Source organism: Bradyrhizobium macuxiense (assembly GCF_007993935.1).
In the GTDB taxonomy this organism is placed as follows: Bacteria; Pseudomonadota; Alphaproteobacteria; order Rhizobiales; family Xanthobacteraceae; genus Bradyrhizobium; species Bradyrhizobium macuxiense_A.
In genome coordinates, this window is sequence record NZ_VITY01000008.1 from 1 (window position 1) to 230,686 (window position 230,686).

Annotated in this window: 195 protein-coding genes, 2 tRNA genes and 1 riboswitch; of the genes, 70 read left to right on the forward strand and 127 right to left on the reverse strand. The window is 65.1% G+C overall.

Annotation, left to right across the window (positions count from 1 at the left end; genetic code table 11):
- Positions 1-130: 130 nt before the first annotated feature.
- Entirely contained in the window at positions 131-2,752 is a 2,622-nt protein-coding gene (locus tag FBZ93_RS21175) for a TIGR02302 family protein (RefSeq protein WP_146988166.1), read from the reverse strand.
- A gap of 171 nt (positions 2,753-2,923) precedes the next feature.
- Here FBZ93_RS21175 and FBZ93_RS21180 point away from each other — a divergent pair, with 171 nt between their 5' ends.
- Together FBZ93_RS21180 and FBZ93_RS21185 are read left to right on the forward strand one after the other, a co-directional pair.
- Positions 2,924-3,304: a carboxymuconolactone decarboxylase family protein gene (locus FBZ93_RS21180; protein WP_050629459.1), complete on the forward strand. Its 381-nt coding sequence runs from the start codon at positions 2,924-2,926 to the stop codon at positions 3,302-3,304.
- A gap of 194 nt (positions 3,305-3,498) precedes the next feature.
- The gene (locus FBZ93_RS21185; protein ID WP_146988168.1) at positions 3,499-4,410 is read left to right on the forward strand and encodes an NAD(P)-dependent oxidoreductase; all 912 of its coding nucleotides are present in this window, start codon (positions 3,499-3,501) and stop codon (positions 4,408-4,410) included.
- Between the two features lie 301 nt (positions 4,411-4,711).
- On the opposite strand, the gene lysA is transcribed toward FBZ93_RS21185, so the two are convergent.
- The 3 genes from lysA to argH all read right to left on the reverse strand — a co-directional run bounded on the left by lysA (position 4,712) and on the right by argH (position 7,836).
- Complete coding sequence (lysA, locus tag FBZ93_RS21190) at positions 4,712-5,977, reverse strand: diaminopimelate decarboxylase (protein ID WP_146988169.1); 1,266 nt, start codon at positions 5,975-5,977, stop codon at positions 4,712-4,714.
- A 99-nt stretch (positions 5,978-6,076) separates the two neighbouring features.
- The gene (gene lptM / locus FBZ93_RS21195) at positions 6,077-6,346 is read right to left on the reverse strand and encodes an LPS translocon maturation chaperone LptM (protein ID WP_146988171.1); all 270 of its coding nucleotides are present in this window, start codon (positions 6,344-6,346) and stop codon (positions 6,077-6,079) included.
- A 92-nt stretch (positions 6,347-6,438) separates the two neighbouring features.
- Positions 6,439-7,836 (reverse strand): argininosuccinate lyase, encoded by a 1,398-nt coding sequence (gene argH / locus FBZ93_RS21200; protein WP_146988173.1) that lies wholly within the window; start codon positions 7,834-7,836, stop codon positions 6,439-6,441.
- Between the two features lie 187 nt (positions 7,837-8,023).
- Between argH and tlpA the strand changes: the two genes are divergently transcribed.
- Complete coding sequence (tlpA, locus tag FBZ93_RS21205; protein WP_146988175.1) at positions 8,024-8,704, forward strand: thiol:disulfide interchange protein TlpA; 681 nt, start codon at positions 8,024-8,026, stop codon at positions 8,702-8,704.
- Here the strand turns inward: tlpA and FBZ93_RS21210 are convergent, their stop codons facing one another.
- Both FBZ93_RS21210 and FBZ93_RS21215 read right to left on the reverse strand, forming a co-directional pair.
- On the reverse strand, positions 8,705-8,893 hold the full coding sequence (locus FBZ93_RS21210) for a putative motility protein (protein ID WP_146988177.1): 189 nt from the start codon (positions 8,891-8,893) through the stop codon (positions 8,705-8,707). It lies immediately after the preceding gene.
- Between the two features lie 96 nt (positions 8,894-8,989).
- Entirely contained in the window at positions 8,990-9,847 is an 858-nt protein-coding gene (locus FBZ93_RS21215) for a LysR substrate-binding domain-containing protein (RefSeq protein ID WP_146988179.1), read from the reverse strand.
- A gap of 103 nt (positions 9,848-9,950) precedes the next feature.
- On the opposite strand from FBZ93_RS21215, the gene FBZ93_RS21220 reads away from it, so the two are divergent.
- From FBZ93_RS21220 to FBZ93_RS41765, 3 genes are read left to right on the forward strand one after another with little or no spacing between them, the layout of a single operon-like run.
- Positions 9,951-10,334 carry a tautomerase family protein gene (locus tag FBZ93_RS21220; RefSeq protein ID WP_146988181.1) on the forward strand — a complete coding sequence of 128 codons (384 nt, stop codon included), beginning with the start codon at positions 9,951-9,953 and terminating at the stop codon, positions 10,332-10,334.
- The gene (locus FBZ93_RS21225) at positions 10,331-11,542 is read left to right on the forward strand and encodes a pyridoxal phosphate-dependent aminotransferase (RefSeq protein ID WP_167529147.1); all 1,212 of its coding nucleotides are present in this window, start codon (positions 10,331-10,333) and stop codon (positions 11,540-11,542) included. The genes FBZ93_RS21220 and FBZ93_RS21225 overlap by 4 nt, the downstream gene beginning before the upstream one ends.
- On the forward strand, positions 11,539-11,664 hold the full coding sequence (locus tag FBZ93_RS41765) for a hypothetical protein (RefSeq protein WP_283810831.1): 126 nt from the start codon (positions 11,539-11,541) through the stop codon (positions 11,662-11,664). The genes FBZ93_RS21225 and FBZ93_RS41765 overlap by 4 nt, the downstream gene beginning before the upstream one ends.
- A gap of 11 nt (positions 11,665-11,675) precedes the next feature.
- Here the strand turns inward: FBZ93_RS41765 and FBZ93_RS21230 are convergent, their stop codons facing one another.
- The 5 genes from FBZ93_RS21230 to FBZ93_RS21250 all read right to left on the reverse strand — a co-directional run bounded on the left by FBZ93_RS21230 (position 11,676) and on the right by FBZ93_RS21250 (position 15,422).
- Positions 11,676-12,557: a 3-hydroxybutyryl-CoA dehydrogenase gene (locus tag FBZ93_RS21230; protein ID WP_146988183.1), complete on the reverse strand. Its 882-nt coding sequence runs from the start codon at positions 12,555-12,557 to the stop codon at positions 11,676-11,678.
- A 248-nt stretch (positions 12,558-12,805) separates the two neighbouring features.
- Positions 12,806-13,756 (reverse strand): electron transfer flavoprotein subunit alpha/FixB family protein, encoded by a 951-nt coding sequence (locus FBZ93_RS21235; RefSeq protein ID WP_146988185.1) that lies wholly within the window; start codon positions 13,754-13,756, stop codon positions 12,806-12,808.
- The gene (locus FBZ93_RS21240) at positions 13,756-14,505 is read right to left on the reverse strand and encodes an electron transfer flavoprotein subunit beta/FixA family protein (RefSeq protein WP_146988187.1); all 750 of its coding nucleotides are present in this window, start codon (positions 14,503-14,505) and stop codon (positions 13,756-13,758) included. Before FBZ93_RS21240 ends, FBZ93_RS21235 begins: the two co-directional genes overlap by 1 nt.
- A gap of 117 nt (positions 14,506-14,622) precedes the next feature.
- The gene (locus FBZ93_RS21245; RefSeq protein WP_146988189.1) at positions 14,623-15,195 is read right to left on the reverse strand and encodes a cob(I)yrinic acid a,c-diamide adenosyltransferase; all 573 of its coding nucleotides are present in this window, start codon (positions 15,193-15,195) and stop codon (positions 14,623-14,625) included.
- A gap of 32 nt (positions 15,196-15,227) precedes the next feature.
- Positions 15,228-15,422, reverse strand: coding sequence for a twin transmembrane helix small protein (locus tag FBZ93_RS21250; protein WP_028340366.1), 195 nt, complete (start codon positions 15,420-15,422; stop codon positions 15,228-15,230).
- 166 nt (positions 15,423-15,588) lie between these two features.
- Here FBZ93_RS21250 and FBZ93_RS21255 point away from each other — a divergent pair, with 166 nt between their 5' ends.
- On the forward strand, positions 15,589-16,449 hold the full coding sequence (locus FBZ93_RS21255; RefSeq protein WP_433995435.1) for a YihY/virulence factor BrkB family protein: 861 nt from the start codon (positions 15,589-15,591) through the stop codon (positions 16,447-16,449).
- Here FBZ93_RS21255 and FBZ93_RS21260 read toward each other — a convergent pair.
- Both FBZ93_RS21260 and gluQRS read right to left on the reverse strand, forming a co-directional pair.
- Positions 16,376-17,698: an ATP-binding protein gene (locus FBZ93_RS21260; protein WP_146988193.1), complete on the reverse strand. Its 1,323-nt coding sequence runs from the start codon at positions 17,696-17,698 to the stop codon at positions 16,376-16,378. The two genes, FBZ93_RS21255 and FBZ93_RS21260, sit on opposite strands and share 74 nt — an antisense overlap.
- Before the next feature lie 307 nt (positions 17,699-18,005).
- A complete protein-coding gene (gene gluQRS, locus FBZ93_RS21265; protein WP_146988195.1) occupies positions 18,006-18,875 on the reverse strand; it encodes a tRNA glutamyl-Q(34) synthetase GluQRS in 870 nt (289 codons plus the stop codon).
- A gap of 187 nt (positions 18,876-19,062) precedes the next feature.
- Here gluQRS and FBZ93_RS21270 point away from each other — a divergent pair, with 187 nt between their 5' ends.
- From FBZ93_RS21270 to FBZ93_RS21280, 3 genes are all read left to right on the forward strand, one after another.
- Positions 19,063-19,716: a DNA-3-methyladenine glycosylase family protein gene (locus FBZ93_RS21270; RefSeq protein ID WP_146988197.1), complete on the forward strand. Its 654-nt coding sequence runs from the start codon at positions 19,063-19,065 to the stop codon at positions 19,714-19,716.
- Positions 19,717-19,883: 167 nt separating this feature from the next.
- Positions 19,884-21,455 carry a glycosyl hydrolase family 17 protein gene (locus tag FBZ93_RS21275; RefSeq protein ID WP_146988199.1) on the forward strand — a complete coding sequence of 524 codons (1,572 nt, stop codon included), beginning with the start codon at positions 19,884-19,886 and terminating at the stop codon, positions 21,453-21,455.
- Positions 21,456-21,656: 201 nt separating this feature from the next.
- The gene (locus FBZ93_RS21280) at positions 21,657-23,438 is read left to right on the forward strand and encodes an adenylate/guanylate cyclase domain-containing protein (protein ID WP_246667577.1); all 1,782 of its coding nucleotides are present in this window, start codon (positions 21,657-21,659) and stop codon (positions 23,436-23,438) included.
- Positions 23,439-23,785: 347 nt separating this feature from the next.
- Here the strand turns inward: FBZ93_RS21280 and FBZ93_RS21285 are convergent, their stop codons facing one another.
- Positions 23,786-24,673, reverse strand: coding sequence for a LysR family transcriptional regulator (locus tag FBZ93_RS21285; protein ID WP_146988202.1), 888 nt, complete (start codon positions 24,671-24,673; stop codon positions 23,786-23,788).
- Positions 24,674-24,855: 182 nt separating this feature from the next.
- Between FBZ93_RS21285 and FBZ93_RS21290 the strand changes: the two genes are divergently transcribed.
- The 5 genes from FBZ93_RS21290 (at position 24,856) to FBZ93_RS21310 (ending at position 31,545) form a co-directional block, all read left to right on the forward strand.
- Positions 24,856-25,827, forward strand: coding sequence for an NAD(P)H-dependent flavin oxidoreductase (locus tag FBZ93_RS21290; protein WP_146988204.1), 972 nt, complete (start codon positions 24,856-24,858; stop codon positions 25,825-25,827).
- 29 nt (positions 25,828-25,856) lie between these two features.
- A complete protein-coding gene (locus FBZ93_RS21295) occupies positions 25,857-27,374 on the forward strand; it encodes an acyl-CoA synthetase (RefSeq protein ID WP_146988206.1) in 1,518 nt (505 codons plus the stop codon).
- A gap of 104 nt (positions 27,375-27,478) precedes the next feature.
- On the forward strand, positions 27,479-28,564 hold the full coding sequence (locus tag FBZ93_RS21300) for a DUF2855 family protein (protein WP_146988207.1): 1,086 nt from the start codon (positions 27,479-27,481) through the stop codon (positions 28,562-28,564).
- 111 nt (positions 28,565-28,675) lie between these two features.
- Positions 28,676-30,463, forward strand: coding sequence for a flavin-containing monooxygenase (locus FBZ93_RS21305; protein ID WP_146988209.1), 1,788 nt, complete (start codon positions 28,676-28,678; stop codon positions 30,461-30,463).
- Positions 30,464-30,567: 104 nt separating this feature from the next.
- Positions 30,568-31,545, forward strand: coding sequence for a peptidyl-alpha-hydroxyglycine alpha-amidating lyase family protein (locus FBZ93_RS21310; protein ID WP_146988211.1), 978 nt, complete (start codon positions 30,568-30,570; stop codon positions 31,543-31,545).
- A 221-nt stretch (positions 31,546-31,766) separates the two neighbouring features.
- On the opposite strand, the gene FBZ93_RS21315 is transcribed toward FBZ93_RS21310, so the two are convergent.
- A complete protein-coding gene (locus tag FBZ93_RS21315) occupies positions 31,767-33,527 on the reverse strand; it encodes a chloride channel protein (RefSeq protein ID WP_146988212.1) in 1,761 nt (586 codons plus the stop codon).
- Between the two features lie 190 nt (positions 33,528-33,717).
- On the opposite strand from FBZ93_RS21315, the gene FBZ93_RS21320 reads away from it, so the two are divergent.
- Positions 33,718-34,275 (forward strand): HNH endonuclease, encoded by a 558-nt coding sequence (locus FBZ93_RS21320; RefSeq protein WP_016845270.1) that lies wholly within the window; start codon positions 33,718-33,720, stop codon positions 34,273-34,275.
- A 22-nt stretch (positions 34,276-34,297) separates the two neighbouring features.
- Positions 34,298-34,834, forward strand: coding sequence for a MarR family winged helix-turn-helix transcriptional regulator (locus tag FBZ93_RS21325; RefSeq protein WP_146988214.1), 537 nt, complete (start codon positions 34,298-34,300; stop codon positions 34,832-34,834).
- A 146-nt stretch (positions 34,835-34,980) separates the two neighbouring features.
- On the opposite strand, the gene FBZ93_RS21330 is transcribed toward FBZ93_RS21325, so the two are convergent.
- The 4 genes from FBZ93_RS21330 to FBZ93_RS21340 all read right to left on the reverse strand — a co-directional run bounded on the left by FBZ93_RS21330 (position 34,981) and on the right by FBZ93_RS21340 (position 38,211).
- A complete protein-coding gene (locus FBZ93_RS21330; RefSeq protein WP_146988216.1) occupies positions 34,981-36,534 on the reverse strand; it encodes a porin in 1,554 nt (517 codons plus the stop codon).
- A 448-nt stretch (positions 36,535-36,982) separates the two neighbouring features.
- Positions 36,983-37,249 carry a helix-turn-helix domain-containing protein gene (locus FBZ93_RS21335; RefSeq protein ID WP_146988218.1) on the reverse strand — a complete coding sequence of 89 codons (267 nt, stop codon included), beginning with the start codon at positions 37,247-37,249 and terminating at the stop codon, positions 36,983-36,985.
- Positions 37,250-37,285: 36 nt separating this feature from the next.
- On the reverse strand, positions 37,286-37,414 hold the full coding sequence (locus FBZ93_RS41770; protein ID WP_283810832.1) for a hypothetical protein: 129 nt from the start codon (positions 37,412-37,414) through the stop codon (positions 37,286-37,288).
- 584 nt (positions 37,415-37,998) lie between these two features.
- Positions 37,999-38,211: a hypothetical protein gene (locus FBZ93_RS21340; RefSeq protein ID WP_146988220.1), complete on the reverse strand. Its 213-nt coding sequence runs from the start codon at positions 38,209-38,211 to the stop codon at positions 37,999-38,001.
- 166 nt (positions 38,212-38,377) lie between these two features.
- On the opposite strand from FBZ93_RS21340, the gene FBZ93_RS40705 reads away from it, so the two are divergent.
- The gene (locus FBZ93_RS40705; protein ID WP_167529148.1) at positions 38,378-38,542 is read left to right on the forward strand and encodes a hypothetical protein; all 165 of its coding nucleotides are present in this window, start codon (positions 38,378-38,380) and stop codon (positions 38,540-38,542) included.
- Here FBZ93_RS40705 and FBZ93_RS40710 read toward each other — a convergent pair.
- A complete protein-coding gene (locus tag FBZ93_RS40710; protein ID WP_167529145.1) occupies positions 38,524-38,772 on the reverse strand; it encodes a hypothetical protein in 249 nt (82 codons plus the stop codon). The genes FBZ93_RS40705 and FBZ93_RS40710 overlap by 19 nt on opposite strands.
- Here FBZ93_RS40710 and FBZ93_RS21345 point away from each other — a divergent pair.
- The 5 genes from FBZ93_RS21345 (at position 38,771) to FBZ93_RS21365 (ending at position 43,653) form a co-directional block, all read left to right on the forward strand.
- The gene (locus FBZ93_RS21345) at positions 38,771-39,910 is read left to right on the forward strand and encodes an MFS transporter (RefSeq protein ID WP_246667578.1); all 1,140 of its coding nucleotides are present in this window, start codon (positions 38,771-38,773) and stop codon (positions 39,908-39,910) included. The genes FBZ93_RS40710 and FBZ93_RS21345 overlap by 2 nt on opposite strands.
- Before the next feature lie 89 nt (positions 39,911-39,999).
- On the forward strand, positions 40,000-40,533 hold the full coding sequence (locus FBZ93_RS21350) for a MarR family winged helix-turn-helix transcriptional regulator (protein ID WP_246667579.1): 534 nt from the start codon (positions 40,000-40,002) through the stop codon (positions 40,531-40,533).
- Between the two features lie 2 nt (positions 40,534-40,535).
- Positions 40,536-42,587, forward strand: a complete 2,052-nt coding sequence (locus FBZ93_RS21355; RefSeq protein WP_146988223.1) for an FUSC family protein — start codon at positions 40,536-40,538, stop codon at positions 42,585-42,587.
- Positions 42,584-42,790 carry a DUF1656 domain-containing protein gene (locus tag FBZ93_RS21360; protein WP_146988225.1) on the forward strand — a complete coding sequence of 69 codons (207 nt, stop codon included), beginning with the start codon at positions 42,584-42,586 and terminating at the stop codon, positions 42,788-42,790. The genes FBZ93_RS21355 and FBZ93_RS21360 overlap by 4 nt, the downstream gene beginning before the upstream one ends.
- On the forward strand, positions 42,787-43,653 hold the full coding sequence (locus FBZ93_RS21365) for an efflux RND transporter periplasmic adaptor subunit (protein ID WP_146988227.1): 867 nt from the start codon (positions 42,787-42,789) through the stop codon (positions 43,651-43,653). The genes FBZ93_RS21360 and FBZ93_RS21365 overlap by 4 nt, the downstream gene beginning before the upstream one ends.
- 273 nt (positions 43,654-43,926) lie before the next feature.
- On the opposite strand, the gene FBZ93_RS21370 is transcribed toward FBZ93_RS21365, so the two are convergent.
- Both FBZ93_RS21370 and FBZ93_RS21375 read right to left on the reverse strand, forming a co-directional pair.
- Positions 43,927-44,793 (reverse strand): tetratricopeptide repeat protein, encoded by an 867-nt coding sequence (locus tag FBZ93_RS21370; protein WP_146988228.1) that lies wholly within the window; start codon positions 44,791-44,793, stop codon positions 43,927-43,929.
- A 75-nt stretch (positions 44,794-44,868) separates the two neighbouring features.
- Positions 44,869-45,519 carry a FecR family protein gene (locus FBZ93_RS21375; RefSeq protein WP_246667580.1) on the reverse strand — a complete coding sequence of 217 codons (651 nt, stop codon included), beginning with the start codon at positions 45,517-45,519 and terminating at the stop codon, positions 44,869-44,871.
- A 476-nt stretch (positions 45,520-45,995) separates the two neighbouring features.
- Between FBZ93_RS21375 and FBZ93_RS21380 the strand changes: the two genes are divergently transcribed.
- Positions 45,996-51,587 carry a DUF5801 repeats-in-toxin domain-containing protein gene (locus FBZ93_RS21380; RefSeq protein WP_146988232.1) on the forward strand — a complete coding sequence of 1,864 codons (5,592 nt, stop codon included), beginning with the start codon at positions 45,996-45,998 and terminating at the stop codon, positions 51,585-51,587.
- 69 nt (positions 51,588-51,656) lie between these two features.
- Here the strand turns inward: FBZ93_RS21380 and FBZ93_RS21385 are convergent, their stop codons facing one another.
- Positions 51,657-53,426, reverse strand: coding sequence for an alkaline phosphatase family protein (locus FBZ93_RS21385; RefSeq protein WP_146988234.1), 1,770 nt, complete (start codon positions 53,424-53,426; stop codon positions 51,657-51,659).
- Between the two features lie 307 nt (positions 53,427-53,733).
- Here FBZ93_RS21385 and FBZ93_RS21390 point away from each other — a divergent pair, with 307 nt between their 5' ends.
- Positions 53,734-55,167: a cytochrome c peroxidase gene (locus FBZ93_RS21390; RefSeq protein ID WP_146988236.1), complete on the forward strand. Its 1,434-nt coding sequence runs from the start codon at positions 53,734-53,736 to the stop codon at positions 55,165-55,167.
- 11 nt (positions 55,168-55,178) lie between these two features.
- Here FBZ93_RS21390 and FBZ93_RS21395 read toward each other — a convergent pair whose 3' ends face one another.
- The 4 genes from FBZ93_RS21395 to FBZ93_RS21410 all read right to left on the reverse strand — a co-directional run bounded on the left by FBZ93_RS21395 (position 55,179) and on the right by FBZ93_RS21410 (position 60,434).
- A complete protein-coding gene (locus FBZ93_RS21395; RefSeq protein ID WP_246667581.1) occupies positions 55,179-55,865 on the reverse strand; it encodes a hypothetical protein in 687 nt (228 codons plus the stop codon).
- A gap of 120 nt (positions 55,866-55,985) precedes the next feature.
- A complete protein-coding gene (locus tag FBZ93_RS21400) occupies positions 55,986-58,037 on the reverse strand; it encodes a phospholipase C (RefSeq protein WP_246667582.1) in 2,052 nt (683 codons plus the stop codon).
- 238 nt (positions 58,038-58,275) lie between these two features.
- Positions 58,276-59,652: a cytochrome c peroxidase gene (locus FBZ93_RS21405; RefSeq protein ID WP_146988238.1), complete on the reverse strand. Its 1,377-nt coding sequence runs from the start codon at positions 59,650-59,652 to the stop codon at positions 58,276-58,278.
- Positions 59,649-60,434 (reverse strand): EfeM/EfeO family lipoprotein, encoded by a 786-nt coding sequence (locus FBZ93_RS21410; RefSeq protein ID WP_146988240.1) that lies wholly within the window; start codon positions 60,432-60,434, stop codon positions 59,649-59,651. Before FBZ93_RS21410 ends, FBZ93_RS21405 begins: the two co-directional genes overlap by 4 nt.
- A 153-nt stretch (positions 60,435-60,587) precedes the next feature.
- Here FBZ93_RS21410 and FBZ93_RS21415 point away from each other — a divergent pair, with 153 nt between their 5' ends.
- Complete coding sequence (locus tag FBZ93_RS21415; protein WP_246667583.1) at positions 60,588-61,169, forward strand: prepilin peptidase; 582 nt, start codon at positions 60,588-60,590, stop codon at positions 61,167-61,169.
- 18 nt (positions 61,170-61,187) lie between these two features.
- Here FBZ93_RS21415 and FBZ93_RS21420 read toward each other — a convergent pair whose 3' ends face one another.
- Genes FBZ93_RS21420 through FBZ93_RS21465 form a run of 10 tightly spaced genes read right to left on the reverse strand, consistent with a single transcriptional unit; the run spans position 61,188 to position 69,403 of the window.
- Positions 61,188-61,832 (reverse strand): hypothetical protein, encoded by a 645-nt coding sequence (locus tag FBZ93_RS21420; protein ID WP_246667584.1) that lies wholly within the window; start codon positions 61,830-61,832, stop codon positions 61,188-61,190.
- Positions 61,832-62,395: a type II secretion system protein GspM gene (gspM, locus tag FBZ93_RS21425; RefSeq protein ID WP_146988244.1), complete on the reverse strand. Its 564-nt coding sequence runs from the start codon at positions 62,393-62,395 to the stop codon at positions 61,832-61,834. The genes FBZ93_RS21420 and gspM overlap by 1 nt, the downstream gene beginning before the upstream one ends.
- Complete coding sequence (locus FBZ93_RS21430; RefSeq protein ID WP_146988245.1) at positions 62,392-63,465, reverse strand: PilN domain-containing protein; 1,074 nt, start codon at positions 63,463-63,465, stop codon at positions 62,392-62,394. The genes gspM and FBZ93_RS21430 overlap by 4 nt, the downstream gene beginning before the upstream one ends.
- A complete protein-coding gene (locus FBZ93_RS21435; RefSeq protein ID WP_146988247.1) occupies positions 63,465-64,409 on the reverse strand; it encodes a general secretion pathway protein GspK in 945 nt (314 codons plus the stop codon). Before FBZ93_RS21435 ends, FBZ93_RS21430 begins: the two co-directional genes overlap by 1 nt.
- Positions 64,409-65,104: a PulJ/GspJ family protein gene (locus FBZ93_RS21440; protein WP_246667585.1), complete on the reverse strand. Its 696-nt coding sequence runs from the start codon at positions 65,102-65,104 to the stop codon at positions 64,409-64,411. The genes FBZ93_RS21435 and FBZ93_RS21440 overlap by 1 nt, the downstream gene beginning before the upstream one ends.
- Positions 65,101-65,532, reverse strand: a complete 432-nt coding sequence (locus tag FBZ93_RS21445) for a prepilin-type N-terminal cleavage/methylation domain-containing protein (RefSeq protein WP_244485375.1) — start codon at positions 65,530-65,532, stop codon at positions 65,101-65,103. Before FBZ93_RS21445 ends, FBZ93_RS21440 begins: the two co-directional genes overlap by 4 nt.
- Positions 65,498-65,962 carry a type II secretion system protein gene (locus FBZ93_RS21450; RefSeq protein WP_074130055.1) on the reverse strand — a complete coding sequence of 155 codons (465 nt, stop codon included), beginning with the start codon at positions 65,960-65,962 and terminating at the stop codon, positions 65,498-65,500. Before FBZ93_RS21450 ends, FBZ93_RS21445 begins: the two co-directional genes overlap by 35 nt.
- A 15-nt stretch (positions 65,963-65,977) precedes the next feature.
- Positions 65,978-66,457: a type II secretion system major pseudopilin GspG gene (gspG, locus tag FBZ93_RS21455; RefSeq protein WP_167529149.1), complete on the reverse strand. Its 480-nt coding sequence runs from the start codon at positions 66,455-66,457 to the stop codon at positions 65,978-65,980.
- Positions 66,458-66,510: 53 nt separating this feature from the next.
- The gene (locus tag FBZ93_RS21460; RefSeq protein WP_146988250.1) at positions 66,511-67,722 is read right to left on the reverse strand and encodes a type II secretion system F family protein; all 1,212 of its coding nucleotides are present in this window, start codon (positions 67,720-67,722) and stop codon (positions 66,511-66,513) included.
- A 4-nt stretch (positions 67,723-67,726) separates the two neighbouring features.
- The gene (locus FBZ93_RS21465; protein WP_146988252.1) at positions 67,727-69,403 is read right to left on the reverse strand and encodes a GspE/PulE family protein; all 1,677 of its coding nucleotides are present in this window, start codon (positions 69,401-69,403) and stop codon (positions 67,727-67,729) included.
- Between the two features lie 333 nt (positions 69,404-69,736).
- On the opposite strand from FBZ93_RS21465, the gene gspD reads away from it, so the two are divergent.
- Both gspD and FBZ93_RS21475 read left to right on the forward strand, forming a co-directional pair.
- Positions 69,737-72,112 (forward strand): type II secretion system secretin GspD, encoded by a 2,376-nt coding sequence (gspD, locus tag FBZ93_RS21470; protein WP_167529150.1) that lies wholly within the window; start codon positions 69,737-69,739, stop codon positions 72,110-72,112.
- A 76-nt stretch (positions 72,113-72,188) separates the two neighbouring features.
- Positions 72,189-72,662 (forward strand): tetratricopeptide repeat protein, encoded by a 474-nt coding sequence (locus FBZ93_RS21475; protein WP_146988728.1) that lies wholly within the window; start codon positions 72,189-72,191, stop codon positions 72,660-72,662.
- A 105-nt stretch (positions 72,663-72,767) separates the two neighbouring features.
- Here the strand turns inward: FBZ93_RS21475 and FBZ93_RS21480 are convergent, their stop codons facing one another.
- The 10 genes from FBZ93_RS21480 to FBZ93_RS21525 form a co-directional block, all read right to left on the reverse strand.
- Complete coding sequence (locus FBZ93_RS21480) at positions 72,768-84,923, reverse strand: filamentous haemagglutinin family protein (protein ID WP_167529151.1); 12,156 nt, start codon at positions 84,921-84,923, stop codon at positions 72,768-72,770.
- Positions 84,924-85,134: 211 nt separating this feature from the next.
- On the reverse strand, positions 85,135-86,115 hold the full coding sequence (locus tag FBZ93_RS21485; RefSeq protein WP_146988256.1) for a FecR family protein: 981 nt from the start codon (positions 86,113-86,115) through the stop codon (positions 85,135-85,137).
- Between the two features lie 62 nt (positions 86,116-86,177).
- Positions 86,178-86,720, reverse strand: a complete 543-nt coding sequence (locus tag FBZ93_RS21490; protein ID WP_146988258.1) for an RNA polymerase sigma factor — start codon at positions 86,718-86,720, stop codon at positions 86,178-86,180.
- The gene (locus FBZ93_RS21495; protein WP_146988260.1) at positions 86,717-87,403 is read right to left on the reverse strand and encodes an STN domain-containing protein; all 687 of its coding nucleotides are present in this window, start codon (positions 87,401-87,403) and stop codon (positions 86,717-86,719) included. Before FBZ93_RS21495 ends, FBZ93_RS21490 begins: the two co-directional genes overlap by 4 nt.
- Before the next feature lie 155 nt (positions 87,404-87,558).
- Positions 87,559-89,052 carry a PepSY-associated TM helix domain-containing protein gene (locus FBZ93_RS21500; protein WP_146988262.1) on the reverse strand — a complete coding sequence of 498 codons (1,494 nt, stop codon included), beginning with the start codon at positions 89,050-89,052 and terminating at the stop codon, positions 87,559-87,561.
- Positions 89,053-89,054: 2 nt separating this feature from the next.
- Positions 89,055-91,334 (reverse strand): TonB-dependent receptor, encoded by a 2,280-nt coding sequence (locus FBZ93_RS21505; RefSeq protein ID WP_146988264.1) that lies wholly within the window; start codon positions 91,332-91,334, stop codon positions 89,055-89,057.
- 106 nt (positions 91,335-91,440) lie between these two features.
- A riboswitch (cobalamin riboswitch) is annotated at positions 91,441-91,636 on the reverse strand.
- A gap of 235 nt (positions 91,637-91,871) precedes the next feature.
- Entirely contained in the window at positions 91,872-92,798 is a 927-nt protein-coding gene (locus FBZ93_RS21510; protein ID WP_146988266.1) for a CobW family GTP-binding protein, read from the reverse strand.
- A gap of 1 nt (position 92,799) precedes the next feature.
- Positions 92,800-94,290 (reverse strand): amidohydrolase family protein, encoded by a 1,491-nt coding sequence (locus tag FBZ93_RS21515; protein WP_146988267.1) that lies wholly within the window; start codon positions 94,288-94,290, stop codon positions 92,800-92,802.
- A gap of 151 nt (positions 94,291-94,441) precedes the next feature.
- The gene (locus tag FBZ93_RS21520; RefSeq protein ID WP_246667586.1) at positions 94,442-94,834 is read right to left on the reverse strand and encodes a hypothetical protein; all 393 of its coding nucleotides are present in this window, start codon (positions 94,832-94,834) and stop codon (positions 94,442-94,444) included.
- A 151-nt stretch (positions 94,835-94,985) separates the two neighbouring features.
- Positions 94,986-96,842, reverse strand: coding sequence for an ABC transporter ATP-binding protein/permease (locus tag FBZ93_RS21525; protein ID WP_167529152.1), 1,857 nt, complete (start codon positions 96,840-96,842; stop codon positions 94,986-94,988).
- Between the two features lie 194 nt (positions 96,843-97,036).
- On the opposite strand from FBZ93_RS21525, the gene rpmE reads away from it, so the two are divergent.
- Positions 97,037-97,264: a 50S ribosomal protein L31 gene (gene rpmE / locus FBZ93_RS21530; protein ID WP_016845230.1), complete on the forward strand. Its 228-nt coding sequence runs from the start codon at positions 97,037-97,039 to the stop codon at positions 97,262-97,264.
- Positions 97,265-98,627: 1,363 nt separating this feature from the next.
- Here the strand turns inward: rpmE and FBZ93_RS21540 are convergent.
- The gene (locus FBZ93_RS21540) at positions 98,628-99,245 is read right to left on the reverse strand and encodes a LysE family translocator (RefSeq protein ID WP_146988272.1); all 618 of its coding nucleotides are present in this window, start codon (positions 99,243-99,245) and stop codon (positions 98,628-98,630) included.
- A 162-nt stretch (positions 99,246-99,407) separates the two neighbouring features.
- Positions 99,408-100,034, reverse strand: coding sequence for an FMN-binding negative transcriptional regulator (locus FBZ93_RS21545; RefSeq protein WP_146988274.1), 627 nt, complete (start codon positions 100,032-100,034; stop codon positions 99,408-99,410).
- A 98-nt stretch (positions 100,035-100,132) separates the two neighbouring features.
- Between FBZ93_RS21545 and FBZ93_RS21550 the strand changes: the two genes are divergently transcribed.
- On the forward strand, positions 100,133-101,650 hold the full coding sequence (locus FBZ93_RS21550; protein ID WP_146988276.1) for a PLP-dependent aminotransferase family protein: 1,518 nt from the start codon (positions 100,133-100,135) through the stop codon (positions 101,648-101,650).
- Here FBZ93_RS21550 and FBZ93_RS21555 read toward each other — a convergent pair.
- From FBZ93_RS21555 to FBZ93_RS21570, 3 genes are all read right to left on the reverse strand, one after another.
- Entirely contained in the window at positions 101,622-101,918 is a 297-nt protein-coding gene (locus FBZ93_RS21555; RefSeq protein WP_146988277.1) for a hypothetical protein, read from the reverse strand. The two genes, FBZ93_RS21550 and FBZ93_RS21555, sit on opposite strands and share 29 nt — an antisense overlap.
- Before the next feature lie 48 nt (positions 101,919-101,966).
- The gene (locus FBZ93_RS21560) at positions 101,967-102,479 is read right to left on the reverse strand and encodes a DUF1465 family protein (RefSeq protein ID WP_146988279.1); all 513 of its coding nucleotides are present in this window, start codon (positions 102,477-102,479) and stop codon (positions 101,967-101,969) included.
- Between the two features lie 497 nt (positions 102,480-102,976).
- Complete coding sequence (locus FBZ93_RS21570; RefSeq protein ID WP_024584377.1) at positions 102,977-103,168, reverse strand: DUF1192 domain-containing protein; 192 nt, start codon at positions 103,166-103,168, stop codon at positions 102,977-102,979.
- 358 nt (positions 103,169-103,526) lie between these two features.
- Here FBZ93_RS21570 and metG point away from each other — a divergent pair, with 358 nt between their 5' ends.
- From metG to FBZ93_RS21585, 3 genes are all read left to right on the forward strand, one after another.
- Entirely contained in the window at positions 103,527-105,206 is a 1,680-nt protein-coding gene (metG, locus tag FBZ93_RS21575; protein ID WP_146988280.1) for a methionine--tRNA ligase, read from the forward strand.
- Between the two features lie 69 nt (positions 105,207-105,275).
- Entirely contained in the window at positions 105,276-106,274 is a 999-nt protein-coding gene (locus tag FBZ93_RS21580) for an NAD(P)H-quinone oxidoreductase (RefSeq protein WP_146988282.1), read from the forward strand.
- 120 nt (positions 106,275-106,394) lie between these two features.
- The gene (locus tag FBZ93_RS21585) at positions 106,395-109,271 is read left to right on the forward strand and encodes an EAL domain-containing protein (RefSeq protein ID WP_050422740.1); all 2,877 of its coding nucleotides are present in this window, start codon (positions 106,395-106,397) and stop codon (positions 109,269-109,271) included.
- A 95-nt stretch (positions 109,272-109,366) separates the two neighbouring features.
- Here the strand turns inward: FBZ93_RS21585 and FBZ93_RS21590 are convergent, their stop codons facing one another.
- Positions 109,367-109,645 (reverse strand): DUF7662 domain-containing protein, encoded by a 279-nt coding sequence (locus tag FBZ93_RS21590; protein WP_146988284.1) that lies wholly within the window; start codon positions 109,643-109,645, stop codon positions 109,367-109,369.
- Between the two features lie 116 nt (positions 109,646-109,761).
- On the opposite strand from FBZ93_RS21590, the gene FBZ93_RS21595 reads away from it, so the two are divergent.
- On the forward strand, positions 109,762-111,255 hold the full coding sequence (locus tag FBZ93_RS21595; protein WP_146988286.1) for a GGDEF domain-containing protein: 1,494 nt from the start codon (positions 109,762-109,764) through the stop codon (positions 111,253-111,255).
- A gap of 258 nt (positions 111,256-111,513) precedes the next feature.
- Here FBZ93_RS21595 and FBZ93_RS21600 read toward each other — a convergent pair whose 3' ends face one another.
- The 8 genes from FBZ93_RS21600 to FBZ93_RS21635 form a co-directional block, all read right to left on the reverse strand.
- Positions 111,514-113,580 (reverse strand): DEAD/DEAH box helicase, encoded by a 2,067-nt coding sequence (locus FBZ93_RS21600; RefSeq protein ID WP_146988287.1) that lies wholly within the window; start codon positions 113,578-113,580, stop codon positions 111,514-111,516.
- Positions 113,581-113,766: 186 nt separating this feature from the next.
- Positions 113,767-114,360, reverse strand: coding sequence for a GNAT family N-acetyltransferase (locus FBZ93_RS21605; protein ID WP_146988289.1), 594 nt, complete (start codon positions 114,358-114,360; stop codon positions 113,767-113,769).
- The gene (locus FBZ93_RS21610) at positions 114,360-115,187 is read right to left on the reverse strand and encodes an ABC transporter ATP-binding protein (RefSeq protein ID WP_146988290.1); all 828 of its coding nucleotides are present in this window, start codon (positions 115,185-115,187) and stop codon (positions 114,360-114,362) included. The genes FBZ93_RS21605 and FBZ93_RS21610 overlap by 1 nt, the downstream gene beginning before the upstream one ends.
- A 12-nt stretch (positions 115,188-115,199) precedes the next feature.
- Complete coding sequence (locus tag FBZ93_RS21615; RefSeq protein ID WP_146988292.1) at positions 115,200-115,997, reverse strand: ABC transporter permease; 798 nt, start codon at positions 115,995-115,997, stop codon at positions 115,200-115,202.
- 22 nt (positions 115,998-116,019) lie between these two features.
- Positions 116,020-117,483: a phenylacetate--CoA ligase family protein gene (locus FBZ93_RS21620; protein ID WP_146988294.1), complete on the reverse strand. Its 1,464-nt coding sequence runs from the start codon at positions 117,481-117,483 to the stop codon at positions 116,020-116,022.
- Between the two features lie 564 nt (positions 117,484-118,047).
- On the reverse strand, positions 118,048-118,407 hold the full coding sequence (locus tag FBZ93_RS21625; RefSeq protein WP_050423369.1) for a hypothetical protein: 360 nt from the start codon (positions 118,405-118,407) through the stop codon (positions 118,048-118,050).
- Positions 118,408-118,594: 187 nt separating this feature from the next.
- A complete protein-coding gene (locus tag FBZ93_RS21630; RefSeq protein WP_146988296.1) occupies positions 118,595-119,278 on the reverse strand; it encodes a haloacid dehalogenase type II in 684 nt (227 codons plus the stop codon).
- A gap of 79 nt (positions 119,279-119,357) precedes the next feature.
- The gene (locus tag FBZ93_RS21635; RefSeq protein ID WP_146988733.1) at positions 119,358-119,966 is read right to left on the reverse strand and encodes a CGNR zinc finger domain-containing protein; all 609 of its coding nucleotides are present in this window, start codon (positions 119,964-119,966) and stop codon (positions 119,358-119,360) included.
- A 156-nt stretch (positions 119,967-120,122) separates the two neighbouring features.
- Between FBZ93_RS21635 and FBZ93_RS21640 the strand changes: the two genes are divergently transcribed.
- Both FBZ93_RS21640 and FBZ93_RS21645 read left to right on the forward strand, forming a co-directional pair.
- The gene (locus FBZ93_RS21640; RefSeq protein WP_146988297.1) at positions 120,123-120,827 is read left to right on the forward strand and encodes an alpha/beta fold hydrolase; all 705 of its coding nucleotides are present in this window, start codon (positions 120,123-120,125) and stop codon (positions 120,825-120,827) included.
- 43 nt (positions 120,828-120,870) lie between these two features.
- Positions 120,871-121,725, forward strand: a complete 855-nt coding sequence (locus FBZ93_RS21645; protein ID WP_146988299.1) for an alpha/beta fold hydrolase — start codon at positions 120,871-120,873, stop codon at positions 121,723-121,725.
- Between the two features lie 16 nt (positions 121,726-121,741).
- On the opposite strand, the gene FBZ93_RS21650 is transcribed toward FBZ93_RS21645, so the two are convergent.
- Complete coding sequence (locus tag FBZ93_RS21650) at positions 121,742-123,043, reverse strand: PQQ-dependent sugar dehydrogenase (RefSeq protein WP_146988301.1); 1,302 nt, start codon at positions 123,041-123,043, stop codon at positions 121,742-121,744.
- A gap of 453 nt (positions 123,044-123,496) precedes the next feature.
- Between FBZ93_RS21650 and FBZ93_RS21655 the strand changes: the two genes are divergently transcribed.
- Positions 123,497-123,793 (forward strand): hypothetical protein, encoded by a 297-nt coding sequence (locus tag FBZ93_RS21655; protein WP_146988303.1) that lies wholly within the window; start codon positions 123,497-123,499, stop codon positions 123,791-123,793.
- An 88-nt stretch (positions 123,794-123,881) separates the two neighbouring features.
- Here the strand turns inward: FBZ93_RS21655 and FBZ93_RS21660 are convergent, their stop codons facing one another.
- A complete protein-coding gene (locus FBZ93_RS21660) occupies positions 123,882-125,153 on the reverse strand; it encodes a serine hydrolase domain-containing protein (protein WP_146988305.1) in 1,272 nt (423 codons plus the stop codon).
- Between the two features lie 66 nt (positions 125,154-125,219).
- Positions 125,220-126,425 carry a UDP-galactopyranose mutase gene (gene glf / locus FBZ93_RS21665; RefSeq protein ID WP_146988307.1) on the reverse strand — a complete coding sequence of 402 codons (1,206 nt, stop codon included), beginning with the start codon at positions 126,423-126,425 and terminating at the stop codon, positions 125,220-125,222.
- A gap of 210 nt (positions 126,426-126,635) precedes the next feature.
- On the opposite strand from glf, the gene FBZ93_RS21670 reads away from it, so the two are divergent.
- Together FBZ93_RS21670 and FBZ93_RS21675 are read left to right on the forward strand one after the other, a co-directional pair.
- Positions 126,636-127,868 (forward strand): hypothetical protein, encoded by a 1,233-nt coding sequence (locus tag FBZ93_RS21670; RefSeq protein ID WP_146988309.1) that lies wholly within the window; start codon positions 126,636-126,638, stop codon positions 127,866-127,868.
- A gap of 72 nt (positions 127,869-127,940) precedes the next feature.
- The gene (locus FBZ93_RS21675) at positions 127,941-129,098 is read left to right on the forward strand and encodes a caspase family protein (protein ID WP_146988311.1); all 1,158 of its coding nucleotides are present in this window, start codon (positions 127,941-127,943) and stop codon (positions 129,096-129,098) included.
- A gap of 41 nt (positions 129,099-129,139) precedes the next feature.
- Here FBZ93_RS21675 and FBZ93_RS21680 read toward each other — a convergent pair whose 3' ends face one another.
- Both FBZ93_RS21680 and FBZ93_RS21685 read right to left on the reverse strand, forming a co-directional pair.
- Positions 129,140-129,688: a DUF488 domain-containing protein gene (locus FBZ93_RS21680; protein ID WP_146988313.1), complete on the reverse strand. Its 549-nt coding sequence runs from the start codon at positions 129,686-129,688 to the stop codon at positions 129,140-129,142.
- Between the two features lie 12 nt (positions 129,689-129,700).
- Positions 129,701-129,910, reverse strand: coding sequence for a DUF2945 domain-containing protein (locus FBZ93_RS21685; RefSeq protein WP_074128806.1), 210 nt, complete (start codon positions 129,908-129,910; stop codon positions 129,701-129,703).
- 346 nt (positions 129,911-130,256) lie between these two features.
- On the opposite strand from FBZ93_RS21685, the gene FBZ93_RS21690 reads away from it, so the two are divergent.
- The 4 genes from FBZ93_RS21690 (at position 130,257) to FBZ93_RS21705 (ending at position 137,945) form a co-directional block, all read left to right on the forward strand.
- Positions 130,257-132,698, forward strand: coding sequence for a bifunctional diguanylate cyclase/phosphodiesterase (locus FBZ93_RS21690; RefSeq protein WP_146988314.1), 2,442 nt, complete (start codon positions 130,257-130,259; stop codon positions 132,696-132,698).
- Between the two features lie 548 nt (positions 132,699-133,246).
- Entirely contained in the window at positions 133,247-134,890 is a 1,644-nt protein-coding gene (locus FBZ93_RS21695; RefSeq protein ID WP_146988316.1) for a hypothetical protein, read from the forward strand.
- 69 nt (positions 134,891-134,959) lie between these two features.
- The gene (locus tag FBZ93_RS21700; protein WP_167529154.1) at positions 134,960-137,161 is read left to right on the forward strand and encodes an AAA family ATPase; all 2,202 of its coding nucleotides are present in this window, start codon (positions 134,960-134,962) and stop codon (positions 137,159-137,161) included.
- Entirely contained in the window at positions 137,142-137,945 is an 804-nt protein-coding gene (locus FBZ93_RS21705) for a hypothetical protein (RefSeq protein ID WP_146988319.1), read from the forward strand. Before FBZ93_RS21700 ends, FBZ93_RS21705 begins: the two co-directional genes overlap by 20 nt.
- Positions 137,946-138,207: 262 nt before the next feature.
- On the opposite strand, the gene FBZ93_RS21710 is transcribed toward FBZ93_RS21705, so the two are convergent.
- The 12 genes from FBZ93_RS21710 to FBZ93_RS41105 form a co-directional block, all read right to left on the reverse strand.
- Positions 138,208-138,283: transfer RNA gene (locus tag FBZ93_RS21710), tRNA-Phe, on the reverse strand.
- A 140-nt stretch (positions 138,284-138,423) separates the two neighbouring features.
- Positions 138,424-138,606 carry a DNA gyrase inhibitor YacG gene (gene yacG, locus FBZ93_RS21715; RefSeq protein ID WP_146988321.1) on the reverse strand — a complete coding sequence of 61 codons (183 nt, stop codon included), beginning with the start codon at positions 138,604-138,606 and terminating at the stop codon, positions 138,424-138,426.
- Positions 138,607-138,669: 63 nt separating this feature from the next.
- The gene (locus FBZ93_RS21720; protein WP_050423304.1) at positions 138,670-139,299 is read right to left on the reverse strand and encodes a Maf-like protein; all 630 of its coding nucleotides are present in this window, start codon (positions 139,297-139,299) and stop codon (positions 138,670-138,672) included.
- Positions 139,300-139,497: 198 nt separating this feature from the next.
- Positions 139,498-139,959 carry a low molecular weight phosphatase family protein gene (locus FBZ93_RS21725; protein ID WP_146988323.1) on the reverse strand — a complete coding sequence of 154 codons (462 nt, stop codon included), beginning with the start codon at positions 139,957-139,959 and terminating at the stop codon, positions 139,498-139,500.
- A 111-nt stretch (positions 139,960-140,070) separates the two neighbouring features.
- Positions 140,071-140,574, reverse strand: a complete 504-nt coding sequence (locus FBZ93_RS21730; RefSeq protein WP_074129634.1) for a UPF0262 family protein — start codon at positions 140,572-140,574, stop codon at positions 140,071-140,073.
- Positions 140,571-141,866 carry a histidinol dehydrogenase gene (hisD, locus tag FBZ93_RS21735; RefSeq protein ID WP_146988325.1) on the reverse strand — a complete coding sequence of 432 codons (1,296 nt, stop codon included), beginning with the start codon at positions 141,864-141,866 and terminating at the stop codon, positions 140,571-140,573. Before hisD ends, FBZ93_RS21730 begins: the two co-directional genes overlap by 4 nt.
- 155 nt (positions 141,867-142,021) lie before the next feature.
- Positions 142,022-142,450 carry a DUF2948 family protein gene (locus tag FBZ93_RS21740; RefSeq protein ID WP_146988327.1) on the reverse strand — a complete coding sequence of 143 codons (429 nt, stop codon included), beginning with the start codon at positions 142,448-142,450 and terminating at the stop codon, positions 142,022-142,024.
- A gap of 441 nt (positions 142,451-142,891) precedes the next feature.
- Entirely contained in the window at positions 142,892-143,716 is an 825-nt protein-coding gene (locus FBZ93_RS21745) for an alpha/beta fold hydrolase (protein WP_146988329.1), read from the reverse strand.
- A 123-nt stretch (positions 143,717-143,839) separates the two neighbouring features.
- Positions 143,840-144,340: a hypothetical protein gene (locus tag FBZ93_RS21750; RefSeq protein WP_146988331.1), complete on the reverse strand. Its 501-nt coding sequence runs from the start codon at positions 144,338-144,340 to the stop codon at positions 143,840-143,842.
- 176 nt (positions 144,341-144,516) lie between these two features.
- Positions 144,517-144,825, reverse strand: coding sequence for a UBP-type zinc finger domain-containing protein (locus FBZ93_RS21755; protein WP_146988333.1), 309 nt, complete (start codon positions 144,823-144,825; stop codon positions 144,517-144,519).
- Positions 144,826-145,018: 193 nt separating this feature from the next.
- Positions 145,019-146,719, reverse strand: coding sequence for an FAD-dependent oxidoreductase (locus tag FBZ93_RS21760; protein ID WP_146988335.1), 1,701 nt, complete (start codon positions 146,717-146,719; stop codon positions 145,019-145,021).
- 184 nt (positions 146,720-146,903) lie between these two features.
- Positions 146,904-147,077, reverse strand: coding sequence for a hypothetical protein (locus FBZ93_RS41105; protein ID WP_349643262.1), 174 nt, complete (start codon positions 147,075-147,077; stop codon positions 146,904-146,906).
- Positions 147,078-147,440: 363 nt separating this feature from the next.
- On the opposite strand from FBZ93_RS41105, the gene FBZ93_RS21770 reads away from it, so the two are divergent.
- Positions 147,441-147,515, forward strand: a tRNA-Thr gene (locus FBZ93_RS21770).
- Positions 147,516-147,571: 56 nt separating this feature from the next.
- On the opposite strand, the gene FBZ93_RS40715 is transcribed toward FBZ93_RS21770, so the two are convergent.
- Positions 147,572-147,721, reverse strand: a complete 150-nt coding sequence (locus FBZ93_RS40715; RefSeq protein ID WP_167529155.1) for a hypothetical protein — start codon at positions 147,719-147,721, stop codon at positions 147,572-147,574.
- 90 nt (positions 147,722-147,811) lie between these two features.
- Here FBZ93_RS40715 and FBZ93_RS21775 point away from each other — a divergent pair, with 90 nt between their 5' ends.
- The 6 genes from FBZ93_RS21775 (at position 147,812) to FBZ93_RS21800 (ending at position 157,782) form a co-directional block, all read left to right on the forward strand.
- Complete coding sequence (locus tag FBZ93_RS21775; RefSeq protein ID WP_146988337.1) at positions 147,812-148,132, forward strand: hypothetical protein; 321 nt, start codon at positions 147,812-147,814, stop codon at positions 148,130-148,132.
- Positions 148,133-148,367: 235 nt separating this feature from the next.
- Positions 148,368-149,114: an outer membrane protein gene (locus FBZ93_RS21780; RefSeq protein ID WP_146988339.1), complete on the forward strand. Its 747-nt coding sequence runs from the start codon at positions 148,368-148,370 to the stop codon at positions 149,112-149,114.
- Between the two features lie 233 nt (positions 149,115-149,347).
- On the forward strand, positions 149,348-151,492 hold the full coding sequence (locus FBZ93_RS21785) for a methyl-accepting chemotaxis protein (RefSeq protein WP_146988341.1): 2,145 nt from the start codon (positions 149,348-149,350) through the stop codon (positions 151,490-151,492).
- Between the two features lie 189 nt (positions 151,493-151,681).
- Entirely contained in the window at positions 151,682-152,746 is a 1,065-nt protein-coding gene (locus tag FBZ93_RS21790) for an MBL fold metallo-hydrolase (RefSeq protein WP_146988343.1), read from the forward strand.
- A 182-nt stretch (positions 152,747-152,928) separates the two neighbouring features.
- The gene (gene hemA, locus FBZ93_RS21795) at positions 152,929-154,158 is read left to right on the forward strand and encodes a 5-aminolevulinate synthase (protein WP_146988345.1); all 1,230 of its coding nucleotides are present in this window, start codon (positions 152,929-152,931) and stop codon (positions 154,156-154,158) included.
- 114 nt (positions 154,159-154,272) lie between these two features.
- Positions 154,273-157,782, forward strand: coding sequence for a PAS domain-containing hybrid sensor histidine kinase/response regulator (locus FBZ93_RS21800; RefSeq protein WP_146988346.1), 3,510 nt, complete (start codon positions 154,273-154,275; stop codon positions 157,780-157,782).
- Between the two features lie 196 nt (positions 157,783-157,978).
- Here the strand turns inward: FBZ93_RS21800 and FBZ93_RS21805 are convergent, their stop codons facing one another.
- On the reverse strand, positions 157,979-158,653 hold the full coding sequence (locus FBZ93_RS21805) for a response regulator (RefSeq protein ID WP_146988348.1): 675 nt from the start codon (positions 158,651-158,653) through the stop codon (positions 157,979-157,981).
- Between the two features lie 348 nt (positions 158,654-159,001).
- Between FBZ93_RS21805 and FBZ93_RS21810 the strand changes: the two genes are divergently transcribed.
- A complete protein-coding gene (locus tag FBZ93_RS21810) occupies positions 159,002-160,627 on the forward strand; it encodes an MFS transporter (protein WP_208764044.1) in 1,626 nt (541 codons plus the stop codon).
- 75 nt (positions 160,628-160,702) lie between these two features.
- On the opposite strand, the gene FBZ93_RS21815 is transcribed toward FBZ93_RS21810, so the two are convergent.
- The 3 genes from FBZ93_RS21815 to FBZ93_RS21825 form a co-directional block, all read right to left on the reverse strand.
- Complete coding sequence (locus tag FBZ93_RS21815) at positions 160,703-161,179, reverse strand: secondary thiamine-phosphate synthase enzyme YjbQ (protein ID WP_146988352.1); 477 nt, start codon at positions 161,177-161,179, stop codon at positions 160,703-160,705.
- 165 nt (positions 161,180-161,344) lie between these two features.
- On the reverse strand, positions 161,345-161,869 hold the full coding sequence (locus tag FBZ93_RS21820) for a hypothetical protein (protein WP_146988354.1): 525 nt from the start codon (positions 161,867-161,869) through the stop codon (positions 161,345-161,347).
- Positions 161,870-161,883: 14 nt separating this feature from the next.
- The gene (locus FBZ93_RS21825; RefSeq protein ID WP_146988356.1) at positions 161,884-162,525 is read right to left on the reverse strand and encodes a 2-hydroxychromene-2-carboxylate isomerase; all 642 of its coding nucleotides are present in this window, start codon (positions 162,523-162,525) and stop codon (positions 161,884-161,886) included.
- Between the two features lie 275 nt (positions 162,526-162,800).
- Here FBZ93_RS21825 and FBZ93_RS21830 point away from each other — a divergent pair, with 275 nt between their 5' ends.
- The 5 genes from FBZ93_RS21830 to FBZ93_RS21850 all read left to right on the forward strand — a co-directional run bounded on the left by FBZ93_RS21830 (position 162,801) and on the right by FBZ93_RS21850 (position 165,404).
- Positions 162,801-163,172 carry an AtpZ/AtpI family protein gene (locus tag FBZ93_RS21830; protein WP_146988358.1) on the forward strand — a complete coding sequence of 124 codons (372 nt, stop codon included), beginning with the start codon at positions 162,801-162,803 and terminating at the stop codon, positions 163,170-163,172.
- Between the two features lie 71 nt (positions 163,173-163,243).
- The gene (locus tag FBZ93_RS21835; RefSeq protein WP_074129613.1) at positions 163,244-163,993 is read left to right on the forward strand and encodes a F0F1 ATP synthase subunit A; all 750 of its coding nucleotides are present in this window, start codon (positions 163,244-163,246) and stop codon (positions 163,991-163,993) included.
- A gap of 55 nt (positions 163,994-164,048) precedes the next feature.
- On the forward strand, positions 164,049-164,279 hold the full coding sequence (locus FBZ93_RS21840) for a F0F1 ATP synthase subunit C (RefSeq protein WP_016847054.1): 231 nt from the start codon (positions 164,049-164,051) through the stop codon (positions 164,277-164,279).
- 69 nt (positions 164,280-164,348) lie between these two features.
- On the forward strand, positions 164,349-164,915 hold the full coding sequence (locus FBZ93_RS21845; protein WP_146988360.1) for a F0F1 ATP synthase subunit B: 567 nt from the start codon (positions 164,349-164,351) through the stop codon (positions 164,913-164,915).
- A 3-nt stretch (positions 164,916-164,918) separates the two neighbouring features.
- Complete coding sequence (locus FBZ93_RS21850; protein WP_074129611.1) at positions 164,919-165,404, forward strand: ATP F0F1 synthase subunit B; 486 nt, start codon at positions 164,919-164,921, stop codon at positions 165,402-165,404.
- A gap of 121 nt (positions 165,405-165,525) precedes the next feature.
- Here FBZ93_RS21850 and FBZ93_RS21855 read toward each other — a convergent pair whose 3' ends face one another.
- The 8 genes from FBZ93_RS21855 to FBZ93_RS21890 all read right to left on the reverse strand — a co-directional run bounded on the left by FBZ93_RS21855 (position 165,526) and on the right by FBZ93_RS21890 (position 172,691).
- Complete coding sequence (locus FBZ93_RS21855) at positions 165,526-166,176, reverse strand: hypothetical protein (RefSeq protein WP_146988361.1); 651 nt, start codon at positions 166,174-166,176, stop codon at positions 165,526-165,528.
- A gap of 148 nt (positions 166,177-166,324) precedes the next feature.
- Positions 166,325-166,912, reverse strand: a complete 588-nt coding sequence (locus FBZ93_RS21860; protein ID WP_021076543.1) for a GNAT family N-acetyltransferase — start codon at positions 166,910-166,912, stop codon at positions 166,325-166,327.
- A 186-nt stretch (positions 166,913-167,098) separates the two neighbouring features.
- A complete protein-coding gene (locus tag FBZ93_RS21865) occupies positions 167,099-168,388 on the reverse strand; it encodes a M16 family metallopeptidase (protein ID WP_146988363.1) in 1,290 nt (429 codons plus the stop codon).
- Positions 168,388-169,803, reverse strand: coding sequence for a threonine synthase (gene thrC, locus FBZ93_RS21870; protein ID WP_167529156.1), 1,416 nt, complete (start codon positions 169,801-169,803; stop codon positions 168,388-168,390). Before thrC ends, FBZ93_RS21865 begins: the two co-directional genes overlap by 1 nt.
- A gap of 417 nt (positions 169,804-170,220) precedes the next feature.
- Positions 170,221-170,847: a glutathione S-transferase family protein gene (locus tag FBZ93_RS21875; RefSeq protein ID WP_146988367.1), complete on the reverse strand. Its 627-nt coding sequence runs from the start codon at positions 170,845-170,847 to the stop codon at positions 170,221-170,223.
- Positions 170,848-171,004: 157 nt separating this feature from the next.
- Complete coding sequence (locus FBZ93_RS21880) at positions 171,005-171,295, reverse strand: hypothetical protein (protein WP_146988369.1); 291 nt, start codon at positions 171,293-171,295, stop codon at positions 171,005-171,007.
- A 13-nt stretch (positions 171,296-171,308) separates the two neighbouring features.
- Positions 171,309-171,902, reverse strand: a complete 594-nt coding sequence (locus FBZ93_RS21885; protein ID WP_146988735.1) for a GNAT family N-acetyltransferase — start codon at positions 171,900-171,902, stop codon at positions 171,309-171,311.
- Between the two features lie 429 nt (positions 171,903-172,331).
- Positions 172,332-172,691 carry a hypothetical protein gene (locus FBZ93_RS21890; protein WP_146988371.1) on the reverse strand — a complete coding sequence of 120 codons (360 nt, stop codon included), beginning with the start codon at positions 172,689-172,691 and terminating at the stop codon, positions 172,332-172,334.
- A 386-nt stretch (positions 172,692-173,077) separates the two neighbouring features.
- Between FBZ93_RS21890 and FBZ93_RS21895 the strand changes: the two genes are divergently transcribed.
- Positions 173,078-173,569 carry a hypothetical protein gene (locus FBZ93_RS21895; protein ID WP_146988373.1) on the forward strand — a complete coding sequence of 164 codons (492 nt, stop codon included), beginning with the start codon at positions 173,078-173,080 and terminating at the stop codon, positions 173,567-173,569.
- Between the two features lie 27 nt (positions 173,570-173,596).
- Here the strand turns inward: FBZ93_RS21895 and FBZ93_RS21900 are convergent, their stop codons facing one another.
- The 5 genes from FBZ93_RS21900 to FBZ93_RS21920 form a co-directional block, all read right to left on the reverse strand.
- Complete coding sequence (locus FBZ93_RS21900) at positions 173,597-176,041, reverse strand: penicillin acylase family protein (RefSeq protein ID WP_146988375.1); 2,445 nt, start codon at positions 176,039-176,041, stop codon at positions 173,597-173,599.
- 231 nt (positions 176,042-176,272) lie between these two features.
- On the reverse strand, positions 176,273-177,775 hold the full coding sequence (gene glpK, locus FBZ93_RS21905) for a glycerol kinase GlpK (protein ID WP_146988377.1): 1,503 nt from the start codon (positions 177,773-177,775) through the stop codon (positions 176,273-176,275).
- A 251-nt stretch (positions 177,776-178,026) separates the two neighbouring features.
- On the reverse strand, positions 178,027-179,046 hold the full coding sequence (locus FBZ93_RS21910; protein WP_146988379.1) for an SGNH/GDSL hydrolase family protein: 1,020 nt from the start codon (positions 179,044-179,046) through the stop codon (positions 178,027-178,029).
- Between the two features lie 16 nt (positions 179,047-179,062).
- Entirely contained in the window at positions 179,063-179,836 is a 774-nt protein-coding gene (locus FBZ93_RS21915; RefSeq protein ID WP_146988381.1) for an SGNH/GDSL hydrolase family protein, read from the reverse strand.
- Complete coding sequence (locus tag FBZ93_RS21920; RefSeq protein ID WP_146988383.1) at positions 179,833-181,080, reverse strand: OpgC domain-containing protein; 1,248 nt, start codon at positions 181,078-181,080, stop codon at positions 179,833-179,835. The genes FBZ93_RS21915 and FBZ93_RS21920 overlap by 4 nt, the downstream gene beginning before the upstream one ends.
- Before the next feature lie 273 nt (positions 181,081-181,353).
- On the opposite strand from FBZ93_RS21920, the gene apaG reads away from it, so the two are divergent.
- Entirely contained in the window at positions 181,354-181,752 is a 399-nt protein-coding gene (apaG, locus tag FBZ93_RS21925; RefSeq protein WP_146988385.1) for a Co2+/Mg2+ efflux protein ApaG, read from the forward strand.
- Between the two features lie 57 nt (positions 181,753-181,809).
- On the opposite strand, the gene FBZ93_RS21930 is transcribed toward apaG, so the two are convergent.
- Positions 181,810-185,349: a chemotaxis protein CheB gene (locus FBZ93_RS21930; protein ID WP_146988387.1), complete on the reverse strand. Its 3,540-nt coding sequence runs from the start codon at positions 185,347-185,349 to the stop codon at positions 181,810-181,812.
- Between the two features lie 142 nt (positions 185,350-185,491).
- Between FBZ93_RS21930 and FBZ93_RS21935 the strand changes: the two genes are divergently transcribed.
- The 3 genes from FBZ93_RS21935 (at position 185,492) to FBZ93_RS21945 (ending at position 187,756) form a co-directional block, all read left to right on the forward strand.
- Complete coding sequence (locus FBZ93_RS21935; protein ID WP_146988389.1) at positions 185,492-186,496, forward strand: chemotaxis protein CheB; 1,005 nt, start codon at positions 185,492-185,494, stop codon at positions 186,494-186,496.
- Between the two features lie 77 nt (positions 186,497-186,573).
- Positions 186,574-187,350 (forward strand): Crp/Fnr family transcriptional regulator, encoded by a 777-nt coding sequence (locus FBZ93_RS21940; protein WP_246667587.1) that lies wholly within the window; start codon positions 186,574-186,576, stop codon positions 187,348-187,350.
- Positions 187,343-187,756: a DUF6894 family protein gene (locus FBZ93_RS21945; protein ID WP_146988390.1), complete on the forward strand. Its 414-nt coding sequence runs from the start codon at positions 187,343-187,345 to the stop codon at positions 187,754-187,756. Before FBZ93_RS21940 ends, FBZ93_RS21945 begins: the two co-directional genes overlap by 8 nt.
- Positions 187,757-187,869: 113 nt before the next feature.
- On the opposite strand, the gene FBZ93_RS21950 is transcribed toward FBZ93_RS21945, so the two are convergent.
- The 3 genes from FBZ93_RS21950 to FBZ93_RS21960 all read right to left on the reverse strand — a co-directional run bounded on the left by FBZ93_RS21950 (position 187,870) and on the right by FBZ93_RS21960 (position 191,200).
- Positions 187,870-188,871, reverse strand: coding sequence for an Hsp33 family molecular chaperone (locus tag FBZ93_RS21950; protein ID WP_146988392.1), 1,002 nt, complete (start codon positions 188,869-188,871; stop codon positions 187,870-187,872).
- Between the two features lie 197 nt (positions 188,872-189,068).
- A complete protein-coding gene (gene argF, locus FBZ93_RS21955; RefSeq protein WP_074131130.1) occupies positions 189,069-189,995 on the reverse strand; it encodes an ornithine carbamoyltransferase in 927 nt (308 codons plus the stop codon).
- Entirely contained in the window at positions 189,995-191,200 is a 1,206-nt protein-coding gene (locus FBZ93_RS21960) for an aspartate aminotransferase family protein (RefSeq protein WP_167529159.1), read from the reverse strand. Before FBZ93_RS21960 ends, argF begins: the two co-directional genes overlap by 1 nt.
- A gap of 498 nt (positions 191,201-191,698) precedes the next feature.
- On the opposite strand from FBZ93_RS21960, the gene FBZ93_RS21965 reads away from it, so the two are divergent.
- A complete protein-coding gene (locus FBZ93_RS21965) occupies positions 191,699-192,211 on the forward strand; it encodes a GcrA family cell cycle regulator (RefSeq protein WP_018269585.1) in 513 nt (170 codons plus the stop codon).
- Between the two features lie 399 nt (positions 192,212-192,610).
- Here FBZ93_RS21965 and phoB read toward each other — a convergent pair whose 3' ends face one another.
- The 13 genes from phoB to FBZ93_RS22030 form a co-directional block, all read right to left on the reverse strand.
- On the reverse strand, positions 192,611-193,321 hold the full coding sequence (gene phoB, locus FBZ93_RS21970; protein ID WP_016844067.1) for a phosphate regulon transcriptional regulator PhoB: 711 nt from the start codon (positions 193,319-193,321) through the stop codon (positions 192,611-192,613).
- A 130-nt stretch (positions 193,322-193,451) separates the two neighbouring features.
- Positions 193,452-194,168, reverse strand: a complete 717-nt coding sequence (gene phoU / locus FBZ93_RS21975; RefSeq protein WP_074131129.1) for a phosphate signaling complex protein PhoU — start codon at positions 194,166-194,168, stop codon at positions 193,452-193,454.
- A gap of 11 nt (positions 194,169-194,179) precedes the next feature.
- The gene (gene pstB / locus FBZ93_RS21980; protein ID WP_016844065.1) at positions 194,180-194,998 is read right to left on the reverse strand and encodes a phosphate ABC transporter ATP-binding protein PstB; all 819 of its coding nucleotides are present in this window, start codon (positions 194,996-194,998) and stop codon (positions 194,180-194,182) included.
- Positions 194,995-195,840: a phosphate ABC transporter permease PstA gene (pstA, locus tag FBZ93_RS21985; protein ID WP_146988394.1), complete on the reverse strand. Its 846-nt coding sequence runs from the start codon at positions 195,838-195,840 to the stop codon at positions 194,995-194,997. Before pstA ends, pstB begins: the two co-directional genes overlap by 4 nt.
- 4 nt (positions 195,841-195,844) lie before the next feature.
- Positions 195,845-196,834: a phosphate ABC transporter permease subunit PstC gene (gene pstC, locus FBZ93_RS21990; RefSeq protein WP_167529160.1), complete on the reverse strand. Its 990-nt coding sequence runs from the start codon at positions 196,832-196,834 to the stop codon at positions 195,845-195,847.
- A 229-nt stretch (positions 196,835-197,063) separates the two neighbouring features.
- Complete coding sequence (gene pstS / locus FBZ93_RS21995; protein ID WP_146988398.1) at positions 197,064-198,074, reverse strand: phosphate ABC transporter substrate-binding protein PstS; 1,011 nt, start codon at positions 198,072-198,074, stop codon at positions 197,064-197,066.
- A gap of 136 nt (positions 198,075-198,210) precedes the next feature.
- On the reverse strand, positions 198,211-199,524 hold the full coding sequence (locus FBZ93_RS22000) for an ATP-binding protein (RefSeq protein WP_146988400.1): 1,314 nt from the start codon (positions 199,522-199,524) through the stop codon (positions 198,211-198,213).
- Between the two features lie 87 nt (positions 199,525-199,611).
- Positions 199,612-200,667, reverse strand: coding sequence for a lysylphosphatidylglycerol synthase domain-containing protein (locus tag FBZ93_RS22005; RefSeq protein ID WP_246667588.1), 1,056 nt, complete (start codon positions 200,665-200,667; stop codon positions 199,612-199,614).
- A gap of 352 nt (positions 200,668-201,019) precedes the next feature.
- A complete protein-coding gene (locus tag FBZ93_RS22010) occupies positions 201,020-201,247 on the reverse strand; it encodes a SelT/SelW/SelH family protein (protein WP_146988401.1) in 228 nt (75 codons plus the stop codon).
- A gap of 19 nt (positions 201,248-201,266) precedes the next feature.
- Complete coding sequence (locus FBZ93_RS22015) at positions 201,267-202,175, reverse strand: haloalkane dehalogenase (RefSeq protein ID WP_146988403.1); 909 nt, start codon at positions 202,173-202,175, stop codon at positions 201,267-201,269.
- Positions 202,172-202,762, reverse strand: a complete 591-nt coding sequence (locus tag FBZ93_RS22020) for a TetR/AcrR family transcriptional regulator (RefSeq protein WP_146988405.1) — start codon at positions 202,760-202,762, stop codon at positions 202,172-202,174. The genes FBZ93_RS22015 and FBZ93_RS22020 overlap by 4 nt, the downstream gene beginning before the upstream one ends.
- 109 nt (positions 202,763-202,871) lie before the next feature.
- Entirely contained in the window at positions 202,872-203,168 is a 297-nt protein-coding gene (locus FBZ93_RS22025; RefSeq protein ID WP_146988407.1) for a hypothetical protein, read from the reverse strand.
- Between the two features lie 2 nt (positions 203,169-203,170).
- Entirely contained in the window at positions 203,171-204,565 is a 1,395-nt protein-coding gene (locus FBZ93_RS22030; protein ID WP_146988408.1) for an OmpA family protein, read from the reverse strand.
- A 167-nt stretch (positions 204,566-204,732) separates the two neighbouring features.
- Here FBZ93_RS22030 and FBZ93_RS22035 point away from each other — a divergent pair, with 167 nt between their 5' ends.
- Together FBZ93_RS22035 and FBZ93_RS22040 are read left to right on the forward strand one after the other, a co-directional pair.
- On the forward strand, positions 204,733-205,791 hold the full coding sequence (locus tag FBZ93_RS22035) for a polysaccharide deacetylase family protein (protein ID WP_146988410.1): 1,059 nt from the start codon (positions 204,733-204,735) through the stop codon (positions 205,789-205,791).
- Positions 205,792-205,960: 169 nt separating this feature from the next.
- Positions 205,961-206,761, forward strand: a complete 801-nt coding sequence (locus FBZ93_RS22040) for an SDR family NAD(P)-dependent oxidoreductase (protein ID WP_146988412.1) — start codon at positions 205,961-205,963, stop codon at positions 206,759-206,761.
- A gap of 188 nt (positions 206,762-206,949) precedes the next feature.
- Here the strand turns inward: FBZ93_RS22040 and boxB are convergent, their stop codons facing one another.
- The 4 genes from boxB to FBZ93_RS22060 all read right to left on the reverse strand — a co-directional run bounded on the left by boxB (position 206,950) and on the right by FBZ93_RS22060 (position 213,037).
- Positions 206,950-208,401, reverse strand: a complete 1,452-nt coding sequence (gene boxB, locus FBZ93_RS22045; RefSeq protein WP_146988414.1) for a benzoyl-CoA 2,3-epoxidase subunit BoxB — start codon at positions 208,399-208,401, stop codon at positions 206,950-206,952.
- A 165-nt stretch (positions 208,402-208,566) separates the two neighbouring features.
- Entirely contained in the window at positions 208,567-210,255 is a 1,689-nt protein-coding gene (gene boxC, locus FBZ93_RS22050; RefSeq protein ID WP_146988415.1) for a 2,3-epoxybenzoyl-CoA dihydrolase, read from the reverse strand.
- A 289-nt stretch (positions 210,256-210,544) separates the two neighbouring features.
- Positions 210,545-211,354 (reverse strand): alpha/beta fold hydrolase, encoded by an 810-nt coding sequence (locus FBZ93_RS22055; RefSeq protein ID WP_146988417.1) that lies wholly within the window; start codon positions 211,352-211,354, stop codon positions 210,545-210,547.
- A gap of 156 nt (positions 211,355-211,510) precedes the next feature.
- Positions 211,511-213,037, reverse strand: a complete 1,527-nt coding sequence (locus tag FBZ93_RS22060; protein ID WP_146988419.1) for a benzoate-CoA ligase family protein — start codon at positions 213,035-213,037, stop codon at positions 211,511-211,513.
- 174 nt (positions 213,038-213,211) lie between these two features.
- Between FBZ93_RS22060 and FBZ93_RS22065 the strand changes: the two genes are divergently transcribed.
- Complete coding sequence (locus FBZ93_RS22065; protein ID WP_283810836.1) at positions 213,212-214,123, forward strand: helix-turn-helix transcriptional regulator; 912 nt, start codon at positions 213,212-213,214, stop codon at positions 214,121-214,123.
- Between the two features lie 126 nt (positions 214,124-214,249).
- On the opposite strand, the gene FBZ93_RS22070 is transcribed toward FBZ93_RS22065, so the two are convergent.
- Positions 214,250-215,035, reverse strand: coding sequence for an IclR family transcriptional regulator domain-containing protein (locus tag FBZ93_RS22070; RefSeq protein WP_146988423.1), 786 nt, complete (start codon positions 215,033-215,035; stop codon positions 214,250-214,252).
- 114 nt (positions 215,036-215,149) lie between these two features.
- On the opposite strand from FBZ93_RS22070, the gene FBZ93_RS22075 reads away from it, so the two are divergent.
- Positions 215,150-216,508, forward strand: coding sequence for an aromatic ring-hydroxylating dioxygenase subunit alpha (locus FBZ93_RS22075; RefSeq protein WP_146988424.1), 1,359 nt, complete (start codon positions 215,150-215,152; stop codon positions 216,506-216,508).
- A gap of 165 nt (positions 216,509-216,673) precedes the next feature.
- On the forward strand, positions 216,674-218,110 hold the full coding sequence (locus tag FBZ93_RS22080) for a glutamine synthetase family protein (RefSeq protein WP_146988426.1): 1,437 nt from the start codon (positions 216,674-216,676) through the stop codon (positions 218,108-218,110).
- An 18-nt stretch (positions 218,111-218,128) separates the two neighbouring features.
- Here FBZ93_RS22080 and FBZ93_RS22085 read toward each other — a convergent pair whose 3' ends face one another.
- The 7 genes from FBZ93_RS22085 to FBZ93_RS22115 form a co-directional block, all read right to left on the reverse strand.
- A complete protein-coding gene (locus FBZ93_RS22085) occupies positions 218,129-219,487 on the reverse strand; it encodes a lipase family protein (protein ID WP_146988428.1) in 1,359 nt (452 codons plus the stop codon).
- 99 nt (positions 219,488-219,586) lie between these two features.
- Positions 219,587-220,132, reverse strand: coding sequence for a hypothetical protein (locus FBZ93_RS22090; protein ID WP_146988430.1), 546 nt, complete (start codon positions 220,130-220,132; stop codon positions 219,587-219,589).
- Between the two features lie 203 nt (positions 220,133-220,335).
- Positions 220,336-221,064, reverse strand: a complete 729-nt coding sequence (locus tag FBZ93_RS22095; protein ID WP_146988431.1) for an ABC transporter ATP-binding protein — start codon at positions 221,062-221,064, stop codon at positions 220,336-220,338.
- Positions 221,057-221,824 carry an ABC transporter ATP-binding protein gene (locus tag FBZ93_RS22100; protein WP_146988433.1) on the reverse strand — a complete coding sequence of 256 codons (768 nt, stop codon included), beginning with the start codon at positions 221,822-221,824 and terminating at the stop codon, positions 221,057-221,059. Before FBZ93_RS22100 ends, FBZ93_RS22095 begins: the two co-directional genes overlap by 8 nt.
- Positions 221,817-222,764 (reverse strand): branched-chain amino acid ABC transporter permease, encoded by a 948-nt coding sequence (locus FBZ93_RS22105; protein ID WP_146988435.1) that lies wholly within the window; start codon positions 222,762-222,764, stop codon positions 221,817-221,819. The genes FBZ93_RS22100 and FBZ93_RS22105 overlap by 8 nt, the downstream gene beginning before the upstream one ends.
- A complete protein-coding gene (locus FBZ93_RS22110; RefSeq protein ID WP_146988437.1) occupies positions 222,761-223,678 on the reverse strand; it encodes a branched-chain amino acid ABC transporter permease in 918 nt (305 codons plus the stop codon). Before FBZ93_RS22110 ends, FBZ93_RS22105 begins: the two co-directional genes overlap by 4 nt.
- A gap of 227 nt (positions 223,679-223,905) precedes the next feature.
- Entirely contained in the window at positions 223,906-225,078 is a 1,173-nt protein-coding gene (locus FBZ93_RS22115) for an ABC transporter substrate-binding protein (protein WP_146988439.1), read from the reverse strand.
- Between the two features lie 391 nt (positions 225,079-225,469).
- Between FBZ93_RS22115 and FBZ93_RS22120 the strand changes: the two genes are divergently transcribed.
- Positions 225,470-226,018, forward strand: a complete 549-nt coding sequence (locus tag FBZ93_RS22120) for a DUF805 domain-containing protein (RefSeq protein ID WP_146988440.1) — start codon at positions 225,470-225,472, stop codon at positions 226,016-226,018.
- A 210-nt stretch (positions 226,019-226,228) separates the two neighbouring features.
- Here the strand turns inward: FBZ93_RS22120 and FBZ93_RS22125 are convergent, their stop codons facing one another.
- Together FBZ93_RS22125 and FBZ93_RS22130 are read right to left on the reverse strand one after the other, a co-directional pair.
- Positions 226,229-227,125 (reverse strand): RNA polymerase sigma factor, encoded by an 897-nt coding sequence (locus tag FBZ93_RS22125; RefSeq protein WP_146988442.1) that lies wholly within the window; start codon positions 227,123-227,125, stop codon positions 226,229-226,231.
- Between the two features lie 29 nt (positions 227,126-227,154).
- The gene (locus FBZ93_RS22130; RefSeq protein ID WP_146988444.1) at positions 227,155-227,463 is read right to left on the reverse strand and encodes a hypothetical protein; all 309 of its coding nucleotides are present in this window, start codon (positions 227,461-227,463) and stop codon (positions 227,155-227,157) included.
- A 182-nt stretch (positions 227,464-227,645) separates the two neighbouring features.
- Between FBZ93_RS22130 and FBZ93_RS22135 the strand changes: the two genes are divergently transcribed.
- Both FBZ93_RS22135 and FBZ93_RS22140 read left to right on the forward strand, forming a co-directional pair.
- Positions 227,646-229,040: a DHA2 family efflux MFS transporter permease subunit gene (locus FBZ93_RS22135; protein ID WP_146988445.1), complete on the forward strand. Its 1,395-nt coding sequence runs from the start codon at positions 227,646-227,648 to the stop codon at positions 229,038-229,040.
- 115 nt (positions 229,041-229,155) lie between these two features.
- Positions 229,156-230,430 carry an NAD(P)/FAD-dependent oxidoreductase gene (locus FBZ93_RS22140; protein WP_146988447.1) on the forward strand — a complete coding sequence of 425 codons (1,275 nt, stop codon included), beginning with the start codon at positions 229,156-229,158 and terminating at the stop codon, positions 230,428-230,430.
- Positions 230,431-230,686: the final 256 nt, after the last annotated feature.

Genomic DNA, 230,686 nt, shown 5'->3' on the forward strand with positions numbered 1-230,686 from the left:
CTCGAGCACGGTCTGCCCCCACACGCTTCTCCATCGCAACCTCCTTTGCTGGAGTGTTGCGACGAGCGGTTGAATCCGCCCTGGATCGCCCGGTCAAAGCCGGGCGATGACAGCGAAGATGATGGCGGGATCAATAATCCTTCAGCAGCCGCTCGATGTAATCGAGCTCGATCTGCGGGCGTGACGGATCGGCGAGGCGGCGGCGCAGTTCCTCGAGAATGCGGCGGACGCGCTGGACGTCGATCTCGCCGGGGATCTTCACCGTGTAATCGTCGCCGAATTCGCGGCCGTGCAACGGGCGGCCGAGCGGATCAGTCTGGTTGCCGCCGCTCTGCTGACGGCCGGCGCGGTTGCCGGGGCTGTCGCCGGGCTGGTCGCCGTCACCCTGCTGCATCGCGTCCGCAAGGCTCTGCGCGCCCTTGCGCAGCGCATCGAGCGCGCGGCCTTGCGAATCCACCGCGCCGTCGGCATTGCCCTCGCCGAGCCGCCCGGAGGCATCGCCCATCGCGGAATCGGCCTGGTCGAGCCCGTCGCCGTCATCGTCGCCCTGGTCGCCGCCTTGCTCGCCTTGCTGGGCCTGATCGCCTTTCTGACCCTTTTGGCCCTTCTGGCCGCGCTGATCCGGACCCATGCCGCGCTTGGCGAGCTCTTCCTGCAGCTTCTTGAGGCGGTCGCGCAGCGCCTGCTGATCCTGCTGCAGGTCGCCCATCGACTGATCGCCCTGCTTGCCGCGCATGCGGTCGCGGCGGGAATCCTGGCCCTGCTTGAAGGTCTTGTCGCGCAATTGCTGCTGCTTGCGGATCATGTCGCCGAGCTCGTTGAGCGACTGCTGCATGTCGTCGTCGCCCTGATTGGGCTGCGCCATCTGCAGGTTTTCCAGCATCTGCTGCATCTGTTCGAGCAGCTGCCGCGCCGCATCCTTGTCGCCGGAGCGCGACAGCCGCTCCATGCGATCGAGCATGTTCTTGAGATCCTGCTGGCTCAGCACCTTGGCATTGGGATCGAGCGGACGCGCGAGCTGCTGCGGATTGTTGCGGAACTGTTCGACCATCTGGCGCAGGAAATTGTCCAGCGCCGCGCGCAGATTGTCGGTGAGCTTCTTGATCTCCTCGTCGCTCGCGCCGCGCTCCAGCGCCTGCTTGAGCGCGTCCTGCGCCGCGCGTAGCGCCTTGTCGACATCGCTGATGTTGCCGTCCTCGATGGTGACGGCGAGCGCCCACAGGCTGGCGACCACCTCGCGCAGCTGATCGTCGGTGCGCGCCGCCTCGAGCTGGCGGGCCACGGTGTGGAGGCCGAGATAATGGCCGGTCTCCGGCATGAACATCTCGGGCGCGATCATCAGCGCGTCGAGCGCGGCGTAGACCTGGCCGTTCTGGTTGGCATCGAGCGCCAGGATACGGCGTTGCTCGATCAGCGCGCGCGCCAGCGGCTTGGTGAACAGCCGCTCCGGCAGACGCATGTTGAAGGGCTCGCTCTTGCCCTCATTGCCGGCCTCGTCCTTGGCGGTCAGCGTCAGCGTCACGTCGGCGCCGGCATAGGGATCTTCGCTGAGGTCCTTGACGGTCTGGCCGACGCCGTTGCGGGTGCGTGCATTCGGCAGCACCAGCGGGAATTGCGGCGGCTCGAACAGCGGCCGCGGCTGCGCGGCCTTGCCGTCGGCATCCTTGGTCGCTTCCTTGGTTGGATCCTTGGGCGCATCGGCGGGCCGCGCCGCGAATTGCGCACGCGCTTCGGTCACGCCGTAATCGTCCTCGAGCTTGTAGGACAGTTGCAAGGCGCCGCGCGCCTGCCGCTCCGGATCCTTGGCGAGCGCAATCGACGGCGGACGGTCCGGCGTCGCGGTGAATTTCCACTGCGGCTGGCCGGCCGGCGCGCGGACATGCGCGGTGCCGTCGCCGGTGATCTTGAAATGCCGCTCATTGGTGCCCTTGGGCGCCTGTCCCTCCGGCGCCACCTCGGTGACGCCGCCACCGACCACGACGTCGATGGTGCCGCCGCTGGAGCGCACCAAGAGCGTGCTGCTCGAGGGAACCGCGAGCGGGGTGGTGTCGGCCGCGTTGGCGTCCTTGTTGGCGTTGGAGAGAATGATCGGCGGCTTGCCGGTGTAGTTCGGCGGCGTCACCCAGGCATCGACCCGGACATTGGCCGGCGCCATGATGCCGTTCCAGTCGAACGCGGAAGCGACCCGCAGCCCGCGCTCGTCGCCGGCCGCGACATAAGTCGCGACCAGCATCACGATGACCAGCGCGCGCAGCGCCCAGGGGTCGTGCAGCGAAACGCGCGGCCGCGGCAGGCCGGCGCGGATGCGCTTGATCGACGCCAGCGTGCGCTCGCGCTGTGCCTGCCACAGCGCCAGCGCGAACGGGTCCTTGTTGGTGAGCGTATCGGAGAGCGTGGTCGCCGGGCGATGGCGGATTCCGGCGCCGCGATCGAGCCGGCTCAGGCCCTCCTCGCGGCTCGGCCAGCGGAAGCGCACCAGCGGCAACAGCGCCGCGAGCGCCGCAAGGCCGAACAGGGCGGCGCCGGCGAGCCGTGCGGCAAACGGCAGCACCAGCCACAGCCCGGCCCAGGACGCGACCAGGAACAGCCCTGCAACCGTCAGGAACCGCGCCAGATGCGGCCAGGCCCGTTCCCATGCAATTGCGAATTTTGCCCGCTGCAGAGCCTCGGTCAGTTTCAGCCGCGCGATCGCATCGCTGTCGCGGACGGCGCGTGACGGGCTGTCAGACGGGTCGATGTTGGCTCCGCTCAATAAAATCTCCGGGGTAGCCGGCAGGTCAGCCTAGCACGGCGGCGGCTTTGAGGCACCCGTTCCCCGGCGTAACCCACACCGGGAATTACGCATAACACGAAGGCGTGACTGCGGCGATTCGACCCCGTAACGTCCCGGCCGAACCAACGCCTTAACGCATGAGGAAACGATATGGACCAAAAAACGCACGACAAGGGGCTCGAAATCCGCAAGGCGGTGCTCGGCGAGGCCTATGTCAACAATGCGCTGAAGAATTCGGACAGCTTCAACAAGCCGTTCCAGGAACTGGTCACGGAATATTGCTGGGGTGCGGTCTGGGGCCGCGAGGAGCTGCCGCGCAAGACCCGCAGCATGCTCAACCTCGCGATGATCTCGATCCTGAACCGGCCGCACGAATTGAAGGCGCACATCAAGGGCGCGCTGACCAACGGCGTGTCGCGCGACGAGATCCGCGAGATCTTCATGCAGGTCTCGATCTATGCCGGCATCCCGGCCGGCGTCGACAGCTTCCGCATCGCGCGCGAGGTGTTCGCCGAGCTCGACAAGGCGTGAGGCCCGGCTGCCTCCGCATCGTCGTCCCGGCGAAAGCCGGGACCCATAACCACAGGCTTTCGTGGTGAGAACATGCGGGGGCTCCAGCGGAGCACAAAATCAGCCGCGATGGTAATGGGTCCCGGCCTTCGCCGGGACGACATTGAATGCGGGGCACGCGACTTCGCCGCATAACGACGTAGAGGAAACAACCCATGGAAATCGGATTCATCGGCCTCGGGAAGATGGGCTTCCCGATGGCGCGCCGGCTGATCGAGGCCGGCCACAAGCTCACCGTGTTCGACACCAGCAAGGACGCGCGCGACAGGTTGGTTGCACTCGGCGCTGCGGCAGCATCGTCGCCGAAGGACATCGCCGACCGCGTCGAGACCGTGATGGCGAGCCTGCCCTCGCTGCAGGCTTCGCTCGAGGTCGCGACCGGCCCAGGCGGCGTGATCGAAGGCACGCGCGTGAGGCGCTTCATCGATCTGTCCACCGTCGGCTCGCGGATGGCGGTGAAGATCAACGATCTGCTGGCCATAAAGAACATCGTGCAGATCGACAGCCCGGTCTCCGGCGGCGTCTCCGGCGCCGAGAAGGGCACGCTGGCGGTGATGGTGTCGGGCCCGCGCGCCGATTTCGAGCTGGTGAAATCCGCGCTCGACGTGATCGGCAAGGTGTTCTTCATCGGCACCAAGCCCGGCTCCGGCCAGACCATGAAGCTCGCCAACAACTTCCTGTCGGCGACCGCGATGGTCGCGACCTCAGAGGCTGTCGTGATGGGCGTGAAGTCCGGGCTCGATCCGGCCGTGATGATCGACGTCATCAACGCCGGCTCGGGGCTGAACACCGCGAGCCGCGACAAGTTTCCGCGCTCGGTGCTGCCGCGCAGCTTCGACTTCGGCTTCGCCACCGGGTTGATGGTCAAGGACGTGCGACTCGCAGTCGAGGAAATGCGCGCGCTCGGGCTCTCGATGGAAGTCGCCGAAGCGGTCGGCCGGCTTTGGGAGGTCGTCATCCGCGACGAGGGACCGGAGTCGGATTTCACCGCGGCGATCAAGCCGATCGAGAAGGCCGCGGGCGTGATCGTCGGCGGCGGCAAGGGTGGCAGTCACGCCGCGAAGTGACGGCGTAGGATGGGTGGAGCGAAGCGATACCCATCATCGCGCCGCGCGGATGCAGTTTGATGGGTATCGCTGCGCTCCACCCATCCTACAAGAGCGGCCAAATAAGCACCGTCGTCCCGGGCAAGCGACTTGTCCGCCGTAGCTCAACGAGCGAAGGCGGAAGCGCGACCGGGGACCCATAACCACAGGGCTTTGTGGTGAGAACACGCTGGGGCTCCAGCGGAGCACAACAACGCGTTCGGTGGTTATGGGTCCTGGCTTTCGCCAGGACGACACCGAAGATGAGGCGCGATCTCGGCGCTCACAGCCACGGTGCCGGCTTGTCCATCGCGATCAGCGCATCGACGTCGATGCGCGGGCGCACGACAGCGTACCGGTCGTCCTTGACCAGCACCTCCGGCACCAGCGCCCGGGTGTTGTAGGTGCCGGACTGCACCGCGCCATAGGCGCCCGCGGTCATGATCGCGAGGAGATCGCCGGCCTTCGGCTGCGGCAGTGCGCGGTCGAGCGCGAGATAATCGCCGGTCTCGCAGACCGGACCGACCACGTCGGCGACCATGGTCGGCGTGCCCGCGGCCGGCTCGCGCACCGGCAGGATGTCGTGATGCGCCTCGTACAGCGTCGGCCGGATCAGATCGTTCATCGCGGCATCGATGATGACGAAGTTCTTGGCCTCGCCCGGCTTCACATGAATTACGCGGCTGACCAGGATGCCGGCATTGCCGACGATCAGGCGGCCGGGCTCGAACATCAGCGTGCAGCCGAGATTATGCGTGACGCGCTTGACCATCGCGGCATAGGCATCCGGTGCCGGCGGCGCGGCGCGGTCCATGTAATAGGGAATGCCGAGGCCGCCGCCGAAATCGATGTGCGAGATGTCGTGGCCGTCGGCACGCAGCGTCTGCACGAACTCGGCGAGCAGCCGGAAGGCGACCTCCATCGGGCCGAGATCGGTGATCTGGCTGCCGATATGCACGTCGGTGCCGGTGACCTTGATGCCCGGCAGCTTCGCCGCGCGGGCATAGACCTCACGGGCGCGCGCGATCGGGATGCCGAACTTGTTCTCCGACTTGCCGGTCGAAATCTTGGCGTGGGTGCCGGCATCGACGTCGGGATTGACCCGCACCGAGATGCGCGCGGTCGTCTTCATCTCGACCGCAAGGCGCGACAGCATCTCGAGCTCAGGCTCGGACTCGATATTGATGCAGAGGATGTCGGCGGCGAGCGCGGCGCGCAGCTCGCTTTCGGTCTTGCCGACGCCGGAGAACAGGATCTTCGACGGCGGGATGCCGGCGGCCAGCGCCCGCTTCAATTCGCCGCCGGACACCACGTCGGCGCCGGCGCCGAGCTTGGCCAGCGTGCGCAGCACCGACTGGTTGGAGTTCGCCTTCATGGCGTAGCAGACCAGCGCCTTCTCGCCGGCGAAGGCCTCGGTGAAGACGCGGTAGTGCCGCTCCAGCGTCGCCGTCGAATAGCAGTAGAACGGCGTGCCGACGGCTTCCGCCAGCTCGATGAGATTGACCGCCTCGGCATGCAGCACGCCGTTGCGATAGTCGAAATGGTTCATGACACGCTAGGTAGTTTGAGCATGATCTCCGCGCAAACGCGTTCCGCGTTTGTCGCGAGGGAAAACCGCTTCGCACTTTTCCGGATCATGCTCGAGAAGCTAATTGCCGAGCAGCGGATCGAGCACGAAGGGCCGTTTATTGCCACGCGTCGCGGCCGGCGCGGCATCCGAGCCATAGGTCGGATTGAACACGCTGGGCTGCGCCGCCCGCTCGCTCTCGGTGTCGCTCGGTGCGGCGCCCGGCGCGGCGTTCGCGGTCGGCGGCAGGTCGAGCGGTCCCTTGCGGCCGCAGCCGCCGAGCGCCAGCGCTGACACGCTCAGCACAATGATGGCCCATCCCGAGGGGGTCAGGCGGTTCTTGCTAATCACGACGAATTCCCCAATTCGGGCGGCACCATACAAACATTGGCGTGCTCTGGCGAGAGGCGGAGCGCTGAGAAATCACGGCCAAATTTTCCCGTTCAGCCCAATTTTCGCTCTTTTTCCAGCCGCTTGGCCCAGGCCTTGGCCTGCGCCATCACATTCTTCGGCGCCGTGCCGCCAAACGAGGTCCGGCTCTTCACCGAGGATTCGACGCTGAGCACCTTCAACGCGTCGGCCGTGATCCTCGGCTCGACCTCCTGCATGGCCTTCAGGGGGAGTTCATGCAGCGCCACGCCCTGCTTGGAGGCCAGGCCGACGATCCGCCCGGTAACGTGGTGAGCATCGCGGAACGGCATTTTCAGGCTGCGCACCAGCCAATCGGCAAGGTCGGTCGCGGTGGCGTAGCCCTCGCCGGCCGCGGCCTTCATCTTCGCCTCATCCGGCACCAGATCCTCGACCATGCCGGTCATGGCGCGGATCGCAAGCGACAGCGCCTCGAAGGCCTCCATCGCGCCCTGCTTGTCCTCCTGCATGTCCTTTTGATAGGCGAGCGGCAGGCCCTTCATCACGATCAGGAGCGCAGTGAGCGCGCCGATCACGCGGCCGGTCTTGGCGCGCACCAACTCGGCCGCGTCCGGATTGCGCTTCTGCGGCATGATCGACGAACCGGTCGTGAACTTGTCGCTGAGCCTGACGAGGCCGACCAGCGGCGAGGTCCAGATCACGATCTCCTCGGCGAAGCGCGACATATGCACCGCGCAGATCGCGGCCGCGGAGAGCGTCTCCAGCACGAAATCGCGGTCGGACACTGCATCGAGCGAATTGGCCATCGGCCGGTCGAAGCCGAGCGCCTTCGCCGTCGCGGCGCGGTCGATCGGAAACGAGGTGCCGGCGAGCGCCGCGGCGCCGAGCGGCGATTCGTTCAGCCGCTTGCGCGCATCGGTGAAGCGGCCGCGGTCGCGGCCGGCCATCTCGACATAGGCCAGCAGATGATGGCCGAAGGTCACCGGCTGCGCGGTCTGCAGATGGGTGAAGCCCGGCATCACGGTTCCGGCATGCTCCAGCGCGCGGGTGACCAGCGCCTGCTGGAACGCAGCCAGCGCCGCGTTTGTCTCGTCGATGGTGTCGCGGACATAGAGCCGGAAATCGGTCGCCACCTGGTCGTTGCGCGAGCGCGCGGTATGCAGCCGGCCCGCCGCGGGCCCGATCAATTCGGACAGCCGCGACTCGACATTCATATGGATGTCCTCGAGCGCGCGCTTGAAGTCGAAATCGCCCTTGCCGATTTCTGACAAAATCGTGTCTAGACCTTTACCGATATTTTTCGCATCAGCTGACGTGATAATGCCTTGCGCGGCGAGCATCGCGGCGTGGGCCTTGGACGCGGCAATGTCCTGGGCATAAAGGTGCCGGTCGACGTCGATGGAGACGTTGATTTCCTCCATGATCGCGTCGGGACGTTCCGAGAACCGGCCGCCCCACATCTTGTTGCTCATGACATCTCGCTCACGAATTTGTATTGCAGGCCCTGCTGTTTCATCGGCCGTAGCGGCGAAACAGCATGGCGGTTCCGAACGTATTAGCTCGTTGTATGAGCATGATCTTTTCGGAAAACCGCTTCGCACTTTTCCGGATCATGCTCCAGCACTCCATAGCCACATCTGACCCAGGATGACAAACGATATGCCCGAGACGCCCCCATCCGAACCGACCGCCAAGCCGACTGCCAAGCGGCGTATCCCGCTGGTGGTTGGCGCCGTGCTGGTCGGGGCCGTGCTCGGCTATATCGGGGTCTCCAGCCTCAGGCATCCCGCCGGCGGCGACGTCGCCTGCAACAGCGCGGTGGATCTGGCCAAGAAGATCGCTCCGCTGGCCCATGGCGAGGTCGCGGCGCTGACCATGGCGACCACCCCCTTGAGGCTCCCTGACCTGGCCTTCGAGGACGCCAATGGCCAGCCGAAGAAGCTGTCGGACTGGCGCGGCAAGACCGTGCTGGTGAACCTGTGGGCGACCTGGTGCGTGCCCTGCCGCAAGGAGATGCCGGCGCTCGACAGCCTGCAGACCAAGCTCGGCGGCAAGGATTTCGAGGTGGTCGCGATCAACATCGACACCCGCGACCCGGACAAGCCGAAGAACTTCCTGAAAGAGGCCAATCTGACCAAGCTGGATTATTTCAGCGACCGGAAAGCCAAGGTCTTTCAGGACCTTAAGAACATAGGCAAGGCGCTGGGGATGCCGACCTCGGTGCTGGTCGACGGCAAGGGCTGCGAAATCGCCAATATCGCCGGCCCCGCCGAATGGGCGAGCGACGATGCGATCAAGCTGGTGAAGGCGGCGCTAGCGCCTGCCGCGGCCGGCTTCTGATCAGGCGACGGCGTTGAGGTTGCCGCCAATGCCGGCACCGAGATTGGCGGTCGACGGCGCGCCGAGCAGGGTCTGAACCGCGAACTTTTCCGCGTCGAGGTTCTGCTTGGTCACGCGGGTCGCGATCTCACCCTGCAGATTGCCCTGCTGCATCGAGAGGATGCTGGCGACCATGCTCATCGTGTCCATACGCGGTACTCCCAAGTTCGACCTTAGGTAGCGCGCGAAAGTTAATGCTTGGGTAACGGATGGCAGCGTCAGGCTGACGCATCGTTTGAATGACGCTCAGGCCGCGTTCGCCGCAAAAGCCGCGCCGAGGGTGCGCAGCGCCTGCCGGGTCCGCGCATCCGACAGCTTCGAGTGCAGCATGACGTCGCGCGACGGCAATGGCGGCAGGCCGAGCCGCGGCCCGAGGTCGACGGTATCCGCCGGCGCCACCCGGCGCGCCAGCGCGGCGACGGCGAGGCCTGCTGATATCGCGGCCCCGATCGTCGAGAGACCGCCACCGACGAACGCCTCGGTCCAGGCGATGCCGGCGGCGTCGAGAGCCTCGACCGCCATGGCCCGCACGCTGCAGGGCTCGGCTTGCGTCGCGAGACGCAGCGGCTCGCCCGGGCGATGGTGAAAATCGGGCGCGGCCATCCAGCCGAACGGCTCCTCGAACAGCACGTCGCCGTCGCGGCGCCTGGCGTCGTGGCGCAGCGCGATCGCTGCATCGAGCTTGCCGTCGTCGAATGCGCCGAGCACCGCGCGCGACGTGTCGACGTGCAGCTGGATCACCAGGCCGGGATCGGTGGCGTTCATCCGCTTCAACAGCGAGGCCAGCTCCGATCCGACGATGTGGTGGCTGATGCCGACGACCAATCGCCGATGCTCGACCGCAAATGAGCCGATCGCCGATTGATGCGCGGCAACCAGATTGCGCGCGGCGCCAAGGAAGGCCGCGCCTTCAGCGGACAGCCGGACCAGCCGCGGCGTTCGCTCAAGCAGCCGCCGTCCGAGCCCGTCTTCCAGACGCCTGATCTTCAGGCTGACCGCCGACTGCGTGGTCTCCATGACCTGCGCCGCGCGGGTGAAGCTGCTGAGGTCGGCCACCAGGACAAAGGCCTGCACCGCCTCGACGTCGAGTGCCTTCATGGCCATTCATTTCAATTAACAATCATTGAAATGCGATATCATACGGTTTTTCAATGATCAAGGAGCGCCTAAGGTCGGCCGAAAGCAACGACCGCCAGGAGCCACCATCATGCCGCTGACCCGCGTCTCATTGCGCCGGGGCAAGCCCGCCGCCTACCGCAAGGCGATTCTCGACAGCCTCTATCGCGCCATGCGCGAGACCTTCGATGTGCCGGAGGGCGATCGCTTCATGACGATCTCCGAGCATGACGGCGACGATTTCAGCTATGGCGCCGATTACCTCGGCATCAGGCGCAGCGACGATCTGGTGATCATCCAGATCACGGTCAGCAACACCCGCCCGGTGGCGCAGAAGCAGAAGCTCTATCGACGGATCGCCGAGCTGCTGACGGAAGGTCCCGGCCTGCGCCGTGAGGACATCTTCATCAACCTCGTCGAGGTGCTTCCCGAGAACTGGTCGTTCGGCAATGGCGAGGCGCAGTACGTCCGATGACCGCGACACCGATCCTCTCGCCGCGCATGAGCGGCATCAAGGCCTCGCCCGCATCGGTGCTGCGCCGCCGCGCCCGGGAGCTGCGCGCCGCCGGGCGCGACATCATCGAGCTTTCCTCGGGCAATCTGGATTTCCCGACGCCTGACCATGTGATCGCGGCGGCGCATGCAGCGGCATTGCGCAGCGAGACCCGTTACACCGATGTCGACGGCACGCCGGAGCTGAAGCGGGCGGTGCAGGCCGCCCTGCTGCGCGACCATCGTCTCGACTATCGGCTGGATGAGATCGTCATCACCAACGGCTCGACGCAGGCGCTGTTCAACGCGTTGCTGGCGACACTGGCGCCCGGCGACGAAGTGATCGTCCCTGCGCCCTATTGGGCGCCCTATCTCGATCAGGTGCGGCTGGCAGGCGGCACGCCCGTGGTCGTGCCGTGCGCGCAGAACAACGGCTTCAAGCTGCGCGCGGAGGATCTGCAGGCGGCGATATCGCCGCGGACGCGCTGGGTCGTGGTCAACAATCCGGTCAATCCCTCGGGCGCGCTGTATTCGCGTGAGGACCTGTCCGAGATCGTCACGGTGCTCTTGAGGCATCCGGACATCTGGGTGCTTGCCGACGGGGTCTACGAGCACATCGTGTTTGGCGGCGCGCCCGCGCCGACGCTTGCGGACATCGAGCCGCGCCTGAAGCCGCGGACGCTGACCGTCAGCGGTCTCGCCAAGTCCTACGCCATGATGGGATGGCGCATCGGCTATGCCGCCGGCCCTTCGGCGCTGATCAGCGCGATGATCGCGATCCAGTCGGAGACCACGTCCGGCGCATCGTCGATCAGCCAGGCCGCTGCGGTCGCCGCGCTCGATGGCGCACAGGATGTGCTGCTCGCGCGCGCCGCCATCCTTCGCGCGAGGCGCGATCGCTTTGTCGAACTCGTCAACGAATGCGCCGGCCTCTCCTGCACACCGCCGGAAGGCACGTTCTATCTGCTGGCCGGTTGCGCCGGCGTGATCGGCAAGCGCACTGCCGACGGCAAGGTGATTGCGAGCGATCGCGATTTTGCGACCTACCTGCTTGAAAAGGCCGATCTGGCGGTGTTCCCCGGCGAGGATCTCGGGCTGTCGCCCTATGTCCGCATCAGCTTCGCCAACCCGTCATCGATCATCGAGGAAGCCGGCATGCGGCTGAAGCGTGCCTGCGAGGCATTGCAATGACGCACCACGCGCCGAGCCAGCGTCTCGCGCTGACGGCGCATCTGTTCGGTCTTGGAACGGGTGTGACAATGATCGTCGGTCTCGTGCCCGCGACGCTTGCGCTGCTGCGGGCACTGAACTGACGAGCGGTGGATTACCGCGTCGGGACCGGCTTGTCGCCGCGATAGTCGTAGAAGCCGCGCTGGGACTTACGCCCGAGCCAACCGGCCTCGACATACTTCACCAGCAGCGGGCACGGCCGGTACTTGGAGTCGGCCAATCCCTCGTGCAGCACCTGCATGATCGACAGGCAGGTGTCGAGGCCGATGAAATCGGCGAGCTCGAGCGGGCCCATCGGATGGTGCGCGCCGAGCTTCATCGCGGCATCGATCGCCTCGACGTTGCCGACGCCTTCATACAGCGTGTAGATCGCCTCGTTGATCATCGGCAGCAGAATGCGGTTGACGATGAAGGCGGGAAAATCTTCCGACACCGCGACCTGCTTGCCGAGCTTGGCGACGAACGCCTTGGCGGTGTCGAAGGTCGTGTCGTCGGTGGCGATGCCGCGGATCAGCTCGACCAGCTCCATCGCCGGCACCGGATTCATGAAGTGAATGCCGATGAATTTCTCCGGGCGGTCGGTCGAGGCGGCGAGCCGCGTGATCGAGATCGACGACGAGTTGGTCGCGACGATCGCGTCCGGCTTCAGCACCGCGCAGACCTCGTGGAAGATCTTGCGCTTGGTCTCTTCCTTCTCGACCGCGGTCTCGATCACGAGATCGCAATCGGCGAGCGCATCGAGCGTCTCGGAGGAGGTGATGCGGTCGAGCGCCTGCTTGCGCTCGGTCTCGCTGATCCCCTTCTTGGCGACCTGGCGGGTCAGATTGCCGTTGATGGTCGCCAGCGCCGACTTCAGCCGGTCGCCGGACACGTCGTTGAGCACCACATCGAAGCCGGCCAGCGCCGCCACATGGGCAATGCCATTGCCCATCTGGCCCGAACCGATCACGCCGACCTTTTTGATTGCCACCGTCATCTTGTCATCCACCGGAACGGCGCGCATGTCGCGCCTGCCCAATCCCAACGATACCCGAAGCGAAGCCTTCCGGGTTGCCCAATCCGCCGGAAAACGCTTCCTGGGACCATGATGTGATGACAGGTCATCACACAAGGGTCCCATTTCCCCCTGTCGGGCACGATCCTTCCGGAAAAACGTTTCCGGATCATTGCCTCGAAAATCATAACACCGGCCGGAGCTTAGCCATCCGGCCGGCGTCTTGTTGCTTACTTTCCGAGCTTGCCGAGCGCTTCGGTGAGCTCCGGAACCGCCTGGTAGAGGTCGGCGACCAGGCCGTAATCGGCGACCTGGAAGATCGGCGCGTCCTCATCCTTGTTGATGGCGACGATCACCTTGGAGTCCTTCATGCCGGCCAGATGCTGGATCGCGCCGGAGATGCCGACCGCGACATAGAGTTCCGGGGCCACCACCTTGCCGGTCTGGCCGACCTGCCAGTCGTTCGGCGCATAGCCGGCATCGACCGCGGCGCGCGAGGCGCCGACGCCGGCGCCGAGCTTGTCGGCGAGCGGCTCGATGTATTTGGCGAAGTTCTCGCGGCTCTGCATGGCGCGGCCACCCGAGACGATGATCTTGGCCGAGGTCAGTTCCGGACGGTCGCTCTTGGCGACCTCCTCGCCGACGAACGTCGACAGGCCGGGATCGGCAGCCGAAGCGGCGTTCTCGATTGCCGCGCTGCCGCCTTCGCCGGCCGCGGCGAAGGTCGAGGTGCGGACCGTGATCACCTTCTTGGCGTCCTTCGACTTCACGGTCTGGATCGCGTTGCCGGCGTAGATCGGCCGCTCGAACGTGTCGGGCGCGACGACCTTGATGATCTCGGAGACCTGCATGACGTCGAGCAGCGCCGCGACGCGCGGCATCACGTTCTTGAAGCGCGAGGTCGCGGGCGCGACGAAGGCGTCATAGCCGGGCGCCAGCGCGACGATCAGCGCGGCCAGCGGCTCGGCAAGGTCGTGCTCATAGGCGGGGCCTTCGGCCACCAGCACCTTGCTGACGCCGGCGAGCTTGGCGGCTGCTTCCGCCGCCGCCTTGGTGCCCTGGCCGCCACCGGCAACCAGCACATGCACATCGCCGCCGAGCTGGCTCGCCGCGGTCAGCGCCTTGTTGGTCGAGTCCTTCAGGGTCTCGTGGTCGTGTTCAGCAATCAACAGCGTCGTCATCAGAGAACCCCGGCTTCGGTCTTGAGCTTGTTCACGAGTTCGGCGACGTCCTTGACCTTGACGCCCGCCTTGCGGCCTGCCGGTTCCGCGGTCTTCAGCACTTCCAGACGCGGCGTGACATCGACGCCGTAGTCGGCGACGCTCTTGTCGTCGATCGGCTTCTTCTTCGCCTTCATGATGTTGGGCAGCGACGCATAGCGCGGCTCGTTGAGGCGGAGGTCAGTGGTGACGATCGCCGGGCCCTTCAGCTTGATGGTCTGCAGACCGCCGTCGACTTCGCGCGTGACCTTGAAGTCAGCCCCTTCGACCTCGAGCTTGGAGGCGAAGGTCGCCTGCGACCAGCCGAGCAGCGCGGCCAGCATCTGGCCGGTCTGGTTCGAGTCGTCGTCGATCGCCTGCTTGCCGAGAATGACGAGGCCGGGCTGCTCCGCCTCGACCACCGCCTTCAGGATCTTGGCAACCGCGAGCGGTTCGACATTGCCTTCGGCCTTGACCAGGATGCCGCGGTCGGCGCCCATCGCAAGTCCGGTGCGAATGGTCTCGGAGGCCTGCGCGGGTCCGATCGACACCACCACCACTTCGGTCGCCTTGCCGGCTTCCTTCAGCCGCAGCGCTTCCTCGACGGCGATCTCGTCGAACGGGTTCATCGACATCTTGACGTTGGCGAGCTCCACGCCCGTCCCGTCACTCTTGACGCGGACCTTGACGTTGTAGTCGACGACCCGCTTTACCGGCACAAGAACCTTCATCGATCCTCTTTCGCTTTGATTTTATGGGTTTCGGTTGGCTGGCGCGGAACCTAAAGGTCCCGTTTCCCCCGGTCAACGCGCCAAAGCCAAAAAACCGTCACCTGGTTTTGAGCCAGTCTAACGGTTCTGGCCCGGCACCCACAACACGTCTCCCGCCCCCTTATTGTTCTGGAAGCGGCTGGCAACGAACAGGAAATCCGACAGGCGGTTCATATACTGAATGCCAGCCGCATTGACCGGCTCGTCGGGCCGGGCGGCGAGTTCCACCATCATCCGTTCCGCGCGGCGACATATCGTCCGGGCAAGATGCAGATATGCGGCGGCAGGCGTGCCGCCGGGCAGCACGAACGAGGTCAGCGGTGCGAGCTGGTCGTTGAGCTGGTCGATGTCGCGCTCGAGGCGCTCGACCTGGCTTGCCAGCATGCGCAGGCGTTCAGCCTTGCCCTCGCGCTCGGGCACTGCAAGGTCGGCGCCGAGATCGAACAGATCGTTCTGGATCCGGCCGAGCATCGCATCGACCTCGGGACTATCAGCCAGGTGCAGCCGCACCACGCCGATCGCGGCGTTGGTCTCGTCGACGGTGCCATAGGCGGCAACCCGCAGATCGTATTTCGGCCGCCGCTCGCCGGAGCCGAGCGCGGTGGTGCCGTCATCGCCGGTGCGCGTGTAGATCCGATTGAGAACGACCATGGCCGTGATCTCCTAAGGTTTGCGCATCGCCCTTATCGCCCCATCGCCCAGACCGCGAGCATCGCGATGACGATGGCGACGAACTGCAGCAGCACGCGCAGCCGCATCAGCTTCTGCGACGTGTTCGGCGAGCCGCCCTTCATCATGTTGATGAGGCCGAGCAGGAGCACCAGCGCGACGGCGCCGACGGCGATGGGAAGAATGATCGTGCTGAGAAGAGATGTCATCTGCGGTACATAACACCGCATGACGCGGACTTCCACACAGGCGGCCGATGCAACCAACTGGCTTTTCAGTGCGTAATATCAGATGCTGGGTCCGTTCTCGGACCGAGCCGTTTTCGACAATGCCGGGTGGAATGTGAAGCAGCTTCGTTACGTCACCCACGTCGTGATGGATGCCTTTTACACGTTCCTCGCCGATGACGGCTGGGCGATCGCGAGCCACATCGCGCTGTCGACCCTGATGGCGCTGTTTCCGTTCCTGATCGTGCTGACCTCGTTGGCCGGCTTCTTCGGCTCCAAGCAGCTTGCCGACCAGGCCGTCGGACTGTTGTTGCAGGTCTGGCCGGATCAGGTCGCCGGGGCGCTGTCCGGCCAGATCCACGACGTGCTGACCAACACCCGCGGCGACATCCTGACCATCGGCGCGGTGCTCGCGGTCTACTTCGCCTCCAACGGCGTCGAGGCGCTGCGGGTGGCGTTGAACCGCGCCTATGCCGTGATCGAGCCGCGGCGCTGGTACTGGCTGCGGCTGGAATCGATCGGCTACACGCTGGTCGCGGCGTTCACCTCGCTCGCGATGGCGTTCCTGATCGTGCTCGGGCCACTGATCATCGAGGCGGCGCGGCGCTATATCCCGTTCTTCGTCGAATCCAACGAGAGCCTGCTCAACATCGCCCGCTACGGCATCACGATACTGGCGCTGGTCGTCGCGCTGTTCATCCTGCATGCCTGGCTGCCGGCCGGCCGCCGCGGCTTCACCCAGATCCTGCCCGGCATCATCTTCACCATGGTGGCGTCGCTGCTCTCGGGCATCGGCTTCGGCATGTACCTGGCGCGCTTCGCCAACAATTACGTCACGATGTATGCGGGGCTCGCCTCGGTAATCATCGCGCTGGTGTTCATGTATTTCATCGCCGCGATCTTCGTGTTCGGCGGCGAATTGAACGCCGCGATCATCAAGTCGCGGTTGCCGCACGGCGTGTCGCTTCATGCAGCGCAGTCGCGAGCGCCCGCGGAGACACAGGCTTGACCAGGAAGGCGTCGGCGCCGGCGGCACGTGCCGCGGCTTCATCCTCGGCGCGGCCGGAAATCCCGACGATCACGATTCGGCCGTGCGGCGGCGGCAGTGCGCGGATGCGCTTGATGGCTTCGACGCCGCTGATGCCGGGCAGCACCATGTCCATCAGCACCGCATCGAAGGCGCCCTGTCCGAGCCTGTCGGCAGCGCCCTCGCCCTGACCGATGAATTCGGCGTGGTGACCGAGCTCGGTCAGGATCGTGTTGAGCACGACGCGGCCGAACGGATTGTCCTCGACGCTGAGCAGCCGCAGCCCCTGCGATGACGGCGCTGCCGCGCCTTCGCCCGCGGGCGCACCGGAGGGGCCTTCGGCTGCGACCAGCACCACGTTGAGCGTGAAGGTGGTGCCGCCGCCGGAGCGCTGGGCCGCGACGACATCGCCGCCCATGGCGCGCGCAAGCTGCTTGACCGAGGACAGGCCGAGCCCGGAGCCGCCGAACCGCGCGGCGATCGAGACATTGGCCTGCGAGAACGGCCGGAACAGGCGCTTGACCTCCGCTAGCGTCAGACCGATGCCGCTGTCGGAGATCGCAAAGGCAATGCCGATCCTGCCGTCCGCGCGCCGCTTCGCCGCGTTCTTGGCCGCAGGCACCGGCGCGACGTGCAGCTCGATGCTGCCCTGCTCGGTGAACTTGACGGCGTTGTCGATCAGGTTTTCCAGCGCGGCGCGCAGGCGGACCGGATCGCCGACCGCGAAGGCGGGCAGCTTGCCGGAGATCTCGACCGAGGCCCGCAATCCCTTGGCTGCGGCCCGGCCGGCCAGCGAATCGCCGGCATGGCGCGCCAGCGTGCGCAGGTCGAAGAAGTCCTGCCGGATCTCGAGCCCCGGCCCCTCGCTGCGGGCGGCATCGACGAACAGGGTCGCAAGGCTCGCCAGATGTTCGGCGCCGGCTCTGATGGTATCGACCCAGCGCCGCTCGCGCTCGCCGAGCTCCGACGTCGCGAGCAGGTTGCTGATCGCAAGGATCCCGGTCAGCGGCGTCCGTACCTCATGGGCAAAGGCGGCGAGCGCGGTCTCGACCATGCCGGGACCGGACTTGGCTCCGGACTTGGCTCCGGACTTGGCTGATGTCTTTGGCGCGGCCCGCGTGTGGCGCGGCTTGGCCGCCGCCTTGGTCTTGCGGGTCTTGGCGGCGCGGGTCGTCGACGGCGCGCCTTTTGCTCGCCGCTTGCTGCGCCGTCCGCGCGATGATGTCGCCATGATCTCCGTGACCCCGCCCCGCAGGCAACATGGCATGCCAGGAGTGGCAGAGTCACGGCGCCGTTTGGGAGGAGCCAAGGCAAATCAGGATGATGGTAATCGGTCCATCCACAAGAGCCGGGCTAGCGCAGGGGTACCTCCAGCCAGAATGTCGAAAACAACCCCATGCAAAGGAGACGGCGGCCGCCAGCGTCCGACGCCGCACTTGACATGTCGGGCAAATCGGCGGTATTTTTCTATTATTCCGAAATCACACGAGCCCGCTCGCCTCCGCAAGAGGAAGAGGAGCGCGCACCTTGGTGGCGAACTACACCAAACCGACCAGACGGCGCACGTCGGACGGGCTCGTCCCGTCTGCCCGCAGCTCGCGTAGCCCGGTCGCCCGGGTCGATTTCGACAGCTTTTGGCCCGCCGCATCCCGGATCAGCGCATGGTGCCGGTAGACCGGCGCGGGCAAGCCAAGCAGCGCCTGCAACAGCCGATGCACGCTGGTCGACCAGAACAGGTCAATGCCCCTGACCGCATCGGTGACGCCTTGCAGGGCGTCGTCGATCACGACCGAGAGATGGTAGCTGGTTGGGGTCTCCTTGCGGGCCAGGATCACGTCGCCCCAGGCCTCGGGCCGGGCCGCGACGTCTCCGCTCTCGCCGGCCGGTCCCTCGCCCGCTTCCTGCCAGGATAGGCCGCCGGCGCGGGCAACGGCTGAGGCCATGTCGAGCCGCAGCGCGAACGGCGCGCCCTGCCCGATCAACCGGTCGCGCTCCTCGGCCGACAGCGATTTCGCCGTTCCCGGATAAAGCGGCGCACCGTCCGGATCGCGCGGCCAGGCGCCGCCCGCCTCGCGTTCGGCGACCAGTCGCGCGATATCGGCGCGGCTCTCGAAACTCGGATAGACCAGCCCCTGCGCCGACAGGCGGTCGATCGCGGCGCCATAGGCGGCAAAATGCTCCGACTGCCGCCGCACCGGGGTCTCCCAGGCGATGCCGAGCCAGGCGAGGTCCTCGTAGATCGCCTCTTCGAATTCGACCCGACAGCGCGTCGCGTCGATGTCCTCGATCCGCAGCAGGAAGCGCCCGCCCGACTGCCGCGCAAGATCGTGGTTGAGCAGCGCCGAAAAAGCGTGGCCGAGATGCAAATAGCCGTTCGGACTCGGGGCAAAACGGAAAACGGGTGGCATGGCGTTTGACCGGGCCTCATTGCCGGGCTCGATCCGGCAATCCATCTGGAGAAGACTCTGTTACGATAGGAGATGGATGCGCGGGTCCCGGCTACGCCAAGGCTTCGCCGAGGCCCGCGCATCCAGGCTCGCCGGAGCTTTAGCAGAGGCGGCAAGCCCGCGCATGACGAGTCGAAACGATCCCGCAATGCTGATTCATCTCGAAACCCAGGCCGACCTCGACGAGGCCATCCAGAAGCTGGTCGACCAGGATCGCCGCCTGCGCCCGATCCTCGAATCGACCGGCATGCCGGCGATCCGGCAGCGCGAGCCCGGGTTTGCGGGACTTGCCGCGATCATCTGCGGCCAGCAGCTGTCGACCGCGAGTGCTGCCGCGATCTGGGGACGCGTCAGCCAGGCATTCGACCCGTTCCATCATGATGCCATCCGCAAGGCGCGCGCCGACCGGCTCGGCCGGCTCGGATTGTCCGCTGCCAAGATCAAGACGCTCAAACACATCGCCCGCGAGCTCGCCGAGGAGCGGCTGAACCTCGACGTGCTCGCCAACGAGGAGGCCGATGCGGCGCACAACACGCTGACCGCGCTGCCCGGGATCGGCCCATGGACCGCCGACGTGTACCTGCTGTTCTGCCTCGGCCACGGCGATGCGTGGCCCGCCGGCGACCTCGCCGTGCAGGAAGCGGTCAAGGTCGGGCTCGGGCTGAAGGAGCGGCCGACGCCGAAGCAGATGGCGCCGCTTGCCGAGCCGTGGCGGCCGCTGCGCGGCGCCGCCGCACATCTGTGGTGGGCGTATTATCGCGTGCTCAGGAATCGCGAAGGCGTGATCGCGAGCGCGAAGTAGGCCGTTGATAAAAACGCTGCGGCTGCGCGATCGCATGCTATAGCATCAGCAGAACAATACTTATTCAATTTGCCGACCTCGCCCATTTCGCCGCTAAGCACATCCTTCATGCAAGGAGGACGGACCTGGTATCGATCCGTACCCCGCTGACGCTTCTGCTGATATGCCTGGGCGCTATCGCCACAGCGTGGTGGTGGCTCGGCATCCCGGTCAACCTGCCGCGCGCGCCGATCGATCCGAACGACAAGGTCCAGTGCATCTCGTACGCACCGTTCCGAAACAATCAGACATCACTATCGCCGGCGACGCAGGTCTCGCCGGAACAGATCGCGGAAGACCTCGCCCAGCTTGCCAAGATATCCCACTGCATCCGCACCTATGCGACCGACCTTGGCCTCGACCAGATTCCCGGACTTGCGGCCAAGGCAGGGCTGAAAGTCATCCAGGGCATCTTCCTTGATCGGGACCGCAAGAAGAATGCGACGCAGGTCGAAACGGCGATCCGCCTCGCCAGGGAATATCCGGACACGATCATCGCACTGGTGGTCGGCAACGAGGTCTTGCTGCGCAAGGAAATGGCGGCGTCCGACCTCGCCGCCCTGATCCGCTCGATCAAGGCGCAGGTCAGCGTCCCCGTCACCTATGCCGAGGTCTGGGAGTTCTGGCTGAGCAATCGCGAACTTTCCGACGCCGTCGACTTCGTCACGATTCACATCCTGCCCTATTGGGAGAACATCCCAATCCGGGCGGATTTGGCCGCCGCGCACGCAGACGAGATTCGCAAGCAGGTCGCAGCGGCATTTCCGGGCAAGGAGATCTTTATCGGAGAAATCGGCTGGCCGAGCGAGGGGCGGATGCGCGAGTCAGCGCTGCCGTCGCGCACCAATCAGGCGCGCGTGGTCGCGGAGGTGCTCGACCTGGCGCGGCGCGAGCATTTCCGCGTCAACCTGTTCGAGGCCTATGACGAAGGGTGGAAGCGCGAGATCGAAGGCACGGTCGGCGGCTCCTGGGGCCTGTTCGATTCCGAAGAGCGAACGCTGAAATATCCGGCCGGCGTGCCGATCAGCAATTTCCCACTCTGGAAACTGCAGATGGGCAGCGGAATGGCGCTGGCGATCCTGGTGTTCGGCGTCGCCTGGCTGACCTTGCGCCGCAAGCCGAGGGAGCCAATGGAATCGACGCTCGTGCCATGGCTGGCAGTCGGGCTGTCGGCGACCACAGGCGGAATCCTGTTCGGGGTCGCGGCGCAACGACTGGTCTATGAAAGCTACGGCACCGGAGGCTGGCTGGTGTGGGGCTCGCTTCTCGCGGCGGCAACGGCGTCGCCGGTGTTCGGCGCCAACGCGCTGGTGTCGGGTCGCGCACCGCCCAGCTTTGCGGAACTGCTGGGTCCGAAGGGCTACCACACTGAATCGATGCTGGTGACGATGCACGGATTGGCCTTGATGGTCACCGCGGTGATCGGCACGGCGACCGCGCTCGGCCTCATCTTCGACCCGCGCTTCATCGATTTTCCGTTCGCGCCTCTCACGATGGCGGCGGTGCCCTTTGCAGCCATGACGCTGCTCAATCCGCCCGCGAAGGGAAGCCGCCCGCTGGCGGAATCGATGTTTGCCGGCATTTACCTTGCGGCCGCAATCTATACGGCGCTCAACGAAGGGCCGGAGAACTGGCAGGCGCTGTGGACTTGCGCCGCCTTCCTGTTGCTCGCGATGACGCTGTGGCGGGCGCGGGCCTGAGCATGCGCTCTAGCTTTAGGGCGCGTAGTCATAAATCCGGTACAGGCGTGCGGAAATGGTGGGGTCTGGATTGCCCTAACAAGCAAACATCAACGATGGCAGATTGAATGTCCGAGAGGGGCCAATAGCTGATGGGCAATCCTTGCAATTTGTTGTAGTAAAGCAACCGGTTGGATTGCGACTGTGATGCAGGAGCGGTCAATGCGGGTCGAGCGCAGGTTGACGGCGATATTGGCCGCTGACGTGGCGAGTTATTCGCGGCTCATGCACAATGACGAGGAGGCTACGCACGCCAAGCTCATGGGGCTCCTTGCTGACGGCGTCGAGCCCGCAATTGCAGAACACGGTGGCCGCATCGTGAAGAACACCGGCGACGGGTTCTTGGTGGAGTTTTCGAGCGCGGTCGAAGCGGTTCGGGCTGCGATGAAGTTCCAAGCCCGGGTCCACGAACTTACGGCCGGCGACCCGGAAGACAGACGCATCGCTTTTCGCGTGGGCATCAACATTGGTGATGTGCTCGTCGAGCCTCACGACATCTTTGGCGATGGCGTCAATATCGCGGCACGGCTTGAGGGCATTGCTGTGCCCGGCGGGATCTGCATCTCCTCTGCTGTTTACGAGCAAGTCCAAGGCAAGGTTGGAAGTAAGATCGCCGATCTGGGCGAGCAGAACCTTAAAAACATCGACCGTCCGGTTCGAGCCTATGCCGTGATGTGGGATGAACCCAGCCCAACGACACGGCGTCAGCGCACGGGATCGAGCGTACTTTCACCGCCTCGTCTTTCCATCGTTGTACTGCCTTTCGCCAACCTCAGCGGCGATCCCGAACAGGATTATTTCGTCGATGGTGTAACTGAGAACTTAACAACGGACTTGTCGCGCATCGGTGGCTTGTTCGTAATCGCCCGAAACAGTGCGTTCTCATACAAGGGCAAAGCAATCGACGTACAGCAAGTCGGCCGCGAGTTGAACGTCCAGTACGTGCTTGAAGGTTCCATGCAGCGCAGCGGCAAGCGGCTTCGAGTGAACGTGCAGCTCATCGATGCCAAAAGCCGCAAACATCTTTGGGCCGAGCGCTTCGAAAAGCCTGTCGCCGATCTTTTCGATATGCAGGACGAAATCGTATCGAGGCTCGCCAACTCGTTTGGTGCCCAGCTCGTTGTAGTCGAGGCACGACAAGCGGAGCGGTTGCGGCATCCCGACGCAATAGACCTGTTCTTTCAGGGTACTGCCTGTTTCTACAACGGGCCGACCCTTGAGCACGCGACCCGGGCGCGCGGCTTTTTTGAACGTGCTTTGGCGATCGATCCCCAAGGGGTCGGAGCGACTTGGGCGTTGATCGGCATGGCAAACGTCGATCTGACAGTGGGAGCCGACCTGCTAACGGACGAACGAGCCGCGCTTCTTTCGGCAGCCGAAGCGAACGCGATCAAAGCACGTTCACTAGCTCCCAACATTGCCGCGGCCCGCCTGACACTGGCACTCGTCTACATCAACACAAACCGCGCCGCGCAAGGGATTACCGAATGCGAGCAGGCATTAGCACTTGATCGCAATTTGGCTTATGCTCATGGCGTTATTGGTTTAGCCAAATTCTATATGGGGCGCCCTACCGAGACTGAAGGCCATGTACTCGAGGCTCTCCGTCTGTCCCCTCGCGATCTCGTTGCCAACCGCTTGATGCGTTTTGTGGGCATGGCAAAGCTACATCTCGGTGCGGATGCCGAAGCTGTCAGTTGGCTGCGACGAAGCATTGAGGCCAACCCCACTTATCCTCTCGCGCATTTTTCGCTCGCCGCTGCCTTGGGCTTGCTCGGCGCGCTGGATGAGGCGCGAACTGCTGCGAAAGCGGGATTGGCGCTCAACCCAGGCTTTACGATCCGCCGCTTGCGCGCCGCCAAAATAAGCGACAATCCTATTTATCTCTCTGGACAAGAGCGCCTCTGTGAGGGCATGCGCATAGCCGGGGTGCCGGAGGGGTGATGCCGGAGATGGGTCAAAAGCGCCGGTTTGGCCCTCAGCTGGAGACTTCCGATCTGCCCCCAACTTCGGACATGTCCCTGCGCCGCGCAAGCTGTCGCGAAGGGCCATTAGCGGACCTGCAGCTCAGAGCAGGTCTTTTTCGGTTGGCAATTCGCCATGCAAGCATCGAGCGAAACTTGAAAATCGGGCTGAGACGTCGCCCATGTTGCGCATGTTCCCACGCAAATTGGAGTCGAGTTGGCTAATTGAACTTCTTCGCACTGGGTCACAAGGCGGCATCCCTCTGGTCAGATCGCGTCGCCGCTTCATTCTCCAAAGCGGACATCTCGGATTTATGAGCATGCGTTCTATCCGCGCAACCTGACGCGGTCCTCGCGCGCGCAATCGGTGACGAAGCCGATCACGGCGCGCACCGACGGAAGCTCGACCAGATCGGGATGGGCGAGCAGCCAGAGGTCGGAGAGGCTCGAGAGTTTTTGCGGAGCGACCCGAACCAGATCGGGATAGTCGGCGCCGACCAGGCAGGACAGCGCGCAAATCCCGAGCCCGGCACGCGCGGCTGCCAGCATGTCGCCCTGCGAGGAACAGCGCATCACCAGCGTGCCCTGCCGGGTGATGACATCGCTCCAGCGCGCCAGACGCGCATTCGAGGCCTGGTCGGCAAACCCGATCACGCTGTGCCCCCGCCATTCGTCCGGCCGCTCCGGAAGCTTGCGTCCGACCGCGTAGAGCCGCGATGCATAGAAGCCGGCACCGAGCCGGCCGATCTTGCGCCCGATCAGGTTCTCGTCCCCGGCATCGACCGGGCGCAGCACGACATCGGCCTCGCGCCGCCGGACGCTTGCCGGAAACGGATGGGTGATGATCTCGAGCTGGATATTGGCGTGATCGCGCAGGAACGGCCCGAGCCGCGGCATCAGCCAATGCGCCGCCAGCGTCGCGCCGATCGACAGCTTGACGACGCCGCGCGCCTGCTCGCCGGTGGCGGACGCAGCCGCCTCCGCGCGCAGCGCTGCAGCGGCCATCGCTTCGGCATGTTCGCGGAACTTGCGGCCATGCGAGGTCAGCGACAAACCGTCATTGGAACGGGCGAACAGCCGGGTGCCGAGCTGCTTCTCGAGCGCCGCGACGTTGCGGCCGACGGTCGGATGGCTGATGCGGAGCCGCCGCGCTGCGCCGGCCAGGCTCCGCGTCTCCGCCACCGCGACGAATGTCTTGCAAAGCTCCCAGTCCATGGGCCCGCCCGCCTGCGCCTCGTTCATTTCTGGCCGATCGGCCGTTCAATATTGAACGCCATGACGCGGCCGTCCAGCCTTATATTGCGGCGCGCCAGGAGAGCCGCCGCTCCGGCCATCACAACACATCGCGATCCGCTCCGGCTGCCGCCCGGGCGGTCCACCCATGGAGGATCCGAACAATGTCGCTGCCTGCTTCGCTCGCCAACAAGCTTGAACTGCCGGTCGTCGGCTCCCCGCTGTTCATCGTCTCGGGGCCCGAGCTCGTGATCGCGCAGTGCAAGGCCGGCGTCGTCGGCTCGTTTCCGGCGCTGAACGCCCGCCCGGCCGAGAAGCTCGGCGAATGGCTGACCCAGATCGAGAACGAGCTCGGCGAGTACCAGGCGCTGCATCCGGAGAAGAAGGTCGCGCCCTACGCCGTCAACCAGATCTGCCACGCTTCCAACGACCGCCTGATGCGCGACATGGAAACCTGCGTGAAGCACAAGGTGCCTGTCATCATCACCTCGCTGCGCCCGCCGTCCGAGATCGTCGAGGCCGCGCATTCCTACGGCGGCGTGGTGTTCCACGACGTCATCAATGTCAAGCACGCGCGCAAGGCCGCCGAGCAGGGCGTCGACGGATTGATCCTGGTCTGCGCCGGCGCCGGCGGCCATGCCGGCACGCTGTCGCCCTTCGCGCTGGTGCGCGAGGTCAAGCAATGGTTCAAGGGCACGATCCTGCTGTCGGGCGCGATCTCGGACGGCTGGAGCATCGCATCGGCCCTCGCGCTCGGCGCCGACCTCGCCTATATCGGCACCCGCTTCATCGCGACCGAGGAAGCCAACGCCGACATCAGGTACAAGCAGGCGCTGACCGAGTTTGCCGCCCACGATATCGTCTACTCCAACCTGTTCACCGGCGTGCACGGCAACTACCTCGGGCCGTCGATCGCGGCGGCCGGGCTCGATCCCGCCAATCTGCCGGTCGCCGACAAGACCAAGATGAATTTCGGCTCCGGCGGCAACACCAAGGCCAAGGCCTGGCGCGACATCTGGGGCTCGGGCCAGGGCATCGGCCAGATCGTCGACGCCCCGCCGGTCGCCGAACTGGTGGCGCGGCTGAAGGCGGAGTACACCGAGGCCCGCAGCGAATTCCTTCGCGCCAGCGCCTGACGCTGGACGATCGCCTGGAGAGACCCGGTATGATCATCAGCGGCGACCGACAGATCAGCTACGGCGATATTCACGCCCGCATCGCGCGGGCGGCCACCGGCTTGCGCGCGCTCGGCGTGCAGGGCGGCAAGCCGGCCGGCATGATGTTGCGCAACGACTTCGCGCTGTTCGAGGTGGTCGCGGCCTCGGCGGCGCTCGGCAGTCCGGTGGTGCCGATCAACTGGCACCTGAAGGCCGACGAAGTCGCCTACATCCTCACCGACAGCGGCGCCGACACGCTGGTCTGCCACGCCGATCTGCTGCCGCAGATCCGCGACGGGTTACCGCCTGCGATCAAACTGCTGGTCGTGACCACGCCACCGGAGATCGCCGCCGCCTATGGCGTGACGCCGGCGCTCACGACAGTGCCCGACGGCATGACCGACTGGGACGTCTGGCGCGAGACGCATCAGCCGCTGACCGACGCACCGATCGGCGCAGCGCCGATGTTCTACACCTCGGGCACGACAGGACTGCCGAAGGGCGTCAAGCGCAAGCCGATGCGGCCCGAGCAGCAGGCGGCGGCCGCCCGGGTCGGCGCCCTCACCTACGGCGTCAAGCCGAACGAGGGCCAGGTGATCCTGATGAACGGCCCGATGTACCATTCGGCGCCGCACTCCTACGGCATGCTCGCGTTCCGCAACGGCTGCGCGATCGTGCTCGAGCCGCGCTTCGATCCCGAGGATCTGCTGCAACTGATCGAGCGCCACCGCGTCACCCACATGCACATGGTGCCGACCATGTTCGTGCGGCTGCTGCGGCTGCCGGAGGAGACCCGCCGCCGCTACGATTTGTCGTCGCTGCGCTTCATCGTCCACGGCGCGGCGCCCTGCCCGGTCGACGTCAAGCGCGCGATGATCGAGTGGTGGGGGCCTGTCATCAACGAGTATCTCGGCTCGACCGAGACCGGCATCCCGGTCTGGCATTCGTCCGCGGAGGCGCTGGCCAAGCCCGGCACCGTCGGCCGCGCCATCGAGGGCGGCATCGTCAAGATCTTCCGGCCCGACGGGACGCAATGCGACGTCGGCGAGCCCGGCGAGATCTTCATGCGCCAGACCGCGATCTCGGATTTCGATTACCACGGCAACGCCAAGGCGCGCGCCGAGGCCGACCGCGACGACCTGATCAGCGTCGGCGATGTCGGCTATCTCGACGCGGACGGATATCTATTCCTGTGCGACCGCAAGCGCGACATGGTGATCTCAGGCGGCGTCAACATCTATCCCGCGGAGATCGAGAACACGCTGATCGGCATGGAGGGTGTCCGCGACTGCGCGGTGTTCGGCGTTCCCGACGACGAATATGGCGAGCGGCTGTTCGCCTGCGTCGAGCCGGAAGCGGGCGGCACACTGTCGGTTGCGGCGATCCAGGAGTTCCTGCGCGGCAAGCTCGCCAATTTCAAGGTGCCGAAAGATATTCGCTTCATGGACGCGCTGCCGCGCGAGGCCACCGGCAAGATCTTCAAGCGCAAGCTACGCGACCTCTACCGCGAGGGACAGCTCGGCTGAGCCAAGTGACGGTGAAGCGAACGGCGTTTGAAACTTAGTTGCTGTTGCAAATGGCCGGCAATCGACGCAACGATGCCGGCACTTCTGAAGCCGGGATCATCGCCATGAACTCCACTGACTTCATCGTCATCCGCAACGATCTGCAGCAGTGCAAGGTGATCGAGACGCAGTTGCCCGATGCCGCGGCGCTGCCGGCCGACGCGTTGCTGGTGAAAGTGACCCGCTTCGCCTTCACCGCCAACAACATCACCTACGCCGTGATCGGCGAGCAGCTGAAATACTGGCAGCTGTTCCCGGCGCCCAAGGACTACGGCATCATTCCGGTCTGGGGTTTTGGCGAGGTGCTGGCCTCCAAGCATCCCATGATCGCAGCGGGCGAAACGCTGTTCGGCTACTTCCCGATGGCGACGCACCTCGTCATCGAGGCGGCCGATGTCAGCAAGCGCGGCCTGCGCGATGGCGCCGCGCACCGGCAGGAGGTCTCGCCGGTCTACAACGCCTATGCCCGCGTCTCCGGCGACCCGACCTATGCCGGCCAGCAGGGCGATTTCCGCGCGCTGCTGCTGCCCTTGTTCATGCTGTCGTTCATGGTCGACGACTTCCTGGCCGAAAACGAGTTCTACGGCGCACGCCGCGTCGTCCTGTCGTCGGCGTCGAGCAAGACCGCCTTCGGCCTCGCCCATCTCCTGCACAGACGGGGCATCCGGGTGATCGGACTGACGTCCAAGGGCAATGTCGATTTCGTCACATCGCTCGGTTGCTATGACGAGGTCGTCACCTACGATCAGGTGACCGCGATCCCGCCGGCCGAGCCTGTCGTCTATGTCGACATGGCCGGCAACAGCGCGCTGCGAGAGGCCCTGCACCGGCACTTCGGCGCGCAGATGGTCTATTCCAGCCGGGTCGGGCTGACGCATCGCGCGAGCGAGCCGGACGGGCCGACGCTGCCCGGCGCCAAGCCGGTGTGGTTCTTCGCGCCGGACCAGATCCGCAAGCGTGCCAAGGAATGGGGGCCCGGCGGCGTCGACCAGCGTTTTGGCGCCGCCTGGACCGAGCTCGCGCCGCATCTGCCGAATTGGCTCGAGGTCATCGAGCGGCGCGGCCCGGCCGCGGTGCGCGAGGCTTATCTCGATACCCTGCAGGGCCGCGTTCCGCCGGACCAGGGCCTGATCCTGTCGCTGGCCGAATAGGCGCTATCCCGTCGCGCCCTTTCTGCGGCCTCGCGAATGGGTATAGGCTTTGCGGCAATGGGAACGCCGCCAAGAAACTGACCAAGGGCGGCCGATGACGAGAAACGCCCGATGCTCGACAAGACGGACGATATTTCGGTCGCCGCCGACAACTGGCTTGTGCAGTTCGAGGACGCGCTGGCGAGCTCCGAAGATGTGCTGCTGAAGCCGCTGTTCCATCCCGACAGCTACTGGCGCGACGTGCTGGCGCTGAGCTGGAATATCCAGACCGTCAATCGCGCCTTTGCGATCATCGAGGAATTGCCCGCGCATGCGCGCCGCAGCACGCCGCGCGATTTCCGCATCGATGCCGAGCGCGCCGCGCCGCGCCGCGTGATGCGCGCCGGCACCAACGCGATCGAAGCGATCTTCAAGTTCGAGACCGCCACCGGCCGCGGCCACGGCATCGTGCGGCTGATCCCTGACGCCGCCGACGGCGACCGGCTGAAGGCCTGGACCTTGTTGACCGCGCTCGAGGAGCTCAGGGGTTTTGAGGAGCAGCAGGGCCATACGCGGCCGCGTGGACAGGCCTATTCCCGCGACTTCCGCGGCCCGAATTGGCTCGACCTGCGCAAAGCATCCGCCGAGTATGCCGGCCGCGATCCCGATGTGCTGGTGGTCGGCGGCGGACAGGCGGGGCTTGCGATCGCCGCCCGGCTGCAACAGCTCAAGCTCGACGCGCTGATCGTCGACCGCGAGGCGCGGGTCGGCGACAATTGGCGCAAGCGCTACCACGCGCTGACCCTGCACAACCAGGTGCAGGTCAATCACATGCCCTACATGCCGTTCCCGCCGAACTGGCCGACCTACATCCCGAAGGACAAGCTCGCCAACTGGTTCGAATCCTATGTCGATGCCATGGAGCTGAACTTCTGGACCGGCACGGAATTCGTCGGCGGCAGCTATGACGAGGCGCAGGGACGCTGGACTGTCGAGCTGCGCCGCGCCGACGGCACGACACGGACCATGCAGCCGCGCCATGTCGTGATGGCGACCGGCGTCAGCGGCATCCCCAATTTGCCCGAGATGTCAGGGCTGAAGAATTTTTCCGGCAAGGTCATGCACTCCAGCCGCTACGAGGACGGCGAGAGCTGGACCGGCAAGCGCGCGCTGGTGATCGGCACCGGCAACAGCGGCCACGACATCGCGCAGGACCTGCATTCCTCCGGCGCCGAGGTCACGCTGGTGCAGCGCTCCTCGACCCTGATCACCAATATCGAGCCGTCGGCGCAGCTGGCCTATGCCGCCTATAATGAAGGCTCGCTCGAGGACAACGACCTGATCGCGACCTCGATGCCGCTTACGCTCGCCAAGCGCAGCCACGTGCTGATGACCGAGCAGTCGAAAGAGCTCGACAAGCCGCTGCTCGACGGCCTCGCGCGCAAGGGCTTCAAGCTCGATTTCGGCGACGGCGGCACCGGCTGGCAGTTCAAATACCTGACCCGCGGCGGCGGCTATTACTTCAACGTGGGCTGCTCCGACCTCGTCGCGAGCGGCGCCGTCGGACTGAAGCAGTTTGCCGATATCGAGACCTTCGTGAGCGACGGCGCGCGGCTGAAGAACGGCGAGACGTTGCAGACCGATCTCATCGTGCTCGCGACCGGCTACCGGCCGCAGGAAGAGCTGGTGAAGAAATTGTTCGGCGCGGCGATGGCCGAACGCGTCGGCCCGATCTGGGGCTTCGGCGACGGCCAGGAGCTGCGCAACATGTACACCCGCACGCCGCAGCCCGGCCTCTGGTTCATCGCCGGCAGCCTCGCGCAATGCCGCATCAACTCGCGCTATCTCGCGCTGCAGATCAAGGCGATCGAGGAAGGCCTGCTGCCGCGCGACGTCGGGCCGCTGGCGAGGCTTTCATAACAACCACCACCGTCATTCCGGGGCGATGCGCAGCATCGAACCCGGAATCTCGAGGTTCCGGGTTCGCTCCGCGCCCCGGAACGACACCCGAGAGGAGAATCCCTATGCCAACCATCCTAGGCACCGGCGAGCACCGCTATCGCGTCGTCGAGAACTTCGCGAAATTGCCGGACGGCTGGAGCCTGGCGGATGTCGCGTCCGTCGCGGTCGACAGCAAGGACCGCATCTTTGTCTTCAACCGCGGCGAACACCCGATGGTGGTGCTCGACCGCGAGGGGAATTTCATCAAGAGCTTCGGCGAAGGCGTGTTCTCGCGCGCGCACGGCCTGCACATCGACGCCGACGACAATCTCTATTGCACCGATGACGGCGACCACACCGTGCGCAAATGCTCAACCGACGGCAAGGTGCTGCTGACGATCGGCATCCCGAACAAGCCGGCGCCGTTCATGAGCGGCGAGCCGTTCCATCGCTGCACCCATACGGCGCTGTCGCCAAACGGCGAGATCTACGTCTCCGACGGCTACGGCAATGCCTGCGTCCACAAATACACGCCGGACGGCCGGCTGATCAAAACCTGGGGCGAGCCCGGCACCGATCCCGGCCAGTTCAACATCGTGCACAACATCGCGACCGACGCCGACGGCTTCGTCTACGTCGCCGACCGCGAGAACCACCGCGTCCAGGTGTTCGACGGCAACGGCAAATACGAGACGCAGTGGAACAATCTGCACCGGCCCTGCGCGCTGTGCTGCTGCGGAGGCGGCAAGCAGCCGAACTTCGTGATCGGCGAGCTCGGTCCCGGCATGGCGGTCAACCGCAAGGTGCCCAATCTCGGCCCGCGGCTGTCGATCGTGGATGGCACCGGCAAGCGCATCGCCCGGCTCGGCGGCGAGCACGGCCCGGGTGTCGAGACCGGCAAATTCCTGGCGCCGCACGGCATCGCACTGGATTCGCGCGGCGACATCTATGTCGGCGAAGTCGGCGTCACCGACTGGAAGACCAGCTTTCCGGACACCGAGATGCCCGCCGCGGTGCGCGTGACGCGGTGCTTGCAGAAGCTGGAGAAGGTGACGGGGTAGCCGCACCGCATTGAAGCAGGCCCCCCACCTCATCCCCGTCACCCTGAGGAGCGCGCATCGCGCGCGTCTCGAAGGATCGACGGCCCGGCTGGTGGCCGTGCATCCTTCGAGACGCGCGTGCCGCGCTCCTCCAGCGACAAAGGCGAAGCCTTTGCGCGGGGATGACGGGACTGACGGCGCGCCGCGCAGCGACGGTCACTCTCCCGCCTTCACTCGCGCCATCAAATCTCCCCGATCACCTCGCGGCGGCGCTGCTCGGACTCTTCCGCATAGCGCCGCATCGCGTGCGCTTCGGTGAGCAGGCCGATCGGCCGCCGGTCGCCATCGCCTTCGACCACCGCGAGCGATTCGGCTTCGGCCGCGTCGAACACCGCGATCGCCTCCTGGACGTTCATGCCGGGGTGCAGCACCACGTCGGCGTAGCGCAAAATCCCGGCAAGCCCCTTGTCCTCCTCGAGATCAGGCGCATGCGCTTCCGCGACCAGCGCGAGCCCGGCATAGTGTCCCTCGCCGTCGACCGCGACCACCTGGGTCTTCGAGCCCGGCGGGAATTCCTCGCGGAACGCGTCGATCGGCATCGCCGCGTTCACCGTCGTCATGTCCTGCCGCATCATCTTGCCGACCGTGAGGTCGCGGATCCAGCCGATATCGGCGGCGCTGCGGATGGTCTCGCCGCGCAGATGCAGCCGCCAGGTCGCGAACGAATAGCCGAACAGCTCGCGGGTGATCGTGGTCGAGATGATGACCGCGACCAGCACCGCGGTGGTGAGCCAGAGGTTGCCGGTGGATTCCAGCGCGATGAACGACATCGTCAGCGGACCGCCGATCACCGAGGCCGACAGCGCGCTCATGCCGATCACCGCATAGGCGTTGGGATCGAGATCAAGCCCCGGCCACACGATGTCGACGCCGGCGGCGAACAGCCGGCCGCCGAGCGCGCCCATGAACAGCGTGGCGAAGAACAATCCGCCGCGGAAGCCGGAGCCGAGCGACACGATCGAGGCGAGCGCCTTCAGCGCGAACACGCCGGCGATGATGGTGAGCGGCATCGCCACGATGCCGGCGAAGCGCAGCGCGCCATGGCCCGACGACATCACCTGCGGCGTCAGCAGCGCCATGGCGCCGACCGCAAGCCCGCCGAGCGCCGGCCGCAGCGGCTGCCAGAGCCGGGTCTTGGTCAGCACCGCCTCGCACAGCGTCACCCCGCGCATGATCGCGATCCCGGTCAGCGCCGCGACCATGCCGAGCAGCGCGGCGATCGCAAGATCCCGCCCGAGCACGTCGCCGACGGTTCCGACGCCGACGCCGAGCGGCAGCGGCTCGAAGGCATGGGCGACGAAATAGCCGGTCACCGCCGCCACCCCGACCGGGGTCAGGCTCGCCGGCGTGTAACCGCCGATCACAAGTTCGAAAGCGTAGAATGCGCCGGCGAGCGGCGCGCTGAAGGCGCCGGCGATCGCCGCCGCCGCGCCGCAGCCGACCATGATCCGCTGGTCGTTGCGGCGGAGATGGAAACCGCGGCCGAGCGAGGCGGCAAGGCCGCTGGACAATTGGGTGTAACCGGCCTCGAGCCCGACCGAACCGCCGACGCCGCTCGACCAGATCGTCTGCAGCGCCACGATCACGCTGCCGCGGAACGACATCCGCCCGCCATAGAGCGCGTTGGCCTCGATCGGGTCGATCTCGCGGGCCGGCCGGACCCTGAGCAGCAGCAGGAACGCTATGCCCAGCAGCAGGCCGCCAGCCGTGGGAACCAGCAGTGCCCGCACCGGATCGATGCTGGGCTGGCTCGACAGCCGCTCGCCCAGCGGCAGATTGAACAGCACCGAATGCAGCACCGTGACGAGGCTGCTCATCACCGCCACCACGAGGCCGCCAATGGCGCCGATCAGCACCGCCAGCACCACGAGGCTCGTCTCGTGCGCACGCACGAATGCGCGCAACCGGCGCGGCGCCTCGAGATAGCTTGTGGTCGTGGTCATCGGCAGGGGTCCGTCACTGGCCGAGGGGCTTGCGGCTCCCTTTACGGGCCTCGCGGGCGGGAGGCAATCGGGGCAGGAACATGGCAGGGGACGGCGGATAAGCTGCTCATTGCTCTTCACAATCCCGTCACGCTGCCTGTAGTATGTGAGTGCATGCTGCTTCGCAGCTAATGGGAGTCAGGAGCGTTATTTGAACGCACATGTCTCGCAAGGCGGTTGGCCGGTGCTGGTCTTGAATGCGGACTTCCGGCCGCTCAGTTATTACCCGCTGTCGCTCTGGTCCTGGCAGGACGCGATCAAGGCGGTGTTCCTCGATCGCGTCAACATCGTCGAATATTACGACCGCGCGGTACGAAGTCCTTCCTTCGAAATCCAGCTGCCCAGCGTCGTATCCCTGAAATCCTTCGTCAAGCCGACCACCCACCCCGCCTTCACCCGGTTCAACGTCTTCCTTCGCGACCGATTCAGCTGCCAATATTGCCTGTCGGGCGACGACCTCACCTTCGATCACATCATTCCGCGCAGCAAGGGTGGCCAGACCACCTGGGAGAACGTCGTCGCCGCCTGCTCGCCCTGCAATCTGCGCAAGGGCAATCTGACGCCGCAGCAGGCCAAGATGTTTCCGAAGCAGACGCCCTACGCCCCGACCGTTCATCAGCTGCACCGCAACGGCCGGCTGTTCCCACCGAACTATCTGCACGAGAGCTGGCTCGATTATCTCTACTGGGATACTGAGCTCGATCCGTAGGCGGCGCGGAGCCAGCCCGGGGATGAACGAGGACGAAACCAAACTTTGGTTGCGGCTGCTCGGCTGCTCGTCGCAAATCGCAAGAGAGATCAATCGGCGGCTCAGGGACCGATTCGAATACAGCCTTGCCCGCCTGCATGTGCTGGAAGCGCTATCGGCCTCAAAGCGCGGCATGGCGTTGAATCACCTCGCCAACGCTTTGATGGTGCCGCAAAGCAATGTCACCGCTCTCGTCAACGAACTCGTCAAGATCGGTCACATCAAACGCGTAACCGCGGAGGCGGATCGCCGCGTTCAGGTCGTTCTGCTGACGAAAGCCGGCAGGGCCATCCTTCGCCGGCTGCGGGCGGAGCAGACGCGCGCGCTCTCGGCATTGTTCCTCGACGTGCCGCGCGACGACATCGCAAGCCTGCTGATGGATCTGACAGGATTTGAACAGGCGGTGTCCGCCAACGTTCAATTGAACGGCAAGCGGCGAACCGCGCCCAGGAGAAGGCGGCAACCTCCGCCCAAGTCGCCTCGCCGGCGGCCCGCGTCGCAATCGCGTTCGAAACAATAGTCGCCGGGACCAAGGCGTTTTCGATTCTGATCGAATCAGAACCGGCGATCAAAATGCGAAGGCCTCCGATGGGCATACCGGAGGCCTTCCTTGGAGGTAACAATCTCTATGAGTTCAGAGCAATCTCCCTTTCTGTTGATGAATCCTTACCAGTTGCGCTGGGCACGAAGGAGCAAGAGCACGGTGTTCTGGTCCTTCAGTTCGTACACGGTGCCCGGCTTGCCGATGCCGGCGCTGCCCGGATAGGCGATCGTGCCCGCGAACTTCTGATCGATGTGGGTGTAGGTCAGATCTGCCGAGAAGGTCAGGTTCTTGACCGGGGTCCACCGGGTGATCAGGCCGAGCTGTGCGATGTTGTAATCGGGGTTGCAGGAGGTCAGGCCGGCGGTGCCGAAGGCGGCGCCGAACGAACCACCCACACCGGAGCCGGTTGGGCCGCAGATATAGGACTTGGCCGTACCGTTATAGCGGACCCCGGCGTAGGCACCGTAGATTGCCGTGTTCCAGTAGGCATCCCAATTGTGGGTGTACGCGCCGCGCATGCCCCAGGTCGTGATCAGCTGCTGCTGGCCACCGGCGACGAACACCGAGTCAGGCGCCATGCCGAAGCCGACGCTCTGATACGCGCCCGGCAGATTGGTGCCGCCGAACACCGTGTTCGAACCAGCCGAACCGGCAAGGTCCTGGATGTTGTAGCGGGTTGCGCCGTTGGTGTAGACGCCCTGGATGTTGATCGTGTCGCCAGGTCCGGTCGGGATATTCTTGATCGACAGGCCCAACTGACCCGCCCAGCCCCACTTGTCGTCCGGATGGCCGGTGGTTTCAGTGCCGCCGTAGTAGGCCGCATGGTTGTTATGCGCCGCGAAGGACGCCTGGAACAGACCCCAGGCCTGGTCGACGCGCAACATCGCAACAAGGTCGGGCGCGACCGTGCCAGCGTAGTTGCTGAGACCGAACGCGCCGAGTGCGCCCGGCGCAGCGCCCAGATTGTTGACGCCAGCCTGGTAGTAGGCCGTCTGATCCTGCGCCGACAGTGCCATCGACACGCCGTTGCCGAACTGCGCGGTGTAGGTGAACTGGTTCACGCCGGTGATCGTGCCGCCGCCACCGACGAGACCGTCGTAGTTGTTGCCCGGGTAGTTGGCCCACGGCGTTGAGAACTGCGAGACCGCCTTGCCCATGGTGAAGCCCGCGAACTGGATGAAGGCGTAGTAGACGCCGACCGTACCGCCCGCGACACCACCGCCATTGGCGTTGTTGGGAGCCTGCGTCGTGCCGATCGGCGAGTAGACGGTCGCGCCATTGCCCTGCCCGGCATAGCTATCCGTGGTCCAGCTGAAGGTCGCATCGAAGAAGGTGCGGACCACGCCGTATTCGGTCGCGGTACGCGTGTCGATGTTCAGATCCTGACGAGAACGCCAGGTGTAGCCGTTGGTGAAACGATTGTTCGCACCGCCGGCACCCGAGGTGTTGCCGGTGTTGTCGGAGTTCGTGTTCGCCAGAACGTCGACGCGCAAATAACCGCCCAGCTTGATGCACGTGTCGCTACCCGGGATGTAGTAGAAACCCGGGCCGTACAGCGAACACACCTTCACGTATTCGACCGCCTTGGCCTTCAGTGGAAGGTCGGCCGCTTGCGCGCCGGCCAATCCAATGAACGACGCTGCCGAAGCCAAAATAACACTCTTGGAAAGCTGCATAAAACCTCCTGCCTTTTTTCGTTTGAGGAGATTTGCGATCGAGCTGACTGCGCCCCTGATCTTCATCCCCAACCAATCCGCGTCGCTTCGGCGTGAGACGGATGATCGGTGACCGATCTCCAATCTCCGCGAAGCCCCTCACCACGCGGATCGATGAGAACAACAGTTCGTGAGACGCGACAATGCGACAAATGCTTGTCACACGCATTCAATGTCGTCTCGTGATACTTCTAACACACTGATATAAGAAGATATTTATATTCCATACATGAAGTATCAGTAACGCTAGAAAGATAGCTTTTGCGCTATCCGTTGATCGCTGATTTATGGCGCGCGCACGAAAACGTCCCGACACCTTCACAGCGCGGGACGCACGTTGGCCAAAATAGATTCAGTTGAGTGGAAACCTCCGCGGCGCAGGACATCCAATCGTCGTATCGAAGACTCTTCAGCCGACCTCAGGCTTGGCAACGCCTTCCTGTCGCGTCGCCGAAACATGAACGCCCAGGTTTGGCGCGCCGACGAATTCGATTCCGGCATTCTCAAGCGCCTCGCGAATCCGCTGCACTGTGTCGAAGTTGGCTTCTATCCGGCCTTCAAGACGCTCCAGACGTCGGATCGTCGCAAGTGCCAAACCAGCTTCTTGCGCAAGCCGATCCTGCCTCCAGCGGAGGAGCGCGCGCGCCGCCTTGATCTGCCGTACGTCCGTAAGCATTCTCTTCGAGTTCCTCCTGGACGCTGCGTTGTCCTCTCAATCCAACTGAGCATTCGCGACGTTGTCGCCGACCGCCTTCCACCGCAAGCGTTGGCCGAACCCTTGGAACATCATTTGGAACATCATTTGGATCATCATCCGGTCGAGGTCCGCTTCGGTGATCATGCATCCTCTCCGGCGCGATAGCCGCGGGCGCGCCGGTAGCAACCGGTTCAGCCGCCGGCACACTTCCTCCGTGCATCCGCGGCACCTACGCGCGACGATCGCGAGACAGCGTAAGAAGGAAACGAGCGGAGCGCATCCCCGACCTATTTGTACAGATTGCGCAGAGGTGCAAACGGAGGATTGTGCTGAGCGGCGCGGTAGATTGCCACAGCCGCACCAATGTGAGTTCCATCCGATTTGCTACCGGAGTTGCGCGATCTGTTTTGCTCAAGGGATCAGTCATCGTGACGCGCGGCATGTTGACCTGCGACACGCGCACCGACCGGCCCTCGCCCTTGCCGTTCAAGAACAAGGTGAACAGAAGACCGACCGTGATGCCTTGACGCGGACGAAGGCACGGAGCCGGTTGGGATGCCTGTCACCCACCTGATCGCTGCAGCATGCGTGCCGCATGAGCGCTAGCAGGCGCGTCGGACGCGGCGATATCTATATCGGCCGGGCGAGGACTGGAGCCCGTTGATGTACGACTTCGGCTGAGAGCGGGCGACAGGCTGCGACGGTGCGGGCAGCAACCGCAGTTCAGGCTATGCCGGCTGTCTGGTAAGGGCCGCCTCACCTTCTTCGCGTCCGGGCACGCTGACGTGGACTTCATGTCCCAACCTGATCGCCAGCGCCGCGGCGGCAGTTGCCGACTCGAATGCGGCTTCCTTGGTGGCGTATCCGGCGTTGAGCTTGCCGTCGTGCAGAACGCCCCATTCCTCGCCAGCCGCGATGACGGCGTATTGAGCCAAACCCATCATGTCCTCCTTGCGCAGGGTGGCGCTGCGTCACGTGCCGTTGCGCCGATATGTCTTGCGGACGACCGGCCAACGACCGGTTCGGAGCGAGGTTCCTACGCGCAACCGGCCGGCTCCGGGCTGAATAGGAACGAAGCTGCGTCGGCGGCGTCGGACTGGAGATGTGATGAGCAGGACGCCAATCATGGTCCGAGAAGGCCCGGCCGAACCAGCGCCGGCAAACACAATTGAGACGCCCCAGGAAAGGCAGGCACGTTCCTACGGCATGATGTTCACGTCAGCGATCATCGCGCTCGTGATCATCGTCGTCGCCTACATGCTGGTGCGATAGACACGGACCGGCGCGAGCCGGACCGCAACGGTGTCAGCCGCGATCTCCGGTTCGAGAATCGTGCCGACGGTCGCCGTGCGTATCGCGTCACTCCCGGTTGCGCAGAAATATCCGTCCACCACCGCTTCGTTCGGCGTTCCTGCGCGTTCATGGAACATGCCCGATCGCAAAGCGAAATCGTCTTCTGCGCCTGCGCGCCTGTGGCCGCTGCTGGCCGTGAACTTCTTCATGGCAGACATGCAGTCCGGGATCGGGCCGTTCGTCGGGGTCTTCCTTCAACTGCATGGCTGGACCAGCGGCCTGATCGGCACCGCCCTCACGCTCGGCAATGTCGCCGGCATGCTGATCACGACACCGATCGGCGGCTGCATCGATACGACGAACCACAAGCGGGCATGGGTGATCGTGCCAGGCGTCGCGGTCGTGGTGGCATCGGCCGTCATCCTGATGTCGCAAAGCTTCTGGGCCGTCGCGCTGTCCCAGGTTGCGACCTCGATCGCGGGCGCGGCGATCGTTCCGGCGGTCACCGGCATCACGCTCGGCATCGTCAGACAGCGCGGCTTCAACCGGCAGAACGGCCGCAACCAGGCCTTCAACCACGCCGGCAACATGGTCGGCGCCGCGGCATCGGGCTATCTCGGCTGGCAATACGGCTATGTGGCAGTGTTCGTGCTCGCCGCCCTGTTCGGCGCGGTCACGATTGCTTGCGTCCTGATGATCCCGCCCGGCAGCATCGATCACCACGCAGCACGCGGTAAGGAAGAAGACCCGGACAGCCAGCCCAGCGGCTTCTCCGTGCTGGTCAAGCACAAGCCGCTGCTGGTGCTCGCCGTCGCACTGGCCGCATTCCACCTCGGCAACGCGTCGATCGTACCTCTCTACGGCCTTGCTGCCGTCGCAGGCAATTATGCCAACGGTCCAAGCTTCGTCGCGACCACGATCGTGGTCGCGCAGGCGGTGATGATCCTTGCGTCGATCGCGGGCATGCGCGCGGCCGAGCGCCGCAACTATTGGCCCGTCCTGCTGCTGTCGTTTCTGGTGTTGCCCGTGCGCGGCGTACTTGCCTTCTTTCTGTCCGGCTGGTGGGGCGTCCTGCCGGTACAAATCCTCGACGGCATCGGCGCCGGCCTGCAAAGCGTGGCCGTGCCGGGAATGGTCGCGCGATCACTGAACGGAACCGGCCGCGTCAATCTCGGGCAAGGCGCGGTCATTACCGTCCAGGGCATCGGCGCCTCGCTGAGCCCGGCGCTCGGCGGCTGGATCGCACAATGGGTCGGCTACGGTCCGGTCTTCCTGGTGCTCGGCGGACTGGGGCTTGTGTCGGTTGCGCTCTGGATCGTCTTCCGGTCGACCGTGCAGGAATTCTGACGTCCTCCGTGATCGCATTTGCGTGATCAACCGCGATGTTCGCAAGGTATATGATTGCAACCTAATAGTTCGTATCCTATCTAATCCACATGCCTCCGTCGCAATCCCACATCCACGCCGAGATCGGCCGCCTGATCACCCGGCTCGGGCGGATCTGGCGTCGCGAGTCGGATCAGGCGCTGTCGGATCACGGCCTGTCCTACGCCACGGCGATCCCGCTGCTGGTGCTGTCGCGGCAGGGGGAGAATGTCCGTCAGGGCGTGCTCGCCGACGAATTGGGGATCGAGGGGCCTTCGCTGGTTCGGCTGATCGATCTGCTCGAATCCGAAGGCCTGGTCGAGCGCCGCGAGGACCCGACCGACCGGCGCGCCAAGACGCTGCATCTCACCGTTTCAGGCGAGGCCAAGGTCGAGGAGACCAACCGGGTGCTACGCCGCGTGCGCGCAAGCCTGCTGAAGGATATCGGCAGCGAGGAACTTGCGGTAACCTTCGAGACGCTCCAGCGCATCGAGCAGCGCGCGAGCCGCCTGCAGCACGCCAAGAGTGTTCAAGGCAAGACTCCTGCAGGCAAGACTCCTGCAGGCAAGACTGCTGCAGACAAGACTGCTGCAGAGGCGAGATAGTCATGCGCGCGGAAGAGCCGTTCCTGGTCCGCCACGCGGACCTCATCTTCGCGTTGAAGACGTTCGCCGCGTCGATGCTGGCGCTCGTCATCGCATTGGCGATCGATCTGCCGCGCCCCTATTGGGCGATGGCGACGGTCTATATCACGTCACAGCCGCTGGCCGGTGCGACCAGCTCGAAGGCGTTCTTCCGCGTGATCGGCACCCTGGTCGGCGCGAGCATGACGGTCGCCCTGGTGCCGAACCTGATCAACGCGCCGGAACTGCTGTGCCTTGCGATCGCGCTCTGGGTCGGCCTCTGCCTTTATCTGGCGCTGCTCGACGGCACGCCGCGCAGCTATATCTTCATGCTGGGGGGATACACCGTCGCGCTGATCGGCTTTCCGACTGTAGCCGACCCCGGCAGCATCTTCGATGTCGCGCTGGCGCGGGTCGAAGAGATCTCGCTCGGGATCATCTGTGCCAGCCTGGTGTCGACGGTGGTGTTTCCGCGCAGCGTCGCGCCGGCGGTCGGCGGCCGCGTCAGGAGCTGGCTGGCGGATGCGCGCCGCCTGTCCCGCGACGTGCTGCTTGATCGCGGCAGCAGCGAGACGCGCCGGGCCCAACGCCTCCACCTTGCGACCGACATCGTCGAGATCGATACGCTGGCGACCCATCTCGCCTACGACCGGCTGGCCGACGCCGGCACCGTACGTGGCCTCAGTGAGGTCCGGCTGCGCATGCTGATGCTGCTGCCGATCGTCACCTCGATCGAAGACCGGCTGGCCGCACTCGGCGAAGCGGCGCTGCAGAGGCAGCCGGAGCTGCGGCGGCTGATCGGCGACCTCGCCGCATGGATCGTGGACGAGGATCGCTCGCGGCAATCCGGCGAGCAGATCCGCGCCGCGATCGCCGAGCGGCAATCCGCGCTCGACGGTCTCGCGCCGCGGGAGCGCATCATCACCATCAGCCTGCTGCTGCGGCTGCGCGAGCTTGTCGACATTTCGGCCGACTGCCGCGCGGTGGGCGATGCGATCGCGGCGGGCCAGGATATCTCCACCGTCGCGCTGGCGTTCCACCCGGAGTCGGGCGCCGCGCCGGTCCGTCATCGCGACCACGGCATGGCGCTGTGGTCGGCTGCCGGGGCGGCGGTGGCCATCCTGATCTGCTGCGGCCTGTGGATCGCGACCGGCTGGCCCGACGGCGCCTCGGCGCCGATGATGGCGGCGGTGGCCTGCTCCTTCTTCGCCGCGCAGGATGAGCCCGCGCGCAGCATCCGCGCCTTCGGCCTGTTTTCGCTGGTCGCGATCGTCGTGGTCGCGATCTATCAGTTCGCGCTGGTGCCGGGCATCTCCCATATCGAGGTTTTGATCGCCGCGCTGGCGCCGACCTTCCTGTTGTACGGCTTCCTGATCGCGCGGCCGAAAACCGCGCCGATCGGCATGGCGCTCGCCGCCAACACCGCGACGCTGCTCGCACTGCAATCGACCTACAGCGCGGATTTCGCCAGCTTTGCCAATACGTCGGTCGCCTTCTTCCTCGGCGTCGTCATCGCCGAGGTCGTGACGCGGGTCGCGCGCGGCGTCGGCGCCGAATGGATCGCCAAGCGCCTGATGATGTCGAGCTGGCAGACGCTCGCGGTCGCCGCCGAACGGCGCGGCCGCGGCGATCGCGCACAGTTTGCCGGCCTGATGCTGCATCGGCTCGGCCTGCTGGTGCAGCGCATCGCCTTCATCTCCGAGAGCGACCGCCGTGATGCCGACAGCCTGGTCCAGCTGCGCATCGGACTCAATATCATCGACCTCAGGCGGGCGCGCTACGGCCTTGCGGCGTCGACCGTGCGTGCCATCGACGACATGCTGGACAACCTCGCGGCGTCGTTTCGCGCCCATGCGGACCAGGCGATGCCGGCCGAATTGCTGTCTCGCGTCGATGCGACGGTGACCGCGGTCGTCAAGGATCCCAATGAGCGCGCGCGGGACGTTGCACTGCTCGGCCTCGTCGGCATCCGCCGCGGCCTGTTTCCGGATGCGCCTGCGTATCGATCGCAGCCCGAGGAGAGTTTTGCTGCATGAGATATGAGCTCGACATCTATGGTGTCCTGGTCCCGGCGCTGCTGCTGTGGCTCATCGTTGCCTATGCGCTGAGCGCGGTGGTGAGCCGGATCATGCAGCGCTTCGGGCTCTACCGGCTGGTCTGGCATCGCGCGCTGTTCAATTTCGCCCTGTACGTATGCCTGCTTGGCGTCGTCGTTTATTTCTCGGAGTTTCTGCCATGAAGGGGAATTTCGCCTGGCTCGGCCGGGTCGCGCTGACCGCGGTCGCGCTTGTCGCTGCGCTGGCCGTCGGTCGCGCGCTCTGGGTCTACTATATGGAATCGCCATGGACCCGCGACGGCAGGGTCCGCGCCGACGTGGTTCAGGTTGCTCCCGACGTATCCGGCTTCGTCACCGACGTGCTGGTCAAGGACAATCAGCAAGTGCATCGCGGCGACATCCTGTTCCGGATCGATCGCGCGCGCTTTGCCCTGGCGTTGCAACAGGCCGATGCTGCGGTCGCCGGCCATCGCGCCACGCTGGATCAGGCCGAATCGGATCTCAAACGCTACAGTTCACTGACCACCGATGCGGTGTCGCAGCAGAAGCAGGAGCAGGTGCTGGCCACGCAGCTGCAGGCCAAGGCCGCTTACGACCAGGCGGTCGCCGATCGCGCCGTGGCCCAGCTCAACCTCGATCGCAGCGAGGTGCACGCATCCGTCAACGGCACCATCACCAATATGGACTTGCGACCCGGCGCCTACGTCACCGCAGGCAAGGGCGTGATGGCGCTGGTCGACAGCGATACGCTGCATGTCGAGGGCTATTTCGAGGAGACCAAGCTCGCGCGCATTCGCATCGGCGACAAGGCGCAGGTGCGGCTGATGGGCGAGCCGGTCCGGCTCACCGGACACGTCGAGAGCATTGCGGCCGGCATCGCGGACCGCGACCGCACCGACGGCGCGAACCTGCTCGCAAACGTCAATCCGACCTTCAGCTGGGTCCGGCTCGCACAGCGCGTCCCGGTGCGCATTGCGCTCGATCACCTGCCCGATCGCATCGCACTGGTCGCCGGCCGTTCGGCAACGGTCGAGATCATGGACTAGAGCAAGATGAGTTTGGATCATACCGGTTCGGCCACGCACTGCTTTACCTCTCCCCATCGGGGAGAGGTCGATTTGCGAAAGCAAATCGGGTGAGGGGCCGCAGCGCTAACGAGGGACCGTAACCCCTCACCCGGCGCTACGCGCCGACCTCTCCCAAGGGAGAGGTGAACCTCCGCTGTCGATCCAGTTCAACCTAATCTCATCACGCTCTAACCGGCGCGACCGGACGCCGGCAGCGGCATCAAGCCGGGCGGGCTCCGCCGGCCAGCGCGTCTATTGCACGCCGTAACGTTTGAAATCGTCGCCGATGCTGCCTTGAATTGCCTTGGCCGCGGCGATGTCGGCATTGCCGGCGGCCTTGTCGCCCTGCTTCAGCTTCGCCAGCCCGCGTCCATAGAGTGCGCTTGCCAGCTTCGGATCGATGCGAAGCGCGGAGCTATAGTCGTCGATCGCCGCGCCAAGCTCGCCGGTCTTGAGATAGATCAGGCCGCGCGAGTCGTAGGTCGCGGCATTGGCCGGCCCCGATTGCAGCGCCTTGTTGCAATCTTCCAGCGCCTCCTGCAGCTTGCCGAGGATGGCCCGGCTCCAGCAACGTCCGTTCCACACGCCGTCGAGGTTGGGCTCGAGGCGAATGGCCTGATCGTAGTCCTGCACTGCGCGGGCATAGTCATTCTTCTTCAAATAGACACCGGCGCGGTTGGCAAAGGCCTCGCCGTAGTTCGGGTTGAGCTTGATGGCCTGATCGAACGCATCGGTCGCGCGATCGTACTGGTGCTTCCTGAAATAGGCCACGCCGCGGTTGTTGAACGGCTTGATGTAGGTTGGATTGAGCTCGATGGATCGGTCAAAATCCCGGATCGCGCGGTCATAGTCTCCCTTGCCGGTGTAGGCATTGCCACGGTTGTTGTAGGCGATCGCAAGGCCGGCCGCCGTCATGTCCTGACCCGCATCGATCAGCGCCGAGCACGCACCGATGCGCGCGTCGGCCGCCGTGTGGTCGAGGCCGCTACACAGCTCGATATTGCGCAGGTAGTTGTTCCTCTGCGTCGGGCTCTGCGCGCCAACCGACGGTGTGAGCAGCAGCAGGATGAAAAGCCCCGCCAGGCCGCCACTCCCACCGAAACCTGCACGAGGATTCATGTCGGGCTCCGGTTTTGACGACGCCGTCGTCGCCGATATCCGTGAGTAGCCGCTCAAGACTGACGCCCTGCTCGCCTAGCACCCTCGACAAATGTTCGGATTGAACCTGTGGATGTTCTGCTCGGGTTGCGCCGCCCGTGTCGCGGGCTTCCTGAGCAGCTTGCTCTTGCCCTCTTCCACCAGCGTCGCGAACCTCACCGTACCGTCGTCGGAAATTTCGATGCGTGGCGTGGTGCCTCGAATTCCCATCGTCGCGGCGGGAGTGTCGATCTTCATGTCGCCGGTCTTCGCGATGTTGCCGGCAACGAAGGTGAACGTTCCATTGGCCAGTTTGAACAAGGTCGAATTCGACTTGCCGTTCGGGTCGTACACGAACTCGGTCATCGCCATCTTGGCGTTGCTCGACAGATTGAACGAGGTGCCGTCGGTGAAGTTGATCCCGACCCGCCCGTCGGCCCCGGTCTGCACCACGTCGCCCAGATAGACGCGATCGCCCACCTTCGCCTGCGGCGGTTGATCGGACAGGGCAGCCTGCACGACGACCGCACTCGGATGCTCGATCGTGACCGAACCAGTGGCGGTCACCACTGTCCCGATGAAGCTCGCCGAGGAATTTTGAACCGCGGGCTGGGCCCGCTCGGTTTGCGCCAGCATCGGACCAGGCGCCAGGGTCGCGAGCGCCAAAACGAAACCTGCAAGCAATTGAACAATCAAATGGTTACGCACGATCCCCTCCGTTGAGAAGACCTTGTCGTGTCGCGGCGCGATGGTGATTTGGACCGCCGGGCCGGGACCGCAGGACCTCTACTGCCGACCGAGTTGCTGCAAAACAGGCCTAAGGGCCTGGTGTCGTTCGATTAAAAATTAATAAGTGGACAATTCACATGGTAAATATACACTAAATTTTGTGGGGGTGCACTTGCGATAATTGGCAGCAGTTCTGCCGTTTCCGCGATGGCTCTCCGCCGCATTGGAAGCCGATTTTCACTACCGAATTTAGTTTCAATCAGGACGTTTCGGCGGGCGAGCCTATGGCTGCGGGTGCGGGGTCTTTTCACCTCGTAGAGACCGCAAGCCAGACCAAGAAAACTGCGGCAGCACCTACCGCCTGAGCCGTTCAACAGGCGAAAAGCCAAATGTTAGTCGCGTCCGGCGTAGCGTTCGGGGGCGCGAGTTCGGTCGTTTTAGGCCGGCTGCCCCGGGTGATTGGCGTTGTCGATACGGTGATCGGTTGCGGCACCATTGTGCGTGCGCGCGACATCGCCCTCTCCGTCGTGGCCGGCGATCCGGTTTGCCAGGGTGACGTCATCACGGTCGCAGTCGGCGGGCGGGTCGAAATTCGCTTGATCGACGGGGAAATGCTCCACCTGCCGGCAGGCACAAGGCTGGCATTGGGCGACCTGACCCAGAATTCGGTCGACGGCTTGCGGCCGGGACTGTTCGCGAAAACCAGAAGCATCCTCCGCCTCATCGGCAGCCGGCTGGCCGGGTCGGACGTCCTGACCGCGGACACGCCGGTTGGCATCGTCAGGGCCAGCGGCCTCGGCCTGCTGTCGTTCGCCGCGCTGACCTTCTCGCTGCTCAGGGATGCCCGGGCCGCGGAGCCTAACGTCACGTTGCTCGACGACGACACCATCACCTACAAGGACATGCACCACGGCGTGTTCGAGCTGGTGACGAAAGAGGCGAACCCCCGGCATATCGTCGTCGACGACCCTGGAGTCACGGTGATCCTGACCACAAAAGGGTCGTCGGTCGGCGTGAGCCAGGTCTCGAACAGCCCCGCCCACATGGAGGATTTGCGGAACGCGCAACAGGAGACGCTTGCCGGTTACGCCAAAGGAGTGTGGTCAAAAGGGTCCGGCATGCCGTCTTACGAAGGCTCGCCGCTGCTGCAGCCAATCAATTTTATTGAACCTGACCCGTCATTCACGCCGAACCAGCTCGGTCCGGTACCGATCACCCTTCCCGGGTACGTCATCACGTACACGCCGCCACCGGCGCCGCTCGTGCTGAGCTTCGGAGCGCCGCCGCCGCTGACGTTGAACGAGAGACATCTGACCGCGACGACGCTGGACGACCAAATCGCCGGCTCGTCGCCGAACGAGGCCCTGACGACGACGACGGGCGACTTCGCGATCACGTTCGCCAACCCGCAGGACGCGGTCGGCGCGACGGTCAACTACGCGCTGACGATCACCGGCGGTAACGGCGCAGCGTCGGGGGTGATCGACTCGCACACCGGCCTGGCCGACGTGCTGGTTCTGAACGGCAACACCATCGAAGGCCGCGTCGGCACCACCGAGGGGACGCTGGCATTTACGATCGTGCTCGATCCAGTGACGGCGCACGTGACGTTCACCGAGTACCGGGCGGCAGCCCAGGCGCCCGGCACCAGCACCGACGACAGCGACGTCATACCGCTGGCGAGCGGGGTCATCATCCTGGTTGCGACCGTGATGAAGGGCGACCAGTTCGGGTATGTGACCCTCGATCTCGGCAGCAGGTTGGTCGTCGTCGAAGATGACCCGAGCATCAGCACAAGCGGAACGGCGCCAGCGCTGACGCTGAGCGAGACGCATCTGACGGCAACAGTGCTGGACGACAACATCGCCGGCTCCGCGCCGAACGCGGCGCTGACGACGACATCGGCCGACTTCTCGACGGCATTCAAGCCGGTGCAAGGCGCGGATGGCGCGACGGTCACCTATGCGCTGGCGATCGCCGGCAGCGATGGCATAGCCTCGAGCTTGATTGACTCGCATACGGGCCTCGCCGACGTGCTGGTCCTGGACGGCAACACGGTCGAAGGCCGTGTCGGCGCAACCGACGGCACCCTGGCATTCACCATCACGGTTGATCCCGCGACCGGGCTTGTCACCTTCACCGAGTATCGGCCGGTGAGGCAGCCGTTCGGCACCAGTCCGGACAGCGGCGAAACGGTGGCGCTGACCACCGGAATCGTCGGCCTGATTGCAACCATCACGGATAGGGATGGAGACTCGCAGAGCGCGGCGATCGATCTGGGCGGCAGGCTCAGCATCAGCGACGACGGCCCGACGATCAACGCCAATGGCACCGTGCCGTCGCCGACGCTGAGCGAGAGCCACCTGACCGCAACGGCGCTCGACGACAACATCGCCGGCTCGGCACCCGATGCGGCGCTGACGACGACAGCAGCCTACTTCTCGACCGCATTCAGCTCGATCCAGGGCGCGGATGGTGCGACGATCGTCTACGCGCTGGCGATCACGGGTGGCAACGGCGCCGCGTCGGGCTTGACCGACGCGCACACCGGCCTTGCCGACGTCTTGGTTCAGAACGGCAACACCATCGAAGGGCATGTCGGCTCGACCACCGGCACGCTGGCCTTCAGCATTGCGATTGATCCGCTCACAGGGCTGGTGACGTTCACCGAGTACCGCGCAGTGAAGCAACTGCCCGGCGCCAGCGCCGATGAAGGCATCACGTTGAGTTCCGGAGTTGTCCGCCTTTATGCCGAAATCGTGGACAGAGATGGAGACTACCAGATCGCCAGCCTCGATCTTGGCAGGCAGCTCACGATCACGGGCGACAGCCCGAGCATCAGGACCAACGGCGCCACCCCCTCGCTTTCCCTGAGCGAGACGCATCTGACGGCCACGGTGTTCGACGACAACATCGCAGGCTCCGCGCCGAACGCAGCGCTGACGACGACGTCGGTGGACTTCTCGACGGCGTTCAGCTCGGTTCAAGGCGCCAATGGCGCGACGATCGGCTATGCGCTGACGATCGCCGGCGGTAATGGCACGGCTTCGGGCCTGACCGACTCGCACACCGGCCTGGCCGACGTGCTGGTTCTGAACGGCAACACGATCGAAGGGCGTGTCGGGGGAATCAACGGCACGTTGGCCTTCACGATCGCGATCGATCCGGTTACCGGGCGCGTGACGTTCGCAGAATTGCGCGCGGTGACGCAGCCGCTTGCCACCAGCCCCGACAACGGCGAAGGCATCACGTTGAGTCCCGGGCTCCTGAGCTTGGTCGCCACCATCACCGACAATGACGGCAACGTCCAGAGTGCGAGCCTGGACCTCGGCAAGCAACTGACCATCACCGACGACGGCCCGAGCATCAGGACAAGCGGCACCACGCCATCGCTGTCGCTGAGCGAAACGCATCTGACCGCAACGGTGCTCGACGACAATATCGCGGGCTCGCAGCCGAACGCGACGCTGACGACGACGTCAGCCGACTTCTCGACCGCGTTCAGCTCGGTTCAAGGTGCGGATGGCGCGACGATCGTCTACGCGCTGACGATCGCCGGCGGCAACGGCACGGCGTCGGGCCTGATCGATTCGCACACCGGCCTCGCCGACCTGCTGGTTCTGAACGGCAACACGATCGAGGGCCATGTCGGCGCAACCGGCGGCACGCTGGCGTTCACCATCACGATCGATCCGGCCACGGGACTTTTGACCTTCACCGAGTATCGGGCCGTGAAGCAGCCGCTTGGCACCAGCCCGGACAACGGCGAAGGCGTGACGTTTGCAACCGGCATCATCGGCCTGACGGCAACGATCACGGACAAGGACGGCGACTTCCAGAGCGCGAGCCTCGACCTCGGCCGGCAATTGACCATCACGGATGACGGCCCGAGCATCAAGGCAAACGGGACCACGCCGTCGCTGTCGCTGAGCGAGACGCATCTGACGGCAACGGTGTTCGACGACAACATCGCGGGTTCGGCACCTGATGCGTCGCAGACGGTAAAGTCGGCCGATTTCTCGACCGCGTTCACCTCGGCTCAGGGCGCGGATGGTGCGACCATCGCCTACACGCTGACGATCGCCGGCGGCAACGGCACGGCGTCGGGCCTGGTCGATTCGCATACCGGCCTTGCCGATCTGCTGGTTCTGAACGGCAACACGATCGAGGGCCATGTCGGCGCGACCAATGGCAGCCTGGCATTCACCATCACGGTCGATCCGGCCACGGGGCTCGTGACCTTCACCGAGTATCGGGCGGTGAAGCAGCCGCTTGGCACCAGCCCGGACGGCGGCGAAGGTCTGACGCTCGGGGCCGGACTAGTCAGTCTGGTCGCAACCATCACGGACAAGGACGGCGACGTCCAGAGCGCGAGCCTGGATCTCGGCAAGCAGCTCACGATCACCGACGACGGACCGAGCATCACGGCAAATGGCACGACGCCGTCGCTGTCGCTGAGTGAGACGCATCTGACGGCGACGGTGTTCGACGACCACATCGCAGGCTCTACGCCGGATGCATCGCAGACCACGACATCGACCGACTTCTCGACGGCATTCAGTTCGGTTCAAGGCGCCGATGGTGCGACCATCTGCTACGCGCTGACGATCACCGGCGGCAGCAATACCGCGTCGGGCCTGATCGATTCGCATACCGGCCTCGCCGACGTGCTGGTTCTGAACGGCAGCACCATCGAAGGCCATGTCGGCGCGACCAATGGGACACTGGCATTCACCATCGCCGTCGACCCGGCGACCGGGCTCGTGACCTTCACCGAATATCGCGCGGTGACGCAACCCCTCGGTACCAATCTCGACACCGGCGAAGGCGTGACGCTGGGCGCCGGAATCGTCAACCTGGTTGCAACCATCACCGACAAGGACGGCGACTTCCAGAGCGCGAGCCTTGACCTCGGCAAGCAATTGACGATCGCCGATGACGGTCCGACGATCGGCGGATTCCCGGAGACCCCGATCACCGGTCAGGACAATCAGATCGCGACCGGCACCTACCACATCAATTTCGGCGCGGATGGCGACGCCGGGATGCAGCTTGCGATCCATGATGGCGCGGTCGGCAGCACGGGATTTGACCTGGCCACGTCCAGCCTCGGCGGCGGCATCACCTCCGTGCACGTCACCGGAAATGGCGACGACTACACCTTCTTCTATTCGACCCACGCCGTGAGCGGCGGCGTCGAAATGGACGCCTACCTTGCGGATTCAGGCGGCACGCTGACCGATCCCTACTTCACGCTGCTGATCAATCCGAACGGTACCTTTACGTTCGATCTCGAGAGCGTCGACGTGCTGAAGCAGGTCACCGTGACCGGCTCCACGTTCGGCGCCTCGGGCGGCGGCACGCCGTCCCTAACGGCTCCGGATGGAGAGCTCGTCATCACCGGATCCGACAACAGCGGCAATCCGATCGATGTCAAGGCGTCGAACAACGGCATTGCGGTTGGCGATACCGGGCTCAGCATGGATCCCAACGAGCAGTTGAACCTTAAGTTCTCCAACGAGCAGCCGCAGATCAGCTTCATGCTGACCCAGTGGCAGGGCAACGGCACGGCAGGCGTGATCTTCAAGGTTCTGGACGGCGGCACCGACGTGCATGACTTCAGCATCGACGTTGCAAAGCCACATAGCGGCAATCCCACCGTGGTCGTGCAGCAAACATCGGATGCGTCGCTGATCAACACCTCAGCCTTTGACGATGCGACTTCGACCTACACGCTCTACGTTGGCAAGGAGTTCAACCAGGTCGGGATCGACTACAGTCAGGCGGCCAGCGGCAACGCCACCTTCACGGTCAACAACATCACCTATAACGAGAAGACGACCATCCCGAGCACCGATCTGCTGTTCGACGTGCTTGCCGCCGACAAGGACGGCGACACGGCCGCGACCAGCCTTCAGGTCGATATTCAGGGCGTCACGACCGGCGCGCCCGCGCCGATATTCGCGCCCAGTCCGGAAATTGCGGCAATGGCCGGCACCGTCATTTCAGATCCTGTCACGCACGTGCAGCATGATCTGATCCTGTAAGGGCCCTGAAGCCTGGTGAAAGTCCTGGCCCGCGTCAAATATCGGCGCGGGCCAGGATGATCTCTCGTATCAGTGCCAGCCTTCGCCGGCCTTCAGCGCCGCCGAGAGGCTGCGCACCGGGCGCGTCACCAGCGGATCGAGGTCGAAGCGCTTCTCGAGCATCCTGAGGATCGACGTGGTGTCGAAGTCCTCATGCGCGACGCCCGACTTGTTGAAGCGCTTGGCGATCAGCAGCGCCGGAATGCGGGTGCCCGGGCCCCACTGGTCCGCGGCCTTGGCCTCGGCGCCATGACGGTTGAACGGCGGCGGCGGAACGTGGTCCCACTGTCCACCGAACTCGTCATAGGTGATGACGATCAGCGTGTCCTTGCCATCGGGCCCTTCGACGATCGCCTTGACGAGATCGACGAGATGCTGGCTGCCTTCGGACTCGCTGGTGTAGCCCGGATGCTCGTTCTCCTCGCCGATCGGCTTGATGAAGCTGACCTGCTTCAGCCGGCCGTTCTTGGCCGCCTGGATGAACTCCGCCTCGTCCTTCAGGTGATCCCTGCGGGCCTGCGTTCCCGGCGCGTAATTGGCGAAGTAGTTGAGCGCCTGATGGTGGAACTGGAAGTCCACATCGGGGCAGTTCGGGAACACGGCATTGGAATTATGGTTTGGATCGGTGCAGGTCGTGCCGTTGCCGTTGGTCCAGCCGGAAGCGCCGACATCGCCGTTGGCGTTCGACCAGCCGCCCGAATACCAGGCCCAGTCAACATGCTTGGCCGACAGCCGGTCGCCGATGTTCGGCGTGTGCAGCGGCGGCAGGCGCTTGATGTCCGGAGTGCCCGGGGAATAGGGCTGATAGGTCGGCTGCGTGGTGTTGACCGCGTAATCGCCGCAGGCGAGGCCGGCCGGCAGGCCGGTCTGGCTGCACTTTGCCGTCAGCTGCGCGTCCTTCACCGTGGAGAGCGGCGTGTAGAGCGGCGTGCTGGTCGGCATGCCGTTCGTATCGACGATCGAGTGGAAGTCGTTGGCGCTGCCGTCGTTCAAGGCGCCGACGAACTGCGGCGCCGCGGCCGCGACCAGGAACTGGTGATTGAGGAATGAACCGCCGAACGCGCCCTGAAAGAAGCTGTCGGCGATGACGTAGTTCGGGGCGCCGTGGCTATGCAGATAGCCGTAGATCGGCAGCTTCTTGGTGTCGTAGTAGCCCATCACCAGGCCCGACGCGTCGCTGCCGGTCACGTAGCGGTTCTGCCGGCCGCCGTTGAGCTGATACTGCTCGCTGTAGAAGCGATGCACGATGTCCTCGGTGCAGCCGCCGGGCGCGCCGGTGCCGTTGAGGAAGCCGTGTGGCGCGAAGGCGCCGACCGGCTTCGGACAGGTGGTCGCCGAGGTCGGGATGAAGTCGTTGATCTCGAACGGCTTGTTCTTGAAGGCGCTCAGGATCGCGACCGAGCCGGTATTGTCGGTGCAGGTGGTCGGCTGCGGCGACGGCGAGGTCAGGTTGACGTCGTTCTGCAGCAGACAGGCATAGACGGTCTGGTTGTCCTGGCGGACCTGCAGCGTGTGGGCCTGATCGGCATCGGAGGTGCCGTTGATCCGGTCACGGCCGACATCGCCCCAGTGCCCGTAGAGGTTATCGAAGCTGTGGTTTTCCTGATAGATGACGACGATGTGCTTGTACTGATGCACGCCTTCATGGCCACGGTCGCGCAGCTCACGCAGCTCGTCCCGCACTTCGTGCTTGAACTCATCAACGATCTTTTCGACCAAATTCTCGGCGTTTGCCACCGGTGAGATGGCAACGGCGCCAGCAACAACTGCGAGCGCCGGAATGGCTCCCCAAAGCCGCATAGTGCTCTCCTGATTTCAGAAAGAAATAGAAATGGAGTTACACGCTATGCAAAACACATTTCGCTGGGATGACTGTTTTTCGACGCGCGCACAAACGCGTGAAAAGACCCGCACACGCCGATAATTTTTCTTTCTGTCACATACAGCCCGGTCTGCGGCCCGTTGATCGATCGTCATCAAACCGCAATCAACAGTCGTCTATCCAAACAGATGGTCATTGATCCTGCCGACAGGAAACTGTCACCTCCGTGACATCTTCCGACCTACGGCAACGCATATGCATTGTGACAAGGGGCGTTTTCTCGCAATGGCTTGGGATATTCTGGCGTCCGGCTCCGAAAAATGTCGTGCGGCATCTGCCGATCGCGGCAGCGTCACACCGGCGCGGACCGCGTTGCTGGCGCTCGTGGTTGCCTTGCTGCCGTTGCAAGCGCTGGCGTTCCCGCTCGGCGGCGATCAGACCGTGATGCCGGCCGGCACTGAATTATCCGAGGACGCGCTGGCGCGGCCGCGCGAGCTCTTTCATTCCGAGGCGATCGGCGGGCGAAAGTCCTATTTGGTCAATCTCGGCGATCTCGCGTTCAACTCGCCCTCCATCTTCGGCGGCAAGGCCCGTCAGGCCGAGATGAGCTGCGGCACCTGTCACGTCAACGGCGCATCGAATCCGAAATTGTTCGTCCCGGGCCTATCGTCCCGCCCCGGCACCTTCGACACGACGAGCCTCGTCTTCAATGCAAAGACGTTCAACAGCATCCTCGATCCGGTCAGGATTCCGAGCCTGCGGGGCGCCCGCTTCCTCGCCCCCTATGGACATGACGGACGCATCACTTCGCTGCGCGAGTTCGTCTATAATGTCATCGTCAACGAGTTTTCCGGGCCGCGGCCGAGCGACGAGGTTCTGGACGGCCTCGTCGCCTATATCAACGACATCGACTTCCTCCCCAATCCGAAGATTGCGCCCGGCGGCAGGCTTGGCGCGCAGGCGAGCGTGGCCGAGCGTCGTGGCGAGGCGCTGTTCTTCAAGCCATTCCCGAAGCAGGCCGAGCTGAGCTGCGCCGGGTGCCATCTTCCGGCTGGAACCTTCAACGACCAGGTGCGTCACGACGTCGGATCGGGCGGACTGGTGAAGACCCCGACCCTGCTGAACGCCAATTTCAATGCGCCGTATTTCCACGACGGCCGCTACGACACCTATGAGCAGGTGGTCGATCATTTCGACCGTGTGTTCGACCTCGAACTGTCGACACAGGACGTGCAGGACCTCGTCGCCTATCTGAATGCGGTCGGCGACGGCGAACGTCCGTTCGACAAGGACGGCGTCGTGCTCCGGATGAAGGAAGTGCTGGAATTGTCGAGCGTGCTCGAGGCCGCGATCCCGGCCGCCGATACCGCGGTGGTGTCGCTGGCCGTGACCGGGGTCGGCGCCGAGCTGCGCGAGCTGACCGAGCGCATCCCCGACATCAGGAACACCTCGATCGGCGGCAAGGACGAGCGGCTGGCGGCGCGCGCGATCCTGAAGGACCTCGTCCTCACGCTGCGCCGCATCGACCTCGAAGTTGCGGCCGGCCATATCGACGAAGCGATGACGGAGTATCGCAAATTCGCGCAGTTGGTGAATTTCGACGTTCCCGTTGCGCTAAAGAAGGCCGAGCCGTGGTCGCTGTTCAACAGCAACGTGCATCAAGCCCACTACACGGCGCTCGGCCGAATGCTGCCGGTGGCGAGCGGGCAATCGCAGTAGCGCGCGGCCCATCACTGCGAGGCCGGCGGCTCGACCCATACATCGCTCTGCTGGATCCGGCGGATCAGCGCTTGCGGATCGAACTTGCGCAGACCCGCGGGGATTTCGAAGCTTTGCGCCGGCTGGGGCTCGTCCCGGATGTGATCGGCTGATATCACCGTCCCGTCCCCGGTCTTGATCTGCACCGGAAAGCTGCGCGCGCGGTCGATCCAGCCGGTAAAGCTCAGACCGGACGGTCCGGCGATTCGATAGATTTCGGTGTTGCGTCCCGCGATTGCCTCCTGTCCATCGTGCTGGCAGCGCCAGGTCGCGAGATCGACCGGCGCGGATAGCTGCGCCATCGCCAGCCATTGCCGGCACGGATCGTCGGGATCGACCGGCACGAACAGCTGCGTGAGCGGGCTCGACTGCATCGCATTCATGTAGACACGTGCGGCCGGCCGGACGAAATAGGCGGCGGGTCTGGCCGCATCGAGCAGGAAGAAGCCGTCGGGCAGCGCGGTGGTCTCGATGCGCGCTCTTCCGCCCGAGACCCGCAGCGTTCCCATGACGGTTGCCGTATCGTCCTTCCGCGCGACGAGGTCGGCGGAGAATTGCTGCGCGGTGGCCGGCATCGGCGCAGCGGCCAGGATAGCGGCCGCGAACAGGCAGGCCGCCGCGCGCCTGCGTCCGTTGCACGTCTTTTCGTCGCGCGTCATCGCGTATCCCCGGTCGTTCGACTGATGGGCAGGCAGAACATGACGGCGCCGACCGAACCAAAGGTTCGATCGGCGCCGGCCTTGGATAAATTCAAGACCTCGTCCAGGACGAGAGCTCGATCACTCGGTGTAGGACAACGAGACCGGCTTGCTGAAGTCGAACGCGTCGAACAGGTCGGACAGCGCCGGGCTGTTGGTCGGGACGTACTCGTTGTTCTTCGAGTAGCTCGGGTTCGGCAGGTTGTCGCGGCTGCGGTTCGTCAGCGGCTGGAGGCCCCAGTTGCGTTCGATGAACTTCAGCAGCGAGACGTGGTCGGCGTAGTTGTGGTTGACCTTGCCGCCCGTCGAATAGGGCGAGAGGATCAGGGTCGGAATGCGCGGTCCGTCGCCGAAGAAGTCGATCGACTGCTGGTAACCGGAGTCCCAGTAGCCGCCGGCCTCGTCCCAGGTGATGAAGACCGCGGTGTCAGCCTTCAGCTCCGGATTGTTCTCCAGCGCGTTGAGCACGTTCAGGACATAGGCCTCGAACAGGTCAACCTTCGAGCTCTGCGGGTGACCGTCGAGCAGACCGTCCGGCTTGCCGAACGACACCGCAGGCAGCGTGTTGTGCTGGATCGCGGTGATCAGATCGGCAGTGTCCTTCATGTGAGCCTGACGCACGGCCGGGTTGGCCATGATCGAGGTCGCATACTGGAACGGATTGCAGATCTGGCAGTAGGCAACACCGAGAGCGTGCGCCGGATCGGCGAGCGCAGCGGCGCTGAGGTTGGGGTTCGACGGATTGGCGGCAACCGCGGCATTGGCGAGCGCCACGGCGTCGTTGAACGCGCCGCCATAGAACGCCCAGGAGATGTTCTTCTCCATCAGCGCATCGCCGATCGTGCGAACCGACGACGGCGGAACGTTGTTACCGCCCGACAGCGCGCCGTTCGGCAGATAGCCCGGATTGACGTTGTTGAGCATGTAGTAGTGGTTGGGCTTGCAGTTCGGCTCCGCCGCGTACGGCAGATTGTTGAGATAGGTGACGATCGGCTTCACGCCGGGCTGGAACACGTCCGAGCAGTTGCTCCAGTTGCCGTCGACGGTGTAGCGGTTGACCGAGCCCGTGACTGGGTTCGGGTTGGCGATCAGGTTCGCCGGCGGCGTCACCGGATTGCCCTTGCCGTCGCTCCAGAAGGCCGCGTCGCCGGTGCCGAGCATGAAGTGGTTCGCGCCGGTGCCGCCGTGGAACGACTGGTGGAAATTGTCGCTCAGGGTGAAGCGGTCGGCGAGCATCTTCAGGACCGGGGCCTGACCCTGCTGGGCGTTGTAGAAGCCCATCGAGTTGGCCATGCTCTTGTTCGACGACGAATAGGTCGCCATCACGAACGGGAACAGGTCGTTCAGGCAGCCCGAATTGTTCTTCTTGGTGGCATTGGTGGCGCTGCAGTCTTCCTGCTGCCAATCCTGATAGAAGCGATGGGTCGAGTCGCCCGTGTAATCGTCGTCGCTGATCTGCTCACCCTGCAGCGGGAACGGTCCGTTCAGACCACCGGCGCCGGGAACGCGGGTATCCAGCACGCCGGTCGGCAGGCCGCTGAAGCCGGTGGTGAGGATGTCGAGATCGGCCGGATCCATGTCCTTCTCGACGCCGGCCTCGGTGATCGTCTTGAACGGGGGCGCCGTGTCGCTCTGCGCCGTCGGCGTGCCGTTGGTGTTCGGCTGCGGCATCAGGTTGGTGGCGTTGTAGGGCGACTTCGAGATAGCAGGCGCACCGATGTAGTACAGCGGCTGGCCAGCCACCGAGGCCTGCTGCGCCTGCGCGAAGTTCGGTCCCGGCGTTCCATCCTCGTTGACGATGCCCTTCGACAACAGGTTGGAGATGGTCTGCCCCTTGCCCTTCGGCTTGTAGATACCGAAGGTGTGATCGAGACCGCGGTTCTCACCGATCAGGATGATGACGTGCTTGATCGGCGACGCCGTCTTGCCCTTGTCGCCATGATCCTTGTCATCATGATCGTGATCGTTCTTGGCGGCGTCATGATTGGCCTTGTTGTTGTGATGCGGGCGCTTGTCCCAATCACTGTGACCGCCCGGATAGTGCGCGGCATAAGCGGCTGTCGCAACGAGCACCGTGGACGCGATGCAGAGCGCGGTGCTGGTTCGCCAGTACTTTTTGTAATTCAAACTCATTGTCGACCTCAGGGTGTTTGCGGTTAGCAACCCGCCCTGCTTAGTGCGACAGTATGACGCATGCTTTTCGCTTACGTGAAAGCGCGCGAGAAATTTCGAAACGTTCAAAGATTTTCTGTGAAGACATCTGCCGCCGCGCGCTGCAGCTCCACGATTCGACTTTTCAACTGAAGATCGACAATTGACGAAGCAATCCACGCAACGGCGCGTTGCGCGATTGCACGACGATTCAAGTCAATCAATGCGAAACGTGCCTGGATCGCATCACCTCGCGAAGTGCAGCGTAATGCTGGTCATGCACGCCTTGATTGAACAGCGACCACGGCTCGGCGCTGGCCAACAGCGCAGGCACCGCGGCAGCCATCAGGTTGCGATAATTCCTGAACTCAGTCGCAGCGTCAGCATTGCGCCCCGCTGCAACGGCCATCTCGATTCGCCGCAGCGTCAGCACGAGCTCTTTCAGCCCGTTGCGCGCAAGCACGCGCTGCTGCTCGCCGCCCGACACGCTGGTGTTCTTGCGATCGGGATATTGCTCGGTCAATTCGCGCAGCTCGCGGCCGATCGTATCGACCGCCAGCGCGACAACGTCCTTGTCCCCGGCAGGAATCGCGGTCGCGAGCACCGTCGAAAAATCGGTGATCTCCTTCAGCGTCGCACCGGCGCCGTCGCGTTCATAAGGCTGCACGCCATCGCCGACGGCCGTGAGATAGGCGACGAGGTCGCCCTTGTCCTGCGCCGAGAGCTCGAGGTGAAAAGTCCGGTCGAAATAGTCGACCACCTGGTTGTAGTTGTCGAACCGGCCGTCGTGAAAATACGGCACGTTGAAGTCGGCGTTGCGCAGCGTCGGCGTCTTGAACAATCCGCCCGAACCGACATCGTGCTGCTGGTGATCGACAAAGCCGGACGATGGAACGTGGCAGCCCGCGCAGCTGAGCGCAGGATCGTGCGGGAACGGTTTTGCGAACAGCGCTTCGCCGCGGCGCTCCGCGTCGGTGATCTTGCCGGCCAGCCGCCCCGCAGGACCGAGGCTCGGATTGGGCAGGAAGTCGATGTCGTGAAGATAGGCAACGATCGCATCGAGCGTTGCCGGCGACGGCTCGGGTCCCGCGAACTCATTGGTGATGACGTTGTGGACGAAGTCGCGCAGCGAAGCAAACCGGCCGTCGGCACCGTAGGGCGCAAGGTAGCGCGTGCCGCGCAGGCTCGGAATCCGCACGGGGTCGAACGCCAGGTTGTTGGCCTTCGGATTGAACAACGGACCGGTGGTGTCGAACGTGCCGGGCCGGCTCGACATCTTCGGCATGAAGAACTTGGCGTTGTTGGCGCCGTTGACGTGGCAGGTGCCGCAGCTCACGCCGGCCTGCCGCGCCACCTCGCCGAGCAGCCCCGGCGAATTGAAGGCGAGATCGCCGAGATTGACCAGATACGACTTGGCTCCGGTGCGCTCCGACTGGAACACTTCGCGCGGCTTGTCGAGCGCATCCTCGTTCAGCTCGGTCGCGACTGGCAGCACGGTCTTGTCGCCGTCGACCGGAAACGCCACCGCATGCCCGTGCAGCGCAACGGTGATCACACCGGCGAGCAGCGCGGCCAGACGCAGGCGAAGCGATGTCATCGCGCCTGCGCCTCCAGGGTCGGACGCTGCAGCCCGAGCTTTGCCGAGGCGCTCTGCAACGCGACGACCAGTTCTTCGCTGGTCCGGCGCAGGTCGGCGATATTGACGTGAGGCAGATCGGGCGTGGCGACGATCGCCTGCAGCTGCTCGATGCGGTTCGTCACCATCTCGTCGAGCTTGCCGTCCACCGTGTTGAGCGCGGCAGAGAAAATCGTGTGATAGGCAAAGTCGATGCCGGCGATATTGTTGCGCATGTCATCCAGCGAGGTGCCGCTGATGCGCGACTCGCCGCCATCGGCCTTGCTCTCGCCGACTTCGTAGGCGAGCCGCACCGTGCCGTCCAGCAGCCCCTGCGGCGTCAGCTTGATGTCCTTCAGCTTGCCGTGAAGATCATCCAGGTGCTCGACGAGGCCGGTCGCATCGGTGGCAACGTCAGTGCTGGCAGCGCCGAACAATTTTGCCTCGATGGCATGAAACCCGCTGTCGGCGTTCGGCCAGGCGTCGATCTGCGCATCGAGCTCGGGCACGAAGCCCGCCGTAAACACTTCCGAGCGCTCCCAGCCGGCGCGCGCCGACAACCAGGCCTTCTTTGCACCGGGCAGATCCGCGGCAGCGGCGCGTTCGCGCAACGCACGCGCGCCCGCCAGCGCGCTGCCAACGCCCTCGATCAGGTACGGCCGATAACGCTCGGCGCCGTCCTCGAGAGCGCCCGCATTCGCGGCGCGCACGTTTGCCGACGCTGCCAGCAAAGCCAGGCACGCCGCCACTCGCATCTTGTACATAGTCAACCCACTCATCTGCCGCGAAGGGCTCGCGGCGCGTAGCGGAGCGAACTATTGTCGGTATCCTATGCGGATTTGTGACAGCGCAGACTTTTTGTCGCATCTTTTCTGTTTCGTCATCGGCGATGACGATCACAATCCCGCAAACGCATTATGCGGCGCCCGATCGATGAAAATGCACTGTTCAACGCGCGCGAGTTGTTGCAACACAATGTGTTCTCGCGTCACACTTGTCCCGTCACCATGCAGATCGATCACGAAGCGGTTTATTTCATTGCATCTTATGGCGCGCTTTGCGTGCTCTGCTGCAGCGTTGCGCTGATCGATCTTCGCCATGGCATCATTCCCGACTGGCTGAATCTTGCGATCGCAGCGCTCGGGCTTGCAAACGCCGTTGTCACCGAGAGTGCAACAGCCGCCTTCAGTGCGATGGCGATCGCCGCCCTCGTCGGCATCGTGTTCTGGCTGTTGCAGCGCCTTTACTTCGCGCTACGGCACGTGGACGGGTTGGGACTTGGCGACGTCAAGTTTCTTGCAGCAGCGGCGATCTGGGTCGGCGCGTCGGGAATTCCGACCGTGCTGCTGATCGCGGCGCTCGCGGCACTTGGTGTGGCCGGCGGCCTGCAACTCGCAGGACAGGAGATGAAGCGTCAGACGTCGATCCCGTTCGGCCCGTTTCTTGCGCTCGGGCTTCTCCTGACGCCGGCCCTTCAGAACTGGCTTGCGCTGAACTAGCTGCTGCGGGACCTACCCTTACATCTGACGTCGCAGGGCCAAAGGCTTCCGCTCGGTGCTGACCGGAACGAGGCGGGCCTCGCCGCTCTCATCGCCGCCGGGCTGCGGTAGTGTGAGCACCGCCTCGTGCTCGTCTTTCTCCATCGTGGCTTCGCGCGCCTTGATGGTTCGCAGCTTCCAGCCCTGGAAATCGTCGCCGATCTTCAGCCGCAGTGCAGTCTTGTTCGATTGATCGAGAAAGATCCCGAAGCTTTCATCATCTCCGGAGATGGTGCCGACCAGCGACAGCGGCGGTGGCTCGGTCGCGACCTTGCGCGGCGGTGGCGGCGGCGGCTTGCTGACCTCCGGCTCCGCAACCACGACAGGCGGCGGCCGCCGCGACGGCGAGAACACCGGGCGATCGCGGGTGTTGGACAGCGTCTTGAGTGGAACGCCCCATAATGGATTTGCACTGAGCGGCCGCGGCGTCGGTTCCGGCGCAGGCGCCACCCGGACCGATGTCACCGGTTCGGAGGCCGGCGGTGAATTCAGCACCGGCCCACCCAGACGGGTTTCGTCGAGCAACCCAGCATCCAGTGCATCGCCGGACCGGTCAGGCACGGCGGCCAATGCGGCTTGAGCCGACACCGCCAACAGCAGGATGGTCGCAGCGAAGCGTCGCATCATTTGGCTCCTCGCCATTGTCCGGAGACACCAAGCAGCACGCGCAGTCTGCCGGGATCGCCGCCCTTGGCGGCTTCGTCGGCGACCTGTTGCACCACCAGTTGATCGATGAACAGGAACGGCATGCCGGCTTCGAGATCGTAGAGCACCTGCTGCAATTGCGCCTGCTCGATCTCGCTGCTTGCCACCATGCTGATGAAGCCGGCCTTGGCCGGCGCATTGGGAACGTCGAGCTGCGTCGACAGCACATTGCCGCCGGCCTTGATCACCGCGCCCGACACCCGTTGCAGCAAGGTGGCACCGGCGACCGTGACGGTCGCCCCTTCGAGATAGGCCGAGCCGGTCGGCATGGCCGCCTCTCCGGGCGCGGTCTTCGCCTTCGATCGCCCCTCCAGCTGCTCCAGCATTCCGGCCGATGCCGCGACATCGCTGCGCAGGCCGATGACGTCCGAGAGCGACGAGACGACGACAAAGAGCAGCAGCACGAACAGGCCGAGATAGCTCGCAGTCGCGACTAGTGGCGAGGTGCTGACGGCGGTCAGCGATCGGGATGTTGCGCTCATGAGCCGGACCCAAAATAAGCGGAGATATTGGCCTCGACGTGGAACCGCTCAGCCGATTCATTCGCGGCGCGGGTCGTCGGCGCGAAGAACGTCGCGCGGGTGAATTGCGGCGATTGCTCCAGCAGCCGGATCAGGGACGGCGCATCCTGGGTCAGCCCCACCACCTGCACCTTGTTGCCCTCGATGCGAAGCTCCGTCACGTAGGTCGTGTCGGGCAGCACGCGCGAGATCGCTTCCAGGACCATGACGCTCGACGGCGTGGTCTGCTTGCGCTTGGCCAGCAAGCCGAGACCGGACGTATCGCCATTGGCATCGAGACGCAGCGCGGCACGGCGCTGCGAGATGCGGTGTTGCAGATCCTCCTGCTCGGATTGCAGCCATCCGCCGACATAGATGTTGAGCAGCAGGCAGACCGCGGCCGCGGCCGCCGTCGAAACCAGGCCGATACGCAGCAGCCGCGGGACCGCAGGCCCGGCAAAGCCGCGCAGCGATCGGTCGAGCAGCGTCACCTGCTGCGGGGCCCCGTCGCTGCCGACTGCCGGCGCCGTGACCGCAACCGAGGCGGCGCCGAGCATCCTGGCCATCCGGATCAACGGATCGACCTTGGCTGCTGCAGTGGCGCTGAACGCGACTTCGATCCGGTCATTGGAGATCGGCTGCGGCGAACCCCAGCCGAAGACCGCATCGGCGGCGGTCCATGGCGTCAGCCGGTCGACTTGCGCGCGGATCATCCCGTCAAGGAAGTCAGCCGCCTGGCTCGGGAAATCGAGCACGCGGCTGACGACGTGATCCGATCGCAAACGCACCTCGATGCGGCTGCCATCGAGGGCCATCTTCCAGTCCGCCGGCAGCGGAGGCTGCGGCGCGTCGCGATCGAGCCGGAACGACGCCGGCGTCAGGGGCGAGCCATCCTTCGACACCGCGAGACGGGCGGTGAACGTGCCGTCGCCATTCTCGTCGAACGCGACGCTGCGCCGGCGCATGAACCTGCCCGCGACGCCGTCAACGGCAGTCGCGACCGCGCCGATCCATTGCTCGAACCATTGCCGTGCTTCGGCAAGCATTGCCATCACCCTCTCCCGCGCAACAGAACCGGGCTTCTCGGTTCAAGGTCGTTCTGCCAGGACAACACACGATAAGGCTCGACCTTGTCGCCGAGCGCGATCACCGCTTCAGACGTGGTGCGGTGGCCATTGCGGAATCGGATCGCGATCGCGATCCGGTAGCAGGGGCTCTGCGCGGTCGAAGCCGCACTCTGCGGGTTCGGGCCCTGCGATGCAGCGGCGAGGCCGTTCGGCGCGGCCGCATTCGAGCCGAGGACATTCGATCCAAGAGCACTCGCCCCGAAACCGTCCTGTGCTTTGCCCGATACCTTATCCATGGCCAGCACGACTTCCGGCGCGGCGATCTTCGGATCGACATCCGGACTGCCGTTGAACACCGTCACGAACGGCAGCACGCGATCGACAAAGGCCTCGGGGATGCCGGCGACCAGCGCCAGCTCGTTGACATGGGTGAACAGCCCCTGCCGCGGCGAATAGCCCAGCGCGTTGTAGCGCGCGGCCTCGACATTCTCGCTGCCCGGCGCGGGCCGGGTCCGCCACCCGACGATCCGGTCGGCGTATTCGCTGGCGGCATCCTTGCTTGCGCCGAGCACGACGAAGAGGCCGATCAGCATCTCCTTCGATGCGTAGTTCAGGTCGACGCGGCCGGCTTCCGACGTGAAGCTCACATTGATGCTGGCATCATCCAGCCCGAAATGAAACGCCCCGTATTGCGGCCGCGTCTTCTCATCCGTCAGCGTCAGCTGATAGGCGGTGAGCTCGAGCCCGGCCGAGACCAGCGCCTCGGTCTGCAACGACACGTCGCTCGCCGCCAGCGCCCGCGCCGATGCGGCAAGATAGGCCGAGAAGATGATCGCCAGCGACGACAGCGCCAGCAGGATCCAGAGCACCGCAACGATGACGAAGCCGCGGTTGGCCGGCGATCGGCCGCTGTTGCCGGGCGCGCCCATCACGTCTTCCCCTGATCGGTCGGAACGCTGGAGCTGCCCTTGTCGCCGCAATTGCCGTCAGGCTTGGTGCAGTCGCTCGGGATCTGGACATGCACCGGCGCGATGGTCGAAACCGACAAGACGCGCTGGCTCGCCGCGTCACGCACGGTCAACCGGATCATCGCCGGCAGCCGGTCGGCATCCTTCCACGCGCTCTTCCAGGCGCGGTCGGCACCGGCATAGGCGAAGGACAGCCGATAGGGCGCACGCAGCAGCACCACGGGGCTGCCGAGATGCACCTGTTCCGACAGCGACACCCCGTCGGCCAGCGGCGTGAACCGCGCCTGCGAACGGACCGTGACGAACTCGCCGCGGTCCCGCGTCTCGCCGAGGCGCACCACGTCGAGCCCCGGGCCCGCATTCGGCCCCACCGAGGTGCGCACGAACGTCACCGATAACTCCGATCCGTCGAACAGCGGCTTGTGGGTATCGCGGTTGGCCGCAACGAACTCGGCCGCGGCGAGATCGGCGCCGATCCGTTCCAGCGCGATCCCGATCAATTCGCTGCGCTGGATCCGGTCGAGCCCCCTGTTCCAGCTCGGCAGCCATTCCCCCGTGATGCCGGCAAGTGCCGACAGCAGCAGCCCCATCAGCGCCAGCGCGACGATCATCTCGATCAGCGTGAAGCCGCGCTCATTGGTTCGCTGTGCTGTCACTGCCCGGATCCTTCCGAAGACCTCGGCATCAGGCGCACGGTGCGAATGTCGGACAGCGCACCGCCAGGAGATTTGACGCGAATCCGCACCAGCTCCGGAGCCCAGGGCGCGTTGCCATCAGGGACTTTCCAGTCGCCACCGAGCGGGCTGACCTCGATGGTCCAGCGGTAGCCCTCCGCCTGTCCCGTCGTCGCGCCCGACTGCAACTCGGCGCGCGGCGGAATGCCGACCGTCATCAATGTCCGCACCGCCTGCATCAGCGCCACGTGCTGCTCCATGGCCCGGACGCCCCGCGTCTTGACGCCCATGACGGCGCCGATCGCAACGATCGAGACGGCCACCAGCGCCAGCGCCACCAGCACTTCGATGATGGTGAACCCCGCATCAGCGCGGTCAGTTGGCGGCGACGTCGCGAGCAACGATTTCAACCCTTCCGGTGAGCCAGTTGACGCGAACCTCGTATCCCGCATCGAGCCGCGTCAGCGCGATGGAGCCGCCGCAGGAACCGCCATTGGCGAAGAAACGGATGGTCGACAGTGCCGCGCGGCGCTGACAGCTCTGCGGCAGCACGGCATCGAACCGCACGTCATCGGGGATCCGTACCGTCATGCGCGACGCGCCGGAGTGGATCACCCGACTCGGCGCATCGACCAGCGTCGCGACGCTGGTGCTGCGCTCGATGGCGGCGTTTCGATCGGCCTTCAGCAGCGTCGCGGTCTGCAGCGCATAGGCCTGCAGGCGCGACCGCGAGGTCTGGTGCGGAATGAACGGAAGCAGCACAGCCGCCAGCAGCGCGATGATGGCGAGCACGCACACCATCTCGAGCAGGGTGAAACCGCGCTGCGCCGCCTCATTCATGCGAGCCATGCATCCTTATTGGTCGTTGTTGGCGGCCGTGGTCTTCTCGAGCGAGATATCGGCCGAGGTGCCGCTGCCGCCCTCCTGGCCGTCGGAACCGTAGGAGACGATGTCATAAGGGCCGTGCTCGCCCGGCGAGCGATAGATGTAGGCGTGATTCCAGGGATCATTCGGGACGTTGCCGCCCTTCAGATACGGGCCGTTCCAGGCCGCGACCCCCGGCGTGCGCCGAACCAGCGCGGCGAGCCCCTCCGCCGTGGACGGGAAGCGCCCGGCGTCGAGATAGAACAGGTCGAGCGCGCTGGAGAAGCTCTGCAGCTGAATGCGCGCGGTCTTGACCTTGGACTCGCTGAGATAGTTGAGCACGCGCGGCCCGATCAGCCCCATGATGAGGCCGATGATCGCGATCACCACCAGCATCTCGACCAGGGTGAAGCCCTCCTCGCCCGAACGCCTTGGCGTTTGCGGCCGCACGCGATCGCGTCCCGCTCGCATGGATAATGTTTCGATGATGCTGTTGCGCGATATCATGACCGATGACCTCTGCTTTAACCGACTAGCTGCGTGACCGAGAGTAGCGCCGTCATGACCGAGACGATCAACCCGCCGACGACGGTGCTGATCGTGATGATCGCCAGCGGACCGACGATGCCGACCACACGGTCCAGGCTGCGCTGCAATTTAGCTTCGTAGAATTCCGCCACCCGCCCGGCCAGCACCGGCAGTTGCCCGGTCTCTTCGCCGAGCCGCAGCATGCGGACCGCCATCGGCGGCAGGCTGTCCGCCACCGCGAGTGCTTCGGATAATTTGCCGCCATGACGGACGCGGTCCGCGGCGGCGGTCCAGTTCGCCTCGCTGCCGGTCACCGCCATGATGTCGACGAGGATGCGCAGCGCGGCCGTGAGGTTGACGCCGCTGCCGAGCAGGACGCCGAGATTGCGGCAGAACAGGCTGGCGCGATAGAACTGGAAGGCGCTGCTGATGCCCGGCACCCGCGAAATGCCGTTGACCAGCGCGGCGCGCACCCGCGCCTGCCGCAGCAGCCACCAGGCGAGCGCAATCGTCGCCGCGCTGATCAGGCTTGCCGCCGAGGCGTTGGCGCGCAGGAAGTCCGACAGCGCGATGAAGCTGGCGAGCGCGGTATCCGACTTGCCGCCGAAATCACCGAGCACGGTCGAGAATTGCGGCAGCACGAACAGCAGGAAGAACAGCATCACGCCGGATGCCGCGACCAGCACGAACGCCGGGTACTGCATGGCGTCGGTCAGCTTGCGCCGCATCTGCTCGGACCGCGCGCGCTCGGTGCCGAGCATCTCCAGCACGGAATCGAGCGTGCCGGAGATTTCGCCGACCCGGACCAGGGCGATGTACATCGGCTGGAACAAGGTCGGATGGTCGGCGACCGCATCGGCAAAGCTCTCGCCGGTGAGCAGCGCCGCGCGGATTTTGGCCACCACCGGGCGCATCCGGCCGACATCGGCATCGCCGGACAAGAGCTCCAGCGCATCGTCGAGACGCGCGCCGGCCTTGAGCAGCAACGCGAGGTCGCGCGTGAAGGTGGTGACCTCGGCGGCACTCGGCCCGCCGAACAGGCTGCGGCCGCCGGCCGCGCCCGACGCGCGCTTGTCCTCGGTGGTTTCGATCGGCAGCAGCTTGAGATATTCGATCCGCCGCGCCACCTCGGCCGCGGTCGGGGCGGAGATCGTGCCGTTCACGATCTCGCCGGCCTGGGTCAAAGCGCGATAGCGATAATTGGGCACGGCGTCACCGCACGGTCGCAACGCGGAGGATCTCGGCGGGCGAGGTCAATCCGGCGCGGCATTTGGCGACCCCGTCATCGAGCATCGTGGTCATGCCCGCCCGGATCGCCATGGTATCGATCTTCAGCCCGTCGGTTCGCTCTCCGATCAGTTCACGCAGTTCGTTGGATAGTTCGAGCAGTTCGAATACGCCGAGGCGGCCGCGATAGCCGGTCCCGCCGCAGCGCTCGCAGCCGCATGGCTCCTGGATGATCTCCTCGGCGCGGAAACCGAGCGCGGCGAGCCGGGGATCCTCGGTGAAATCGGCCGCCGCCAGCGGCCGCGCCGTCTTGCAGCGCTCGCACAATTGCCGGACCAGACGTTGCGCGATCACGCCGCGCAACACCGAACGCAGCAGATAACCTTCGACCCCGAGGTCGAGCAGGCGCGGCACCGCGGCCGCCGCGGTCTCGGTGTGCAGCGTCGTCAGCACCAGATGCCCGGTCAGCGCGGCATGCACCGCGACATGCGCGGTCTCCGTGTCGCGGATTTCGCCGACCATGATCACATCAGGGTCCTGGCGAACGAAGGACCGCAGCGCGGTCGCGAAGGTCAGGCCGATCGCCGGCTTGATCTGGGACTGGTTGACGCCGGGAAGCTCGTATTCGACCGGATCCTCGATGGTCAGGATCTTGCGGCTGGGCTCATTGAGGATCGACAGGATCGTCGCCAGCGTCGTGGTCTTGCCGCTACCGGTCGGCCCGGTGATCACGACCATGCCATGCGGCAGCTTCAAGAGCCGCCGGAGCTTGCCTTCGTCGGGCGCGGAGAAGCCGAGCTTTTCGACCACCAGCAGGCCGCGATCCTTGGGCAGGATGCGGATGACGGCGGATTCGCCATGCTGCGTTGGCATGATCGCGACGCGGATATCGATGTCGGTCCGCCCGGCCCGCAGCCGCGCCGCACCGTCCTGCGGCAGGCGGCGCTCGGCGATGTTGAGATTGGCGATGATCTTGATGCGGGAGACCACCGCCTGCGGCAGCACGCCCGAGAGCGCAGCAACCGGCCGCAGCAGGCCATCGATGCGCAGCCGGACCATGAGGCCGGCCGAAAACGGCTCGATATGGATGTCGCTGGCGCGAAGCTCGACCGCCTTCTCGATCAGATCGTTGACCGCGCGGACCACCGGGGCGCCGCTGGCAAGATCGCGCAGGCTCTCGATGTCGTCTTCCCGGGGCAGCGCCGCCGTTGCATCGGCGGCCTCGACCTCCTCGGCGCTGGAGGAATTGTTCAGCGCGATGGCGACGTCCTCAGACGAGGCCACCTTCACATCGATGCCGGCGCCGAGCACGATCTGCGCCGCCCGCAGCGTCGCCTGGTCGGTCGGGTCGACCACCGCGAGGGTAATGGTCCCATCGGCCGCCCGGCACGGATAGACCATGGTCTCGCGCAGGAAGCGCGGCGAGAACGAGCCGACCAGCGGCTCGGCCGCGGTCATATCCTGGAGCGTCAGACGGCCAAGCGCGAAGAAGCGCGCGGCCTCGTCGGCGAATTCGGTCGGCGAGAGACTGGTGACCTCCCACAGCTTCAACTGCCTGACATCGGCACCCGGCCCGGTCCGGTCAACCGCCCCGTCGATCGGCGTCAGGTGATTGTTCTGACGGAGATAATCCACGAACCGAACGGACAGGTCGTTGGCCATTCCTTATATCCCGCCACACTATCCCGGATCAGTCCGTGCCAAGGTCCGCTACGTACCGTCGCGTTCGGCTCCCGGCAGTTCTGCGGTTATCGATCCGAAGTGTGACAGCTGTGCGAAGTCACTGGTTCGCCTCGCTCAAGAAGCCTTGACGTGGCTTCGCGGACACGACGGGGCGACGGCTGCACAGATTTGGTGCGATGCGATGGGCAGGCCGCGAACGACAATCATGTAACCAATTTATTTCTGTCATGTTCGATCGCTAAGAGTCCTCCCGGGGTAGGACCGATCGTCGCAAGCAATCGAAATTTCAGTTAGTCAGAGCGAAGGGCCTTCATGCAACGCGTAGGCACAGTGGGCCGCTGCCCGACGATCCGTGGCGGCCTCGCAGCCATTTTTGCCTTGACGTCATTGGGGTTGCTGGCGTCCTGCAATTCCGCGACGGTCGGCGAGAGCGTCGACGCGTCCCAGCTCGACGTCACCGACAAGGTGCGCTCGCTGGATCTGGCACAGCGCCAGCCGCAACAGGTCAGCGCGCTGGCGGCGACAGGCAGCGGCCAGAGCGGCAGCGTCCGCGCGGCGATGTATGACGGAAGCGAAGTGACCGGCATCGCGGATGCACGGCCGCAACCCACGTCAAACGGCAATGGCTTCGACCTGAATTTCGAGAGCACGCCGGTGGCGACCGTCGCCAAGGTCGTGCTCGGCGACATCCTGCATGTCGGCTACACCATCGACCCGCGGGTGCAGGGCACGGTGAGCCTGGTGTCGGTCCGCCCGGTGCCGAAATCCGACATGGTCTTCGTGCTTGAAAACGCGCTCCGCCTGAGCGGCGTCGTGTTGCTGAAGGATACGTCGGGCTACCGCCTGACGCCGCTCGGCGATGCCGTCGGTGGTGGTCGCGTCGATGCCGCGGCAGCCAATCCCGAGGCCGGATTCGGCGTCTCGGTGGTCCCCCTGCAATATGTGTCGGCCCAGACCCTGCTGAAGCTGACCGACAGCTTCGCCACCCGGGCCGGCTCGGTTCGTGCCGATACATCGCGCAATCTGCTTCTGATCCAGGGCACTGGCGCCGAGCGCCGCACCGCCGTCGACACCGTGCTCAGCTTCGACGTCGACTGGATGCGCGGCCAGTCCGTCGGCATCTTCCCGATCTCGAGCGGCTCGCCCGCGCCAGTCATTGCCGAGCTGGAGAAGATCGTCGATTCCGGCGAGAACGGCCTCAGCCAGAACGTCATCAAGTTCATGCCGATCCAGCGCCTCAACGCGGTGCTGGTGGTGACCAAGAAGCCGGAGATGCTGCACACGGCTGCGACCTGGATCAAGCGCCTCGACCGCAACGACACCGCGCGCACCTCGGTCCATGTCTACCGCGTCAAATATGGCGATGCGCGCCAGATCGCGCGGGTTCTGACCGACATGTTCCTCGGCGGCTCGTCCGGCAATTTGCTCGACAGCGCCGACAGCCAGCTCGCGCCCGGCTCCGGCACCTCGTCGACGTCAAGCGTCGCCGACCGTCTCTCGCTGAACAACAACAATGGCGCGAGTTCGGGCGTGAACGGCTTCGCAAACCGCGGCACGTCGGGGACGGGCCAGGGCCTCGGCCAGGGATTTGGCGCCGGCGGACAGTCCAACAATCCCAACAATCAAGGCCAGGGCAACAATGCCGCGCTGGATGCCGGACGCGGCGCGTCGGGCTCCGGCAACGGCCAGCCCGTCATGCAGGACGTGCGGATCACGCCCGATGTCGTGAACAACAATCTCCTGATCTATGCCGACCAGGCCAACTATCGCATCATCGAGGCGACGCTGGTGCAGATCGACGAGCCGCAGCTCCAGGTCGCGATCGACGCGACGATCGCCGAGGTCACACTCAACAACACCCTGTCCTATGGCGTGCAGACCTATCTCACCAGCCGGAGCCTCGGCCTGAAGCCGAACATGGGCTCGTTCACGGGCACCCAGGCCACCACGGCGCCCGCGACCACCACGGACGCGACCACCGGCGTCGCGACCGTCGCCGGCTCAGTCACCAATGCCTTCATCAACCGCGCCTTCCCGGGCTTCAACTTCCTGGTCGGGTCCGAGACGCAGCCGAGCTTCATCCTGGATGCGCTGCATGCCGTCACCAGCGTCAAGGTGCTCTCCAATCCGTCGCTGGTCGTGATCAACAACCAGGTCGCGACCCTGCAGGTCGGCGACGTCGTCCCGGTGTCGACCGGCAGCGCGACGGTGCTGACCACGAGCAACACGGTAGTCAACACCATCGACTATCGCAACACCGGCATCATCCTGAAGGTCTCGCCGCGCGTCAGCGTCAACGGCACCGTGCGGCTCGATATCGAGCAGGAGATCAGCAACGTTCCGCAGAGCAGCACGGTGAACCTGACACCGACCGTGTCTGAGCGGCGGGTCAAGAGCCAGATCTCGGTCGCCAATGGCCAGACCGTGCTGCTGGCGGGCCTGATCAGCGAACAGCAGAGCGGCGCCCGCAATGCGCTTCCGGTGCTTGACCAGATCCCCGGCCTCGGCGATGCCTTCGGGCATCAGAGTAACGGCACCCAGCGCACCGAGCTGATCATCTTCATCCGCCCGCAGATCATCCGCAACGGTTCCGACGCCCAGACCGTGGCCGAGGAGCTTCGCTCGAAATTGCGCGGCAGCATCGCGACGACAACGACCAATGCGCCGATCACCACCAGCTATCACTGAGCCTGACATGGGCGCACGTAACCCTTTCACATCGCGCAAGGCGCTCTGCGCCTCGCTTGCCGTCGCGCTTTGGGCGATGACCGCATCCGTCGCGAGCGCCGACGGCGTCGCGCGCGGCGCGGCCGCCTTCCATCGCGGCGACTATGTCAGGGCGGCTCGGGAGCTCGCGCCCGCCGCCGAGCGCGGCAACCCAAGAGCGCTCGGCTTGCTCGGCTTCATGTATGAGCACGGCTTCGGCGTCCCGCAGGCCTACGCCGCTGCCGCCGACCTCTACTATCGCGGCGCCGTGCAGGGCGATCCGTTCGCGCAAGCCCAGCTCGGCCTGATCTATGACAAGGGCCACGGCGTCCCGACCGATTTTGTGCTGGCCTACAAATGGCTCAATCTGGCGGCGGCCCGCGCTGGCGGGCGGCAGCGTGACGCCTATCTCAGGTTCCGCGATGCAGTCGCATCGAAACTCTCGACCTATGAGATCATTGCCGGCCAGCGGTTTGCATTGGAATGGGTCCCGGACCGGCCGGCGCCGGATGTGCACCTGACGGTCAGGTAATCAGCGATCGCAAGCCCGCGCTGCGCGCGAGCCGTCGCAGTCGCGCGACAGCGAGATTTGCATCGCGCTGTCGCTCTTCACCTGCCGCGATCCCGCCCCCTGCCCTCACCTGCCCGACGAGCCCGTCGCGTCGCCGAGGCCGATGACCTGGAAGGCGCTGTTCTCGTTGTAGGTCTGTTTCTCGCGCCGCTTGCGCTTCTGCTCCGGCGTCTCCTCCGGCTGGGTCTCGTCATCGCCACCACCGCCGCCGCCGTAGCCCATGACTTCGACCATGATGATCGAGGGCTGGTCGTTGGTCTTTGGCGGAGGCGGCGCGGCCTGCTGGCTGGCTGCGGTGGTGTTCGACGCGGCCGTCAGCGCGCCGACAGGCGGGCCCTGCACCACCGGAACGCCGGTCGAGGTGCCCTGCACCTGGATGTTGGCGGCGTTGACCACCTGCAGCGCTGCGAGGTTGACGTTGCCCGAGACACGGATGCCGGCTTCGCCTGCGTCGATGGTGCCGAGCGGCGCGATCAGGTCGATGTTTCCGGGTGGCACTTCGGGAATCGGATTGAGCGTCGCGATGCCCGCGCCTGTCGACGGCACGCTCGGCGACAGCTTGACGCTGCCATAGGGGTCGTAGGTGCGCTTGGGCGGCGTGAAGATCGTCGTCGTCTTCGAGCCGCGGCCGGCGTTGATGTCGCCGGTCGCCGACCACGCGATGATATTGCCGCCGAACGTCGTCATGATGCGGCTCTGGCCAAGCAGCACGCTGCCGAGCGAATAGACGTCGATGTCACCTTGCCCTTGCGTGATCAGGCCCGCGCCGGCGCCCGGCGTCACGCCCTCGACCCCGATGATCGTCTGTCCGCCGGGATTGAGGATCTGGATGTCGCCGCCGAACTGCGTCTGAATGCCGGCATCGGCCAGATACGTGGTGCCGTCGCTCTTCTTGGCAACGCCGCTGAACAGGGTGATGTTGCCCGAATACGGGACTGGATTGCCTGACGCATCCTGATCCGGGAACAGCGTGGCGATCGCCTGACGGCCACGCAGATAGCTGCCATGGCGATTGCTGTCCCTGTTGTTGTATTCGCGGCCGCCTTCCCTCAACTCCGCATAGTAGACCTGGCGGACAAACACGCCCTGCTGCTCCATCGGCAGCGTCAGGAAGAAGCTGAGCGCATCGTCCTTCGTGCCTGTGAAGACGTAGAGCTGGCCGTGATGCGAATAGTTCCGGCTCGGCGAGAAGCGGTCGCGCAGCCAGTCGTACAATTCGTCGGCGTAGGTCTTTGCCACCTTGCCGCTGCCTGCGAGCGGCCGACCGTCGCCGGGGAGCTGGTTCGCAGCATTGAAGTACAGCCTGGCGAAATCGGTATAGTCGGGGCCGCCGGCGCCGACACCCGCGATCGTGACGATGCCCGCACCGCCCGTGGTGTTGGATTGATTGACGATATCGCCGACGCTGACCAGCGAGCCGTAGTAGCCCTGGTACAGGTTGCGGCCGGCCTGCAGCTGCAGCAGACCTGGGCCGGCAACGATGACCGATTGATAGAAGATATCGCGGCCGGCCTGCATCAGGGAGATGTCGTTCGGCCCGTTGTTCAGGAATACGCTGGCCACCGGACCGGTGCCGACGATATCGCGACCGGCGATCACCTCGAACGGCTTGGCCGCGGTGTACCAGATGCCGTGGGTGGGAGTGAAACCCGACGAGGCAGATCGCGATTTTGGCTGTGCCTGTCCAAGCGTCAGATCCGCAATGTCGACACCGGCATAGACCAGAGCCGGCTGGCTGTCGCCGGCATGCAGGTTGGAGATCGGCAGATCCTCGCCAAAGGCGATTGGACTTAGCGAATTGTCGCGGAAACCGGCGTTGGCCCAGGCGTTGTTGGTACCGCCGCCGCCGGTGCCTGTGCTGAAGACGGGATTGAACGGCGTCGCCAGCGTGTTCATGCCCGCGCCGGACATCGCAACCACCTGGCTGGTGCCGTAGATCGAACCCGCCGCCAGCAGTTCGAGCTGGCCGAGCGGCGATGGGATCAGCTCGATCGCCGCAGCGCCCTCCGAGAACCTGACATCGCCGTTGGCGGCTGCAACAATCAGCGTTCCCGGGAAGAAGCCGGTGCCGCTGCCGGAGATGCCGTTCAACACCGCCGCGTCGCCGCCGGCCGCGTAAAGATTGATCCCGGTCGACGCCGTCCACAATGTGAAGTTCGACTGCCCGTGGCTCTTCAGCGTCGTGCTGCCGTCCGCATTCCGCACCGTGTAGGCGATGCCGTTCAGATCGACCTGCGCGGCCATGCCCGCATCACCTGCACCGCCCAGCACCACGTCGCCGCGCGCGACGATACTGATGCTGCCGTCACCCGGTATGAACAGCGGACCGATGCCGAGCGAACGCTTGAAGACGTTTGGATCGACCGCGCGCGGATCGTACGAAACGATCGAGGATCCCCAGGTATTCTGAGCCATCGCACCGACGGAGCCGGCACTGACGGTGATGTTGCCGCGCAGATCGGTGATCGACCCGTAATAGTCCCCTGACGGTCCGTAAGGGGTGGTCGGGATCACCGGATTCAATCCGCCGCCCACCTTCACGACAAGGTTGCCACCACCGGTCGCCACCAGCGTGCCGTTTGGCAGAACGCGGCCCGTCGAGGCGACCGCAAGATCAAGGCCGGTCGAGCTGTTGCCGGTCACGCCGGCATTGCGGCCCGCGATCAGGGTCAGGTTGCCGCCACCAAGCGTGCCGATGCCCTGGAAGCCGATGAGTTGCTGGGCGTCGACCCATGGACTGGTGTTGGCAAAGGAGCCGAAGTTGATCCACCATGCGGCCGGATCGGCAGAGGAGCCGCCTCCTTGCAGCCGGAGCCAGTTGGCCGGCAGATTGGAGGCGACGAAGCGGATGTTGTTGTCGGCGATCTGAATCTGGCCGGTGATATCGAGTTGCGCGGTAAGCATGAGATCACCGCCATGTTCGGGATACCATGCATGCGAGCCACCTCCGCTGCTGACGCCGACGAGATCGTAGGGATTGGCGCCGCCAGGTGCCAGGATCGGCGCCGACTGGGTCCCCGCAGTGTAGACGCCATACGGCGTGGCTTCGCTGAAATTGCTGCCGGCACGCAAATCGAGGCTGCCGGTGCCGGTGCGAAGCACACTGAAGAACGTCGCGTTCAGCGTGTCGTTGTAGGCCGGATCGCTCAGCGTCAGGTTGCCGCTCCCGTTCAGCGCCTGCGTCGTCTGCAACGCGCGCTGGTCGGCAGCCGCGAGGTCCGCGCCGGCGACGATGCGGATCGATGCGGAGAGCGAGCCCGCCGCCAGCATGGGCGCTGCCGCGGACGTGGCGGGGACGCCGGCCATGCCCGGATCGGTCTGCAGCGACAGCCCGACGACGGACGTCTCGACCCCGGTGGGGATATAGAGACGATTCAATAGGGTGCCGAATGGAATGACCGTTCCGGAAGGATAGAGGGTGCCGTCGACCGATCGCGGCTGGAAGGCTCCGGGCAGGATGAGCCCACCAGGACGATAGGGGACGGTCCAGCCTCCCGGCTCGGTCACGGAGACAATATTGCCTGCAACCAGGCGCCAAAGCGCAGCCCCCTGCCGGGCGAAATGGATCGTATCCGTGGACAGGTCAGTCGCGGATATCGCCGCATAGGTCGGTGACGTGCCGGAGCCCGGCTTGAAGCCATCCGAGATGCTTCCATTGATGCTCATGCTGCCGCCGGCACGGATCACGAGCGCCATCGGCTCGCCGGCACCGTAGGTCGCTGAGTGCGGATCGCGATCCGCACCGGCGCCGTAGCGATATTTGGCAAGGTCGATATCGCCTGATGTCGAGAGATCGCCGCTCGATGTGATCTGGACGCCCGGCCGCAGGTGGTAGGCGCTGCCGTAAGCCGACAAGCCCGCAACGCGCGTCGCCAACCCGGCGTTGCCCAACGCAGCGCTGATGAAGGCCGTGCTCGCGGTGTCGTAGCCGTCGAGCGTCGTCTGGCTGATGGTGCTGCCGCCCGGCAGGTCATAGGTCCAGAATGCGTTGAGCGCGATACTGTAGGCGCCTCTGATGTTGAGCGGAGCCGCCGCGTTGATGGCGATATCGCCCGAGGTTTCGCCGGTGCGCTGCGCGTTCAGCACCACGTCGCCATAGGCGACGCCGTTCGGCGTGGAGATATCCATGGTCGCGCCCGGCGACAGCGTGAGCACGCCGCCCGCCGCGGTCAATTCGATATGGCCGCGGTTCTTCGCCTCGATCGGCTGGCCGTAGCTGTCGACCTGCAGCACCGTGCCGTGAACATCGAGCACGGCGGTCGGCGCAAGCGCGAGCCCGTTGCCGGCCGAGAGCCGGATGGTGCCCGGCGCGGCGCCGGACGCATCGATGCGGCCGGCGACGAACAGGCTGCCATTGTCGACGGCAATCGCGACGTTGCCGGCTCTCACGCCGTCGCCGACGACCAGGTCGCCATTCCTGATATCGAAGCCGCGGGCATCGAAGAAGCCACCCTGGGTCAACAGCGCATTGAGCGTGGCGAAATCCGCGCTGGACAGCCGGCCAGCCGTCACGCTGAAATCGCCGCTGGCGTAGCCATTTGTCGCGGCACCATTGAGCGCGCCGCCGAGCGTGACCGGTCCATTCGCAGCCGCGATGCTGATCGACCCGGCACCGGCGTTGGTCGCGGAAACATCGATCACGGAGCCGGCAAGCTGCGTCAGACCGCCCTGCGCGCTGTTGAAAATCGCGGTGCCGCCGAAGCCATAGACGGTTGCCCGCTGGATCGTAGACGGCCGACCAGCCAGATCGACACGGCTTGTGGACCCGAGCACGATATCGCCGGTCGCATTGACGACGAGCTTGCCGCTCGGCAGCAGGATCGTGCTGCCGATCCCGACGCTGCCGCCGGTCAGGTCGATCTCGGCGCCGGCCACGGTGGAGCTCGCCGTGCTTGCCGCAAGACCCGCAGGCGCGATCACATTGAGCGCGCGGCCGGCGGCATAGGCCATGATCGATTTCTGCGCGCCGGTGAGCAGCGGCGTCGTCAGCGTCAGGTTGCCGCCGGTGCCGCTCTGGCCGAATATTGCTGATGGATCCGAGCTCGGCGACTGATAGACGAACAGCTTGCTGTTGCCGGCCGAGATAATCCGGGCGTTGCCGATGATGTTGACGTTGCCGAAGCCGTAGATCACGCGGTTCGCAGTCGAGGTGTCGAGCGAAGCGAACTGGCCGAAATCGATCTCATCGGCGACGAGGTTGAACGTGCCGGTTCCGGTGCCCGGCCCGCTCGCGGCGATGGCCGGCGGCGTCGCACCGCTGATGCCGTTCCAGGTGATCTTGCTGGCGGCGATCGTGGAGCTGTCGCCGGCCGCACCGTAGCCGTAGATCGCCGACGCGTTCAGCACCAGATTGACACCGCTGCCGGTGGCGTCGAGACCGGCGCCGCCGAACAGGTTGATCGAATTCGCCGCAGCAAGCGTGATGGTCTTCAACGCCGGCGCGTAATGCAGGGGATCACCGTGGACCAGCGTGTTGAACAGCGCCTGATCGAACAGCAAGCCGGCTGGTGCGCCGGTCGCTGTGATCGTCGCAGCGTCCCCGATATTGATGGTGCCGACCGCGAGCGAGATGTTGGCCGATCCGAAATGGGCCGTGGGATCGATCGTCGAAGCGCCGTTGGTGGAAAGCACCAGCGTCCCTTCGGAATAGAGCGATGCGCCGGCTCCGATGGTAATCGAGCCGTTGCCAGCATTCGAGGGCAGGAAGTTGACGTCGCCATTGGACAGCGCCAGCACTGTGAGCCGGTTCGACGTATAGCTCATGCCGGTCGATGCGGAATCGAACGGGACTGCGCCCTGCCCGACGGTGCTGAGTGTCACATTGTTGCCGACGGTGATATTGCTGCCGATGAAGAACATCTCTCCGGCAGAGAGCGAGACACCATCGCGAATGAACAGATCGTTCCCCGCCAGGCTGTAGGGCTGATCGAGCAGCAGCGTGCCGTTGTTGATCGTGATGGTTCCGTTGACCAGCAGACGCGGCGCCTTGAGTGCGTTGATATCGGCCGCACTGACCGAGGTACGGGTGTATCCCGGCGTCGGCGCATCAGCATAGATCTCGCCGACATTCATCAGCATCACCTGACCGGCGTTACCACCCTGCGCGCCCTGGAACAGCGCCGTGCCGTTGAACATGAGCGCGGGACCGGCCGGAGTGGCGCCCGGTATCTCGAACTGGATCTCGAGCGTCTTGCCATCGCTCGGCAGCAGCGGACGCACGCCGCCGAATTGCGTCACGCCGGCAAGCAGGAAGTCGCTGTAATTCTGCTCGTTGAATTGCGAATATTTGCGAACGGAAGTGCCCGCAGTGATCAGCGCCGTCACCGGCAGGCTGCCCCGGATCGCGGTGTTGGCGATGCCGGTGGTGACCGCAGCGGCGTAGGTGCCGTTGCCGATCGTGATCGGATTGCCGGCCAGGGTCGTGGTGCTGGCCCCGAGCTCGACGCGATATGCGCCGGGCAGCAGCGCATAGTTTGACGGCAGCAGCGTGTATGTCCCCGCCGGCAGTCCCGGGACGCCGGACGGAATGGTGACCTGCTGACCAATCACGGGATCACCGGCGCCATTCTCGGGCGCAATCGGCGCGTAGGCGGACCCATAGCCAGGCAGGATGGCGTAGACCTTGTCGGTCGCCTTGCTGACAGGCGTCGCGGGATTGGCGTTGACGAGCGGCGTGTTGATCACGTTGACCGAGCCGCCGCGTCCGGAGACGAAGCCCGCACCGGTGAGCGTGCCGCCCCCCGACAAATCCAGGATCGCGCCGCTCGCGACGTTGATCGACTGTCCATCGAGCACGATTCCGGTTTGCGGCGCGTTGTTGGGCAGGCCGATCGTGCGAACGGCGCCGCCGTTATAGTTGTAGGTAACGCCGTCGATCGTACCGCCATAGGGGATGGTCAGGCCCGCCATCGAGACCGAGGTCAGGCTGCCCGGCAGCAGATCGAGCCGGGGCGTAAAGACGGGCCAGCCCACGCCGAAGGTCAGGAGCCCGAGCGGCGCACGGACGATACCGCCTTGCTCGATCACCGGCGCCTGGAATGCGAGCTGGCCGAACACGGACAGCGGCGCATCCGGAACGGTGCCGGTGGTGCGTCCGATGGTCAGCGTCGTTGCCGGATCGGGATTTCCACTGCCTGCGATGACGGTCGCTACGGCATTGGTCGCCGGATAGATCTGCGCGGCAAGGAGTTCCAGATTGCCGCCGGTCGACAGCTGGGTCGCGATCACTCCGGGCATCGACAGGAAACGGATGTCGCCTTGGCTGACGAGCTTGGTCGACTGGAATCCCGGCGCATACATGTTGTTCGGCGAACGCGCCGAAAAACCGACGAGGCCCTGGATGTCGATCTGATTTGCGTCGGCCTCGAACGTCGCGGTGGTCGGCGATGCCGTACCGCCGGGATTGCGTATGCTTCCACTGATGGTCCCATCCGGGACGTTGGCTTGCGGCTCGCGGAACAGGATGTAGGGCGCCGACACGCGCACATTGCCGGTCGTCGCCGGCATCGAGGGATCGATCGGCCCGGAAACCGGAGCACCCGACGTGAACGCTGCCGCCGTCAGCGTCAGGCTGCGGCCCAGCGCCAGCGAGACATTGCCCGAGAACTGCATGTAATCGCCGGACGTCAGCGTGAGACTGTCAAACCCGCCGGCCTTCGCCATGTCGGCGCTCACCGTGGCCTGACCGAACTGCAGATGCGGCGCGCCGGTTCCGGGGGCGATATCGTCCGGCAGCAAGGAAGCCTGACGCCCCTGCACCACGGTCATCACACTTGGAACGATCACATTGGACGGCGCCGTACCGTTGGGGAAATAATTCTGGTCGAAATTCGGCGTGGTGAGCGCGATCGACAGGTTGCCGCCGGCGGCATTGCTGCCGCCGGAAAAGGCGTGCATCTCGCCGTCGAGATAGAGACCGCTCTGCGACGCCAGCGTAATGGAGCCGCCATTGGTCGGCATGATCTGCGGCCTGCTGGCCGACGCCGCGCCACCCGCGGCAAGGTCGATCGCAACCCGGGTCCCGTCGGCATTGAGTTCGGCGCGCGGGCGCACGACCACGAAGGCACCGCCACCGTTGATGGTGATGGAGCCGCCGTCGCTCGCTCGCCCGAATAGACGTCCTGCTGTATCGGACGCCTGATAGATCGAGCCCGAGACATCGAGCTTGGCCGCAGCATCGAGCCAGATCGAAACGCCGCGGCCGTTGCCATTCAGGTCGAAATTACGGGCCGCATCAACCTTCGCGCTGTAGGCGTCGTTGGTCAGATTGATGCTGCCGCCATGCGCGGTGAGACTGCCGAACACGCTGATCTGGCCGAAGGCATCGAGCGTGATGCTCTGGCCCGGATCGACGCTGACCGAGGCGCCGTCGCCAACCACGATCGCGCCGCCGCCGACGAGCGGACCGCCCCCGGACTTCAGGAGCGAGCGCAACGTAAGGCTTACGCCGCCGCGTTGAGCGATCGTGGCCTTGACCGGATCCGCGGTGAACAGCGGCGGCGTCCACAACATCAACGCCGACGACGGGTCACCGCCGGAAGGTGCAGCATAGCTGCTCGCCGTGAACCGGTAGACCGGCATCGACGCCGCAACCACGGTGTTGTTGGCCACCACGACACCCAACCCGCCATTGATGTCGTAGTTCGAGAATCCGGCGGTGAAGAACGAGTACTGCAACGCAGGCGCAGGCTCGATCGCCACGGTTTGCGGCAACACCGTCGCCGTCGGAATAATGGTTCCGACCGGGTAGGTCATCGGCGTCGAGTAAACCGTTCCGGCTGCGTAGGTGACCTGATAAGGCCTGACCGGGAGGCCGTTCGGGAAGATGTCAGAGGGAACGAGCGTGCCGGCCGGAATTTTCCCGCTTCCCGACCAGTTGGTGATGACCGAGCCAGCAGGCAGGATCGAGGAGCCGCACGGCCATCCACCGTAGCAGCCATTGCTCGTATTCGCATACAGTCCGGGCGGCACCTGCCAATCCGCGCCAGTTGGTCCGCTGGGCGGCGTGTCGCTCAGCGAGACATCGGAGAGCAGCGGCGTATTGTAGGTCATCGTGGTGAGGGTCAGCGTCAGCGCAGCCGGCAGCGGTTGCCCCGCGGGAATCGTCAGCGCCTCCTTGAGCTTCACCGCAGCCGGCGCCGGCATGCCGGCAGGCAGGATGCCGCCCGCCAACGCGGCGTTGTCGCCGATCAGGATATTGCCGGGCGTCGAGATCGTCAGCGTACCGCCGCCCGTGACGCCCCAGGCGCGGATCGTACCGTCGAGAACGAGTGTCCCGTCGCCGGGCGTTCCGGCGTCCTGCTGGGTCTGCCCCGCGGTGATCGTGACGTTGCCGCCCTTGCCGCCTTGCGTCTTGCCATTGGCGAGAATGGCTCCGCCGGAGGACACGTCGATCACGCTGCCGGCAGCGAGCGTGACGTTCTGCAAGGAATTGAAGGTGACGTTGCCGCCGTCGACGAAGGCAAGGCCCGATGCATCCTTCGGATCGACGAGCGCGTTGACCCACAGGCCGCGCGTATCGATGACGGCGCCGGACTCCAGCGTCAGCGACGCGCCTCCGGTCGCGTTCGTCAACGTAACCGTGCCGTTTGCCGTATTGAGAATGTTGGTGACCGTGACGCTGCCGGAGCGCGCAGTGATGTCGGCTGCGATATCGACGGTCGGGGCGGTCAGCTTGATCTGCGCACCCGGCGCGAATTGCAGCGGCGCGTTGACGGAGATCTTGTTGCCCGTGTTGATGTTGAAGCCGCCGAGGCCGAAGCCGCTGAGCGTCGGCGCATCGAAATAGGCGGTGTTGACGCGACCGGTCGGCAGCGCCGAGGTCGCGTCGAGGCCGCCTGCGATCGACGCCACATTGCCGAACGACACGTCGGTGTTGTAGGCGTTGGCAAGGCCGTAGCCGTTGTACTGGCCGAGCGCCAGCGTGCCGGCGAGCGGCGCGGTGTTCTGCGTCAGCTTGTAGCCATCGGTGACAGCCGCCGGGCGCTTGGTGAGCTGCGCTTCGCCGTCGATCACATTGGCGAGGATCGCACCCTCGAACACCGAGGTCGGGGTCGCGAGAATGAGGCCGCCTGCATCGCGCCCCACGGTGTAGCCGTTCTCCCAGCGGCTGCTGCCCTTGCCGAATGGGCTGAGATAGACCTCGACGACGTTCCAATGCGCGTGATTGACCACGAAGCCGTTCGCCACCGCGATATAGGTCAGGTTGGCCGGCGCATCGTCGGCATTGTAGATGCGGCCGTCATTGCCGAGCAGAAGCGTCTGCCGCACATACCCGCTCTGATACTGCACCGCTCCGCCGGAGATGTTGAAGAGCGAGCCTCGCTGCGCCACCACCTCCGGCGCCGATAGCGTGATGGTGCCGCCGACCGCGGTCCATTCGCCGATCTTGTGCGCGGTGTTGTTGAGGTAGCCCGAGACCTCAAGGAGTCCGCCGGCGGTGTAGTAGCGGTCCGTCGCATAGCCACCGGTGCCGGCAGGCACCAGCGTGAGATCACGCGCGTCGATCCACATGTTGCTGTTGAGCAGCGTGCCGCTGTCGCGATTCTGCGGGCTGTCGCGCAGCTCGTTGCCCTGGACGTTGACCTTGATCGAATTGGCCGACACCGGCAGCACGGTCCCGGTGGTGCCGGAGACGTCGATGACGGAGCCGCTCTCCGCGAATACGCGCTTGCCGGCGGACGCCGTCACCTGGCCGCCCTGCGCCATGGTCAGCGAGCCATTCCTGAAATCGATCGTGCCGCCGGTGACGATCTCGATCCGCGACTGATCGGGGCGATCGGACAGCTTCGAGAGATTGTCGAACTGGCCGATGGTCAGCTGATTGGGGCCGGCCGATGCGATCAGCGCATCGCGCTGCGAATTGAACGCGGTCGCGTTCGGATCGATGCCCGAGATCAGCGCAGCGGCGGCATCGGTCTCCGGCAGGATCAGGCTGATGCCGTTGTTGGTCAGCGTGACGCTGCCGGTGGCATCGGACGCCGAATTGAGCAGATGGATGGTGCCGCGCTGATTGACCGAGGTGGTGGAGACGAGGATGCCGTCCTGAGTGACGGCATGGCCGGCCAGCGTGATGTCGCCCTGCTGGGCGAGGACGAGACCGGTGTTCGTGACCGTGCCGCTGGCGCTTCCGCTGCGCAGCATCGGCGCGATCTCGTTGCCGCGCGTGGTCGAGTTCTGGTTGGCGTTGGTGCCGTAACCGGCGCGCAGGGCAAAATCGTCGCCGGCCGCGAACTGGGTCTGCCCCCTCGGCGTGGTGATGGCGCCGGCATTGTTGACCTCGGTACCCATCAGCAGCACGAAGCCGCCGCCCGCCGTCACCAAGGACGGCGCATTGGTGGTGATCAGCGCGCCGCTCTCGACCACGATCTTGCCGCCGGCGCCGGTGAAGCTCGGCGCATAGACGATCATTGCTCCGCTGCCGGTCGTGGTCGAGTAGATGCCGTTATTGAGGAATTGATTGTCGGCGATATTGGCGCTGGAGGCGATCAGCGAGCCGACATTGATCTGGCTCGCGCCGCCGAAGATGATGCCGTTCTGGTTGATCACCAGCACCTGACCGGGAGCGGTGATGCGGCCGAGAATCTGGCTCGGGCCGGTGTTGCCGACCACGCGGTTCAGCGCAGTCCAGCTGCCGGCCTGCTGGTTGAAGTTGAGCGTGGTCTGGCTGCCGACGTTGAAGCTCTGCCAGTTGAGGATCGCCTGCGGCGCGGTTTGATTGATGGTGACCGTGGTCTGGCCGCCGCTTGCGGTCTGGCTCGGCAGCGCAGCGCCTTGCCAGAGGCTGGAGCCCGGCGTGGCGCCCGACGCAACCTGAAGCCCGCCCGCAGCAAGGCCGTTCGGCACCGCGACTTGCGGCAACGTGGTCGATCGCTGCGAGGCGGCAGCCGCGTTGCGCGCGGCGGACTGTGCAGCCTGCAGCGCCTGGATGGCCCGGGTCGCGCGCGTCAGCGCACCCTGGCTTTGCCGGGCGACTTCGGTCGCCTGATGGGCCGCAGCCGTTGCCGCATCACTGGCGATCGTCGGCGCTGACGTCGTCGTCGCGAAATTGCCGAACGGGCGCGCCGACACGTCCTCCAGCCCGGTCAGCAGCAGCGCCAGCGTGCTGGTTCCCGCGAGCAGCATTGAGCGGGATGCCAATCCGATCCGCTGGCGCGGAGGAAGCGGCGCGACCCGGCGCTGATCGAGACGGGAACGGCGGGCAACGCGCTGACGAGACGGCATGGAATGTCCCCTGGGAACAACGGACGGAAAGCTGCGCAGATCGGATCTGCTCAGGTGCTCGTCACACGGCGAGACCGTATGCCGGGCTTCTCGTCCCCAAGGACGCCATTTCATCGGCGGGACCGAACAACAAAATCGCACGCTGCATCACAATCCCCGCGCACCCGCGCCCCGCGCACACGCGACGCACGTTCTCATGGCTCGCCCGACATCAGCTCAGCAGCACGATGCCACCGGGCAGGTGTCGCGCCTTCGCGCCGAAAATTTGCTGGAACATGTTCAGGATACCATCGACATTGTCGATGCGGAACCGGCCGTTGACGAGACGGCGTTCCAGGTCCGCATTCGTCACCATGACCTTGCCCGGGCGGTAGCGATTGATCTCCGTCACGACGTTGCCAAGCGGAGCGTCATGAAAGATCAGCATTCCGTCGCGCCACGCCGTCACCTCGGTGGGATCGACCGCCATCGGCGCGGCGAGGCCGAGCGCCGCATAGCTGACCTGCTGCCCTGCGCGCAGCAGCGCGACGGCGCTGTGACGGCTGACCTGCACCTCGCCATCGAGACACGTCACGCAGGTGCTGTGCGGCTCGTGGCGGACGTTGAATTGGGCCCGGCGCGCACGCATCTCGCCGTCGCCGGCAACGACGCGCACCTCGCGGCTCGCGGAGACTGCCGCGATCACCGCTTCCCCGGTCAGGATCTCGATGCGATCCTGGCTGGCTTCGCCCGACTGAACGTTGACGCTGGTTCCGGTGTTCAGCGTCACCTTGACGTCGCCATCGATCGTGAGCTTGCGCTGCTCGCCGGCAGCGGTGCGATAATCCGCCATGACGTCCCGTAGCGACGGCCACAGCTGCAGGGGTGGCGACACCACGAGATAGGCGGCAGCCGAGGTCGCAAGCGCGCCGCCGAGCACCGCCCGCCGCGTCATTCGCGGCTGCGGCCTGACCGCGGCCAGGATGGAATCGCCGCGCCGCTTCAACAGGTTGGCGCCGGCCGGGCCGAGTTGATCCCAGAGCAGGCTGGCCTGCGCCAGCGCCTCCGAATGCGCGCTGCTCTGGTTGCCCCAGCGCTTGGTGTCCTCGATGTCCCGCCGGGAGGCCTGCCCCGAACCGAGCCGCTGGACGCGTGCAAGCGCCTCGCTCTCGATCGCGGTCAGCTCCTCCGGCGGTTCGTCGCTACGGCTCATCGATCGGGCGTTTCTCTCGGCACCACTTCCATCCAACTGCGTAACACTCTGACGCTCTCCTATCAGGACGTTTCCCGCGGCGCCGGACCGAAACGCCTGGTGACTTTCTTACCAAACCGCTTGGCGCAATGCTCCAGCGCGGCTTTCAGCTCCAGCTCCACCAGCCGCTGGGAAACCCCGAGACGCTCGGCGATTTCCCGCAGCGGGATGCCTTCCAGGCGGGATGCCAGCAGGATCGTCCGACGGCGCGGCGTGAGCTCCTCAAGCACCTGCTCCAAGTGCGCAATCTGCTCGCGCGATTCGACCTCCCGTTCCGGCCCGGGCGCCGCGTCGACGATCTCGAGCATCGGCTGCACCTCGAACCGCTTGATCCGGCGCGTCTCCTGGCGCTCCCGGCTGATCGCAAGATTGAGCGCGCTGCGCAGCAGGTAGCCGATCGGGCTGTCCACCACGCCCGGACCGTTCTTGTCGCGCAGATGCAGCCACGTCTCGTGCAGGGTCTCGCGCGCCTTCTCGTCGCCGAGGCGCCGCGCAAGGCGGCGGCGAAGCTCATCGTAGCGCTCAACGAGCACCTGCCGAAGCGTCGTCCAGGTGGTCTCCGTCATCGCGCGACCAGTCCCCGGCGTCGCGGATCCCGGGCAGCACAGTCGCCGGTTTCGGAAGGCGGCCGCGGCGTCACCGCCATCATGACGGGCTGCGGCATGTCCGGTGGCGGCGGCCGGCCGATCGCCACGGCGCGCAACATGGCGGCGATGGCCTGGTCACGCGCGCCGTCGTCGGTCGAACCAAGCAGTTGGGGCTGCAGCACTTCGCCCGCATGCCCGATCCAGAACCTGAATTTGATCCGATAGCCCCCCGGCGCGGTCAGCGCGGAGCGGCAGAACGCCTCCTCGACACTGCTCTGGACGGCCGCAAGATATGGCATGAAGCTGCGCATCGACGCTGTCTGCGGCGCAGTAGCCGCAGGCACGATCGTAAAAGTGTTTGCTGCGGCATAGACCGCGACCAGGCCGGTTCCTTCGAGCAGAACCTGCAACGCCATGTCAGGCGTCATCGATCCCTTGACGGCCTGCGCGCGGCGTCCTCCGGCCAGTGTGGCGTCATACACCAGCTGCAGACCGGTGGCCGCGCTGTAGGCATCGAGCGCCGAGACCAGGGGTTGCCCCCCAATATCGAAATCGACCGTTGCCGGCGTTCGAACTGATTCAGGGCTCCCGGCCATCGTTACCGTCTGGATATTCCCGGCTACGAGAGTGCCTATGACCAGGGCGAGAAAGCGCTGCCACATCCGATCATGCTTCGCGCGCAGCCCAATCTTCCGACCCATTGAACAAAGTGCATGAGGCGCCGCCTTGATCCTCAAGCCCCGGCGGAACAGCACGATCCATCGGTGATCGATACAGCCGTTCGTCAAGTCAGCGGCAGGCGCAACATAGAAAGAGATTATGACAATCTGCTAACACGCGCGGCGAGCGCGGATCGCACCTTCCGCCGCCGCAGCCGGCGCCATCCGATTACGATACCGCTGATCGAGACGACCGTGCCGACCGCGGACAGCAGCCACACCACGACGTCGCGCGCCGGCCAGATGCGCAGCAGCAGCGGGAAATCCAGGCTGTGCAGCGCGTTGAACAGCCAGCGATAAGACCTGCGGCTGTCGTCGCTGCGGTCGAATATCTCGGCGGTAACCGGAGAAATATGCAGCCAGGTGTGGGCGGGATCGTCGAAGCCGATGCGCAACACCGGAAGCTCGCGCTGATGGTGCAGCGTGTACCAGTAGGCGTCCGGCTCATCGAGCTGCTGCGCCGATATCATCGCAGCTCCCGGCATCGCGCCCCGCGCGGCCGCGACGATCTCGTCCTGCGAGAGCGTCACGGGCGCGCCGGTCGCGGGATCGGCGAGGCTGCGACGGCCGGTGCTGTCGTCGAGCACCATCAAGGGGCGTCTGCCGATCCAGACGAAGCGCGCCTCCACCGCCGGTAGCGGCGGCGGCGACTGCAAGCGCGCGACGATATCGGGCGCGTCGTGGCCGCTGTAGCCGGTCGCGATCTCGCGCGTGAGCCCGCGGCCGGAGAACGCGCCGCCGGGATTGAGCGACAGCCAGCCGCTGAACATCCAGGTGAAGACGAAGATGCCGCCGATCAGGCCGGCGATATGATGCCATGCCATCCAGCCGCGATAGGGCGAGACGGCGCCATCAGCATAGCGGCGCGTCAGCCGCAGGCGGAGGATACCGATCCAGAAGCCGGTGACGGCGACCACGAGGCAGATGCCGGAGATCCACAGCACCACGTCCCGCCACAGCGGGCCGTCCTTGCGCAGCACGGTCGGATAGATCCAGTGCGGGATCGAACCGAGCCAGTTCCAGATGCGCTCGCGCCGCGTGGTGTCGAGCGCGATCTCGCCGCTGCGCGAGGAGACGTAGAGCTCGGTGCCGTCGGGATCGCCAAGGCCGATCAGATAAAGCGGCCGCAGCGGATCGAACCGTGCGGTAACCGACCATTGGTCTCGCGTCACGGTATCGAGCAATTGCGGCTGCACCGCATGCGGATGATGGGCGGCGATCGCCAGCGCCTGATCCGGCGTGATGCCGTCGATCACGCGGCCGTCGATCGCAGAAATGGTGACGGCAGCTTCCTTCCAGCAGGTCACGCGATAGACCGGAACGTCGTCCACCATCGAGAGCCGGAGATCGCGTGGATAATGCTCGACGCCCGCAATCGCCATCGCACGATCAGGCGCGACCTGCACCTTGTTCCAGAGGATGATCGGGAGCGCAGCGAGTCGCTCGCCGTCGGTGAGGCGCGGAAAGGCCACGTACATCATGACGAGGCCGGAGATGAACCACATCGCGAACAAGAGGCACGTCGCAATGCCGATCCAGCGATGGACGACATAGAGCCATCGCCGCGCTCGCCGGATCAGAGCCTTGCGCATGCTCAGAACTTCACGTTGACGGACAGTTCGGCGGTACGCGGCATGCCGAGAAGCCACTGCCCCGTGCCGTTTGAAGTCACCGCGTAAACCTTGTCGAACAGATTGTAGACGCGGAACGCGATCGTGGTGCGGTCATCCGGCTTCCACTTGATGCCGCCATTGACCACATTGTAGCCTGGCCGCAACTGGGTGTTGGCGAGATCGGAATACATCGCGCCGACCATCTGCACGCCGCCATAGGCCGACCAGTTGGGCGCGAAATCCCAGGTCAGCCAGACGTTCGCGACCTGCTGCGGCACGTTGACCGGGACATTGCCGTTGTAGCTGACGACCTTGCCGCCGACCACCTGGCTGTTGTTGTCATATCGGGCGCGCAGCAGCGCAAGATTGGCATCGACGCGCCAGCCATCGTTCAGCGCAAGTCCGACCGATCCTTCGACCCCGCGCGATGACTGCTGGCCGATCTGCAACGCCAGGCCAGCCGTAGGATTGCCGGGATCGGGAATCGTCAGGCCGGTCTTGACGATCTCGTAAGCAGCCAGCGTCCACTCGCCGCGGCCGCCCCAGAACGACTGCTTGACCCCGATCTCGGTCTGCTTGCCGGTCGCGAGCTGGAAGGTCTTCTGCGAGGTCGACAGCGAGATCAGGTTGCTGACCGGATCGACGCCGACCGCATACTGACCATAGAACGCAAGGTTCTTGATCGGCTCGTAGACCAACCCGGTACGCCAGCTGGTACCCGCCAGCGTGGTCTCAAAACTGTTCGCCGGCGTCTTGTAATCGGTGCGATCGACCTCGGGACGATCGTACCTGACGCCGGTGACGAGTGACAACTGGTCGGTCAGCGACAGGCGATCTTCCGCAAATAATGCGTATTGATTGACGATCGCGTTGAACCCGGGCGTGGTCGCCGTGGTCGTCGCGAAGAACGATCCGGTATCGAACACGTAAGGATTAACCGATGACGCGCCGCCATAGGGCGAATTGTTGGTGTGGGTGAAGTCGATCCGGTTGACGTCAAAGCCGGCAACGAACTGGTTTGCAAGCCCGAACACATGACCGCTGAAGGTCGTATCCATCCGGTTGCCGACCTGCTTCTGGTCGTGGAAGATCTCGATATAGCTCGTGCGATCGATCAGCTGGGTCTTCGGATTGAAGGTGTAGTTCTCGATGTCGCGCCAGTGCCGCTCGCTGGTCAGATAATACAGCGTGTTGTTGACCTTGATGCCGTCGGCGATGTCCCACTCGGTCCTGAACTGGGTCCAGCTGTCCTGGTAGCGGATCGCGCTGTCGGATGCGTTGTAGTTCTTGAAGCGCAGCGCGTCCTGGATTGCGCCGTTGATCAGCGGGGTGCCGAAATAGCGCGACGGGCTGCGGTCGGCATAGTCTTCCGACAGCGTGAAGGCGAGATTGTCCGACGCCTGCACCCGCACGGCAGCCGAGACCACCGCATTCGAGGTCTTGTCGCGATCGACCCAACCGTCCGACATGTTGCCGGTGGCGTTGATGCGGTACGACACATTGGGATTGATCGGACCGGTAGAGTCCACCGAGAGCCGCCGCGTCATGTTGCTGTCGAGCGAGACCTCGGCCTCGTTGTAAGGCGTATTCTGCGGCTTCTTCGGGATCACGTTGATGACGCCGCCGATCGCCCCCTCGCCGTACAGCACCGAGGCTGGCCCGCGCAGCACCTCGATGCGCTGCGTCGACCAGGTGTCGTAAGGAAACGTCAGGGTGCCGGAGCCGATATAGAACCGCGTGCCGTCATACAGCGTCATCACCGAGTTGCTGCCGGCAAAGCCGCGGGTGCTGAACGACAGGCCGCCATTGCCGGGCGCCGGCGTTGCGATGAAGCCGACCGCGTTCTGGGTGACGGCATCGAGCACATTGTGCTGGCCGCGTTCGGCGATGGTCTGCGCCGTGATGATCTCGACGCTGGCCGGCGTCTGCAGCGGCGTCAGATTGAGGCGGCTGCCGGTGCCGCCCGGCGTGGTGGCATTGAGTGTCGGCGACGCCGCGCCCGATGCGCCTGACGCTGCGGCACGCGGCGCGGCGCCGGCTACCGCGGCCGTCGCCGGTCTGGCACGCTGCCGCGCCGCAGCGGTGTTGCTGCTTCGCGCCGCGGGTTTGGGCTTCACGGATGCCGAGGGGGCGACCTCGATCGGATCGAGCGTGGTGGGTGGAGCTGTTTGTGCCGAAGCGTCAGCCGGCAGCAACAATGATGAGAGGGAGCAGACGAGACCGAGGCGCCAGTTGCGCACAACGGAAGAAGACGAGGACATGAAACGACTCGCGGTAACGTGGCACGTCACCGCGAACGCGGACTGGCGCATTGCCCAAAAGGCAGTGCTCCGATCCCACCAGGACGCCCCCGCCCGATGTGCTCGCGTGTGACCACGACTGACGGCAGGTCTCCTGGCTCACGGGTCATCGCCTGTCGACGCCTTCCCGGGCCTGATGGCCCAGTGGCAAATTGACGAAAGGCTCGCCGTTTACAGTTGCGGGGACAGCTGCGGCGTTGAGAGTACTCTCGCACCGCATTCCCTTTTGATCCCCGAAGGGAACCGTCGGCAAAAACGATAGGTGGTGGACGCAGAGCTGTCAATTCGACGCGATTGTCGCACGCATGCTTTGCGGGATGGTGCTGCGGCGACGACACAGCGACATCTACGCTTTGACGCCGAGCTCTCTCTAACTCCGTCATCCTGAGGAGCCGCGAAAGCGGCGTCTCGAAGGATCGACGGCCACCAGCCGGGCCGTCGACCCTTCGAGACGCGCTACGCGCTCCTCAGGGTGACGGGAGGCTTACCTTCATCTCATTAGCCGTCGACGCATCCCTGCATGATCTCATCGATCTCGGCGCGCGAGAGAGCGCCCATCTCGGCGATGAACACCAGCCGCGTGCGTGGCACGCCGGGCGCAGGCACGCCGCCGGCCGCCAAAGTCGCACGCCCGCCCGCGAGTTGAAATACCGTCAGCCGTCCGGGCTGCTCCACCGTCTCGAACAATCCCTTCGCCCGCGCCAGCTTCGGCGCCAGCCTGCCGATCGCCTGCTGCAAGCGCGGCAGCCGCACCGGCCGCTCCGAGGTCCAGCTCAGCGTCTCGAAGCGATCGGTCGCTGGCCGTCGCGGCGCGGTCTCGCGCGGCGCCGGCACATGATCGAGATCCGCTGGAAACAGCAGCGACGCCGGCACCTCGCCATGCAAGGCATCGACGATCACCGCCGCCGGACGCACCGCGCGTATGGCGTCGCGGATCGCGGCGCAGGCGGCTGCATCGGCGAGATCGACCTTGCTCAGCGCCACCACATCCGCCGCCCGCAGCTGCGAGCGCAGCAGCGCATCATCCAGCGCGGTCACCGGCTGCGTCGCGTCGACGACGCAGAGCACCGTCTCCAGCGGCGCCTCCTTCCAGATCACGGGATCCATCAGGTTGCGGACGATGTCGGCGGGATCGGCGATCCCGCTGGTCTCGATCACGATGAACTCGGGACGCGGATCACGCCGCAACAGTGTCGCGAGCGTGCGCAGCAGGTCGCCCTCCAGCGTGCAGCAGATGCAGCCATTGCTCAGGCTGACCACGCCGTCGCTGGCGCCGGCGATCAGCTCCGCATCGATGTTGATCGCGCCGAAATCGTTGACCACGGCGGCGATGCGCTTGCCTTGCGCATGCGCCAGCAGATGGTTGACGACCGTGGTCTTGCCCGCCCCGAGAAAGCCCGCGACCAGCAGGATCGGGACCGGCACCTCAGCCCCCAGCGACGGGCCGGCGCACCGGCCGGCCGGGACGTGCCGCGACGTCGAGGACGCCGTCATTGATCAACGGCTGGCCGCTGACCACGAGGTGACGCACGCCTTCCGCCGGACGATTCATCGCCGAGAAGGTCGCGCGGTCGCTCAGCGTCTCGAAGTCGAACACCACGACGTCGGCATCGGCGCCCGCCTGCAGCCGGCCTTTGGCGCGCATCGCCGGCGTGCTCGCCGACAGGATCTCGGCCGGGATCAGCGCGCATTTGCGGATGCCCTCGAGCAGCGACACCTTCCGACGCTCGCGCACCCATTCGCGGATGAAGCGGGTGAAGCAGCCGGCCGAGCGCGGATGCGAGGTGGCATCGTCAGGCAGGGGCCAGGCGTCGCCGGTGTAGGGGCGGCCGTCCGACAGCGTCCACGGCATCGCGTCGGAGGCGATCGCACCGCCCGGATACAGCACCGCCATGTCGAGCAGGTCGCGATGATGCGCGTTGTTCTCGATATCGAGCACATGCCACAGCACCAAGGTGGAAGGCTCTGCGGCCTGCGCCGCCAAAAGCTCCTCACGGCTGCCGAAGCGGTGCCCGTCGGTCACGCGCTGCACCGAATCATAGCCGAGGCCGTTGCGCTCCTCGAACTTCGGATCGCTGAAGAAGGTCGCCGCCAGAACGGTCGAGCCGGTGCCGTAGGGATAGGCTTCCACCGTGATCGGCAGGCCCTGCGCCTGCGCTTTGGCGATCAGCGCAACGCAGCGTTCGATGTCGGTCTTGCTCGACGAGTTGAAGTGGCAGATGTGCATATGCGCGCCGGTGGCGCCGGCATAGCCGATCAGGCGGATATAGGCCTCGGCCGCGCTCTCCGGATCGATGCGCGACATGTAGGCGACGTGGGTGAAGGTCGGCACCGCATGATCAGCCGCGAGCTGGCACACCGCGGTCAATTCCTGCACGCCGGCGCCGGGCGCATAGGCGTTGAGGATGCCGATGCCGATGCCGCCCTCGTTCAATCCGTTGGCAAGGCGCTCGAGGATGCCGCCGACCTCGCCGTCGGTCGCCACGTTCTCGATCCAGCGCCGATCGCGCATCGCTGCGCCGAACGATTCCAGCGAGCTTTCCGAATTCGAGCCGGTCATCGCGCCGATCCGCGCGAACGCCCAATTCGCGGCGGCGCCGTAGTTCAGCACCCGGCCCTTCTCGGCCTGGCGCTTGTACCAGGACGCCACCGGCAACACGCCGGCCTCGAGGTCGAGCGATGTCGTCACCCCGTCGAACGCCTGCATGCGATCGGCCGGAATGGTCTGGCCATGTGCGTGCAGGTCGATGAAGCCGGGTGCCACCACGAGGCCGGTCGCGTCGATCTGACGCTCGGCGCCGCCGAGCCCGGTCCCCACCGCGGCGATCTTGCCGTCGACCACCGCGACGTCGCCGATCGCGTCCATCCCGCTGGCCGGATCCACCACCCGGCCGCCGCTGATCACCAAGCCACCCATTTCGCCACTCCCCGCATTCCGAAACCGACCGGTCTCTTTTCGCGCACAGAGAAGCGCATCGCACGCATCGCGGCAACCCGGTCAGGGTTGTGGCGACATGCTCTGGCGGAATATCCGCCGCGCTGTGACAGCGATTGCAGAGAGCCCCTCGCTACGTTTCGGTCGCACGCCGCGACGGCAGTCCGCGCCAGAGATCGTTGCCGGACTTGAAGCGGCTCGCCACCAGCTTCGGTGGCGTGCGTTCCTTGACGATCGCCGCCTCGACCGCACGCTTGAGCCTGACATTGTCGATCTGCGCCAGGAAGCGCTGGATCACGGCATCCCGATCCGCGCCCTGGCCGGAGATCGCGGCGCACAGCTCTGCGGTCGTCCTGCGGAAGAAGTGGAAAGCGTCATCGGCCGCGGCGGCGAGCCGGTCGACCTCACCGGCGACGGCAAGCGCGTGCATCTGATCGTCGTCGTCGAGCGTCACTGCGAAGCGCAGCACGGCAAGCTGCCAGGCGCGCACCAGCTTGCTCTCGGGTTCAGTCGCATCCTCGCGCATCAGTCGAATACCCCGCGCGCCGATACCCCTTCGGCTGTCGAGGGAGGTCAGGCGCGGCGCGACTATCCCTGCGCGAGAATAGGTTTTCGAGGGGAGCGCGCGGGCGATCGCATAGGAATCGCATAGGCGGAGCGCAGAGCGCCAAATTCCCTCAGATGCCCTCGAACTGCAGCCGCGCCAGCCGCGCATAGAGGCCGCCCGCGGCGACCAGCTCGGCGTGCGTGCCCTGCTCGACGATCCTGCCCTGGTCCATGACCAGGATGCGGTCGCAGGACAGCACGGTTGCCAGCCGATGTGCGATGACCAGCGTGGTGCGGTGGCGCATCAATTCCTCCAGCGCGGTCTGCACCAGCGTCTCGCTCTCGGCGTCGAGCGCCGAGGTCGCCTCGTCGAGCAGAAGCAGCGGCGCATCGCGCAGGATCGCGCGTGCGATCGCGATGCGCTGGCGCTGGCCGCCGGACAGCGTCACGCCGCGCTCGCCGAGCTGGGCGTCAAAGCCTTCGGGCAGGCGGCGCAGGAATTCGGTGGCATGCGCGAGATCGGCGGCGCGCTCGACCTCGGCATCGGTGGCATCGGGCCGGCCGAACCGGATGTTCTCGCGAGCGCTGGCAGCGAACACCACCGAATCCTGCGGCACCAGCGCGATGCGCGCGCGCACCTCGGCCGGATCGGCCTGCCGGATCGGCACGCCATCGAGCGAGATGGTGCCCGACTTCGGATCGTAGAAGCGCAGCAAGAGATGAAACAGCGTGCTCTTGCCGGCGCCGGAGGGCCCGACGATCGCGACCTTCTCGCCCGAGCCGACCTTCAACGACACGCCGTCGACCGCCAGCGCATTGGGCCGGGTCGGATAGGCGAAGCTGACATCGTCGAAGCCGACATCGCCGCGCGCCGGCTGCGGCAGTGCGCGCGGCGCTGCGGGAGCTGCGATCTGCGGCCTGACGCGCAAAATCTCGAACAGCCGCTCGGCGGCGCCGGAGGCGGCCGAGACCTCACCCCAGACCTCGCTGAGCTGGCCGAGGCCGCTCGCCGCGAAGGCCGTATAGAGAATGAACTGACCGAGCCGCCCCGGGCTGATGGTTCCGACCAGCACGTCGTGCGAGCCGACCCACAGGATCACGACGACACTGGCGAACACAATGAAGATGACGATCAGCGTCAGCACGGCGCGCGCTTTCGTCGAGCTGCGCGCAGCTTGATAGGCCTGTTCCACCTCGCCGGCGAAGCGCGTCCGGGCGAGCCGTTCGCCGGTATAGGCTTGCACGGTGCGGATGGCATTGACCAGCTCGGACGCGTAGGCGCTGGCGTCGGCCAGCGTGTCCTGGGCAGTGCGCGACAGCCGCCGCACCCAGCGACCGAACGCCACCAGCGGGATCACGATGATCGGAATCGCGAGCAGCACGAAGCCGGACAGCCTTGGGCTTGTGATCACCATCATCGCGGCGGCGCCGAAGAACAACATCAGATTGCGCAGCGCGATCGACACCGAGGCGCCGACCGCGGACTTGATCTGGGTGGTGTCGGCGGTGAGCCGCGACACCAGTTCGCCTGACCGCGCCGAATCGAAGAACGAGGGCGACAGCGAGATCAGATGCGCGAACACGTCGCGCCGGAGATCGGCGACGATCCGTTCGCCGATCGTCATCACGAGGTAGTAGCGCGACGCGCTGGCACAGGCGAGCACCGCGACGACCGCGATCATCACGCTGAAATAGCTGTTGATCATCGCGATGCCTTCGGGCGTGAAGCCCATGTCGATCATCCGCCGCACAGCGACCGGCACGATCAGCGTCGTGATCGCCGCGATCGTCAGCGAGATCAGCGCGAGGATCGCCCGCCCCTTGTAGCGCGCGACATAGGGCGCGAGCGCGAGCAGCGGCCGCAGACGGGCACGGCTCTTGGCCGGCTCCGTGATCTGGCTCTCGATGAAGGCTTCCTCATCGAGCAACGCGTCGCGCGGAGGCTGCGGGGCGCCGGGCGGGGTCTCAAGCTGTTCGGCTACACTCATCAATCTAGACCGGTTCTATCGCCCCCCACATAGGCCCGCCGACCCCCGGCTGGCAAATCCGGTAAAGTCCCAATCCGGTGATGGGCTTAAGCCCTTTCTTGGCTTGTTTTGGGGGGCTCCATGGGTTATAGAGCCGCCCAAATCCCGTATCTAATACATCTTGAGACGGGCGCTGGCGCGCCGAAGGAACTGTCATGAAAGCCGATATTCATCCGAATTACCATACGATTAAGGTCGTCATGACCGACGGCACCGAGTACCTGACCCGCTCGACCTGGGGCAAGGAAGGCGACACGCTGAACCTCGACATCGACCCCAAGTCGCACCCGGCCTGGACCGGCGGCACCCAGCAGCTGATGGACCGCGGCGGCCGCGTCTCGCGCTTCCAGAAGAAGTTTTCGGGCTTCCTCAAGAAGGACTAAAGTCCGCTTCGGGATCACCCGCGCAATCGAACGCAAAACGCCTCCCTCGCGGGGGGCGTTTTTGTTTTGGGCGGGCGGCTGCGGATCGGCTGATTGAGAAGCGCGCCACTCCCTCCACATCGTCGTCCTGGCGAAAGCCAGGACCCATAACCACAGCCATTGGCTGTGAAATCGGTCGTGGCCCCAGCATCATTCGACAACAACCATTCGGGGTAATGGGTCCTGGCTTTCGCCAGGACGACGGCGGCGGATGGTTCACGCGGTGTCATCACCCGCGCATGCATGCGCGGGTGATACGGTATTCCAGAAACGCCAGTGCTTGAGCCGAGAGGCCGCGGCGTCTGGATCGCCCGGTCGAGCCGGGCGATGGCGGGTGTGGGGGGACAACACTCTCTCCGCTTGTCGTCCCGGCGAAGGCCGGCCGGGACCCATAACCACAGGGTTGTGTCGTTGAAGAGGGCTGTGGCCCCAGCGTCGCGCAGCAACTGCCATTTGGGGTGATGGGTCCCGGCCTTCGCCGGGACGACAGTGAGTGTGTGGCACGCCCGCGACGTCCAGAGACGCAGGGCTTGCGTTCAGCCGGAACAGACCGCCTGCGGGAGGTCCGACCTAACGCGGACGTTTTGGTCGCTTGAGTTCGGCGACCTTGAACTTCCCGGCGGCCTGCAGGCTGCTGCAAAGCCACCAGGCCCGGTTGCGGTACTCGCCCAGAAACCACTTGGTCTCGACGCAATCGACATAGGATTTGTAGGTGAGGTTGTCTCGGCACGTTGACGAGAAGGGTCCATATGTTTGTCCGCCTCCCGACTCGTTACACCCAACCCAGGGGTCTTTGCCGTGCGGGAGGCTCGATTCGCAGCCACCGTTGCAATTGCTGGCGACTTTCTCCAGCGCGGCAATCCTGCCCAGCACTGAATCCGGCGCCGGCGATGTCCCTCGCGCTGACGACGATGACGTCTGGGTGGTTCTCGATCTGCGGTGCGATACCCCCGTGCTTGCCGCTTGCGCCGGACGACTTGTCCGTGCCGCCTGCTTCGGCGCCTCGACCGTGATGGATGGTAGCGGTTTGGCGGAGTCTGTTTGCGACACGGCCGGGCCGCACAGCAAGACAGTCGACAAGACAGCGACAGTTGAAAGCGCGACAAGCCTCGGCGAAAATCTCATGGCATGCCCTCCCAAATCCGAACGGAACAGCCGTCCCGAGACACGCACGGTACCATACGTCCCGAATTGCGCCACCGAGGGTTGAAACTATTTCCGCAGATGACGGCCCATCGGCATGGCGGCCGGGAGAATGCCGACCGCTCGCGTGTCAGACTCTGGCGTCGGTCGACACCATCACCGCTGACGGACAATGAGTGGCCTAGCGATCCCCGAAGGCCAGCCGCGCGCCGAGCGCGACCAGGATGCTGCCGCCGATCCGCTGCATGATCCGCTGCGAGGTGTGCGAGCGCTGCAGCTTCGCCATCACGGCGCTGGCGAAGAATACGCAGACGATATCGACCGCCGAGAAGGTTAGGTTGACCGTTGTGCCGAGCAGAAACAGCTGGGCCCAGACCGGCAGGCTGGCCGTCGCATCGACGAACTGCGGCAGGAACGCCAGGAAGAAGATCGCGGTCTTCGGGTTGAGCACCTCGACGACGATGCTTTGCGCAAAGGCGCGCTCCGCGGAGAGCGGCGCAAGCTTGGGGCGCTCGGTGTTGTCGCGATCGCGGAACAACCCGAGGCCAAGCCAGACCAGATAGGCCGCACCGGCCAGCTTCATCGCGGTGAATAGCGGCGGTACCGCATGAAACAGCAGAGCAAGGCCGGCTACCGCGGCGACGACATGGACGTAGCCGCCGAGATGCAGCCCGAGCGAGGCCATCAGCCCCGCGCGCCGGCCGCCCGCGAGCGTGCGGGCCGCGGCGTACAGCATGGCGGGACCTGGGATCAGCGCGAAGGTCGCGGTCGTGATTGCGAAGGCGAGGTACAGTTCCAAGTGAGAGCTCAATGTCTGGACGATAAGGGGATGAGCGGACGCTACTTCCTCTGCCGTCATTGCGAGCGAAGCGAAGCAATCCATCGGCCCGCATATGCCGATGGATGGATTGCTTCGTCGCTGTCGCTCCTCGCAATGACAGGCTGCATTTGTTCAGGCATCTCAATTCGCCGGGATCATCGCCGCGACCTCACGGTCGACAGGATTGTCGCTTTCGCCGAGCCCCGCGATGACGCCGGCGCGATCCTCGAGCTTGCGGTTCTGGCTCATCTTCTTCTTGGCATCGATCCGCGTGATCGGCATCCGGAAGCCGACTATGCCTCGCAGCTGCGCCTTGATGAAATCATCGGGCGCGTCGCTGACCTGCCACGCCTCCTTGCGCGAACTCTCGTGCAGCCTGGTCAGCCGGGTCACGACGTCGAGCAGGCGGTCGGCATCCTCGAAGAACTCGGCCACCCCATAGGCGTGCACAGCGACGTAATTCCAGGTCGGCACCACCTTGCCGTGCTCGGCCTTGGCCACATACCAGGACGGCGTCACATAGGCATCGGGACCCATGAAGATCGCCATCGCCTCGCCGGTCGCGGGCAGCTTCCACTGCGGATTGGGCCGCGCGACGTGGCCGTACAACGTGCCGTAGTCGCCCTCGTTTTCATTGAGCATCAGCGGCAGCGGCGTTCCGATCAGGCCGTCCGCGGTCGCGGTAACCAGCGTCGCGAGCCGCGAGGCCCGCATCGCGGCGTGGATCGGGCCGAGCTCTTCCATCTTGAAATGCGGCGGCAGGTACATCGCGAACCTCTTGGTCGGCCTGATCAATTGCTGCTCGCACCATAGCGCTGAAGTGGCCTATGATAAGGGCCACTTTCGATCATCTTGATTGGTCCACTATGCCCCGCCTGCGCGCCACCATCAGCATCCCCTCGCTCGGCGCGATCGACCGCGCCGCCGGACAGGTCGGACGTCAGCTCGCGCAGGCCCTGCGTGCCGCGATCGCCGAGGGCGAATTGAAGGCCGGGGAATTGCTGCCGTCGACGCGCGCCCTATCGGCCTCGCTCGGCGTAGCGCGCGGCACGGTCACGGAGGCTTTCGAGCAGTTGCAGGCCGAGGGCTATCTGGAATCGCAGGTCGGTGCCGGCACCCGGGTGGCGCCGACGCTTGCCGAACAGGCGCGGCCTGTCGCGGTCGATCGCAGCCCGAGAAAATCCGCGCCGATCCGGCTGCCCGCACGCGCCGCGCGGCTTGCCAAAGTGGTGACAGCGTTCACGCCGATGCCCGAAATCCCGTTTGCGATCGCGGTCCCCGGAGGCGCGGTCGCCCCCGATGACAATTGGCGCCGTCTCGGCAACCGGGTGCGCGCATCACGCGCGGCGGCGCCGGCGAGCTATGGCGATCCGCGCGGACTGTTGGAATTGCGGCAGGCCATCGCCGACTACGTGCGAAAGTCGCGCGCGGTGCATTGCGAGCCGGAGCAGGTCGTGATCACGGCCGGCACGCAGCAGGGCCTCTATCTCGCCGGCCGCGTGCTGCTGTCATCGGGCGATCGGGTGTGGGCCGAGGATCCCGCCTATCCCGGCATGACTTCAGTGCTCGACGATCTCGATCTCGTCACCACGCGCGTCGGCGTCGACGCGCAAGGCATCGACGTCGATGCCGCCGTCGCCGCGTGCTCGGATGCGCGCGCAGCTTTTGTGACGCCGTCGCATCAATATCCGCTGGGCATGCCGATGAGCATGGCCCGCCGCAACGCGCTGGTGGCATGGGCGCAGCGCAGCAATGCCTGGATCGTCGAGGACGATTACGACAGCGAGCTGCGCTATGCCGGGCATCCCTTCCCTTCGATGCAGGGCCTCGCGCCGTCGCGCGTGATCTATCTGGGCACGCTGAGCAAGGTGCTGTTTCCCTCGCTGCGGCTCGGCTATGTCGTGGCGCCTTCGCCGCTGATCGATGCCTTCGCCGGCGCGCGGGCGCTGCTCGACCGGCACTCGCCGACCGCCGACCAGCATGTGCTGGCGGCCTATATGCGCGAGGGCCTGTTCGAAGCGCATATCAGGCGGATCCGCGGCGTCTATGCCGCACGCCGCGAGACATTGATCGCGGCGCTTGAACGTCACATGCCCGATGACGTCACGCTGCAGCCGAGCGACCAGGGCATGCATCTGCTGCTGTGGCTGCCGCGGCGCTTCGACGACGTGCAGCTGGCGAAATCAGCGCTGGCCGACGGCATCGTCGTGCGGCCGATCTCGCCGATGTACGAAGCAGCTGCGCGGCCCGGCCTGATGCTCGGCTTCGGCGGATTTGGACCGGATGAGCTCGACGCAGCAGCGATCCGACTGCGGCGCGTGATGGATCAGCACAGGCCGCAGCGGCGGCAGGCGCTCACTCGTAGAACGCACCCGCAACAATGATCATCGCTGCACGACGCCAAGCATCGGATGCCCTCGGCCCGAGGTTGGTTGTCCGTGTTGTGGCCTCAGCCCATGCAGCCGCCGCATCCAGGAAAGCTTCTATCGAACCGTTTTCCCAACCATTTGCTCCGGCCGAATATGGCGGACTGGGACTCGCCAATTCCTTTTGCTGCTCAGCCGGGCGATCAAGCGCCATCAGCTGCAGGAGACGAATGAAAGCCCGCTCGTCAGAAACTGCTTCAGCTGCTGCGACCAGATCATGGACCATCGTGGCCTCCGCAGCCCAAGCGCGTCGTAGCGAAGTCTCACACTGACCTTACTGCTCGAACGCAGCCTTGAGGCGGTTGAGCTGCGGCACCAGCGGGTTGCCGATCGAGGAGCGATCGGGCGCCGGCGCGTGGATCGTGGTGTCGAGGCGGCGGACGCGCGCCTGCAAATCCATCGAGCGGGCGATCAGCTGCTGCAATTGCTCGGGCAGCTTCACGACCATGTCGGCCGGGCCGGGATCGGCGGCCGACAGCTTCACCTTGGTCTTCTCGCGATTGGCCTGGGTCAGCGTCATCTCGCCTTCCTTGACCGCACGATGCAGCAGCAGCCAGGACGCCAGCTGCATCAGCCGGGTGGTCAGGCGCATACTTTCGGTGGCATAGGTCAGGCTCACGGACCGTTCCAGCGCCTTGGCCTCGGCACGGCCGTCGCCATCGAGATAGGCCGCGGTCTGCTCGACCAGGTCCATGCCTTCCCTGAACAGCACGCCGAATGCCGCAGAATTGGTCAGCCGTTCACTGAACAGCACAAGCCCGGCTTCGTTCTGGGAACGATCGGCCATGGTTAACGCCCTCACACCATCTTAACGCCCGCTGGCATCTCACGCGCCAGCTTATGATGAACAAATCATTGCGCGGGCGCGCCGAAGAGTCCAGCCGCAACCGGATTTATGGTTTCCAGCCGCGGACGCAACAAAAAAGAGCCGCCGTTTCCGGCGGCTTTTGAAGTTGATAACAGGGAGGCGTCAAACAGAGTGGACAGGAGCCACTCGGTGTCCAAACGAGGACAATGCAGTCATAATCGAGAAAGCTTAACCGATCGTAAATGAACGGTTTTCTTCAGGCTTTGTTTGCCATGTCGGCCATTGACCTAGTTTGGGACAGGGGTGCGCTGATCGCCGAGTTGAACCCCATGCGTCGTCCCGGCGAAGGCCGGGACCCATAACCACCAATGCCCGCGTTGCGCGCGGCTGCGGCCTCACCGTACGCAACAAAGAACAATGGTGGTTATGGGTCCCGGCGTTCGCCGGGACGACGTGATGTGAGGGGGCAGCGAGCGCTACGACTTGAAGAACGCGTTCGCGGCATCCTTCGACGCGCGCTTCTTCGACATCGCCTCTTTCAGGCGATCGACTTCGGCGGTGAGCAGCGCGATGCGCTCGGTCAACTCCTCGACCGACAGCAGCGAGAGATCCTGTCCGATCTCGTGGCTGATCTTCTTCCGCGGCCGGTCCTCATCCTCAATCGGCATGTGTCCTCCCGGCGATGTGATCTGGCGCCGTGCGCCCAGAGCTGATAGATGTCCTAAAGCACGATGAGATTGGATCGAATCGTCATCGCGCTTTAGATCTTTGTTTGAGCATGATCTTGTCGGAAAACCGCTTCGCACTTTTCCGGATCATGCTCGAGGAGAATTTTGCAGTGACTTTCGTGTGCGCGCAACATCTGACGCGAATGCCCCGGCCCGACCGCAAGGAGTCTGACCGGACGGGATAGTGCGCCTGCGCGCCAGGCATGAGCCAACCCCAAGCCCTTCCGATCATGCGGGAGGGCTTTTTGATTTTTGATGGTCCGGGGTCGGCATCACCGAACGCGAAAGACCTCAACCCATGACCAGGATTCTCATCACCAGCGCGCTGCCTTACGTCAACGGCGTCAAGCATCTCGGCAATCTCGTCGGCTCGCTGCTGCCCGCCGACGTCCACGCCCGCTTCCGCAGGCAGACCGGCTGCGACGTGCTGTTCATCTGCGCGACCGACGAGCACGGCACGCCGGCCGAGCTCGGTGCGATCGAGGCAGGACAGGATGTCCGCACGTTCTGCGATGCGCAGCACGCCATCCAGGCCGACATCTACCGGCGCTTTGGCCTGTCCTTTGATCATTTCGGCCGCACCAGCTCGTCGCATAATCATGCACTGACGCAGCGCTTCTATCGCCGGCTCGACGCAGCCGGGCTGATCGAGGCGCGCACCACGCGGCAGGTGTTCTCGCCGGCCGACCGGCGCTTCCTGCCCGATCGCTACGTGCTCGGCACCTGCCCGCATTGCGGCGATCCTTCGGCGCGCGGCGATCAATGCGACCATTGCGGCACGTTGCTTGATCCGCCGGAGCTGATTGAGCCGCGCTCGGCGCTGTCAGGCGACCGCGCGCTCGAGATCCGCGCGAGCCGTCATCTGTTCCTGCGCCAGTCGCAACTCGTCGAGAAAATCGGCGCATGGATCGACAGCCGCAGCGGATGGCCGCCCTTCGTGGTGTCGACCGCGAAGAGCTGGCTCAATGCCGATTTGCGCGACCGCTGCATCACGCGCGACCTCGCCTGGGGCATCGCGGTGCCGCGCGCGGGCTTTGACGGCAAGGTGTTTTATGTCTGGTTCGATGCGCCGATCGGCTACATCACGGCGACGCAGGAATGGGCGGATGTAGCAGCGGGCCGCGACTGGCGGCAATGGTGGTGGCAGGCCGACGAGGTCAGCTACATCCAGTTCCTCGGCAAGGACAACATCCCTTTCCACACCGTGAGCTTTCCGGCGACGCTGCTCGGCTCCGGCGAACCGTGGAAGACCGCAGACGTGATCAAGGGATTCCATTGGCTAAATTACGAGGGCGGCAAGTTCTCGACCAGCAGGAAGCGCGGCATCTTCACCGACGCGGCGCTGGAGGAATTGCCAGCCGATCTCTGGCGCTGGTGGCTGATTGCCAATGCGCCGGAGAGTGCCGACACCGATTTCAACGTCACAAGATTCGTTGCTGACGTGAACAAGGACCTTGCCGACATCTTCGGCAATCTCGCCAACCGCATCATCAGCTTCGCGCATCGCGCGTTCGATGGCCGCATCCCGGAAGGAGGCGCGCCCGGCGACGCCGAGCGAAAGCTCGCGCTTGATCTCGAGCAGCGCATCACGACGCTGCACCGCCACCACATCGCACTGGAGTTTCGCGCCGCTGCGGCTGCGACCCGCGCAATCTGGGACGTTGCGAACGCTTACCTGCAACACGCAGCACCGTGGACGGCGATCAAGTCCGATCCTGACCGTGCGGCCGTCGTCGCGCGTGTCGGGCTCAATCTTGTCGCGCTCTGCGCCACGCTAGCGTGGAGCATCGTGCCAAGCTTGTCCGAACGCGTGCTCGGCGCGTTCGGCCGCAACGATGCCGTGCCGCGCTGGCCCAATGGCCCACTCCTTCCGCTGCTGGATGATGGCGCCGGCACGCCGGTCGCGAGCTTCGGCCCACTGGTCGAGAAAATCAGCCCTGAAAAAGCCGACCATCTGACGAGGCGGTTCGGGGCGTAATGGCGTTTCGCTTCGTTGGAAAAGGCGGTATGCCATCCGCCAATCCTCTTCTCTGACCAGGGACCAGCCATGACAAACCTGCCCGCGCAAATGACCGTCGTTGCCATCAGCAAGCCAGGTGGCCCGGAGGTGCTGGTGCCGGAGACCCGCGCGCTGCCGGTGCCGAAGGCCGGCGAGATCCTGGTCAAGGTCGCGGCCGCCGGCGTCAATCGCCCCGACGTCGCGCAGCGCTCCGGCTCCTATCCGCCGCCGCCCGGCGCCAGCGATCTGCCCGGCCTCGAGATCGCAGGCGAAGTGGTCGCGCTCGGCGAAGGCGCCAAGCACAAGATCGGCGACAAGGTGATGTCGCTCGTCGCCGGCGGCGGCTACGCGCAATATTGCATCGCGCAGGACGCGCAGGCGATGACCGCGCCGCCGCAGCTCACGATGCAGGAAGCCGGCGCAATTCCGGAAACGCTGATGACCGTCTGGCACAATGTGTTCGAGCGCGGCGCGCTGCAGGCCGGCGAGACGCTGCTGATTCACGGCGGCTCCTCGGGCATCGGCACGATGGCGATTCAGCTCGCCAAGGCGTTCGGCGCAAAGGTGATCGTCACCGTCGGCTCACAGGACAAGGCCGACGCCTGCCTCAAGCTCGGCGCCGATCACGCGGTGAACTACAAGACCGAGGATTTCGTCGAGGCGGTGAAGAAGGCCACCGGCGGCAATGGCGCCAACGTCATCCTCGACATGGTCGGCGGCGACTATATCGACCGGAACTATGATGCCGCCGCGGTCGAGGGCCGCATCGTCCAGATCGCGTTCCTGTCGGGAACACCGAAGGCGTCGGCCAATTTCGCCAAGCTGATGGTCAAGCGGCTGCACCACACCGGCTCGACCCTGCGCCCCCGTAGTAATGCGGACAAGGCGGCGATGGTCGCGGCAATCGAGGCAAAGGTGCTGCCGCTGCTGCGCGAAGGCCGCGTCAAACCGCTGATGGACAGCACATTCCCGCTGGAAAAGGCCGCCGACGCGCACCGGCGCATGGAGACCAGCGAACATATTGGCAAAATTGTGTTGGTGGTTTAACTCTCGCAACGGAAGCAGGGGCGGAAACCCTTTGATTCCCTTCGCTTTCGTGTCATTTATCGCGCCACCGCCGGGCCGGTCGCCGGGCCCGGTCAGTTTGTCGATCGCGGAGTACTGACATTGCGTCTGATCAGGTGCCTTGCGCTGCTCGCGCTGGGCCTCATGATGTTTGCCGCTGCGCCTGACGCGTATGCGATCGACGCCGTCAGCGTGCGCAGCGACGCGCCGGCGATCGATTTGACGGCGGTTCTCGACCATCAACGCAGCGAAACCGACCGCATCCAGGTCTCCACCGCACCCGGAACCGACGGCATCGTGCGCCGCATCGAAGTTCGCGCCCGCGAAGGCGGCCAGAACTGGGTGGTGTTCGCGCTCGCCAACAACACCGACGACCAGCTCGACCGCCTGATCGTCGCACCGCATTATCGCATCGTGTCATCGGGCCTGTTGTGGCCCGACCTCGGCCTGTCGCGCATCGCGACCATCACACCGTCGGTCGGCGATCGTCCCGAGCGGCAGGAGAGCCCGACCGCCGACGTGTTCCGTATCACGCTCGATCCCGGCGCCGTCGTCACCTATGTCGCGGAACTGCGCACCGACAAGCTGCCGCAGCTCTATCTGTGGGAACCCGACGCCTACAAGGACAAGGTCAACTCGTTCACGCTGTACCAGGGCATCGTGATCGGCATCTCGGGCCTGCTCGCGCTCGTGCTCACGATCTTGTTTGTGGTCAAGGGCAGCATCATGTTCCCGGCCGCCGCGGCGCTGGCCTGGGCGGTGCTGGTCTATATCGGCGTCGATTTCGGCTTCTGGGGCAAGGTGCTCGACATGTCGAACAACGCCGAGCGCGTCTGGCGCGCGGCGGGCGAGGCGATCCTCGCGGCGACGTTGCTGGTGTTCCTGTTCGCCTATCTCAATCTCAGTCGCTGGCATGTGCGCTACTCGCACATCACGATCGGCTGGCTGGTGTTCCTCGGCTCGCTGGTGGCGCTGGCGCTGTTCGATCCCGCGGTCGCCTCCGGCATCGCGCGGATGTCGCTGGTCATGATCGCCTTCGCCGGCTTCGCGCTGATCGTCTATCTCTCGACCCACGGCTTCGACCGTGCGGTGCTGCTGATCCCGACCTGGTTCCTGCTGGTGGTCTGGGTGGTCGCGGCCGGCATGACGGTCGCGGGCTCCGTCACCAACGACATCGTCGGCCCGGCGCTGCTCGGCGGCCTGGTGCTGATCGTGATGCTGATCGGATTTACTGTGATGCAGCACGCCTTCGCCGGCGGCGGCGCCACCACCGGCGTGGTCTCCGATGTCGAGCGCCGGGCGCTGGCGCTGACCGGCTCCGGCGACCTGATCTGGGACTGGGACGTCTCCGCCGACAAGGTGTTCACCAGCCCCGAGACCGAGGCGCTGCTCGGCCTCAAGCGCGGCACGCTGGAAGGCCCGGCGGCGAAATGGCTCGAGGTGCTGCACCCGCTCGACCAAGACCGCTTCCGCGCCGCGCTCGACAGCGTGCTCGACCAGCGCCGCGGCCGCCTGGTGCAGGATTTCCGGCTGCGCACGCCCGACGGCCATTTCATGTGGTTCGCGCTGAAGGCGCGGCCCGTGGTCGGCTCCGATGGCGAGGTCTCGCGCGTGGTCGGCACCCTCACCGACGTCACCGAGTTCAAGAACTCCGAAGAGCGGATGCTGCACGACTCCGTGCATGACAATCTGACCGGCCTGCCGAACCGCCGGCTGTTCATGGATCGCCTCGGCGCGGTGGCGAACCTCGCCAAGACCATGCCGAACCTGCGGCCGACCCTGATGGTGATCGACCTCGACCGCTTCAAGCAGGTCAATGATTCCGTCGGCATCGCGGTCGGCGACTCGATCCTGCTGACGCTGGCGCGCCGTCTGACCCGCATCCTCAAGCCGCAGGACACGCTGGCGCGGATGGCCGGCGACCAGTTCGGCCTGATCCTGCTGTCCGAGCAGGACCCGGCGCGGATCACCAATTTCGCCGAGACCATCCGCAAGACCATCCGCGCCCCGATCGCCTTCAACGACCGCGAGATATTCCTGACCGCCTCGATCGGGCTTGCGCTGTCCGATCCGGCGGCGCCGCTGACCGATGAGATCATCAAGGACGCCGAGCTTGCGATGTATCATTCGAAGCGGATCGGCGGCGACCGCATCGACGTCTACAAGCCGGCGATGCGGGCGCGGAAGACCGACCGCCTGACGCTGGAGAGCGACCTGCGCCGCGCCATCGAGCGGCAGGAGATCACGATCCTGTACCAGCCGATCGTGCGGCTGGAAGATCGCGCGATCGCGGGCTTCGAGGCGCTGGCGCGCTGGGACCATCCCAAGCTCGGCCGGATGTCGCCGTCGGAATTCATCAACGTCGCCGAGGAGACCGGCCTGATCGTCGATCTCGGCATGTTCGTGATGGACCAGACCGCGCGCCAGCTCGCGGTGTGGCAGCGCGCGATGCGCGCCCGCGAGCCGATCTTCGCTTCGGTCAACGTGTCGTCGCGCCAATTGCTGCGCCACGACCTGATCCACGATATCCGTACCGTGCTGTCGCGCTCCTCGGTGGCGCGCGGCACGCTGAAGCTGGAGCTGACGGAATCGCTCGTCATGGAGAACCCGGAGCACGCAGCGCAGATGCTGGCGCGGATCCGCGAGCTCGGCACCGGGCTGTCGCTCGACGATTTCGGCACCGGCCACTCCTCGCTGTCGTACTTGCAGCGCTTCCCGTTCGACACCATCAAGATCGACCAGTCCTTCGTCCGCACCACCAGCCGCGGCACCCGCCCGGTGATCCTGAAATCGATCATCGCGCTGGCGCACGATCTCGGCATGGAGGTGGTGGCAGAGGGCGCGGAGACGGACTCCGACGCCGTCGAGCTCTACCAGCTCGGCTGCGAATACGCGCAGGGCTTTGCCTTCGGCGAGCCGATGGACGCGGATGCGGCGACCCGGCTGCTGACTGAGGAACGGCTGGAAGCGGCGAGCTAGCTTTTGTCGTCCCGGCCTTGAGCCGGGACCCATACGCCGCAGCCCGTCCATGATGCGCTGGGGTCAGTTGCCTTCGTGACAACAACGCCCTGTGGTTATGGGTCCCGGCGTTCGCCGGGACGACGGTTGGGCATGCGCTTGAACTTGACGCTCTTGCCGTCGGCCTGGCGCGTCGCGATGTAGCCGGCCTCGAGGCAGGCTTCGCGCTGCGGCATCTTCTCCTGCGGGCTGCGCAGGGTTTCCCACCACGACGCGCGCTGCGCGGCACGCGGCAGCGCCGCGTCGATGATCTCCTCGATCTGCTCGAAGGTCAGCACGAACTCGGGCAGATGCTGCTTCTTCAGATAATCCCGCAGCGCATCGTAGTCGTTCACATCATCCTCAAGGCTCAGGGTTCCGGCAACCACCCGTTAACCCATTCGGCGGCCGCTGTCGCCATTTAAGGCGACAACAAGATTTCCCGTTGCATGACGGCGCTTTGGAGCAGGACATGCCATTTCGACGGGGACACGACGCAAGGCGGCGCTGGCGGCTATCGGCCAAGCTGCTGGTCGCGGCGTCGGTTGCGACCGTCCTCGGCTTCTCCGCGGTCTGCGCCGGCGTGATGTTCGACATGCGCCGCGGCGAAGAGCAACTGGCCCGCCGCACGCTGGAGAATCTGGCGTCAGGCATCGAGGCCGACATCAGCCGCAACATCGAGCTCTACGACCTGTCGCTGCGGGCGGTCGCCAGCAATCTGGAAATGCCGGAGATCCGCAGCGTCAGCAAGGAACTGCGCCAGCTGATCCTGTTCGATCACGCCGCGACTGCAAAACATTTCGGCGCGATCCAGGTGTTCGACAGCAAGGGCGATCTGACCATCGACGCGGCGAGCCTCGATCCGCAGCCGGAGAACCGCAGCGACGAGGAGTACTTCACCGTCCAGCGCGACCATTCCGACACCGGGCTGTATATCAGCCGGCCGATGCTGCATCGCGGCGCCTACGCCATCGTGCTGAGCCGGCGCATCGTCGGCGAGGACGGCCGCTTTCTCGGCGTCGTGGTCGGCTCGATCCGCTTCAGCTATTTCCACGACCTGTTCGGGCGGCTGAACCTCGTGCCGGGCGACACCATCACCGTGCTGCGCAACGACCGCACCATCATCATGCGGACGCCGTTCGATCTCGACGTAATCGGAAAGAACCTCGCCGATCAGCTGGACTGGAAATCCGAGAACCTGAAGATCGGCGGCGCGTTCTCCGGCCGGGGCCCGGTCGACGACACGGCACGGCTCTATGTCAGGCGCAGCGGCAACGGGCCGCTTTACGTCGTGGTCGGCAAGCCGCTCGAAGCCGTCTTCAATCTCTGGCGCACCGAGGCGATCCGGATCGGCGCGATCATGGGCTTTCTGGTCCTGTTCGTGCTCAGCGCGACGCTGGTGCTGGCGCGCGAGATCGTCCGGCGCGGCGACGCCGAGGACAGGCTCGAGGAGCTGGCGACCACCGACGCCCTCACCGGCCTGAAGAACCGGCGCAAGTTCGATGCCGAGATCGACCGCGAATGGCGCCGCGCCAGCCGCTACGGCCAGCCGGTCGCGCTGTTGATGATCGATGCCGATCATTTCAAGGCCTACAACGACACCTATGGGCATCAGGCCGGCGACCAGGTGCTGGTCGGAATCGCGATCTGCATTTCGGATGCGGTGCGCCGCGCCGGCGATTGCCCGGCGCGCTTCGGCGGCGAGGAATTCGCCGTGCTGCTGCCCAACATGACCGCGCTCGAGGCCTTCAACCTCGCCGAGACCATCCGTGGCAAGGTCCAGCAATGGTGCGAGGGCGAGCTGATCACGACGGTCAGCATCGGCGTCGCCAGCATGCGGCCGCTCGCCGGCCAGCAATGGTCCGACCTGATCGAAGCCGCCGACAAGGCGCTCTACGCCGCCAAGGCCAACGGCCGCAACCAGTCGGTGCTCGCAACGGCGCCGAAGATCGCGCTGGTGGCGTAGCAGTCGTGTGGGCAGCTGCAAAGACGCCGGGCTGCAGACGCAATTGAGTTCGTCGCGCAATCTCTCCACATCGTCGTCCCGGCGAAGGCCGGGACCCATAACCACAGGTCTCGTTGTCGAAGCGAACTGTGGCTCCAGCGTCGCGCAACAATGAGCATTCGGGGTAATGGGTCCCGGCCTTCGCCGGGACGACGGTGAGCTTTGTTACGAGCGTCGAGACTCAGACGCCGGCACGCGTGGCAGCACAGCGCCGCCAGCTCAGCCGCGCCGCTTCTTCTTGGGCTTCTTGCCGAACTTTGGTTTTGCGGCCGACACGTCCGGCCACTGCGTGTGTCCGGCCTTGCCCCGATGCTTCTTTTTCTTGCCGAACCTCGGCTCGTCGCCGGATGTCGGCCTCGCACCCTTTTCATTCCGATCGAACCGGAATGGAGCTTTGGAGTCTCGCTTGGGCGCGTGGTCTTCGCGCGAACCGCTCGCACCTTCTCTCGAAAACGCTTTGGCCTCGCGATCCGGCTTGCCGTGGCGCTTTGCTGCCGTGTGATCACGCGGCTCGTCACTGCGCGGCGCGCGGTGCCCGCCGTCGTCCTGATCGCGCCAAGGATCGGGCTTGCGATCGGGCCTGGGATCGGGCCTGGGCTTGCGCGCCGGCTTCTCGGCGCGCGCCTCGCCCTGCGGAGCGTCCGCCAGCGGCTCGATGCGGATGCTGTCTTCCTTGTCGGGACGCTTGATCTTGACGGCGAAGGAATCCGCGACCCGCGCGGCGATCTCGAATTCGGTGGTCGTGTCCATGATCTTGATGGCGCCGATGTCGCGCTTGTCGATGCCGCCACGGCGACAGATCATCGGCAGCAGCCAGCGGGCTTCGGCATTCTTGCGGCGCCCGATCGCGGCACGGAACCAGACCGTGGCCTCCTCCATGCCGTGACGCGGAGACTTGCCGGTCTTCGCTCGCGGCCCTGCGGCACGCTCGTCGCGGCGCGAGGTCCGCTCGCCGCGCTCGCGGCCTCGTCCCTCGCCGGGATCGAGGATGTCCTCGGGCGCCGGCAGCCGCGCGCGATAGAGCCGGGCCAGCGCCGCGGCGACCGCCTCGGGCGACCGTTCCGCAAGCAACGCCTGCGCGAGGGCCAGATCGTCCGACGTCGCCTCTTCGGAGAACACCGCATCCTTGAGCAGGCGATCATGGTCGAGCTTGCGGATCTCCTCGGCCTGCGGCGCGGAGCCCCAGACAATGTCGATGCCGGCGAGATCGAGCAGCAGCTCGGCGCGACGCCGCCGCGCCGGCGGCACCAGCAGGATGCTGACGCCCTTGCGGCCGGCCCGGCCGGTGCGGCCGGAGCGATGCTGCATCACCTCCGGGTCCTTCGGCAGATCGGCATGAATCACAAGATCGAGGCTCGGCAGATCGATGCCGCGCGCCGCGACGTCGGTCGCGACGCAAACCCGCGACCGCCCATCGCGCAGTGCCTGCAGCGCCTGGGTCCGCTCGTTCTGGGTCATTTCGCCCGACAGCGCGGCGACGGAAAACCCGCGTTCCAACAGCGCCGCCTGCAAATGCCGGACGGCTTCGCGGGTGTTGCAGAACACCAGCGCACTCGGCGCCTCATGGAAGCGCAGCACGTTGACGACCGCGTGTTCGACATCGTCGGCGGCAACGCGGATGGCGCGGTACTCGATGTCGGAATGACCGCCCTCGTCGCCGGCGACCTCGATCCGGAACGCCTGCTCTTGATACTGCTTGGCCAGCGCAACGATGCCGCGCGGAAACGTCGCCGAGAACAGCAAGGTGCGGCGGGTGTCCGGCGTGGTTTCGAGGATGAATTCCATGTCCTCGCGGAAGCCGAGATTGAGCATCTCGTCGGCCTCGTCGAGCACGACGACGCGCAATCCCGAGATGTCGAGACGACCGCGCCGCAGATGGTCGCACAGCCGGCCGGGCGTCCCGACCACGATGTGGGCACCTTCGGCAAGCTCGCGCTGCTCGCGGCGCGGGTCCATGCCGCCGACGCAGGAAACGACGCGTGCGTCGGCATGCTCATAGAGCCATGCGAGCTCGCGCTGGACCTGTAAGGCGAGCTCGCGCGTCGGCGCGACGATCAGGGCCAGCGGAGCTCCGGCCGGCTCGAACCGCTCGGCGTCGCCGAGCAGATCCTTTGCCATGGCCAATCCGTAGGCAACGGTCTTGCCCGAGCCGGTCTGAGCGGAAACCAGGAGGTCGCGGCCGACGGCATCGTCCGCGAGCACGGCGAGTTGAACGGGGGTCGGCTGTTCGTAGTTGCGCTCAGCCAGGGCGCGGGCGAGCGGCGGACTTGTGGTCGGAAAGGGCACGAGATGGGAAACCTTGATTGGTCCGGGCGCAGAACGTCGAGCGGGACGACCTGAGGCTGCGACCCCGGCAGGCGGCACGGCCGCATGACGATTTGGCGCTGCTTTACGCCAAGACCGGCCAAATCGCCATGCCCCCAAAGCCTTCCCATGACGGAAAAGGCCCTCCTTGGCGGAAAAGGTGCCGGATCAGGCCGGCTGCCCGATCGGGGCCTGGCTGCCGGCAATCCGGTCCATCAATCCCGACAACCGCGATGGCGGCAGGCTGGCTGGAGCAATCAGGCCGCCCGCCCCGCGCAGCGCGCCCGGCACCAGCTCGCAGGCCAGCAGGCGATCGCGGTCATATGGGCCGGGCATGCGGAGCGCGCCGGTTGTCTCGGCCGAAAAGCCGAAGCGGTCGTAATAGGCGGCGTCGCCGACCAGGATGACGGCGCGATGGCCGAGCAGATCGGCCCGCTGCAAGGCCTGGCGCATCAGCGCAGCACCGATGCCGAGGCACCTCGCCTCCTCCGCCACCGCGAGCGGACCAAGCAGCAGGCAGGCATGACCGGTACCGGTCACGACCGGCCACAGCCGCAATGTGCCGACCAGGCGGCCGCCACGGCGCGCGACAAACGCGAGGCCGCGCGCAGGCTTGCGGCCCTCGCGCAGCCGCTCCGAGGTCTTGGCGAAGCGGCCAGGACCGAATGCGGCGTCGAGCAGACTCTCTCGCGCCGCCACGTCCGAACGGCGTTCCCTGCGGATCGCAACCGGTCTGTCGTTCGGAGAACCAAATGAGGACATCACGCCACCCTCGCCAGATAGATGAAGACCTCATCGAGGTCCCGGCACTTGAAGCGCTCGGCGAGTTCGCGTGGGCGTCCCATCGCGACGACGCGGCCGTGGCTCATGATCACGACGAAGTCGCAGAGCTGCTCGACCTCGGTCATGTTGTGCGAGGACAACAGGATGGTGGCGCCGCGGCGCTTCTGATAGGCGCGCAGACGGCTGCGCACCCACTCGGCGCGGTCGGGGTCGAGCGACGCCGTCGGCTCGTCGAGCAGCAACACCTCGGGATCGTTGATCAGCGCCTTCGCCACTGCGACGCGGGTCTTCTGGCCGGCGGAGAGCCGCCCGGTGACGCGGTCGAGCACGTCGCCGAGCTCGAAATCCTCGATCAGCTCCTCGATCCGGGCCTTGAGATTGGCGACGCCGTACAGCCGCCCGAACACCATCAGATTCTGGCGCACGGTGAGCCGGCCCGGCAGCGCGACATAGGGGCTTTCGAAGTTCATCCGGCTGAGCACCTTGTGACGCTCGGTCGCCATGTCGTGACCGAGCACCATGGCGCGGCCGAAGCTTGGCACCACGAGACCCATGATCATGGCGATGGTGGTGGTCTTGCCGGCGCCGTTGCCGCCGAGCAGGCCGACGGTCCAGCCCTTGGGCACGATGAAGTTGACATCGTCGACCGCCCAATGGGTGCGGTACTGTTTGCAGAGATCCTCGACCGCGATGGCTGGTGCTTCATCGGGATTGGGAAGGTCCGACGGGTTGCCCTGCGCGGGCGTTGCGTTCGGCGACACTTGTGTCAGGTGCCGGCGGGGCAGAAAGCGTTCGATGCGGCTCATGGATGTCTCCCCTTACTCGCCCATGGTGAGCAGGCCGCCCTTGTGGCGCGCGCTCTGCAGCAGGGCGACGAATGTGGTGAAGCCCATGCCGAGATAGGCGGCATTGAGCGCGAGGCATTCGATCATCAGGTCTGTGCGGAAGGTGCCGTCGAGCAGCACGGCGCGCATGCCCTCGAACACATAGGTCGGCGTCAACGACCAGGCGACCGGATGCAGCCAGAGCGGCAGCGCCGCGACCGGATAGTAGACGCAGCACAGCGGCAGCAGCACGATCATGATCGAGTAGGCGAGGCTCTCGGCGCCAAAGCCCTGCCGGATCACGAGGCCCGCGACGATGAGCCCGATCGCCCAGCTGGTCAGCACGAGATTGAGGAAGAAGGCGAGCAGCCCCGGCCCCATCGCGAAGACGTTGAAGCCGAACAAAACGAATGTCAGCAGCATCACCGGCAGCGTGCCGATCACCAGCCGGATCAGGCTCATCAGCATCAGCGAGGCCGCGAGCTCGAACGGCTGCAACGGGCTCATCATCAGATTGGCGAGGTTGCGCGACCAGATCTCCTCCAGGAAGGTGAAGGTGAAGCCGAGCTGGCCGCGAAACAGCACGTCCCAGAGCAGGACGGCGCCGAGCAGCAGGCCGGCGGTGGAGGCCATCGCCGATTTGCTGTCATAGAGGTAGGTGTAGAGGAACCCCCACACCAGCATCTGCATCGCCGGCCAGTAGATGATCTCGAGCAGCCGCAGCGATGACGAGCGCAGGATGTAGTAGTAGCGCGCCGTCATCGCGGCGATGCGGTTCAGTGACTGTGTCATGGCACCCGTCCCTGTGCTGGCGTTAGTCGAACTCGCGGCGAATCGGGCGGCGCTTGCCGACCTTGGGCGGAAACGCCAGCAGCGCGTTGGCCTGCACCCGGACCGGATGCTCGAGGCACGCTGCGAGCAGGTCCTCGAGATGCGCGACCGAACCGTGCAGCCGGCACAGCGGCGTATCCTGGCCGAGCACGACGCGCGCCTCGACGAGGTCGACGCCGCGTTGCACGATCTCGAACTGCGCCAGATGCAGGTTGCAGTCGAACATCCAGCGATAGGTCGCATCGAGGATGCTGCCGGCCGGAACCTTGCGGCCGTCGCGATTGACGAAGGCATCGTTGAGCCGGCCGTCGATGCTGGCGATCTGCGACCAGTTGATGTCCGACGGCGCCGGATTGGCCGGCTGGGTGATGTAGTCGCCCTGCACGTAGCGGATGAACGGCATCGCCTCGTTGAGCAGATTGGTGATCACGGCGATGCCGGACTGGCCGGGAGCCTGCGGCTCCATCGTGACGGGATCGAGCACGTCGAGATGCACGGTGTCTTCGCAGACGTGGTACTGGCCATCGGGCATCTCGAGCGCGATCCGCGTCGCCTCCTCGGAGGAATATTCGTCGAGCACGGGCACGCCGAGCTGGCGCGACCATTCCTGACGCGCGGCGCGCGAGGAGTATTCCGAATGCGTCACCGCGAGATTGAGCGAAGAGCGGAACTCGTCGACATGCGGCATCAGCGCATCGAGGCTCGACGGATAGAGCGACAGGATCTTCGGCCCGAGATAGCGCAGGTGCTGGGCGACGCGCGCCGGCGGGATCAGGTTCGAGATGAACGCGGTCGGATAGTCGCCGCCGATCGAATCGAACCACCACGGCACGGTGTAGACATGGGCGAGCAGGTCCGCGGCGCGGTAATTGCCGCCGCTCTGCATCGCGAACTGGCGGACGCCCTGGATGGTGTCGGTGATGACGGCGTCATAGTCGACGCGGATCAGCAGGGTCTGGCCGGACGAGCCCGATGAGCGCGTCGGAAACAGGTTTTCCGGCTTGTACTTCTTGTTGACGCACTGGTCCGGGAAGGCCGCGACCAGCTCGGGCTTGGTGATGACCGGGATCTTCTGGATGTCGTCATAGTCGCGCAGATGCTCCGGCTTGAAGCCGGCCGCATCGTACTTGGCGCGGTAGACCGGAATGTCGCGATAGGCGAGCTCGACCAGCTCCTTGATGCGGGCGAACTGCCGCGCCCGGATTTCCGACACCGGCAGATAGGGATGCCGCATACATTCGCCGAGATAGTTTTCGGTGGCCGCGACCAGTTCGGGTGCGGCATCGTTGGACGGCTGGAAGTCCGGCCGGGTGTGTTCAGTCTCCCAGAACTGGCGCTGCGGCAGGGCGGCTGTATCGGCGGGGACGAGGGACGCGGCCGCCTGATCGTGCTCCGGCACCAGAGCAAGGCCGTCATCGGAAGTGCTGATTGCAAGGGTGGACGTCATTTTCAGCTCCATGATTGACGGGGCACCGCCCGTTCATGGCGCTATCAATGACGCGCGGCGCGCATGGCCGCCGTGACGCGTGTCACACGCGTTCGCAGTCCGCGATCGCAGCAGCGTAGGGCGGGTTAGCGAAGCGTAACCCGCCGCAATACAGCGCAATGGAGCCATGGCGGGTTACGGCTTCGCCTAACCCGCCCTACAAGACCGATTGCCTATGTCGTTACTTTCCCCACGTCGCCTTCCTGATCCGCCCCTTGCCGCCGCATTTCCTGCAAGGCTCGGGATAGATTTTTCGTCCCGGCTCGCTCGGTTGCCTGACCTCGGGAAAGCCTGTTCCGTTGCACGCGTCACACTTCTCTTCATCGGAAATAAGGTGCTTCACCATCGAACGTCCCGGATTGAAAAATCCGAAGCCCGCGGGCGCGGGCTTCCGCCACCATTACGAACGGCGGCGGGTCGCGGTTTCAGCTGCATGGCAGCCCCGCTGCGGTGGTGCATTCGAGGGGTCGAGGGAACGATAACGGGACGACCGCCGTTATCACGCTCTCTTCTTTGAACGCCGCGTCACTTCACCTTGAGCGCCTTCTCGTGGCTCTCGAGCGCTGCCGTCATCAGCTTCGGCAATTGCGCGGCATAGACCTCGATGAAGGTTGCATCGCCGCAGGCTTCCGGATCGCGCGCGGCCTGCTCGGCGACGCGCGCGGCCTTGGCCTCGCATTTCGCGAACATGTGCCAGAACCAATCCGGGCTCTTGCCGAGCGCCGGCTTGTGCTTCTTGATGACGGCGGCGCCGACCGCGCTCATCGCGTTGACGACGCCGGCGCCCAGCGTGCTGATGGCGCGCGCGTTCAGGATATCCTCGCGCGATTGCGCGGTGGCGTTGCTCGCGGTTGTTCGTGCGGTCGTTCGCGCCTTGGCCGGCATGCTCAAGCTCCTTGTCGATCCCTGTCGATCCCTGCGGCAGGCCGAGCATCGGCCGGGGAAGTTGAGGAAGGCTCAAGGGGCATGGTTGAAAAGCGCTATGGAATTCATTCCGGTTTTATGCGCTTCCGAGCGATCGGGCCTGGAGGGGTGGTTGCCCCTCCTCCGCCGCGAAATCTGTCAGCGGCCGTTACCCATTGGCACCATAGCGGCGGATCAGCTGGTCGGCGACGTCGTCGAGATTGTCGCCGACGACCTGCGGCTGCGGACCGACGCCGAGCACATCGTTGCCGGGACGCTTGATCAGCGCGGCCTCCCAGCCGGCGGCGACCGCGCCCAGCGTGTCCCAGGTGTGGCAGGCGATCAGACAGAACTCCGAAGGCTTGGCGCCGAGTTCCTGCTCGACATAGCCATAGGCCTGCCGCGAGGGCTTGTGATGCTTGACCCCGTCGGCGGAAAACCGGCGCTCGAACAGGTCGACGATGCCGCCATTGGTCAGCTGCCGCGTCTGCACCTCCAGGAGATTGTCGGTCAGCGTGAACAGCCGGAAGCCCGCAGCGCGCAGCTTGCGCAGCGCCGCCGGCACCTCCTTGTGCGGCGGCATGGTGGAGAATTTCTCCGTCAGCTCCTTCTTGTCGGCCTCGTCGATGCTGATGCCGCGCGTGTCGGCCAGCATCTTCATGACCGCGGCGCCGATGTCGGTGAAAGGCACATAGCAGCCCGCGACCGTGAGCGAGGCGGAATACATGATGAAGTTCGCGAACCACAGCCGCATCGCGCTCTTGTCGCCAAAGATGCGCGCGAACACCGGCTCCATGGTCTCGAGGTCGAGCAGGGTCTCGTTGACGTCGAACACGATCAGAGGAAGCGCCATTTTTCTCTCCGTCAAGTTGGGTTTGGCCTCGCTTTTTTGAGCATGATCTTTTCGGAAAACCGCTTCGCACTTTTCCGGATCATGCTCCGCCCTTGTCCTTCATCCGGCTGCGGTGCGCGGCCTGCTTGGCGCGGTTGCCGCAGATCGCCATGCTGCACCAGCGGCGCGCACGCGCCCGCGTGTGATCGGCAAACATCAGCGTGCAGGCCGGGCCCTCGCACGCCTTGATGTCGGTGAAGCTTTCCTCGCAGACCACCCTCGCCATCGCCTCGCCGATCGGCAGCAGCAGCGTTTCGGCCGAGCGCCAGCGCCGCGTCCGCTCCAGCGCGAAACCGTCATGATCGTCGTGACGATGCGGCACGATCCGGCTGAACGCCTGATCGCTTTCGAGCAGCCGGTTCAACGGCTCCAATTCCTTGAGCGCCCGCGGCGCCAGCGGCTTGCCCATATGCTTGCGCACGAAGCCGCGGAACCATTCGCGCAGATCGCGGGCCTGACCGGCGACATCGTCGAGTTCGTCCGGCCTCGCGCGCGCCTTGAGCTCGTCGAGCACATCCGAACGCACCAGCTTGGCCTGCGCGAGCCAGCGCAACAGGCCGTCGCCGTCGGCGATCCAGTCGAACGGCGTGTCGACCGGGGTTGCGATCGAATTGATGAAATCGAGACCAGGGCTATCGGCGATGAACATCGCGGGCGGGTGGGATTGCACGGTGATGTCCTCCTGGGCGGCCTTTCGTGTCGCCGCAAATAACCTGATTAAAGCCAGTTGACAAGTTACGAACATTGGAGCATAAGGCTTGTAACCTGTCAAATACCATTTAACTGGTTATAAACGGAGCGAACGATGTCGAACAAGGATGTCAGCGTGGTGCTCGTCCATGGCGCATGGGCCGACGGGTCGAGCTGGGCGCGGGTGATCAGGGCGCTCGACGCCGAGGGCATCACGGCCATCGCGGCACCGCTGCCGCTGACCTCGCTGGCGGACGACGTCGCCGCGCTGAACCGCACGCTCGATCGCGTCGAGGGACCGGTCGTGCTGGCGGGCCACGCCTATGCCGGCGCCGTGATCGCCGAGACCCGCTCGCCCCGCGTCAGGGCGCTGGTCTATGTCGCGGCGCTGGCGCCGGACGAAGGCGAGACCGTCGCCGAAATGTTCTATCGTGCGCCGCCGCATCCGTTTGCGCCCAAGCTCGCACCCGACGCCAACGCTCTGATCTGGCTGCCCGAGGCGGCCTTCGCGTCGGCCTTCGCGCAAGGCGCGCGGTCCGAGGACCTCGCGGTGCTCGCCGCCGTGCAGCGGCCGATCTCGCCGGCTTGCATCACGGTGCCGGTCGGCCGTCCGCTCTGGAAGGACGTTCCGAGCTGGTTCCTGGTTGCCGAGGACGACCGGATGATCGCGCCCGCCACCCAGCGCAGCATGGCGGCCCGCATGAAGGCGACCGTGCGGCCACACCCCGTCGATCACACGCCGATCGTCACGGCACCGAAGCTCGTTACCGACTTGATCCGCGAAGCGGTCAGCGAAGTTGCCAAAAAGACCAAATCCTGACGTCGCAAAACGTCCCCGCAAACACCACCACAAGGAGTGACAGATGTCCCAGGTCAAATACCGCACCGCCGATGTCGATGGCTTCAACGTGTTCTATCGCGAAGCCGGCTCGCCCGGCGCGCCGAAGCTTTTGCTGCTGCACGGCTTCCCGAGCGCCGGACACATGTTCCGCGATCTGATCCCGCTGCTCGCGGACAAATTCCACATCGTGGCGCCCGACCTGCCCGGCTTCGGCCAGTCGGACATGCCGCCGCGCGACAGGTTCAACTACACGTTCGACAGCATCGCCGGCGTGATCGACCGCTTCACCGAGGTGATCGGCTTTGATCGCTACGCAGTCTATGTGTTCGACTATGGCGCGCCGACCGGCTTCCGCCTGGCGATGAAGCATCCGGAGCGCATCACTGCGATCATCTCGCAAAACGGCAATGCCTATGAGGAAGGCCTCAGCGACGGCTGGACCCCGATCAAGGCCTATTGGCAGGATCCTTCGCCGGCGAACCGCGACGCGCTACGCGCGCTCCTGACACCGGAGACGACACGCTGGCAATACACCCACGGCACATCGGATCCGCTGGCGGTGTCGCCCGACGGGCAGAACCTCGACAATTACTACATGGCGCGGCCGGGCGCGCATGACGTGCAGCTCGACCTGTTCGGCGATTACAAGAGCAACGTCGCGCTCTACCCGGCCTTCCAGAATTACTTCCGCACCCACCAGCCGCCGTTCCTCGCGGTGTGGGGCAAGAACGATCCGTTCTTCCTGCCGCCGGGCGCCGAGGCGTTCAAGCGCGACATTCCGAACGCCGTCGTCAAATTCTTCGACACCGGCCACTTCGCGCTGGAGACGCATGCCGCCGAGATCGAGGAAGCTATCCGCGAATTCCTGACCCGCTGACCTCGACGCGCGCCGTCTACGCTCCCGTGACGCGCCAGATCACGTTGCCGACATCGTCGGCCACCAGCAGCGAGCGATCAGGACCGATCGTCACGCCGACCGGGCGGCCGTAGGAGACCTTCTCGTCGGGCGCGAGGAAGCCCGACAGGATGTCGCGCGCCGGCCCGGACGGACGGCCGTTCTCGAACGGCACGAACACCACCTTGTAGCCCGACAGCGTCGAGCGATTCCACGAACCGTGCTGGCCGATCACCATGCCGTCGGGGAAGCCGGGCAGCGTGCCCTTGGGCATCCAGCACAGGCCGAGCGAAGCGGTGTGACCGCCGAGCGCGTAGTCCGGCTGGATCGCCTTGGCGACCATCGCCGGATCCTGCGGCACGCGATCGTCCACCGTCTGCCCCCAATAGCAATAGGGCCAGCCATAGAAGCCGCCGTCGCGCACCGAGGTCAGATAGTCCGGCGGCGTCTCGTCGCCGATGCCGTCGCGCTCGTTGACCACGGTCCACAGCACATTGGTGGTCGGCTCCCATGCGAGCCCGACCGGATTGCGCAGGCCGCCGGCGAAGATGCGGCTGGTGCCGGCTACGAGATCTAGCTCATAGACCGCGGCGCGGCCTTGCTCGACCGCCATGCCGTTCTCGGCGATGTTGGTGAGCGAGCCGACGCCGGCATAGAGCTTCTTGCCGTCGGCGCTCGGCAGCAGGCTGCGCGTCCAGTGCCCGTCGGGCTTGAAGGTGACGAGCTTGCGTCCCTCCGCGGTGATGCGGTCGGCGCCCGCGGTGTAGGGAAACGCAACTACGCCGTCGGTGTTGCCGACATAGAAAGTGTCGCCGATCAGCGCCATGCCGAACGGTTGACGCAAGCCCTCCATGAAGGCACCGCGGCTCTCGGCAACACCGTCGCCGTCGCGGTCGCGCAGCAGCGTGATGCGATTGGCGCTGACGCCGAGGGCTGCGGCGCGGCGCATCGTCGCCTGCATCGCATAGTGGAAGACGCTGCGCGGCGTGCCTGCGATCTGCGTCGCCTCCGCGATCAGGACATCGCCGTTCGGCAGCACGTTGATCCAGCGCGGATGATCGAGCCCCGCCGCGAAGGCGTTAACCTTGAGCCCGGGCGCGGCGGTCGGAAGCTGGCCCTTGTCCCAGCCACGAGCCGTCGGCATCTTCAGCGTCGGGATCGCGCCCTGCGACTTTGCCGCTGGAATCTGCGGCGCGTTGCCCCAGGCGGGCGCGGGCTGCGCGCCCTGCATCCGCCGCCACGCCACGGCGCCGGCCCCGATCGCCGCGACGACGCGGGCAAAAACTCCAGACGTGCTCATGAACTTCCCCTGTTATTCGCGCCGGTTATTGCGCCTTGTTATTGCCTTGCCGGCCGGCCGCGGCCCGCAGCAGCATTCGCATAATGCCGGCCCTGATGACAGTAGTTATACGATCTTCGCAGCCGCACACGAATCGAGGACACTGGCTGCACGCTCCCTTGTCAGAGCGCTTTCCTCCCTGAGACCTTGCCCGCCCCGGTCGGCGGGCTTCCTTTTCCCAAGCGCCCAGCTCGGGCGCAGCCTGCTGTGGACCGTTATAGCTGGAAGAGCATAGCGAGCCCACAAGCCATGCATTCTGCCGTGCACAGCGACAGCGTCGATCTGTCAGGCGCAAGCCCTCTCACCAAAACCTGATCGCAGCTTCGCGCAGACTCGCCTTCGTGCGCTGCATGGCGGATCAGGAACGCCGCTCCGTGGCGGTTGTTGGTCGTGACACCAGAAAGGAGTGTATGAATGCAACGGAACACCAAGATCATGGCTCTGGCCGCGGCGTCGCTGATCGCAACGACGGCGGGTGCGTTCGCGCAAGGCTACTATCCTTATGGGAACCCCGGTTACCGATACTACGGCGGCCCACGGTACGGCGCGCAGCCGTATGCCCAGCCATACGTGATGTACAATCAGACGGAACCGGGCTGGTACGGCTTCACCGGCAGCAACCATCCAACGCCGAGTTCGACGCAGGGCGATGTTGGCCCTGAAGGGAACAATAACGGCACCCTGACCGGCCCGTACTACCGGGCGTGGTAATCACTCATATTCGAAGCCCATCGCTCCGCCTGAGCGATGGGCTTTCTCGTGTTCGTCACGTGTCGATCACTCGCAGCGCGAAAGCTCCTCACTTCACCATCGCGCCGTAGACGATGTCCTGCACATTCTCGCGATAATATTTGCGCAGCTCGCCGGGCGCTGCGGTTCCCACCACCACGACGAGGCGCTCCTTCGGATCGCAGAAGAACTGCGTGCCATAGGCGCCGTTCCAGGTGAACTCGCCGGGATTGCCCGGCACCGACGACAGCCCCTCGCTGGTGCGCACGGCGACCGCCAGCCCGAAGCCGAAGCCAGCGCGATGCGGCTCGACCGCGGCGACGTTGTTCTTGATCTCGGGCCCGAGATGGTTCGACGTCATGTGATGCACCGTCTGCGGGCTGAGGATGCGCTTGCCGTCGAGCTCGCCGCCATTGAGCAGCATCTGCCCAAAGCGGACATAATCGCCGACGGTGCCGAACGAGCAGGCGCCGCCGCAGTCAAACTTGGTCGGCGTATCGAGCAGCTTGATGGCTTGCGGCTTGCCGGTCAGCGGATCGTTGGGGAACGGCCGCGCCAGCCGCGCGCGCTGGGCATCGCTCGGGTGGAACGTCGCCTCCTTCATGCCGAGCGGCTTCCAGACATTGGCGGCCAGATAGTCGCCGAGCCGCTGACCGGAAACCTTCTCGACGACGGCGCCGAGCACGTCGATCGAGAAACCGTATTCGAACTCGGTGCCAGGCTGATGCACCAGCGGCAGCTTGGTCATGCGGTCGATGAAGGCCGCCGTGTCGCCCTCGACCGCCGGCGCGGTACCGTCGGGATAGAGCCGCGCCAGCGCGCTCGAGCTGTCGGGCCGGCCGCCATACATCAGGCCGGAGGTGTGGCGATAGAGATCGTGGATGAAGATCGGGCGCGCCTGCGGCTCCATCGTCAACGAACCGTCGGCCTGCTGCACGCCGACCTTCATGTCGGCGAATGCCGGATAATACTCGGCGACCTTCGCCTGCAGCGGCAGCCGCCCCTGCTCCATCAGCGTAAGGCCAGCGACCGCCGCCATCGGCTTGGTCATCGAGGCCAGCGCGAACACGGCATCGATCGGCATCGCCGTGCCCTTGGCCGGGTCGAGCTGGCCGTAGGCCTTGTAGTGCACGAGCTTCCCGTCACGCGCGATCGCCACCACGGCGCCGGGCACGCGCTTGGCCGCGATCTCGCGCGCGAAGAAGTCGTCGAGCCGCGCCAGCCCCTTGTCGGAGAAGCCGGTCTGGTGCGCCGAAGCTTCCGGGAGCGGCGGCGCGGCGTGGGCGATGTTGAAGGCAAGACTCGTGGCGGCGGCAGCCGCAGCAATGACGATCTTTCGCATTGTTTCCTCACCGGGGGACCGCGGGCGATTGTTATGCGATTTGCTGCCCGCTTCGGCAGCAATAGATCACGCCGACAAAGGCGACAAGGCGTGGCGGCGCGCGGCGGTGCCGCCGGTGCGCATGTCTCCTGCGAAGAACGGCTCGACCTCGTGCTCGAACGTCTTCAGCGCGGCGCCGATCGCCTGGTGCATGTCGAGATATTTGTAGGAGCCGAGGCGGCCGCCGAAGATGACGTTCGGATGCGCCGCCGTCATGGCGTGATAGGACGCGAGCATGGCGCGGTCGGCGGCGGTGTTGATCGGATAATACGGCTCATCGTTGCGGCCGGCGAAGCGGGAATATTCCCGATAGATCGTGGTCCGCGGGCCCAAATGCGCGCGTTCCGGATGCAGATGCCTGAACTCGTGGATCCGGGTGAACGGCACCTCGGCATCGGCGTAGTTGATGACGGCGGCGCCCTGGAAATCGGCGACATCGTGCACCTCGCGCGCGAAGTCGACGGTGCGCCAGCCCAGATGGCCGCAAGCATAGCCGAAGAAGCGGTCGATCGGCCCGGTGTAGATCACGAGCTGGCCCGGGTTGATGCGGTCAGCGACGTCGAAATAGTCGACACCGAGCTCGACCGCGACCTTGGGATGATCGAGCATCCGGCGGAAGATCGCGGTATAGCCATCGACCGGCATGCCCTCGTAGCGATCGGCGAAGTAGCGATCGTCGAAGGTGAAACGAACCGGCAGGCGGCCGATGATGTCGGCCGACAGATCGCGCGGATCGGTCTGCCACTGCTTCTGCGTATAGCCGCGGATCAGGAGATCGTAGAGCGTGCGACCGACCGAGGCGATCGCCTTGTCCTCCAGATTGTTGATGCCGGCCGCGCCATGCGCGGCAGCCTCCGCCGCGATCACGGCGCGCGCCTCGTCCGGCGACATGATGCGGCCGAACGCGGCGCACACCGTCGCAAGGTTGATCGGCATCGAATAGACGCGGCCGTTCGCCACCGTGAAGACGCGGTGACGATAGTCGGTGAAATACGTAAAGCGCTGCAGATAGCGCCAGACCGTGTCGGAATTGGTGTGGAAGATATGGGTGCCGTAGCGATGCACCTCGACGCCGCTGTCGGAATCGACTTCCGAGTAGGCATTGCCGCCGATATGCGACCGGCGGTCGAGCACGCAGACGCTGCGGCCGAGCTTGCTCGCCACCTGCTCGGCGATCACGGCGCCGAAGAACCCCGCCCCCACCACGACGACGTCGAAGCTTTCAAGCTGCATGTGGCCCCTGCCCCGCGCGGGCCCAGGCGGCAGCCCGCCGCGACATCCCGACGGAGCTTCAACGGCGCCGTGGCCGACTTCCGGCGAAGATTTTGGTTAAGGCCACGATAATTCCGTGCCCGGAACGGCCGGCTCGGCCGTTCAACTGACAGCATGCGAGGCGGTGGATTTGTCCGCGCGCGCGGCAACAGCATCATGCGCGGGGGCCCCATGTCCGTGATCTGCGTCCTGTATTCCAGCAACACCACCTATGATTCACTGCGCGGCATCCTCGCGATGGCCGCCGCCGAGCTCGACCGGCTCGGGCACGAGGTCAAGATGCTCGACCTGCTGGCGCCGGATTTCTCGGCCCGGCTCAATGCGCTCTTGCCGCGAAAGACCGAGACGATGGCGCTCGGCTTCTCCGGCATCGGGCTCGACATCCACACCAAGGACGGCAGGCTGTTCTGGGACGTCGCCCAGATTCCTGTGTTCACCTGGTTCTGCGACCACCCCTGCTACTTCGCCAAGCGACACGGGCTCGAGAGCCGCTACACCGCGCATGGCTACGTGTTTCCCGACCATGCTGCATTCAGCCGCGATCACCTGAGCGCCAACGGCGCCGTGTTCGCGACCCATATGGGCATCCCCGACCCCGGCTTCTTCGGCGGCCTGCCGCCCGAGCAGCGCAACGGCCGGCTGATCTTCGCCAAGTCCGGCTGGAATCCGCTGGGGCTCGAGCGCGGCTGGCGCAAGACGATGCCGCCAAAGCTGTTCGCGCTGCTGTTCGACGCAATCGCGGAGGCACGCGGCAAAACCTGCGGCGCGTTTCCGAAGATCATCGTCGACGTCGCCGAGCGGCATCTGGTCTATCTGAAGCCGGGCGGCGACCTGTTCAACGTCATCCTGACCCGGCTCGACAACTACACAAGGGGCGTTCGCACCCGCGAGGTGGGCGCGGTGCTCGCCGACTATCCGGTCGATTTCATCGGCGGCGGCTGGAGCAATCTCGATGTCTCCGGACGTCCCGCCCGCGTGCTCGGCGCGATGACCTTCGATGCGATGCGCGAAGGCCTCGGCAGCTATCTCGCCGCGGTCTCGCTCAATCCAAATATCGACTTGTCGGTGCATGACCGGGTGTTCTTCGCGCTCGGCGCCGGCACCGTGCCGGTGTTCGACGCCAACCGCTTCTCGGCGGCAGAGATGCCGCATCTTGCCCGCTACAGCTTCGGCCAGGACACGACCAGCATCGCCGCCGCCGTCGAGGCCGTGCTGGCCGATCCCGCCGCGGCGCAGGCGGCAACCGCCACCACGATGAGCGAGCTCTATCCGCGCTTCTCGATGCAGCGCTCGGTACAGGACATCCACGAGATCACGATGTCGATCGCGGGCGCCGCCGGCGCCGGCCTGTTGCCCGCCGAGCCGGTGCCGGCCGGCGTCTGGACGCCGAAGCAGGCAGCCTGACCGCCGCCAGATCCATGGCCGGCTCGCGCCGGCTGCGCTACCTTGCGCCCGTCACCTCCGATCGGGTCCAGCATGAACCGCCGCGCGTTTGTTTCGGGACTGGCCGTTGCCGCGGCGCTCGCCGGTCTTGCTCCGCTGCCGGCCGCCGCCGACGGTAAGCGGGTGGCACTGGTGATCGGCAACGGCGCCTACAGGAGCGTGCCGGCGCTGACCAATCCGCCGACTGACGCCGGCGATATCGCCGCGGCGCTGAAGCGCCTCGGCTTCGCCGTCACCCTGATCAGGAACGGCAGCTTCGATGACATGCGGCGCAGCCTGATCGCGTTCGGGCGCGAGGCTGCCGGTGCCGACATGGCGGCAGTGTATTTCGCCGGCCACGGCATGGAGATCAACGGCGACAACTGGCTGATCCCGGTCGATGCCGAATTGAAACGCGACACCGATGCCGCGAATGAAGCGATCAGCCTGCAGAGCGTCATGCTACAGGTCTCGAGCACTGGAAGTCTCGGCCTCGTCATCCTCGATGCCTGCCGCAACAATCCGTTCGCGGCGAAGATGAGCCGCTCGATCGCCACTCGCGCCGCCACGACCAGCGGGCTCGGCCGCATCGAGCCGGTCGGCAACGTGCTGGTCGCCTATGCCGCGCGCGATGGCACCACGGCGCTCGATGGCGACGGCCGCAACAGCCCGTTCGCGGCCGCGCTACTCCGCAACATCGAGGCGCCGGGCGTCGAGGTGACCTTCATGTTTCGCAACGTCCGCGACGACGTGATGGAGGCGACGCGCAACGAGCAGCAGCCTTTCGTCTACGGCTCGCTGTCGCGCAAGGCGATCTATCTGGCGGCGCCGCCCGCCGAGTCAGCAGGCGCGAAACAGGCGAACATTGCGTCCGCAGCGGCCGCTCCCGCATTGCCGTCGCCGGCAACGCCAGCCGGCGCCATCGATCCCGCACTGGTCGGCACCTGGGAGATCATGGTGGCGAGCGGCCGCGGCCAGTCGCGCTGGATCTGGCAGATCATGGCCGACGGCACCTACAAATTCCACGCCGAGCCGTTCCGCTCGGCGCAAGCCCATGAAGGCACCGTCACCTTCGCCAACGGCCGCTGGACGCTGCATGCGCTGAAGGGAATGAGGAATTACAGCGACGCCGGCTCCTACGAGGTCCGCGACAGCATTGCCGTGATCACCGGCAAGCTCGGCACCGGCTATTGGAAGCGCAGCGTGGAGTGAGGCGCGCGGCGCGAGGGCAAGGTCCGCAGGCTTCGCAGACCTCATAGATCCAGTTCACCCGTCGCCGGATAGACCACCGTCCCATCGCCCTGCACGACGGCGCCTTCGGTGAGGCGGGCGGGCTCCAGCCGGCCCTCCCCCATGAGATGGACGACGTTCTCGCCGGCCGCGATCAGGTAGTCGGCGACGATGCGGCGGTGGCAGCGCCACCACACGGCTTCGGAGCACATCATCGCGCAACGCTGCCCGTGCCCCTCGTCACGCAAATGCTGCAGGCCCGCGTGAAACTGCGGCGACAGCGCGTAGTCGGCGTAGTTGTGAAAGCTCTCGTTGCTCCAGAAGCCATTGACCGAAGGCGGCACGCTTCGCGCCCTGCCGCGCAGCCCGCCGAGATCGGCCAGATGCTCATACGAGATGCCGGCGGCCTTGAGCGAACCGGGAAGCGTGTCCTTGTTGAACTGCGGATTGGTTCGCGAGCGCGGCACCGTTCTGATGTCGACGACACGGTCGATGCCGGCCGCGGTGAGGACGGCGACGAAATCCTCGAGACTGCGGTTCGAATGACCTATCGTGAAGAACGGAAGCGCCATGCCGCGCCTCTGCTACGCAGGATGGAGCGCGCTGCCCTTGTGGGCCGCGACATGATCGGTCTTGTCGCTCTTGATCTCGTATTGCGGATCGGCCTCCGAGGCGCGATGCATGTGCCCCTTGTAATCGAAATCACGCGTGTGAACCCTGATGATGGTGCCCGAGACGTGTCCGGCCTCGGAATTCCAGCTGACGTGATCGCCGACCTTGAATCTCCTGGTCATTTTTCAAGCGTCCTTCGTGCGCGGGATGCCAAGGCATTGAGCAAGGCATTGAGCTACCGCGGCAACAAAAGTTTCATCCAGGTTAAGTTCCTCGCGTACCTAATGCCGGTTGCAGGATTCACCGATACTATACCAAATCTGCGGAAGAGCCCCCGACTGTGATCTGCATCGCTCCAAGGTTGTCGCGCGATATGCTAACGAGTTTGCCGCGTAAATTGTACGTTGGCGTTTTGGTTGGGGACCGATGGCCGCTCGTAAACTGCCGCAAGGGCAGGCCCTCACGCGGGTAGCGCGTCGACGCTGGAATGAGGAACGGTCACTGCGGTGCGCCATCAGGATGGCCCGCATGGGGTACTGGGAATCACACAGTGCCACCGCGACCGATGTCTGGATATCGCCCGAATTCGCCTCGTTCTACGAGTTCAAGACCGTCGACGGCTTCATCCCCATCGCCACGGTGCGCGAGCGCTATTTGCCCGAAAGCCGGACGGTTCTGGAAGCGCATTACGCAGCCTGCTGGGCCGAGGGACAGCCTTATGCAGTGCAGACGCGGCTGCGCAGGTCCGACGGCAGCGTGCTCGACTGCGTGGTGCATGGCGAGCCGGAATTCGACGCGCGCGGTCAGGTCCGGCGCGTGTCCGGCATCGTCCGCGACGTCACCGAGGAAACCGCTGCGCTGCGCCGCCTCGCGGAGAGCGAGCAGCGGCTGGCCGATTTTGTCTCGACCGCCTCGGACTGGTGCTGGGAGAGTGACGCCGCGCACCGGCTGCTGCCCTATCCCAAATCGCTAGCCGGCAATGCCGCCTTCCAGACGGTGGCCTCGGGCGGCAAAGCGCGCTGGGAACTGGCCTATGCGCCCGAGGACGCGGAGACGATGGCGCGGCACCGGGCCGATATGGAGGCGCATCGCCCTTTTCGCGACTTCACCTACACGCTGATCGGCAAAGACGGGTCGCGCGTCAGCATCTGCACCAGCGGCAAGCCGATCTTCGCCGATGACGGCAGCTTTCTCGGCTATCGCGGCACGTCCAGCGACATCACCCAGCTCAGGGCGGCCAAGGCGTTGCTCGACCAGCGCACGCGGGCGCTGGAGGAAGCCCACCGGCTCGGCAAGATCGGCACCTGGAGCTACCGGCTGGACACCGGCCGCACGACCTGGGCGCCCGAGCTCTATCAGCTGCTCGGCTTCGACCCAGATACGTTCGCGCCGACCGATGAGACCGTCAGGCCACGTTTCCTGGGCGGCGATGCCGAGCGCTTCCGCGACGTGCAGAAACGGGTGTTGCGCAGCCGCAGGACCGAGGCCACGGACCTGCGCATCCTGCACGCCGACGGCACCGCCCGCGACCTCGCTGTCATCTGCAAGGCGGAGATCGCCCACGACGAGGTCATCGGCATCATCGGTACCGTGCAGGACGTCACCGAGCGCAAGGAGGCCGAGCGCCAGCTCGAGCAGCTCGCCTACAGCGACCCGTTGACCGGGCTCGCCAATCGCGCGCTGTTCACGCGCCAGCTCGCCGCCATGATCGAGGGTTGCGCCGTGGAAGGCCGGGGTGGCGCGCTGCTGCTGATCGATCTCGATCGCTTCAAGGAGGTCAATGATTCCCTCGGTCATGCTGCCGGCGACAAATTGCTGATCCAGGTGGCGGCGGCGCTGCGGCAGGATCTGGGGCCGCGCGCCTTCATCGCCCGGCTCGGCGGCGACGAGTTCGCCGTGCTGGCGGAGGGACGCAGCATGTCCGACGCCGCGCTGACCGGACTTGCCAACCGGCTGATCGGCAAGCTGTCGGTCCCGGTCGATCTCACCGAGGGCGAGGCCGTCGTCGGCGCCACCATCGGCATCGCCCGCCTGCCCGAGCATGGCGCGACGGCGGAGACGGCCGTGCGCAACGCGGACCTCGCGCTCTACATGGCCAAGGAGGCCGGGCGCGGCCGCGCCCAGCTGTTCGAGCCGGTCTATGCCCAGGCGGTCGATCAACGGCTCGATCTCGGCCGGCATCTGCGCCACGCCGTGGAGGCCGGCACGCTCGAGGCCCATTACCAGCCGCAGCTCGACCTGCGGACCGGCCGCGTCACCGGCTTCGAGGCGCTGCTGCGCTGGACCCATCCCGAGCGCGGGCCGATCTCGCCGGCGGAGTTCATCCCGATCGCCGAAAGCTCCGGGCTCATCGTCGACCTCGGCCTGTGGGTGCTGCGCGAGGCCTGCCGGCAGGGCCGCGCCTGGCTGGATGCCGGGCTGCCGCCGCGCACCGTCTCGGTCAACGTTTCGCCGGCACAGATCTGGAATGTGGATTTCGAGACGGCGGTCGCGGCCGCGCTGGCGGACACCGGCTTTCCGGCGGAGCTGCTCTGCCTGGAGCTGACCGAAAGCCTGTTCGTGGATCATACCGAGCAGCGGATCAGCCGCACGCTGACAGCGCTCTCCGATCTGGGCGCCCGGCTGGCGCTGGATGATTTCGGCTCGGGCTACTCCTCGCTCGGCTATCTGACGCGCCTGCCTTTCGACTGCCTGAAGGTGGACCGCGCTTTCGTGGACGGCATTTCCACCGCGCCGGAAAAGCGCAAACTGCTCGGCGGCATCATCGCGCTGTCGCACGGGCTCGGCATGACCGTGGTGGCGGAGGGCGCCGAGTTGGCAGCCGAGGTCGACGTGCTCGGCACCCTCGATTGCGACCTGGTGCAGGGCTTCGTGTTTTCCCCGCCGATCGCCGCCGACAAGGCGCCGCTGGTGGCCGCCGGCATCGAGCGCGAGGCGTACCGGATCCAGCCGAGACGGAAGAGCCTCTGAGCCGTCACCACCTCCGCAACTTCATTTGCCCGCGGCTGAATAACGTTACATCTGGCCGGAGTTCCTGCCCGCGCAATGGGTCCGGGCGCATTTCAGAAATGGATTCAGATATTTAGAGCCTGTCCCGAACCGGACGACGGCCGCGCGTTCAAATCGCCGTGTGCGCCTTGCGCGCGTCAACCAGAGGGCGCATCTCCTTTGGCGTCCGATGCCAAATCCCCTTGCATCGATCCGGAACAGGCCCACCACGATTCGATCGAACCAGACCGGGCATGAAGCGACAAAACAGCCATCAACAATGAGCTTCCTGCCGGGCTGAAACTCTCAGCAATCATAAAACGATGCGTACACAATGTTGCGACTTCGTTTGGTTAAACGTTCTAATTGCACCTCCCTATGGTTGTGCGGCTGACGAGTCGCATCTAGCTTCCGCGCCGGCCGGAATTTTCATGTGAGCTGCCCAAGCACGATTTCCCGCAACGCGGCCTGAACGCCCGCGCTGCACATGCGGCTCCGTTTCGGAGTCGCCCCACCTGGAGACGACTGCAATGTCTACCTCTGCATCCCCGAAACTCGCGGAATCGACCGCCGTCAACGAGGCCATCAAGGCGCGGATGGCGCCGAAGCAGGCAACGCAGGCCGCGCCTGTCGACATCACCGCCAATCCCGTGGCCAAGATCGTCTTCAATCCCGAGGTCACGCCGGAGGAGCGCAGCCGCCAGATCGGCGCTCTGCTCTCGCCGGACCTTGCCGAAGAGTGCAAGGCTTCGGTCAAGCAGCTCGAGGCCTACAAGGAATACCTGGCGCAGCAACGCACGCTGATGCAACGCAAGCTGATCGAGCTGTCGTCGACGTCTGTCTTCGCCAAGATGAAGCAGACCTTCGCGGACATGAACAAGGGCGTGCTCGACTTCCGCGAGATGATCCGGCCGCTGGTCGACAATCTCGATGCGCTCTACACGCTGCGCACCGCCGGCGACAATGTCGTGCTGGATACCTTCGCGGAGATCGAGGAGGATCGCAAGCGCGAGGCCGATTGGGACCGCCGTACCTCGGAGGTCGAATCCCAGGCGCGGCAGGCGACCTCCGACAAGGAGATGCTCGAGCGCGACATCGCCAAACTGAAGACGCAGACCGGCTTGTTCGGCGGCATCAAGAAATCCGCGCAGGCCGAAATCGCCGCCAAGGAGCTCCTGATCGCCAAGCTGATCGAAGCTCTGAAGACCTATCGCGACAAGGCGCAGGCGATCATCACGGAAAAGGCCGAGCACGACGCCAAGCAGGGCAAGTTCAAGGCCGAGAAGGAGCAGGTCCGCAAGATGCTCGACATCTCCGGCCCCGAGCACGTCAAGCGCGTCGAGGGCATCATCAAGGCCGCGCTCGACTACATCGACAAGTCGCAGGTCACGGTCTCGGAGCTGCGCGACGAGCTCGGCGGGATCGAGGGGCAGGCCGACAAGCTGGTCAAGATCAACTCGCAGATGATCACGGTGGTCGCGATCCTCGACAAGGGCATCGACCTCGCCTCCGCGGCGAACAAGGAGAAGGTGCAGGCGCTGTCGACCGCGCGCGAGGGCGAGGATACCCTTGCCCGCCTCGAGCGCGAGCGGAAGAAGAACGATTTCGAGCGCCACGTCACCGCGCTGCTGGACAGCGGGCGCGGCACCAAGAAGACCGTGGCCGATCTCGAAAAGGACGCGGTCGACGCCAACACGTTCCACGACGCCCTCGGCAAGCAGAACGTCAATTTGCGCGAGCTCTCCAGCGACGGCATCGCCAGCGTCGCCACCAGCCTGAACACCACCATCCAGGCGCTCAACAACTCGGCGCTCAACGAGGCCTCGGAGAGCGTGCGGGATTCGATGCGGGCGATGAATGCGGTGACCGACGACGTCGCCAACAAGGAGGTGATCCGTCAGGCGCTGCAGGTCGACGAGGCCTCCAAGCGGATCATGGAGAAGGTCGAGTCGATGTCGAACATCGCCGAATCGCTGCAGGCCGCCAACAAGCTGCGCGAAGACGGGCTCTCCAACATCCAGAGCCGGCTCGGCGAGCTCAGCGACGTCACCGCCACGGTGCGCGCGCGATTGCAGGAGAGCATCGGCATGGACGCCAAGGAACCCGGCGCGTCGGCGGCTGCGGCGGCGCCGAAGCCGGTCGACGACAAGGAGATCACGTTCGGGCAGATCTGAGCTTATTTCCTGGACCGGCATTGCCGGCCCGGGCCTTCCCAGCAAGCAGCCTGACCGATGGACATCCCCATGGCCGACAACTTTCTGATCACCGGCAGCGACATGCTCGCCAACCGGAAGAACTTCAAGCTGGTTGGCCGCGCGGAGAAATTCGAGGAACTGTGCACCATCCTGACGCGGATGGAAGCCAACAGCGTGATCGTCTCCGGCCCGAGCGGCGTCGGCATCACCACGCTGGCGCTGGCGCTGCAGGCCCGCAAGGCCGACGCCGACGCGCCGTTCGACATCGTCAACAAGCGGCTGTTCTGGCTCGACACCGACGGCCTGTTCGGGCTCGGCGACAACGACGCCATCGTCAAGCAGTTCAAGGCGATCTTCGCCATCCTGAACCGCACCCCCGACAGTGTCCTGATCGTCGAGGATACGCTCGATCTGATCGACGCGCTGCGCAACAGCGGGCTGATGCACATCGTCAACGCGTTGACGGCGATGGTGAAGGCGAAGAAGACGCAGGTCTTCCTCGAGGTGCGCGAGGCCGACCTGACCCAGGTCCTCAAGTGCCATTCCGATTTCCGCGATCATTTCACGCTGATGGATCTGACCGAGCCGGCCGGCGCCGAGCTCGAGGAGATCGCGCTGCACGGCGCGAAAGATCTCGAGGAAAGCTACGAGGTCAGGATCGATCCGGCGGCGGTCAAGGCCGCCATCGACATGACGAGCAAGTATCGATCGCTCGACACCGGGCTCACCGCGGCGCAGCCCGCACGCACCCGCACCCTGCTCGATCGCGGCATGGCGCGCTACCTGCTGCGGGCGCATTCGACGCCGCCGCTGCTCGCGGAACTGGAGGCGGAGCTGGCGCGTCTCACCGCCAGCGGAGCCCCGCCGGGCAGCGAGGCGAAAGCCGCCGCCGTGCGCGCCGCGATCGCGCGCCACAAGGCCGAGTTCGCCGAATACCAGGCCAGGATCAAGGGCTACTACGCGGCGCAACGCGAGGGCGAGAAGTCGATCGCGCATATGGAGGCGCAACTGCGCACCCTCGAGGACGAGGAGAAGAAGCGGCACCTCGACGAGCCCGCCGGCAAGGCCTCCGCCGGCGATGCCGACTTCGACCTGATCGCCAGGGCGTCCGGCTATGCGACGCCCGAGATTCTCCAGCTGCGCAGCGAGATCGCGCGGACCCAGGCGGCCGTCGACGAAAACCGGGTGAGGTACAAGGTCGTCACCAAGGAGATCAACGACCGGCTGCTGTTCACCGCCGACATGGTGATCGACGAGTTCTCGCTGATCTCCGGCATCGATGCCTCAAAGCTCAAGCAGAACGACGCCGTCAAGCTGCTCAACCTGCACGGCTCGCTGAAGCGGCGCGTGTTCGGTCAGGACGACGTGCTCGACCACGTCGATCGAGCGGTCAAGGTCTGGCGGCGGGGGCGGCGCACCGACCGGCCGCTGCCGTTCCTGTTCTGCGGCGCCAGCGGCGTCGGCAAGACCGAGGTCGCCAAGGGATTGGCGGAAGCGCTGTTCGACACCGACAAGGCGTTGAACCGCTACGACATGGGCGAGTTCATGGAGAAGAACGACGTCACCAAGCTGATCGGCGCGCCTCCGGGCTATGACGGCTTCGCGGCCGGCGGCGAGATGACCAATTCGGTGCGGGCCAATCCGTATCAGGTCATGCTGTGGGACGAGATCGAGAAGGCTCACCCCGACATCTTCAACATCTGCCTCAACATCCTCGACGATGGACGTTGCCGCGACAATCTGGGCCGCAAGGTCGAGTTCGGTGACGTGGTGATGCCGATGACCACCAATATCGGCGCGGATCATGCGCTGCGGGTCGGCACCGGTCCCGGCGATCTGAGCCAGGAAGAGGCCTATGAACTCACCATCCGCGACCTGAAGAAGGCGTTCCGGACCGAATTCCTGAACCGCTTCGAGGGGCGCGAGAACATCATCCTGTTCCACAAGCTCAACATGGACACGATCGAGAAGATCGTGTTCCGCGAAATCTCGCGCATCAACGCCTTCTACGCGGCGCAATCGATCGAGGTGCGCTTCCCGGAGGCCGAGCTGCGCGAATTCTGCGACAAGACCTATTCGCCCGAGATCGGCGCCCGCGGCCTGCCGGGGCGGATCAAACGCATCGAGGCCATGATCGTCGACAAGACGATGGCGGACCCCGCCTTCACCGGCACGCTCGACATCGGCTTCGATGCGACGAGCCGCAATTTCACGTCGAGCTGGATCCCCCATGACCGAAAAGCCGCATGACGACGCCAACGCGTTGCTGGACGGCATCGACAAGACGCTGTCCGACTTCAAGACCAAGGCCTATGAGGCCAAGAAGTCCTACGACCAGTCCGAGCTCGGGCGCGCCCATCGCGACCTGACCATGCTCGGCCGGTTCTGGTCGCAGTTCGTCCGCTCCTGCGGATGGATCTACATGCAGCTGATCGCGCCGGTCACCTGGCGGATCTACCGCTTCGTGCGCTGGGCCTTCGCCGGCTACCGCGCGCTTTGGGCGCGCTGCGTCTACGCCAAGGACGCCTATGGCGATCCGGAATTCAGCAAGGCGCGCGGCGGCATCATGATCCTGGCGACGATCGCCGTCTGCTACCTCGTCTACGGCGCGTTGACGGTCGCGGCGACCCTGCCCTGGTACCTGGCGACGGTGCGGCACGACGAGCAGCTGTATCTGTCCAATTCGCAGAACCTCTCCGGGTCGCAGACCGAAGGCCTCGAGGTCCACGAGGTCTATGGTTGCGAGACGCTGCCCTGCACCGAGCAGAACACCGTGACCTTCCGGGTGCGCTCGACCTGGTTCAACGAGCTCTGGAGCATCCTCCACCACGGTTCGCTGTTCTATCCCGGCTACGTCGCCGCCGCCGTCAGCCCGGTGCTGAACCGCTGCGTCATCACCTCCTACGGTGTCCGCCGGAAATTCCTGGTGCGATCCTGGGAGCTCTATCCCGACCTCGTGCAGGTCGAATGCATGCCGACCGGGGGAGACGGAGGCAAGGACAGCAAGACGATCGATAACAAGGATTATCGGTAGGCGGCGAAACCCACTGGCCCGCAGCGCGGCAGATCACGGCACGGATTGTTCCTCTGACGTTGCGAAATCCGTCATTGGTGACGCATATGCGCGACCGGTTGGCCCATCCGAGCTACCAGCCGATCGAATTTGTAGGAGAGGAATGATGTCGAGGGGATCGAATCGTCCGTCTTCGCTTTCGCTTTGCTCAAGCTACGCCGGACACGCTTCGCCATCGTGATCCTGCGTGGCTCCGCCGCGCGTAGCCCGCACGGGCGAAGCGTGGTGCCCAGGGGCGGGATCGAACCACCGACACTGCGATTTTCAGTCGCATGCTCTACCAACTGAGCTACCTGGGCATACCCGCAGGACCGAAAAGGCCGAAGCGAGCGGGCGGTTTATAGAGAGGTCGGAGCGCTGTGTCCACCCGGCTTCGCGAAACGCTTCGCCGGGCGCAGCCCGCTCTGCGAAATTTCCCCAACTTGTTGGGAAATATTGGCTATTCCGGGTCCTCCTCGTCGTCCTCGCGGCCGGGAACGACATATCGGCCGGTCAGCCAGCGGTTCAGGTCGACGTCGCGGCAGCGCGGCGAACAGAACGGGCGGAAGGCCTGCTCGACAGGTTTGCCGCAGATCGGGCAGGCGCGCGGAGTGGCCAGGGGCGTTCGGGCTTCGTCGGTCATGGCTCGGACGTAGCTTACATCAATCGAGATGCAAGGGCGCTGAGGGCACGAGGTTCCTCGGCCTCACACCGCGACGGCGTTGAGCCAGCCGTGGCGGATCGGAAAGCCTTCGCCGCCGAGCAGGGTCACGGTCTCGTAGAGCGGCAGGCCGACGACGTTGGTGTAGGAGCCGACCATCTTGACCACGAAGGAGCCGGCGATGCCCTGCACGGCGTAGCCGCCGGCTTTGCCGCGCCATTCGCCGGAGCCGATATAGGCCTGGATGTCGTCCTCGCTGAGCCGCTTGAAGCGCACGCGGGTCTCGACCAGGCGCTGACGGAACGCCTCGCGCGGCGTCACCACGCAGATCGCGGTGTAGACGCGGTGGTTGCGGCCCGACAGCAGCCGCAGGCACTGCGCGGCCTCGTCGACCAGATTGGCCTTGGGCAGGATGCGGCGGCCCACCGCGACCACGGTGTCGGCGGAGATGATGAAGGACCCGCGCAGATCGTCGTCGAGTTGAACCGACTTCAGCGCCGCGTCCGCCTTCGCGCGCGCCAGGCGGTTGGCGCAGGCGCGCGGCAACTCGCCCCGCCGCGGGGTCTCGTCGACATCGGCCGGGCGCAGCGCGTCGGGCTCGATACCGGCCTGGTTGAGCAGGGCCAGCCGCCGCGGCGAACCGGAAGCAAGAACGAATTTGGGACGGCCTAGCATGCGGGCTTTTGGGCTGAATCGGGGGGACGGACGCGGGCGGAACCTATCGGATGGGGCATGGATGCACAACCTTGGAACCGGCCGCGAATCGCGCTCCCGCTTGGAGACAAGGCCCCATAAGCACAGCTGTTTGTCAGTCTGGCGACAAGGAGCGATTCCGCGAATCGGAACACACGCGTTCCCTCACCTCAACGACCCTCACAGGTTCGCCGCGGCCTTTGCGAAGCGGCGGCGGATCCGCATCAAGAGGCCGTCGCAGACCTCGCGATAGGCGGCGAGCTTCTGTTCGCGATTGCCGCTGGTGCCGGTGGGATCGACGGTGGGCCAGTATTCGACATCGGCGGCGAGCGTCCGGGTCAGGTCCAGCGCCTTGTGGTGCGCCTCGGGCGACAGCGTGATGATGAGGTCGAAGTTCAGCCCTTCCCAGTCCTCGAGTTCCTCGAAGGTTTGCGGCTTGTGGCCGGAAATGTCCTGGCCGAACTCGGCCATGACAGACACCGCGAACGGATCGAGCTCGCCCTTCCTGACGCCGGCGGAGCGGACATAGAGGCCCTGCGGAAACATGTGCTGCAGCAGGCTTTCGGCCATCGGCGAGCGCACGGCATTATGGGCGCATGCGAACAGCACGGCCTGCGGAGTGCGCGCGCTGGGCGCCGCCATGCGATCAGGCTTTTTTCGACCGGGGTACGCCCCCGTCAATCGCGTCGACGATCATGCGCCCCTTGTTTTGGCGCATAATCCGATCCGAAAACCGGTACCCACTTTTCGGGATCATGCGCCTTCACCCTTCCAGTGCAGCACAGTGATCAGCGTGAACAGCCGCCGCGCGGTCTCGAAGTCGACGCGCACCTTGCCCTTGAGCCGCTCCTGCAGCGTGCGCGAGCCTTCGTCATGGATGCCGCGGCGGCCCATGTCGATCGCCTCGATCTTGTCCGGTGTCGCGGTACGGATCGCCTGATAGTAGCTGTCGCAGATCATGAAGTAGTCCTTCACGACGCGGCGGAACGGCGTCAGCGACAGCAGATGCGCCACGACAGGCGCGCCGTCCTCCTTCCTGATGTCGAACATCAGCCGGTTGCCGGTGATCGCGATATGCAGCGTGTAGGGCCCGGCCTCGGCGCCCTCCGGCGCGAACAGGTTCTGCTCGACCAGATCGTAGATTGCGATCGCCCGCTCATGCTCGATGTCGGGCCCGGAACGGCCGATCGATTCCTCGTCGAGCGTCACCGCGACGATGCGATTGTTGGAATCCTCGTCGTCTGGTGGCTTGTTCATGAGAGGTTGAGGCGCAATCCGACGGAACGTGAATGGGCATCGAGACCCTCGGCCTGACCGAGCGTCATCGCGGCGGGCCCGAGCGCACGAAGCTGATCCGGCCCGCACCGCAGGATCGAGGTTCGCTTCATGAAGTCAAGCACCCCGAGGCCGGATGAGAACCGGGCCGAGCGCGCGGTGGGCAGCACGTGGTTGGAGCCGCCGACATAGTCGCCGATCGCCTCCGGGGTATGGGCCCCGAGGAAGATCGCGCCGGCGTTGCGGACCTTTTTCGACAGGCCCTCGGCGTCCGCGGTCATGATCTCCAGATGCTCGGCCGCGATCGCATTGGCGAGCTCGACCGCGTCGTCGAGCTTCGCCACCTTGATGACGGCGCCGAAATCGTCCCACGAGGCGCGCGCAATCGCCGCACGCGGCAGCGTCGCAAGCTGCGCCTCGACCGCGCGTTCGACATCGGCGGCGAGCCGCGCGCTGTCGGTGATCAGGATCGATTGCGCGCTGACGTCGTGCTCGGCCTGCGCCAGGAGATCGGCCGCGATCCAGTCGGCATTGCCGGTGTCGTCTGATATGACGAGCACCTCGGACGGGCCTGCGATCATGTCGATGCCGACCTTGCCGAACACCAGCCGCTTGGCCGCGGCGACATAGGCATTGCCGGGGCCGACGATCTTTGCCACCGGCGCGATCGACGCGGTGCCATACGCCAGCGCCGCGACCGCCTGGGCGCCGCCGACACGGTAAATCTCCGAAACGCCGCCGAGATCGGCGGCCGCGAGCACCAGCGGGTTGAGCTTGCCGTCCGGGGCCGGCACCACCATGACGACCCGCGGCACGCCGGCGACCTTGGCCGGCACCGCATTCATCAGCACCGAGGACGGATAGGCCGCGGTGCCGCCGGGTACGTAGAGCCCGACCGCATCGACCGCGCTCCAGCGCCAACCGAGCTCGACGCCTTCGGCATCGGTGAAGCGCTCGTCCTTCGGCAGCTGGCGGCGATGGAAGGTCTCGATCCGGTCGCGCGCGAATTTCAGCGCCTCGACGGTCTTGGGTTCGCAGGCCGCGACCGCCGCGTCGATCTCGGCGGCGGTGATGCGCAGGCCGGCGGCGTCGATATCGAGCCGGTCGAACTTCTTGGTCGCCTCGAGCAGCGCCGCATCGCCGCGTGCCGCCACGTCGTCGACAATGGCGCGGGTGGCGCGCTCGACGTCCGCCGAGACCTCGCGCTTGGCCGCCAGGAAGTCGCGAAAACGCTGGTCGAAATCGGCGCTCTGTCGGTCCAGGCGAACGGGCATGGCGGCTTTCTGAAGAGGACTCTGGGTCCCTGCTCAATGGCGCGGCGGATAATGGCCGTCAACCCTTGGGGATTGTCATTCCGGGATGGTCCGAAGGACCAGACCCGGAATCTCGAGATTCCGGGTTCGCTTCGCGCCCCGGAATGACGTGCCAATCAAGCCGGCGCCACCCCGAGATCATCCTCCCCGAGATCGGTCAATTCGCATTCCAGGCACTCGACATCGAGCCGCAGCGCCCCGCCATGGCCGAACATCAGCAGCGCGCTGCCGCCCGGCGGGTCGGAGGCATAGAACTCGATCCCGAGCAGTTCCAGGGCCGCTTCCGGGGTCTCCAGGTCGATATTGCGCGACTTGCATGCCAGCACCCGGTCGAACCTGAGCGCGGCGATCAGCCGGCGCGAGCAGGTGCCGCCGGACAGGGTCTGTTCCCAGTCCAGCCGGTTCAGGCCGACCACCAGACGCTTCTCGTCCTGGCGCCAGATGATGTCGGCGGCCTGGACTTGGGCGTCCTGCACATGGGCGGAGATCACCGCGAGGTCGTCGGCGTCGAGGGCGATCAGTTTCAGCGGCGCGGGTGGGGACATGACGGTGGTTATAACGCCGTGCGGCCCCGGAGGTACCAGGGCCCGCAAGGAAATCCCGCTCAAGGGAACCGGCGAGCGCGCGAGCAAATATCGAAAACAACCCCATGCAAAGGAGCTGACGCCGGCGGCGCGACCCCGATCGAACATATGCGTATTGGCACTCTTCGTCAGGTGAGCACACCGGTCAGGCTCCCTCCCCCCTTGCGGGGGAGGGTGGGGAGAGGGGTGAGCCCCGGGCGGGATGATCGACGGCGCAGTTGGTCTCGCAATCTCGGCTGCTTGATCAGAAGGGAATTTCGAGAGAGCGCGTCGTGTGGGCCCCTCTCCCTAACCCTCCCCCGCAAGGGGGGAGGGAACCCTTCCGCCGGTGGCTCCCTCACTTTGGCGCAGAGGAAAGTTGCGCTTAGTCAGCGTTCCTCGGCGAGCGCAGCGCCGGCCGCCTCAGCCCTTGATGAACGCCAGCAGATCCGCGTTGATGGTCTCGGCCTCCGTCGTCGGCATGCCGTGCGGAAAACCCTTGTAGGTCTTGAGCGTGCCGTTCTTCAGAAGCTTGGCCGAGAGCGGGCCGGAATCGGCGTAGGGCACGATCTGGTCGTCGTCGCCATGCATCACCAGCACCGGCACGTTGATCTTCTTCAGGTCCTCGGTGAAGTCGGTCTGCGAGAACGCGACGATGCCGTCGTAATGCGCTTTCGCGCCGCCCATCATGCCCTGACGCCACCAGTTCTGGATCACGGCTTCCGACGGTTTCGCGCCGGGCCGGTTGTAGCCATAGAACGGGCCGGCCGGCAGATCGCGGTAGAATTGCGAGCGGTTGGCCGCGACCTGGGCCTGCAGGCCGTCGAACACCGATTTCGGCAAGCCGCCGGGATTGGCAGGCGTCTGCACCATCAAGGGCGGCACGGCTGCGATGATCGCAGCTTTCGCCACCCGGCTCTCGCCGTGGCGGGCGATGTAGTGCACGACCTCGCCGCCGCCGGTGGAATGGCCGACATGGACGGCATTCCTGAGGTCGAGATGCGCGGTGACGGCCGCGAGGTCGTCGGCGTAATGGTCCATGTCATGGCCGTCGGCGACCTGGGCGGAGCGGCCATGGCCGCGGCGATCATGGGCGATGACACGGAAGCCGCGACCCACGAAGAACAGCATCTGCGCGTCCCAGTCGTCCGACGACAGCGGCCAGCCATGGCTGAACACGATCGGCTGACCCGAACCCCAATCCTTGTAGAAGATATCGACGCCGTCTTTGGTGGTGATGGTGGGCATTTGAATGCTCCTCTTGTTGAAACGTCATTCCGGGGCACGCGAAGCGTGAACCCGGAATCCAGAAGTTTGGATTGCGAGATTCCGGGTTCGACGCTGCGCGTCGCCCCGGAATGACAAGGAGGATCAGGCGAAATTGACCGGCCTGAAGCGGCGCCATGCGCCGATGATCATCACGACGAAGAACACCAGCACGATGCCCTGCACCGCCCCGAACACCGGACCGGACGGCGGGTTCGGCGGCACCGCCGGCGCCAGCGCCTGCAGCGCGGGTATCTTGAGGAAGCTCTGGATGACCAGCACGAAGACGTTGAGATAAAGCGAGACCATCGCGGTCACGACATAGATCGGGCGCCACGCGCCCTTGAGCTGCATCGCATAGAGCGCGATGCAGGCGATCGCGAGCAGCACCAGCGAAAGGCCGCCGATGATCTGGGACGGCAGCACCTTCTCGGTGATCAGTGGCGGGATGACGAAGCCGGTGGCGCTGGTCAGGATCGTGAAGACGAGGAAGATCGCAGTCAGTCCGGGCATCGCGCGCGAGCCGAGCAGGCCGAACATCACGATCACACCGGCGACGATCGCAATCAGGCTGATAATGACGTGCACAAGCACCAACGTCGTCATGTAGCGCACTCCCCGTTGAGAACCCGCACTACGTTACGATGCGTCTTTGAAAATTGCTACATGGTTCGATGGCAGGACGAGCGACATCTCATGAGAATTCGCCGGCGCTAATTTTGACGGTGATAGTGCGTGCGCCCATCGGATGCAGCGGCCCGTGCGCCTCGTAAGACATTGAATCAATAATAGCGCGGGATCGGCCCGTCATGCGGCGTCTTGCGCTTCGACAGGTCGAACAGCACCTCGTCGACATAGCACCAGCCCCAGCCTTCCGGCGGATCGTAGCCCTCGATCACGGGATGGCCGGTGGCGTGGAAATGCGCCGTCGCATGCCGGTTCGGCGAGTCATCGCAGCAGCCGACATGGCCGCAGGTCCGGCAGATCCGCAAATGCAGCCAGCGGCTGCCGCTCTTCAGGCACTCCTCGCAGCCGCGCGCACTCGGCGTGACGTCGTGGATGCCGGCGATATGGCTGCAGCCTTTTGACACGTTCGACCTCTTAGTTGTGCGTCTCGCTTAACCCGTCATCCCCGCGCAAAGGCTCCGCCTTTGCGCTGGAGGTGCGAGCGGAGCGAGCCTCGAATGATGCACGGCCCGGCTGGTGGCCGATTCATCCTTCGAGACGCCGCTTCGCGGCTCCTCAGGATGACGGGACTCTCTGCGTTCGCCGCATCGATTATTCCTACAGCGTCGGACTGCCCGCATCGGCAAGGTAGCCGTGCAGCGCGGCGACGACCTGCGCGCCCTCGCCGATCGCGCCGCCGACGCGCTTGACCGATCCGGAGCGGACGTCGCCGACCGCGAACACGCCGGGCACCGTGGTCTCGAGCAGCGGCACGGCGGGCGTGCCCTCGCCGTTCTGCACGCCGGTCTTGACGAAGCCGCCGCGGTCGACCTGCACCCCGCAGCCCTCGAGCCAGCCGGTGGCCGGATCGGCGCCGACAAACAAAAAGAGATTGCGGATATCCATCGTGAACTCGTCGGGTGCGAGGCGGCTGCGCCAGCGCACCCGCTCCAGCGTTTCTGCGCCTTCGAGCCCGATCACCTCGGTGTTGAACATCAATTCGATGTTCGGCGTCGCCTCGATGCGCTCGATCAGATAGCGCGACATACTGGCACCGAGCCCGCCGCCGCGGATCATCATGTTGACCCTGCGGGCATGCGCCGCGAGGTAAACCGCCGCCTGTCCCGCGGAGTTGCCGCCGCCGACCAATACGACATCCTGCTGGGCGCAGAGCCGCGCCTCGATCGGCGAGGCCCAGTACCAGACGCCGCGGCCCTCATAGCGCTCGAGATGGTCGATCGCAGGTCTGCGGTAGCGCGCGCCGCTCGCGACCACCACCGATTTGGCGCGCAGCGTGTGCCCGCATCCGGTGGCGAGCTTGAACGCACCCGACGCCTTCGAACAGTCGAGCGATTTGATGGAGACCGGGATCAGCATCTCGGCGCCGAATTTCTGCGCCTGGTTGAAGGCGCGCCCGGCCAGCGCCTGGCCGGAGATGCCGGTCGGGAATCCCAGATAGTTTTCGATCCGCGCGCTGGCGCCGGCCTGGCCGCCGAAGGCGCGGGAATCGAACACGGCAACCGACAGCCCTTCGGAGGCCGCATAGACCGCGGTGGCGAGCCCGGCCGGACCGCTGCCGACCACGGCGACATCGTAGAGCCTGTCTTCCGCGTGGCTGCCGATCATGCCGAGCGCCATCGCGAGCGCGGTCTCGGAGGGATTGCGCAGCACCGTGCCGTTGGGGCAGACCACCAGCGGCAATTCGGCGCGCGTCGGCGAATAGCGCGCGACGAGGTCGGCGGCATCGGTGTCGGCCTCGGGATCGAGCACGTGATGCGGCTGACCGTTGCGCGCCAGGAAATTCTGCAGCGGCGCCATGTTGCCGACCGACGCCGAGCCGATCAGCACCGGTCCGCCGGCGCCGCCCTGGATCAGGCTGACGCGGCGCAGGATCAGCGCCCGCATGATGCGCTCGCCGAGGTCGGCCTCGGCGACCAGCAGCGCGCGCAGCCGGTCGGGCGGCAGCAGCAATGTCTCGACGACGCCGTCGGCATGGCCGTCGACCAGCGCGGCGCGGCCGGAGAGCTGGCCGATCTCGGCGAGAAACTGGCCGGGCCCCTGGTCGATGATCGGCGTGACACGGCCGAGGCCGTCGCGCTGGGTGATCGCGACGCTGCCCGACAGCACCACGAACATGCCGGGACCGGGCGTGCCGGTCTCGAACAGCGCCTCGCCGTCCTTGTACGACCGCGGCTCGCCGAAGCGGCGCATCCGCTCGATCTCAGGCGCTGTTAGGGTCGGAAAGGTCTGTTCATGGCGCGGGAAGGCATAGGCGGTTGCGTTCAGGCGATTGATTGTCGTCTCATCGATTGCAGCCATGTCGGCGACCCGTTTCCTTTGCTCACCTTGACGTTCGTCATTCCGGGGCGTGCGAAGCACGAACCCGGAATCTCGAGGTTCCCCGGTGCGCGATTGCGCACCTGAGGTTCGCTTCGCGCCCCGGAACGACGTACCCCCATCACTTGCGCCATGCGGAAGTTCTCATTGGATCAGAACCGCGGCTTTAACCTGTCACTTTGCCCGGCTCGTTTCCGCCGGCGTCATCCGCCGAGCCGTGATCTAGCGAGCCGTCCGCCGGTTCGGAAGCCACATCCTCGCGACCGCGCGCCTGGGATTTTCGCCGCTTCAGGTTTTCGCGCAGCGCCAGCTTGAGGCGATCCTGCCGCGAATCCTTCACGCGGGCTCCGGCCTGCCCGCCGCCTCTGTCCCGATCACCCGTCATTGCTGAACTCTCGAACCGCCGACGCCTTTGCGCGCACGCCGAGCATAGACAATGGCTGCCGTCCGCGCACCCTGCCCGGTCGGCCAGTTGCGCGCGGCGACATGATTCGGCCGCAGGCGGACGGTCACATTCCCTTACGGTCGGGAACCCAATCGGGCCGAAATCGGCCGAATTGGTCGAAATCACCGACACCGAACGTGATTTCTGCCGATTTGCCCGGCAGGAGGGGCGCTGTTTCGCTTGCGCGAAAGGGAGGCCTGTGGCAAGAACCGCCCGCTTGGACGGGCCCATAGGGCCGATTCAATTTTTCCCGGGCATGCTGCCGTAGCTCAGTGGTAGAGCACTCCATTGGTAATGGAGAGGTCGACAGTTCAATCCTGTCTGGCAGCACCAGGATCTTTTCGCAAACAATGGTCGTCGTCAGCACGCGGTGCGCCGCGTGGCGTCGATCAATGCACGAGCAGCAGGCCGACGCCGCCGATCATCAGTGCGACGTAGACCACGAACACACTGCCGACCCATCTCCAATCGATCTGTGCATGTTCGGGGCTCAGGCTTTCGATGATGCCGTGCATGATGGTTTCCTTGAGAAGTCGCATGCGCGGCGTATAACCCGCACCTCAAGCACGTCATGTGACTCACTTCACACACCCAAGTTCACACACCTAAGTCGCGGAGCGGACCCAAGAGTGACCGGCCCAGAACTCAGAAAATTGCGCGACCATCTCGGCGAGGCGCTCGGCCGCAAGCTGACCGTGGCCGACATGGCGAAGCTGTGCGGGTTGCCGGCGGCCGGCGGTGCCGAAAAGCTCCGAAAGTGGGAAGTCACCGGCCCGATCCCGAAGGTCGCGGGCCTGCTGCGCGTGCTGGCGATGGCGAGCGAGCACTATCCGATCCTGGAGAAGTTCGACGTGTTCGATCGCCACGACGTTCCGGTCAAGGAGCGCGCCGCGCGCCGCGAAGCGTTCCGCGCGCAGATCCGCGACGACGTGCGCAAGCGGCTCGATTGACTGGTGTCTCGATGCGCAGACGGCGGCTTGGTTAACGGGAGAAGCGGCGCGTTAAGCCTTCCGTCATTCCCGCTTAAGCGTTCGTTAGGCACAACAAAACGTTTCACCGCAAAGGCTGCGACTTAACGCTCCAAGCCGTCTTTCGGTGAGAAATTTTATTCAAATGCGGTCTAACCCCTCGGCCATGGATGGCGCCACTCACGCTGCGCCTCATGACTTGTCCGGAGACTGCCTTATGAAGAAGTTCCTGCTCGCAACCGCAGCCGCAGCGGCTGCCCTCGCTGCCTTTGGCGCGACCGCCCACGCCGCCGACTTCAACCGCGGCTATTACCAGAAGGCGCCCGCGCCTGTTTACGCCGCTCCGCTCTACAACTGGACCGGCTTCTATCTCGGCGGCCATCTCGGCGGCGCGTTCTCGGGCAGCAACAACGCCTTCAACGGCCTCGCGCTGACCAATTCCGACGCCCGCTTCATGGGCGGCGTGCAGGCCGGCTACGACTGGCAGCTGTCGCCGATGTGGGTGATCGGCGTCGAAGGCCAGTATTCCTGGCTCGGCGGCCACCAGCTCAACGCGATCTTCCCGGGCGGCTACGTCTACAACAACAACCAGCGCGGCATCGGCTCGATCACCGGCCGCGTCGGCTACACCTGGGGCCCGGGCCTGATCTATGTGAAGGGCGGCTACGCCTATTCCGACAACAACGAAACGGTGACGCTCGGCGGCGCGCCGGTCGGCTTCGCGCTCAGCGACAACCACAGCAACGGCTGGACCATCGGCGGCGGCGCCGAATACATGTTCGCCCCGAACTGGTCGGCCAAGGTCGAGTACCAGTACTACGACTTCGGCGACAGCCGCTTCACCGCGCCGGGCGCGCTGGTACCGGTTGGCAGCTTCCACAATGACGAGCACACGGTGAAGGCGGGCCTCAACTACCGCTTCAATCTCGGCAACCTCGGCGGCCCCGCCTACGGCCGCTATTGAGAATCTTCCATCACAACCAAGAGTGGAAAGGCCGGCTCACGCCGGCCTTTTTTGCGTCCGATCGCGAGCATCGATTCCGCAGAGCGAACCATGACAACGCGGTAAGCCCTGAAAAATCCAGCAGATCGTCGCAATTTTCCCGATTTTGTTAACCCGCCGCACCGATACTCCCGCGCCGGGGAAACATCCAAGAGTAGTGGCCCGGGGGTAGTGGGCCAGGGGGATACGGGGCAATGGCGTTTCGGTTCAAGCTCGGCAAACCAAATCTCAAGCGCATCCGCCTGCCGCAGATGGGCGTCAGGGGCAGCCTGTTCGCAGCGTTCGCCGTGATCGCGGCCATGGCGCTGGTGATCAGCGCAGGCGCCGGCATCGTGCTGCATCAGCTCGGCGGCACCATGAGCGATCTCTCCGGCCGCGACATTCCACGGCTTGCCGCGAGCCTGCAACTCTCCGCGCAGAGCGCCTCGCTCGCAGCCCAGGGTCCCGGCCTGCTCGCGGTGCAGAGCGAGGACGCGCTGAACGATCGCACCAAGAAGGTGCAGGAGGTCGCGCAGCAGACCAATGCCAAGCTTGGCGAGATCATCGAACTCGGCGCCGACAAATCCGTCGTTAGCGCGCTGCAGGAAAACGTCAAGAACACCGACGAGGCGACCAAGAGCCTGATCTCGGCGGCGCGCGAGCGGCTCGAGGTCGGCGCGCTGCGCGACAAGCAGTACAACGCGCTGCGCAAGGCGCAGGGATCCTTCGTCTCCGCAGCCGGTCCCGCGATGCTCGACGCGCAGACCCGGCTCAACGCCATCCTCGCCTCGGCTGAGGTTTCCGCCGACGACGCCACCGAAGCCGCCCGCACCGTCGGCCAGATCAGCAACGTGCTGTCGATCGGCAATCTGATGGCCGCCGACATGACCGCGGCGCTGTCGGCCAATTCAAGCGAGACGCTCGATGCGATCGAGGCGGAGTTCAAGAAGGGCCGCGAACGCATCAAGTCCAACCTCGAGGACCTGCCCAACAATCCGGCGATCGTCGCCGTGCGCGACACCGCCTCGAAGCTTCTCGTGCTCGGCGAAGGCAAGACCGGCGTGTTCAAGGTCCGCCAGAAGGAGCTCGACGCGATCGATTACGGCCAGACCATCCTGGAGGAGACCCGCAAGCTCAATGTCGGGCTCGGCATCAGCGTCCAGCAGCTGGTCGACGCGGTCCAGAAGGAGACCGACGCCTCGACCTTCCAGGCGCGGCAGCAGATCGCGCTCGCGACCGCGGTCATGATCGGCCTCGGCGCGCTGACCTTGGTCGGCTCGTTCCTGTTCGTCTGGCTCTATGTCGGGCGCAACATCCTGCGCCGCATCCGCGGCCTGCAGCGCTCGATGCAGCTGTTGTCCGACGGCGACCTCGACACCGAGATCCCGCAGAGCCGCCAGCGCGACGAGATCGCCGTGATGGCCGACGCGCTGCAGGTGTTCCGCGAGAGCATGATCGAGAGCCGCGAGCTCACCGAGAACCAGAACAAGGACCGCTCCGCCAAGGCGGAGCGCGCCTCGCGCATGGAGACGCAGATCACGACGTTCGAATCGACGGTGCGCACCGCGCTCGGCAGCCTGCAGACCGCGGCGAACTCGATGCAGTCGACCGCACAGAGCATGTCGGCGACCGCCGACCAGTCGAGCGCATTGGTCAACGCGGTGGCCTCGGCCGCCGAGGAGACCTCGGTCAACGTGCAGACGGTGTCGGCCGGCACCGAGGAACTGTCGTCCTCGATCCAGGAGATCAGCCGCCAGGTGGTCACCTCGGCGGAGATCGCCCGCAAGGCGGTGGAGGAAGCCAGCGCCACCGACAGCACGATGCAGGGCCTCGCCGACAACGCCGCGCGGATCAGCGTCGTGGTCGATTTGATCCAGACCATCGCCTCGCAGACCAACCTGCTGGCGCTCAACGCCACCATCGAGGCGGCGCGCGCCGGCGAGGCCGGCCGCGGCTTTGCCGTGGTCGCCTCCGAGGTGAAGAACCTGGCGAGCCAGACCGCGAAGGCGACCGAGGAAATCCGCCAGCAGATCGTCAGCATGCAGGAGGTGACCACCACGGCGGTCTCCGCGATCCGCAACATCTCGAGCACGATCGGCGAGATCAACGACGTCACCACCGCGATCGCCGCCGCGGTCGAGGAGCAGGGCGCGGCAACCCGCGAGATCGCCCGCAACATCCAGCACGCCGCCGGCGGCACCAGCGAGGTGTCGAGCAACATCGTCGGCGTCTCGACCGCCTCGGCCGAGGCCGGCGCCGCCGCCGGCGAGGTGCTGAGCGCCTCCGACGCGCTGCGCCGCGAGGCCGACGTGCTGCGCTCGGAGATCGACGGTTTCCTGTCGAACATCCGGGCGGCGTAAACACAGCGAAATCGTAGCCCGGATGCAGCGAAGCGAAATCCGGGGTCGCTCCTTCTGAGGAGCCACGGCCCCCGGATTACGCTTCGCTCCATCCGGGCTACGGAATTCGGGCGCCTCCGCGCCCCATTCTCCGGACGGCTAGCTGATTTTCGGCTGGCGCGGCGGGCAATGTGCCGCTAAGCCCGTAGCATGGACAAGAAGACCGACAGCCTGCCCTCCTCGGCGGAGGCATTGCGATACCCCTGGGAGAACCATCCCGGCCACGACCAGGTCGTGGAGGTGGCTCCCGGCGTGCTGTGGGCGCGGCTGAAGCTGCCGTTCCGCCTCAACCACGTGAACATCTATCTGCTCGCCGACGGCGACGGCTGGACCATGGTGGATGCCGGTTTCGGCAACGAGGAATCGATCGCGGCGTGGACCACGCTGTTCGACGGACCGCTGCAGCACGTCAAGGTCACAAGGCTGATCGTGACGCATTCGCATCCCGACCATGTCGGTCTCGCCGGCTGGATCACCGAGCGCTTCAACTGCCCGCTGTTCATGTCGCAGGTGGAATACCTGCAATCGGTCTATCACCAGAACCGCGGCACCGAGGAACGGCGCAACGCGCAGCGGCTGTTCTTCCGCCGCCACGGCATGGACGAGGACCTTACCGAGAAGCTGCTCGGCCGCGGCCAGGACTATCTGAAACGGGTATCGGTGCTGCCGCCGTCCTATCACCGCCTCACCCATGGCGACGAGGTCGTGATCGGCACGAGGCGCTTCAAGGTGATCACCGGCGGCGGACACGCGCTCGACCAGGTGATGCTGTATTGCGCCGCCGACAAGCTGTTCCTGTCCGCCGACCAGGTGCTGAGCAAGATCTCGCCCAATGTCAGCGTCTGGGCGGTCGAACCCGAGCAGAACTCGCTCGGCGAATACCTGGCCTCGCTGGCCAGCCTGACCACCACCTTGCCCTATGACGTGATGGTGCTGCCCGGCCATGGCGTGCCGTTCTACGGGCTGAAGACCCGGATCAAGCAGCTCGCCGACCACCATGAGGAGCGCTGCCGGCTGATCGCCGAGGCCTGCCGGCAGGTGCCGCAGACCTCCAAGGAACTGGTGCCGGTGGTGTTCCACAAGCACGTGCTGGACGAGCACCAGATGGGGTTTGCCGCCGGCGAGCTGGTCGCCCACGTCAATTACATGCTGGTCGAGGGCCGCCTGACGGCCCAGATGCACGACGACGGCATGCTGCGCTTTAAGACGACCTGAACCAGGCCGCGGGCGGCCCGCCCCCGGCGATTTGAGCAAAATCAAACCAAATAACGCCTGCTAGGGCAATTTGCCCAACTGCGGCGCATGCCCAGTTGTGAGCCAATGCATGGACATTAGAGCTGGAAAAGCTCTAAGAAGTAGCAGCTATTCCGGTCGGGTTCCGCTTTCTGGGTTTGCCGATGAATTACAGCCAGTTTTTCAATTCCGCCCTCAATCGCCTGCATGACGAGCGGCGCTACCGGGTTTTCGCCGACCTCGAGCGGATCGCGGGACGCTTCCCGCACGCGACCTGGCATTCGCCGAAGGGCAGCCGCAACGTCGTGATCTGGTGCTCCAACGACTATCTCGGTATGGGCCAGCACCCCAAGGTGGTCGGCGCCATGGTCGAGACCGCGACCCGGGTCGGCACTGGCGCCGGCGGCACCCGCAACATTGCGGGCACCCATCACCCGCTGGTGCAGCTTGAGGGCGAGCTCGCCGATCTGCACGGCAAGGAAGCCTCGCTGCTGTTCACCTCGGGCTATGTCTCGAACCAGACCGGCATCTCGACGCTCGCAAAGCTTATTCCGAACTGCCTGATCCTGTCGGACGCGCTGAACCACAATTCCATGATCGAGGGCGTGCGCCAGGCCGGCTGCGAACGCCAGATCTTCCGCCACAACGACGTCGCGCATCTCGAGGAGCTCCTGATCGCCGCCGGCCCCGACCGGCCGAAGCTGATCGTCTGCGAGAGCCTCTATTCGATGGACGGCGACGTCGCGCCGCTCGGCAAGATCTGCGATCTCGCCGAGACATACGGCGCCATGACCTATGTCGACGAAGTGCATGCGGTCGGCATGTACGGCCCGCGCGGCGGCGGCATTGCCGAGCGCGACGGCGTGATGCACCGGGTCGATATCGTCGAGGGCACGCTCGCCAAGGCGTTCGGCTGCCTCGGCGGCTACATCGCCGGCAAGGCCGAGGTCATCGATGCCGTGCGTTCCTATGCGCCGGGCTTCATCTTCACGACCGCGCTGCCGCCGGCGATCTGCTCGGCCGCGACCGCCGCGATCCGCCATCTCAAGACCTCGAACTGGGAGCGCGAGCGCCACCAGGACCGCGCCGCCCGGACCAAGGCGATCCTGACCGCCGCCGGCCTGCCTGTCATGTCGAGCGACACCCATATCGTGCCGCTGTTCGTCGGCGACCCCGAGAAGTGCAAGCGGGCCTCCGACATGCTGCTCGAGGACCACGGCATCTACATCCAGCCGATCAACTATCCGACGGTCGCCAAGGGCACCGAGCGGCTGCGCATCACGCCCTCGCCCTACCATGACGACGGCCTGATCGACGCGCTCGCCGAGGCCCTGCTCCAGGTCTGGGACCGGCTCGGCCTGCCGCTGCACCAGAAGCCGCTGGCCGCCGAGTAACCCTATCTGCTCCTGCCTGCGAATTTGGGCCGGCCGTGCATCGCGCGGCCGGCCCTTTGCGTTATAATCCTGAGACCCGGCCCTCCCAGCGGCCGGCACAGGAGATAAGCAGCAATGCTGCACGACTGGGGCGTCATCGCCACGGCGTTCGCCTACATCGGATTGTTGTTCTTCATTGCCAGCCGCGGCGACCGGATGTCGGCGGGCGAGCGCGGCCGCGCCAGCCACTGGATCTATCCGCTGTCGCTCGCGATCTACTGCACCTCCTGGACCTTCTTCGGCTCGGTCGGCTTCGCCACCCGCACCAGCGTCGACTTCCTGGCGATCTATGTCGGCCCGATCGTGATGATCGGGCTGTGCACGCCGCTGCTCCGCCGCGTCATCGCGCTCGCCAAGTCGCAGAACATCACCTCGATCGCCGACTTCATCGCCGCCCGCTACGGCAAGAGCCAGGCGGTCGCCGCGACGGTGGCGCTGATCGCGATCATCGGCTCGGTGCCCTACATCGCGCTGCAGCTGAAAGCGATGGCCTCATCGCTGGAAACCATCCTGAGCGAGGACCAGGCGTTCTCGAAAATCCCCGTGATCGGCGACATCGCACTGATGGTGACGCTGGCGATGGCGGTGTTCGCGGTGCTGTTCGGCACCCGCCACACCGACGCGACCGAGCACCAGCACGGGCTGATCCTGGCGATCGCAGCCGAATCCATCGTCAAGCTGGTCGCCTTCATCGCCGCCGGCGCCTTCGTCACCTTCTGGATGTTCTCCCCGGTCGAGCTTTACGAGCGCGCCCTGAAGACGCCGGAAGCGGTGCGTGCGATCGAATATGTGCCGTCGATCGGCAACTTCCTGATCATGACGCTGCTGTCGTTCTGCGCGGTCATGCTGCTGCCGCGCCAGTTCCATGTCAGCGTGGTCGAGAATTCGACCGGCGCGGAGGTCACAAGGGCGCGCTGGCTGTTCCCGCTCTACCTCATCGCCATCAACGTGTTCGTGATCCCGATCGCGATCGCAGGCCTCGTGATCTTCCCGTTCGGCGCCGTCGATGCCGACATGTTCGTGCTGGCGCTGCCGATCGAAGGCAATTCGCAATTGCTCAGCCTTGCGGTGTTCGTCGGCGGCCTGTCGGCGGCGACCGCGATGGTGATCGTCGAATGCGTCGCGCTCTCGATCATGGTTTCCAACGACATCGTGCTGCCGCTGGTGCTGCCGCGCAGCGACGACGCCCGCATCGGCCAGAAGGATTTTGGCGATTTCCTCCTGAAGGCGCGCCGCTTCTCGATCTTCGCCATCATGGTGATGGCGTATTTCTACTATCGCGCGCTCGGCAACACCCAGCTGGTCGCGATCGGCCTGTTGTCCTTTGCCGCGATCACCCAGCTCGCGCCGGCCTTCTTCGGCGGCCTGTTCTGGCGCAGGGCCACCGCACGCGGCGCGATGGCGGGCATGCTGGTCGGCTTCGCGATGTGGCTCTACACGCTGTTCATCCCGAGCTTCCTGGAGAACTCGACCGCCGGCCTGATGCTGCTGCAACACGGGCCGTTCGGGATCGAAGCGCTGCGGCCGCAGGCGCTGTTCGGCGCCGATTTGCCGCCGCTGCTGCACGGCGTGCTGTGGAGCCTTGCCCTCAACATCCTCACCTACGTGCTGTTCTCGCTGGCGCGCGCGCCGTCCTCGATCGAGCTGTTGCAGGCCGACGTGTTCGTGCCCAATGCGCTGGCCCCGATCGCGCCGAGCTTCCGGCGCTGGCGCACCACGGTCACGGTGCAGGACATCGAGAGCACGGTGACGCAATATCTCGGCCCCGACCGCACCCGCGCGGCGTTCGCCGCGTTCGCCGTCGACCGCAACGTCGTGCTGCTGGCGTCGGCGCCGGCCGATTTCGAGCTGCTGCAGCACGCCGAGCGGCTGATCGCCTCCTCGATCGGGGCGGCGTCCTCGCGCCTCGTGATGTCGCTGCTGCTGCAGCGGCGGACGGTGTCGGCCAAGGCCGCGCTGAAGCTGCTCGACGATTCCCACGCGGCGCTGCATTTCAACCGCGAGATCTTGCAGACCGCGCTCAATCACGTGCGCCAGGGCATCGCAGTCTTCGACGCCGATCTGCAGCTGATCTGCTCCAACCGCCAGTTCTCCGAATTGCTCGGGCTGCCGCCGCACCTGGTGCAGCTCGGCATACCCTTGCCCGAGATCCTCGAATTCATGGGCGCGATCAATCCGCCGCCGGCCGGCGACGACGATAACCTGCTGCAATCGCGGCTGCGCGCCTACACCACCGAGGGCGAGCCCTATCTGGAACGCTTCACCGACCGCCATTTGGTGATCGAGGTCCGCGCCAACCGCATGCCGGGCGGCGGGCTCGTCATCACCTTCTCCGACGTCACGCCGAGCTTCGAGGCCGCCGAGGCGCTGGAACGCGCCAATGCGACGCTGGAAAAGCGGGTGCGCGACCGCACCGAGGAACTGACGCGGCTGAACTCGGAGCTCGCGCTCGCCAAGGGCATCGCCGAGGACGCCAATGCCTCGAAGACGCGCTTCCTCGCTGCCGCCAGCCACGACATCCTGCAACCGCTCAACGCGGCGCGGCTCTATGTCACGAGCCTGGTCGAACGCCAGAACGGCGGCGAGGATTCGCGCCTCGTCGAGAACATCGACGACTCGCTCGAAGCGATCGAGGACATCCTCGGTGCGCTGCTCGACATTTCGAGGCTCGATGCCGGCGCCATGACGCCGGCGATCACGAGCTTCCGGATGGCCGATCTGATGCGCTCGCTGGAGATCGAGTTCATGCCGATCGCCCGCGACAAGGGCCTCGATCTGCGCTTCGTGGCCTGCTCGCTGCCGGTCGAATCCGATCGCTCGCTGCTGCGCCGGCTGCTGCAGAACTTCATCTCCAACGCGATCAAATATACCCCGCGCGGCCGCGTGCTGATCGGCTGCCGCCGCCGCGGCGACGCGCTCCAGATCAGCATCTTCGACACCGGCGTCGGCATCCCCGTGCAGAAGCGCGGCGAGATCTTCAAGGAGTTCCACCGCCTCGAACAGGGCGCCCGGATCGCCCGCGGCCTCGGCCTTGGATTATCGATCGTCGAGCGGCTGGCACGCGTGCTCAATCACCGCATCGCGATCTCGGCCAATGTCAGCGGCGGCTCGGCGTTCTCGGTCACCGTGCCGGTCGCGACCGCGGTCAACCATACCGCGGCCGTCACCAGCGCCACGCCGCTGTCGAAGACGCCGATGAGCGGCTCGCTGATCGTCTGTATCGAGAACGACCCCGCCATTCTCGACGGTATGAAGACGCTATTGACGGCGTGGGACGCCGAGGTGATCGCGGTGCTCGATGCCGACGGCGCGATCAGCGCGATCGAGACCGCCGGCGGCCGCGTCACCGGCGTCCTGGTCGACTATCATCTCGATCGCGGCACCGGCGTCGCCGCGATCCGCGAGATCCGCCGCCGCTTCGGTGACGGCATCCCGGCGATCCTGATCACCGCCGACCGCAGCCCCGCGGTGCGCGCCGCCGCGCGCGAGGAAAACATCGCGGTGCTCAACAAGCCGGTCAAACCCGCCTCGCTGCGCGCTTTGCTCGGACAATGGCGCACCCAGCAGATGGTGGCGGCGGAGTAGGATAGTAACGAAAATCGTAGGATGGGTGGAGCGCACCGATACCGATCCTTCTCACCGCGCATTCCGATCCTTCCCGTCACCCTGAGGAGCGCGTAGCGCGTCTCGAAGGGTCGACGGGCCACCGGCCGGGCCGTTCATCCTTCGAGACGCCGCTTCGCGGCTCCTCAGGATGACGGGACAGAGAAAGGTAACGGCCTTACGTCGACGGCGTGCCCTGGCGCCATTGGCCGCCGGCGATCTTGGCGGCGGCGATCACGGCTTGGGTTCGGCTTTCGACGCCGAGCTTCTGCAAAATGGCCGAGACATGGGCCTTGATGGTCGCTTCGGAGACGCCGAGCTCGTAGGCGATCTGCTTGTTCAGCAGCCCCTCGGACAGCATCATCAGCACCCGCACCTGCTGCGGGGTCAGCGTGACCAGGCGGTCGCGCAGCCGCGTCATGTCGGGATCGCCGGCGGCCGACAGATCGGTGTCCGGCGGAACCCAGACGTCGCCCTCCATCACCTTCATGATGGCATCCCGCAGCGTCTCGACGCCGAAGCGCTTGGGGATGAAACCGGAGGCGCCGAAGTCGAGCGAACGGCGGATGGTTCCGGCATCGTCGCTGGCGGAGACGATGACCACCGGAATGGCCGGATACTGCGCCCGCAGGTAGATCAGGCCGGAAAAGCCGCTGATCCCCGGCATGCTCAGGTCGAGCAGGATCAGGTCGACCTCGGAGTCCCGCTCCAGGAGCGCAGTCAGGTCCTCGAACGATCCGGCCTCGCTGATCGTGGCCGAACTCACGACGCTCGACACCGCCTGACGCAACGCATCGCGGAACAGCGGATGGTCGTCGGCGATGACAAGATGAGTATTGGCAGCAGCAGTCATCTCAGTCCCACAAGCGGGCAAGCCCGCGCCGTTCGGTTGTCGCCCGCGCGGCAGTATCACGCAAGGGCCCGAAAATGCCAGATGCCAACGCAGTTAACCGGCCGAGCTTGTGCGCCGCAATAGACGCACGCCGGCCGTTCCATCCAGCTCTCGCCTCCAAAGATAAGTTCAAGCGTGTAAAAGCCAAAAGTCTTATTGGGGCAGGTTTCACTGCGATGTTACCTTTTAACTCAAGCTTGGGGCCTATTCGGGCCTGACCCGGCAGACGGGAGCGAGCATGGCAGCAATAATTCGGGGGGAGCAATCCAGATGTCCACAATGACTGCAACTTCGGCGCGGCCCGCCGGCATGACGAAGGATGAGCGGTTCGTCATCCTCGCGTCGTCGCTCGGCACCGTGTTCGAGTGGTACGACTTCTATCTCTACGGCTCACTGGCCGGGATCATCGGCGCGCAATTCTTCTCCGACTATCCGCCGGCGACCCGCGACATCTTCGCGTTGCTGGCGTTCGCCGCGGGCTTCCTGGTCCGCCCGTTCGGCGCGATCGTGTTCGGCCGCGTCGGCGACATCGTCGGCCGCAAATACACCTTCCTCGTCACCATCCTGATCATGGGCCTGTCGACCTTCATCGTCGGCCTCTTGCCCAGCGCCAAGTCCATCGGCATCGTGGCGCCGATCATCCTGATCTCGCTGCGCCTGCTGCAGGGCCTCGCGCTCGGCGGCGAGTATGGTGGCGCCGCGACCTACGTCGCCGAACACGCACCGAACGGCAAGCGCGGCTACTACACCTCGTTCATCCAGACCACGGCCACGCTCGGCCTGTTCCTGTCGCTGCTGGTGATCCTGTTCACCCGTTCGATCACGGGCGAAAAGGACTTCGCCGATTGGGGCTGGCGCGTTCCGTTCCTGGTGTCGGTGCTGCTGCTCGGCATCTCGGTCTGGATCCGGCTGCGACTGAATGAATCGCCGGTGTTCCAGCGCATGAAGGACGAGGGCAAGAGCTCCAAGGCGCCGCTGACCGAGGCCTTCGCCAATTGGTCCAACGCCAAGATCGTGATCCTGGCGCTGCTCGGCGGCACCATGGGTCAGGGCGTGGTCTGGTACACCGGCCAGTTCTACGCGCTGTTCTTCCTGCAATCGATCCTCAAGGTCGACGGCTACACCGCCAACTTGCTGATCGCCTGGTCGCTGCTGTTCGGCACCGGCTTCTTCATCGTGTTCGGGGCCCTGTCGGACCGGATCGGCCGCAAGCCGATCATCCTGGCGGGCTGTGCGATCGCGGCGCTGACCTTCATCCCGATCTTCAAGATGATCTCCTCCAACGCCAACCCGGCGCTGGAGAAGGCGATCGAATCGACCAAGGTCGAGGTGGTCGCCGACCCCGTGGGCTGCGGCGACCTGTTCAACCCGGTCGGCACCCGCGTCTTCACTGCGCCCTGCGACACCGCCCGCGCCTTCCTCGCCCAGTCGTCGGTCAAGTACTCGACGACCTACGGCGCGGCCGGCTCCGGCGTGAAGGTCATGGTCAACGGCAAGGAAGTCCCGTACGCCAACGCCAAGGACGGCAACCCGGCGATCACGGCCGCGGTGGCCGCCGCCGGCTATCCGAAGGCCGGCGACGCCGGCATCGTCAAGATGGCGCACCCGTTCGACATCTTCCGTCCGCAGGTCGCCGCCGTGATCGGATTGCTGTTCATCCTGGTGATCTTCGTGACCATGGTGTACGGACCGATCGCCGCGATGCTGGTCGAGTTGTTCCCGACCAAGATCCGCTACACGTCGATGTCGCTGCCCTACCATATCGGCAACGGCTGGTTCGGCGGATTGCTGCCAGCGACCGCGTTCGCGATCGTCGCCTCGACCGGCGATATCTATGCCGGCCTCTGGTATCCGATCATCTTCGCGGCGATCACCGCGGTGGTCGGCGCGATCTTCCTGCCCGAGACCAAGGACGTCGACATCAGCAAGACCTGACAGCCGACACGATCCTTTCGATGAACCGGCCGCGGAGCGATCCGCGGCCGGTTTCTTTTCAGGTGTACTCCGCGGTCAGGCTCTGATCACACCGATGAATTGCAGCACGATCTCGCGCCGGTGCGCCTGGGCGCGATGCTCGATCAGATAGATGCCCTGCCAGGTGCCGAGCGCCATCTCGCCATCGAGCACGGGGACCTGCAGCGAGGTCGCCGTCAGCATGGTCTTGATATGCGCCGGCATGTCATCGGGCCCTTCGGTGTCGTGACGCCAGCCGCCGTCTTCCGGCGCGGCGCGATCGAGCGCCGTCATCAAATCGGCCAGCACGGTCGGATCGGCATTCTCCTGGATCGTCAGCGACGCCGAGGTGTGACGGATGAACAGCGTCACCGCGCCCTCGCCGGCGCGCACCTCGCGCAGGAACTTGGCGACCTCGCGCGTGATGTCGGTGAAGCCGGCGCGCGAGGTTTCGACCGTCAGGCGCGACGACACGATGCTGGTTGCCGCGATGGAAGATGGCGCCGAGCGCGTGATGGTTTTCGGTGAGGTCATTTGAACTCTTTCAACCTGTCGTCCCGGCGAACGCCGGGACCCATAACCACCCACATCCATTGGTTAGGCGACACATCAACTCCGAGTCTTCGAACTTGAGGGGCCGCGGCGTATGGGTCCCGGCCTTCGCCGGGACGACGCTGTGGTAACAGTGTCAGCACAACATCAAATCTTGCCGCCGTTGACGTCGCGCTGCACGCGGTTGGCCATCTCGATCAGCCGCCGCCAGGCCCGCTCGACGAACGACATCATGCGATCCATGTCGCGGTCGCTCGGCAGCGGGATCTCGATCTTGCGCTCGCCCTCCGCAACCTTGGGCTCCGGCTTCTTCAGCTGATCCGATTTCGGCAACGCCTCGTCGGTCTTGGCCGATGGTGCGCGCGCGGCAAGCTCGCCTTTCAATCTGTCATTGTCGGCCTGCAGGCGCCCGATCTCGGCGTCGAGTGCCGCGCGCTCGTCCGGCACCATGTAGCAGGCCCAGCCGGCGCTGGAATTGGTGCAGGTCGACACCGCGCCGGTGCGGGTGTCGAGGCGCAGGAAGCCATCGCCGGCCGGCGACAGCGCGTAGCGGCCGTTCTCGGTATCGGGCGCGGCTTGCGCCAATGCCGCACCGCTCGAGATCAGGATGGCAGCAATTGCGATGGACAATTTCCAGGACGACATCTTCGACGACGACATCGCGATGGGCATGGGCTTGCTCCGCCTCAACCTGATTCCGGCCCCTCAACCACAGAGCTATAGGGCTTGCGGCCTGACTTCAACGCGTCCTCGAGCAATTCGATCCGGTCCTGGCCCCAGAACACCTCACCATCGAGCACATATCCGGGCGAACCGAACACGCCGGCGTCCAACGCATTCTGCCGGTTCTGCTCATAGGCCGCGCTGATCGCATCACTGCCCGAGCGCTCCATCAGCTGCCGGCCGGGCAGACCTGCATCGTCGGCGAGCTTCACCAGCGTTGCGGGGTCGGCAAGGTTGAGCTCAAGCTCCCAGACCGCCGGATAGGCACGTTGCAGAAACGGCTCGGGGTCGAGCCCGGCTTCGAGCATCGCGATCACGACGCCGTCGGCAAGGCGTCCGTTGAACGGCCAGTTGGCCGGTTGCAGGTGAAAATTCAGCCCACGCTTGTCGCGCCAGCGCTGCAGCTCGATCAGCCGATAGCGCTGCCGTACCGGATGGCGCTTGGCGAGCGGCAGCCCGCCGGTCTCCGAGAACAGATCGACGAGCAGCACGGGCCGGTAATTTACCTTGAGATCGTAAATGCTTACGAGCCGAGTGAAGGGCTTGTGGCCGATATAGGCCCAGGGCGATTGCAGCGAGAAGTAGTAGTCGATTTGGCGCGCCATGCGGAACCTTGACTGCACGAGGGACGAGGACTTTCGCTGATCCCAGCAGAGCAGGAAAAGCCACGCAACATCGCTTCAAGGCATACAAGCTGTTGCACTGCGATCACTGCGTCACTCTGACCTTGAATATCTCAAAATAAATCCAGCAGAATCAAAGCAATAACTGGTTACGACGCAATCTTGACTTGATTAGACGCGGTAAGTATGGTCCGCGCGGCTTTTGACGGGGACGGGCGCAATTTCCATCATCCGCGGCATCGGTTAGTGTTTGCAGCATGGCTGAGAACACCAACCACGACGCAGATGGAAGTCGCGATCAATCGCCTCCTGACGAAGCTGCGCTTTCCGCAAGGCTCGGAAGTCTCGATCATCGGTTGTCAGAAATTCGCGACAGCCGCAGGAGCAAGACTGATCAATCCGGTACAGAAAGCGGGGACAGTGCCGCCAGAGCTTCGGCGATGGCGCTCGGTTTTCGTCTTTCCTCGGAGCTGATCGCGGGCGTTGCCGTCGGGGCGGCGATTGGCTGGGGGTTCGACCGTTTGCTGTCGACGTCGCCATTCGGCTTCATCGTGTTAACGCTGCTCGGCTTCGTCGCCGGGGTGGTCAACGTGGTGAGGTCCGCGGGCGTGGCCTCGGGCAAGCGCTGAGCGCCGGCGGAAGTCACGACATTTGAAATTCGATAACCGGCGACACGGCCGGTGGACCAAGAGCCGCGCGGATGAAAATCGACCCGATCCATCAGTTCAATATCGAGCCCCTCTTCACGCTCGGCCACATCGGCAATCACACGATCGCCTTCACCAATTCGTCGCTCTACATGTTCATCGCGGTGCTCCTGATCGCGCTGCTGATGCTGGCGAGCGGCCGGGACCTGGTTCCGGGACGGCTGCAGTCGGTCGCCGAGATCTCCTACGAGTTCGTCGCCACCACGATTCGCAGCACGGCCGGCTCGGAAGGCATGAAGTTCTTCCCGCTGATCTTCTCGATCTTCATGTTCCTCTGCGTCTCGAACCTTGTCGGCGTCATCCCCTACACCTTCACGATCTCGAGCCACCTGATCGTGACCGCAGCCCTTGCGCTGCTGGTGTTCTTCACCGTCCTGTTCTACGGCCTCTACAAGAACGGTCTGAAATTCTTCAAGATCTTCGTCCCCTCCGGCGTTCCGATCTACATCCTGCCGCTGGTCATGTTCATCGAGGTCCTGTCGTTCTTCCTGCGGCCGGTCTCGCACAGCGTTCGTCTGTTCGCCAACATGCTGGCCGGCCACATCGCGCTCAAGGTGTTCGCGGGCTTCGTCGCGATGCTCGGCTTCTCGCTGGGCGCGCTCGGCTGGGTCGGCGGCGTGCTGCCGCTGGCGCTCACGATTGCGCTGTACGCCCTCGAACTGCTGGTCGCGTTCCTGCAGGCCTACGTGTTCGCGATCCTGACCTGCATCTACCTCAACGACGCCATTCATCCGGGACACTAAGCGGTCCGGGGAATCTCCACCCACCAATCTGTCTATCTTTCTCAAGGAGCTACAAATGGAACCGGCAGCAGCAAAACTTATCGGCGCGGGCATCGCGTGCATCGGCATGGGCGGTGCGGGCGTCGGCGTGGGCATCATCTTCGGCAACTACCTCGCCGCTGCGGTGCGTAACCCCTCGGCCGCTCAGGGTCAGTTCGGCAACCTGATCTTCGGCTTCGCCGTGACCGAAGCGCTCGGCATCTTCTCGCTGCTGATCGCGCTGCTCCTGCTGTTCGTTCCGCTCTGAGCGGCACTTCCTTCGCGCCGCCCAAGGATCATTCCAGGGCGGCGCGCATGACAGCAACAGGAGAACACCATGGCTGAGAGTCATGGCGAGGCAAAAGGCCAGGCGGCCGGCGCCCACACCGAGGCCGAAGGCGGACATCACGGCGGAACCTTTCCGCCGTTCGATTCGTCCAACTACGCCTCGCAGCTGGTGTCGCTGGCGATTGCATTTGTCGCGCTCTATCTGATCGTGTCGCGTATCGCACTGCCGCGCGTCGGCGGGACGATCGACGCACGTCAGAACAAGATCGAGGGCGATCTGGCCGAGGCGCAGAAGCTGAAGGACGAGTCCGACGCGGCGCTGAAGGCCTATGAAACCGAGCTGGCGAATGCGCGCGCCAACGCCCAGGCGATCGGCAACGAGACCCGCGAGAAGCTGAACGCGGCCTCGGAAGCCGAGCGCAAGGCGCTGGAAGAGAAACTGGCGGCCAAGCTCGCCGACGCCGAGAAGCAGATCGCAACGACGAGGACCAACGCCATGAGCAACGTCCGCGGCATCGCGGCGGATGCGGCCGGCACCATCGTCCAGCAACTCGCCGGCGTCACGCCGGACGCGAATGCGGTCAACAGCGCCGTCGACGCGTCGCTGAAGGGATAGACGATGTTTTACGAACCGGAAACCTGGGTTGCGATCGCCTTCGTCATTCTGCTGGTCGTGTTCGGCTACCTCGGCGTCCATCGCACCCTGCTGACGGCGCTCGATCATCGTGCCGAGCGCATCAAGGCCGAGCTGGAGGACGCCCGCCGTCTGAAGGACGAGGCCAACAAGCTGCTCGGCGAGTACAAGGCGCGCCGCGCCAGCGCGGAGCGCGAGGCCCAGGACATCATCTCCAACGCCAAGGCCGAAGCCGAGCGGATCGCGGCTGAAGCCAAGACCAAGATGGAAGATTTTGTCGCCCGGCGGACCAAGACCGCCGAGAGCAAGATCGCCCAGGCCGAGGCCCAGGCCGTGGCCGATGTCCGCGCCGCCGCGGCCAACGCCGCCGTGACCGCCGCCTCGACCATCCTGTCGCAGTCGGTCAAGGGCTCGGTTGCCGACGACCTCGTCGGCAAGGGTATCGCCGAGGTCCGCTCCAAGCTGAACTGACGCGAGCACAACTGCTTCCAAAAAAAAGGCCGGCGCGAGATCATCGCGCCGGCCTTTTTCTTTGTTCAAATCTGTCCGCGACACGCGAACCGGCACCGGTTCGCTGGAAAACGTTCTGGCGCTACTTCTTCTTGTGCGGCGCGCGCGGCTTCGGTTCCGGCTTCAGGGCCTGCGGATCGAAGCCGATATAGAAGATGTAATTGTCGTTGTCGGCCGGCGACGGCGCCGGATAGACGACATCCTCGGCAACCAGGCTGAACGGCACGCTGCCGCTATCGTCCATCTGCACCGTGGTCGTGTAGGCCTTGGTCGCGATGGTCTTCTCGCCGACGCCGCCGAGCACCACGGCGACGCGCAGCGGCACCTGAACGGTCGGCGGGGCGCCCTGGGGACCGACGATGATCCGCCCCTGGATCCCGATCTTGGCGGTGATCACGCCGCCATTCAGGTTGCACTGCCGCGCCGTGCGCGTGATCGAGGCCAGGAACTTGACGTCGTTGCCGACCGCCTCCTTGCCGTTCGCAGCCACCGAATAGGTCGAGGCCCCGGAGCGGATCTGCACCGGCGGGCAGGTCAGTTCGGCGTCGGCGTCGTTCAGCTGCTGCGGCGCCGCGGGCGCGGCCGGCTTGTCCGAATCCGACGAACCACCGCCGAACAGGCTCTTGAAGCGGTCGCTCAGCGACTGCGCCGAGCTGGCCTCCGGCAGCAGGGTGGCACCGAGACCGATCGATACCGCCGCCGCGAGCGCGAACCTGATCACCCTGTCACCCATCGATATCCTCAAATCTCCAAACCGAGTTCCCGTTTCGCGGGCGTTATAGCAAGCCAATGGCGGCGAACCCAAGGCATGTGAAGGGCATGTAACAAGACATCCGGAAGGCGCCGGGCGGCGCTGGCCATCAGCCGGCAGGCTTTGCGATTCAGCCGCGGAAATCCTCGTGCAACAGGCCGAACAGCAAATGGTCCTGCCAGATCCCGTTGATGCAGAGATAGCGCCGCGCCAGGCCCTCGCGGGTGAACCCGCACTTCTCCAGCACCCGGATCGACGACGCATTGGAGGGGATGCAGGCCGCCTCGATGCGATGCAGATTGAGCTCGCCGAACAGCGAGGGCAGCAGCACTCGCAGCGCCGTCGTCATGTAGCCGCGATGGGCATGCGGCAGGCCGACCCAATAGCCGATCGTGCCGGCCTGTACGATGCCGCGGCGGACATTGGCCAGCGTGATCCCGCCGATCATCACCCCGTCCGATTCGCGGAAGATGATGAACGGATAGGAGCGATCGGCGGCGATATCCTCGGAGTAGCGGCGCAGCCTGCGGCGGAAGCCGGCGCGGGTCAGGTCGTCGGAGGGCCAGATCGGCTCCCAAGGCGTGAGATAGGCGCGGCTGAACTCGCGCAATTGCGCCCATTGCGGGAAATCCGACATTTGCGGCGCACGCAGCAACAGCCCGTGACCGCGCGGCATCAGTGCAGCGGGTCCACCGGACGGCAAACGAAACAGGGCCATGGCCCAACACTCCCGCCTATTGCTCCCTCGCCCCGCCCTTGCGGGGCCGAGACGAGCAAAGCTCGCTCTTCGAGCGTTGGGGTGAGGGGCTGCTTTCCACAAGCGAGCCGATTGTTGGGATCTGTACCCCCTCACCCGGATTGCTGCGCAATCCGACCTCTCCCCGCAGGCGGGGAGAGGTAACTTCTAATGCAGCAGCGTCTTTGCCTTCGACTGCGTCAATCCTTCCGCAAAAGACACCGCCGTGTCCAGACCTCTTCCGCTGCCGAGGGCAACAACGGCGGGCCGGCTGCGCGACAGCAGCGCGCGGGCGGCGTTGCGGCTCGATTCGACGCTGACCGCATCGATCCGTGCCACCAGCTCCTCCACCGTCTGCGGCCGGCCATAGGCTAGCACATGGCGTGCCAGCTGCTCGGCCCGGGATGAACAGCTTTCCAGCGCCATCAACAGCCCGGCCTTCATCTGCGCCTTGGCGCGCGCGACCTCGGCCTCGGTCAGGGTCTCCACGGCGTCATTGATGACGTCGACGATGACTTCCATCATCTCCGGCGCGTCGGCCGGATCGGTCCCGGTGTAGAGGCCGAAGAAGCCGGTGTCGGTGTAGGGGGCGTGGAAGGTGTAGATCGAGTAGCACAGCCCGCGCTTCTCGCGCACCTCCTGGAACAGCCGCGACGACATCCCGCCGCCCAGCGTGTTGGTGAAGACCTGCAGCGAGAACAGCGACAGGTCGGTCTGTGGCACGCCTTCCAGCGCCAGCGTCAGATGCGCCTGCTCGAGATCGCGGTGCACCACCTTTGAGCCGCCCTTGCCGAACATCGCCGGCTGCGGTTTCGGCGCCGGCGTGGCGTCGAAGCTCGCGAACTTCTGCGTGACGTCCTCGACGACCCGCTTGTGGTCGACGGCGCCGGCGGCGGCGACCACCATGTCGGGGGCGCGGTAATGGGTCGAGAGATAGCCGCGCAGCGTATCGCGGTTGAAGGCCTTCAGCGTCTTGGCGGTGCCGAGCAGCGAACGCCCCATCGGCTGGTCCGGGTAGCAGAGCTCGTTGAGATGCTCGAACACGACGTCGTCGGGCGTATCCTGCGCCGCGCCGATCTCCTGCACGATGACGCTCTTCTCGCGCTCGAGCTCGTCCGGCACGAAGGTCGGGTTGGCGAGGATGTCGGAGAGCACGTCGAGCGCCAGCGGCACGTCCGCCTTCATCACCCGCGCATAATAGGCCGTGGTCTCGGTCGAGGTGCCAGCATTGAGGTCGCCGCCGACCGCCTCGATCTCCTCGACGATTTCGCGCGAGGAGCGCCGCGCGGTGCCTTTGAACGCCATGTGTTCGAGCAGATGCGAGATGCCGTGTTCGTTCGGCTTCTCGTCGCGACCGCCGACCCCGGCCCAGACCCCAAGCGCCGCGGTTTCCAGATGCGGCATGGTGTCGGTGACCACGGTCAGGCCGCTCGGCAGCTTGGTGATCTCAACGCTCATCAGGCAACTCCCTGCTTGGCGGCACGGCTGACCGACAGCACGAAGCGCTCGACCTCCGCGGCATCATTCTTCATGACCGTCATCTGCTCGGATTTCGTCATCAACCCGCCGAGCCAGGCCGGCAGCTGCGGACGCACGCCGCAGGCGGCCTCGACCGCGTCGGGGAATTTGGCCGCATGCGCGGTCGACAGCACGATGTTCGGGATCTTGGAGTCCGAAGTGTCGCGATCGGCGACCGCGAGCGCCACCGCGGTGTGCGGATCGACCAGATCGCCGGCCTCGCGCCAGGCGGCGCGGATCGCCGCCGCCGTCTCGGTCTCGTCGGCGCGGCCGGCGTCGAAATCGCGGCGCACCGCGGCCAGCGTCGCATCCGGCAGCACGAAACGGCCGGACTGCTTCAGCGAGGCCATCAGACGGCGGACCTGATCGGCATCGCGGCCGCTCGCCTCGAACAGCAGCCGCTCGAAATTCGAGGACACCTGGATGTCCATCGAGGGCGATGCCGTGGCGTGAACCTCGCGCACCTCGTAATTGCCGGTCTTGAGCGTGCGCGGCAGGATGTCGTTGACGTTGGCGGCGATCCGCAGCCAGCGGATCGGCAGCCCCATGCGCTTCGCGACATAGCCGGCGAAGATGTCGCCGAAATTGCCGGTCGGCACCGTGAAGTCGACCGTGCGCTGCGGCGCGCCGAGCGCCACCGCCGAGGTGAAATAATAGACCACCTGCGCCACGATGCGCGCCCAGTTGATCGAGTTGACGCCGGACAGCGCCACCGCGTCGCGGAAGCGATGGTTGTTGAACATCTCCTTCACCAGCGCCTGGCAATCGTCGAACGTGCCTTCGATCGCGAGCGCGTGGACGTTGGACGCGCCGGTCGTCGTCATCATGCGACGCTGCACCTCGGAGATGCGCCCGTTCGGGAACAGCACGACGAGATCGACATTGTCGAGATTGGCGAACGCCTCGACCGCGGCGCCGCCGGTATCACCCGAGGTTGCGACCACGATGGTGGTGCGCTGCGCGCGCTTGGCCAGCACGTGATCCATCAGCCGCGAGATCAGCTGCATCGCGACGTCCTTGAACGCCAGCGTCGGCCCGTGGAACAGCTCGAGCAGGAACTGGTTCGGCCCGGCCTGGTCGAGCGGCACCACCGCGGGATGGCGGAACGTGGCATAGGCTTCGTTGGCCATGCGGCCGAGCTCGGCATCGGAAATCTCGCCGGCGGCGAACGGCCTGATGATCTCGACCGCGACCTCCCAATAGGGACGGCCGAAGAATCCGGCGATGGTCTCATGCGACAGCTGCGGCCAGGTCTCGGGCACGTAGAGCCCGCCGTCGCGGGCAAGCCCGGTCAGCATCACATCGCAGAAGCCAAGCACCGGGGCCTCACCCCTGGTCGAAATATACCGCGTCAAACCGCCCTCCAAAGGCTTCGATCCGAGCCTTAAGCCTTTGATATCATGGATTTATCGAGTTCGCCGCATGCGGACCGAACGGTTCACCATAGAAGATCGGGCTCACAATGGGTAGCCCGAAGCACGCGCCTCGGGGGGCGCGGGGTGCGGCGGGTGACGTTGTCTCTCGATCGACCGTCCACCGTCCGCGCCGCATTCACCGATGTCGTCCTGGCGAAAGCCAGGACCCATAACCACCGCGCTCGGCGATGAACGGGATAGCGGCCCCAGCGCCGCACAACAATTGACATTCGGGGTAATGGGTCCTGGCTTTCGCCAGGACGACACTGAGTTTGCTGCACGGCATTTCTTCGTCGTTCCGGGCTCTCGCTTCGCGAGCCCCGGAATGACGGCGGAGAGAGGTCGGCGATATACGCCCTACCCTTTCGGCGGCGCCAGCGGCTGCACGATTTCCTGGAACGGCGGCAGCGCCTCGCAGCGGGCGGCGTGGGCCTTGAGCGCCGGATAGCGCGCATCGAACAGATGCGGATGCGCCTCGCCGGTGAAGCGCAGCGCGCAGGCCACCGCGATATCGGCATGACCGATGCGATCGCCGAGCCAATACGGCGACACGACCGACGCACGCACCTGCTCCAGCACCGCGAGCACGCCCGATATCTGCGCTTCGCAACGCTCGACCCAGAGCTTCAACTGCTCCTTGCGCAGCACGCGCTCATAGACAAGGCTCACCGCCTTGTCGGCGAGCCCGGTTGCCAGCGCCGTGATGCGCAGATGCTTGCGCCGCTCGGGCCCCGACCGCGCGATCATCGCCTTCTCCGGCCCGACCAGCTCGTCGAGATAATCCAGGATCGCACCGCTCTCGATCAGCGCCTCGCCGTCGTCGAGCACCAGCGTCGGCACCCGCCGCACCGGATTGTACGCTGCGACCTTGTCGGCATCGCCGAAGGTCGACCACGGCTTGTGCTCGAACGGCAATCCATAGAGCCGCAACGCAATCGCGGTGCGGCGGACAAAGGGCGAGTCGTACTGGCCGATCAGGAACATCTGTCATCTCGAAGGTCATGCCGCGGCAGGCCTTTGCTCTCGAAAGCAGGGCGTTCGAGATGTGGCGGCCAAGCCAGGGTCAGAGGTTGCGCTTTGCACCATCCTAGATGGGCTGCGCGGCATTGCAACATGCGAGGGATGCGGGAATGCTGCAGCGTCACTCGGCAAGAAGCGTTGGCAACACGCCCGACCGTGCCAGCTGTGCCGCCGCGTGCTCAATGTTTGCCCGCGTTACAGATTTAACGACCACCAGATTCGGCTCAAAGAATATGCCGCCGCGCTGCAATTCATCCTCTATCTCCTGACCGAGACGCGCCGCGTCATAGATATTCAAGCGGTACCTTTTTCCCGAAGCGTTGATCGACGCTTGCGAAAACCAGCCCTTTGCCTCCACTTCCCATTCGTAGTCTGCAAAGTCCGCCGGCAGTTCCAGTGAAAAATCTGACATATCATCCTCTTCCCTACCCAATCACCGGCACATGCCGCGCCGCATCGCGCGGCAGTTTGCCATTGAGCCTCGGATCATCCGCTACCTCGATCTGCCGCTTGAAGGCACGAAAGCCGGAGCGCTGGTAGAACGCGACGGCTGCGGGATGATCGAAGGTGCAGGTGTGGACCCAGACTCGGCTGACGTCGCGCGCCCACGCGATCTCGAGCGCACGATTCATCAAGAAGCGCGCGGCGCCGGTGCCGATGAATTTTGCGGTGACGCCGAAATAGAGCAACTGGCATTCGCCACCCACGCTGAAATCGAGTTCGAGCAGGCCTTCATCCTGGCCATCCACGACCAGCCCGTAGAGCTCGACGCCGGGCGCGTGAATCCGCGAGGCGAGATCGGCGTCGTCGAGCCCGGTGCGGGTGAACCACAGCCACGCCTCGCCGACCCGGCGGTAGAGATCGCGGTACCAATCGAGCGCGGGCGAATCGACCTTGCGCAGGCGCCACACGCCCGGCGGATCGTCGCGCAGTGGCGGGCGCGCAGTCATTTCCAGATGTGTGACGACGGCGGCGATCTTGCCATGAGGGATGTCGGAGTAACCGTCGGGCAGCAGCATTAAGCGACCTTTGTTTCTGCGTATCGGTCGGAGATATTCGCATGTCGCGGCAGATGCAATGCAGAGCGCAACAAGTAGAGCGCACAGCGCTTGCCACATACTCACCGTCGTCCCGGCGAAGGCCGGGACCCATAACCACCGATGCCAATTGTTCTTGCGCGCTGGGGCCACAACGCTGTTCAACAACGCAACCCTGTGGTTATGGGTCCCGGCCTTCGCCGGGACGACAGCGGGTTTGTGGCGCCCTCCTCCTCACCCAACGGCAAGCTCAGCGACGACACGCCGCGCGCGATGCTCAAGGTGCAGGAGAAGCAGACGAGCTAACCAACGACATCCGCTGTCGTTCATTCGAACGTCCAAGTCCAATGAGCGGGTAGACCTGCTTGAGCTCGCTTTGAGGGAGGGCTCCCCATGCCCTCCCGCATTCCGTTAATTGCCAACCCACACATTGCCGTAAGCGTCGAAATCGTCCTTCGGCTTGTAGCCGGAATCGCGCAGGTTCCGCATGTGCATCGCGTGGTCGCTGACATCGCCATTGAGACTGGCGTTGGCGTTGAGCACCGCAGGGCTCAGCGCGGTACCCATCACGAGATGATGATGGTGGGTCCGGTGTCCTGCCGTTCGAGCATCAGCAAGTGCCGCCGTGGAGAGAGAAGCAACTGCGATCGAAACAAGAATGATTTTCGTCATGGTCAGCTCCTGTGAATTAACCAGTCGAGCTTTCAATCGCTTCCGGAAAATTCGTTCTCGCGCCGCATGTGAAAATCGCCACAGCGCGGTGTCGATCACGATCGATCAGACTAGCAGGCGGAAGCCACTGCTTCTTGGACCGCCGCGCACTGCGCAACGAGAAGTCCGTGCGCAAATCGCAAACGCTCGCTGCAGGAGATCCAGCTGCGTCACCAGGTTGATGGCACAAAGTGAATAGTGGGTCCCCCGCTTTCGCCGGGACGACGGCGGCGTTTGTGGCGTGGCCTTGCGGCTTCCCTTACCACGACATCGGCTTGATCGCCTCCGCGGTTGCCGCTTCCACGGCCGGCCGGCCGATCGATGCAAATGACGCCGAGGCGACATCCATCCAGCAAAACCCTAGATCAACCAATGATTGTATGATTCCGTTAAGCCACGGACTTTAGTTTCAAGAGCGAAATGGCGACCTTCCGACGGAGGCGAGTTTGTCAAATATCGAATCAAGCCCAAGCGTTGCCCGGGTCGCTCCTCGCCAATACTCCTTCGGCCAAGCAGCCATAATATTTCTGGTCGTCAATCCGCCGATATCCACGCCATTGTTCTTCCTGACGACAACGATCGCCAATCACGACTCGCTTGCCGACAAGATCGACGCATCCCTGGGAATGCTCCTCAACGTCTACGGATGGTTCACCTGCTATGCCATCGGCATTGTCCCATCGCTCATCACCGCCCGGGCTTATTTTAAGAGCTACGATTACCGGAGACCTGCCGGCCTCCGGCTCCTTGTCGCGACACTGCTGGGAGCGCTTGTCTATTTGATCGTGTACTTGCTGGCCCTGTTCTTCCTCGAGGGCGGCAAGATCCTACTCATCGACCTGGTGTTCTCGCTCTACGGCGCGGGTGCAGGCGCGGTGGCGACCTTCATTTGCGCGTTGATCATGGAGACCTCCGTCAAGCCGATGCAGACGAGGTGACGACGGCGGAACTCCCGGCGTCTCCCCTCACCTCGGCGTCAGCGTGATCGCCTCCGCCGTCGCCGCTTCCACCGCGCCGCGGCTGTAGAGCAGTGGGACGTATTGGCCCGTCGCCCAGAGCGGGGCGAGGTCGCGGTAGTGGCCGCTGAAGGGATCGCCGGACTGGCCGGGTGTGTTGATGGTGCGGCTCGCATCCCAATTGCCGACATCGAGCACCATGCGGAACGAAGCGCCCGCGGTGAGATGATAGTCGGAGCGGCGATAGGTGGCGGCGCGCGGCACGTTGGCGGCGCCGCCATAGGCGAGCGGACCAACCTGCATCTGCGCCGCGGTCGTCTTGTCGGCGAGCGGCATCAGCGCATGATCGAATTTTGCAACATGCAACCGGCCCCAGCGCCACATGGACGCATCGCTCCCGAGCTTGTCGGTGACATCGGCGACGGCCGCGCCGAGGCTGTCGCGCAGCACGCGGTCGCGCTCCGCCGCCGGATCACTGCCGAGCGCGGCGTCCGGCTTTTCGAGATAGGCCACAATGGCGGAGATGCTGGAGGCTTCGGGCGCGATCAGCTCGGCCGCCTTCGGCGCCGTGGTCTTGAGCAGCACCGGGCCGAGATGGTTTGCGATCCACACTTCATAGACAGCGGCCGCGGCGCTGTCCTCGGTGTCGCGCGCATCCCATGCCTTGAGCAGGTCGAGACCCTTCTTGACGTTGGCATCGTCAGACGTGAGCGGCCTCAAGAGCGCGACGAGGCGCCGGGCGAGCATGCCGGTGTCGTCGTTCTGCAACGCCATCGCGTCGGCGAGCGTCACCTTGTTGTTGGCTTGCAGCACCTCGGTGATGCGCTGCCAGCGCGCGCTGTCGGCCCATTCGAAGCCGACCCGGCGCTCGCCCACCGGATAGTCCGCCGGCAGGTTCATCTGGTTGGCGGTGGCGATAAAACCCTGCTTCGGCTGATACAGTTTCGGCAATTCGTCGAGCGACAGAAAACCCTGCCACTCGTAGCGGCCGTCGCCGGGCACCGGCATCAGGCCGTCGAAGCTGGTGCGGCGCGGCGTCTTGCCGGCCGCGACCCAGCCGATATTGCCTGACGTGTCGGCATAGACCTGGTTCTCCGACGGCGCACCCCAGCGCCGCATCGCGCCGAGGAAGCCGTTCCACGACTTCGCGGTCATGTAGTCGGAGGAGCCGAAATAGGCCGAGGTGCCCGGCTCGAACCAGATCGAGCGCACGGCGAAGGCATGCTTCTTGTCGGCGTCGACGAAGATCACCGGACCGTGGCGGGTGAACTTCAGCTCGAGGTCGCGGTCGGCTTCGCCCTTCACCGCTTCCTTCTCATGCACGATCCGCATGTCCTCCCAGCCCGTGCCGTAGCGATACTGGTTCGGATTGTCTGACTTGAGCTCGTAGACGTAGAGGTCTTCCTGGTCGACGTTGAAGATGGTGAGGCCGAAGGCGATGGTGTCGTTGTGACCGATCGAGATGCCCGGCAGCGCCGGCTCGCCGGCGCCGATCACCGAGATGCCGGGCGCGTTGAGGCCGACGATGTAGCGCAGCGACGGCACCGAATGTTCGCGATGCGGATCGTTGGCGAGGATCGGGCGCCCCGTCGCGGTGCGCGATGCGGCGATCACCCAGTTGTTGGAGCCGATGGTGTCGCGCTGCTGATCGGCCTCGGCCAAAAACCGGTCGGGATCGTGCGCCAGCGCCGCCTTCTGGTCCTTCGGGGCGGCGAACTTCACCGGGCGCGTGGCGAGGTCATAGGCCGCGAGCACGCCTTTCGGCACGCTGCAGGGATCGAGGCCATCCGGAATCTTGGTGATCCACTCCGGCTCCAGCTTGACGCGGAAGCGATCGGCATCGAGGCCCGCGGCGCAGGCGACCAGCGAACGCTTCACCTCGGAGGCGACGTTGCGCGTCAGGCTATGGCTGCGAACGCGCACGACATCCTCCGCCGACCACAAATCCGGCTTCGTGCCCGCGATCCTGAACTCGATCGGCAGCGGCCGCTTGCCCGCGTTGACGTCGGCGACATAGGCGTTGACGCCGGCGACGAACGCCTCGGCATAGGATTTCGCCTTCGGGCCATAGGCGGCCCATTCCGCGGTCATGTCGCCGCGATAGAGGAACAGCCGCAGCGCCTTGTCCTGCTCTGCATAGGCGGGACCAAAGTCTTTCGCCAGCAGACCAAGCCCGCGCTTGCGCCAGAGATCGATCTGCCAGAGCCGGTCGCGCGCGGCGTTGAAGCCTTGCAGGAAGAACAGGTCGTGCTCGTTGCCGGCATAGATGTGCGGAATGCCCCAGACATCGACCAGGATCTGGCCCGGCGCCTTCAGCCCGGCGACGTCGGTCTTGACCTCGCGCGCTGAGACGAGCGGGCTGGCTTTCTCGCGCGCCGCGGCGGGAGCTGCGAGCATCGCGGTGCAGAGCGCGGCGGTGAGTAGCTTGGTGACGCGGTTGATATCCGTGTTCATGTTGTTCTCCCGATGGTTGTTATTGGTTGGAAGTCAGCATCCGCGGTGACGGTTTGCTCCCTCTCCCGCTTGCGGGCCGCGACGAGCAAAGCTGGGGTGGGGTATTGCCGGGATGGGACTAGTCGTGATGCGGAGAGAGCTCCCACCCGCCGCGCTACGCGCGTCGACCTCCCCCGCAAGCGGGAGAGGTGCAGCGAGTCTGTCGTGCCAGTGATTCAAACTTCACCCTGCCTACTCCCCCTCGTCGCTCGCCAGCACGCCCTTCACGGCGCGGGCCCAGCCGGCGAGCTTGCGCGCGCGGGTCGCCTCGCTCATCGCCGGCCGGAAGCGGTGCTCGAGCCGCCAATTGTCGGCGAACTTCGCCGGCTCCGGATAGACCCCGGCCTCGAGGCCCGCGAGATAGGCAGCCCCGAGCGCCGTGGTCTCCTGGATCATCGGGCGGTCGACCGGCGCATTGAGCAGATCGGCGAGCCGCTGCATGGTCCAGTCGGATGCGGTCATGCCGCCATCGACGCGCAGCACGGTGTTGGCGGCGTTCGCCTCCGGCCAGTCGGTGCGCATCGCGGCCCACAGGTCGAAGGTCTGGTAGCAGACGCTCTCCAGCGTGGCATGCGCGAGCTCGGCCGGGCCGGTGTTGCGGGTGAGGCCGAACAGCGCGCCGCGCACGCGCGGATTCCAGTACGGCGCGCCCATGCCGACAAAGGCCGGCACGAGGTAGACGCTCTGCATGCTGTCGGATTTGTCGGCAAGCGGTCCGGTCTCGGCGGCATGCTTGATGATGCCGAGCCCGTCGCGCAGCCACTGCACCGCGGACCCGGCGACGAAGATCGAGCCTTCGAGCGCGTAGGTGCGCTGTCCGCCGAGCTGGTAGGCGATGGTGGTGAGCAGCTTGTTCTTCGAGGCCACCGGCGTGGTGCCGGTGTTGAGCAGCGCGAAGCAGCCGGTACCGTAGGTCGACTTCATCATGCCGGGCTCGAAGCAGGCCTGGCCGATGGTCGCGGCCTGCTGGTCGCCGGCAATCCCCGAGATCGCGATCGGGCCGCCGAACAGATCAGCCGTGCTCTCGCCGAATCGGGCGGAGGAATCCTTCACCTCGGGCAGCATCGAGCGCGGCACACGCAGGAGGTTGATGAGGTCGTCGTCCCAGGCGCCGGTGTGGATGTTGAACAGCAGCGTGCGCGAGGCGTTGGTCGCGTCGGTCGCGTGCACCTTCCCGCCGGTGAGCCGCCACAGGAGGTAACAATCGACGGTGCCGAACAAGAGCTCGCCGCGCTCGGCGCGCTCGCGGGCGCCCGGCACGTGGTCGAGGATCCAGGCGACCTTGGTGCCGGAGAAATAGGGATCGATGATCAGGCCGGTCTTGGCCGAGATCGCGGGCTCATGGCCCTCCGCTTTCAGTTTGGCGCAGATGTCGGCGGTGCGACGGTCCTGCCAGACGATGGCGCGGTGCACGGCCTGGCCGGTGGCGCGGTCCCACACCACGGTGGTCTCGCGCTGGTTGGTGATGCCGATCGCGGCGATATCCTTGGCCTTCAGCCCGGCCTTCTCCAGCGCCTCGCGGCACACCATCACGGTCGAGGTCCAGATGTCCTCCGGCTCGTGCTCGACCCAGCCGGAGGCCGGGAAATGCTGCGGAAACTCCTGCTGCGCGACCGCGGCGATGGAGATGTCGCCGCGAAACACCATGGCGCGCGACGATGTGGTGCCCTGATCGATGGCCAGCACGAAAGACATGAGCGTTTCCCTTGAGGCTTGGTAGCAGGCGCCAAGGGAGCGGATTACCGCGGCGAGGTCAAGCAGGGGAAGCTGGGATGACGAGACTTTTGGGCAGGCGCGCCGTTTCCTCCGGCGTCATTGCGAGGAGCGAAGCGACGAAGCAATCCATCTATCGGCGCAAGCGGACAGATGGATTGTATCGGCGCAAGCGGACAGATGGATTGCTTCGCTTCGCTCGCAATGACGGCTGAAGCAGCAGGGCCGCCCGATCACATCGGCCGGTAGGTCCTGACATCAGACGGGACATTGACGCCGATCTTGATCGCGCCGACCGAGCGGATGATGTCGTCGCCGAGCAGCTGGGCGAAGCAGGCATAGCCCCAGTCGTTCATGTGCAGGCCGTCGGCGATGACGAAATCGTTGATCGGGATCGCCTGCTTCTCGTGCCAGTCGCGCATCACCTCGAAGCGCGGGAAGATGCCGACATGGCGCAGCGCGGCGATGCGGCCGAGCAGCTTCACCATGCCGCGCGCGCTTTCCGGACGCTCGGTGACGCGCGGCGAATATTGCGGATCGACCAGCACGAGGTCGGCGCCGTCGGCCTGGATGCGCGCCACGCCGTCCTCGACCTGCTTGGCGGTCTCGACGGGATCGAGGTTGCGCAGCACCGCGTTGGTGCCGACCTGCCAGATCACCATGTCGGGATGCATGTCGATCACTTCGGTCTGCAGTCGCTTCATCATCTCGGGCGCATCCTCGCCGCCCTTGCCGCGGTTGAGCACGGTGATGTCGGCGGAGGGATATTGCCGGCGCAACTGCGCGGCGAGCCGGTTCGGATAGGTAAATTCCGGTGCCGACGAACCATAGCCCTGGGTCGAGGACGAGCCGAACGCGATGATGACGACCGGCTTGCCGGCGGCGAGCTTGGCCGCGACATGCGGCAGCGAGCCGGTGCTGTTGGGCACGCCGGTCGGCTGATGACAGGGCACGCGGTGGAAGATGTCGGAGGCCGACTTCGCCACCTGCTTCACCCTGTCGAGCGCCTTCGCGGCGACGCTCGGTTGCGGCTGCGGATTGGCCGCGTCGGCTTCGACCGTGGCGGGCTTGCTTGCTTCAGGCTTGGCGGCCTCGGACTTCGTGGCGGCACCCGACGACAGCGCCGCATGCTGGTCGGCCTGGCCGGACTGCGCGCGCGACGGCACAACCGCAAGCGGCGCGAGCAGCGCCAGCACTGCCGCGGCGCACAGGCTCCGCGCTAGCGAAGCGCGAAAAGGGAAGGCAAAACGCATCACAACTCTGCTTCCTCTAATTCTGCTGCACCGGGCCGAGATGGGCCGCATCGATCACGAATTTCGCCAGGGCGCGGCCGAGACAGGTATGAACCTTCTTGGCCAGATCGACACCGTGCGCGGTGCTGAACAGGTCAAAATATCCGGCGTCGCTCCATTGCTTCATGATCGCGAACCGGTCGAACAGCGGAACGTCGTGCTGCTGCGCCACCACCTTGATATTGTCGAGATAAGGCGGTGCAGAGATCATCGTCTCCGTGCGCGGGCTGTATTGCAGATTGACCAGCACCACGTCTGCCCCGGCGCCCCGCAGCGCAACAACGCCGTCGTTGATGGCGGTACGGAAGTCGTCGGGATCGATCGCTCGCATAGCATCGACCGTCCCGGTCTGCCAGATAACCAAAGTAGGCTTTTTTGCCTCAACAAGCTTAACAAGGGTTCCCGCGGTCTCTTCCGCGGTGCTTTTTGCCTGTAATTCTACGGATAAATCGATGGTTGCCGCCGGAAACGCCTCCTTCAGCGCCGCCTGCATCGTGGCCGGATAAGCGCTCGCCTCGTTGCCGGGGATGGTCGAGGAGCGGCTGCCCACCACCAGCACGTTGAGCGGCTGATTGGCCTTCACCGCATCGGTGACCTTCGGCAGCGAGCTCTCGCTCGCCAAGAGATAGGCCGGCACGTCGCAGGGCGGTGCCGGTGGTGCAGGCTCGGGGGTGTCGCCGGCGCGCGCGGGCGCTGCCGCCAAAGTGGCGGCCAGCAGCATCAGGCCCAGCATTGTCCGCGCGGACTTCATGCTCCCCCTCCCGCCAGATCGGCGTTGCCGGTGGCACCTTTTTTCGAGGCGCCTTTGTCGGCGGAGTGCTTGTACCACGAAATAATCCACGCCATGCCCCACATGATCAGGATGCCGCAGACGCTGATCAAGGCGTGCAGCGCAGCACCGCCCGAGACTTCGGCCAGCACGAAGTGACCGGCAAAGGCGAGGAAGACCCCGAGACAGAATATCTCAAGCGAATGCTGGCCACACAGGATCAATGGTCGCAGCCAGCGCGATTTCAACCCCGGCCAATCCCGGGGCAGGAAGCGCACGGTGAGGGCTGCGAGCGCCAGGAAATGCGCGAACCGCAGCACGTCGAGGTCGGTCTTGTTGATCGGATACATCCACTGCTCGATCACCTTCGGCATGATGTGGCCGAGCTGCGGCACGTACCAGGTCAGCGTCACGAAGAACGCGGCGACGAGATAGACGATGCAGATCCACATCGTGATGTTCGACGACAGGATGCGCGACATCCGCCGCGCGCCGCCGAGCGCGCACCAAGCGCCGAACACGAACAGCAATTGCCAGGCGAACGGATTGAACGCCCAGAAGCCGTTCGGATAGGCCGAAAGGTAAAGATCGAACTGCCAGGTCAGCGCGTAGAGCAGCACCGACAGGCCGAGCGTGACGTCAGGCTTCCATTTCATCAGCCACAGGATCAGCGGCAGGAACAGCATCAGCACGATATAGAGCGGCAGCACGTCCATGTTGACGGGGCGGAAGCGCAGCAGCAGCGCCTGAACGATGGTGACGTCGGGCTGCTTGAGGAAGTCCATGATCCCCATTTCCTCGCTGTACAGCGGGTTCTCGAACGAGGTCGCGACATAGGAGATCTCGGCGAGGAAGATCGTGAACAGGAAGACGTGCGCGACATAGATCTGCCAGACCCGGCGCAGGATGCGCGCGGTCGCGATCACGAAGCCGCCCTCCAGCATCGCGCGGCCATAGACGAAGGCCGCGGTGTAGCCGGAGATGAAGATGAAGATCTCGGTGGCGTCGGAGAAGCCGTAATTGCGGATCGTCAGCCAGGTCAAAAGATTGGTCGGCAGATGATCGATGAAGATCAGCCACAGCGCGAGCCCGCGGAACAGATCGAGCCGCAGCTCACGCTCACCGGTCGCCGGCAGCGTGATCGCGGGCGCCGCCGCTGCAACCTTCGCCTCGGCTTTGGCGTCAGCCACCGGCGAACCGGCTATGGGATCGGCAATCGAGCTCATCAAACACCGTGTCAGCTGCGGACGCCCGCATGCCGTGCTGAAAACATAATATCGGTCCGCGACTTGCCGACAAAGCGCAGAGTGCGGCGACATGCGGCCGCGCTTTAGAGCGGAACTATGTTGAAAGCGCGATGAACGGACCGTCCACGGGGCCGGGTTTTCACAGCCTGGCAGGCGATTGGTTCCGGCTGACCAATTGGCTATGATGGCGCCCAGATTGAGCGTGATCCGGTCGAAACCGGATCACGCACCAAGACCATCGGATTGAGCCGTATGTACCGCGCCGTTACCCGCCAGATCGAAGTCACCGTCGAGCCGAACTTCATGCCCGAGCGCTCGTCGGTCGACCGGCGCGAGTATTTCTGGTCGTACAAGATCGTGATCGTCAATTCCGGCCCGGAAACGGTGCAGCTGCGGACGCGGCACTGGATCATCACCGACGCCACCGGCCGCCGCCAGGAGGTGCGCGGCGAGGGCGTCGTCGGCGAGCAACCGGTGCTCGCGCCCGGCGAGCGCTTCGAATACACCTCAGGCGTGCCGCTGCCGACCGCCTCCGGCTTCATGACCGGCAGCTACCAGATGGTCACCGAAGCCGGCGAGCGCTTCGAGATCGACGTGCCGACGTTCTCGCTGGACAGCCCGAGCCCGGACGGGAAAAGGGTGTTGAACTAGGCCGCGGCCGCCAATGATCCTCTTTTGCCCGGCGTGGCAGCAGGCGTCGTATTCTGCTCAGCCGAGGCGCTCGCGATCGTCCAGGCTGGCCTTCGGGATCGGCAGCTCGATCGTGCAGACCGTTCCGTCGGGGCCGAATTCGCGGCGAACTACGGCATGTGGGATCGCCTTTTCAATGAGCTCGCTTCCAAAGCCGGCCGTCTCCGGTTGCTTGACGGCCGGACCGCCACTTTCGCGCCAGATGACCGTCAGAAGCGGTTGATCGCCCTGGCTGCGCAATGTCCAGCTCAGATCCACGGTACCGGTCTGTTGCGAGAACGAACCATATTTGGCCGCATTGGTTGCCAGCTCATGGAAAACCAGGCCGAATGGCGTTGCCAGATCGGGAGGCAGGAAGACTGATCCGCCCTTGACCTTGATCCGTTCGTTGTTGCCGGAGGTGTAGGGCTCAAGTTGTCTGCGCGCCAATGTTGCGAGATCGGCCCCCTTCCAGTCGGAGTCCACCAGCAGCGAATGGGCCCTGGCCAACGCCGCAAGGCGGCCATCCAACCTCTCGGTGAATTCATCGTAGGATTTGCTGAAGCGCCGGGTCTGATGCGCGATCGACTGGACGACCGTCAGGGTATTCTTGACCCGGTGCGTCAGTTCGCGCAGCAACAACTTCTGCTGCTCTTCCCACGCCTTGCGTTCGCTCACATCGCGTGTGCTTTCGAGAGCGAGCCGTCGCCCGTCAATCGTCTCGAGGACGATGCGGCTCTCAACCGTCAATTCCCGGCCATTTTTGGTCTTGTGTTGAAGTTCGCCGGTCCAGTTGCCTTCATCGAGCAACTTGCTCCGCAACTCGGCGAATGATCCTCCGGGCACCATCGTGCCCAACAGCTGGTTCTTTCGTTTTCCAACCGCCTCGTCACGGCTATAGCCGTAGAGCTGCTCGCTTCCACGATTCCACGCGAGGATGCCGCCGTCATAGTCCCAGATGAATATCGGATCGCGCGAAAGCTCGACGAGCTGCGTCTGCTGCCGGAGCTGGCGTTCGCTGATCCTGAGCGCATCTTCGGTATGACGGCGGTCCGTCATGTCGACGAAGGTGAGGACGATCCCGTCGATCTTGTCGTCGACCGTTCGATAGGGGCGCAGGCGGACGTCGTACCAGCGCCCGTTGCGACTGCGGATTTCATGTTTGATCGGAGAGAGATTGGCGAGCACCGCATGCGCGTCACTGACAAGGTTCTGGTATTCCAGTCGATGCGCGAAATCCGCAATCGGGCGACCTTCGTCGCTCGGCGTGATGCTGAACAGGTCCGTCACCTGCTGCGTGAAACGCTTGATGCGCAGGCTCGAGTCGAGGAACAAGATCCCGAAATCGGTCGCCGCCATCAGGTTCTGGAGATCGCTGTGCGCGCGCGACACCGCCTCAAGCTTCAGCTTGAGCTCGCTGTTCACGGTCTGCAATTCTTCGTTGATCGATTGCAGCTCTTCCTTGCTGGTCTCCAGCTCTTCGGAGGTCGAACGATATTCCTCGTTGATGGATTGCAGCTCTTCGTTGGCCGCGCGCAATTCCTCGTTGGCGGCGTCGGATTCCTCCCGGGTCGTCCGCAGCCGTGTCTGGGTCTGCTGAAGCTCCTCGCGCAGCCGGGCGACGATTTCCTTGCTGGCATCGTTCGCCGAGATGGCCCCTTCGATGGCGTTGTCGACCCGATCGCCCTCGATGAACAACACCACGGCGCTGCCGGCCCCGTGATCGTCGTGGTCGTCGAGCGGCTTCACATGCATCAGCACCCGATGCGGCGCGCCGTTGAAGCGGACGGGGATCGGCAGGCTGAGCCAGGGCTGCGAGGTTTCGAACACCCGGTTGAGGGCCGACCGCAGTTCGAACCGCAATTCCGGCCGCACCAGATCGATGATATTGCCGCTCAGCGGTCCGCCGGACGGTTGCAGGAAACGCCCGGCATTGTCGGACATGTGCAGCACGCGATGCAATTGATCGACCAGAATGCTCGGTGGCGCGAGCTTTTCCAGCGCCTGGCGGTGCGCCGCGGCTTCATTGAGCAACGACGTCGTGCTTGGCGGCCTGATCGGATTCGCGGCCTGTTCATGGATCAGGCCAACGCTGCCGAGCAGGCGCGGCAACAGGCGCAGTTCGCCCGGGCTGGCCGAGGACTGGTAGATGCGCGCCTTGCGGTCAAACGTGCGGAACTGGCCGGGCGGATGGTCGGCGCTTTCCGACGTGCCCAGCATGAGAAATCCATCCGGATTGAGGGCATAATGGAAAGTGTTGCACGCCAGCTCCTGCAATTCGCGATCGAGGTAGATCAGGAGGTTGCGACAGGCGATGAGATCGAGTCGCGAGAAGGGAGGATCCTTGAGCAGGCTGTGACTGGCGAACAGCACCAAATCGCGTAGTTCCTGACGAACGCGATATTGATCTCCGTCCTTCACAAAGAAACGCCGCAAGCGATCCTCGCTGACGTCCGTCTCGATCGCTACCGGATACATGCCCTCACGCGCAATGGCGAGCGCCCGGGCGTCGATATCCGAGCCGAACACCTGGATGGTAGGCCGGATGTCCTGCCGCGAGGCCTGCTCCAGCAGCAGCATGGCGATCGAATACGCCTCCTCGCCGGTGGCGCATCCGGGGACCCAGACACGGATCGAGCGATCGCTCAGCTTGCCGTTGAACAGTTGCGGGATGACCTGCAGCTCGAGAGCCCGGAACGCTTCCTTGTCGCGGAAAAACGATGTGACCGAAATCAGCAGGTCACCCAAGAGCGCCTGCGCCTCATCGGTATTGTCGCGCAGCACGTCGTAATAGTCCTTGGGGCTATCTGCCCGCGTGACCTGCATGCGCCGCGCGATCCTGCGCAGGATGGTCGCCCGCTTGTATTTGGAGAAATCGTGCCCGGTGCGAACCCGGACATGGGCGAGAATGCGCCGCAGCAGATCCGCGTCCAGGCCGCGCAGTCCTCCGCCCGGCCCTTCATGATTTTTTTCCCGCACCAGTTCGGTCAGACGTTGCGCGATTTCGCGTATCGGCAAAACGAAATCCGCGATGCCGGTTGCGATTGCGCTGCGCGGCATCGAGGGGAATTCGGCCTCGTTGGGGTCTTGCACGAGGATGATGCCGCCCGATTCCTTGACCGCCCTGACGCCGACCGAGCCATCGGACCCGGCGCCGGTCAGGATGACCGCGCAACCATCCCCGTGCTGTTCCGCAAGCGAGCGGAAGAACAGGTCGATGGGTGCCCGCTTGCCGCGCGGCTCGTCGAATTCTGCGGTGGCGATTTCGTCGTTGGTGATATGCAGCCGCCGGTCGGGCGGGATCACGTAGACGTGGTCCGCATTGAGCGGGATCGGTTCTCCGACCTGGAGGACAGGCATATGCGTGCGCGCGGCCAGGATGTTCGACATCTCGCTGCGCAGATCGGGGTCGAGATGCACCACCACGACGAAGGCGGCGCCGGTCTTCTCGGGCAATGCGGCAAACAGTTGCTGTAATGCCTGGACACCGCCGGCGGAGGCACCGATCCCGACGACCACCGTCCTGGCGAGGTTCGGCTCAGTCGTTTCGTCCCGTTCCTCGTCGCTGGTATCGGCCATCAGGCAGTCTCACTTACATTTTCGGTCGAGTCGGGATTTTGCTAATCTTATCACGAGTTTCGGCAATGAATTTTCTAATTGGGTTGATTTCGGAACCAACGCGTCACGCGGTGGTTCCCACCTCGGGGCCGTGGAGCATTTCATGGCAAATCGCGACATTTTGGCGATAGGCACCTCCGCCGGCGGGTTCGACGCGCTGCGCTTCCTTGCCGGTGAATTCTCGCCTGATTTCCCGGCTTCCGTTCTGGTGGTGATCCATCTGCCCAGCCAGTTCCGCTCGACCCTCGATGCGATCCTGACCCAGGCGGGCCCGCTGCCGGCCAGCTTCGCCGTGGATGGCGAGAAGCTTGAAAAAAGCCGGATCTATATCGCGCCGCCCCAGCGTCATCTCCTGGTGGACAGCGATCGGTTACGACTGGGATCGGGGCCACGCGAGAACAATGCCCGGCCGGCGCTCGATCCGCTGTTCCGCTCCGCGGCCCGGTGCTGCGCGCCGCGGTCGGTCGGCGCCGTCCTCACCGGTACACTGGGCGATGGCGCGGCCGGCCTGTCGGCGCTCAAGCAATTCGGCGGCATTACGGTGGTGCAGGACCCGGGCGACGCCGCCTTCCCGGAAATGCCCACCAACGCCTTGATGCGTTCGCGACCCGACCACGTCGTCGGCCTGTCGGGAATGCCCGCGTTGTTCGAAGAATTGGTGCGGCAGCCTGCGGGCCAGCCGGTGCCGGTCACAGGAGCCATCGACTATGAAGTCAACCTCGCAAGCGGCGGACAAGCCAGCATGAGTGAAATGGATCGAATCGGCCGGCGATCGGTACTGGCCTGCCCCGATTGTCACGGCGTCATGTGGGAAATCGACGAAGGCGAACTGATCCGCTATCGTTGCCACGTCGGTCACGCCTACACGGCTGAGCTCATGAGCCTCGCCCTCGACGACAATCTGCGGCGGGCGCTGAGCAGCGCGTTGCGGGCACTCGATGAACGTATTGCGCTGGCCAGGAAGCTCGAGAGAGAGGCGAGTCTCGGCGGCCGAACTCAGAGCGCCAGGTCCTGGGCCAGCAAGGTGCGTGAGTTCGAGCAGGAGGCAAAGGTCATCCGCGATTCGATCGGCCGTACCGACGAAATAGCTGCGCGTTTCGCCGAGTAACGCCGGCTCCAAGTGCAAGAAGGAGTCTTTCGGGTTCTACGGAATCATATCGGTGACCTCGGATCGGAGGGTTCGCCATGTTTGACACAAGAGACAAATCATCGATGCCGCTGAGCCCTCCAGCGCTTCTGAGCAAGCTCGCAAGGCGGTTGATGCTATCGCCATCCGACCAAAAGGCCCTCCTGGCTGCCGCTTCACCGCCGCGACACGTAGCCAAGGGCGATCATCTGATCGAGGAGGGCCAGAAGACCACATCATTGGTGATTCTTTGCAGCGGAATGGCTCGCTCTCTCAGAACGCTGGAGGACGGAAGCCAACAGATTGTCGCGATCTTCGTCGCAGGAGAAGCGCTGAATCCGGGTGAGCTCATGTTTCCTCGTTCCCGCACGGCAATCTCCGCGCTCACTCCAGCGACCTCGTTACCGATTCCGCTCGAGAAGCTAAATCAGCTCGTTTCCGAACGGCCTACCATCGCGCGCGCATTGTGGTGGGAGACGGCTGCGCAAGCGGCGATCCAACAGGAGTGGATGGTCTGGCTTGGACGACGCTCCGCCTCGGTCAGATTGGCGCATTTATTGTGCGAAGTGTCTTACCGCCTGCAAGCTGGCGATCAAGACGCTAAGGATGCCTTCGATCTTCCGCTTACGCAGCATGAACTCGCCGACATCCTCGGACTTTCGACCGTCCATGTGAACCGAACCCTGCAAGTCCTGCGGAGTCGGAACTTGATCGAACTGAGCCGGAACCGGCTCACGATCAGGGACAAGGCCGGACTTTATGAGATCGCGGAGTTCGACATTCAATACCTAAGCGGACTGAAACAGCTCGACGCAGGGGAGAGCCAAAATGCCTAGGTTCTTTTTCAATCTGACCTCACACGGCAACGTCACGTTAGATGAAACCGGAACGGAGTTTCCGTCGCTTGAGGCTGCCTATTTCGACACCTGTCAGGCCATCCTGGACATCGCCTTCGAAAAGCTGCGCGCACGGCAAGATCCTGCAACGGACAGTTTCGAGATCACCGACGAGCAGCGAAGCGTATTGATGCTGGTGCCGTTTTGCGAAGTGCTGTTGCCCGCGCTTGCAAAAGACAAGCCGGTGAGACTGAAAACGATCCAGTTACTCGACAACTGCCGGGATCAGTTTGCGCGGAGCGCGGCATTGCAGGCCGATATGCGCGCGGAATTCGAACAGGCGAGAAAGACATTCAGTGACATTCGCGCGAATCTGGCGCGCATTGCCTCTCACACATCCGGGTAGAGCCGGCACGTGGTCCAGCTGCATTGCAATGTTTGGCTGCGTGTCAGCGGATTTAACAGGCGGCGGCGTCCAGCGGCGACCCGCCGGACAAGCCTGCGTGCGGTAACGCCCGCTTACTCGACGCCGGCTTCCTGCGGCGTGAATTCGTAGACCGACGAGCAGAACTCGCAGGTCACGACGACCTTGCCGTCCTTGACCATCTCGGCGCGATCGTTCGGCGCAAAGCTCTTCAGCATCGACGACACCGCGTCGCGCGAGCAGGAGCACTGCGCGCGCAGCGGTTGCGGATTGAAGACGCGGACGCCGCGTTCGTGGAACAGGCGGTACAACAGCCGCTCGCCTGAGAGATCGGGATCGATCAGCTCGACGTCCTCGACGGTTGAGATCAGCGACTGTCCCTCGACCCAGGCGTCGTCGTCAGGCACGGAGTGCGTGACCGTGCCCTCGGGCGCATCGCCGGGGTGCAGATCGGCCTGCTTGGCGCGCTCGGGCGCCTTGGGCAGGAATTGCAGCAGGATGCCGCCGGCGCGCCAGTGCAGCTTGCCGCCTTCGCCGCCGCGCATCTCCTCGCCGACCGCAAGCCGCACCCGCGTCGGGATCTGTTCCGAGCGCAGGAAATATTCGTGAGCCGCCTCTTCCAGGCCGCCGCCATCAAGCGCCACCAGGCCCTGGTAGCGGCTGGTGTTCGAGCCCTGGTCGATGGTCATCGCAAGGTGGCCCTTGCCGAGCAGCTCGCCCGAGGTCTGCCCCGGCTTGAGCTGCGCCGCGTCATAGCGCGCATAGGCGCGCAGCCGGTCGGGCGCCTGGAAATCGACGATCAGCAGCGAGACCGGGCCTTCGGTCCGGGTCTGCAGGATGAAGCGGCCTTCGAACTTGACGGTTGAGCCGAGCAGCGTGGTCAGCACTATGGCCTCGCCGAGCAGCTTGCCGACTGCCGGCGGGTAATCGTGCTTGTGCAGGATCTCGTCGAGCGCGGGGCCGAGCCGGGTCAGCCGGCCGCGCAAATCCAGCGCGCCGACCTCGAAGGCCAGCACGGCATCGTCGACAGGAACCGCTGACGGCGCGCGAACCGGCGCCTCGGTCGTGATTTTGATGTCGGGGGATTGTGAAACCATGGCGCTCTATCTGGGGTCTCGGACCGTGAAATAAAGGGGTTCACTACAACGCATATCTCCGTCGTCCCTGCGAAAGCAGGGACCCATAACCACCGTTGTCGGTTGCTGCGCCAAGCTGGGGCCCCAGCCGTTTACAACAAGGACCAACGGTGGTTATGGGTCCCGGCTTTCGCCGGGACGACAGCGTTGAAGCGGCGCTACGCGACTTCGTTAAAGCACCAGGCCAGAATGCCCTTCTGCGCATGCAGGCGGTTTTCCGCCTCGTCGAACACCACGGATTGCGGCCCGTCGATCACCTCGTCGGTGACCTCCTCGCCGCGATGCGCGGGCAGGCAGTGCATGAACAGCGCGTCCGGCTTGGCGAGCGACATCAGCTTGGCATTGACCTGATAGGGCTGCAGCACGTTGTGGCGGTGCTCGCCCTCCTTGTCGCCCATCGACACCCAGGTGTCGGTGACGACGCAGTCGGCGCCGCGCACGGCGGCTTCCGGGTCGGTGCCGAGCACGATCGGCGCGCCGGTCGCCTTGATCCAGTCGCGCATCGGCTTCTTCGGCGAAAGCTCCGGGGGGGTCGCGACATTGAGCTGGAACTTGAACCGCTCGGCGGCGTGCGCCCAGGAGGCCAGCACGTTGTTGTCGTCGCCGGTCCAGGCCACGGTCTTGCCCGCGATCGAGCCGCGATTTTCCTCATAGGTCATGAGGTCGGCCATCACCTGGCAGGGATGCGAACGCCGGGTCAGGCCGTTGATGACCGGCACCGTGGCGTGCGCGGCGAGTTCGAGCAGCGCGTCATGGTTGAGGATGCGGATCATGATCGCATCGACATAGCGCGACAGCACGCGCGCGGTGTCGGCGATGGTCTCGCCGCGGCCGAGTTGCATCTCGGCGCCGGTCAGCATGATGGATTCACCGCCGAGCTGGCGCATGCCGACGTCGAACGACACCCTGGTGCGGGTCGACGGGCGCTCGAAGATCATCGCCAGCGTCTTGCCCTCGAGCGGCTTCCGGCCCTTCTCATGCGCCTTCAGCTTCGCCTTCATGGCGGCTCCGGCGGAGAGCATGTTGCGCAACTCGCCGAGCGGCAGCTCGTTGATGTCGAGGAAGTGACGGACCGGCTTGCTCATTATCCGGCCTTCCTCGGCTGTGCCGCCGACAATGTCGCGCAGGCGCGCTCGAGCGAGGTGATCGACTGGTCGATCTCGGCCTCGGTCACGATCAACGGCGCGAGGAACCGCACCACGTTGTCGCCGGCGCCGACGGTGAGCAGCTTCTCGTTGCGCAGCGCCGCGATCAAATCGCCCGACGGCACCACGGCCTTGACGCCGATCAACAGGCCCTCGCCGCGCACCTCCGACAGCACGCCGGGATAGCGGTCGACGACGGAGGCGAGCTTCTGCTTGAGCAGCAGCGACATCTTCTGCACGTGCTCGAAGAAACCGGGCTTGAGCATGACGTCGAGCACGGCATTGGCCGCGGCGACTGCGAGCGGATTGCCGCCGAAGGTCGAGCCGTGCGAGCCCGGCGCCATGCCGGCCGCGGCCTGCGCGGTCGCCAGCACCGCGCCGATCGGGAATCCGCCGCCGAGCGCCTTGGCCAGCGACATCACATCCGGCGTCACACCCGTGCGCTTGTAGGCGAACAGGTCGCCGGTGCGTCCCATGCCGGTCTGCACCTCGTCGAATGCGAGCAACAGGCCATGCTCGTCACACAGCGCGCGCAATGCCTTGAAGAATGCCTGCGGCGCGCCTCGCACGCCGCCCTCGCCCTGCACCGGCTCGATCAGGATGCCGGCGGTGTGCGGGCCGATCGCCTTCTTCACCGCCTCGATGTCGCCGTGCGGCACCTGGTCGAAGCCGTCCATCGGCGGGCCGAAGCCCTCGAGATATTTCGCCGAGCCGGTCGCAGCCAGCGTACCCAACGTGCGGCCGTGGAACGCGCCTTCGAAGGTGATGATGCGGTAGCGCTCGCCATGGCCCTTGGAGAAATGATGGTGACGGACCAGTTTGATCACGCCTTCCATCGCTTCCGCGCCGGAATTGCAGAAGAACACGAAGTCGGCGAAGCTCTGCTCGCACAGCCGCGCGGCGAGCACCTCGCCGTCCGGGCTCTTGAACAGGTTCGACATGTGCCAGAGCTTGGTCGCCTGTTCCTGCAGCGCCTTGACCAGATGCGGATGCGCATGCCCGAGCGCGTTCACCGCAACCCCCGAGGTGAAATCGAGATAGCGGTCGCCGTTGGTTGCGATCAGCCAGGCGCCCTCACCGCGCTCGAAGCCGAGATCGACCCTGGCGAAGACGGGGAGCAGATGCGACGAGGCGTTGTTGGTCATGGCGTTCACTGCCGGTTTGAGGCCGACAATTGCCGCGCGCATTGACGCCAGCGCAGCAACGGCCAGCTTCGGAAAACAAAACGGCCGCCTTTGCGGGCGGCACGTGGGCAACATTCTATGCTGCGGCGGGACCGTGTCAATCGCCAGGAGCCGCCCTTTTGCCTGCCTTCCTGCAATGCGCAGCGAGCGCAATCCGGAGCATTCCGGTGCGGTGGAAAAGCCTCATTGCAATGCCTAACTGTGTGGGAACATGTGGACGCACGGCCGCGGACTCTTGCGCCAGAGTCACGCCATATTGTAGCGTTTGGCCTGTCGGGTACGACATCTCGTGCGGCAGTACTGGACCCTCTAAGTAGCCTTTGTGTCTCGCGTAAACGTTCGGGCGCAACACCGTGCCCGGCGAGGGCTAAGGGATTCTGGCCGCAGGGATATTTGTCCAGATTTGGCTCGCAGCGCCGCTCCAATGACTGGCCGGCGCCATGCGAAAGGAAGAATGCGATGACGGTATTGACCTGGTCCGACGATCGCGTCGAGCAGCTGAAGAAGCTCTGGGAGTCTGGCCTCTCGGCCAGCCAGATCGCAGCGGAACTTGGCAATGTGACGCGAAACGCCGTGATCGGCAAAGTGCACCGGCTCGGCCTCTCCGGCCGCGCCAAGGCCCCCTCCACGGCTGCGCCGCGGCAGCGCAAGGCCCGTCCCGCCCAGCACATGATGCGGGTGGCGCGCCCGGTCTCGCGCGGCAACACCGCGCTCGCGCACGCCTTCGAGGTCGAGATGGAGCCCGATCCGATCTCCTACGACAACGTGGTGCCGATGAGCCAGCGGCTGTCGCTGCTCGAGCTCAACGAAGCCACTTGCCACTGGCCGGTCGGCGATCCCTCGAGCCCGGAATTCTTCTTCTGCGGCGGCAAGGCGCTCGCCGGGCTGCCCTATTGCGCGCATCACTCGCGCGTCGCCTACCAGCCCGCCGCCGATCGGCGCCGGCCGTCGGCGAAGCCACAGATCAAGTAAGCACTCGGGAAACTAGCCTGGACTGCAAAAACAAATCCCCGCGCAAGCGGGGATTTTTTTGTGTGAGATCGTAGTCCGATGGAGCGCAGCGCACGACGTGAGGTGAGCACGCACGTCGGGCTCCCTCCCCCCTTGCGGGGGAGGGTTGGGGAGAGGGGTGCCGCTTGCTCCGCTGATTATCGATCGCGAAGAATGCACCGTCGGTTCGGGTTGAGAGGATGTCGCTACACGTCTCGCGCCACAGCCCGAGGCTCACCCCTCTCCCCACCCTCCCCCGCAAGGGGGGAGGGAGCCCGAGAGTGTGCTCACCTCACGTGATGACCAAACCAATTCACGTCACCAGCCGCGGCTTTATGGCTCGTCTTGACGATGCAGTGACAGTCACGCGCCGCACGCGCGTTACGGCTGCGGCTCAGCCTTGGCAAAGCGGTCGTCGAGCGCGTAGCCGGCGCCGCGCACGGTGCGGATCGGATCCTGCTCGCGGCCCGGATTGAGCAGCTTGCGGAGGCGGCCGATGTGCACGTCGACGGTGCGCTCATCGATGTAGATGTCGCGGCCCCAGACGCTGTCGAGCAGCTGCTCGCGGCTGAACACGCGGCCGGGATGCTCGAGGAAGAATTCGAGCAGGCGATATTCGGTCGGCCCGAGATCGATCGGGCGGCCCGAGCGCGCCACGCGGCGCTTCTCGCGGTCGAGCTCGATGTCGCCATAGGTCAGCACGGTCGCAAGCCGCTCCGGGCTCGCGCGGCGCAACAGGCCCTTCACCCGTGCCAGCAATTCGGGCACCGAGAATGGCTTGACGATGTAATCGTCGGCGCCGGTGGCAAGCCCGCGCACGCGCTCGCTCTCCTCGCCGCGCGCGGTCAGCATGATGATCGGAAGCTGCTTGGTCTCGGGCCGCGCCCGCAGACGGCGGCACAGTTCGATGCCGGACAGGCCCGGCAGCATCCAGTCCAGCACCACGAGGTCGGGAACGCGCTCCTTCAGCCGAGTATCGGCATCGTCGCCGCGCCCCACGGTTTCGACATCGTAGCCTTCCGCATCGAGGTTATAGCGCAACAACGTCGTCAGCGCTTCCTCGTCTTCGACTACCAGAATGCGTGCGCTCATCGGTTTAAGTTCTTTCTCTGTGGTGATCCGTTGCCCAGACGCAAACCGAAACGCTTACTTTCCTGAGCACAATCCCCGCGGAAGCGACTTGTCGGGAAGACAATCCGGCTCCGCGCTTGCGGATCATGTTCTAGGTACCCGGCACCGTGGTGGCAAAAGTCGTCATGTCGCCCTTCGGGCGCTTGTCCGTGATCTGCTGACCCTCGATCATGTAGAACACCGTCTCGGCGATGTTGGTGGCGTGATCGCCGATCCGCTCGATGTTCTTGGCGCAGAACATCAGATGGATGCAGAACGAGATGTTGCGCGGATCCTCCATCATGTAGGTGAGCAGCTCGCGGAACAGCGAGGTGCAGATCGCGTCGACTTCCTCGTCGCCCTTCCAGACGTTCATCGCCGCCGGCAGATCGTGCGCGGCATAGGCGTCGAGCACCGACTTGACCTGCGACAGCACGAGGTCGGTCATGTGCTCCAGGCCGCGGATCAGCTTCAGCGGCTGGAAATCGCTTTCCAGCGCCGCGACGCGCTTGCCCATGTTCTTGGCGAGATCGCCGATCCGCTCGAGGTCGGTGGCGACGCGCATCGCGCTGACGATTTCACGCAGGTCGATCGCCATCGGCTGGCGGCGCGCGATCGTCAGCACCGCGCGCTCTTCGATGACGCGCTGCAGATTGTCGATCTCGATGTCGGCGGCGACCACGCGCTTGCCGAGCGCGACGTCGCGACGGATCAGCGCATCGACCGACTCGGTAATCATCCGCTCGACGAGGCCGCCCATCTCGGCGACCAGGCGGGTCAACTCCTGCAGGTCGCTGTCGAATGCCTTGGCGGTATGTTCAGAAGCCATCGTCCCTCTCCTCAGCCGAACCGGCCGGTGATGTAATCCTGAGTCCGTCGATCGCTCGGCGAGGTGAAGATCTTGTTGGTGTCGTCGAACTCGATCAGCTCGCCGAGATACATGAAGGCGGTCTTGTCGGAGACGCGCGCCGCCTGCTGCATGTTGTGGGTGACGATCGCGATCGTGTAGTCCTCGGAGAGCTCCTGGATCAGCTCCTCGACCTTGGCGGTCGAGATCGGATCGAGCGCCGAGCAGGGCTCGTCGAACAGGATCACCTCGGGGCGCACCGCGACGGTGCGCGCGATGCACAGGCGCTGCTGCTGGCCGCCCGAGAGCGACAGGCCGGAGGCGTTCAGCTTGTCCTTGACCTCGTTCCACAGCGCGCCGCCGCGCAGCGCCTTCTCGACCCGGTCGTCCATCTCGGACTTCGAGATCTTCTCGTAAAGGCGGATGCCGAAGGCGATGTTCTCGTAGATCGTCATCGGGAACGGCGTCGGCTTCTGGAACACCATGCCGACCCGCGCGCGCAGCAGATTGAGGTCGAGCTTGGGATCGAGAATGTTGGTCTGGTCCAGCATCAGCTGGCCGACCGCGCGCTGGCCCGGATAGAGGTCATACATCCGGTTGAAGATGCGCAGCAGGGTCGACTTGCCGCAGCCCGACGGGCCGATGAACGCCGTGACGCGGTTGGTACCGAGCGTCAGGTTGATGTTCTTCAGCGCGTGGTGCTCGCCGTAATAGAAGTTGAGGTTGCGCACCGTGACTTTCGGCGGCGCTTCCGGAAGCGGAACCTGGGGAACGTGGCCCGCGGCAGTCGTGGAGACGGAAAGCTCGGTCATTTTGCGGCCCTTTCGGCACCAAGGATACGCGCGCCGATATTCAGCGCGAGCACGGTGAATGTGATCAGCAGTGCGCCGCTCCACGCCAGCTCTTTCCAGTAGGCGTAGGGGCTCTGCACGAAGTTGTTGATGGTCACCGGCAGGTTGGCCATCGTCTTGGTCAGATCCAGGCTGAAGAACTGGTTCGACAGCGCGGTGAACAACAACGGCGCGGTTTCGCCGGCGACGCGCGCGGTCGCCAGCAGCACGCCGGTGATCAAGCCGCTCCGCGCAGCACGATAAGCGATCCGCTTGATCACCAGCGAACGCGGCAGGCCGAGCGCGGAGGCCGCCTCGCGCAGCGGATTGGGCACCAGCAGCAGCATGTCCTCGGTGGTGCGCAGCACCACCGGGATCACGATCACGGCGAGCGCAAGTGCGCCTGCGATCGCCGAGAAGCCGCGCATCGGCACCACCACCGCGCCATAGATGAACAGGCCGATGATGATCGAGGGCGCGCTGAGCAGGATGTCGTTGATGAAGCGGATCACCGAGGTGAGCTTGTCGTGCTTGCCGTACTCGGCGAGGTAGGTGCCGGCGAACAGGCCGAGCGGGGCGCCGATGCCGACGCCGATCACGGTCATGATGACCGAACCGACGATGGCGTTGAGCAGGCCGCCATCGGTGGAGCCCGGCGGCGGCGTGTTCTGGGTGAACAGCTGCACGCTGAGGCCGGCAATGCCGTTGTAGAGCAGCGTGATCAGGATCAGCGCCAGCCAGGTGACGCCGAACAGCGCGGCGCCGACACAGAGTGCGCGAATGACGATGTCGCTGCGGCGGCGGGATTTGTAGATCGGGTTCATGGCGTTACTTCCCCGCCTTCTTTTCAAGCCGCATCAGCATCAGCCGCGCGCCGGCGAGCACGAAGAAGGTCAGCACGAACAGCAGGAGGCCGAGCAGGATCAGGCCGGACTGGTGCAGGCCGTCGCTCTCGGCGAATTCGCTGGCGATCGCCGCCGAGATCGTGGTGCCCGGCGCGAAGATCGACGACGAGATGCGGAACGAGTTGCCGATGATGAAGGTCACCGCCATGGTCTCGCCGAGGGCACGGCCGAGCGCCAGCATGACGCCGCCGATCACGCCGACGCGGGTGTAGGGGATCACCACGCTGCGGACGACTTCCCAGGTGGTGCAGCCCATGCCGTAGGCGGCCTCCTTCAGCACGGGCGGCACGGTCTTGAACACGTCGACCGAGATCGCGGTGATGAAGGGCAGCACCATGATGGCGAGGATCAGCGCGGCGTTGAACAGGCTGAGATAGGACGGCGGGCCTGCGAACACCGCGCCCAGCACCGGGACGCCCTCGAATATCCTGATCATGAAGGGCTGGAACGTGTTGGCCAGGAACGGGCCGAGCACGAAGAAGCCCCACATGCCGTAGATGATCGAGGGGATGCCGGCGAGCAGCTCGATGGCGATGCCGATCGGGCGACGCAGCACCTGCGGGCACAGCTCGGTGAGGAACACGGCGATGCCGATGCCGACCGGAATGGCGATCAGCATGGCGATGACGGAGGTGATCAGCGTGCCGTAGATCGGGCCGAGCGCGCCGAGCACCGGCGGATCGGCCGAAGGCGCCCAGCGCTGCGTCCAGAGGAAGGCGAAGCCATATTCCTTCATCGCCGGCCAGGCGCCGACGATCAGCGACAGGATAATGCCGCCGAGGATCAACAGAACCGAGATCGCCGAGATACGGGTGATCCAGTAGAAGGTGAGATCACCCAGCTTGAAGGCGCTGAGGGCCTTGGCGCGATCGTAAGGTCCCGCGGCTTCCATCACATCGCTCTGAACAGCCATGTCTGCCACGCCTATCCCCTCTTTTTTATTTGAAACCTGCACAAACCGCCACGCCCCGAAGCGATCTTCACTGACGCATTTGGCCGGGCGTCGTTCCGGCTTGCGCCTCCCGGGGCGCGAACCCCGGGCCCACCCCGCGCTTGTTGCCGCGGTGACGGGGCCCGGGTCTTAATCGCTTGACCTGTGCCGCCCTTGGCGGGCGGCACAGGCCTTGTTCGAAGCGTCGGACTTAGCTCTTGATGTCCGAGGACCAGGTCTTCTCGATCAGCTTGACGACCGAGTCCGGCATCGGGATGTAGTCGAGCTCTTCGGCCGCCTTGCCACCCTTCTCGAAGGCGTACTTGAAGAACTTGAGCGCTTCCTGCGAGGCCGCCTTGTCGGTCGAGTCCTTGTGCATCAGGATGAAGGTCGCCGCGGTGATCGGCCAGGAGGCATCGCCCGGCTGGTCGGTCAGGATCACGTAGTAGCCGGGGGCCTTCGACCAGTCGGCATTCGACGCAGCGGCCTGGAAGGCGGCGACGGTCGGCTGCACGGTCTTGCCGGCCTTGTTGACCAACGCGGCGTAGGTCAGCTTGTTCTGCTTGGCATAGGCGTATTCGACATAGCCGATTGCGTTCTTGGTCTGGCTGATGTTGCCGGCAACGCCTTCGTTGCCCTTGGCGCCGACGCCGACCGGCCACTCGACCGCGGTGCCGGAACCGACCTTGGACTTCCAGTCGGCGTTCGACTTGGAGAGGTAGTCGGTGAAGTTGAAGGTGGTGCCCGAACCGTCCGAACGGCGCACGACGGTGATAGCGTCGGCCGGCAGGGTCAGCTTCGGATTGAGCTTGGCGATCGCCGCGTCATTCCACTTGGTGATCTTGCCGAGATAGATGTCGCCGAGCACTTCGCCCGACAGCACGAGGTCGCCGGGCTTGACGCCTTCGACGTTCACGACCGGAACGATCGCGCCCATCACCATCGGCCACTGGACGAGACCGTCCTTCTCGAGCTGCTCGGCCTTGAGCGGCGCGTCGGTGGCGCCGAAAGTCACGGTCTTGGCCTGGATCTGCTTGATGCCGGCGCCAGAACCGATCGACTGATAGTTCAGGCCATTGCCGGTGTCCTTCTTGTAGGCGTCAGCCCACTTCGAATAGATCGGGAACGGAAACGTTGCGCCCGCGCCGGTAATATCGGCAGCGAAGGCCGACGTCGAAGCGGCGACCATGCCGGCAGCGACGATTGCTTTGATGAAATTCATGGGGTGGTCTCCATCTTGTGAGCGAAGCGCCGAATGCGCCCGATCGCGCTCACGCCGGTCCATCTAGGAGCGGTCGGTGCTGCTTTTACGAAGGTTGGATGACACTTAGATGACAGCACTAAGCGGCTGAAAATGCTCAGCTTTGCGTCGGCAGCAAGGTCTTCGGCCGGGGAAAACAGGCGGTAAAAGTCGCGCCGTTCTTCGGCACGCTCTCGATCAAAAGACGCCCGCGATGACGGTTAAGAATATGTTTCACCAGCGATAATCCGAGGCCCGTTCCGCCCTGGTTACGGCTGTCGCCGACGTCCACCCGGTAGAACCGCTCGGTCAGCCGCGGCAGGTGCTCCGGGGCGATGCCGGGGCCGAAATCCCGTACCATGACACGGATTTCGGGGCTCCCCTCGCCCGATGCGCCCGGGACGGTCTGATTGAGCGACACTATGACGCGGCCGCCCGAGGCGCCGTATTTGAGCGCGTTCTCGATCAGGTTCTCGAACAGGCGGAGCAGTTCCTCGCGGTCGCCGGCGATCCTGACCGGGGCCTGCGGCAGGTCGACCTCGATTTCGACCTGGCGCTCGCTGGCCAGCACCTCGAGCCCGTCGGCCACCTCGCGGATGATCGGCACGATGTCGATCGAGGCCTCGGGCCGCACATGGGCCGACAGTTCGACCCGCGACAGCGACAGCAGGTCGTCGATCAGCCGCGCCATGCGGGTGGCCTGGGTGTGCATGATGCCGAGGAAGCGCTCGCGCGCCCGGGCGTCCTCGCGCGCCGGCCCCTGCAGCGTGTCGATGAAGCCGGACAACGCGGCCAGCGGCGTGCGCAGCTCATGGCTGGCATTGGCGACGAAGTCGGCGCGCATTTCCTCGACCCGGCGCAGCGGCGTCAGGTCGTGGAAGGTCATCAGCATGCACTTCTCGGTGCCGCCGAACTGGGTCGGCACCGGCACCGGCGTGATCACCAATTCCATCCAGCGATCGACCGGAACATGGTCCGAGTAGGTGGCGCGCCGCGGCTCGGTGGTGGCGATCGCCTCGCGTAACGCAGTGATAATCTCCGGCGAACGCAGGGCAAATTGCGCCAATTCGTTCTTGCGCAGCGCCGGCGCGAGCTGGGCCGCGGCGGCATTGAGATGGATGACGCGGCCGGCGCGATCGAGCAGCACGGCCGGGTCCGGCATGCCGGCGACGACGGCGCTCACGGCGGTAGCCTCGACCGGATTGCCGTGGCGGACATCCTCGCGCGAGGTCCCGGCATCATGCAGCCGCCACGGTACCAACGCCGCGGCCGCGATGCAGACGAACACCGCGCAGGCACGTACCAGCGACAATTCGCCGAGCGCAACCACCACGCTGAGCGCCAGCGCTGCGGCAAGCAGGATCAGCGCGGAATGGCGCAGGCGGTCGGGCCAGGGCGAGAAAATGGACTGCGGGGTATCGTCAATTGCCATCGCGGCGGCTTTCTTCCCGTCGGTTCGTGTCTCGCCGAGGCGCGGTCATCAGATCGACCATCCCTCGGGAGGCATCGGGCCGCGCCATCAGACCCCGGAATCACCGCGCTTGCGGACCAGAACCGCCTCATGGTGCGGCTCGGCGCGGGGACCCGAATCAGTCTGCGGCAGCCGTTTGAGTCGGGCGCCGACGATAACCTCCCGAAACGTCAGCAAGATTACAGATATGACGAATGGCGCAATATAGTAGAGCAGGCGGAACAGCAGCATACCGCCGAGCAGGTCCTCGCGGTCCATCTGCCAGAGGCCGACCAGCATGGCGGCGTCGAACACCCCGAGCCCGCCGGGGGAGTGGCTGGCGAAGCCGAGCAGGGTCGCCGAGACGAAGATGACCGCGACCACGACGAAGCCGAGATTGGGCTCGTCCGGCACCAGCACGTACATCGCCAGCGCGCAGAAGCCGAGGTCGACGATGCCGATCGCGACCTGCAGCAACGTCAGCGGACCGCCCGGCAGGGTCACCGTCCAGGGCCCGCGGCCGACCACCCGCGGCTGGGTCCAGACCCAGACCACATAGGCGACCAGCGCGATGATGATGCCGAACGCCAGTGTGCGGTTGAGCCAGGGCGGCAGCTGATCGATGTTGGCCGCGGCCTCCGGGTGATAGGCGATGCCGAGCCCGAGCACCGCGGCGTTGCCGAGCCAGAAGGTCAGGCCGGCGAGAAAGCAGATCTTGGCGACGTCGATCGCGTTCAATCCCCAGGCCGAATAGATCCTGTAGCGCACCGCGCCGCCGGTGAAGACGCTGGCGCCGACATTGTGGCCGATCGAATAGGAGGTGAATGCCGCGAGCGCATTGATGCGATAGGGCACGTGGGCGTGGCCGATCGCGCGCACCGCGAACAAATCGTAGAAGGTCAGCGTGAAATAGCCGGCTGCGACGAATAGCCCCGCCAGCATGATCTGCCGCGGTTCGGTGCTCTTGATGGCCTCGAGCACCTCGTTGGTGTCGATGCCGCGCAGCATGTGATAGAGGACGTAGCAGGCGATGCCGATGACGGCGATGCTGATGACAACACCCAGCCGATGCAGGAGTTGCTTCTGGCGTAGAAACGCCATCGCCCTGCGTATTGCTTCCAGCATCTAGACCTCGAATTGCGATCCCGCGACGACGGCTTCCGGGCGATCTCCGCCGGCGCTTCGCTGTGCCCTGCCCCGTGTAGCGCGTTTTAAGCCGGAGTGGAATTCGTCAAACGACAATAAAACGCGCATCTTCAAGATATTAGGGATGATTCATGACAGCGGGTGCACAAATATGCGCGTTTCTCGCCACCTTCGACAAGGCTTGACATACACCTGCGGCAGTTAGCCCGGCGAATGGTGCGCAAGACCATCCGGTAAACTACGGGAGGCTGATGCGCCGCGCGGCATCTGGTCAACGAAAATCGCCGCCGCAATGATCATTGCGACGGCGAGGAGGCAAGTCCGCGGTTCGTCATGCCCGCGCGGTCGTCACCGCGGTGACGATGTCAGCGGCATCGGGGAAATGTCCCTTCACGCGCCTGGCGATCACTTTGCCGTCAAGCCTGACCTCGAAGACGCCGCCCTTGCCGGGCACCAGCTCCGCATCGAGGCCAAGGCGTTCGCGCAGCAGCGTGGCCGCCGCCCTGGCGCGCGTCTCGTAGCCGCAGGGACGGCAATAGGTGATCGAGAGGTCGGTCATGGCGTGTTCTCCCATCCGCTCATGCTGCAAGATGCTGCGCGCTCGCAGCCTCGATGCCGGCGATCCAGCCAGCGACCGAGCGGCCGATCGCCTCCGGATGGTCTTCCTGCAGGTAATGCGCGCCCGCGCCGAGCTGAATGACCGCGCAATGCTGCAGCCGCGCCGCGAATTCGGCGGCGAAGGCCGGCGACACCAACGCTCCGGGCGAGCCGGCGAACAGCAGCTTCGGATAGGTCGAGGCCGCGAGCGCCGCATGCGCTGCCGTGAGCGCCTGATCGACATCATCAGGCTCGCCTGCGATCGGCAGCTCGCGCGGCAGCATCAAGGTCGGCTTGCGGCTCGCGCGGGTCGCGAACGGCGCGCGGTAGGCTTCCATCTCCTCGTCGCTGAGCGTGCGCAGGATCGAGCCGGGCAGCACGCGCTCGACGAACGCGTTGCCGTCGAGAACCATCGCCTCGCCTACTCCCGGCGTGCGGAATTTCCGGAACGTCTCCCGCGCGGCCTCGTGCTGGTGGAAGTCGGACCAGTCCCGCATCGGGCGGATGAACTCCATGAAGGCGAGCCCGCGCACGAGCTGCGGGCGCCGCGCCGCAAGGTGGAAGGCCAGCGCCGTGCCCCAATCCTGGGCGACGAGATACGCCGAGGTGATGCCGAGCTCGTCGATCAATGCGTCGAGATAGTCCGCCTGGTCGAAGAAGCGGTAAGCGATATCGGGCTTGCCGGACTGGCCGTAGCCGATCAGGTCGGGCGCGATGCAGTGCCCGACCGGCGCCACCAGCGGCATGATGTTGCGCCAGATGTAGGACGACGTCGGATTGCCGTGCAGGAACAGCACGTGCGGCGCGTCGCTGCGCCCAAGCTCGCGATAGGCCATCGTAGATCCGAGCACGGCGCGATGATGCAGGCTGATGTCGGCGGATGTCGTCATGGCAACTCCTTGAACACTGTTTGGAATGCGATCGTCTTGAAACGCTCGAGCGCAGCCGCGCTGCGTTCGACCTTCATGCGCAGCATGGCGCCCTGCCAGGATGCGAGCAGGAAGTCGGCAAGCTCATCGGGATCGAAGTCGGACGCGATCTCGCGCTTGGCCTGGGCCTCGGCGATGCAGGCGGCGAACGGCGCGCGCCATTCCCGGAAGATCTCGTCGAGCTGCTCGCGCAGCATCTCGCTGGTGCCCGACGCTTCGAGGCTGAAATCGCCGATCAGGCAGCCGCGGGTGAAGCCGTCATGGGCAAGCTTGCCGGTGATGAGATCGAGATAGCGGCGGAGCCGTTCGCGCGGCGGCAGCGAGATGTCGCCGAGCGCTTCCGCGACGAGGCCGCGCACATAGGTGAAGTAGCGGTCGAGCACCTCGGAGGCGAACAGCTCCTTGGAGCGGAAATGGTTGGTGAACGAGCCCTGCGGCGCGCCGGCAGCCGTGGTGACGTCGCGCACGCTGGTGCCGTGATAGCCGGTCCGGAACATTTCCTTCAGGCCGGCGTCGAGGATGGCATCGCGGAGAGAGGGTTTTGGCATGGACACGATTTAATACGTACGTGCGTATTGATGTCAAGCCCTATAATGCATGCGGCACGCGCCACGCGTGGCGGCGTCGCTCAGCTCCAATGGATCAAGGGTTTAGGGATCAGCTCGCGGGTTTGCTGCGCGAGACCACCCAGTCGCGCAGCCAGGAACCGATCGCGCAGCCGACGAGGTAAAGCGCGAACATGACCAGGAAGAGGTCGAGCCAATAGCCGAAGCGGCCGGGCACGACCCGCGCGAATGATGCCGCCACCAGCGCAGCGGCGAGCAGCGCGAGCCAGATCATCCAGATCCGTGAGACGGCCTGCGCCCGATGCACCACCGCGATCCAGCCCATGCCGAAGCCGAGCAACGCGGCGCCAAGCAGCCAACCCCAGAAGAATGTCGCGAGCACGGTCATCGCTACTTCACCACGAATTCGATGCGGCGGTTCTGCGCCTTGCCGTCTTCATTCTCGTTGCCGGCAAGCGGCTGCGTGCTGCCATAGCCGATCGGCGTGAAACGGTTGGCAGGCAGTCCGGCGCGCACCAGGTAATCCACCACGGCCTGCGCGCGCCGCTCCGACAAGGCCTGGTTGGCCGCCTCCTCGCCATCGCTGTCGGTGTGGCCTGCGACCTCGATCGTCGCATTGGGGCAGCGCATAGCGGTCTCGATCAGACGGTCGAGCAGGCCGGCGGAGTCGGGAACGATGTCGGCCTTCCCGGACTCGAAGCGGATCTTGCCCTTCGAGAGGATCTCGGAAAACAGCTGCTGGCACACGGTCGGATCGACCGGCGCCGCCGCCGGCTTCACCGTGACCTCGGCCTTGTACTGCCAGCCCTGCGGAAAGTCCTTGCCGAGCCCGTCGCGGATCTGGCCGGCGGCAGCATCGTAGAGCGCATCGCCCGACAGCTTCACCTCGCGATCCGACACCACGAGCGTCCCGGTCGACAGCCGCGACAGCGCACCGAGCGCGGGCACCACCGCCGCCGCAAACCCCGAGGGCGCGCCGATGCTGGCCTTGAGATTGTCGACCACCTTCTCGCTGAAGAACTTGCGGCCGGCTGCGGCAACCAGCGCGGCATGCACGTTGTTGTCGGGCACGTAACCGGTCAGCGTCAGTGTCACCGCGACCGGGTCCTTGTAGGCCTGGAACACGTAAGGCGGCGCCTTGATGTCGTTGGCGGCGATCGAATAGCCCTCCGGCAGGTTCTTCAGCGCCGCCGCCACCGCTTCGCGTCCACCGAGCTCGCGCGCCATGCCGGCGAGCGCGACCTTGTTGTCGGTCAGCGTGATCTTGCCTTCCTTCAGCTTGCCGATCTGGTCGAGCAGCAACAGCGCTGCCGGATCGAATCGCTGTGGCGCGCCGCGGGCGAGCGCCATCTGATCGACCACCTCGACACCGCCGAGGCCGGCCTTCGCGGCCTCGGTCAGCTTGCTCTTGCTCGACGGCAGCGGCGCGTTGCCGCCAAGCGTGACCCGCACCACGTCGCGCTCCGCCGACCACACATACGGCTTGGCCTCGGGAACAAGGCGGGTCTCGTCGTTGACCAGCCGCACACCCGGCACGGCTTCGACCGACGCCACTGCACTGAGGCGGCCGTCCTCGGAGAAGGCATTGGCGGTAAACGTCACGTCGCGGCCGTCGACGCTGATGCGGCGCTTGTCGAGCACGGTGTCCTTCAATGCGGCATTGGAGCGCGCAGCAAGATCCGCCTCGACCGTCGCCGTTGAGGTCCAGGCCGCGATACCCCACAGGACGACCAGTGGAATCACCCCCGGCCACCACTTGCTACTCCACTTGAAAAGTCCGTGCATTCAGCGTCCTGCGGGTCGGGAACCAGAGAGAAAACAAACCCTTGGCTGACTGTCAAACCCCAAATCGGCTGCCACGGCAGGGTGCCATGTCGGACCGGGATAACAGTTTCTTCAGTGGTCTTTCGCTAAGTTTGCGGCGGAATGCAAATCGGCCAGCCCGTGCCCTCATGAAACAACTCCGCAACACCGTGATCCGTGCCGGGATGGAGGCGTTGTATTTTTCGGGTGCGCATATCCTGCTGCGGCCGATTTTCGCCGGCGTCGGCGCCATCTTCATGCTGCACCACGTCCGCCCGCGGCGCGCCGACGCATTCCAGCCCAACCATCATCTCGAGGTCACGCCGGACTTCCTGCGCGCGATGCTGACGCATCTGCGCGCGCTCGACGTCGAAATCATCAGCATGGACGAGGCGCATCGCCGCCTCACCGAACGGAATTTCGCGCGGCGCTTCGCCTGCTTCACCTGCGACGACGGCTATCGCGACAATCGTGATTTCGCGCTTCCCGTGATGCGCGAGTTCGGCGCACCGTTCACGGTCTTTGTCGCGAGCGATTTCGCCGAGGGCTGCGGCAAATTGTGGTGGATCGCGCTGGAGCGGATCATTGCGGCAGCATCGGCGATCGAGCTGCCGATCGCCGGCGTCATGACACCGATCGACACCGCGACGCCGCAGGCCAAGCGCACGGCGTTCGGCCGCATGCACGACTGGCTACGTTCGCTGCCGGGCGAGCAGGAGATGGAGGCCGAGATCTCAGCGCTGTGCTCCCGCCACGGCGTCGACGAGGCCGGCATCGCGCGCGAGCTCTGCATGTCCTGGGACGAGTTGCGCGGCTTTGCCGCCGATCCGCTGGTCACGATCGGCGCCCACACCATCACCCATTGCAACCTCGCCAAGCAGAGCGAGACCATCGCATCGTTCGAGCTCGCCACCAGCCGGGCGCGGATCGAGGACGCGCTGCAGCGGCAAGTCGCGCATCTCGCCTATCCCTATGGCGACCGGATCGCCGCCGGGCAGCGCGAATTCGCCCTCGCAAGGTCAATCGGCTTCCGGACCGCGGTGACGACACGCCCGGGCATGCTGTTTCCCGAAAGCGCCGACCACATGACCGCCTTGCAGCGGGTCTCGCTGAACGGCAATTACCAGGACGCGCGGCTCTTGCCGGTGCTGACCTCCGGCGCCGCCACCGCGGTGTGGAACGGTTTTCGCCGGATCGATGCGGCGTAAGACCACGTGAACGTAGCCCGGATGCACCGAAGCGCAATCCGGGACGATCTCGCGACTGGATAATCCTGCCCCGGATTTCGCTTCGCTGCATCCGGGCTACAGACCCTCTCCTTCCTTGACTCGATCCCCGGCCGCGATCAGAACCATCGGCAACGCAATGGAGGAGCGCATGTTCAAGGATCTGTTTTCACTGAAGGGCCGCGTCGCGTTGGTGACCGGGGGATCGCGCGGCATCGGCAAGATGATCGCGGCCGGCTTCCTCGCGCAGGGTGCCGCCAAGGTCTACATCACCGCGCGCAAGGCAGGTCCCTGCGAGGCCACCGCCCAGGAGCTGTCAGCCGCCTATGACGGCGAATGCATCGCGCTGCCGATCGACATCTCGACCGTCGAGGGCTGCGACAAGCTCGCGAGCGAGATCATCAAGCTCGAGCCGAAGCTAGACATCCTCGTCAACAATGCCGGCGCGGCCTGGGGCGCGGATTTCGACGAATTCCCGGAGAGCGGCTGGGACAAGGTGATGAACCTCAACGTCAAGTCGATCTTCTTCCTGACCAAGGCGCTGGCCAAGCCGCTGCGCGCAGCGGCGAGCCACGACAGACCGGGCAAGGTGATCAACATCGCCTCGATCGACGGCATCTTCGTCAACCCGATGGAGACCTATTCCTACGCCGCCAGCAAGGCCGCGGTGATCCATCTGACGCGCCGGATGGCGACGCGGCTGATCAAGGACAACATCAACGTCACCGCGATCGCACCGGGCGCCTTCAAGTCGGACATGAACCGCGCCGCGCGCGACCACGCGGATGAAGTCGCCCAACGCGTTCCGTCGCGGCGGGTCGGCAGCGACGAGGATATGGCGGGCACCGCGATCTATCTCGCCTCGCGCGCCGGCGACTATGTGGTGGGCAACACCATCGCGGTCGACGGCGGCGTGGTCTACGCGACCGCGGGGCTGGAGATCGCGGGGTAAGCGCCCGCTGCTTGTACAAAAGAAAAGGGGCGAGCCAGGACCTTGTTCGGCTCACCCCTTTCCGGCCCCTCCGGGAGGAGACGAACTGTGAGGTCATGATGCGATCCCGCATCATGACCTCATTATCGTTTGAGCATGATCTCTTCGGAAAGCCGCTTCACACTTTTCCGGATCATGCTCGCTAAGGATCAGCTCTCGATCCTCACATACTCGAAGTCGCCCGGCTTGTTGTCGATGCCGACCTTCGGCGCCGAGATCCAGGAGGCGAACTCGCCGGGCTCGGTCACCGGCTTCATCAGCGAGGCGATGAAGTCGCCGTCCGCGGTCGACGGCAGCCAGTCGTTCTTGCGGCTCGCCCAGGTGGCGTCGTCGATCAGCAGGCCATCGGGCGTCGCATGGACGTCCTTGAACTCGCCGATCTGGCGATGGAAGGCGGTGTTCGGCACCGTGAGCTTGTAATCGATGCCCGCGGTCGAGATCACCTTATTCCAGCGCAGCATGCCCTTGACGCAATCCTGCGTGTAGTCGTCGCGCAGCCGCATGTTGAGCGCGGTCAGCGCCGGCTCGTCGACCATCTTGATCTGGCCGTCCACCAGCTTCATGACCGGATAGGTCGAGCTCTTGAGCTGATGATCGTCGTCGATCGTGGTCTCCTTGTAGCGGCCCTTGATGCCGGCATTGAACGCGTTCGCAGCGTTGGTCGACACTTCCGAGCCGAACAGATCGAGCGACAGCGAATAGTGCAGGTTCAGCTTCTTCTGGATGGTCGGCAGGTCGATCACGCCGAGCGCGCGGATCCTGGCGATGTCGTTCGGATCGGTGATGCCGGCGTCCTTCATCGCATCGCAGGTGCGCTGCACGACGCGGGTGATGCCGGTCTCGCCGACGAACATGTGATGGGCTTCCTCGGTCAGCATGAAGCGGCAGGTGCGCGACAGCGGATCGAAACCGGACTGCGCCAGCGAGTGCAGCTGCATCTTGCCGTCGCGATCGGTGAAGTAGGTGAACATGAAGAACGACAGCCAGTCCGGCGTCGCCTCGTTGAAGGCCCCTAGCATGCGTGGTGAATCCGCATCGCCCGAGCGGCGGCGCAGCAAATCGTCCGCTTCCTCGCGGCCGTCGCGGCCGAAATATTTCTGCAAGAGGTAGACCATCGCCCAGAGATGGCGGCCTTCCTCGACATTGACCTGGAACAAATTGCGCATGTCGTAGAGCGACGGCGCGGTCTTGCCGAGATGGCGCTGCTGCTCGACCGAGGCGGGCTCGGTGTCGCCCTGGATCACGATCAGGCGGCGCAGCATCGCGCGATGCTCGCCGGGGACTTCCTGCCAGGCCGGCTTGCCGTAATCCTCGCCGAACGGAATGACGCGGTTCTCTTCCTGCGGGGCAAGCAGGATGCCCCAGCGATATTCGGGCATCCGCACGTAGTCGAACTTGGCCCAGCCGCGCGGATCGACCGAATAGGCGGTGCGCAGATAGACCAGTGACTCCTGGAAGCCGTCCGGGCCCATATCCTTCCACCAGTCCATGTAACCGGGGTGCCAGCCCTCCAGCGCCTTGAGCACCTGGCGGTCCTCGGCGAGATTCACATTGTTCGGAATCTTGGTCGAGTAATCGACGTTCATGATGTTCATGTTCATGGCCGTGCTCCTTGATATCGTTTCCGTGCGTATCGCGTCTTGCTCAACCGTCATCCTGAGGAGCGCGTAGCGCGTCTCGAAGGATGCTTGTCTGGCAGTCTTGCCTCCAATCATCCTTCGAGGCTCGCAAGCGCTCGCACCTCAGGATGACGGCGGTATTCGCCTCTAAACCCGCGTCATGTCGAATTGCGCCTTCTGGCCGGTGCCGTAGCGGCGCAGCGCGCCGTCCTCACCGACCGCGTTGGGCCGCTGGAAGATCCAGTTCTGCCACGCGGTGAGGCGCGAGAAGATCTTCGATTCCATGGTCTCGGGACCGACGAAGCGCAGATTGGCTTCCATGCCGGTGAGGCCGTCGGGCGAGAACGAGGTACGTTCCTCGAAGAACACGCGAACCTCGTCGTCCCAGTCGATGTCGTCGAGCGCGAAGGTGACGAGGCCGAGCTCCTCGGCCTCCTCGGCGTCGAGCGCCTTGCCGATCGCGCCTTGTGCGCGCTCCAGATCCGACGGGTCGGCCTGGAAGCGTGACTGCAGCCGGGTCAGGCCGTGGCTCATCGGGTACGGCCCGAAATTCATCGCGGTCAGCTCGATCGCCGGCGGCGGACGGTTGTCGCCCTGCTTCTGGCCGATCAGCATGTAGGAGCGGTCTGCGGCGAACACGAGCTCGGCCAAGGTGCCGACGAAGCAGGAGCCGGGCTCGACCAGCGTCACCAGCGTGCGCGAGGTGACGTCGATGCGCTTGAGCACGCGCTTCCAGTAATGCCTGATTTCGTTGATCAGCCAGTGCGCCTTGTTGGCCTCCAGGAACGCGTCATAGGACAGGACATTGGCGCGCTCGCCGTGGCTCTTGAACACCAGCATCGCGATCTCGAGCTCGTTGATGCGCAGATGCAGGATCGCATCGTCGAGCTCCCGGGCGACCTGCAGCGGCCAGAACGCAGCGCCCTGCGTGATCATGCCGTCGATGTCGGCGGGCGCGGTGGTTTCCGGCGCCTTGATCGAGATGGTGGCGATGCGCGCCGCGCGATCGATATCGACGCTGACGAAGCCGTAGCGGATCGCGCTGTCGTCGATCGTGCGCGTCAGCGGCGTCAGCGTCAGACCCTTGCCCGCGCCGTTGCGCTTCGACTTTGCGGCGAATTCCTTGACGCGCTCGGCGAGCTTGCCCTCGAGCTTGGAGTTCGGCGCGATCTCGTCGACCAGCCGCCATTGCACCGCGCGCTTGCCCTTGATGCCTTCCTCGATGGTGCAGAAGAAATCGGCGTGGTCGCGGCGCACCTTGCGCTTGTCGACGACACGGGTGAGGCCGCCGGTGCCCGGCAGCACCGCGAGCAGCGGCACTTCCGGCAGCGCGACGGCTGCGGCGCCGTCATCGGCCATCATGATGTGATCGGTCGCGAGCGCCAGCTCATAGCCGCCGCCGGCCGCTGTGCCGTTGACGACGGTGATGAAGCTCTGGCCGGAATTCTCGCTGGAATCTTCCAGGCCGTTGCGGGTCTCGTTGGTGAACTTGCAGAAGTTGACCTTGTGGGCATGGGTCGAGCCCGCCAGCATGCGGATGTTGGCGCCGGCGCAGAACACCCGGTTCTTGCCCGAGCGCATCACCACGACCTTCACCTCGGGATGCTCGAAGCGCAGCCGCTGCACGGCGTCCGCAAGTTCGATGTCGACGCCGAGGTCGTAGGAATTGAGCTTGAGCTGATAGCCCTCGAACAGGCCGGCGTTCTCGTCGACGTCCATGGTCAGCGTCGCGACGTCGCCCGCGACGTCGAGCTTCCAGTGCCGGTAGCGCGACGGCTCGGTCTGGAAATCGATGTACTTCGCCCCGTTTGCAAGGACGCGATCGTCACCAGCCATGGGCCACCCTTACCTGTTGTTCGTTTGAAGGTTCGTTTTGTCTTTATGCACAATAGTGCATGTTTTCGATCCAGTCCAGTTCAAAACGCAAAAACATGCATTTTGTTTCATGTTCTGGAAAATCGCTCGCTGGGCCAATGGGCTAGTCCCGTGCTGGATGATGCACGATGCTCCATCCCCGTCATTGCGAGCGAAGCGAAGCAATCCATCGGCCAGCATATGCGGGACGATGGATTGCTTCGTCGCTATCGCTCCTCGCAATGACGGGGACGGGTACATTCGCAACCTCTCAGGCCGCCAGTGCCGGGTCGTCGCGCAGCGCGGCGCGGGCGAATTCGGTGACCGCGTCCAGCGTCACCGCAGGCGCCTCGCGGTGCGGCGAGTGGCCGGCGCCGGCGATCGCGGCGACGTCGACCGGGCAGTAGCACTCTTCCTGGGCGATCTCGACCTGGCGCATGGTGCCGTACTGGTCATCCGCGCCCTGCACGATCAGCACGGGCACGCGGATATAGGCGAGATAGTCGGAGATATCCCAGTCGCGGAAGGCCGAATCGAGCCAGGCGCCGTTCCAGCCATGGAAGGCGTTGTCGACGTCCTTGTGCCAGCGCGCCAGCTTCTCCTTCAGATTGGTAGTCTCATATGCCGCCTTGATCTCGGCGATCGACTGCACCGAAATGTCCTCGACGATGAAGTGCGGCGCGAGCAGCGCAAGGCCGTGCAGGCGATGGTCCTGATGCGCGCCGGCATAAATCGCCGCGATCGAGGCGCCGTCGGAGTGGCCGAGCAGCAGGCCGCGGCGGAAGCCGATCCGGTCGAGCAGTTGCGGCAGCACGTCGAGCGCCTCGCGGTGCATATAGTCGACCGGACGCGGCAGCTTCACCGTCGACGACGCGCCATAGCCCGCGCGCGAATAGGCGAACACGCCGGCGCCGGTCGCGGCCTGCAGCTTCTCGGGGAAATCGCCCCACAGCCCGACCGAGCCGAGACCTTCATGCAGCATCACGATGGTGGGCGCGATCTCGGGTGACGGGCCGATCATGCGGTATTCGAGATCGGCGCCGTCGATGGTGAGGAAGCCGGTAGGTGCAAGATTCGTCATGGTCGGCCCTTCCTCATTCGTCGTCCCGGCGAAAGCCGGGACCCATACGCCGCGGCCGTTGTTTTGAGGGACGCTGTTCAACGGCTTTCGCGCAACGACTCAAGCCTGTGGTCATGGGTCCCGGCTTTCGCCGGGACGACGCATAGAGAGGCAGTGCTAATGTTCGCGCAACTTGAACCGCTGGATCTTGCCGGTCGCCGTCTTCGGCAGATCGTCGACCACCTCGATCCAGCGCGGATATTTCCACGGGCCGATCTTCTGCTTGACGTGTTCCTTGAGCGCCTCGAAGAGATTGTCGGTCGCACTGCTCGCGCGCAGCACCACATAGGCCTTTGGCTTCAAGAGACCTTCCGGATCGGCCTCCGGCACGACAGCCGCTTCCAGCACCGCGGGATGCGTGATCAGCGCGCTCTCGACCTCGAACGGCGAAACCCAGATGCCCGACACCTTGAACATGTCGTCGGCGCGACCGCAGAAGGTGTAACGGCCCTCTTCGTCGCGGACATATTTGTCGCCGGTGCGGGTCCAATGCCCCTGAAAAGTGTTCTTGCTCTTGCTGCGCTGGTTCCAATAGCCCTCGCCGGCCGATGGCGCCTCGACCAGGAGCTCGCCGACTTCGCCATCCGGCACATCGTCACCGGCATCGCTGACCAGACGAACCTTGTAGCCGGGAACGGGACGGCCGGACGTGCCGTATTTGATGTCGCCGGGCGCGTTCGAAAGGAAGATGTGCAGCAGCTCGGTCGAGCCGATGCCGTCGAGGATGTCGACGCCGAACCGCGACTTCCAGCTATGGCCGACGGATTCCGGCAGCGCCTCGCCGGCGGACGCACAGATCCGCAACCGCGTCCCGGCCCGCGCGCCCTTCGACGCCTCGTCGTTGAGCATCGCGGCAAACAGCGTCGGCGCGCCGTAGAAGATGGTCGGATTGTATGTGTTCATCAGCTCGAACATCAGCGCCGGCGTTGGCCGCGTGGAATTGAGCACCGTGCTGGCACCGACCGACATCGGGAACGTCAGCGAGTTGCCGAGCCCATAGGCGAAGAACAGCTTTGCCGCCGAGAGGCAGACGTCGTCCTCCCTGACCGCGAGCACCTGCTTGCCGTAAGTGTCGGCGGTCGCCTGCAGGCTGGCTTGCAGATGGCGGACGCCTTTGGGCATGCCGGTCGATCCCGACGAATAGAGCCAGAATGCCGGCTCTTCAGGATGAGTCGGCGCTGTCGTGAATTTGTCGCTCTCGCGCGCCAGCTCGTCCGCGAGCAACTTGTGGCCATGCGCGTCCTTGCCGGAGACCACGACATGTTCGAGATCGGGCAGCCGGGGGATGACGTCCTTCAGCACCGGTAGCAGGGCTTCGGACACGAACAGCACACGCGCACGGCAATCGCCGAGGATGTAGGCGAACTGCTCTGCGGTCAGCAGCGTGTTGAGCGGCACCGGCACCACGCCGGCGCGGATCGCGCCGAGGAAGACGATCGGGAAATCGACAGTGTCGAGCATGATCATGGCGACCCGCTCCTCGCGGCGGACGCCGAGCCGGCGCAGCATGTTGCCGACCCGCCGGGTCTGCTGCTGCAACTCGCCATAGGTGATCTGCGACACCGTGTCGTCGAACGCGACCTTGCCGCCGCGGCCCTCATCGACGTTGCGGTCGAGCAGCCAGGAGACTGCGTTATAAGTCATGCCCCGCTCCGCGGACCTTGCTTGGGACCCAGACGCGCCACGCTTCCCTCTCCTGTGAATTTAAGAATTATAATTCATACAAAGCCACCACGTTGGCTTGCTGTCAATCCTTATCGGCACTATGTTTCCTAAACCATTGGACCTGATTCAGTCAGGACCGCGCGTCGCACGGGGATCATGACCGCAGCCAACGATCCGGAAACCGACTTCCTCGAGCAGCTCGGCCAGCGCGTGCGCACGACGCGCGGCCTCGCCGGCATGTCGCGCAAGGTGCTCGCCAAGGTCTCCGGCATTTCCGAACGCTACATCGCCCAGCTCGAAAGCGGCAAAGGCAATGTCTCGATCGTGCTGCTGCGCCGTGTCGCAGCCGCGATGGGCGCGCATCTCGAGGACCTGATCCCCTCGAGCGAGCCGGTTCCGGACTGGGCCGTGATCCGCGATCTCCTGCGCAAGGCGTCGCCGGGCCAGATTGCGCAGGCCAAGGACATGCTCGCCGGCAGCAGCCCGCTGGCGCCACGCCGCGCCTCGTTCTCCGGCATCGCGCTGATCGGCTTGCGCGGCGCCGGCAAGACCACGCTCGGGCGAATGCTGGCGAAGAAGATCGGCTGGAGCTTCGTCGAGCTCAACAAGGAGATCGAGGCGCAGAACGGCCTCTCGGTCGCCGAGATCATCGCGCTCTACGGCCAGGAAGGCTTTCGCCGCATGGAGCAGGCCGCGCTGACGCAGCTCTTGGCGCGCAAGGAATTGATGGTGCTGGCGACCGGTGGCGGCATCGTCTCCGAGGCGCTGACCTTCGACCTGATCCTGTCCTCATTCTACACGATCTGGCTGAAGGCCGAGCCGGAAGAGCACATGGCCCGCGTCCGCCATCAGGGCGACCTGCGCCCGATGGCCGACGACCGCTCGGCGATGGCCGAATTGCGCAACATCCTGGTCAGCCGCGAGCCGCTTTATGCGCGCGCATCGGCGGTGGTCGACACCGCCGGCCTCTCGGTCGACGCTGCCGCGGCGCGGCTGATCGATTCCGTGCGGCCGGTGCTGCAGAACGAGGCGCGCAGCTTCGGGCTGCGCAGCGTGGCGCTGTAATTTTCAGCCCCGCCCCCGTCATTGCGAGCGAAGCGAAGCAATCCATTGATCCGCGTATGCGGGTGCATGGATTGCTTCGTCGCTATCGCTCCTCGCAATGACGAAATCTCTGACGGAGTGAGAGCCCTACAACAACCGGCTCCTCACGTCCTCCGCACCCTCGCGCAGCAGCGGCAGGAAACGGTCGATCAATTCCTTGGCCGGCACCCGATCGACATGCGCGCCCATGTTGATGGCGGCGACGATGGTGCCGTCGTAGCGGTGCACCGGCACCGAGATCGAGCGGAAATGCGGCTCGGCCTCGCGGTCGACCAGTGAGTAGCCCTGCGCGCGATCGGCGATAACAGTCGCGAGCAGTTTCTTCGGATCGGTCACGGTCTGCGGCGTCACGGCATCGCGGCGCATCGCCTTCAGCCGCGCCGCAAGCTCGGCATCGTCGAGCCGGCCGAGCATCGCACGGCCGACCGAGGTGCAGAACGCCGGCAGCCGGTAGCCGATATCGAGACCGGCGGAGAACACCCGCGTCGGACTGGAGCGCGCGACGAACACGACGTCGTCGCCGTCGAGCAGCGCGAGCGAGGCGATCTCCTGCGCTGCGGTCGCGATGCGATCGAGCACCGGCTGCAATACCGTCACCACCTGGTTGGATTGCAGGAACGAGCCGGCCAAGGTCAGCACATGCGGCGTCAGCGTGAACAGCTTGCCGTCGGTCGCGACGAAACCGCCATGCGCGAGCGTGAACAGGATGCGGCGCGCGGTGGCGCGCGGCAGATCGGCTGCGCGCGCTAGGTCGCTCAGCGTTGCCGGACCGGTGACGGTGCCGAACACCTGCAACAGGCGCAGGCCGCGATCGAGCGCCTCGACGAAATCGGTGGCGCGCTCGTCCTGATCGGTCCGTTTCAGCTTGGGCATCGGGGTCTACGGCTTTGAACGGTTCAAAAATTGCGCTTGCTGTCCAGACCAGACATGGCATAATTCGCACATTCGTTCAATAGGCGAACAAATCCAAATCCGGGAGACGCCGCCATGATGAGCCAGGAAGCGAACGATCTGATCACCCGCACCGGCCGCAAGGACCCGTGCGGGAAGCTGATGCGGAGTTACTGGCAGCCGGCGGCGCTGGTCGACGAGCTGGAGGGCGCACGCCCGGTGCGGCCGGTTCGGCTGCTCGGCGAAAACCTGGTGCTGTTCCGCGGCGAGGACGGCAGCTATGGCCTGATCGATCGCCACTGCGCGCATCGCGGCGCCGACCTCGCCTTCGGCCGGCTCGAGAACGGCGGGCTGCGCTGCGCCTTCCACGGCTGGCTGTTCGACACATCAGGCCAGTGCATCGAGACGCCGGCCGAGCCGGCCGGCTCGCAGCTCTGCAAGGGCATCAGGCAGCGCTCCTATCCGGTGGTGGAGAAGAGCGGCATCCTGTGGGCTTACCTGGGCGAAGGCGCCCCGCCGGCGTTTCCGGAGCTCGACTGCTTCGTCGCGCCCGGCAGCCATACGTTCGCGTTCAAGGGCCACATGAACTGCAACTGGCTGCAGGCGCTCGAGGTCGGCATCGATCCGGCGCACGCCTCCTTCCTGCATCGTTTCTTCGAGGACGAGGACACCTCAGCCGCTTACGGCAAGCAATTCCGCGGCGCCTCCGCCGGCTCCGACATGCCGATGACCAAGATCCTGCGCGAATACGACCGGCCGATCATCAATGTCGAGCATACCGAATACGGCCTGCGCCTGATCGCGCTGCGCCAGCTCGATGACACCAGCACCCATGTGCGGGTGACAAATCAGCTGTTCCCGCACGGCTTCGTGATTCCGATGTCGACCGAAATGACGATCACGCAGTGGCACGTGCCGGTCGATGACGAGAACTGCTACTGGTATGCGATCTTCACCAGTTACGCGGCGCCGGTCGACAAGCCAAAGATGCGCGACCAGCGGCTCGAGCTCTACACGCTGCCCGACTACAAGTCGCGCAAGAACCGCAGCAACGATTACGGCTTCGATCCGCACGAGCAGGCGACCGAGACCTATACCGGCATGGGCACCGACATCAACGTCCACGACCAGTGGGCGGTGGAATCGATGGGGGCGATCCAGGACCGCACCAACGAGCATCTCGGCCAGAGCGACAAGGCGATCGTGCAGTATCGCCGGCTGCTGCGGCAGGAGATCGAGAAGGTCGGCGGCGGCGAGAAGCCGATGCTGTTCCTCGACGACGCCTCCGCGCGCAGCATCCAGGGCCCGGCGACGATGGACGGCATCGGGCCGACGCTCGGCTGGGAGCTCTACTGGATGGAAGTCGACGTCAAGCGCCGCCGCGGCGCGCCCTGGGCCGCGCCCGTGCCGCGCGAGATCGCGGGCAAGGTGCAGCACCTGACGGCGGCGGAATAGTATGCGTTCAACACCAGCCGTCATTGCGAGGAGCGCAGCGACGAAGCAATCCATCGCTCCACGTATGAGGAGCGATGGATTGCTTCGCGGAGCCTGTCATCCGGCGGCGCTTCGCGCCGACCGGGTGGCTCGCAATGACAATCGTAGAAACGAAGGAGTGACGCGGTGAGCTTCGTCGAGCGTCACGTCCTGTGGTCGGATGAGCAGAAGGAGGCGGCACAACGCCTCCGCCGCATCGTCGAGGAGAACCACCTCGAAGTCATCCGCCTGTCGTTCCCCGACCAGCACGGCATATTGCGCGGCAAGACGTTGATCGCCAGCGAAGCGGTGCGCTCGCTCGAAGGCGGCTGCTCGATCACCACGACGATGCTCGCCAAGGACACCTCGCACAAGACCGTGTTTCCGGTGTTCACATCAGGCGGCGGCTTCGGCATGAAGGAGATGGAGGGCGCGGCCGACGTGCTGATGGTCGCCGATCCCACCACGTTCCGCGTGCTGCCCTGGGCGGAGAATACCGGCTGGCTGCTTTGCGACCTCTATTTCAGCGACGGCCGCCCGGTGCCGTTCGCGACCCGCAACCTCTATCGCAAGGTGCTCGACCAACTCGGCAGCCGCGGCTACGATTTCGTCGCCGGTCTGGAGGTCGAATTCCACCTGTTCAAGCTCGACGACGCGCATATGGCACCGGAGGATGCCGGCCAGCCCGGACGGCCGCCGTCGGTCAGCCTGCTGTCGCACGGCTATCAATACCTCACCGAGCAGCGCTACGATCAGATGGAGCCGGCGCTCGAGATTATTCGCCGCGACATCATCGCGCTCGACCTGCCGTTGCGCACGGTCGAGGTCGAATTCGGCCCGAGCCAGTGCGAGTTCACCTTCGCACCGACCACAGGGCTTGCGCCCGCCGACATCATGGTGCTGTTCCGTTCCGCGGTGAAGCAGATCGCGCGCCGCCACGGCTATCACGCGACCTTCATGTGCCGGCCGAAACTGCCGAACGTGTTCGCGAGCGGCTGGCATCTGCACCAGTCGCTGGTGTCGCGCGCCAATGGCGAGAACGCCTTCATGGCAAAAGAAGCCGGCGAGCCCTTGAGCCCGCTCGGCCGCGCCTGGCTTGCGGGCCTGATCGAGCACGCGCGGGCCTCGACCGTGTTCACGACGCCGACCATCAACGGCTACAAGCGCTACCGCTCCTATTCGCTGGCGCCGGACCGCGCGATCTGGGGCCGCGACAATCGCGGCGTCATGATCCGCGTGCTCGGCGGCGCCAATGATCCCGCGACCCGGCTGGAGAACCGCATCGGCGAGCCGGCCGCCAATCCCTATCTCTACATGGCGAGCCAGATCCTCTCCGGCCTCGACGGCGTCGACCGCAAGCTCGAACCCGGCCCGTCGGCCGACACGCCCTACGAGACCAAGGCCGCGCTCCTGCCGAAGTCGCTGCGCGAAGCGGTGTTCGCGCTCAACGACGATCCGTTCTTCCGCCAGGCGCTGGGACCGGAGTTCGTGGACTATTACGTCTTCATCAAGAACGCGGAGATCGAGCGCTTCCAGGCCGAGGTGTCGGACTGGGAGCAGCGCGAATATTTCGAGATGTTTTGAGGCTCAAAAATTATCCGCCTACTCCGCTCTCTGTAGAGGTTCGAAGGCAAGAGCGCCTCCAACCTGCGCGAAGACTTCGCGAGAATCCGCACGCTGAGATGCCCGCGTCCGCTTGCCGGACGCGGCGGGAGCTCCTCGTATTGCAAGCTCAGCCGTCGAACCATCATACGGCCTTCCGAGTGAGCTCGATCCGGCAAGCTCACTCCCACCGCGCAGCTTCTTGCGGACTGCCGCCAGCAGCGTCTGGCGCTGCGAGACGCTGGAAGCCAGCACTTCGTCCTGGTCGGTGACCGGAGCACGATATCTGATGTCCTTGCAGCCCCCTGGGGGGGCTTCATAGGCGAGCGGCGTCTCGCCGTTGTAGGACAGCCGCACCAGCTGGGTAGACATGCCGGTCATTCCATGAAGCTGAATGGCACTGCCGGGCGGCAATGCGTCGACCTTGACGGTTCGGACATACGGATTGCACGTCGACTTTGCGGACGGATATTGCTGAACCGCAGTGCGTACGTAGGACAGGACTTCCCCTTCCTGGTAGATTCGATCGATTGTGAGTCCTGCCGCATTCGATTCCCGCAGTGACTGGCTGACCAGATGCGCTCCGGTGACCGGAGAAGGATCGAACGCGAAGACCTTCGATATTCGCGGCCCCTTCAACTTGGTGGCCAAAGCGGCGAGCTGGGCGAGGCCGCCGCCAAGAGAGTGCCCCGTCGAAACGATCTGCGGCTTGACGGCGGCTCGCTTGTAGCAATCGAGATTCTGGATCGACTTGATGATGGCGTCGACATTGCGACGCAGCTGATGATAGTAATCATCATAGGGTGAACCGAACCGGTCCGCGTTGGAGAGCCAGTCTCCAAGCGACGTTCCAACCGTTCCGCGAAATGCGATACTGACTTCGCTGCAGGCGCCGCCGTCGACCTTTGCCGAGCGCGCGCGAGCCCAGACCTGAAAAGCCGGGCCGCCACTCATACCCCAGCCTCTGTTGTTGTAGGCGGCAAGACAATCGGCGTCGGACGAATCAATGCAGGTGAGATAGCTGTCGCTTCCGAACTGATATCGCCAACGCTTGAAGGCTTCCCGCGCCCGCGGCACCACCTTTTCATCGGGGAATATCGTTTTGACGGCGTAGTTCACATCCGCGCCGTAGCCATCGACATCCTGCGTTGCGCGCCGGGCATTGAACTCGTCGACCGGCAGGTAAGCCGCCGACGCCTGGATCGCGTAGGGCGCGTAGTATCTTGCGTAGTTGTAAACGAACGAAGCTTGAATATAGCGTCCGTCGGACTGCGCCGTCGCCGGACCAACATTCGCTGCAACCAGGGGCATCGCGATTGCGACGAGCTTCAATATCGACCAAGCCGGGTTGGATCGCATGGAGGCTACCTCCGGAAAATAAATCGTCAATCTATGCGTGCATCAAACCACAACAACCCGTGGTTGACAATATCCCCCGTGAACCAAGCAGGAACGTCTCTATTTGCCCGGCGGTGGTGCGGCTCGTCCCGAGATGAGCTGAACGCCAATCACAACAATCGCATAGATGCCGAAAATGCCGAGAGCTATCGGTGCGCCGTCGGCGATCCGCCACGCCAGCCGTACGGTATCGTGGGCGACGAAGCCGATATTTCCGCCATAGATCATGCAGGGACCGACGGCGCCCTCATTGGGATTGCAGTTCGGATTGACCAGGGATCCGATCGACAGCATCGGCCCGAAATAGGGTACGAAAGCGCAGACCAGGCTTATGGCGAGCCCAAGCAACAATCGGCTCGAGAGACGCTTCCAGCCCTTCCAGATCAGGAAGCAACCCAGCGCCAGCCATACCGCCGCCAAGCCGTCGCTGAATCGGAGGCCCACAAAGGACCCGGCCTCGAGCGCACTCCGGATAATCTCGCCGGCCGAACTCGGCCCGATCTCGCAGGTCGCGTTGCTGCTCGCCTGGCAGCCCTTCAGCTTCGCGACAATCGAGGTCGCGAGGACGACGATTTCTGGCAAGAACGTGAGGACAATGAGCAGCAACAGCGCCCATCTCCAGGGCGATACATTTGAGTATGATCTTGATTCAGAATTCATGGCACGGCTGCGTCGCTGGCTCGAACGGCGCGAGCGCCCAATCGCTCACTACCCGTGATTTGGTCACTCTACAGTCAATATGAATGGTTCGCTACCGGAAGTAGAACCTGGCTGCCGTTTGACAACCAGGACACGGAGGAAGCGCTGCTTCAAATCCCCAGATACTTGTGCTGCAGATCCGGCTCGGCGAGCAGCTGCTCGCTGGTGCCGCTCCACACCGTCTTGCCGCGCTCGATGATGTAGTGGCGGTCGGCGATGCGGGCGAGGTTGCCGACGTTCTTGTCGATCACCAGCACCGACTGCCCGCGCCCCTTCAGCATCGACAGGCAGCTCCAGATCTCATCGCGGATCAGGGGCGCGAGGCCTTCGGTGGCCTCGTCGAGGATCAGGAGTTTCGGGTTGGTCATCAGCGCGCGGCCGATCGCGAGCATCTGCTGCTCGCCACCCGACAGCGTGACGCCCATATTGCTGGTGCGTTCGGCGAGCCGCGGAAACAGCGCATGGATCTTGTCGATGGTCCACGGATCGGAAGCACCAAGCCGATTGCCTGAGGCGGCGACGAGATTTTCGCGTACCGTGAGGTTGGGAAAGATCTGGCGTCCCTCGGGCACGAGGCCGATGCCGAGCTTTGCAATTCTGTACGACGGCAGACCGCGCACCGCCTCGCCGGCGAAGCGGATCGCGCCTGATCGCGCCGGCGTCAGGCCCATGATGGAGCGGATGGTCGTGGTCTTGCCCATGCCGTTGCGGCCCATCAGCGCGACCATCTCGCCCGACTTGATCTGCAAGGACAGGCCGAACAGCACCTGGCTCAGCCCGTAGCAGGTCTCGATGCCATCGACTTCGAGCAACGTTTCAGCAGTTTTCGCTTCAGTCATGACGCGTCACCGCATGCTGCTCGCCGAGATAGGCGCGCTTGACCTCTTCATCCCTGCGAATCGCGTCCGGCACGTCGCAGGCGATGACGCGGCCATAGACCAGCACCGTGATGCGGTCGGCCAGCGCAAACACCGCCTCCATGTCGTGCTCGACCAGCACAATGGTCACTTCCTTGCGTAACTCCTTGAGCAGCGCGACCATCCGCGCCGACTCGGTGACGCCGAGCCCGGCCATCGGCTCGTCCAGCAGCAACAGCTGCGGCTTGGTGGCGAGCGCGACCGCGAGCTCCAGCTCGCGCTGCTCGCCATGGCTCAGTTGCGAGACCATGATATCGGCGCGCTTGCCGAGGCCGACGCGCTCCAGCGCCGTACGGGCGATGTCGCGCAGGCGCGTCTCCTTGCGCGCATTGCCCCAGAAGCGGAACGAGTGGCCGTCATGCGCCTGCGCCGCCAGCGCGACATTGTCGATCGCCGAGAAATCCTTGAGCAGCGAGGTGATCTGGAACGAGCGCGCCAGCCCGAGCCTGGAGCGCTTGTAGGACGGCAGGCTGGTGACGTCGCGGCCGGCAAAGCGGATGGTGCCGGAATTCGGCATCACCTGCCCGGTGAGCTGGCTGATCAGCGTGGTCTTGCCGGCGCCGTTCGGGCCGATGATGGCGTGCAGCTCGCCGGGTACCACCTCCATCGAGAGGTTGTCGGTCGCGGTGATGCCGCCATAGCGGCGGACCAGATTGTCGACGCGCAGCAAAGGCTCAGCCACGGCGCATCCTCCCGAGCAGGCCCATGATGCCGCCGCGCGCGAACAGCACGATCAGCAGCAGCACCGGGCCGAGGATCAGGCCCGAGAACTCAGTGAACTGCGACAGCAGCTCCTCGAGCAGCAGATAGACGATCGCGCCGATGACGGGGCCGAACAGCGAGCCCATGCCGCCGAGGATCACCATCACCATCAGGTCGCCGGAACGGGTCCAGTACATCACCGCGGGGCTGACGAAGTCGGTGTTGTTGGCGAGCAGCGCGCCGGCCAGGCCGCAGATCGTGCCGGCAATGACGAAACAGACCAGGCGGTAGCGGTTGGCGTGGAAGCCGATCGCCTGCATGCGCTGCTCGTTGGAGCGAACGCCCTGCACCACGAGACCGAAGCGCGAATTGACGATGCGCCAGATCAGATAGAGGCCGCCGAACAGGCAGCCGAGGCAGAGATAGTAGAACTGCGTCCGGTCGGACAGGTTGATCAGGCCGGCGAAATCGCTGCGCTTGTAAACGGTGAGGCCGTCGTCGCCGCCGTAGCGCGACAGCGCGGAAGCGACGTAATAGGCCATCTGCGCAAAGGCCAGCGTGATCATGATGAAATAGACGCCGCGGGTGCGCAGCGAGAGCGAGCCGATCAGCAGCGCAAACAGCGCCGAGACCACGAGCGCCACCGGCCACTGGATGAAGCCGGACCCGATGCCCTCGGCGGCGAGGATGCCGACGGCATAGCCGCCGATGCCGAGATAGGCGGCATGGCCGAAGCTCATCATGCCACCATAGCCCATGATCAGATTGAGGCTCGCAGCCGCCAGCGCAAAGATCGTGATGCGGGTGAACAGCGTGAGAATGAAGATATTGCCGGTGGCCGCCGAATAGACCGGCAGCAGAATGAGCGCGGCGCACATCAGTGCCGCGACCACATTGGAGGCGTTGAGCTTCGGCTTCATCGTTTGGCCGCCGGGAACAGCCCTTCGGGCCGTAGCACAAGGATGATGGCCATCAGGAGGTAGATCAGCATCGAGGACAGCGCCGGCGCCGCGGTCGAGGCGGCAGCCCCGCTCAGGACCTTGCGCAGCAGGTCGGGCAGGAACGCCCGGCCCATCGTATCGATGATGCCGACGAACAGCGCCGCCATGAAGGCGCCGCGGATCGAGCCGATGCCGCCGATCACGATGATGACGAAGGCGAGGATCAGGATGTTCTCGCCCATGCCGATCTGCACGGTGAGGATCGGCGCCTGCATCAGCCCGGCGAGACCGGCGAGCGCGGCCCCCAAGCCGAACACCAGCGTGAACAGCAGCTTGATGTTGATGCCGAGCGCCCCGATCATCTCGCGGTTGGAGGCGCCGGCGCGGATCAGCATGCCGACGCGGGTGCGCATCACGACGAGATAGAGCATCGCGGCAACCGCCAGCGCGACCACGATGATCATCAGCCGGTAGGCCGGGTAGTACACCCCGGGAATGATCTGCACCGGCACGGTGAGCCAGGCCGGCAGCGGCAGCGCAAGGCCGGCCGGGCCCCAGATCAGCCGGACGGCATCGTTGAAGAACAGGATCAGGCCGAACGTCGCCAGCACCTGGTCGAGATGGTCGCGGCCGTAGAGATGCCTGAGCGCGACATATTCGAGCGCGATGCCGAGCAGCAGCGTGGCGCCGAGCGCCAGCAGCGCGCCCAATACGAAGCTGCCGGTCCAGGCCACGAAGGTCGCCGCGAAATAGGCCCCCATCATGTAGAGCGAGCCGTGCGCCAGGTTGACGAAGTCCATGATGCCGAACACCAGCGTGAGGCCAGCTGCCAGCAGGAACAGCAGCAGGCCGAATTGCAGGCCGTTCAGCAGTTGTTCGACGACGAGGTACATCGTGAGGCTACGTCACCTTGAGCGAAGCGGGATGGGGGTGTCCGCGCATTGCACGCTGCGCGTTCTCCCTCGCCCCGCTCTTGCGGGGAGAGGGTTGGGGTGAGGGGCTCTTTCAACGAGTCGAATACGCAGAAAGAGCCCCTCACCCAATCGCTTCGTGATTGACCTCTCCCCGCAAGAGCGGGGCGAGGTGAAGAAGCAAGCCACGGGCCAGAATTACCCGACAATCATTTCATCGAACACTTGTCGTGAAATTTGTCCTGGTCGTCCTTGACGATGGTCGCGACCGTCTTCAGCGAGAGCTGGCCGTCGGCGTCCTTGACCACGTCCTGAAGATAGAAGTTCTGGATCGGGATGTGGTTGTTGCCGTACTTGAACGGGCCGCGCAGCGACTTGAAGTTGGCCTTCTCCATCTCCGCCTTCATCGCATCCTTCTTGGTGAGGTCGCCCTTCACCGCGACGACGGCGCTGTTGATCAGCTGGGCGGCGTCATAGGCCTGGGCGCCGTAATAGGTCGGGCGCAGGCCGGGATACTTCTTGTGATAGTCCTCGACGAACTTCTTGTTCTCGGCGTTCGGCAGGTCGTTGACCCATTCCTGCGCGCCGGGAATGCCGATCGCGTTGTCCTTCTGCAGGGGCAGCGACAATTCGTCGACGGTGAAGGCGGTATAGAGCGGGATCTGCGCCTTGATGCCGGCCTGGGCGTACTGGTTCAGGAACTGGACGCCGGCGGCGCCCGGATAGAACACGAAGATCGACTCGGCCGTCGAGTTGCGTGCCTTGGTCAGCTCGGCGGAGAAGTCGAGCTGGCTCGGCCACACGGTGTATTCCTCGCCGACCACCTCGCCCTTGAAGGTGCTCTTCACGCCCGCCAGCATGTCCTTGCCGGCGGCGTAGTTCGGTCCGATCAGGAACACCGATTTGACGCCCTTCTGGTTCATGTAGAGGCCCATCGCAGCGGGCGTCTGGTCGTTCTGCCAGGAGGTCGAGAATACGTAAGGCGAGCACAATTCGCCGGCGAGCTGCGACGGACCGGCATTGGCCGAGATCAGGAAGGTCTTCGAATCGACCGCGGTCTTCAGCGAGGCCAGCAGCACGTTCGACCAGATGTAGCCGACGATGAAGTCGACCTTGTCGGACTGCACCAGCTTCTCGGTCTTCTGCTTGCCGACGTCAGGCTTCTGCTGGTCGTCCTCGTAGATCACCTCGACCGGCTTGCCGTCGATCTTGCGGCCGAGATGGTCGAGCGCGAGTTCGAACGAATTGCGCATGTCGTTGCCGATCACGGCGGTCGGACCGCTGAAGGTCGAGACGAAGCCGATCTTGACGCTGTCAGCCGCCGTCGCGGGCTGCGCCAGCGCCAAAGCCATGGCGCCTGCCAGCCAAAATGCCTTTTTCATATTCACTCCCCTCCTCAACCAAAGATTCCGCCAGGCCCAATCGAGGCCGGCGGTCACGCTTTGCGCACGTCGTTCTGTGACGTATTTTGTGCGCGATATCGCAAGTCTGCAGCAAGCATGAACCGACGGCACCCAATTAGAACCTTCGGCGCATACCCCAGCACCGTGCATCATAATTCGTCTAAATCGACCATGGCAAGAAATATAATGCCGGTTGCGTAGGCAACGATTGTCGCAGGCCCCAGCTCCCTTCCAACGGCCGCGGCGCGCAGTGCAGCAGGCTTTAACGATCCGGTAAAGCAGCCGGAAACCACATGCCGGCAGGCGCGCGCGGGCTTCATGGTCCGGAAAGCATCGCCCGGCGAGGCTGCCGCCAAAAGGGGTGCGTCACATGCTGAATTACATCTTCGGCTTCAATGCCCGGATAGGCCGGTTGGCCTTCTTCTTCTGCGGCTTCGTGGCGGGCATCGGCTTCCTGATGCTGGTCTACGGCATCACGGGCAATGCACCGGCGAGCGGGAGGACGGACGTGCTGCTGGCGCAGGCAGCGAACAGCCCCGCGTTGATCTTTTCGTTCTATGGCATGCTGGTCGTCTGCTTCATGCTGCAGTCGATGCGGGTGCGCGACATCGGATGGGATCCGGTCTGCGTGATGGCGGCATGGATCGCCCTGATGGTGCTCGACAGGGCCGTTGCCGGACGATTTCCCGAATACGCACTGACCTATCAGCACACCACAACGGTGGTCGGCACGGCCGTCAATGGCGTGATGAACCTGGTGCTGATGTTCTGGCCGGGCAGCGGCCGTTCCGACGAAGCGTCGTCCTTGCCGCGCGAGAGCGGCGGCGATGGCATGTTTGAACGAAACGGCGCACCGGCCGCGGCCGGCAGCCGCGTGGCGCGGATTGCCAGCGGCGAATTCGGCGGCAAGACGCGGTAGCGGCGCTCTCTCCCCACTGTCGTCCCTGCCTAGTGCGCAATTGCGCACGGGAGCAGGGACCCATAACCACCGTCTTGTGTTGTCGAAGCGGGCTGGGGCCCCAGCATCGCAAACCAATTCCCAGTCGTGGTTGTGGGTCCCGGCCTTCGCCGGGACGACACTGAGTTTGTGGTACGGCCACTGCGCTACAAAGGCTGCGGCAGCGACCGCCTACCCCTCGTCCACCGCCCATTCGGCGCCCTCGATCGCATAGGACGCGTGGCGGAAATCCCTGATGGTCGCGACCTTGTCGGCCGACCAGTCGAGCAGCATGAACGATCGCGGCGGCGCGTCCAGAGCGTCGGGATCGAACACCAGGATCGCCGGACGTCCATCGACCTGTCCGGTCACCAAATGCCAGTCACTGATCTTCGCATAATTGCCGAAATAGCGTGACACCTCGGCCTTGCCGTTCAACCGTGTCCGGTTGACGAGCTCGAGCCTGATGTCATCGGCGATCATGGCGCGGATGGCGTCGAAGTCGCGGGCGTTGAAGCGGCCGACATAGGCGTTCAGCCTGACACGATCGTCCGGCGACAGGCCGGGCCGCGGCGCATCATCAGGCTCGCGGGCGAACGCGCGCAGCTGCGTGCGTCCGCGATGCAGCGCCGCCTTCACCGCGGGCAGGCTGAAATCCATGATGCCGCAGACCTCCTGCAGGGAGCAGCCGAGCACGTCCATCAGGATCACGCTTGAACGCTGCGCCACCGGCAGGCGCATGAAGGTGCGCAGGCTGCTTGCCGCGATCTCGCGGCGGCTGACATCGTCAAGCTCTGCAGCCATCATGTCCACCTCCTCCGAAGAGTGGAGCGCATCCTGGCGGTTGCGCCGCCTGAGGAAATCGAGCGCGGTGTTGTGTGCGATCCGGAACAGCCAGGCTTCCGGGTTCTGGATCGGGACCGCGGACGCGAAGCCTTGCATCGCCTTGATCAGCGCGTCCTGCAGCACATCCTCGCCGTCGATGACAGATCCGACCATGCGGGCGCAGTAGCGATGCAGCCTTGGCCGCATCGCCGCCAGCAGCGCCTCGACGTCGGTCGCGGCCGGCACTTGGGGTGGTGACGTCATGATGGCTCCGCCAAGTCGGTTCGCTCGGTTCACGGCTCATCCAGCATACGATAATTCCCGACAATCACCGCACTGCGAACCACCGGCGGCTCGGCGCAACGATCCCGGATGCCGTCCTGGAAGGCCTGGAACGCAGCCAGTTTCGGGATCGGGCTCGAGCCGTCGTCGGCCGCGGTCTCGACCATGTGGATGAAGGTGTCGTCCTCCAGGCGCAGGGTCATGTAGCGCACGCCATCCGGATTGGCCGCCTTCAACTCGGCGAACACAGCCGCAACCAGCGCGGCATTCTTCTCCGCCATCTCCGGCTTGGTCTTGTACCTGATCAGGGTCCGTCTCATCGCAACCTCCTTGGCCTGGTTTTGCGGCCTGAACCGGCCGCGTCAGACCAAAGGACGTTTGCGGACCGCCAAAGGATGCGGTCCGGCAAAGATAATTTTTGGCCGAATCCTTTGCCTGTCCCGGTTCGTCCTTGCCGGCGAAGCGCGCCGCAAGCCCCGCGGCGCGTCAATGGAGAACCACCATGCAGACCCCTGAACAGCGCTGGGTGCTCGGCCTCACCGCGCTGGCATCCTTCATGATGGCGCTGGACGCCATGATCATGACCACCGCCTTCGCCACCATCCGCGCCGATTTCGGAAGCCGGGTGGAGACGCTGCAATGGACCGTCAACGCCTTCAATCTGACCTTTGCGGTGCTGCTGCTGACCGGTGCTGCGCTCGGCGACCGTTTCGGGCGGCGCAGGATGTTCGCGGCCGGGATTGGCCTGTTCGTCGTGGCCTCGGCGGCCTGCGCGCTGGCCGGCAACGCCGCGGCACTGATCGCCGCCCGCGCCTTGCAAGGCGCAGGTGCGGCGCTGGTGATGCCGCTGGCGATGGCGATCCTGAGCGGCGCGTTCGGCCGCGAGGAGCGTGCGCGCGCGCTCGGCATCTTCAGCGGCATCACAGGATGCGCGCTGATCATCGGCCCCGCGATCGGCGGCTTCATCACCGAGCATCTCGGCTGGCGCTGGATCTTCTGGATCAATTTGCCGATCGGCCTGATCGCGATTGGTCTCGTGCTGGCCCGGCTGCGCGAAAGTTTTGGCCCCGCAGCGCCGCTCGACGTCACCGGGCTGACGCTGGTCGCGCTCGCGGCGCTCGCTTTGGTCTGGGGCCTGTTGCGCGGCAACAGCGTCGGATGGGCCAGCGCGGAAGTCGCGGGCGCCTTGATCACAGGCGCCGCGCTGACGGTGACGTTCGTGTTGTGGGAACTGCGTGCGAAAAGCCCGATGGTGCCGATGCGGCTGTTCGCGGCAAGGCCGTTCGCGTCCGGCATGGCCGCGAGCGTGCTGTTCTACGCCGCGATGTACGGCGTGCTGTTCCTGCTGCCGCAGTTCCTGCAGATCGTGCTCGGCTTCGACGCCTTCGGCGCCGGGCTGCGCCTGATCCCGTGGACCGCGACATTGTTCGTCACGGCGCCGATCGCAGGCGCCGTGGTCAACCGCTTCGGCGAACGCACGCTTGTGGTCACCGGCCTCTTGATGCAGGCGATCGGGCTTGGCTGGATCAGCGAGATTGTGAGTCCCATCGTGCCCTATGCCGCGCTGGTCGCGCCGCTGGTGCTGGCCGGCGTCGGCGTGTCGATGGCGATGCCGGCCGCGCAGAACGCGGTGCTGAGCTCGGTTGCCGTCAGCGAGATGGGCAAGGCGTCGGGCATCTTCAACATGGGCCGCTTCCTCGGCGGCATGTTCGGGATCGCCGCGCTGGTGGCGAGCTTCGTCGCCAACGGCGCGGCCGATTCGTCCGGACATTTCAGCAATGGATTCGCTGCGGCGATGAGCCTTGCGGCAATGCTGTCATTCGCCGGCGCTGTCGCGGGACTGTTCCTGCCGATGCGGCGACAGGTCGTCGCCAAAGCCGCGCCGCAGGACGCGTGAGACGCGCAGCGATTGGGTTTTGCTATCGGGCGATCAGGCAATTCGTATTGGAATGAGGCCGCGAATGAATACATAATCAAGCGACGAAGCCGTTCGAAACCGAGGGCGACATCAGATGACGCAAGCGCCGGCCAAACCTCATCGCGTGGTGATCGTCGGCGCCGGCTTCGGCGGGCTGGAAGCCGCCTTCGGTCTTCGCGGCGCGCCGGTCGAGATCACGCTGATCGACCGCCGCAACCATCACCTGTTCCAGCCGCTGCTCTACCAGGTCGCGACCGCATCGCTTGCCACCAGCGAGATCGCCTGGCCGATCCGCTATCTCCTCCGCGACCGCCCCGACGTGACGACGCTGTTCGCCAATGTCTGCGGCATCGACGCGGCGGCGAAGCAGGTGGAGCTCGACGACGGCGGCAGCATTCCCTACGACACGCTGATCCTCGCCACCGGCGCGCGTCACGCCTATTTCGGCCATGACGAATGGGAGCCGTTCGCGCCGGGCCTGAAGACGCTGGAGGACGCCACCACGCTCAGGCGGCGCATCCTGGTCGCCTTCGAGCGCGCCGAGCGCGAGACCGATCCCGACAAGCGCGCGGCGCTCCTGACCTTCGTCATCATCGGCGCCGGGCCGACCGGCGTCGAGATGGCCGGCACCATCGCCGACCTCGCCAAGGACACCCTGCCGCAGGACTTCCGCCACATCGACACGCGCAAGGCGCGCGTGGTGCTGATCGAGGCCGGGCCGCGCGTGCTGGCAGGCTTTCCGGATGACCTCTCGGCCTATGCGCAGGCGTCGCTGGAAAAACTCGGCGTCGAGGTGATGCTGGGCGAGCCGGTCACCGAATGCTCGGCCGACGGCGTGGTGTTCGGCGGCAAGCGGCTGGAGGCGCGCACCATCGTGTGGGCCGCCGGCGTGCGCGCCTCGCGCGCCGCCGAGTGGCTGAATGCGCCGGCCGACCGCGCCCATCGGCTGCAGGTCGAGCCGGATCTGACCGTGCCCGGTCATCCCGATGTCTTCGCGGTCGGCGATACCATCACGATCAAGGGCCCCGACGGCAATCCGGTGCCCGGCATCGCGCCGGCCGCCAAGCAGGAGGGGCGCTACGTCGCTGCCCTGATCAAGGCCCGGCTCGACGGCAAGACGCTGCCGCCGTTCCGCTACAAGCATGCCGGCAGCCTTGCGCAGATCGGCAAGAAGAAGGCGGTGATCGATTTCGGCTGGCTCAAGCTGCGCGGCTCGCTGGCATGGTGGATCTGGGGCCTCGCCCACATCTACTTCCTGATCGGCGTGCGACACCGCATTGCCGTGGCGATGAACTGGCTCTGGATCCACACCCGCGACCAGCGCGCCGCGCGGCTGATCACCCAAGGCAGCAGCAAGGTCGCGCAGTAGGCGCCGCTTTGGCGACGCTCCGCGCCCTCTCCTTCATCAGTCATTGCGAGCTGCGAACCCGTCACCCTGGGGAGGCCGCGCAGCGGCCGTTTCGAAGGGCGAACGGCCCGGCCGGTGGCCGCACATCCTTCGAGACGCGCTTCGCGCTCCTCAGGATGACGGGACCACTGGGTGAACCTGCATTTTCAATCATTGTGCGCCACCGCTTCACGTGAAATACTTGCCGCAGCAACCAATTTTCCAAGGGAGGAAGCAA

Excerpts from the sequence above, each read along its gene's own strand:
- FBZ93_RS21180 (WP_050629459.1), top strand. The coding sequence starts at position 2,924 with ATGGACCAAAAAACGCACGACAAGGGGCTCGAAATCCGCAAGGCGGTG.
- FBZ93_RS21185 (WP_146988168.1), top strand. The coding sequence starts at position 3,499 with ATGGAAATCGGATTCATCGGCCTCGGGAAGATGGGCTTCCCGATGGCG.
- lysA (WP_146988169.1), bottom strand. The coding sequence starts at position 5,977 with ATGAACCATTTCGACTATCGCAACGGCGTGCTGCATGCCGAGGCGGTC.
- argH (WP_146988173.1), bottom strand. The coding sequence starts at position 7,836 with ATGAGCAACAAGATGTGGGGCGGCCGGTTCTCGGAACGTCCCGACGCG.
- tlpA (WP_146988175.1), top strand. The coding sequence starts at position 8,024 with ATGCCCGAGACGCCCCCATCCGAACCGACCGCCAAGCCGACTGCCAAG.
- FBZ93_RS21210 (WP_146988177.1), bottom strand. The coding sequence starts at position 8,893 with ATGGACACGATGAGCATGGTCGCCAGCATCCTCTCGATGCAGCAGGGC.
- FBZ93_RS21215 (WP_146988179.1), bottom strand. The coding sequence starts at position 9,847 with ATGGCCATGAAGGCACTCGACGTCGAGGCGGTGCAGGCCTTTGTCCTG.
- FBZ93_RS21220 (WP_146988181.1), top strand. The coding sequence starts at position 9,951 with ATGCCGCTGACCCGCGTCTCATTGCGCCGGGGCAAGCCCGCCGCCTAC.
- FBZ93_RS21225 (WP_167529147.1), top strand. The coding sequence starts at position 10,331 with ATGACCGCGACACCGATCCTCTCGCCGCGCATGAGCGGCATCAAGGCC.
- FBZ93_RS41765 (WP_283810831.1), top strand. The coding sequence starts at position 11,539 with ATGACGCACCACGCGCCGAGCCAGCGTCTCGCGCTGACGGCGCATCTG.
- FBZ93_RS21230 (WP_146988183.1), bottom strand. The coding sequence starts at position 12,557 with ATGACGGTGGCAATCAAAAAGGTCGGCGTGATCGGTTCGGGCCAGATG.
- FBZ93_RS21235 (WP_146988185.1), bottom strand. The coding sequence starts at position 13,756 with ATGACGACGCTGTTGATTGCTGAACACGACCACGAGACCCTGAAGGAC.
- FBZ93_RS21240 (WP_146988187.1), bottom strand. The coding sequence starts at position 14,505 with ATGAAGGTTCTTGTGCCGGTAAAGCGGGTCGTCGACTACAACGTCAAG.
- FBZ93_RS21245 (WP_146988189.1), bottom strand. The coding sequence starts at position 15,195 with ATGGTCGTTCTCAATCGGATCTACACGCGCACCGGCGATGACGGCACC.
- FBZ93_RS21250 (WP_028340366.1), bottom strand. The coding sequence starts at position 15,422 with ATGACATCTCTTCTCAGCACGATCATTCTTCCCATCGCCGTCGGCGCC.
- FBZ93_RS21255 (WP_433995435.1), top strand. The coding sequence starts at position 15,589 with ATGGATGCCTTTTACACGTTCCTCGCCGATGACGGCTGGGCGATCGCG.
- FBZ93_RS21260 (WP_146988193.1), bottom strand. The coding sequence starts at position 17,698 with ATGGCGACATCATCGCGCGGACGGCGCAGCAAGCGGCGAGCAAAAGGC.
- gluQRS (WP_146988195.1), bottom strand. The coding sequence starts at position 18,875 with ATGCCACCCGTTTTCCGTTTTGCCCCGAGTCCGAACGGCTATTTGCAT.
- FBZ93_RS21270 (WP_146988197.1), top strand. The coding sequence starts at position 19,063 with ATGCTGATTCATCTCGAAACCCAGGCCGACCTCGACGAGGCCATCCAG.
- FBZ93_RS21280 (WP_246667577.1), top strand. The coding sequence starts at position 21,657 with ATGCGGGTCGAGCGCAGGTTGACGGCGATATTGGCCGCTGACGTGGCG.
- FBZ93_RS21285 (WP_146988202.1), bottom strand. The coding sequence starts at position 24,673 with ATGGACTGGGAGCTTTGCAAGACATTCGTCGCGGTGGCGGAGACGCGG.
- FBZ93_RS21290 (WP_146988204.1), top strand. The coding sequence starts at position 24,856 with ATGTCGCTGCCTGCTTCGCTCGCCAACAAGCTTGAACTGCCGGTCGTC.
- FBZ93_RS21295 (WP_146988206.1), top strand. The coding sequence starts at position 25,857 with ATGATCATCAGCGGCGACCGACAGATCAGCTACGGCGATATTCACGCC.
- FBZ93_RS21300 (WP_146988207.1), top strand. The coding sequence starts at position 27,479 with ATGAACTCCACTGACTTCATCGTCATCCGCAACGATCTGCAGCAGTGC.
- FBZ93_RS21305 (WP_146988209.1), top strand. The coding sequence starts at position 28,676 with ATGCTCGACAAGACGGACGATATTTCGGTCGCCGCCGACAACTGGCTT.
- FBZ93_RS21310 (WP_146988211.1), top strand. The coding sequence starts at position 30,568 with ATGCCAACCATCCTAGGCACCGGCGAGCACCGCTATCGCGTCGTCGAG.
- FBZ93_RS21315 (WP_146988212.1), bottom strand. The coding sequence starts at position 33,527 with ATGACCACGACCACAAGCTATCTCGAGGCGCCGCGCCGGTTGCGCGCA.
- FBZ93_RS21325 (WP_146988214.1), top strand. The coding sequence starts at position 34,298 with ATGAACGAGGACGAAACCAAACTTTGGTTGCGGCTGCTCGGCTGCTCG.
- FBZ93_RS21330 (WP_146988216.1), bottom strand. The coding sequence starts at position 36,534 with ATGCAGCTTTCCAAGAGTGTTATTTTGGCTTCGGCAGCGTCGTTCATT.
- FBZ93_RS21335 (WP_146988218.1), bottom strand. The coding sequence starts at position 37,249 with ATGCTTACGGACGTACGGCAGATCAAGGCGGCGCGCGCGCTCCTCCGC.
- FBZ93_RS41770 (WP_283810832.1), bottom strand. The coding sequence starts at position 37,414 with ATGATCACCGAAGCGGACCTCGACCGGATGATGATCCAAATGATGTTC.
- FBZ93_RS21340 (WP_146988220.1), bottom strand. The coding sequence starts at position 38,211 with ATGGGTTTGGCTCAATACGCCGTCATCGCGGCTGGCGAGGAATGGGGC.
- FBZ93_RS40705 (WP_167529148.1), top strand. The coding sequence starts at position 38,378 with ATGAGCAGGACGCCAATCATGGTCCGAGAAGGCCCGGCCGAACCAGCG.
- FBZ93_RS21345 (WP_246667578.1), top strand. The coding sequence starts at position 38,771 with ATGGCAGACATGCAGTCCGGGATCGGGCCGTTCGTCGGGGTCTTCCTT.
- FBZ93_RS40710 (WP_167529145.1), bottom strand. The coding sequence starts at position 38,772 with ATGAAGAAGTTCACGGCCAGCAGCGGCCACAGGCGCGCAGGCGCAGAA.
- FBZ93_RS21350 (WP_246667579.1), top strand. The coding sequence starts at position 40,000 with ATGCCTCCGTCGCAATCCCACATCCACGCCGAGATCGGCCGCCTGATC.
- FBZ93_RS21355 (WP_146988223.1), top strand. The coding sequence starts at position 40,536 with ATGCGCGCGGAAGAGCCGTTCCTGGTCCGCCACGCGGACCTCATCTTC.
- FBZ93_RS21360 (WP_146988225.1), top strand. The coding sequence starts at position 42,584 with ATGAGATATGAGCTCGACATCTATGGTGTCCTGGTCCCGGCGCTGCTG.
- FBZ93_RS21365 (WP_146988227.1), top strand. The coding sequence starts at position 42,787 with ATGAAGGGGAATTTCGCCTGGCTCGGCCGGGTCGCGCTGACCGCGGTC.
- FBZ93_RS21370 (WP_146988228.1), bottom strand. The coding sequence starts at position 44,793 with ATGAATCCTCGTGCAGGTTTCGGTGGGAGTGGCGGCCTGGCGGGGCTT.
- FBZ93_RS21385 (WP_146988234.1), bottom strand. The coding sequence starts at position 53,426 with ATGCGGCTTTGGGGAGCCATTCCGGCGCTCGCAGTTGTTGCTGGCGCC.
- FBZ93_RS21390 (WP_146988236.1), top strand. The coding sequence starts at position 53,734 with ATGGCTTGGGATATTCTGGCGTCCGGCTCCGAAAAATGTCGTGCGGCA.
- FBZ93_RS21395 (WP_246667581.1), bottom strand. The coding sequence starts at position 55,865 with ATGACGCGCGACGAAAAGACGTGCAACGGACGCAGGCGCGCGGCGGCC.
- FBZ93_RS21400 (WP_246667582.1), bottom strand. The coding sequence starts at position 58,037 with ATGAGTTTGAATTACAAAAAGTACTGGCGAACCAGCACCGCGCTCTGC.
- FBZ93_RS21405 (WP_146988238.1), bottom strand. The coding sequence starts at position 59,652 with ATGACATCGCTTCGCCTGCGTCTGGCCGCGCTGCTCGCCGGTGTGATC.
- FBZ93_RS21410 (WP_146988240.1), bottom strand. The coding sequence starts at position 60,434 with ATGTACAAGATGCGAGTGGCGGCGTGCCTGGCTTTGCTGGCAGCGTCG.
- FBZ93_RS21415 (WP_246667583.1), top strand. The coding sequence starts at position 60,588 with ATGCGGCGCCCGATCGATGAAAATGCACTGTTCAACGCGCGCGAGTTG.
- FBZ93_RS21420 (WP_246667584.1), bottom strand. The coding sequence starts at position 61,832 with ATGCGACGCTTCGCTGCGACCATCCTGCTGTTGGCGGTGTCGGCTCAA.
- gspM (WP_146988244.1), bottom strand. The coding sequence starts at position 62,395 with ATGAGCGCAACATCCCGATCGCTGACCGCCGTCAGCACCTCGCCACTA.
- FBZ93_RS21430 (WP_146988245.1), bottom strand. The coding sequence starts at position 63,465 with ATGGCAATGCTTGCCGAAGCACGGCAATGGTTCGAGCAATGGATCGGC.
- FBZ93_RS21435 (WP_146988247.1), bottom strand. The coding sequence starts at position 64,409 with ATGGGCGCGCCCGGCAACAGCGGCCGATCGCCGGCCAACCGCGGCTTC.
- FBZ93_RS21450 (WP_074130055.1), bottom strand. The coding sequence starts at position 65,962 with ATGAATGAGGCGGCGCAGCGCGGTTTCACCCTGCTCGAGATGGTGTGC.
- gspG (WP_167529149.1), bottom strand. The coding sequence starts at position 66,457 with ATGCGAGCGGGACGCGATCGCGTGCGGCCGCAAACGCCAAGGCGTTCG.
- FBZ93_RS21465 (WP_146988252.1), bottom strand. The coding sequence starts at position 69,403 with ATGGCCAACGACCTGTCCGTTCGGTTCGTGGATTATCTCCGTCAGAAC.
- gspD (WP_167529150.1), top strand. The coding sequence starts at position 69,737 with ATGCAACGCGTAGGCACAGTGGGCCGCTGCCCGACGATCCGTGGCGGC.
- FBZ93_RS21475 (WP_146988728.1), top strand. The coding sequence starts at position 72,189 with ATGACCGCATCCGTCGCGAGCGCCGACGGCGTCGCGCGCGGCGCGGCC.
- FBZ93_RS21480 (WP_167529151.1), bottom strand. The coding sequence starts at position 84,923 with ATGCCGTCTCGTCAGCGCGTTGCCCGCCGTTCCCGTCTCGATCAGCGC.
- FBZ93_RS21485 (WP_146988256.1), bottom strand. The coding sequence starts at position 86,115 with ATGAGCCGTAGCGACGAACCGCCGGAGGAGCTGACCGCGATCGAGAGC.
- FBZ93_RS21490 (WP_146988258.1), bottom strand. The coding sequence starts at position 86,720 with ATGACGGAGACCACCTGGACGACGCTTCGGCAGGTGCTCGTTGAGCGC.
- FBZ93_RS21495 (WP_146988260.1), bottom strand. The coding sequence starts at position 87,403 with ATGTGGCAGCGCTTTCTCGCCCTGGTCATAGGCACTCTCGTAGCCGGG.
- FBZ93_RS21500 (WP_146988262.1), bottom strand. The coding sequence starts at position 89,052 with ATGCGCAAGGCTCTGATCCGGCGAGCGCGGCGATGGCTCTATGTCGTC.
- FBZ93_RS21505 (WP_146988264.1), bottom strand. The coding sequence starts at position 91,334 with ATGTCCTCGTCTTCTTCCGTTGTGCGCAACTGGCGCCTCGGTCTCGTC.
- FBZ93_RS21515 (WP_146988267.1), bottom strand. The coding sequence starts at position 94,290 with ATGGGTGGCTTGGTGATCAGCGGCGGCCGGGTGGTGGATCCGGCCAGC.
- FBZ93_RS21520 (WP_246667586.1), bottom strand. The coding sequence starts at position 94,834 with ATGCGCGAGGATGCGACTGAACCCGAGAGCAAGCTGGTGCGCGCCTGG.
- FBZ93_RS21525 (WP_167529152.1), bottom strand. The coding sequence starts at position 96,842 with ATGAGTGTAGCCGAACAGCTTGAGACCCCGCCCGGCGCCCCGCAGCCT.
- rpmE (WP_016845230.1), top strand. The coding sequence starts at position 97,037 with ATGAAAGCCGATATTCATCCGAATTACCATACGATTAAGGTCGTCATG.
- FBZ93_RS21545 (WP_146988274.1), bottom strand. The coding sequence starts at position 100,034 with ATGTACCTGCCGCCGCATTTCAAGATGGAAGAGCTCGGCCCGATCCAC.
- FBZ93_RS21550 (WP_146988276.1), top strand. The coding sequence starts at position 100,133 with ATGCCCCGCCTGCGCGCCACCATCAGCATCCCCTCGCTCGGCGCGATC.
- FBZ93_RS21555 (WP_146988277.1), bottom strand. The coding sequence starts at position 101,918 with ATGGTCCATGATCTGGTCGCAGCAGCTGAAGCAGTTTCTGACGAGCGG.
- FBZ93_RS21560 (WP_146988279.1), bottom strand. The coding sequence starts at position 102,479 with ATGGCCGATCGTTCCCAGAACGAAGCCGGGCTTGTGCTGTTCAGTGAA.
- FBZ93_RS21570 (WP_024584377.1), bottom strand. The coding sequence starts at position 103,168 with ATGCCGATTGAGGATGAGGACCGGCCGCGGAAGAAGATCAGCCACGAG.
- metG (WP_146988280.1), top strand. The coding sequence starts at position 103,527 with ATGACCAGGATTCTCATCACCAGCGCGCTGCCTTACGTCAACGGCGTC.
- FBZ93_RS21580 (WP_146988282.1), top strand. The coding sequence starts at position 105,276 with ATGACAAACCTGCCCGCGCAAATGACCGTCGTTGCCATCAGCAAGCCA.
- FBZ93_RS21595 (WP_146988286.1), top strand. The coding sequence starts at position 109,762 with ATGCCATTTCGACGGGGACACGACGCAAGGCGGCGCTGGCGGCTATCG.
- FBZ93_RS21605 (WP_146988289.1), bottom strand. The coding sequence starts at position 114,360 with ATGTCCTCATTTGGTTCTCCGAACGACAGACCGGTTGCGATCCGCAGG.
- FBZ93_RS21610 (WP_146988290.1), bottom strand. The coding sequence starts at position 115,187 with ATGAGCCGCATCGAACGCTTTCTGCCCCGCCGGCACCTGACACAAGTG.
- FBZ93_RS21615 (WP_146988292.1), bottom strand. The coding sequence starts at position 115,997 with ATGACACAGTCACTGAACCGCATCGCCGCGATGACGGCGCGCTACTAC.
- FBZ93_RS21620 (WP_146988294.1), bottom strand. The coding sequence starts at position 117,483 with ATGACGTCCACCCTTGCAATCAGCACTTCCGATGACGGCCTTGCTCTG.
- FBZ93_RS21625 (WP_050423369.1), bottom strand. The coding sequence starts at position 118,407 with ATGCCGGCCAAGGCGCGAACGACCGCACGAACAACCGCGAGCAACGCC.
- FBZ93_RS21630 (WP_146988296.1), bottom strand. The coding sequence starts at position 119,278 with ATGGCGCTTCCTCTGATCGTGTTCGACGTCAACGAGACCCTGCTCGAC.
- FBZ93_RS21635 (WP_146988733.1), bottom strand. The coding sequence starts at position 119,966 with ATGTTCATCGCCGATAGCCCTGGTCTCGATTTCATCAATTCGATCGCA.
- FBZ93_RS21640 (WP_146988297.1), top strand. The coding sequence starts at position 120,123 with ATGTCGAACAAGGATGTCAGCGTGGTGCTCGTCCATGGCGCATGGGCC.
- FBZ93_RS21645 (WP_146988299.1), top strand. The coding sequence starts at position 120,871 with ATGTCCCAGGTCAAATACCGCACCGCCGATGTCGATGGCTTCAACGTG.
- FBZ93_RS21650 (WP_146988301.1), bottom strand. The coding sequence starts at position 123,043 with ATGAGCACGTCTGGAGTTTTTGCCCGCGTCGTCGCGGCGATCGGGGCC.
- FBZ93_RS21655 (WP_146988303.1), top strand. The coding sequence starts at position 123,497 with ATGCAACGGAACACCAAGATCATGGCTCTGGCCGCGGCGTCGCTGATC.
- FBZ93_RS21660 (WP_146988305.1), bottom strand. The coding sequence starts at position 125,153 with ATGCGAAAGATCGTCATTGCTGCGGCTGCCGCCGCCACGAGTCTTGCC.
- glf (WP_146988307.1), bottom strand. The coding sequence starts at position 126,425 with ATGCAGCTTGAAAGCTTCGACGTCGTCGTGGTGGGGGCGGGGTTCTTC.
- FBZ93_RS21670 (WP_146988309.1), top strand. The coding sequence starts at position 126,636 with ATGTCCGTGATCTGCGTCCTGTATTCCAGCAACACCACCTATGATTCA.
- FBZ93_RS21675 (WP_146988311.1), top strand. The coding sequence starts at position 127,941 with ATGAACCGCCGCGCGTTTGTTTCGGGACTGGCCGTTGCCGCGGCGCTC.
- FBZ93_RS21680 (WP_146988313.1), bottom strand. The coding sequence starts at position 129,688 with ATGGCGCTTCCGTTCTTCACGATAGGTCATTCGAACCGCAGTCTCGAG.
- FBZ93_RS21685 (WP_074128806.1), bottom strand. The coding sequence starts at position 129,910 with ATGACCAGGAGATTCAAGGTCGGCGATCACGTCAGCTGGAATTCCGAG.
- FBZ93_RS21690 (WP_146988314.1), top strand. The coding sequence starts at position 130,257 with ATGGGGTACTGGGAATCACACAGTGCCACCGCGACCGATGTCTGGATA.
- FBZ93_RS21695 (WP_146988316.1), top strand. The coding sequence starts at position 133,247 with ATGTCTACCTCTGCATCCCCGAAACTCGCGGAATCGACCGCCGTCAAC.
- FBZ93_RS21700 (WP_167529154.1), top strand. The coding sequence starts at position 134,960 with ATGGCCGACAACTTTCTGATCACCGGCAGCGACATGCTCGCCAACCGG.
- FBZ93_RS21705 (WP_146988319.1), top strand. The coding sequence starts at position 137,142 with ATGACCGAAAAGCCGCATGACGACGCCAACGCGTTGCTGGACGGCATC.
- yacG (WP_146988321.1), bottom strand. The coding sequence starts at position 138,606 with ATGACCGACGAAGCCCGAACGCCCCTGGCCACTCCGCGCGCCTGCCCG.
- FBZ93_RS21720 (WP_050423304.1), bottom strand. The coding sequence starts at position 139,299 with ATGCTAGGCCGTCCCAAATTCGTTCTTGCTTCCGGTTCGCCGCGGCGG.
- FBZ93_RS21725 (WP_146988323.1), bottom strand. The coding sequence starts at position 139,959 with ATGGCGGCGCCCAGCGCGCGCACTCCGCAGGCCGTGCTGTTCGCATGC.
- FBZ93_RS21730 (WP_074129634.1), bottom strand. The coding sequence starts at position 140,574 with ATGAACAAGCCACCAGACGACGAGGATTCCAACAATCGCATCGTCGCG.
- hisD (WP_146988325.1), bottom strand. The coding sequence starts at position 141,866 with ATGCCCGTTCGCCTGGACCGACAGAGCGCCGATTTCGACCAGCGTTTT.
- FBZ93_RS21740 (WP_146988327.1), bottom strand. The coding sequence starts at position 142,450 with ATGTCCCCACCCGCGCCGCTGAAACTGATCGCCCTCGACGCCGACGAC.
- FBZ93_RS21745 (WP_146988329.1), bottom strand. The coding sequence starts at position 143,716 with ATGCCCACCATCACCACCAAAGACGGCGTCGATATCTTCTACAAGGAT.
- FBZ93_RS21750 (WP_146988331.1), bottom strand. The coding sequence starts at position 144,340 with ATGACGACGTTGGTGCTTGTGCACGTCATTATCAGCCTGATTGCGATC.
- FBZ93_RS21760 (WP_146988335.1), bottom strand. The coding sequence starts at position 146,719 with ATGGCTGCAATCGATGAGACGACAATCAATCGCCTGAACGCAACCGCC.
- FBZ93_RS40715 (WP_167529155.1), bottom strand. The coding sequence starts at position 147,721 with ATGCGACTTCTCAAGGAAACCATCATGCACGGCATCATCGAAAGCCTG.
- FBZ93_RS21780 (WP_146988339.1), top strand. The coding sequence starts at position 148,368 with ATGAAGAAGTTCCTGCTCGCAACCGCAGCCGCAGCGGCTGCCCTCGCT.
- FBZ93_RS21785 (WP_146988341.1), top strand. The coding sequence starts at position 149,348 with ATGGCGTTTCGGTTCAAGCTCGGCAAACCAAATCTCAAGCGCATCCGC.
- FBZ93_RS21790 (WP_146988343.1), top strand. The coding sequence starts at position 151,682 with ATGGACAAGAAGACCGACAGCCTGCCCTCCTCGGCGGAGGCATTGCGA.
- hemA (WP_146988345.1), top strand. The coding sequence starts at position 152,929 with ATGAATTACAGCCAGTTTTTCAATTCCGCCCTCAATCGCCTGCATGAC.
- FBZ93_RS21800 (WP_146988346.1), top strand. The coding sequence starts at position 154,273 with ATGCTGCACGACTGGGGCGTCATCGCCACGGCGTTCGCCTACATCGGA.
- FBZ93_RS21805 (WP_146988348.1), bottom strand. The coding sequence starts at position 158,653 with ATGACTGCTGCTGCCAATACTCATCTTGTCATCGCCGACGACCATCCG.
- FBZ93_RS21810 (WP_208764044.1), top strand. The coding sequence starts at position 159,002 with ATGACGAAGGATGAGCGGTTCGTCATCCTCGCGTCGTCGCTCGGCACC.
- FBZ93_RS21815 (WP_146988352.1), bottom strand. The coding sequence starts at position 161,179 with ATGACCTCACCGAAAACCATCACGCGCTCGGCGCCATCTTCCATCGCG.
- FBZ93_RS21820 (WP_146988354.1), bottom strand. The coding sequence starts at position 161,869 with ATGCCCATCGCGATGTCGTCGTCGAAGATGTCGTCCTGGAAATTGTCC.
- FBZ93_RS21825 (WP_146988356.1), bottom strand. The coding sequence starts at position 162,525 with ATGGCGCGCCAAATCGACTACTACTTCTCGCTGCAATCGCCCTGGGCC.
- FBZ93_RS21830 (WP_146988358.1), top strand. The coding sequence starts at position 162,801 with ATGGCTGAGAACACCAACCACGACGCAGATGGAAGTCGCGATCAATCG.
- FBZ93_RS21835 (WP_074129613.1), top strand. The coding sequence starts at position 163,244 with ATGAAAATCGACCCGATCCATCAGTTCAATATCGAGCCCCTCTTCACG.
- FBZ93_RS21840 (WP_016847054.1), top strand. The coding sequence starts at position 164,049 with ATGGAACCGGCAGCAGCAAAACTTATCGGCGCGGGCATCGCGTGCATC.
- FBZ93_RS21845 (WP_146988360.1), top strand. The coding sequence starts at position 164,349 with ATGGCTGAGAGTCATGGCGAGGCAAAAGGCCAGGCGGCCGGCGCCCAC.
- FBZ93_RS21850 (WP_074129611.1), top strand. The coding sequence starts at position 164,919 with ATGTTTTACGAACCGGAAACCTGGGTTGCGATCGCCTTCGTCATTCTG.
- FBZ93_RS21855 (WP_146988361.1), bottom strand. The coding sequence starts at position 166,176 with ATGGGTGACAGGGTGATCAGGTTCGCGCTCGCGGCGGCGGTATCGATC.
- FBZ93_RS21860 (WP_021076543.1), bottom strand. The coding sequence starts at position 166,912 with ATGGCCCTGTTTCGTTTGCCGTCCGGTGGACCCGCTGCACTGATGCCG.
- FBZ93_RS21865 (WP_146988363.1), bottom strand. The coding sequence starts at position 168,388 with ATGAGCGTTGAGATCACCAAGCTGCCGAGCGGCCTGACCGTGGTCACC.
- FBZ93_RS21875 (WP_146988367.1), bottom strand. The coding sequence starts at position 170,847 with ATGTTCCTGATCGGCCAGTACGACTCGCCCTTTGTCCGCCGCACCGCG.
- FBZ93_RS21880 (WP_146988369.1), bottom strand. The coding sequence starts at position 171,295 with ATGTCAGATTTTTCACTGGAACTGCCGGCGGACTTTGCAGACTACGAA.
- FBZ93_RS21885 (WP_146988735.1), bottom strand. The coding sequence starts at position 171,902 with ATGCTGCTGCCCGACGGTTACTCCGACATCCCTCATGGCAAGATCGCC.
- FBZ93_RS21900 (WP_146988375.1), bottom strand. The coding sequence starts at position 176,041 with ATGAACACGGATATCAACCGCGTCACCAAGCTACTCACCGCCGCGCTC.
- glpK (WP_146988377.1), bottom strand. The coding sequence starts at position 177,775 with ATGTCTTTCGTGCTGGCCATCGATCAGGGCACCACATCGTCGCGCGCC.
- FBZ93_RS21910 (WP_146988379.1), bottom strand. The coding sequence starts at position 179,046 with ATGCGTTTTGCCTTCCCTTTTCGCGCTTCGCTAGCGCGGAGCCTGTGC.
- FBZ93_RS21915 (WP_146988381.1), bottom strand. The coding sequence starts at position 179,836 with ATGAAGTCCGCGCGGACAATGCTGGGCCTGATGCTGCTGGCCGCCACT.
- FBZ93_RS21920 (WP_146988383.1), bottom strand. The coding sequence starts at position 181,080 with ATGAGCTCGATTGCCGATCCCATAGCCGGTTCGCCGGTGGCTGACGCC.
- apaG (WP_146988385.1), top strand. The coding sequence starts at position 181,354 with ATGTACCGCGCCGTTACCCGCCAGATCGAAGTCACCGTCGAGCCGAAC.
- FBZ93_RS21930 (WP_146988387.1), bottom strand. The coding sequence starts at position 185,349 with ATGGCCGATACCAGCGACGAGGAACGGGACGAAACGACTGAGCCGAAC.
- FBZ93_RS21935 (WP_146988389.1), top strand. The coding sequence starts at position 185,492 with ATGGCAAATCGCGACATTTTGGCGATAGGCACCTCCGCCGGCGGGTTC.
- FBZ93_RS21940 (WP_246667587.1), top strand. The coding sequence starts at position 186,574 with ATGTTTGACACAAGAGACAAATCATCGATGCCGCTGAGCCCTCCAGCG.
- FBZ93_RS21945 (WP_146988390.1), top strand. The coding sequence starts at position 187,343 with ATGCCTAGGTTCTTTTTCAATCTGACCTCACACGGCAACGTCACGTTA.
- FBZ93_RS21950 (WP_146988392.1), bottom strand. The coding sequence starts at position 188,871 with ATGGTTTCACAATCCCCCGACATCAAAATCACGACCGAGGCGCCGGTT.
- argF (WP_074131130.1), bottom strand. The coding sequence starts at position 189,995 with ATGAGCAAGCCGGTCCGTCACTTCCTCGACATCAACGAGCTGCCGCTC.
- FBZ93_RS21960 (WP_167529159.1), bottom strand. The coding sequence starts at position 191,200 with ATGACCAACAACGCCTCGTCGCATCTGCTCCCCGTCTTCGCCAGGGTC.
- FBZ93_RS21965 (WP_018269585.1), top strand. The coding sequence starts at position 191,699 with ATGACGGTATTGACCTGGTCCGACGATCGCGTCGAGCAGCTGAAGAAG.
- phoB (WP_016844067.1), bottom strand. The coding sequence starts at position 193,321 with ATGAGCGCACGCATTCTGGTAGTCGAAGACGAGGAAGCGCTGACGACG.
- phoU (WP_074131129.1), bottom strand. The coding sequence starts at position 194,168 with ATGGCTTCTGAACATACCGCCAAGGCATTCGACAGCGACCTGCAGGAG.
- pstB (WP_016844065.1), bottom strand. The coding sequence starts at position 194,998 with ATGACCGAGCTTTCCGTCTCCACGACTGCCGCGGGCCACGTTCCCCAG.
- pstA (WP_146988394.1), bottom strand. The coding sequence starts at position 195,840 with ATGAACCCGATCTACAAATCCCGCCGCCGCAGCGACATCGTCATTCGC.
- pstC (WP_167529160.1), bottom strand. The coding sequence starts at position 196,834 with ATGGCTGTTCAGAGCGATGTGATGGAAGCCGCGGGACCTTACGATCGC.
- pstS (WP_146988398.1), bottom strand. The coding sequence starts at position 198,074 with ATGAATTTCATCAAAGCAATCGTCGCTGCCGGCATGGTCGCCGCTTCG.
- FBZ93_RS22000 (WP_146988400.1), bottom strand. The coding sequence starts at position 199,524 with ATGGCAATTGACGATACCCCGCAGTCCATTTTCTCGCCCTGGCCCGAC.
- FBZ93_RS22005 (WP_246667588.1), bottom strand. The coding sequence starts at position 200,667 with ATGCTGGAAGCAATACGCAGGGCGATGGCGTTTCTACGCCAGAAGCAA.
- FBZ93_RS22010 (WP_146988401.1), bottom strand. The coding sequence starts at position 201,247 with ATGACCGACCTCTCGATCACCTATTGCCGTCCCTGCGGCTACGAGACG.
- FBZ93_RS22015 (WP_146988403.1), bottom strand. The coding sequence starts at position 202,175 with ATGACGACATCCGCCGACATCAGCCTGCATCATCGCGCCGTGCTCGGA.
- FBZ93_RS22020 (WP_146988405.1), bottom strand. The coding sequence starts at position 202,762 with ATGCCAAAACCCTCTCTCCGCGATGCCATCCTCGACGCCGGCCTGAAG.
- FBZ93_RS22025 (WP_146988407.1), bottom strand. The coding sequence starts at position 203,168 with ATGACCGTGCTCGCGACATTCTTCTGGGGTTGGCTGCTTGGCGCCGCG.
- FBZ93_RS22030 (WP_146988408.1), bottom strand. The coding sequence starts at position 204,565 with ATGCACGGACTTTTCAAGTGGAGTAGCAAGTGGTGGCCGGGGGTGATT.
- FBZ93_RS22035 (WP_146988410.1), top strand. The coding sequence starts at position 204,733 with ATGAAACAACTCCGCAACACCGTGATCCGTGCCGGGATGGAGGCGTTG.
- FBZ93_RS22040 (WP_146988412.1), top strand. The coding sequence starts at position 205,961 with ATGTTCAAGGATCTGTTTTCACTGAAGGGCCGCGTCGCGTTGGTGACC.
- boxB (WP_146988414.1), bottom strand. The coding sequence starts at position 208,401 with ATGAACATGAACATCATGAACGTCGATTACTCGACCAAGATTCCGAAC.
- boxC (WP_146988415.1), bottom strand. The coding sequence starts at position 210,255 with ATGGCTGGTGACGATCGCGTCCTTGCAAACGGGGCGAAGTACATCGAT.
- FBZ93_RS22055 (WP_146988417.1), bottom strand. The coding sequence starts at position 211,354 with ATGACGAATCTTGCACCTACCGGCTTCCTCACCATCGACGGCGCCGAT.
- FBZ93_RS22060 (WP_146988419.1), bottom strand. The coding sequence starts at position 213,037 with ATGACTTATAACGCAGTCTCCTGGCTGCTCGACCGCAACGTCGATGAG.
- FBZ93_RS22070 (WP_146988423.1), bottom strand. The coding sequence starts at position 215,035 with ATGCCCAAGCTGAAACGGACCGATCAGGACGAGCGCGCCACCGATTTC.
- FBZ93_RS22075 (WP_146988424.1), top strand. The coding sequence starts at position 215,150 with ATGATGAGCCAGGAAGCGAACGATCTGATCACCCGCACCGGCCGCAAG.
- FBZ93_RS22085 (WP_146988428.1), bottom strand. The coding sequence starts at position 219,487 with ATGCGATCCAACCCGGCTTGGTCGATATTGAAGCTCGTCGCAATCGCG.
- FBZ93_RS22095 (WP_146988431.1), bottom strand. The coding sequence starts at position 221,064 with ATGACTGAAGCGAAAACTGCTGAAACGTTGCTCGAAGTCGATGGCATC.
- FBZ93_RS22105 (WP_146988435.1), bottom strand. The coding sequence starts at position 222,764 with ATGAAGCCGAAGCTCAACGCCTCCAATGTGGTCGCGGCACTGATGTGC.
- FBZ93_RS22110 (WP_146988437.1), bottom strand. The coding sequence starts at position 223,678 with ATGTACCTCGTCGTCGAACAACTGCTGAACGGCCTGCAATTCGGCCTG.
- FBZ93_RS22115 (WP_146988439.1), bottom strand. The coding sequence starts at position 225,078 with ATGAAAAAGGCATTTTGGCTGGCAGGCGCCATGGCTTTGGCGCTGGCG.
- FBZ93_RS22120 (WP_146988440.1), top strand. The coding sequence starts at position 225,470 with ATGCTGAATTACATCTTCGGCTTCAATGCCCGGATAGGCCGGTTGGCC.
- FBZ93_RS22125 (WP_146988442.1), bottom strand. The coding sequence starts at position 227,125 with ATGACGTCACCACCCCAAGTGCCGGCCGCGACCGACGTCGAGGCGCTG.
- FBZ93_RS22130 (WP_146988444.1), bottom strand. The coding sequence starts at position 227,463 with ATGAGACGGACCCTGATCAGGTACAAGACCAAGCCGGAGATGGCGGAG.
- FBZ93_RS22135 (WP_146988445.1), top strand. The coding sequence starts at position 227,646 with ATGCAGACCCCTGAACAGCGCTGGGTGCTCGGCCTCACCGCGCTGGCA.
- FBZ93_RS22140 (WP_146988447.1), top strand. The coding sequence starts at position 229,156 with ATGACGCAAGCGCCGGCCAAACCTCATCGCGTGGTGATCGTCGGCGCC.